The following is a 189,892-nucleotide window of genomic DNA, read 5'->3' as shown; positions in this document are numbered from 1 at the left end:
CGCCCCGCCTGCGCCCGCAACGCCCCCGCACTCTTCGCCGACACCACCCACACCAACGACCCGTCCCCCGACACCAACGACCCGCCCACCAGCGCCGGCCCACCCGCAGGCACAGACTCCGACGCGGACACCGGCCCGCCCGCAGAGACAGGCACAGACGCCGACACAGGCCCGCCGTTCACCGGCACAGACACCGCCGCCGACACCGGCTCCCCAGCCGGAGGACCCTCCACGATCACATGCGCATTCGTCCCGGAAATCCCGAAACTCGACACCCCCGCACGCACCGCACCCCCACCCGCCAACTCCACCGACCCCGTCAGCAACCGCACCTCACCCACCGACCAATCCACATGCGGCGTCGGCTCCGTCACATGCAACGTCGGCGGCAACACCCGCCGCCGCAACGCCTCCACCACCTTGATCACACCCGCCACCCCCGCGGCGGCCTGCGTATGACCGATGTTCGACTTGATCGAACCGAGCCACACGGGACGGCCGGCCGGACGACGGGTTCCGTAGGTGGCCAGCAGGGCTTCTGCCTCGATCGGGTCGCCCAGCCTGGTTCCGGTGCCGTGGGCCTCCACCGCGTCGACGTCGCCGACACCGAGCCCGGCGTCGGCGAGCGCCTGGCGGATGACGTCCTGCTGGGCCTGGCCGCTGGGGGCGGTGAGGCCGTTGCTGGCGCCGTCCTGGTTGACGGCGCCGCCGCGGATCACGGCGAGGACGGGGTGGCCGTTGCGGCGGGCGTCGGAGAGGCGTTCGAGCACCACCACGCCCGCGCCCTCGGCCCAGCCGGTCCCGTCCGCCGAGGCGGAGAACGACTTGCAGCGGCCGTCGGGTGACAGCCCGCCCTGCCGGCTGAACTCGACGAACATGCCGGGGCTGGACATCACCGTGACGCCGCCGGCCAGCGCCAGCGAGCACTCCCCGCGCCGCAGCGCCTGCACGGCGAACACGATCGAGACCAGCGACGACGAGCAGGCCGTGTCGGTGGTGACGGCCGGTCCCCGCAGTCCCAGGGTGTAGGCGACGCGACCGGACACGACGCTGAGCGCGGTGCCGGTGAGCAGGTGGCCGTCCGCGGTGCCCGTGGGCTGGTGCAGCCGGGGGCCGTAGTCGGGGGCCATGGCGCCGACGAACACGCCGGTGGGCGAGCCGCGCAACCCGGCCGGGTCGATCCCGGCCCCCTCCACGGCCTCCCAGCAGATCTCCAGCAGCAGCCGCTGCTGCGGGTCCATCGCCGTGGCCTCGCGCGGACTGATGCCGAAGAACGCGGCGTCGAACAGGTCGGCGTCGTAGACGAAACCGCCGTGCCCGGTGTCGCTGGTCCCCGAGCGGTCCGGCCCGGTGGCGGACAACGCGTCGAGATCCCAGCCGCGGTTCCGGGGGAACTCGCCGATCGCGTCGGCGCCGCCGGCGACCAGCCGCCACAGGTCCTCGGGGGAGGCCACCCCGCCGGGGTAGCGGCAGCCCATGCCGACCACCGCGATCGGGTCGTCGCCGCCGCCGCGGATCTCGGCCGTCGGCTCGGCCGCGCCGCCGGTCAGCAGTTCGTGGAGGTGCGCGGCGAGACGCTCGGGCGTCGGGTGGTCGTACAGGAGGCCGGTCGGGAGCCGCAGCCCGGTCGCGGCGCGCAGCCGGTCGCGCAGCTCGACGGCCGCCGCCGACTCCAGCCCCAGGTCCTTGAACGTACGGCCGGGCTCCATGTCGGACGCGCCGGCGTAGCCCAGCAGGCGCGCGGTCGCGGACAGCACCAGGTCGCGCAGCTCGCCCCTGGAGCGGACGGGCCCGGCCTGCTCGGGTACGGCCTCCCCGGCGGACGGGGTCAGGGCCGCCGGGCGGCGCGCGGCGGGGGCGGGGGCGGAGGTGCGGGGGCGGCGCTGGAAGGGGTAGGACGGCAGGTCCACGAGGCGGGCCTCACCGCACGGTCCGGACCAGTCCACGGGGGCGCCCCACGTGTACGCCTGCGCGAGCGACCGCAGCAGGCGGTCGCGTCCGCCGTCGCCGCGGCGCAGCGTGCCGACCGCGACCGCGTCCCGCCCCGCCGCCTCCGCGGTCTCCTCCACAGCGGTCACCAGCACGGGGTGCGGGCTGCACTCGACGAACAACGTGTGGTCCCGCCCGTCCAGCGCCGTCCGCACCGCCTCGGCGAAGCGGACGGGGCTGCGCAGGCTGCGGTACCAGTAGCCGGCGTCCAGATCGGCGGTGTCCATCGGCTCGCCGGTGAGCGTGGAGACGAACACGGTGGCGCCGCTCCGCGGGCGGATGGGGGCGAGGTCCCGCAGGACCTCCTCCCGTACCCGCTCGACCTCCGGGGAGTGGGACGCGTACGTGACCGGGATGACCTTGGTGGAGACGTCGGCGAGACGGCCGGCGAGGGCGGTCAGCGCCTCGCGGGGACCGGAGACGACGACCGAGCGCGGGCCGTTGACGGCGGCCACGGTGACGGGCGCGGACAGGTCCGCGATCGCCCGTTCCACCGCGTCGAGGCCGGCCGCGACGGACATCATGCCGCCGGAGCCCTCGATGCCCGCGATGGCCCGGCTGCGCAGCGCGACGACCCGGGCGGCGTCGTCCAGGGTCAGCGCGCCGGCGACGACCGCGGCGGCGATCTCCCCCTGGGAGTGGCCGATCACCACGTCGGGCTCGACGCCGTGGGACCTCCACACCTCGGCCAGGCCGACCATGACCGCCCAGAGCGCGGGCTGCACCACGTCCACCCGGTCCAGGCCGGGCGCGCCGGGGCGCTCGCGGAGGACGTCCAGGAGGTCGAGGCCGGTGAACGGGGCCAGCGCGTCCGCGCACTCGGCGAGCCGTCCGGCGAACACGGGCGAGACCGTCATCAGCTCGCGCGCCATGGCGGGCCACTGCGAGCCCTGTCCGGGGAAGACGAAGGCACGCGCGCCGGCGGTCTCCGTGCCGGTCACGAGGGCGTCGTGCGGCTCCCCTGCGGCCAGGGCCCGGAGCGCGGACAGGCGGGTGCCGCGGTCGGGGGCGAGGACCACGGCGCGGCGTTCGAAGGAGGTACGGGTCCGGGCGAGGCTCAGCGCCACGTCCGCCGGGCCGGTGCCGGGATCCGCGGCCGGCGTCGTGAGGCGCGCGGCCCACTCCCGCAGCGCTCCCTCCGACCGTGCCGACAGCGTCCAGGGCGCGTCCTCCGTACCCGCGTCCCCCGTACCCGCGTCCTCCGCGCCGGCGTCCTCCGTACCGGAGGAGGGCGCGGAACCCGGGACGGAGGCCCGCGCGGGAGGCGAGGCGAGGATCAGGTGGCAGTTGGTGCCGCCCATCCCGAAGGAGCTGACGGCGGCGACCACGGGACCGGGCAGGGGCCGGGTCTCGGTGACGACGTGGAGGCGCAGGTCGCCCAGGGGGATCTCCGGGGGCGCGGACTCGAAGTTGAGGCTGGGGGGCAGTTCGCCGTTCCCGAGCGACAGGACGACCTTGAGCAGCCCGGCGATGCCGGCCGCGCCCTCCAGGTGACCGATGTTGGTCTTGACCGAGCCCACGAGCAGAGGGTCGCCGGCCGGCCGGGCGGTCCCGTACGCGGCTCCGAGCGCCGCGGCCTCCACGGGGTCGCCGACCTTGGTGCCGGTGCCGTGGAGCTCCACGTACCGGACCTGGGCGGGCCGTACCCCGGCGCGGTCGCAGGCCAGCGCGATGACGTCCCGCTGGGCGCGGCCGCTGGGCACGGTGAGGCCCTCGCCGCCGCCGTCGTTGTTGACCGCCCCGCCCAGGATCACCGCGTGCACGGTGTCGCCGGCGGCGAGCGCGTCGGGGAGGCGCTTGAGCACGACCAGCGCGCCGCCCTCGCCGCGCACGTACCCGTTGGCGCGGTGGTCGAAGACGTGGCAGCGGCCGTCGGGCGACAGCGCGCCGAACGCGCCGATGGCGTCGGTGGTCTCCGGCAGCAGGTTCAGGTTCGCGCCGCCGGCCAGCGCCACGTCGCTCTCGCCGCGGCGCAGGCTCTCGGCGGCCATCCAGACGGCCACCAGCGACGACGACTGGCCGGTGTCGAGGGTGAGGGAGGGGCCGCGCAGGCCGAGCACGTACGACACCCGGTTGGCGATCATGGCGCGGTTGGCGCCGGTGTAGGCGTGGCGGCCGGCGCCGCCGATCCGGTCCTGCAGGGCCGCCCAGTCGTTGGAGATGGCGCCCAGGAACACCCCGGTGGCGCTGCCGCGCAGCGAGGCCGGAACGGCGCGGGCGTTCTCCAGCGCCTCCCAGGCCAGTTCGAGCACCAGGCGCTGGTGCGGGTCCATCGCCGCCGCCTCGTTGGGCGAGATGCCGAAGAAGCCGGGGTCGAACCCGTACACGTCCTCCAGGAACCCGCCCCGCCGGTACGCGGTCCCCTCCGCCGCCCGCCCCTCGGGCGCCTCGGTGACGGCGTCCACGCCCTCGCGCAGCAGCCGCCAGAACCTCTCGGGACCGGCGGCTCCCGGGAGCCTGCACGCCATGCCGACGACGGCGACGGCGACCGGCCCCTCGTTCTCGGCCCGCTGTGTCGACTCACCAGCCATCAATGCGCCACCTCAAGCTTCACGCCTCGGGGAGCGTCAGGTATCGACGCCTTGCCTGGGAACGGCTCCGAATAATTACTCGACAGCCGATCTGGAACGCGGCCATGACTTAATCCATTGCGACTTTAAGGTTGCGTTCCGTCCCGGCACACTCCCGGATCGCCGACATGTAGTTGCCACCGCTTCTGGCCACCGGAGGCCACCGGCTCCGCCCTTGACCCCGATCGTTCTCGTCCGCGGAGAATGGCAGGCGGAGAAAGCTGCGGAGGAGATCACATGTCCGTCGAGGCGCCTCTCAGTAACGGCCAGCTCTTCAGCTGGCGGGAAATAGAGCGGTATCCGGACGACTGGCTGGCGGAGGCCAACCTGCCGACCACCTGGGATCTGCGCGGGCTCTCCGGCGAGCGGGTGGACGAGGCGCTGCGGCGGCTGGTGGACCGGCACGAGGTGCTGCGCACCACCTACCGGGATCGGGGCGGCCGGCCGGTGCAGCACGTCCACGAGGACGTCGAGCTTCCGATCGAGCGGATCGACCGGATCGTCACCGACCCCGCCGAGCACGAGCGGACGAAGGCCGAGCTGGTGACGGTGCCGTTCGCGATGAGCGACGCGCTGAACTGGCGCGGCCGGCTGGTCGGCTCGCGGGGCGAGCCGATGTACCTGTGCCTGTCGTTCTCCCACCTGATCGTGGACCTGTGGTCGATCCACCACCTTCAGGACCAGTTCAGGGCGCTGACGGCCGACCCGCGGGCGACCGCGCCGGTGGGGTCCCCGCCGCGCGAGCTGGCGCGGCGGCAACGGGAGGAGTCGTGGCGGCCCCGGCAGGAGGGCTCCGAGCGTTACTGGCGGAGCGTGCTCGACGACGGCCTGATGGACGTCCTGCCCACGCTGCCCGCGAAGGTGAAACGCGACCGGCTGGAGCTGACGCTGCGGTCACGCGGCCTGGGCGGGCTGGCGGCGGAGGCCGGCAGGCGGCACGGGGTGACCGCCCCGGCCGTGGTGATGGCGTTCGTGGCCGCGGGCCTGGCCCGCCACCTGGACGTGGACCGGGTGACGATGAGCCTGATGTCCTCCAACCGGTTCGCACCGGAGGACCAGCACAACGTGGGCACGATGAACCAGCTCATCCCGTTCGTCACGGCCGTGGACCCGCGGTCCACGATCGCCGAGCACGTCAGGCGGCTCCACTGGGCGAGCGCGAAGGCGTACCGGCACTCCGCCTACGACTTCGACAGGATCGCCGAGACGGCGGCCGGGCACGGCGAGCGGCCGGAGCACGACTGCTGGGTCAACCACCTGTTCCGCGCCTGGTTCAACTACATCCAGGTGGACCGGCGCCCCAGCGACCCCCACGACCCCACCCCGGCCTCGCTGGCCTGGACACCGCTCGCCCAGCAGTACGGCCAGGCGTTCCGGGTGCGGGTGGAGGTGCGCGGCGGGTGCACCAGCGTGCTGATGCTGGCCGACCCCGACGTGCTGCCGGCCGGGGCGATGACCGACATCATGCGGACGATCGCCGACGGCGTACGGCTGGCGGCGACCGATCCGGGGCGCGCGCTGAAGGACCTGTGGAGCGCACGCGGCGACCTGCCGCCGTCGCTGTTCCCGCCCGAGCCGCCAGAGCCGCCCCGCTGAGTCCTGGAGAGGCCATGGAACGCACCCTTCACCGGTGGTTCGCCGACGCCGCCGCCCGCCACGGTGAGCGGGTCGCGCTGGAGGTGGGCGGCGGCCGTCACACCTACGCCGAGCTGGAGGCGCTGTCCCGGCGGCTGGCCGCCGAGATCGTCGCGGCCTGCGGCGAGCCGCCCGCCAGGGTCGGCCTGTACGCGGCCCGCAGCCTCCTGGCCTACGCCGGCTACCTGGCGATCCAGCGGCTCGGCGCCACCGCGGTGCCGCTGAACCCGTCCGCGCCCGCCGCGCGCAACCGCGCCGTGACGGCGGCCGCGGGGCCCGGCCTCGTGCTCGCCGACGCCGGCCTCCGGCCGCCCGTGCTGCCCGCCGCCACGCTGGCGGTGAGCCTGGACCGGCTGGACGCCCCGCCGCGCGCCGTGCCCGACGCCTTTCCGGCCGGCCCGGACGACCTGGCGTACGTGCTGTTCACGTCGGGGTCGACGGGTGTGCCGAAGGGCGTGCCGCTGCGCCACCGCAGCGTGGACGCGTACCTGTCGCACGTGGTCCCCCGCTACGAGCTGGGTCCGGGCTGCCGGCTGTCGCAGACGTTCGACCTGACGTTCGACCTGTCGGTGTTCGACATGTTCGCCGCCTGGGGCAGCGGGGCGACGCTGGTCGTGCCGGCACCGTACGACCTGCTCAAACCCGTCGCCTTCGTGGCCCGCGAGGAGCTGACGCACTGGTTCAGCGTGCCGTCGGTGGTGTCGCTGGCCATGCGGCTGCGGCGGCTGACGCCGGGCGCGATGCCGTCGTTGCGGTGGAGCCTGTTCTGCGGCGAGCCGCTGACGCTGCCCCAGGCCGCGGCGTGGCGGACGGCCGCCCCGGGGAGCGTCCTGGAGAACCTGTACGGTCCGACGGAGCTGACCATCAGCTGCACCGAATACCGCCTTCCGGCCGACCCGGGGCGCTGGCCGGAGACCTCCAACGGGACGGTGCCGATCGGGACGCCGTACCCGGGGGTCGAGTACCTGGTGGTGGACGGCGGGGGACGGCCGGCCGCCGAGGGCGAGCTGCTGCTGCGCGGCGTGCAGCGCTTCCCCGGGTACGCCGACCCCGGTGTGAACCGGGGACGGTTCGCCCGCTTCGACGGCGTGGCGGCGCGCGACGCGGCGACGGCGGGCGGGACCGTCGCGCCGGACCTGTGGTACCGGACCGGTGACCGGGTGGCCTGGTGCGACGGCACGCTGGTTCACCTGGGACGGCTGGACCAGCAGGTCAAGATCTCCGGGCACCGGGTGGAGCCGGGCGAGGTCGAGGCCGCGCTGCGGGACCGGCCGGGCGTGGTGGAGGCGGTCGTGCTGGCGGTGCGGGGACGGGACGGCGAGCTGGGCCTGGAGGCGGCCTGCACGGGGACGGGGCTGGACCCCGTGGCGCTGGTCAGGGGGGTGGCGCAGGTGCTGCCCGGCTACATGGTGCCGCGCTCGGTGACGATCCTGGACGAGCTGCCGCTGAACGCCAACGGCAAGGTCGACCGCCGTGCCACGGCCGCCGCCCTGAACACCGTCTGAGGCGGACGCGGTCCGAGACGGACACGGTACGGGGCGCCGCCGCCCGATGGGGTGGCGGCGCCGGCGAGCGGGGCGTCAGAGGGGCGGAGGCGTCAGGCACGACGACAGGGTGCCCCACAGGGAGCCGACCGTCCTGAACGTGGACTCGTTCAGCAGGTCGTCGGGCAGCTCCACCCCGTAGGTGTTCTCCACGTCCACGAGAAGCCGCACCACGCCCATCGAGTCGAGGCCGAGCGCGCCCAGCTGGTCCTGCGGGGTCAGCCGCTCCGCGTCCGCGTACGGCAGATGGATTCTCAGAAGGCTCTTGAAGCTGTCGGGTATTTCCAGCATGGCGAGGTGTCCTCATCTCACGGAATCATCCCCTTGAAAAGAGGTTTCCGAAAAACAGGGGCCCCGGTCAAGCGACCCCTGCTGACAGGTTCTCCGCCGCCGAACCGGTCATCGCGTGACCATTGCCGGACACGCGGTGAAGCCCAATCCTCGAGATGTCCGGTTTCATGGAATCCGCCGAGGTGAACGTCTCATGAAATCCGCAGGCCTGTGCTGGGGGCAGCGCTACATGTGGCTGCGCGTCCATCAGCTTCCTCCGGAGCACCAGCACGAAACGCACGTGGTGCTGCGTTTCGAGGTGCCCTCGGGGATCACCGTCGCCCAGGCGAAGGCCATCCTCACCCATCTGACCCGGCGTCACGAGATCCTGCGGACGACGTACCGGCTCGACCCCGAGCCCGGGCAGCACGTGGATCCGCCGCGCCCGCTGCCTGTCCGGGTCGTCACCACGGAGCGGGACGGCACCCCCGGACCCGTCGAGACGGTCGAGGAACTGACCCGCAGCCCGTTCGACCCGGCCGGGGAGTGGCCGATCCGGGCCTGCCTGGTCACCACCGGGGGCGCGCCGAAGGCGTGCGTGCTGGTGTTCAACCACCTGGCGGTGGACGTCTGGACACTGGGGGAGATCAAGCGGGAACTGCGTACGCAGGCCGCCGGGATGGCCGCGCGCCGCCCGGCCGCGCTGTCCCCCGTCCGGAACCGGCCGGCCGACCTGGCCCGCCACGAGGCGTCGGCGGACGCGGCGATCACGGCGGCGCGGGCGATGGCGCACTGGCAGGAGGAGGTGACCCGCCTCCCCCTCGATCCCTTCGCCCGCCGGCGGGCGGAGCGCGACGGCCCCCCGGCCCGGCACGCGACGCTGGTCTCGCCCGTCTTGCCGGGGGCCGCCCGGACGGCCGCGGGACGGCACGGAGTGTGGCCGTCGCTGGTGCACGTCGCCGCGTACGCGGCGATGACCGCGATCTACACCGGCGGCGACTCGGCGGGGTTCCTGTCGTTCGTCAGCAACCGCGAGACGCATCCCTTCCCCGACGTGATGACCTGCATGTTCTCCCCGACGCTCGTCCGGGTGGACTGCGCGGGCGACCCGTCCTTCGGCGAGCTGCTCGGCCGCGTGGCCGGGAGCTTCTCGCGGGCGCGCGAGCACGCCTACGTCCCCTACGACGAGATCGTCGAGATGGTCTCGCGCGAGGGGTCGCGGCGCGGCGGCCCGGTGCTGCTGAGCTCCGAGCTCAACTTCATCAAGCAGCGCACCAAGGAGTACGGCGGGCGGCGCACCGCCTTCACCTGGAACCCGGTCCCGGAGTCGTGGGCATACTGCGGGCTGGACACGTACCTGCGGATCGACGAGTGGCGCGACGCGGTCTCGCTCTCCCTGCACGCCATGTCGTCGGTCATGGACGCCGGCGCCGTCGAGTGGTTCCTGCGCGGCATGGAGCGCCTGGTGCTGGCGGCCGGCGACGACCTGCGGCTCACCGAACTGGCATCCCTGGTGCCCTTCGCCCCGGAGACGGCCACCGCGTCCGCCATGCCCACCACGCCGCCCTCTGCACCCGCCGACGAGGCCGTGCAGGCGTTGCTGGCGGCCGTGCGGGACGCGCACGGACTCGCCGGCGTCGACCCGTCCGACAGCTACACGCTGGCCGGAGGCCGGGCTCTGCGCATCCCGCGGGTACTGGCGGAGCTGAGCGGCCGCGGCTGGCGGGGACTCACCCTCCAGCAGCTCGCCGGTCCCACACCGCTGGGCGCGCTGGCCGCCCGCCTGACCCCCGTCCCGCAGAACTCCACCACCCCTATTCCCAGTCACAGGGAGTGAACGTCATGTCCCAGACCCTCAACGGACAACAGGTGGTCAGAAGCCGCCGCCTGGTCGCCTCGGAGCAGGAGTTACGCGAGACCATCGACCGCGAGCTGCCCGCCGCCGACCTCGGCGACCTGGTCATCATGGGTGGTCACTTCATGCTCTTCGAGGACCCGGAGACGGGCCGGCTGACGCCCGGCGTCATCGAGGAGCAGCACGACGAGACCATGCGCCGCCGCGTCGCCGGCCGCGTCGGCATCTTCCCCGGTTACACGTGGCGGATGTCGGCCGAGCTGCTCCGGAGCTACGCCGCGGCGGGCGCCGACGTGCGGCTGCTGCTGCTCATCAACGACTGGCAGTACGTGCCCGCCGGCGGCCGCCCGGCCGGCGAGCTCCGCGCGGAGTTCTTCACCGGCATGTCCGCGCTGCCGTCCTCTTACGAGAAGACGCTGCGGGAGGCCGGGCTGAACGGGGACAGCGTGCTGCCCAGCCGCAAGCACCCCCTGGCCTTCCCCGAGACCTGGCTGAAGTACCGCTTCCAGAAGGCCGCCGACCGCCTCGTCAAGGCGGGGCGCCTGGAGAAGCGCTACCTCGACACCGGCCGGAACGACACCGAGGTGGCCTTCCTGGACGCCGACGGCAACTACCGCACCCTGATCAGCTGCGGCGTCACCGGCTGCGCGGGCGAGATCACCGAGATGGTCTCGGAGGTGTACAGGGCCGGCCACCGCAACCTGCTGATCTTCGCGCCCGGCGAGTGCCTGCGGCCGGTGGAGACCGGCGTCGACATCGCGCTCGGCCTGTACGACCTGCCCGGCATGCGGGTGGTCGTGGCCGATCCCGGCGGCAGCGGCGAGATGTCCGAGGACGAGATCTACGACAAGCTCGTCACCGTCAGCACGTTCCGGCGGTGATCCCCGATGAAGCCCATATACCTGGACGGCTGCGCCACCACCCGCGTCGACGACGAGGTGCTGGAGGCCATGATGCCGTACCTGCGCGAGGAGTACGGCAACCCCTCGTCGCCGCACGCCATGGGCAAGCGGGCACGGCGCGCGGTGGACGCCGCGGCCGAGTCGGTGGCCCGGCTGATCGGCGCCGGCCCCGGCGAGATCGTGTTCACCTCGGGCGCGACCGAGAGCAACAACATCGCCCTGCTCGGCGTGTTCGCCCACGGTGACACCGCCCCGGTCAACGGCGTGTTCTGCCCCACCGACCACAAGTCGTCGCTGGCCGTCGGCCAGGCGCTGGCCGCCCGCGGCGTCGGGACCAGGACCATGCGGGTGCGCCCGAGCGGCCAGGTCGACCTCGGGCACCTGGCCGGGCTGCTCGATCTGAACACCCGGGTGGCCACGGCCGCCTGGGTCAACAGCGAGATCGGAGCCGTGCAGCCGGTGCGGGCCATGGCCGCGCTCTGCCACGAGGCGGGCGCGCTGCTGCACGTGGACGGCGCGCAGGCGGCCGGCCGCATCCCCATCGACGTGCGCGACACGGAGCCGGACACCCTGTCCCTGTCCGCCCACAAGATCCACGGTCCCAAGGGCGTCGGCGCGCTGTACGTGCGGCCGGAGATCCGCCACCGGCTGCGCCCGATCATGTACGGCGGCGGCCAGCACGCGCTCCGCAGCGGCACCGTCCCCACCCACCTGGTCGTCGGCCTCGGCAAGGCGTGCGAACTGGCCGCCGGGCGCTGGGACGCCGAGTGGCGGCGGGTACTCGAACTCCGCGCCGTCGCCCTGGACGTGCTGACGGCCGGGTTCCCCGGGCTGCGCGTCAACGGCGACCCGGACGTGAGCGTGCCGCACGTGCTGAACGTGGTGCTGCCCGGCGTGCGCGGTGAGAGCCTCGTCTCCAGCCTGCGGTCGGTGGCGCTGTCCACCGGCTCGGCGTGCAACTCCGGCTCCCAGGAGCCCTCGTACGTCCTGACCGCCATCGGCCTCTCCCCCGAGGACGCCAACAGCTCGGTCCGGCTGTGCCTGGACCCGCGCATGTCGTTCGAGGATCTGACACTCGGCGTCGAGACCGTCGTGGAGCGGGCCCGCGCGCTGGCCGGCGTGGCCCTGGACAGGGTGACCCCGGCCGGTTCCGAGCCCGCCGGTCTCAGGCCGGTCGGTTCCGAGCCCGCCGGTCTCAGGCCGGTCGGTTCCGAGCCCGCCGCTCTCACGCCGGCCGGTTTCACCCCGGTCGGAGGTGAGCCCGCCGGAGTCGAGGAGGTCACCCCGCTGTGAGGTACTTCCTGGCGGCCTGCACTCCGGCCTGGAAACGGCTGGTGGCGTCGAGATCGCGCATCATGGTGGCGATGTGCCGGCGGCAGCTCCGCACCGACATGCCGAGCTTCCTGGCCACCACCTCGTCGGTGTAGCCCTTGGCCATCAGGGCGGCGATCGACTGCTGGAGGTCGTCGGCCACGCCCGAGTAGCCGAAGTCGATGCCCTCCAGCGGCGTGGCCATCTCCCACAGGTGGTTGAACAGGTCGAGGAAGAACTGGATGACGCCCTGGTTGTGCACGCGGGCGATGCTGGCCTCGGCGTCGTCCGCGCCGAACAGCACGACCAGCGAGCGGTCGAAGACGATGGCCGACCGCGGCACGTGGCTGACGGTGTAGACGGAGGCGCCCGCGTCGGTGAGCCGCTTCATCCGCATCCTGGTGCCGACGTCGGCCCGGTTGCGGTGCTGGCAGATGATGCGGACGGTCACCCCCCTGGTCACCAGGCCGAGGTAGGTCTCCGCCATGTCCTCGACCACGCCGCCTCCCTGGAGCACCAGGACCTCGTCGCGGCAGGCGTCGCCGGCCGTCTTGAGGAAGCCGCGCACCTCCATGGTCCCCGCCAGGTAGTCCACGGTGCCCTGGGACGCGCCCGGCGACTGCTCCACCAGGCCGACCCGTTCCTTGATCTGGTCGAGCAGCTCCCGCCGCCGGTAGATCTCGCGCTCCACGGTGGACACCAGCGACGCCGCGGCCAGCTCCGGGTCGACCGGGGCGTACCGCTCGACGGCGCCGGCGCCGTCGTCCGGCCGCAGCAGGTGGCTGTCCGTCAGATGGCGCACCGCCTCCCGCATCTCCCCCACGCCGATGCCGAGGTCGGCCGCCGCCACCTCGATGGCCTCGATCGCGCCCTTGCTCTCGGCGTAGCGGTACACGTCCATCACGTGGTCCCGGGTGAACGACATCAACGTCATGATCTTTCCTCCTCAGGCGGCGGACAGCGCTCGGCGGCGGAACAGGGCCAGGGCGGCGCCCAGCAGCAGGGCGGCCATCCCGGCCAGTACGGCGAGCTGGGGCAGCACCGCCGTGAGGCCCTTGCCCGGCTGGGCGAGCGTGAGCAGCGCGTCCATGCCCCAGGCGTGCGGGAACAGGTGTCCGATGGTGTTGATCACTTCGCCGGACGACTCGCGCGGCCACAGGCAGCCGCCGAGCATGCCCAGCACCACGCCGAGCGGCGGGCCGACGGCGGGGGCCTGGTCGGGCGCGTTCAGCAGGGTGCCGACCAGGAGGGCGGCGCCGGTCGCGACCAGCGAGAACACCACCACGACCGCCGCCACGCCGAGCGGGTCGCCCCACGTCACGCCGAACGCCAGCGCGCTCACCACGACGACCAGCACGGCCTGGGCGAGCGCCACGAGGAACCGGCTCAGCGCCTCCCCGAGCAGCACCGACGCCCGCCGGACGGGAGCCGTGAGCGCCCGCTGGAGCATGCCGAGCCGGCGGCTCTCGACCAGGGCTGCGGCCACGGCCATGGAGTTGATGAAGGTGAACAGCAGCAGGTTGGCCGGGGCGGTGTAGGCGAAACCGCGCGGGTCGGCGGCGCCCGCGGACCCGCCGGTGACGGCCACGCGGCCGGACTCCGCCTGGGCCTGCCGGACGTACGCGGCGGCCTGGGCCGGCGTGGCGCCCGCGGTGACGGCGGCCCGGGTGGCCTCCTCCACGGCGGCCACCCGGCCCACGGCCACGTCGATGGCGCTGCGGGCGGCCATGCCGCTGCCGTTGACCTCGGTGACGACGAGCCGGAGCCGGGCGGGGTCGTCCGGGACGACCAGGCCGGCGGCCAGCGCGCCGGACCGCACGCCGGAGCGCAGGTCCGCGGCCGACTCCACGCGGGTGACCTCCAGGTCGGGGCGGCGGTCCAGCTCGGCCAGGAGGGCGGCGGTGACGGGGTCGGAGCCGTGCGCGACCACGCCGACGGGCAGGCGTCCCGTGCCGTTGCCGATGGCCATGCCGACGAACGCGATGGACACGAACGGCATGATCACCATGAAGAACAGCCCCACCCGGTCGCGGGTGTGCCGTCGCAGGTTGGCGGCCACCAGGGCCAGGACGGGGCGTGGGCTCACAGCAGCGTTCCCTTCTTCATCCCGAGTACGGCCAGGCCCCCGGCGACCAGTGTGATCGCGCACAGCACGGCGACGGGCCCGGCGACGGCGGCCGGGCCCGCTCCGGAGCCGGCCAGTTCGGTCAGCGCCGTGGAGGTCCAGCCGTTGGGGGTGAGCAGGGCGGCGGCCTGGAGCACTCCGGGCAGGCTGTACATCGGCACGAGGCTGCCGCCGAGGAAGGCCATGACGAACGACACCACCATGATCACGCCGTCCGCCTGGGCGTCGGTCTTCGCCCGGGAGGCCACCAGCATCGTGATCGCCGCGGCGGCCAGCACGTGCGCCAGCAGCACCGTGAACACGGCGAGCGGGTCCCCCCAGGTCGCGCCGGACACCAGCACGGAGGCCGCCCAGGTGACGCACACGCTGACCAGCGCCAGCGCGAACCCCACCGCGGCCTTGCCCGCGAACGGCACCCACGCGGCCAGCGGCCCGGCGCGCATGCGGTCGAGCGTGCCGAGCTTTCGTTCGGTCAGCAGGCCACGGAAGGACGCCCCGACCACGAAGAACGCGAACAGCGCCGCCATGCCGGAGCCGTAGTGGACCGACAGGTCGACCTTGCCGCCGGACATCGGGTCGTCCTCCAGCGCCGGCGACGGTCCCGCCGCCCCGTTGCGCTCCACCAGCTCCTTGACCTCGTCGCCGGGCACCCCGGCCTTCAGCACGGCGCGCACCGCCAGGGTCCTGGCGTCCACCAGCGCGGAGATGCGGTCCACGACCGCCCGCGCCACCACCCCGGCCAGAGGGGACTTCGGCGAGGTCAGGACGGCCACGTCGCCGCCGTTCCCCTCCCCCACGCTGCGGCTGAAACCGGCGGGGAAGACGATCGCCGCGCCGATCTCCTCGGCGTCCAGGGCGCGGTCCGCCTCCTCCCGGCCGGGCAGGTCGCGCAGCGTCATGACGCCCTTCAGCTCCTCCGAGGCCATCACCTCGCGGCGCACACCGGCGGGGAACTCGCCGCGGTCCAGGTCCACGAACCCGACCGTGGCCCGCAGCGGCGGGTCGTCCCCGCCGAGGACCACGCTGAACAGCGTGGCCAGCGTGACCGGGACGATCAGCGCGATCACCAGGGCGGTGCCGTCGCGCAGCCGGGTCCGGAACTCCAGCGCGCTCACCGCGGCGAATGCTCTCCACATGGTCAGTCCCGCAGGGTGGAGCCGGTCAGGTGCAGGAACGTGGCCTCCAGGTCGGGCTCGATGACCTGGGCGGCCGTCACGGTGGAGCAGCCGTCCACGGCGGTGATGAGCGCGGGGAGCAGGTGCCGCCCGTCCTCGGCGAGCAGCCGGATCGACGTGTCGCCGGTCATGGCCGCCTCGATCACGCCCTCGACCGCGCGCAGCTTGGCCAGTGCCGTCTCCATGTCACCCTCCAGCGACAACTCCACCTTGTCGGCGCCGCCGACCAGTGCGATCAGTTCGCGCCGGGTGCCCTCGGCGATGATCCGGCCGTGGTCGATGATCGCCACCCGGTCGCAGACCCGCTCGACCTCCTCCATGTAGTGGGAGGTGTACAGCAGCGACATGCCCTCGCCGACCAGGCGTTCGACGCCGTCCAGGATCGCCTTGCGGCTCTGCGGGTCCACGCCCACGGTGGGCTCGTCCAGGATCAGCACCTCGGGCCGGTGCAGCAGCGCGGCCCCGATGTTGATGCGCCGCTTCATGCCCCCCGAGTACGTCTTGAGCCTGCTGTCGGCGCGGCCCGTCAGCCCCACCAGGTCGAGCACCTCGTCGATGCGCCCGGCCAGCTCGCGGCGGGGCAGGCCGAACAGCCGGCCGAAGAAGCGCAGGTTCTCGCGGCCGGTCAGCTCCGGGTAGAGGGCGATCTCCTGCGGGACGTACCCGATCCCGGCCTTGGCGCGCATGGGGTCGTCGGCCAGGTCCACGCCGCGTACGCGCACGTGACCGGTGTCGGGACGGAGCAGGCCGACGAGCATGGAGATCGTGGTGGTCTTGCCCGCGCCGTTGGGGCCGAGCAGCCCGTACGCCTCGCCGGGCGCGATGTCGAAGCCGACGTCCCGGACGGCGTGGACGTCGCCGTAGCGTTTGCCCAGGCCGTGGCAGGACAGCGCGGGCGGCGTGGCCAGGGTGGACGGCGTGGGCGCGGTCGCCGGCGTGGGCCCGGTCATATCGCCCAGCCCCGCGCGTCGGCCGGGTCGCCCTTGTCGGCGGTGTTGGCGGCGGACACCTGGCGGTCCGGGTCCACGCCGAGCTGGTAGTCCAGCGGGGTGTTGCCGTGCACGCGGTTCCACAGCACGTGGGTGTCCAGGGTGTCGTCACCGCCCCAGTCCTTGGACGAGCCCATGACGAAGGCCGCGCCCATGACAGACTCGCCGCCCGGGTGGTTGTCGTGGATGTGGTTGTCCACGACGCTGACCCGGCTCGTGCCGATCAGCGCGAGGCCGACGCCGGACATCGGCGGGCCCGCCGCGCCCAGGCCGTCCGGCCCGGCACCGGAGGCCAGGTCGTTGCCGTACAGGTCGTTGCCCGCCACCAGGCAGTCGGTGACGCCGCCCGGCGGCTCGCCCTCGTAGACCTGGTTGAGCAGGAGCACGCCGACCGCGTTGCCGTGGCAGGCGTTGCGCAGCACCCTGACGCCGGAGGAGTTGTCGACGAAGACGCCGAAGGCGTTGGCGCAGGACTCGTTGCCGGCCACCAGGTGGTCGGACAGGGGGCAGAAGCTGAGGGCGGCACCGCCGTACCGGCTGCCGCGGGCCCGGCAGTCCATGATCCGGCAGCCGGTGGACTCCCGCAGGTAGACACCCCAGACGTCGTTGTCCACGACCTCGACGCGACGCACCGTGACGCCGGCGACGGAGTGCGCGTAGACCCCCGCGCCGGAGAAGCCGCGCACCGTCAGCCCCTCGATCCGCACGTTCGAGAGGTTCTCGCCGTACACGGTGACGCCGTTGACCACGTCCCCGGCGGCGTCGTGCAGGGGCGGCGCCCCGGACGGCGTGACCTCGCCGGGCTCCAGGATCGTCCGGCCCGCGCCCGCCCCGGTGAGGGTCACGCCGGGGTGCCGGATCCAGACGCTCCCGGCGAAGACGCCCTCCGCCAGGGTGACGTGCGCGCCGGGACCGGCCTCGTCCAGCGCCCGCTGGATCGGCTCTCCCGGCTGGACGGTTCTCCTCATGACGGCATCCCTTCCTCCTGGGTGTGGACGGTCCGGGCGTAGACGACCGCCAGCGCCGCGAACAACCCCTGGCTCTCCCCCCACCGGGCGGCTCCCACGGGCACGCCGGGCCCGAGGCGGACGGCGGCGGCCCTGGCGCTGGCGCCGCGCACGGCGTAGGCGGCGCCACCGGTCAGGGACACCCCCGTGGCGTCGGCCAGTTCCGCCGCCGCCTCGTCCAGGAGGGCCGCGGCCCAGGCGGGCGGCCGATCGGGCAGCGCCTCGAAGTCGTGCCAGCTGAATCCGGCCGGGCGGACGCCGACCGCCTTGATCAGGCTCTCCTTGACGGAGAACGCCGCCACCCCCGGCCCCAGCGTCAGCTCGTCCGGCGTGCTGACGTGCCGGGCGAACACCTCGCCGCCGCGCGCCATCGCCCGTGCCAGCCGGTCGCACTCCACGATGTCCACCCCCATCAGCAGGGCTGGCGCGTCCGGCCGGCCCGCGGGCGGGCGGGCGGCACGTGACCGGGGAGCGGGCGGCGCGACGGCGGGCGGGGAGAGGAAGACGGCGAGCGCGTCCCCGCCGGCGACCGGGAGGGTCCGGGGGGTCATGTGAGGGCTCCGGCGCGGCGGGTGACGAAGCGTTCCAGGGCCGCGGTGTATCCCTCGGCGCACTCGACCATGGGGATGTGACCGCTGTCCTCGACGACCAGGACCTCCGCGTCCGGGCGGCCGGCCAGCACGTCCAGCCAGGGGGCGACGGGGGTCATGCGGTCGTGGCGGCCCCAGACGTACAGGGAGGGGCAGCGGACGCGATCCAGCGCGGGCCTCACCTGGTACCGGCGGGTGGCCTTGAGGCTGCGGGCCATGCTCACCATGGCCTCCGGCCGCTCCAGCAGGGCGCCCGCCTCGGCCATGCGCTCGGGGGCGAAGTGGCTGCGCCCACTGTGGAAGAGGGCGGCCACCATGCGCTCGCCGAAGTCGTCCCCGAAGGGCCGCACGCTGGCGCGCCGGTCGAAGCTCAGTCCCACGTCGGGGTCGGGGGTGAGGCCGGGGGCGCCGCTCACGACGATCCCCCGCACCCGGTCGGGACGGCGTCCCGCCAGGTCGATGGCCACCAGCCCGCCGAGCGAGTTGGCGCACACCACGGCGTCCTCGACGCCCGCGTCGTCGCAGGCCCGCAGCAGCGCGTCGCCGAGCCGTTCGATCGACCCGGCCACCTGGCGGTCGAGGGCGCAGATGGCCTCGTTCGTGCGCAGCACCGGCCACCCGTCCTCGGACAGCCGCCGGAAGGGGTGGTCCCAGATCCAGCCGCCGGCGAACAGCGCGGACATGAACACCACGGCCGGCCGGCGGTCACCGGGCCGGTGCTCGGCGGTGAATTCCAACATCGGGGTCTCCGATCGCTCGGCGGGTCTCACAGGGTCGGTGCGTCGCCGGGGGTCCAGCCGCACGGGCAGGCCGCGTCCGCGCCGGCCACGACGACCGCCGCGCAGCCGGGGCAGCGGGCGTAGTCGCGGGCGTGGATCGGCCGCCACACGCTGGTGTGGACGCGGGTGCACAGGCCGCTCTTGAAGAAGCGGCGCACGGCGCGCTGGTGGGGCCGGGCGTGGACGGCGCGCACGGACTCGGGCCGGTCGAAGGCGCTCAGCGTGTACTTGCGGTCGCCGATGTCGAACGTGGTCACGCCGAGGAAGCCGCGGGCCGCGCGCAGGGACTTGACGATCTCCACGCTGAGCAGGTCCACGTCGGCCGCCTCGGCGTCGTCGCGTACCTCAAGCCAGGTGAGGACGAGCGCGCCGGGGCGTTCGGTGCGGCCGGTGGCGGCGCGGGCGCTCACGCCGAACTCGCGCGTCCCGTCGGACTCGGGCACGAACCGCGCGCCGTAGCCGAGCCCCGCGGCCAGCGCCAGCCGGTCGAAGTCGCGCCGCACGTGCGCGCCGTCCGCGCCGACGGTCACCAGGTCGGTGCCGGTGACGGTGACGGCGCCGCCCGTGGCGGGGATGCCGAGGTAGGCGTCGCGGTGGTCGGCCGTGAGCGTCCAGGAGACGACGGCCGCGTCGGCGTCCCCGGCCACCCGCCCGGTCTCGAAGCGGAGGTTGCGGAAGCGCGCCAGCACGGCGGCGGCGTGCGCGGCCAGCGCCGGGCCGGCCAGCGTCCCGCCGGAGTCGGGGTCGGCATAGGAGGCGACCGCGGCGGCGACGGCCTCGGGGTCGCCGTCGCACCACGCCCGCAGGTGCTCCTCCGCGGTCTTCCTGGCGTCCGTCACCGGTCCTCCTCGTCCTCGGGGAGGCGGGGGGCGCGGAGGGCGACGGCGAGGGCGCGGCGCGAGGTGTGGCTGAGGGAGACCCGGATGCGGGCGCCGGGACCGTCGAGCCCGGCCAGCCGGCCGGTGAGGCGGACGGACGGGGGATGCATGTCGCGGCAGGCGGCGTCGCCGCGGCAGGCCGGGGTGGGCACGGGCAGCACCTCCACCTGGCCCAGGCGCTCGGCCGTGGGCCGCATGCCGAGCAGGCGCAGCACCGCGTGCTTGGCCGCGAGCCGTCCCGCCCAGTGCTGGAGGGTGCGCCCGTCGGCGGACCTGACCCGTTCGGCGGGCGTGAAGACCTCCTCCAGGGGCATCGCGCCGACCAGTTCGTGAGGTCGCGTGAACCCCTCGTACCCGACCACGGCGCTCCCCCAGCGGTTCGGCGTCACGCCGCCGCTCCGCCCGTTCACGCCGCCACCGTCTTGGCGAGGCGGCGGAGGGTGGCCGGGTCGGCCATGCTCAGGCACCGGGCCCCCGCGCGCCGGGACAGGCCGGCGAGCACCTTGCTGTCGCCCACCTCCACGCCGGGTGCGACGGCCTCGACCGCGGCGACCGTACGCGTCCACAGGACACGGCCGGTGAGCTGTTCGATCAGGGCCTCCCGCAGCGTCCCGAGGTCGGTGGCCGGCTCGCCGGTGACGTTCGGCACGACGGGGACGCGCGGCTCACGCATCGGCGCCCTCCGTACGGCCTCGGCCCACTCCGGCACGGCCTCCGCCATCAGCGGCGAGTGGAAGGCGTTCCCCACCCGCAGGGTCACGATCTTGGTGGCGGTGACGGCGAGCGCGGCCAGCCGGTCGAGCGCGGGCGGCGTCCCCGAGACCACCACGTGCCCGGGCGCGTTCTCCAGCCCCACCACGACCGGCTCCCCCGGCTCGGACGCGGACGCGGCCAGGTCCTCCACCTCCTCGACGGGAAGTCCCATCACGGCCCGCATGCCGCCGATCCGCCCGACGCCGGCCATGAGCCGCGCGCGGATCGCGACCAGCCGCACCGTGTCGTCGAAGGTCAGCACCCCGGCCGCGTGCAGGGCGCTCAGCTCGCCCACGCTGTGCCCGGCCACGACGGCGGGCTCGTACCCCTCCTCCGTGAGGACGGCCAGCGCGGCCAGGTTGCAGGCCGTCACCGCCACCTGGGCGTGTTCGGTGGCGACCAGCCGCTCCTCGGGCCCGCGGGCGCACAGCGGGGAGATCGGCCGCGTCAGCAGCGCGTCGAACCGGTCCAGCCGCTCCCGGGCGGCGGGACGGCGGCGCAGCCACGCGCCCATCCCGACGCGGACGGTCCCCTGGCCGGGGAAGAGATAGCCGAGCATGCGATGCACACCTTTCCGGGGCGGCTAGAGGCGACGGCGCGGACGCCGTTCCTCGTGCGCGGGTTGTTCCGTGCCGAGGAAGCCGAGCAGCAGCTTGCTGACCTCGTCGGGGGCGTCGAGGGGCAGCCAGTGGCCGGCGTCCTCGACGCGCTCGTACCGCCAGGGGCCCTTGACGAACTTGCCGGAGGCGGACATGCCCTCCTCCAGCAGCGCCTTGTCCCCGGCGCCCCAGACGCCGAGCGTCGGCGCGAGCACGGGCGGGAAGGGGCGGGCCGGACGCAGCTCGGCGGCCGGCGAGCGGTTGGCGCGGTACCAGTTGAGCCCCGCGGTCAGCGCGCCGGGCCTGGCCAGGTCGCGCAGGTAGCGGTCGTAGTCGCCGTCCCGGCCCATGATCTCCTTGAACAGCCGCCACCCGTTGCGCCGCAGCAGCTCCTCGCTCACGCCGGGGAACTGGTAGAAGAGCATGTACCAGGAGGCCGCGCGCTGCTCCAGCGACGGGGTGGCGAAGACGCCGGGGTGCCCGACCGAGAGCACCGCCAGGTGGTCGACGCGGCGGGGCATGAGGAAGGCGTACATCCAGGCGATGGCCGCGCCCCAGTCGTGGCCCACCAGGTGGGGCCGCTTGATGCCGAGTTTCATGGTGAGGGCCACGACGTCGTTGACGATGGTCTGCATGCCGTACGCCTCGACCTCCTGCGGCTTGCCGGAGTCGCCGAAGCCGCGCAGGTCGGGCGCGATGACCCGGAAGCCGCCCTCGACCAGGGCGGGGATCTGGTGCCGCCACAGGTAGGAGGAGTCGGGGAAGCCGTGCAGCAGGATGACGGCGTCACCCTCGCCCTCGTCCACGTAGGCCAGGTCCACGTCGTTGACGCGGACGAACTTCTTCTCCGTCATGCCGTCTCCCTGAACAGCCGTTCAGCGAAGAACTCGCTGAAGCCGAACTCCGGTACGTCCTCCGGGGCGACCATGTTGAGCAGCCCGGTCACCTGCGCGGCGAAGTTCTTCGCCATGAGCCTGCGCACCCGCCGCCGCCGCTCGACGGCCGCCGGCCCGAACTCGACGTGCAGCCTGCTGATGATGGAGGCTCCGAAGTGGAGCCGCTCCAGGCGGGAGTTCCGCTCCTCCACGTACGGGGCGAACGCCTCGGGCGACCAGTCGCCGGAGGCCAGCAGGATGTCGCAGACCGTGCGGGAGTCGCGCATCGCGCAGGACAGGCCGGTGCCGAGCACGGTGTCGGCGTTGCCCGCCTCGTCGCCGATCAGGATCACGCCCTCGAACACGGGCGACCTCTCGGGGAAGCTGGACACCGACGGCCACACCGACAGCGGCCCGGCCGGCACCGCCTCGGCGACCGCCTTGCCCCGGTCGGGCAGGCAGTCGAGCTCGAACGCGGCCAGGAACCGCTCCACGCCGCCCGGCCCCCGGTAGCGGTGCTTGTTGGCGACGGGGAAGTTCAGGTAGAGGCGGGCGCGGCCGTACCCCTGCGGGAAGACCATGAACATCACGTCGCCCTCGGTGCCCATGGCCTGCACGTCCGCCGGCCAGGAGTCCAGGCCCTCGACCATCATGCCGCCGCCCCAGTGGTGCATGGAGTTGCGCATGGTGGCGCCGACCTGGCGTCCGACGGTGTTGCCGCGCCCCGTCGCGCCGAGCACCATGCGGGGCCGCAGCTCGTGGTCGCCCTCGGGCGTCCGGTACGTCACCGCCGGCCGCGGCCCGGCGGTGACGCCGATCCTGGAGGCGTCCATGACGAGGCGCGCTCCGGAGGACACGGCCTGCTCGGCCATGAGCTCGCAGACGCTGTGGTGGGGGAAGGACAGCGGCCCGCCGATGCCCGGGATGAACCGGGTCATGTCCACGGCCTCGACCTCGTCCTCGGTGACGGCCTCGTCCCAGGTCATCCACTCGCGGATCTCCCAGCCGCCGCCGGCGGAGAAGCAGTCGTACACGCCCAGCCGCTGGGCCTCTCTGATCCCCCACGGCGCCAGCCACTCGCCGCGTACGAGGTCGTGGTAGGCGTCCTGCTTCTCCAGCAGCACCACCGACAGCCCGCCGGCGGCCAGCCTGCAGGCCGCCGACGCGCCGGAGATGCCGCCGCCGACGATCACGACGTCGGGGTCCTCGGGTCGTCGGGTCACGTCCCCCACCTCTCCCAGTAGGTGCGCTCCTTGGCGCTGTGGCGGTCGGCGGGACGGAAGTCGGTGCCGACCGTGTAGGCGACCGGGATCATGCACACCTGCGTGACCCCGGAGGGGATGCCGAGCAGTCGTCCCACGGCGCGTTCGTGGGGGACGTGCAGGCAGGTGATGGTGCTGCCGAGGCCCCGGCTGCGCAGGGCGAGCTGGAAGGACCAGACGGCCGGGAAGATCGAGCCGTAGAAGATGCTGGCCCGGGTCTCGCCGTGCTGGACCTCGTGGCCGGGGTCCTCGGAGACCTTGTCCGCCATGCGCTCGCGCCAGGCGGCGTTGATGGCCGCGACGTCCGGCGGGCGGCCCAGCACGCACGGGATGACAAGCGCGGGAACCCGGGCGATCGTCTCGGTGAGCGCCTGGGCGGAGTCGTGGTTGCGGCGGGCCTGCCGGTCGTTGCGGCGGCGTCCGGCCCTGACCCAGATGTCGTTGAGGTGGAACTGCCACGACGAGCGGATCATCTCGGCCAGCCGCGCCTTGACCGCGGGCTCGGTGACGACCAGCCACCGCCAGTTCTGGTGGTTGTTGGCGGTGGGCGCCTGGACGGCGACCTCCAGGCACTCCTCGACGACCTCGCGGGGGACGGGCCGCTCCAGGTCGAGGCGGCGGCGCACGGACCGGGTGGTGGTCAGCAGCCGGTCGGTCTCGGCCACGTCGAAGGGGGGCGCGCTCACAGGGCCTCCAGCAGTGTCGCGCCGCGCACCGAGCCGGGGGCCGCGGTGAGCGCCACCGCGCGGCGCACGGGGCCGGGGAGGTCCGGCTTGGTCACGTACGAGGCGAGATCACCGGCGCGGGGCGCGGTGAGCCCGGTCAGCGCGGGGGCGACCTGGTCGCGCAGGGCCAGGGCGGCCAGGACGATGTTCATGGCGCCGGTGGCCGCCTGGCAGTCTCCGGTCAGCCCGGCCGAGGCGGTCAGCAGCGCGCCCGGCAGGCGGGCGAGCACGGCGCCGGCCTCCGCGCCGTCCTCGGGCGCCCCGGCCCCGGCGCCGATCACCAGCTCCGCCGGTCCCGCCCCCGCCGGCGGCTCCGGCGTGCCGAGCGCCGTCAGGGCCCGGAGGACCGCCTCGGTGCCGGTGCCGGGGTCGGGGTCGGGGTCGGTGCCGGTGTCGGGGGTGTGGGCGGTGGCGGTCACCGTCGCGTACGCCCGGCCGCCGCGGCCCGCGCAGTGCTCGGCCGACTCGACGACGAAGGCCACGGCCGCCGACCCCGGCACGGGCGCGGGTGAGCCCTCGCCGTACGGGACCGGCGGATCCTCCGGCGGCGCGGACGCGGTCGTCTCGTCGGCGGCGACGATCAGGACCACCTCGGCCTTGCCCGCCCGGATCATCTCCAGCGCGCAGTCCAGGGCGATCGAGGCCGACGCGCCGCCGTTGCAGATCGTGGTGGTCGGCCCGCGCAGCCCGAGCGTCTGGCAGACCGCGCCTCCCGTGGCGTTCAGCACGACGTTGGAGAAGCTGAGCACGGCCGGCTTGTTCGGGTTGAGCGCGATGCTCTCGTCGAACCCGCCGGTGCTCTCCGCCGACCCGGCGGCGGTGGCGAACACCAGTCCCACGTCGTCCAGCGCCTTCCTGGGCAGTTTCAGCCCGGCGTCCTCCCAGGCCAGGCGGGAGGCGGCGATGGCCATGCGCGACAGGTGGTTCATGTGCCGCCACAGCGAGCGCGGCGCGTACGTGCGCCCGTCCAGCGACGGCGGCCTCCCGGGCTCCTGACGCCCGGCGGCGACCGCCTCGGCGACCTCGGCGATCCCGGCGCCGGCCCCGGTCACCGGCCCGAGGCCGGTGATCACGGCGGTACGGCGCGGCAGCGCGTCGTACGGGCGCGGGTCACGGGGCCGTGTCAGCACGAGGGAGACGTTGTTGCCGCCGAAGGCGTAGTTGTTGGAGACGACGGTGTCGATCGTCATCGGCCGCGCCGTATTGGGCACGAAGTCCAGGTCGCTCGCGGCCGGTTCGTCCTCGAAGCCGATCGTGGGCGGGGCGGCGCCGTGCTGGAGCGCCAGCACGCCGGCCACCGCCTCCACCGCGCCGGCCGCGCCCAGGGTGTGGCCGACGAACGACTTGATGCTGCTGGTGGGAACCTGCCCGGCACGTTCGCCGAAGACCAGGCGCATGACCTTGGCCTCCATGGCGTCGTTGGCGGGGGTGCCGGTGCCGTGGCCGCTGACGTAGTGGACGTCGGCGGGGGTGAGGCCGGCGTCGGCCAGGGCCCGCCGCACCGCGCTGGCCCCGCCGCGGCCGGTGGGGTCGGGGGCGGTGGCGTGGTAGGCGTCGGCGGACAGGCCGTACCCGGCCACCTCGGCCAGCGGGGTCGCGCCCCTGGCCAGCGCCAGGTCCAGCGGTTCCAGCAGCAGGAACGCCGCGCCCTCGCCCAGGTTGAGACCGTCGGAGCTGCTGTACGGGCGGCAGGGGCCGGTGCTCAGCGCCTGCAGTCCCGCGAAGCCCGCGTACGTGCCGAACAGCAGCGGGTCGACGCCGCCGGCCAGCACGGCGTCCGCCTCGCCGGTGAGGATCTTGTCCCTGGCCAGGCCGACCGCGTTGCCTCCGGCCGCGCAGGCGGTGGAGACCAGGACGCGCGGGCCGAGCAGCCCCAGCCGGTCGGCCACCACGTCGCCCGTGCGGTGCATAGGCTGGTAGCGCCCCGCCGCGTCGGGCGTCGCCTGGCACTTCCCGAGGATGATCCCGAACCGGCCGGCCGCGGGCCGGCCGGCCGTTCCCGTCCCCGGCGGGCCGGCGAGGCCGGCCTGTTCGAGCGCCTGACGGGCGGCGACGAGCGCGAGCCTGGCGGTCCGGTCGTCGTCGCGGTCGTCGTCCGGAAGCCGTTCGTCGATCCACGCGTCCGGCACCTGGCCCGCGTACCGGGCCGTGAAGACGGCGAACGCCTCGTCCTCGATGGGGGTGAGACCACCCTGGCCGGCGGTGAGCCGCCGCCAGAACTCGGCGGGGTCGCGACCGGCCGCGCAGATGATGCCCAGGCCGGTGACCACGACGGGCCGCAGCGCCATGCTTGCCCTCCTTAACTCGGCACCGGAACTCGGCACCGGCCGGTCAGATGATCGGAATGCTCCAGCTCTTGGGCACGATGTAGGGACTGGTCAGCGTGGTCACGGGCAGCCCGCCGACGCTGAGTTCGAGGCCCGCCGCGGCGAGGTCCCCCGACACGCGGGCCAGGCCGAGGGTGGCGTCGAGGCCGACGCTGTGCACGGCGTACACGACCTCGCCGATGTCCTCGCCGCCGGCCTGCACGCGGGTGCCCGGGGTGGGGACGCCGGAGCAGCCGGTGAAGCCGACCGTGCGCCGCCCGCCGCCGGCCTCGAACGCCTCCACCACCGCGTCCTTGCCGACGAAGCCGTCCTTGGTGATGTCCACGAGCCAGTTGGCGCCGATCTCGATGACGGACGCGCCGGGGGTGACCTCGTGGCGGGGCACGGGCTGGCGCACCTCCAGCATCGCGAGCTCCAGCGCCTCCAGCCCCGCCGCCTGCGCATGCTCCAGCGACCTGCGCCACAGGGCGGCGGCGGACTCGATGGGGACGATCATCTGGTAGCCGTACTCGCCGGTGAGGCCGGTACGGGCGAAGACGATCTCCACGTCGTCCCAGGCGGTGTCCACCACCGACTCGAACGGCAGCGACGCCAGCTCGGCGTCGATCAGCCGCCCGACCACGCCCCACGCGTACGGACCCTCCAGTCCGATGACGGTCAGGTCCCCGGAGCGGTCGGTGATCCGGACGTCGTCGTCCTCCTCCACCCGGGCCAGCAGGTGCTCGAGAAGACGGCCGCCGGCGCCGCAGGAGCTCTCCAGCAGCATCCCGTCCTCCCGCCCGAAGGCGAGGACCTGGTCCACGACCTGCCCGGCCTCGTCCAGGACGAGGCTCATCATGCAGCGATCGGAGGTGAGGTACTCCACGTCGCGGGCCAGCACGCGCTGCGCGAAGTCCACACCGCCGGATCCGGTGATCTCGATGAGGCCGTGCCCTCCGAGGTCCAGGACCACGGCACGGTCTCTGAGCACCCGGTACTCCTCCGCGAGTGACGAGAAACGCAGCGGCACGGTGGCATCACCCACCTCGCCGTACGCGGTGTCCTCCGGATGCTCGGTCGCGAGGACGCTTGCCATGATCACACCTTTCGCGCGGTACGTTGCGACGCCGGATCGGCGATCGTGAGGTTTCCTTCGGCGGCGACCTGGCCGTCCACCCGCGCCGACACGCGGAACTCGGCGAACCCGCCGGTGCCCGCGGTCCGTTCGGCGGTCAGGACGACCTGGTCTCCGGGGACGATCGGGCGGCGGAACCGCATCGACCTGACCCCGGCCAGGTAGCTGATCTCGCTGGCCCCCGCCAGGGCGAAGACCACCCCGCTGAGCTGGGCCATGGCCTCGACGATCACGACGCCGGGAAGCACCGCCTCGTTCGGGAAGTGCCCCTGGAACCACAGCTCGGTCCCCGCCACGTTCTTGGTGGCCGTGCCCTTGACCCCGGGCACCACGGAGCCGACCCGGTCCAGCAGCAGCATCGGCCACCGGTGGGGCAGCAGCTGCCGCACCTGGTCGTGGGAGAGCCGGACGACGGCGGGCGCCCTGCCCGGCTCCGCAGCCGGGAGCTCCGCGGCCGGAAGCTCCACAGCCGGGAGTTCCGTGACCGGAGCCGTCTCCGCGGTCGTCATGCGGAGACCGCCCGTAGCGCCGGGTTGACCTCTTCGGCCAGCCGCGACACCGAACCGAACCCCGCCATGTCGCTGTCATAGAGCGCCACGCCGAACTCGGCCTCGATGGCCACGTACAGTTCGAGCACGTCGAGGCTGTCCAGTTCGAGCCCGCGGCCGAACAGCGGCTGGTCGTCGGTGATCCAGTCAGGGTCGATCTCCAGGTCGAGCCGGGAGACGATCATCTTCTTGATCTGGGAGCACGTCTGCTGCCGTTCCGCGGCCCTGGCGCGCAGTTCGTCGATGGTCATGGAGGCCTTCCTTGTCTCGCTCAGCCGAGGCCGCCGCCATGCGCGACCACCACGGATCCGGACATGTACGACGCCTTGGCCGAGGCCAGGAAGCTCACGATGGACGCGATCTCCTCGGGACGGCCCATGCGGCCCAGGCGGATACGGGACTCGTACTGCTTCTTGAGGTCCGCGGGGACCTTGCGCGTCATGTCTGTGGCCACGAATCCGGGGCACACGACGTTGGCCCGCACCCCGTGGGGGGCGGCCTCGTTCGACAGCGCGTGGGTGAACGCGACGATCGCGCCCTTGGAGGCCACGTAGTTGGTCTGGCCGGGGAAGCCCCCGTCGAGCCCGCTGGAGGACGACAGCGTCACGATGGAGCCGCTGCGCTGGTGCTGCATCAGCCGCAGCGCCTCCCTGCAGCTCAGGAACGTGCCGATGAGGTTGGTCTCGATCGGCGCGCGGAACTGCTCCAGCCCCATCGCCACCAGGTAGCGGTCGGAGGTGATGCCGGCGCTGGTCACCAGCACGTCCAGGCGCCCGTGGTCGGCCCGCACACCACGGAACATGGCCCGTACGGCCTCCTCGTCCGTGACGTCGGCCTGGACCGCCGTCGCGCGGCCGCCCTCGTCCTCGATCCGCGCGACGACGTCCTTGGCATCACTCTCGGAGCGGGCGTAGTTGACGATGACCGTGGCGCCCTCACGGGCCAGGTCGAGCGCGACGGCCCGGCCGATTCCACGCGACCCGCCGGTCACCAGCGCCACGGCTCCCTGCGCAAACAGCATCACGGTCTCCAGGAATTCGGCAATCACCGGATCGACTTATCTGGATCTTCCGTGAATGAAACTACTGAGCAGGTGTATCACGTCTGTATCATGCGATTATCTCCGCATTGACCCGGCAATTCCGCTGCATAACGCTGGGCGGCATGAAAGAGCTCGACATCGAAGTCCTGGTGGTCGGCGGCGGACCGGTGGGACTCTGCGCCGCCATTGAGCTTTCCCGCCACGGAATATCGACCCTGCTGGTGGAACGCCACTCCGGAACGTCGGTTTTCCCGAAGGCGCGGCTCATCACCACCAGGACCATGGAACTCTTCCGCGCGTGGGGGATCCAGGACGAGGTGGAGAGCGTGGGGATGCCGCGCGAGGAGTACCTCGCGGTGGGCGTGGGCAGCTCGCTGGCGGCCGGCGACTTCGTCCGCGCCGCGGCCGAGCTGGAGCGCGACACCCCGCAGAGCCCCACCTACACCTACCTGTGCGCGCAGGACGTGCTGGAGGTCGTCCTGCGCCGGCTGGCCAGGGCGCCGGCGTCGTCGGTTTCGTCGGCGACGCCGGCCGAGGTGCGCTTCGGCGCCGCCATGACCCGCATGACCGTGACGGACTCCGGCGTGGAGGCGCTGGTCGAGGGCCCCGAGCCCACGCTGGTGCGGTGCCGCTACCTGGTGGCCGCGGACGGCAGCCGCAGCGGGATCCGCGAGTCGCTGGGCATCGCCACCGAGGGACCGCCTCCGCTGGGCCACATGATCAGCATCATGTTCGAGGCCGACCTGGGCTTCCTGCCCGCCGACCGCCGGGCCGCGCTGTCCTTCCTGACCGACCCGCCGTGCGCCGTGGAGGCCGTGGACCACGGGCTGCGCTGGATGGTGCAGACGGGGTACGACCCGGAGAGGGGCGGCAGCCCCGAGGACTTCACCGAGGAGGTGTGCCTGCGCGCCGTACGGGCCGCCGTGGGGGTGCCCGATCTGCCGGTCACGCTCCTGGGCGTCATGCCGTGGCTGCAGCAGGCACGCGTCGCCACCGCCTTCCGCGCGGGCCCGGTCTTCCTGGCCGGCGACGCCGCCCACGTCGCGACCCCGCAGGGCGGTTTCGGCATGAACTGCGGCATCCAGGACGCGCACAACCTGGTCTGGAAGCTGGCCGCCGTCCTGCGCGGGGAGGCGGGCGAGGGGCTGCTGGACACGTACGAGGCCGAACGCCGCCCGATCGCCGCCCGCACGGTGGACGAGAGCCTGACCAACGCCCTGATCACCCGGCAGATGATGGGGGGCCTGCTGCCCATGGACGAGGCCCTCCGGCGGCAGGCGGACCGGCGCAGCTCGGAGGGCCTGGTCCTGGGCCACCACTACGACTCGTCCGCCGTCGTCCCCGACGGCACGCCGCCCCCCGCGGTGGAGGACCCCTACCGCGACTACGTCCCCACGGCCCGCCCCGGCCACCGCGCCCCGCACGTGTGGCTGACCGGCGAGGACGGCCGGATCTCCACGCTCGACCTCCTCGGCCCGCGCTTCACCCTGCTGACGCCGGCGGGCAGCGGCTGGCTCCGGGCGTCGGCCGGCCTCCCGGCGCGGGGGGCGTCGGGAGGTCTCCCGGTGCGGGGGCCGTCGCCCGGCCTCCCGGTGCGGGCGGTGGAGATCGCCGAGACGGGCGGGGCCGCCGCCCTCACCTCTCCCACCTGGGCGAAGGAGTACGGGCTCGGCCCGCGCGGCGCGGTCCTCGTCCGCCCCGACGGCCACGTGGCCTGGCGCGTCCGCGACGACGACCCCTCCCCCGGCGCCCTGGGGACGGCCCTCGCCACCGTCCTCGCGAGGCGCCGCTGAGGGAAGGCACCGCTGAGGGAAGGCACCGCTGAGGGAAGGCGTCACCGAGGGAGGGCATCGCTGAGGGAAGGCGCCGCCGGGGGAACGCGTCACCGAGGGAGGGGGCATCACCCAGGGGGAGGGCGGAACCGAGAGAGGACACGCCAGGGAGGGCGGAGCCGGGGCAGGGTGCCGCCGGGGAGGTCACGCGGCGGGCTGTCCCGCCCTCCCCACCCGGCCCTCCTGAGCCGGGGTCACGTCACGTGAGCGGAGGCGGGCGACCGCCAGCCGCAGCGAGAGGGGGTTCCCGCGGGAGGTGGCCACGAGCTCGCGCACCTCCTGCGCGGACGTGGGCCCGGCCAGCAGGCCGACGAGCTCCCGCGCCGCGTCCTCGGGCAGCGGCCGCAGGAACACGCGGTGCGCGCCCTGCCGGGCCACCAGGTCGTCCAGGGGGTCCCCGGCGGTGACGAGCACGCGGCAGTGCGCGCCGCCCGGCAGCAGGGCGAGCACCTGGTCGCTGTCACGGGCGTTGTCCAGCACCACCAGCACCCTCCGCCGGGCCGTGAAGCTCCGGTAGAGCGCGAGCTTCTCGTCGGGGTCGCAGGGGAGGTCCTGGGCGGGAACGCCCAGCGCGCGCAGGAACCGGTCGAGCACGGCGTCCGGGCCGGCGCCGGCCAGGTCGGCGTAGAGCTGCCCGTCGGGGAAGGCGTCCAGCCGGGCGTGGGCCCAGCGCACCGCCAGCGTGGTCTTCCCCACGTCGCCGCGGCCGCTGATGACCACGGTGGCCGGCGCGGCGTCCCCGAGCAGGGAGGCGTCCAGCGCGGCCAGTTCCTTCTCCCGCCCCACGAACGGCAGGACCTGCGGCGGCAGCTGGCAGGGAGGCATCGTCGCGACGGGCGGGGGGACGGCGCGGGCACGGGGCCGCATCAGCGCGGACTCGTCCCTGAGGATCTGCTCGTGCAGCCGCCGCAGCACCGGCCCCGGTTCGAGACCGATCTGCTCCAGCAGGTAGCGGCGCGTCTCCTGGTACGTGCGCAGCGCCTCGGCCCGCCGTCCCGCGCGGTACTGGGCCAGCATGAGCTGTGCCCGCACCCGCTCGCGGAACGGCGACTCGGCCACCAGCGCCACGAGCTCGGGGATCACCTGGTGGTGGCGTCCCAGCTCGATCTCCAGCTCCAGGCGGGTCTCCAGCGCCTCCAGCCGCGACTCCTCCATCCACGCCACGTCGTACCGAAGCCCCCGGATGTCCCCGAACGGCCTGCCCCGCCACAGCGCCAGCGCCTCCCGCAGCAGCAGGACGGCCTCCTCGGCCGAGCCCAGACTGACCAGTGCGCGCGACCGGTCGACCATGGAGGTGAACCTCAGCCAGTCGATGCTGTCGGGCTCGGCCCGCAGCAGGTAGCCGGGGCTGGAGGTCTTGATGACCCCGGCCCCCAGCGTACGGCGCAGCCGCGACACGCAGATGGCCACCTGCCGCCACGCGCTCGGCGGCGCGGACCCGGCCCACACGGCCTCGATCAGCCGTTCCACGCTCATCACCCGGTTGGCGTTGAGCAGCAGGCAGGCCAGGATGACCTGCTCCCGGCTGGCGTTCATGAACAGCTCGACGCCGTCCCTGACCACCTTGACCGGGCCGAGCACGCGGAACTCGAAAGCGGAGATCTCCATCACACCGCCCGTCGCGTCGATTCGGCGACCACGGCCGGAACGGGAATCACATCACCGCGGTCGGAATGCAAGATGAAAAGACAATGCCCCGTCATATCAAAGTCTTTCGGTTCATAAGCACTGTCACCCACCGCCCACGGTAGGGAGGGCGGATATCAGGCGTCATCCCCTATCCGTCCCCTCAAGCGCGCCGTCTCCCCTAGGGGCTTCACGCCGGGGAAGGCCGCGTTTCACCCATGGCCGTTCCCGCTCGTGGCCGGGATCGTCCTTTCCGAGTACGCGGCCGTTCCCGCTCGTGGCCGGGACCGTTCTTTCCGGATACGCGACCGGACCCGCAGGCGCCGTGAACGCCGTGAACGCCGTGGAGGCCGCGGAGGCCGCGGAGGCCGCGTGCCGCCGGCTCAGTAGCGGGGCAGCAGGCCGCGGGCCGCCGCCTCGGCCAGGGTGGGCGCCCGCCGGTCGCGGTCCGACACCAGCGGGGACTCGACCGGCAGGGGCAGCCCCAGTTCGCGGTCGAAGTACGACAGCGCGAGCTCGTGCTCCCCGCGGTGCTCCCTCGACAGGAGGTGGCACATCACCGTGCCGTCCTCCAGCGCGGTGAACGCGTGCCCGACCCCGGGCGGCAGGTAGACCGCCTCCCCGCCGTCGCCGCTCAGCTCGACCGCCTCCCACCGCCCGAACGTGGGCGAGCCCGCCCGCAGGTCCACGGCGACGTCCAGGGCCCGTCCCGCGGCGCAGTGGACGTACCTGGCGGTGCCGGGCGGCGTCAGCGTGTAGTGCACGCCGCGGACCACGCCGCGCCGGGACACGCTCCTGCCGATCTCCGCCACGGGGAACGGCCGCCCCACCGCCGCGGTGAACACGCTCTCCCGGTACGGGGAGACGGAGCCGCCCCGGGCGTCGGGGAGGACCTCGGGGACGAACGCGTACGCGCCCGTCACGGCCAGCTCGCGGTACTCCATGTCAGGCCCGTGCCGCGCGGGCCCCGGGCCCGGTCATGCCGCCGCGCCTTCCGCGGATCCCCCGGCCCGGGCGGCGGTCATGACGACCGCCGTGAGCACCAGCCCGTTGCCGGACGTCCAGCGCCCCGCGAACCCGCTCAGCGGTCTCCCCTGCCAGCGCAGCCCGGCCACCAGCAGCCGGGCCTCGAACGTGCCCCGCAGCGGATCCAGGACGATCACCGCGTCCTGGAAGTCCAGCCAGCGCCAGGCCAGCGGATACCACGCCTTGTAGACCGACTCCTTGGCGCTGAACAGGATGCGGTCCCAGCTCGGGCCCGGGTGGTCGGCGGCCAGCCGGCGCAGCATCCGGCGCTCCTGGGGAAGCGAGACGGCCTCCAGCACCCCGGGCGGCAGCGGCCCGTCGGGCTCGGCGTCGATGCCGATGGCGGCGGGCGCCGCGCCGACCGCGGCGGCGCGGTAGCCGGCGCAGTGGGTGATGCTGCCGACCACGCCGGGGGGCCAGACGGGCTCGCCGTAGGCGCCGGACAGCACGGGGACGGGGGGCACGCCCAGGAGTTCCATGGCGCGGTGCACGCAGTGGCGGGCGGTGGTGAACTCCCTGCGCCGTTTCTCCACGGCGTTCCGGACCAGATCGGCCTCTTCGGGGAAGAGCACGACGCCGGGCGGGTCGGTGAAGGCATGGAAGGACACGACAGTGTCGGGAAGAATCTCCTCGATCACCCCGCGCCTCCTCTCGTCCGCCCTCCGTCGCACAGTAACCAGGCACGGCATTTCCCGAAAAGGGCTGCGCGGAGTATCAGTGGGGACGGCCCGGAAAACAGGGGTTCGACTAGGGGTCCGGCGCACCCGCCCACCCCTCGACCTGCCCTCCCGCATGCCTTCCGCCCCCTAATGTGTCATTGTTGCATCTGCGCACCGGCTTAAAGTCACGCCGGTCGACAAACAAAGTTTCCACTCTTGACTTACCCTGTCGAGAAGAATTTCCGTTCCGCGAAGGGGATTTCGTGCGTCACACCAGGTTGGGTCCTGCGGGCCCGGTCGTCTCCGCCGTCGGGCTCGGCACACTCGCCCTGAGCGGCGCGTACGGGCCGGTCGAGCCCCACGATGCCGAGCGGCTGGTGCGCAGGGCGCTCGACGCCGGGGTGACGCTGCTCGACACGGCGGACTTCTACGCGGACGGGCAGGTGGAGAGCCTGATCGGGCGGGTGCTCGCCGGACGGTCCGGCGAGGTGACGGTGTGCACCCGCGGCGGGGCTCGCGTGGCCGGGCCCGGCGGCCCGGTCGTGTTCGACGGCCGTCCGCGCGAGCTGGAGCGTTCCCTGCACGCCTCGCTCAGGCGCCTGCGCACCGATTGCGTCGACCTGTTCCATCTCCACTGCCGGGACACCCGGGTACCCCTGGAGGAGAGCGTGGCGGGGCTGGCCGAGCTGGTGCGCGCGGGCAAGATCCGTCGTTTGGGGCTGTCCGGCGGCACGACCGAGCAGGTGCGCCGCGCGCACGCCGTCCATCCGGTCAGCGCGGTCGGCGTCGAGTACTCCCTGTGGGGGCCGCCTCCCTCCCCCGGGCTGCTGGCCGCCGCCCGCGAGCTGGGCATCGCCGTGATCGCCGCCCGGCCGCTCGGCCGCGGCTTCCTCACCGGCCGGGTCCGGCCGCAGGCCAGGTTCGAGCCGGACGACTGGCGGCATGCCGACCCCCGCTTCCACCCCGACCACCGCCACAGCAGCTGCTCCCGGCTCCAGGAGCTCGAGTCGGCGGCGGCCCAGCTCGACCTGGGGGCCGGACGGGTCGCGCTGAGCTGGCTGTTCTCGCGGGGCGAGCACGTCATCCCCGTGCCGAGCACCCGCGACCCGGTGCACCTGGAGATGAACCTGGCCGCCGCCTCGGTCGAGCTGCCTCCCGAGACCCTCGCCAGGCTGGACGACCTGTTCCCCGTCGTCCACTGCGTCCCGCCGGAGTCACCGCCGTTGTGAGCGGTCTCCGGCCGGGATCAGTCCACCTCGCTCCTGGGCGGGGGCGAGATCAGGGACATGGCCAGGGCCTTGTTCACCGCGTCGATCCGCGAGACCGCGTTGAGCTTGACGAAGATGTTGCGCAGGTGCCGCTTCACGGTGGCCTCGGCCAGCCCGAGCCGCCGCGCGATCTGCACGTTGCTCAGCGCCTGCGCCGCCAGCTGCAGCACCTCCAGCTCCTTCTGCGACAGCGTCCCGGCGCTCGGCGACTCCACCCTGGCCAGACTGTGACGCGAGACGGCCAGCACGACCCTGGAGGCGTCCTCGTGCACGCTGTGCACCGCCGCGATCAGCTCGTGCCGGTGCACGCTCTTGAGCAGGTAGCCGCGGATGCCCGCGGACAGCAGCCGGATGAGGAGCTGCGAGCCGTCGTACATGCTGAGGATGATGATCCGGGTGTCGGGCGACAGCCTCCTGATGTTGGCGACCGTCTCGGTGACCTCGTCACCGGGGATCTCGACGTCGAGCAGCACCACGTCGGGGTGGGTCCTCGCGACCACGGCCACGGCCGTCTCGGAGTCGCCGGCCTCGCCGACGATGCGGATGCCGCCGTCGCACTCGAGGATCTCGCGCAGCCCCTCGCGGAACAGCGCGTGGTCGTCGACCAGCACCACGGAGATGGCGTCGCTAGGCGTCTCTGCGATCACGGGATCTTCTCTTCAACGGGATGAACAGCTCGACGAGGCAGCCCTGCCCCGCCTCGCTGGTGACGACGACCCGGCCGTCGAGCAGCTCGGCGCGCTCACGCATGGACGCCATGCCGACCCCGTGGCCGCGTTCGGCTCCCGGATCGAAGCCGCGGCCGTTGTCCAGCACCGATGCCGACAGTTCGTGGGGGGCGATGTTCACGCGCACCAGGACCATGGGCGGGTTCCCGTGGGTGAGGGCGTTGCGCACGGCCTCGCGCACGATGAGGAACGCCTCGTCGCGCACCCGCGGATCGGCCCACGACTCGTCGCCGCTGACGTCGAGGACGACGGAGACCTCGTCGTCCTCCATCTCCTCCAGAAAGCCGATCAGCGACTTCTCCAGGCTCTTGACCGGCGTCTGCGGGTGCAGCTCGGAGGTGAGCTGCCGCAGGTTCTCCATGGTCTCCTGGATGGCCTGCTGCACCATGCCGGTCTTGGCGGAGGCGCGGGCCGCGTCGGACGCGCGGTACGCCTCCGACAACGCCAGTTGCTGGTGGGCGACGCTGAGGCCGTGGCCGATGCGGTCGTGCAGCTCACGGGCGATACGGCGGCGCTCCTCCTCCTGCGCCTCTCGCACCAGGTCGAGCAGGAAGCCGTGGTAGCTGTCGGCGGACTCGCGCACCCGCCGGGACAGGCTCTCCTCCAGGCCGGCGACCGCCAGCGTGACCAGCTCCGCGGTCGTGCCGTAGTCCGTCTCCGCGGCGATTCCCCTGACCAGATGGCGTAACGCCACGCGGAAAAAAAGTGAGCCCGCCTCAAGCGAGGCTTTCGGATGAACGCCGGCGACCGCCCTCGCGTTTCCGACTTCCCAGGCGTGGAATTTGTACAGTTCGCTTATCTGCACCTTACCGGCGCGTAGCGTGGCCACCACGTCGTCCAGGACGTATCGGGCGGTCGAGAGGGCCTGGTCACGGGCTCGCGCATCCGTGAAGACCATGCTCCCGGCGGCCTGCAGGGCCGACTCGAACTCGGCGACTATTTCATTGCGACACGCTTCAACTAATTTCGCCGGATCGTCCGACTGCCCGTGCACCGCCAATATCCCCCCTCCGCTGCGGGACTAACGATGGAGCGCTCCCCAACTATCCCTTGCCTCCGACAATAAGGCAACATTTCCGTTCATATGGGTCAGATGACCAGGAGGAATCCCGTCTTCCACCGCTCACCGCGCCGGAGCGGCCGTCGGCGGCGCGTCCGTGACGCGCAGCCGATCCCGTGAGGCCGGGCCTCCCGCACCCCCGTGCCACCCGCCGGAGGAGACGGTCCGGGACGGCGCGGCCGTCCACCCGCCTTCCGGCGCGGCACGCCGGGCCCGCCGGGGCGACGGCGCCGCAAGGCGGTTCGGGACCGTCACGGTGACGACCGCGACCGGGGCCGCCCGCCGGTCCTTCACACGCCATTCAAAGATGCATTCATATGGCACACACAACAGCGGCCAGATGAACGGCATATTGCGTTCCCATAAACACGCCGTACGGCCGGCGCAGCGATCTGCGTCCCCTCTCCGCCCGCCGCCGACGGGCCGCGGCGACGACGCCGGCGCTCCCCGCGGCCATGGCCGCCAGGACGCCCAGCAGAGGCAGCCCGAGCCGCCAGACGGCCGCGCCGAGCGCGGCGCACAGGGTCATCGAGGCCGCCGTCATCGCCAGCCGCGTCCCGCGCTCCCCGACGAGCACGCCGAACGTGCGCCGTCCGGCGGCGGCGTCGCCCTCGATGTCGGAGAGATCCTTCGCCGGCACGCCGACCAGCACCATCCACCCGATCGCCGCCACGGCGAAGACCTTCAGGTCAGGAGGCACCGGGACGCCCGTACCGCCGGCCGTCGCCACGACGAACCCGCCCAGGTACGACAGCAGCCCTGACAGGCACAGCACGGCCACCGTCCCGGCCGCGCTGCCCTTGAGCCGCAGCGGCGGCCCCGAGTAGAGGTAGCCCAGCACCAGGTTGCCCCCGACGATCCAGGCCATCGACGCCGGAAGCCCCACGGTGGCCGACATCGCCAGGCCGGCGCCCACGGCGCCGACGGCGGCGGCGGCCCGCCGGTCCAGGGCGCCGCGGGCGATCGGCCTGCCGGAGCCGTTGATCCGGTCCTCGGTGACGTCGGTGACGCCGTTGAACAGGTAGACGGCGAAAACGGACAGCACCCAGGCGGCCGCCCCCCTCAGGACCGTCAGCGGATCGGGCGCCGCGGCCACCGGCACGGCCAGGGCGACGCCGGACAGGAAGCGCAGGAGCGAGACCGCCAGGACGAGCGGGCGGGCCTCGGCGAGGCAGAGGGCGAGGGTGCGGGCGAAGGTGCGGGGAAGAGCCGGAACGGTCCGGAGCGTGAGATCGATAGCCGCCATGACTGGAGTGTTGACCGCCGTCAGGGTCGCGATAAGTGGCGTGACCCGAAAGCAGCAGGGGGGATGCGCCTTTCGATACCCCTGGAGTGCTCCTCCTGACACCGGGGACGAACTCCTGACCCCCTGCCTTGTCGCGGTCCGCGACCCCCTATAACTTCGGCACACCCAGTCAAGATCCCCACAGGACCGGAGCGGATTCGCGGAGGAGAGGCGAGCGTTCCGTTTCTCCCCCCGTGCGCCGCGCTCGCGAAGAACGCCGCGACAACGGTAACCCCGCGGACCGCCGCGACTCATCCGATCCAGGGAAAGGAAATCCGAGGATGCTGGGTGCCGAACGCTACCGAGAATTCCGGCCCATCGACCTGACGGACCGCACATGGCCCGGCAGGCGCATCCATGAGGCCCCCCGCTGGCTGTCCACCGACCTGCGCGACGGCAACCAGTCGCTGGCCCGCCCGATGTCCCCCGAGCGCAAGCTGGTGATGTTCGAGCTGCTCGTGCGCATGGGATACAAGGAGATCGAGGTCGGCTTCCCCGTCGCCAGCCAGGACGACCGCGACTTCCTGCGCCTGCTCATCGAGGAGGACCGCATCCCCGACGACGTCCGCATCACCGTGCTGACGCAGGCCCGCGAGGAGCTGATCAGGGACACCGTCGACGCGCTCAGGGGCGCCCCGCGCGCGCTGGTCCACATCTACAACGCCACGTCCCCGCTGTTCCGCCGGCTGGTCTTCGGCATCGGCCGGGACGACTGCCGCGACCTGGCCGTGCGCGCCACGCAGGTCATGATGGACCACGCCGAACGCGTCCTCGGCGACTGCGACCTCGGCTACCAGTACTCCCCCGAGCTGTTCAACGAGACCGAGCTCGACTTCTCGCTGGAGGTCTGCGAGGCCGTCATGGACGTCTGGCAACCGGAGGCGGGCCGCGGCATCATCCTGAACTTCCCCACGACCGTCGAGCGCTCGCTGCCGAACGTCTTCGCCGACCAGATCGAGTGGCTCGACCGCAACCTGTCCCGCCGCGCGCACGTCTGCCTGTCGATCCACCCGCACAACGACCGCGGCACCGGCGTGGCCTCCGCCGAGCTGGCGCTGCTCGCGGGGGCCGAGCGGATCGAGGGCTGCCTGTTCGGCAACGGCGAGCGCGCGGGCAACGTCTGCCTGGTGACCCTGGGCATGAACATGTACGTCCAGGGCGTCGACCCGGGCATCGACTTCTCCGACATCAACGCCGTGCGCCGCACCGTCGAGCTGTGCAACCAGCTCCCGGTCCACCCGCGCCACCCCTACGGCGGCGACCTGGTCTACACGGCGTTCTCCGGTTCCCATCAGGACGCCATCAAGAAGGGCTTCGACGAGCGCGAACGGCGCTCCGCCGCGACCGGGACGCCGGTGGACGAGCTGCCGTGGGAGATGCCGTACCTGCCGGTCGACCCCAGGGACGTGGGCCGCACCTACGAGGCGGTGGTCCGGGTCAACAGCCAGTCCGGCAAGGGCGGCGTGGCGTACGTGATGAGCGCCTGGCACGGGCTCAACCTGCCGCGCGGCCTCCAGGCGGACCTGGCCGTCCGCGTGCAGGCGCAGGCCGACGCCGGCGGCGGCGAGCTGTCGCCGGAGCGCATCGGCGCGCTGTTCCGCGAGGCGCACCTCTACCACGGCGACCCCTTCCGCCCGCTGCCGCTGAGCCGGGAGCCGGTCGAGGTCACGCTCCACATCGACGGGGGCGCGGTGCCGGCCGGGCCGGGCGCGGCCGCCGCCGAGGACCTGGCCTCGGTGCTCGCCCCCTGGGGGATCCGGGTCCTCGCGGTCCACACCACCGAGCCGCCGCTGCACGACGCGCACCCGGGGAGGCCGCCCGGCGGCCGCTCCCCCGGCGAGGTCGTGATCTACGCGGAGTGCGCGGTGGACGGGGGCACGTCCTGGGGCGCGGGCATGCACGCCGACGTGGCCGCCTCCGCCTTCTCGGCCGTCCGCGCGGCGCTGCGGGACCGTCCGGTGGAGTGCCCCGAGCCGTCCCGCCGCCCCCTCCCCCGTCCCCTCGCCACCGCGGGCTGACGGGCGCACGCCCGGCCGGCGGTCACCGGCGCGAGGAGGAGACCGCCCCGCCCCGGACGCGTCCGCCGGCCCGGCCCGCGCACCCCGTCGGCGCACGACCCGCCGCACCCCGCCATACCAGCACCACCGTCAAGGAGGGCCTTCATGGCCGAGCACGACCAGGTACAGGGGATGGCCCTCCTGCGGGACCTTCTGAACGAGGCGGTGTCGGGGCAGGGCCGCATCGCGATGGTCACGGGCCCGATCGCCACCGGCAAGAGCCGGTTGCTGGACGGCCTCACCGAGCACGCGTTCGACCACGGCGCCCTCCCGCTCACCGCGACCGGCTCGCGGACGGAACGGGACCTGCCCCTCGGCGTGCTGTCGCAGCTCGTGCACAACACCCCGATGCCGGAGGAGCACCGCGCGACCACGCTGAGCCTCCTGCAGGAGGGCGCCCGCGCCCAGCTCACGGGCGAGACCCTCGGCCACATGGACGTGCAGATCGTGGACGCGCTCTGCACGGTCCTGCTGGAGCTGTCGGAGCGCTGCCCGCTGCTGATCGTGGTGGACGACGCCCACCACGCCGACCGCGGCTCCCAGCTCTGCCTGTCCTACCTGGCCCGCCGGGTGAAGTACGCCAAGGTCATGCTGGTCTTCGGCGGCGCCGGCCGGGACTCGCGCCGGCCGTTCCCGCTCCACGCCGACCTGCTGCGCCTGCCCCACTGCCGCCAGGTCACGCTCGCCCATCTGTCGCCGGGGGAGGTGGCCGAACGGGTGGCCGAGCGGGCGGGCCGGGAGACGGCCGACCTCCACGCGGCGCGCTGCCACGAGCTGAGCGGCGGCAACCGTCTCCTGGTGGACGCGCTCGCCGATGACTTCCGGGAGACGGGCGCCCCCGGCGAGCGGTACGGCGAGGCCGTGCTGACCTGCCTGCACGGCGCCGATCCGGACCTGCTGCGGGTGGCCCGCGCGCTGGCCGTCCTGGGCGAGCCCGGTCCGGCCGCCCGCCTGCTGGGCGAGAGCGAGGCCGACACCGCCCAGGCGGTCCGGACGCTGACCCGGGCCGGGCTGCTGGCCGAGAGCGGTTTCCGGCACGACGCCGCCCGGTCGGCGGTGCTGGCCGCGATCGACTCCGCCGACCGCGCCGGCCTGCACCGCCGCGCCGCCGAGCTGACCTACCACGACGGCGCGGCGGTGGCGGTGGTGGCCGGCCACCTGCTGCTGGCCGGTCACGCCGGCGAGCCGTGGAACGTGTCGGTGCTGGAGGAGGCCGCGGGTCACGCGCTGCGCGACGGCCGCGTGGAACCGGCCATCGAGTACCTGAAACTGGCCTGGCAGGGCTGTGCCGACGAACGGTGGCGCGCCAGGATCGCCACCAAGCTCGTGCGCGCCAAGTGGCGCATCAACCCCAGCACCCCGGCCGGGCAGCTGGCCGAGCTGACCGAGGCCCTGCACAAGGGCCATCTGGGCGGCGGCGACGCCGTGGTGCTCGCCAAGGCGCTGCTGTGGCACGGCCACGTGGCCGACGCCAAGGACGTCCTGGACCACCTCGGGGACCTGGACGAGCTGGACCGGGAGGGCATGACGGAGCTGACCGTCGCCCGCGCCTGGTTCCGCGGCGCCTCCCCGTCGTTCCTGTCCCACCTGCCCGAGCCGAACGCCCGCGAGAACGCCTGCGCCGCGCACTCGCTCACCGCGTCCCGCCGCATCGAGTCGGCGAACATGCTGGTGAAGGCCCTGAGGGAGGGCCCGAACACGGGGACCGCGGCGACCGCCGAACGCGTCCTGGGCGGCTCGCAGCTGGACGAGATGTCCATGGACACGGTCGAGAGCGCGCTGCTGACCCTCACGTACGTGGGACGCGCCGACCGGGCCGCGCCGTGGTGCGACGCCTTCATCGACGAGGCCGTACGCCGCCGGGCGCCCAGCAGGCAGGCCCGGCTGTCGGCCATCCGCGCCGAGATCGGGCTGCGCCGCGGCGACCTGGCCGCGGCCGCGCACGACGCCCGCCGCGCCCTGGAGATCATCCCTCCGGCCAGCTGGGGCGTGGCCGTCGGCGCCCCGCTGGGCACGCTGCTGTGGGCCGGCGCGGCGATGTCCCGCCACGACGCGTGCCTGCCGCACGCCACCCAGCCCGTGCCGGAGGCCATGCTGGAGACCCGCTTCGGCCTGCTCTACCTGTACGGCAAGGCCCGCTTCACGCTCATGGCGGGGCAGGCCGAGCAGGCGCTGAGGGACCTGCGGCTGTGCGGTGAGCTGACGGCCCGGTGGGGTCTGGACGGCCCGGAGTTCCTCCCCTGGCGGGTGGACGCGGCCGAGTGCCTGGTCCGCCTCGGAGACCTCGACGAGGCGAGGCGCCTGGCCGAGGAGGAACTGCACCGCTGCCACGGACGCTCCAAGCGGGTGCACGGGATGGCGATGCGGGTGCTGGCCGCCACCGGGGAGGCCAGGCACCGGGTGAACCTGCTGCGCCGCTCAGCCGACCTGCTCCAGGCGGGCGGCGACAGGTACGAGCTGGCCAGAGCCCTGTTCGACCTCGTGGAGGCGTACCACGCCAGCGGCGAGTACCGGCGCGGCGGGATGCTGGCGCGGCGGGCGAAGGCGCTGGCACAGGAGTGTCACGCGGACGGGTTGAGTCAGGCGCTGTCCCCGGGCGACCACGACGGCGAGGCGCCGGGTGTGCAGCCGATCCTCAGCGACGCGGAGCGGCGGGTGGCCGCGCTGGCCGCCGACGGCTACTCGAACCGGGATATCTCTGCCAAATTGCACATCACGGTCAGCACCGTGGAACAGCACCTGACACGGGTCTACCGCAAGCTCAGCGTGTCCCGCCGCGCCGATCTGCCGGCCCGGCTGGTCGGTGAGCGCCTGTGAGTCACTCCGCGACGGCCGTGCGCATGACCCAGGCGAAGACCAGGGCCGGTTCACCGCCGATCTCGGTGGACTCGCCACGGTGACGGAAGTGCTCGTACCCCGCGCCGTGGGGGAGCTTGAGCGTCTCGTCCGGGGAGCCCACGCTCTGGATCCGCCGCTCGGCGGGCAGGTGGGCGGGCCCGCCCACCAGTACGGCTGTGAACTGGGACATGATGTGCCTCCTGTTTCCTCACAAGGGGATGTTGGAGTGGTGGCCACGGGTGTGCGGGGCACGGGCGAGGGCCTCGGCGATCCGCAGGCGGGTGGTCTCGGGAGCGATCACTTCGTCCACGACGCCGATGGCCACGGCCCGCTCCACGCCGCCCGCGACCCGGCGGTGCTCCTCGGCCAGCCGGGCGCGCAGCCCCTCGCGCTCCTCCTCGGGGACGGCCGCGAGGGCCTTGCGGTGCAGCACTCCGACGGCCGACTCCGCGCCCATGACCGCGACCTCGGCGCCGGGCCAGGCGAACGTGGTGGTCGCGCCGAGCGAGCGGGAGTTCATCGCGATGTACGCCCCGCCGTACGCCTTCCGGGTGATCAGCGTGACCCGCGGCACGACGGACTCGGCGAAGGCGTGCAGCAGCTTGGCGCCGCGGCGTACCACCCCGTCCCACTCCTGGCCGACGCCCGGCAGGTAGCCGGGCACGTCCACCAGCACGACGAGCGGCACCCCGTGGGCATCGCACATGCGGACGAACCTGGCGGCCTTCTCCGCCGACAGCGCGTCGAGGCAGCCGCCCTTGTGGCGGGGGTTGTTGGCCAGCACGCCGACCGGCCGGCCGCCGAGCCGGCCGAGACCGACCAGGATGTTGGCCGCCCACCGGGGCTGCAGCTCCTCGAAGCCGCCGTCGGCGTCCAGCAGGCCGCGCACCAGCGGGCGCACGTCGTAGGCGCGGCGCGGTGACTCGGGCAGCAGCGCACGCAGGTCACGGGGCTCGCGGGTCTCATGGGGTTCACGCAGCGCGGCCAGGTCGAACGCCCCCCGGCAGGTGAAGAAGCCGGTCAGGAGGCGGGCGCGGCGGATCGCGTCCCGCTCGTCGGCGGCCACCACGTGGGTCACACCGGACCTGCGGGCGTGCGCGCCGGGACCGCCGAGCCCCTCCATGTCGATGACCTCGCCGGTGACGCTGCGGACGATCTCGGGGCCGGTCACGAAGACCCGGCCGGCGGGCGCCATGACGACCAGGTCGGTGAGCGCGGGCCCGTACGCCGCCGCGCCCGCCGCGGGTCCGAGGATGACCGAGATCTGCGGCACCACGCCCGAGGCCCGGGTCATCGCGGCGAACATGCGGCCCACACCGTCCATGGACTCCACGCCGTCGGCCAGCCGGGCGCCTCCGGAGTGCCACAGGCCGATCACCGGGCAGCCCCGGCGTACGGCGGCCTCGATGGCCGCCACGACGCGCATGGCCCCGGCCGCGCCCAGCGCACCGCCCATCACGCGGGCGTCGGTGCAGTAGGCGACGACGGGAGCCCCGCCGACCAGCCCGTGTACGGCCGTCACGCCGCTCCCGTCCGCGCCGCCGAGCGGCACGGCCGAGTCCGGATCGAGGAGCAGGTCGAGCCTGACCGTGGGATCACGGGGATCACGGGGATCGGCGGCGGGCTCTGCTGGAATTTCGACGCTTTCGGCGCTTTCGACGGGAACCGCGGGCACGACAGTCATCGCTGCTTTCCTCACACCGGCTCGACACGCAGGTACCTGCGAATGTGGCAACCGGTTCCCGTGCCCGTCCACCCCTACCCCGGACGGCAGGTTGTGACCGCCGCTTCTGCCCGTTGACCCCGACCGGCGGCCCGAGGTGCGGTGATAGCGGTCTCATCCCTGGAGGACTGCCTTGTCTCAATGGTCCCTACCCGTGGTCGCCGCCCTCGTCGCGACCACCCTGATATCACCCGGCCCGGCCGTGACCGCCACGGACACGGCGCTCGAACGCGACCCCGCCTCCCTGGTCAACGTCTTCCACGGAACCAAGGAGGCGGCGGCCGACTTCGGCCACGGCGGAGGCGGGGGCATGACGTTCCCCGGCGCCGTGCTGCCGTTCGGCATGCTGCAGTGGAGCCCCGACACGGTGGCCAACGCGGGCGGCGGCTACCGGTGGGAGGACGACCGGCTACGCGGATTCTCGATGACGCACATCTCGGGGCCGGGCTGCACGGGCGCTCAGGACTTCCCGGTGCTGCCCTTCTCCGGGCCGGTCGGCCGCTCCCCCGCCACCCACGGCGAGGACTACGTCCAGACCTTCAAACACGAGAACGAGACGGCCTCCCCCGGCTTCTACAGCAGCGTCCTGGACACCGGGATCAAGACGGAGATCTCGGTGTCCGCGCGGGCCGGCGTGGCCCGCTTCGCGTTCCCGCAGGGCAAGCCCGGGACGATCCTGCTGAACACCAGCGGCTCGGTCAACGGCGTGGACGACGGCGAGACCAGGATCAGCGGGAACACGGTCGAGGGGTGGGTCCAGACCGGCGGCTTCTGCGGCCCGCCGATGCGCTACAAGGTGTACTTCCACGCCGAGTTCGACCGCCCGGTCACCGGCCACGGCACCTGGAAGGACGACGAGGTCCGCCCCGGCGCGGCCACGGTGGCCAACGCAGGCAAGGCCAAGGTCAGGGGCGACCTGGTGGAGCCGGGCGACGTCACGGTGAACGGGCCCGGGTCGGGAGCCTACCTGCAGTTCGACCCGTCCCAGCCGGTCCAGATGCGGGTCGGCCTGTCGTACGTCAGCATCGACGGCGCCAAGCGGAACCTGGCGGCGGAGATCGGCGGCAAGGGCCTCGACCAGGTGAAGCAGGCGGCCGGCGCCGTCTGGAACGACCGCCTGCGCAAGGTGGCCGTCGGCGGCGGCACCAAGGACCAGCGCCGGACGTTCTACAGCAACCTCTACCACACCCTCCTCCAGCCGTACGTCTTCGACGACGTGGACGGCTCCTACACCGGCCCGGACGGCAAGACCCGCACGGTCCGTCCCGGCCACCACCAGTACGCGACCTTCTCCGGCTGGGACATCTACCGCAGCGAGGTGCAGCTCCTGGCACTCCTCGCGCCCGACGCGGCCTCCGACATCGCCCAGTCCATGTACGCCAACGCCCAGTCCCTCGGCAACGTCTGGGACCGCTGGTCCCACCAGACCGCCGTCACCGGCGTCATGGTCGGCGACCCGTTCCACGTGATCCTGTCCACCGTGTACGCCTTCGGCGCCCGCGACTTCGAGTACACCGCCGCACTCCGGGCCATGGCGGAGGCCGCACGCCGGGTCGGCCCCATGGACATCGGCCACCCGCAGCTCGGCTACGACGAACGCCCCGGCAACGCCGCCTTCATGAAGCAGGGCTACGTCCCGAACGACCCCTCCTCCACCCTCGAGTACGGCATAGCCGACTTCGGCATCGCCCAGCTCGCCGCCCGCCTCGGCGACCGGACCACGACCGCCGAGTTCATGGGGCGGGCGCAGGCGTGGCAGAACCTCTTCAACGCCGGCAACGACTGGATCCAGCCCCGCATGGGCGAGGGCTCGTTCAAGTCGCCGTTCGACCCGGGCGACCCCGACGTCTACATGGAGGGCAACGGCGCCCAGTACCAGTGGCTCGTGCCGCAGAACGTGCAGGGGCTGTTCACGGCGATGGGCGGACGCGACAAGGCCGCCGCCCGCCTGGACGAGTACTTCACCGAGCTCAACGCCGGCCCGGCGCGGCCCTACGCCTACATGGGCAACGAGCCCGCGATGCCCGCGCCGTGGCTGTACGCGTGGACCGGGCAGGCGTACAAGACGCAGGAACTGGTACGCCGCGTGCAGAAGGAGCTGTTCGGCCCCGGGCCCGACGGACTGGTCGGCAACGACGACCTGGGCACCATGGGCGCCTGGTACGTCTGGTCGGCGATCGGCCTGTACCCCGCCATCCCCGGCCGCGCCGAACTGCTGGTCAGCACGCCACTGTTCGACCGCGTGGTGATCGACCGACCCGCGGGCGACATCGTGATCAACGCGCCCGGCGCCGCCTCCCCGTACATCCGCGGGCTGAAGGTCAACGGCGCGGCGACGAGCCGGGCGTGGCTGCCGGAGTCGTTCGCCACGGCCGGCGGGCAACTGGACTTCACGCTCGGCTCCACCCCGAACCGGGGGTTCGGGAGCGACCCGCGTGACGTCCCGCCCTCCTTCGACCAGGGCTCGAAGCCGTACCTGGCGGGCCTGACCCGCGGCAGCGGCCCGGTGGAGCCGGGCGGCGCCTTCGAGACGGACCTGGTCGTCCGCTCCCTGAGCCGGGCGGCGACCCTCACCTGGCGGGCCCAGCCCCCCGCGGGCGTCACGGTGACGCCGTCCGGCGGCACGCTGTCCGTGACGGCGTCGGGGAAGGCGCAGGTGAAGCTCACGATCTCGGCGCAGAAGGACACGGCGCCCGGCTTCCGCACCGTGCCGATCACGGTGGGCGACACGACCGCCGGCGTCCGGCTCAACGTCGCCGCCCGCGGCACCCCCGAGTGGCACCGCAACAACGCCGGCATCGGTGACGTCACCTCGCCCGGCGAGTCCAACCTCGACGGCCCCGGCTTCAGCTACTCCGCCCAGGCGCTGGCCGATGCGGGCCTGCGCCCCGGCGAGCCGGTGACCTGGAAGGACTTCCGCTTCACCTGGCCCGACACCAAGAAGGGCGACTGGGACAACATCCGCGTCGGCTCCACCCCCCTCGACGTGGCCGCCCCGGCCGGCGCGAGCAGGCTCTCCTTCCTCGGCGCCGGCACCCAGGGCAACCCCCAGACCACCGTGACGCTCACCTACACCGACGGGACCACGAGCACGGCCCGGCTGGGCTTCAGCGACTGGATCCTGGACTTCGGCAACGACACCCCCCAGTACGGCAACGAGATCGTGGCCACCGCCCCCTACCGGCAGTTCTGGGGATCCTGGCTGCTCCAGCCCATCAGCGCCAATGTGTACGCCTCCCAGCCCATCGCTCTGACCCCGGGGAAGACGCTCAAGTCCCTGAGCTTCTCACCGGTGGGCGAGGGCCAGATGCACATCTTCACCTGGTCCTTCGCCTGACGTCTCTCGCCTGACCGCTCGTCCCCGGCCCGCCGGGCCCCGACTCCGGGGCCCGGCGGGCCGATGCCGGATTCCGGGTCGCGGAATCCGTACTGGACGGGCGAGCCCGTACCCGTCAGAAAAAGCAAAACGACCCGCGTTTCCGCGGGTCGTAGCCGGGTTTCCCCTGGTGGATCACTGGTGCCCCCTGCAGGATTCGAACCTGCGCACCCGGCTCCGGAGGCCGGTGCTCTATCCCCTGAGCTAAGGGGGCCAGCGAGTGAAAGATTACCAGGTTCTGGAGGTGGACTGACACTCGAAGCGCAGAGGGGAGATCACGGAAGGCGAACGGTCACCGGGGGCCGGGCGGCAGGCTCACCGGGGACCCGGGCGGACGGCTCCGCGGTAGCGGGCGCGGTAGTAGGGGGAGGCGGTGAAGTTCGTCAGCTTGACGACGTCACCGGTCTTGGGGGCGTGGACCATGACGCCGTTCTTGACGTAGACACCCACGTGGGTGGGGTCTCCCGCGCCGCCGCCGAAGAAGACCAGGTCTCCGGCGCGGAGCCGGGAGAGCGGCACCCGGCGGCCCTGCCTGAACTGGCTGCCGGTGTAGTGGGTGAGGGTGACACCCGCCCTGGACCACGCGTGCAGGGCGAGCCCCGAGCAGTCGAAGCCGCCGCCCGTCGGGCCCGCCCCGGACCCGCCTCCCCAGACGTACGGCCTGCCGACATGGCGGAGGGCGGCGGCCACGGCCGTCAGGCCGGGCGAGGCCCGGCGCGACCTCGAAGAGGGAGAGGGGATGGGTGAAGCGCCGGGTTTCCCCGCCCTGGCCGCCGGCCGCCCGGCAGGAGACCGACCAGCCGAAGGCCGGCCGGCGGAGGACCGACCAGTGGAAGGCCGGCCGGCGGCCGGCTGATCGGCGGGAGGGCTTCCGATCCCGGTCTCATCCCGGGTCGAGGGCGGCACCCACGACGGGGGTGGAGTGGGTGCCGGAGACGGCGTCCACGGCGACATGGGGGCAGGGGTCACGGACGGTGTCCATGGCGGCGCGGGAGCGGGGGCCGGGGGCGGTGCCCATGGCGGCGCGGGAGCAGGGAACTCCCGGCGGGCCTCGCAGGCGGAGGCAAGAGCGTCCCGCACCTCGCTCTCGACCCATCTCCGGATGCCGTCCGGCATCCCGGCTCCGAGGAGGGAGCGGATACCCGACAGGAGCCGTACGGCGTCGGGGCAGCGACGGGCCGGGGACGCCTGCGGCGCTCCCGCGAGAGCAGCCGCGAGAGCGGCGGTGGTGAGGAATGCGGTGATCATGTGTCCTCCCGGGTTCGGCGGATGACCGGGGTCCAGGGTCGGCCGGAACACGTGATCGCCAAGGAGCCGAACGGGATTCTGTGGATAACGCGGCGTCCTCCACGGCTTTTCCGGGACGCGGCGGATACGCGTCCGGCGAAAACCGCGCGTGGCCCCACTCCCACGGGTTAGCCTCACGGCCGTGGGCGAGGTTCTGGGCAAGGTACTGGTGGTGGATGACGACGAGGTCATCCGGCAGCTCATCGCGGTCAACCTGACCCTTGAGGGGTTCCAGGTGGAGACCGCCTTCGACGGGCAGGACTGCCTGGACAAGGTGCGGGACGTGATGCCGGATGTGATCACGCTGGACGTCATGATGCCGCGGCTCGACGGCTGGATGACCGCCACGAAGCTGCGGAGGAACGAGGGGACGAGCCACATCAAGGTCGTTCTGATCACCGCACGGGCGCAGGAGGACGACAGGCGGCGCGGGTTCGGCATCGGGGTCGACGCCTACCTCACCAAGCCGTTCGACCCGGCCGAGCTGATCCAGGTCGTCCGCGAGCTGGCCGTCTCCACCCGGAGCCGCTGACCTCCGGACCGGTTCTCCGCCGCCCCGGCCGACCGGCCCGCCGCCCGGCTTCCATCCGGGCGGCGGAGCCGTGCGACCGGTTCGAAGACCCGCCGCCCCGGCTCGGGAAGACTTCCGGAACCCCGGAAAGCCTCCCGGCACCCGCCGAAGCCGAAGGTCCTTACAGCAGGCCCTCCCTGCGGGCCACGGCGGCGGCCTGGGTGCGGGAGGAGACTCCGAGCTTGCCCAGGATGTTGGAGACGTGCACGCTCACCGTCTTCTGCGCGATGAACAGCCGCTCGCCGATCTCCCGGTTGGCCAGGCCCTCGGCCACCAGCGAGAGCACCTCCCGCTCCCGCCCGGTGAGCGCGCCCGGACGCGGCCCGGCGGACGCCCGTCCCCGCGCGCCCTCCCGTGTCTCCCGCTCCACGGTGGCCCCTGCCCCGGACCCCGCCGCACCCCCGTAGAGACCACCGGAAGCGTCCTCGATCCCGCCCCCGGAAGCGGTCCCGGACAGCGCCCCGGACTCGGCCGAGGGGAACCGCGCCCGGCGGCCCAGGTCGGCCAGGGCGTCGCCCAGCGGCCGGGCGCCGAGCGACGCGGCGGTCCGGACGGCCGTCCGCCATTCCTCAAGGGCCGCGGCGTGGTCTCCCGAGACGAGCAGCGCCTCGGCCAGCCGCCAGCGCGAGCGCGCGGTCTCGTAGACGAACCCGTAGTCGAACGCCTCGACCGCGGCCCGCCAGGCCCCGACGTCGGCGCGGCCGTGCGCGCGGTGCCACTCGGCCTCGGCCCTCGCCAGCCAGGCGTGCCCCTCGGCTCCCGTCCCGGGACGGACCGGCTTGCGGGCGAGGGCCAGCAGTTCGTCGGCGCCGTCGGAACGGCCCAGCTCGGCCAGCGCCCACAGCCCGACCGCTCCGATGCGGATGTTGCCCATGTCGTCCGGGCCGAGGGCGTCGAGGACGGCGGTCACGTGCTCCAGGGCGAGTCCGGGGTCGCCGTTCCACAGGGCGTGCTCGGCGGCCAGCGCCCGCGACATGTAGGCGACCAGGGAGTCGGACCAGAAGGGACGCACCCAGGTCAGCCGCTCGTCCACCTCGGGCAGCCCCATGGCGACCTCGACGAACAGCGCGAAGGACGACAGGACCGCCTCGTGGCCCGTACCGACGCGCACACCGAAGCCCGCACCCTCCCTGCGGGCCCGGACCCAGTCCCCCGCCGTGTAGTGGATCAGCAACTGGAGGAACCGCAGGTCGGTGCCGAAGGTGCTCCAGGACAGACCGCTGTCCTCGGCCAGCCGGATGCCGCGCTCGGCGATCACGGCGGCCTCGGCCATCGAGCCGTGCTCGAACTCGACCCTGGCGTGCTGGAAGATCGCCCGCAGGTCGACGGCCAGGTCGCCGGACGCCTGGGCTGCGGCGGCGCCGAACAACTCCCCGGCCCGGCCGGGGTCGCCGTCGTACTCGGCGCAGGAGGCGAGCGTGACCATCGCGCTCTTCTCCGCGTCGCACGCCCCGGTGGCCCGCGCGATCTCCAGGGCGCGTTCGGCGAGCGGCCGGATCTCCCCGCGGCGGTCGGTGGGGATGAGGGTGCGGGCGAGGGTCGCCAGCGCCCGCGCCAGTACCGCCGTGTCCGGGTCGGCCGCCGCGACGGCCTCCTCGGCGGCGGCGACGGCCGCCGGCACGTCGTCGGAGTCGTAGAGGTAGTAGGCGAGGCGCTCGTGGGTCTCGGCCGTCGGGGGCAGCTCCCGCAACTGGGCGATGGCCCGGTGGTTGTCGCCCGTGCCGGCCGCGGCGACGGCGGTGCGCATGGCGAGCCGTACGCGGTCGGTTCCGGCGCGGATCTCGGCGTCGAGGACGCGGTCCCAGAGCCCGAGCGCCTGCTCGAAGTGGCGGTGGGCCTCGGCGGGCGCGCCGAGGCGCTCGGCCCGCCGGCCCGCCTCGACGGAGGCCGACAGCGCCTCGGCGAGGTCATGACCGGCGAGGTAGTGGTAGGCCAGCTCGGCCGCGGCGCCCTCGCGGGCGGTGAGCAGCCGGGCGAACTCCGAGTGCATCCGGGTCCGCTCGCCGGGCAGCAGGTCGGTGTAGACGGCCTCCTGGAGCAGGGCGTGACGGAAGGCGTAGCCGTACCCTCCGTCGGGGCGGAGCAGCCCCTGGGAGATGATCTCCCGCATGGCGTCCTCGAAGGTGAGGTCGTCCAGGCCGGACGCCTCCTGGAGCAGGGCGTGGTCGACGCGCCGTCCGGCGACGGCGGCGCCCCGCAGCACCCGCTGTGCGGCGTCGGAGAGCGGTTCGATCCGGGAGAGCAGCAGGTCGGCCAGGCCGTCACTCATCGAGCAGCCGTCGGTCGCCGCCTCCAGGAGCTCCTCGGCGTAGAACGGGTTGCCTTCGGCCCGGTCGACGATCTCTCTGATCACCCGTGGGTCCGTCCCGCCGAACCCGGAGAGGTGGCCGGCCATCTCGTCGGGACCGAGCGGGTTCAGCTCGACGGCGGTCACCGTGGGGAGGCGTTTGAGCTCGGCGAGGACGCGGCGCAGCGGATGGCGGCGGCGCAGGTCGTCGGTGCGGTAGGTGCCGACCAGGCAGACGCGCTCGGTCTGCAGCATCCGGCTGAGGAAGACGAGCAGGTCGCGGGTGGACCGGTCGGCCCAGTGCAGGTCCTCCAGGATCAGCAGCACGGGCCTCGCCGCCAGGAAGCCCAGCATCGAGCCGAAGAGCCGCTGCTGGGTGAGGGCCGAGTCGGTCCCGGCGTCGAGGTCGGCGCCGCCGGGCAGCAGCCTGCCGAGCACCGGACGGGCCTCGATCTCGGCGCGCAGCTCCGCGGGCGCGCCGCGCAGGGCGTCGGCCAGCGGGAGGTACGGCAACGCGTCGCCCAGTTCGGCGCACTGCCCGACCAGTACGGCGAAGCCGGCCGCCTCGGCCCGTTCGGCCAGCTCGGTGACCAGCCGGGTCTTGCCGATCCCGGCGTCGCCGCCCACGAGGGCCACTCCCGCGAGCCCCGCGGCGGCGGAGTCGAGGACGGCGGTCAGACGGGCGAGCTCCGCCGATCGCCCGATAAGCGCGTTGAGCGCCTTTTGCCAGCCCACGACGGCGAGTATGTCACGGCCCGCCGACAGCCCGGCCGCCGTCCCGCCGGTCATCGTCCCGCCGATCCCTCTCCCACCGATCCCTGTCCCGACGGCCCCCGTCCCGACGGTCGCCGGACAGGTCGCGCAGATCCTCCATCAGGCGGGCCAGCGGCCCCGGAGCCGTCAGCACTCCCAGGTGCCCTCTGCGGGGCAGCAGGATCAGCCGCCCGTTCCGGCAGGCGCGCAGGAAGTCGCGCTCGTTCGCCCGCATCGGGTCGCGGGCGCCGTTGACCAGCCACACCCGGCCCGGATAGGCGGCCAGCGCCGCGAGGTGGTCGTGTCCGGTGACGGCCTCGACGACCTGCGGCAGCGCCTCGCACGACAGTCCCCCGGCGACCATCGCCGCACCGGCGGGGCCGGGCAGGAGGCCGCGGAGGAGGAGGGCGCCGACCCGGTCGGCGCGCGCCGGGTTCCGCGCGGCCAGGGAGGCGGCGAACCGGTAGGGGACGGCCGCCCATCGGCTGTTCGCGGTGCATCCGAGGGCTGCCAGCCCCGCCACCCGTCCGGGGAAGAGGCCCGCGGTGGCGATGCCGACGTAGCCGCCCAGGGAGAGCCCGGCCACGAACGCCCGGCCGCCGAGCGCGTCGATCGCGTCGGCCACCGCCGACGCGGCTCCCTCGATCGTGAACGGCTCTCCCCGGCGCGAACCGTGTCCGGGCAGGTCGGGCGCGGCCACCGGGCCGCGGATGCGGGCGGCCACCGGATCCCACATGGTCGCGCTGACCCGGATTCCGTGGACGAGGACGATCGGCAGCATCACTGACCTCCGCGCTTCGAAGACGATCGAGCAGAACACAACGCAACGGTGCGTTGCATTTCGACATGCCGCCATTAAAACACAACGCACCGTTGCGTGGTTATAGTCGGGTACGGCCCGCCGGGCATCCGCGCGGGACCGCGGAAGCACAGGAACCGCGGAAGCACAGGGACCACCCAGGACGGACCGGAGCCACCCAGGACCGGAAGGACCACACAAGGCCAGAGGAAGCCGGCCGTAGCCGGAAACCAGACGGCACCGGACGGCGAACCCGGACAGGACCGCGCAGAGCGCAGAGGGCAGAGCGAAGGGCAGGGAGCGGGGATGGCACCGCGCAAAGAACAGCAGATCTTCCGGGCCACGCTGGACCTGCTGGCCGAGAAGGGCTACGACGGGCTGACCGTCGAAGGGGTGGCGGAGCGGTCGGGGGTCAACAAGACCACGATCTACCGCTGGTGGCCGTCGAAGGCGGCGCTGCTGGCCGCCGCACTGGTGGAGGCCGACCTGCTGACGGTGGAGCAACCCGACACCGGCAGCCTCAGGAAGGACCTGGAGGCGCTGGTCACCGGCATCGCCGGGCTGCTCACCCGCTCACCGTCGGCGGACGTGGCGCTGGCCGCGCTCGGCGCCGCCGTACGCCATCCCGAGATGGCCGCCGCGGCCCGGCGCTTCTTCGCCGAGCGGCTCTCCGGGGAGGCGGGGATCTTCGAACGAGCGCGGCGGCGCGGCGAGCTGCCGGCCTCGGCCGACCCGCTGATGATCATGGACCTGCTCGGCGGCGCGGTATGGCTGCGCGTGGCCTTCCGCGGCCTGCCCCTGGACGACGGCTTCGCCGCGAGGGCGGTGTCCACGGTCCTCGACGGAATGGCCCACGCTCCGGAGTGAGAGCCGCCCCCGAGTGAGAAGCACCGGGTGAGAGCCGCTCCAAAGCGGATCACTCCGGGCGGGCCGGGCGGCGCGGTCAGCCCGTGAGCGCGGCCGTGACGCGCTCCAGGATCGGGTACGGCACCAGCCCGTAGGCGTGGAAGTCGACCGCGTCCGCCCCGGCCGCGCGGGCCGCGCGGACCTTGGCGGCGAGCCGGTCGGCCGAGTCGGTGTCGGGCGGGCCGGGCCGCAGCACGACCCGCAGCTCCCGCTCCTCGCCCGCCGAGCGGCGGTAGGCGCCCACGTCGTCGGCCACCCGTACGGCGTCGCGGGCGTAGCCGAACGCGCCGAGCGAGGGCACCAGGTCGCCCAGCGCCACCAGGTCCACGCCGAGCTGCCAGGCGTCGTGCGCGGCCAGTCCCGGGGAGGGCAGGCCGTCCTCGTGTCCCTTCACCGCGCCGGTCCCGTCGAGGAAGACGAGCCGGGAGCCCTCCCCGGCGACGGCGGCGGAGACCTCCGAGACCAGCGAGGTCACCGCCTCCGAGCGGGCCCTGGCATAGGCGACGGCCTCGGGGCCCGCGTAGGCGGTCAGCGCCGCCCGGGTCACCTCGCCCTGCGCCGGAGGGTCTCCGCCGAGCACGCCGCCCACGATCCGCGCGCACTCCTCGCGCGCCGCCTCGGCGTTGACGCCCAGGTCGGTCGCGCGCCGCATGCAGAAGTCGCAGAAGCACAGGCCGAACAGGAACGCGTCCATCGGGCCCATGGGGACGTGGCCGCGCCCGGGGCCGTGCCCGCGGCCCGCGCCGCCGAAGCCGCAGGGACCGCCGAAGGCGCCGAAGTGCAGCGCCTCGGCGACCACGCTGTCCACCCCCTGCCTGGCCACCGCCCGGCCCAGCGCCACCGCGTAGGAGCGGACGTCCGGGTGGGAGGGGCACAGGTCGGCGGGCGCGCCCCGGTCGCCGAAGCAGCTCCGCACGGTCACGTCGGGGGCGGCCAGGCCCAGCGTGGCGTTGCGCAGGAAGACCGCCCAGCCGTGCAGCCTCAGGCCGCGCCGGGCGGTGTCCGCGCGCAGGGCGGCCAGCGGCCCCCCGGCGGCCCCGGCCTGGACGGGCGGGGCCAGTCGCAGCCCGTCGAACAGGTCGGCGGGCGGCGTGAAGTGGACCCCGTCCGCGCGCAGCGTCACCCGGGCCGGACCGTGGGGCGTGATGTCGCGGGACCGCTCACCGGCCACCGCCACGGTCACGCCCGCGACGCCGTACCCGGCGATCCGGTCGAGGACCGCCGCGCGGCCCTCCCCGCGCACGTCCTCGACGTGGACGTGTAGCGAGCTGTCCAAACCGCCGCCCTTCACCCGGTTCCGGAGTCGGAGTCGAAGCCGGTCAGACTCTAACGTCCCTTGTAGGCGATGAAGTCGATCTCGACGAGGATGTCCATCAGGTCGGACCCGACGGTGGTGCGGACCGGGTAGGGCCGGGTGAAGTAGGACTTGTAGACCTCGTTGTAGGCGGCGAAGTCACGCTTGAGGTGCTCAAGGTGGACGGTCGCCTTCACCACGTCGTCGAAGCCCAGTCCGTGGGCGGCCAGGATCGCGCCGAGGTTGCGCATGACCTGGTGGGTCTGCTCGGCCACGTCGGTCCCGACGACCTCGCCGGTCTCGGGGTGCAGCGGTCCCATGCCGGAGGTGTAGACGAAGTCCCCGACGACGAGGCCCTGGGAGTACGCCCCGACCGGCGCCGCACCCTCGGCGGTGCGCAGCTCCTGCTTGACGCTCATTGACTACCTCCAGCGTGGAACCCGGCCCTCGGGGGCCGGGAGGAGGCGCGGCGCACCGCCGCGCCTCCGATCGGGTCGTGTGTCCGTGACCGCCGGCTCGGCGGGTCACGGACGAACGGGAGCAAGTGAAACAGAGGGAAATATACGGAACTCAGAAGAAGGTCGTGACGAGATCGACGACTCGGTAGTCGTCGTCCACCACCGGGATGACCCGCCACTTGTCGAAGGCGGTGCACGGATGGGAGATGCCGAACGGCACCAGCTCGCCCGGCGTGGCCCGCGATCCGGGCGCGAGCCGTACGACCGCGTGCTGGTCGTGCATCCTGATGACCTCCGAGCCGTCCAGGACGCCGCGCGGCACCGGGAACCCCTCGTCGAAGGGGGCGTCGCGCTTGCCGAGCCCGACGACGGCCGTCCCCGGCTCGGGGACGCTCAGCACGTGCGCCCAGACCTCCAGCGCCGCCCGCAGCTCGCCCTCGATGCGGTTGTACGGCGTGCGCTCGCGGTAGTGGCCGTCGTCGTGGGTGACGTAGGCGCCGCTGCGCAGCACGATCCTGGCCTGGCAGGTGGCGAGCTCCCTGCCGACCACGTCGAACCACTGGCTGCCGCCGACCGACAGGATCGGGTCGCGCACCCGCAGGTGTTCCAGCGCCTCCAGCATCCGGCCCAGGTAGGCCCGCACCTCTTCGGCCGTGCCGAGCACCCCTTCGTACCCGGCGACGCCGGCGAGCTCCACGCCCTCGGCCGCCTGCGCCGCCCCGGCGACCTCCAGCAGCTCGCCGAGCGTGCGGCTGCCGCACCGCGCGCCCGCGACGCCCAGCTCGGCCAGCACCCGGAACGGCCTGGCGCCCGCGTGCGCCGACAGCGTCTCCACCCCCGCCACCGAGTCCACGAAGCACAGGAACTCGGCCGCCGGGTCCTCCTCCAGCCACGCGGCGACCGCGTCGAGCCCGGCGGGGTCGAAGAACTGGTTGGCCAGGACGATCCGGGAGACCCCGAACTCGCGCAGGATGAGGACCTGGCTCGGGGTGGCGGCCGTCATCCCCCACGCGCCCGCGTCCAGCTGGGCGCGGACCAGCTCGGGGGACATGGTCGTCTTGGCGTGCGGGGCGAGCAGCATGCCGTGCCGCCCGGCGAAGTCCGCGAGCGTGGCGATGTTGTGCTCCAGCGCGGAGCGGCGCGCCACCATGACAGGGAAACTGAAGGCCCCGCCGAACAGCGAGGACCCCACCGCCTTCTCGGGGTCCACGATCCCCTTCACCGTCGCCGTCATCGCACCGCTCCCTTCGCATCTGCCCGCCGACCCTATCCTCGCGGCCCACGGCTCACCGGGGAAACGGGGCCGGACCCGTCAGGGTCGCAGCGCTCGTCCGGGGGTGGCGCCGGTGAGCCGTCCCGCGGCCAGGACCGGCACGCCGGAGACGAGGACGTCGTCCACCCCGGCGGCCGGGACGCGGGGGGACCCGTAGGTGGCCAGGTCGCGGACGGCGGCGGCGTCCACGACGGCGAGGTCGGCGATCTGCCCGGGACGGACCAGGCCCCGGCGGGGCAGGCCGAAGCGGCGGGCCGGATGGGAGGCCAGGTGGACGACGGCCTGCTCCAGGCTCCAGTCGCCGGTCTCGCGGACGTGACGGCCGAGCATGCGGGCGAACGCCCCGTATCCCCGGGGATGGGGGTGCCCGCCGACGTAGATGCCGTCGGAGCCGCCCGTGTGGGCCGGGTGGCGCAGGATCGCGCGGACCGACTCCTCCCCCTCGGGGCCCTCGTCCGGGCGGGCCGTCACGCAGCCGGCTTCCAGCCGGGTGCCGAGGAGGATCCGGCGGCAGAACTCCCCCGGGTCGGTCCCGGCCTCGGCGGCGGCCTCCGGGAGCGTCATCCCCTCGGCCCACTCGTCCCCGGGCACGTGGGACAGGGTGATCCTCGGCCAGATGGAGTCGTCCCACTCGATGGGCCCGGACGCGAGGATCTCCAGCGCCCGCCCGGTGTCGGCGGCCGGGATCCGCGCGGGCAGCGCGACCATCGCCAGGATCGTGCTGCCGCGCAGGTAGGGGTAGCTGTCGAAGGTGACGTCCAGCCCCTCGGCGAGGGCCGCGTCGAGGCGCGGCAGCAGGACGGACGCCGGGCCGTGGTAGTGCGAAACGTGGACGGAGGCGCCGGACGCGCGGGCGATGGCGGTCACCTCGGCCATGCCGATCGGGGCCCGCTCGCCGTACGCGCGCATGTGGGTGACGTACGGCAGGCCGCCCAGCGGCGCGCACAGCGCGGCGATCTCGGCGGCGTCGGCGTAGCGGCCGGGGGCGTACTCCAGCCCGGTGGACAGGCCCGCCGCGCCCTCCTCCAGGCCGCGTTCGACCCGGGTGAGCATCGCGGCCAGCTCCTCGCGGGTGGCGGCCCGTTCGGCGGGGCCCATCACGTCGTAGCGGATCGTGCCGTGCGGCAGCAGGTAGGCGGTGTTGAGCGCGGTCGTCCCGTCGTGGCCGTCCAGCAGCTCGCGGACGCTCAGCGGCCCGTCGGCCCAGGGGTGCGCGCCGTTGACGGCCGCGAAGTAGCGGGTGACGTAGTCGAGGGTCCCGGGGGTCGTGGCCGGGGCGAAGGACAGGCCGTCCTGACCGAGGACGAACGTGGTCACGCCCTGGCGGAGCGCGGCGAGCTGCACCGCCGGATCACCGGCCAGGGCGTCACCGTGGACGTGGCAGTCGATCAGGCCGGGCATGACGTGCCGCCCGGAGGCGTCGACGACCGTGCCGGCCTCGGCTCCGGCCTCGGACAGTCTCCCCACCGCGACGATCTCGTCGCCGACGACGCCGACGTCAGCCGGGAACGCGGGGGCTCCCGTGCCGTCCAGCACCCGGCCGCCACGGACCAGCACATCGAAGATCACACCGGGATTGAACCACTCCGCCGTACCCCGGCGCACTTTCCTCTCCGCGGCGCCTCGCGGAAAGAGGAGCCCCCGGGGCCACGAGGGACCCCCGGACCGGCCCCCGGCGCACCCCCGTCCACGCGAGACCCCGGACCGGCCCCCGGCGCGCTCCCCGGCCGCGTGAGACCCCCGGGCCGCCCCCTCCCCGATGCTCCCCGGTGGGCCGGTGCCGCCCCGGGCCGAGGGCGGTGGCATCCTTCAACGGGTCAGGCATCTCCCCGCAGGAAGGCCGTCGTCCCGTGCGCATGAGGCAGCTCCTCCGTCGTCCCCGCGGTCTCCCGGCCGCCGTCCCGGCGGTGACGGCTGCGCTGGCCGCGGCGGCGCTCGCGGTGGCCGCCTGCGCCGCGGACGGGGGTGCGGCCGGCTCCGCCGCCGCCAGGACCCCCGCGGCGAGCGGCACCGGCGGGGCCACCCGTGGATCCGGGACCGGGAGCCCCACCGGCGCCCCCGGGACCGATGGTGCTCCCGGGAGTCCCACCGGCACGCCCGCCCCGGCGGCCCCGGACGCGCCCCGCGTGCCGTTCGGCGGCCACGCGGGCCGCTACGCCGCCGGGACGCTGCGCCCGAGCGGCGAACAGGCCGCCCTCGACGCGAAGGTCGTCGAGCACTACCGGCGATGGAAGGCCGCCTTCGTCCGGCGCGGTTGCGGCAACGGCCGGTACCAGGTCCTCTCCCCCGACGCCGACCACCCATACGTGGCCGAGGCACAGGGTTACGGCATGGTCGTCACCGCGACCATGGCCGGGGCGGACCCGGACGCGAAGAAGATCTTCGACGGGCTCCTCCGGTACGTGCTGGCCCACCCCTCGTCGATCACCCCCGGCCTGCTCGCGGCCGAGCAGGACGCCTCGTGCAGGAGCGTGAACGGCGGCGACTCCGCCACCGACGGCGACCTCGACGTCGCCTACGGCCTGCTCCTGGCCGACCGGCAGTGGGGAAGCTCGGGCGCGTTCGACTACCGCGGGCTGGCGCTCGACCGGATCCGCGCGATCAGGAAGGGCGAGATCAACCCGGTCACCCGGCTGACCAAGCTGGGCGACTGGACCGACCGGGGCGACGAGTACTACTGGGTCAGCCGGTCCTCCGACTGGATGATCGGTCACTTCCGGGCCTTCCGCCGCGCCACCGGCGACCCGTCCTGGGACGAGGTGATCGCCGCCCACCAGGATCTGATCGCCGCCCAGCAGACGCGGTACGCCCCGGGCACCGGGCTGCTGGCCGACTTCGTGGTCGGCACCCGCACCGATCCGAAGCCCGCGCCCCGGGAGGTCCTGGAGGACCCGCACGACGGCGCGTACTGGTGGAACGCCTGCCGTACCCCGTGGCGGATCGGCGACGACGCGGTGGCCTCCGGGGACGCCCGGTCGCTCGCCGCGGTCCGCCGGATGAGCGCCTGGATCAGGAAGGAGACCGGCGGGGACCCCGGCCGGATCGCCGCCGGCTACACCCTCGCCGGGCGCCGCCTCTCCGAGGACGCCGAGGCCGCCTTCTCCGCCCCGTTCGCGGTGGCGGCGATGGCCGACCCCGGCGGCCAGGCGTGGCTGGACGCCCTGTGGGACGAGATGGCCTCCGCCGCCTTCGGCCGCCGGGACTACTTCTCCGCCAGCGTGACCCTCCAGGCGATGATCACCGTGTCCGGCAATCGCTGGACGCCCTGACCGGGTGGCGGGCCAGCACCTCCCTGGCCCGCTCCCTGGCGAGGTTCCAGCCGTTCCACGGGTCCGGCGCGGCCAGGTCGTTGCGTTCGGTCACGTTCCGCAGCACGCAGCTGCGGACCGGCTCGGGCAGCCGGTCCAGCGCGGGTACGGCCTCCGCCCCCAGGCCGCCCAGGTAGCGGTGGTCGATCCGGTCCGGGCCCCGGACGGCGATCTGGGTCTCGGCGACCCGCAGGTCCGGGTTCCACACGGCGAAGGCCAGCAGCGCCGCCCCGGTCATCGCGACCAGGGTCCTGGGCAGCCACCGGACGGCGCGGCGCCGGACGAGCCGTACGGCGCCGGCCACGAGCACCAGCGCGAAGACGGCGCCCAGCCACCAGATCGCCGCCTCCACCGAGGCCCGCAGCCGGGTGAAGCCGTAGGCGCCGACGTAGAGGTCCAGCCGGTGCAGGGCCGAGACCAGGACGACCATGGTCAGCGCGCAGAGCGGGCCGAGCAGCCCGGCCATCAGCCACCGCTCCCCGCCCCGCAGCCTGATCGCGCCCGAGGCGACCGCCACGATCGCCAGCACGAACACGCTGACCGCGGCGAGCTGGAAGAACCCCGAACGGGCGTACTGGGCGTAGGTCAGGCCGGTCGCCGACACCAGCCACCTGGACGAACCGAACAGGACCGTGAGCTGCATCGCCACGAACACGCCGAACAGCAGGTCGAGCGCGACGAGCGGCAGCACCCACACCCCCCGGCTCACCGAAAGGCGCGTGGCCGGGCCCTCCGGCTCCGCCACCGGCCGCAGGCCGACCAGCACGGCGGAGGCGGTCACCGCCGCGAAGACGCCGAACAGCAGGATCCGCAGCGGCAGCGCCCCCGCGCCCAGCAGGTCCCGGACGCTGAAGACCCGGGCGACGGCCTCGGCGAAGACCGCGTCGGCCGAGGCGAACAGCGCCCCGAACACCGCCACCAGCACGGCGCTCAGCGCGACCCCGGCGAGCACCGGCACGACCCGCCGCCGCAGCGGCAGTCCCCTGCCCGGCCGCAACGGCGCGGCCAGGAACCACGGCACCGGCAGCAGGCCCAGCACCACCGACGCCCCGCCCCGCAGCACGCCCGCCCAGCCGCGCCCGGCCCCCGACAGGGCGAGCGCGGCCAGCAGGAACCCGGCCGGCAGGAGCGGCCCGGCGAGCCAGTCGGCGTCCCGGAACGCCGCCACCGCGACCAGCCCGTAGGCGATCAGGCCGAGCACCGCCGGCCAGGGGGTGACGCGGCGCCGTACGGCGGGCAGCGCCGCCGCTCCCATGGCCGCGGCGACCAGGACGAACCCCAGGCTCATCGCACTGCCCGGAAGCGCGACGGCGGCGAGGAGCCCGACGGCGGCGCACGCCGGGAGCGCCCACCGAGGAGTGGGCGGCAGCTCGGGCCGGGGCAGCACGGGCGGCACCACGTACTCCGCGGTGGTCCCGGGCGGTGCCGGGGAGGGCTCCACCGCCCTTCCAGGGACCGGCGGGGCGGGCGCACCGGACGGCCGGACCGGAACGGTGGACGTCATCCGCCGCTCGCACGCGGACGGGGCCGGAGCCTCCCACCGGGACGGCCCCGGGATAGCCGGTTCGGACGGAGCCGGGACGGGCGGTGGCCGGACCGGGACGGGCGGTGGCCGGACCGGGACGGGCGGTGGCCGGACCGGGACGGGCGGCATCGCGGGCGGGGCGGCGTCCCCGGCGGTGCGCCCCGGCAGGTCGACCGCGACGCGGCAGCCCGGACCGTCCTCCACCCGGATGGATCCGCCGTGCAGTTCGACGATCTCCTTGGTGATGGCCAGCCCCAGCCCGGCGCCGCCGTCGTCCGCCGCGCGGCCGGCGTCCAGGCGGGAGAACCGCTCGAAGACCCGGGCCCGCTCCGCCTCCGGGATGCCGGGCCCCTCGTCGGTGACGCGTAGCCGCACCCCGCCGCCCTCCGGGGCCGCCGCCAGCACCACGGCGCCGCCGTCGGGGCTGTGCCGTACGGCGTTGTCCAGCAGGTTGGCCAGCACCTGGGCCAGCAGGTCGGGATCGGCGCGCACGCCCAGCCCCTCGGGCACCTCGCAGCGCGCGGCGACCCCGTCCCTGGCCAGCACGGCCTCGCGCAGCGCCTGCTCGCACAGGGGCCGCAGCCCGACGTTCTCCAGCTCGATCAGCCGGGCCCCCGACTCCAGCCGGGACAGGTCCAGCAGCTGGGTGACCAGCCGGCCGAGCCGCTCGGTCTGGGCCAGCGCCGTCTCCAGCGTCGCCTGGTCGGGCGCGGAGACGCCGTCCACGACGTTCTCCAGCACGGCCCGCAGCGCGGTGATCGGCGTGCGGAGCTCGTGGCTGACGTCCGCCACCAGCGCGCGCCGCTGGCGGTCCACCTCGGCCAGGTCGGCCGCCATGGCGTTGAACGCGCGGGCCAGCTCGCCGACCTCGTCGCGGGAGGTCGCGGTGACGCGCAGGCCGTACCGTCCCTTGGCGATGGTCTGCGCGGCGGCGGCCATCTCGCGCAGCGGCTTGGTCATCCCCCGGGCGAGGAGCTGCATGATGACCAGGGCGAGCACGGCGGCCACCGCGACGCGGACGTCGCGCGAGTAGCCGGAGTTGATGCCGACCTCGTTGACGACGAACGCCACCACCACGGCCAGCAGGATCACCAGCCCGAGCTTGACCTTGATCCGTCCCAGGAAGTCGAGGGGCCTCAAGCGGAGCACGTCCCGTCGTCGGAGGGAAGGTCGGAGGGGAGGAGGGAGAGGAGAGGGGAAGCGCGCGGGGGGACCGGGTGGCGGGCCGGTCGCCGGGCGGGGACGTCCGCGGTCACGGGCGGACGAGGGCGTAGCCGACGCCGTGGACGGTCCGCACGACGCCGGGTCCCAGCTTGCGGCGCAGCGCCCGCACGTGGCTGTCGACCGTGCGGGTGGCGGCGGCCTCGGAGAAGCCCCAGATGTCGGCGAGCAGCCGTTCCCGCTCGAACACCTGGCCGGGCCGGTCCGCCATGCGGCACAGCAGGTCGAACTCGGTCCGGGTGAGCTGCACCTCGGCGCCCCGGGTGTAGACGCGCCGCTCGGCGACGTCGATCTCGACGTCGCCGAGCCGGATCACCGTGTCCGGCCCGGCGAGCTGGGAGGCCCGCTCCACCCGCCGCAGCAGCGCGTGCACCCGGGCGACCAGCTCGCGCATGCTGAACGGCTTGGTCATGTAGTCGTCGGCCCCGACGCCGAGCCCCACGAGCAGGTCCGTCTCCTCGGCGAGCGCGGTGAGCATGAGCACGGGCACCGGCCGGGCGGCCTGCATCCGCCGGCACACCTCCAGCCCGTCGAGACCGGGCAGCAGCCGGTCGAGCACCACCACGTCGGGCCGCGACCTCGCGTACGCCGCCAGCGCCGCCTCACCGTCCCCGACGGCCGCCACGTCGAAGCCCTCGGCGGCCAGCCGGTGCCGTACGGCTCGCGCGATCGTCTCGTCGTCCTCCACCAGGAGGACGCGTCGTTGCTGAGGTGTCGCCATACGCCGGAGCGTAGACCGGGGCGGTGCAGACGATCGGCGGATAATTGTGAATGTTTCGCGCACCCGCGCCGGGAAGGCGCGGGTGCGGCGGGCCGGGGCGCGGTGTCCTCCGGCCCGCCGCCTCCCGGCGCCTCCCGCGGCGGGAGGGGCCGGCGGTCAGATCATGATCAGCCGGCGGCCGACGACCTGGTAGCCGATCCGGGCGAACGACGCCGCCATGGGTGCGTTGCCCACGTCGGTGCTGTCCCTGACCTGGGGCTCGCCCTCGGCGGTGAAGATGTGCAGCGTCTCGGCGACCAGGTCGTCGATGTAACGGCGGCCCCGGTACGCGGGGTCCACGCCGATGTAGCCGATCGTGGCGGTGGTGGCGTTGCGGGTGGGCATCGTGATGCCCACCACGTCGCCCGCGGCGTCGTGCGCCAGCCGCCAGCGGTGCCGGCCGCCGGGGAAGTCCGCGATGTCCTTCAGGGTGTCCTCCGCGGTCCTCCTCGGCCCGTGTTCGGCGAGACGGCTGCGGTCCCAGGCGTCGAGGCTGCCCTCGGCGATCTTGGTCAGGATGTCGATGACGGCCTCGTCGTCGTCGGCCGGGGTGAAGGTGAGCCGGGTGGAGCGGGGCGGCAGGCCGTACTCGGGGATCCAGCGCAGGTTGAGCCGCTCCACGGAGTGACGCAGCCCGGCCCGTTCGGCCGCCTCGACCCGGTCGGCGACGTCGGCCACGGCGTCGGGGCGGTCGTTCCAGTCGGCGGGCAGGAACAGGTGGAAGTCGGGGCGGTCCCCGGCGGGCGAGGAGTAGTCCGGCGTGACGAGCGCGGCGTAGGCGGCGCGCAGCAGGGCCGCGCCCGTCTCGACGCGGTCGGGGCCGGTACCGGGGTCGAACCAGTCGAGGCTGAACGGGTGCCCGGCGCCGGGCGGGCCCCAGAAGGCGGCGCGGGCCACCACCTGGTCGCCGCGCAGCGCGACCCAGAGCCAGTCGGGCCGGCCGTAGCCCAGCTCCTCGAAGGGGGCGTGGCGGGCGCCGACACCGGAGGCGGGCGGCGGGCCGTAGGCGTGGAAGAGGTGGAGGTCGTCCGCGGTGAGCGGACGGAAGGTCAGGTCAGACACGTTTTCTCCGAAAAAGCGGTGCGCTTCCCCGGGTCTCAGGCGTTCTGTAGCCCGAGGCGGGAGCGCGTGACGATGGCGGACATCACTCCTCACCTCCTGTCCTGTCTCACGTCACCGGCCGGACCTCGGCCGGTGAGGCCGCAAGAGTAGCGGGAGGGTCGCCGGGCCCTCAACCGGTTATCCGGCCGGCGGGCGGAGGCCGCCCGGTCGCGGCCGGTGAGCGGACGGCCGTTTCGTCGCCGTCGGCGGCCGGAAGGCCGGGTCATCCGCTCCGCCGGCCCCGATGACCCGCCGAGATCGACGACCGGGACCTCCGGCCGCCCGTTCCGTTCACCGGTATTTCGGTGATGCGAAAGGTGCTGGTTCATTGGTCCATATCGCGCTAAGTGGCTATGTTTCTGTGCTCGATGGGACAGTGAACGGGGTGAACGGGATCGACACTCGACTGTTAGCGGACCGCTACCGGCTGCTCAACCCGCTCGCCGAGGGCGGGATGGGCACCGTCTGGCTTGCCGCCGACGAGCTGCTCGGCCGTGACGTGGCCGTCAAGGAGGTACGGCTGCCGCCCGACCTCGACCCCGCCCGGCGGCAGGAGCTGTGCGACGCGGCGCTGCGCGAGGCCAACCTGGCGGCCCGGATCAAGCATCCGTCCATCGTCACCGTCCACGACGTGATCGTCGAGCAGGACCGGCCGTGGCTCGTCATGGAACTGCTGTCCGGCGCGTCGCTGGAGCAGACGGTCCGCGACGGCCGGCCGCTGCCGGTGCGCCAGGCCGCCCGGATCGGCGTGAGCGTCGCCGGCGCGCTGGTCGCCGCGCACGCCGCCGGGGTGGTCCACCGGGACGTCAAGCCCGGCAACGTCTTCCTCACCAGGACCGGCCGGGCCGTGCTGACCGACTTCGGCATCGCCGTCGTCGAGGACGAGGCCACCGCGGCGCAGACCGGCCGGCTGGTCGGCTCGCCCAACTACATCGCCCCCGAACGGCTGCGCGGCGAGCGGGGCGGGCCCGCCTCGGACCTGTGGTCCCTGGGCGCCACGCTCTACTTCGCCGTCGAGGGCGTTCCGCCGCACCCGGCGGACACCCCCGTCTCGGCGATCAGCCGGGTACTGACCGAGCCTCCCCGGCCGCCGGAGCGGGCCGGCGCCCTGGGCCCGCTGCTGCTCGGCATGCTCGCCTCCCTGCCCGAGGACCGGCCGCTCTTCGAGGAGGTCGTCCAGGCCCTGCGCGAGCTCGCCGCGGGCCGCCCGGCCGCCGTGCCCTCCGCGCCCTCCACGCCGTTCCCCGCCCCCTTCCCGGCTCCGGAACGGGAGGCCGGTCCACGGCACGGAAGGGGAGCGGGACCCGCGCCGTCCTCCGTCCCCGCCGCGCGCCGGGCGGACCGTCCCGGCCCCCGCGTCGCGCTGTGGGCGTCCGCCGAGATCGCGGCGGTCGCGGCGGTCATCGGGGCGACCATGGGCGTGGTCCACGTCACCGGCGCCTCAGCCGCCCCGGCGAAACCGGCCCGGCTGAGCGAGAAGCCGGGCGCCTTCGCCGTACCCGTGGACATGTGCAAGCTGGTCACCGCGGCCGACGTCAGGAAACTCCTGCCGGCGTCGGACGCCAAGGGGTCGGACGCCAAGGGGTCGGACGCCAAGGGAGAGCCGCTCAACACCGGCGGCTGCGCGTGGGCGGTCCCCGGAGCCGGCCTGCGGATCGATCCCCTCAGCGACGGGATGGACAAGCCGTGGGGCAAGAGCCCCCGGCGGGCCCACGAGATACTGGTGAACCAGCGCAACGGCACCGTGCCGACCGGTTCGATCCTCTGGAGCTGGTCGGAGATCAAGGCCGCCGGCCGATCCACCCGCACCACCGGCGCGCTGCCGGTGAAGCCGGTCGGGGAGGAGGCGTTCGGCTACGACTACTACGAGAACCGGAAGACCGGCCGCCTGGAGCAGAGCCACGTGGTCTTCCGCGTCGACAACCTGGTGCTGGACGTCGGTTACACGGTGGTGGACGGCAGCAAGGACGCCCCGGCGATCCAGGCCGGCGCCCACACCGCCGCCACCTGGATCGCGAACGCGCTGAACAAGCAGAAGGCGAACGGATGAACGACCCAGACGTCACCCGGCCCCAGGGCAGGCGCGGCCGCAGGCACGCCACCCCCGAGACGGAGCCCGCCGGGGCGGCGCTGCCCGCCGTGCTGGAGCAGTCCCCGGGCGAGCAGATCTCACTGGAGCACGCGGTCGGGCGGGGCGGGCCGATGGCGCCGCGCCAGGCCGCGGCGGTCGGCCTGGCCGTACTGGACCAGATCGTCGCCATGCACGCCCGGGGGACGCTCCACGGCGACGTGCGGCCGGGATCGGTGCTGCTCGGCCCGAACGACCGGGTCACGCTCCTCGGGCCGACCTTCCGGTCGCCGACCTTCACCGCCCCCGAGGGGGTGACGGGCCCGGCCGCCGACCTGTGGTCGCTCGGCGCGACCGTCTACACCGCCGTCGAGGGCCGTCCGCCGGCCCCCGGCGGGTCGCTGGACAACGCCGGCCCGCTCGGGCCGATCCTGACCCACCTGCTGTCCGGGGACCCCGGCCGGCGGCCCGACCCGGGGACGCTGCGCAACGTCCTGCTGGAGATCTCCCTGACCGGCACGGCTCCGGCGGTGCCGTTCCAGCCTCCCGCCCCGGACCAGGCTCCCCCGACGCCCCCCGGTACGGCGCGGCGGGACGCCCGGACGTCCCCGGCGGGCCCGCCGCTCGCGCTTCCCGCGGGCTCCGGGACGACGACGCCGGACCGGGAGCACGCGGGCCCGGGTCACGCGGTCCCGGGCTCGGGTCACATGGTCCCGGGTCCGGGGCACGCCGCCCCGGACCCGGGGCCGCCGGACGACGACCCCGCGGCCAACCCCGAGGCGACCGCGCCGCGCCCGGCCGTCGTCGTCGGTCCGGGACCGGCGGCGTCCTCACTCCAGGCCGGTCCCGGCGCGCCCGCCCCGCACGAGGCGGCGCCCGGCTCAGGCTCCGCCTCCCGCTCCCGGCGCCAGGAGGGCCCGACCGGCCCGACCGAGCACGCCCGGGGCAGATCCGGGTTGCTGGTTCCCATGCCGATCGTGGCGCTGACCGGCGCCCTGGTCGTCGGCATGGCGGCCGTCATCGGCTACCTGCTCGCCTCGGCGCCCGGCGACCCCACTGCGGCCGAGCCGGTCGCGTCCGCCTCCGCCGGACCCGGGGGCCGGTTCGCCGCCGCGCCCCGCACCTGCAGCATGCTCGACGAGAAGCAGGCCGGGGAGCTGGTGCCGGGCTTCCGCAGCTCGGAGGTCGAACCCGGCGTCTGCGACTGGCTCAACCAGCAGGACTGGCGCAAGCCGAGCACGCAGAAGTACGACCTGCACGTGCGGCTGGTGGCCATGAAGCAGAGCGACTCCGGCATCCAGCGGGCGAAGGAGTACATCGCGGGCAAGAAGAAGGACTTCGTCACCGACGCCCAGTTCGCCACCCCGAAGCCCGCCCCGCCGGGCGACCTGAAGGGCATCGGCGAGGAGGCGTTCACCACCGGCAAGTACAGCAAGATCAATCTGTACGGGGGGTCGTACAAGGTGAGCGTGGTCTTCCGGGTCAGCAACCTGATCGGGGAGGTCGAGTACGAGCAGGGCGGCGTCGACAAGGACGCCGAGGGCAGGCTCGCGGCGGGGGCGCAGAAGGCCGCCCGCTGGATCGTCGAGTCCCTCAAGGCCAATGGCTGACCCGGCCCTTCCCGTCCTCGCGGGCCGATACCGGGCGATCGACCGGCTCGGCGCGGGCGGGATGGGCGTGGTCTGGCGCGCCCGGGACGAGATGCTGCACCGCGAGGTGGCGATCAAGGAGGTCAAGCTCGGCCCCGGCCTGCCGGAGGCGCAGCGCGCCGAGATGCGCGAGCGCACCCTGCGCGAGGCCAGGGCCGCCGCCCGGCTGGGTCACCCGTCCATCGTGACCGTGCACGACGTCATCTCCCAGGACGGCCGGCCGTGGATCGTGATGGACCTCGTCCGGGGCCGCTCCCTGCAGCAGGTGATCCGCTCCTCCGGGCCGATCGACCCGCGGCGGGCCGCGGCCATCGGGGCGGCCGTGCTGGACGGGCTGGCCCTCGCGCACAGCCGGGGCATCATGCACCGCGACGTGAAGCCGGCCAACATCATGCTGGCCGACGACGGCGGGGTGCTGCTCACCGACTTCGGCATCGCCACGCTGGAGGGCGACGTCCAGCTCACCTCCCCCGACGCGCTGGTCGGCTCCCCCGGGTACATCGCCCCGGAACGGCTGCGAGGCACCGGCGACGGCCCCGCGGCCGACCTGTGGTCGCTGGGCGCGACCCTCTACACCGCCGTCGAGGGGCGCGGGCCGTTCCACCGGGGGGCCTCCGCCGCCACCCTCGGCGCGGTCCTCACCGAGGAGACCCCGGTCCCCGCGCGTGCGGGCGAGCTGACGCCTGTGCTGCTCGCCGTACTGGACAAGGACCCCCGGCGGCGGCCCGGGGAGGCCGTCCTGCGCGAGGCCCTGCAACGGGTGGCCCGGGGACTGCCCGCCGGACCGCTCCTCCCCGAGGACCAGACCGCGCCGGCGGGTACGGCGAAGCGGGGCCGCACCGGCCTCCTCGTGGGGGCGGGGCTGGCCGCGGTGGCCGCCGTCGTGGCCGGGACGGTGGTGCTGACCTCCTCGGACGGCTCCGCGAAGCCCGTCCCCGCCGGGCCCGACCCGCGCGCCGGACGGTTCACCGCCGCCCCCGACCCCTGCTCCCTGCTGACCGCCCGGCAGGTCCGGGCGGTGGGCCCGACCGGTAAGCCGTCCCCGTTGGACGCCATGAGCGGCCACGGCCCCTCGTGCTCCTGGGACAGCGGATCGGGCACCCCGCAGATCCGCGTCACCGTCACCCACTACGCGTCCGTGCCGGGGAAGACCGCGCCGGAGACGGCGAAGGCGTTCTTCGCCGCCGACCGCACCAGGACCGCCGCCGACGCCGGTACGGGCCTCTTCGGCGAGGTCGGCCCGCTGCGCGACGCGGGCCGGATCGGCGCGGAGGCGTTCGCCTTCGACCTGACCAGCGGCGATCGCGTCTACTCCGAGGTCCACTTCCGGGTCAGCAACGTGCTGGTCGAGGTGAACGTGTCGCGGAAGGGCAAACAGGCCGGCGCCGCGCTGCGCGGGAACGCGCTCACCGCCGCGCGTCAGATCGCCGAGGAGCTGAACAGCCGTGACTGAGCAGACCCGCGCCCCGGAGGGACCACGCCGCACGCGGCCCGCGCGCCGGCCGGGCCGTACGGCGGGCCGCCGCGCCGGGGTGTCCGGGACCGGCGGGAACCGGGCGCGATCGGAGCGGGTGGCGTGAGCGCGCCCAGCAACCTGCTGGCCGGACGCTACCGCCTGCTGGAGCGCCGCGACCGCACCGGGACCGCCTGGCGCGCCCGCGACGAGGTGCTCCACCGCGACGTCACCGTCTCGGAGGTACGGCTCCCGCCGCCGGGCCCGCACCGGGACCGGCTCCTCGGCCAGGTACGGGCCGCCGCCGGCCTGCGCCACCCCGGCGTCGTCGCCCTGCACGACGTGATCTCCGCCCCGGACCGGGTGTGGCTGGTGCTGGAGTCGGTCGACGGCCGTTCGCTGCTGCAGACCGTGCGCGCCGAGGGGCCGCTCGCCCCCGAGCGGGCGGCCGAGGTGGGCCTGCGGGTGCTGGACGCGCTGACCGCCGCCCACGGCCGGGGCGTCCGTCTCGCCGCCACCCCCGACACCGTGCTGCTCGGCGCGGACGGCCGGGTCGTGCTGACCGGCGTCGCCGGTCCCGCGCCCGCCGACGACCTGCGGGACCTGGGCGCCACCCTGTTCACCGCCCTGGAGGGCCGGGCTCCGGCCACGGGATCCCTCCCTCCGGTGGTGAACGGCATGCCCCTGGCCGACCCCGACCCCACCACCGGGACGGTGACGTCCGGCCCGCTCGCGCCGCTGGTGGAGGGGCTGCTGGCGGCCGACCCGGCGCACCGCCCCGATGCCACCTCGGTCCGCCTCACCCTGGAGCGGGTCGCCCCCGCCCCTCCCTCGTCCCGGCGCAGGCACCTCGTCACGGCGGCGGTGGCGGCCGCCGCGCTCCTGGCCGGCGCCGCGTTCTGGCTCTGGCCCCGCCCCGCCGGCCCCGCCGCCCCGCCGCCGGTCACGCTGCCCGCCTCCTTCGCCGCCGCCCCCGACCCCTGCTCGCTGATCTCCGCGGAGCAGGCGGCCGAGCTGTCGCTGGCCGCCGAGCCGCAGCCCGACGGGAAGACCGGATGCGGCTGGGGCACCGAGGACCGCGAACTGCCACGGAACCTCCAGTACAGGCTCGCCGTCGAGGTCCTGCGCTACCCGACGGGCGAGAAGGCCCACGCGGGCTACGCGCGCTTCATGGCCGCCGAGGCGAAGAAGGACAGGACCCCGGCGGGCTCCCCGCTGCGGACGGCCAGGCCCGTCACGGCGCAACCCGGCATCGCGGCGGAGGCGTACACCTTCGCCACCACCAACGAGATCACCTACAACAGCGGCGTGGTCCTTCGCGCGGCCAACCTCGTGGTCGCGGTCCAGTACCAGCGCGGCGGAGGCGGCGAGGACCCCGGCGACCACACCCGCTCGGGAGCGATGCGGGCGACCCGGTGGGTTCTCTCGGCCCTGTCCCGGGCGAGCTGAGCCGTACCCGGGGATCCGCGTCGCGAAGACCGGGCCGGCGGGAGGCCGGTCGCGGAGACCGGGCCGGCGGGGTTCGGGATCGGCGGAGACTCCGGGGCGGTACGGCGCGGCGATCACGGGCGCACGAGATATATCTCGCCGGAACCCGGGGGACGGGCCCGCTCGTTGGACGGGCGACGCAGAATGAACTAAAGGCGGGGCGCCGGCTCCGCGTTCGGAGGATGTTGAGGATGTCGCCCGTCCAGAAGTACGCCGTCGGGGCCGCCGCGGTGATCGTGCTCGCCCTGATCCTGCCCCTGCCGAGCATCGTCACCTGGTTGATCGTCCTGGGCGTCATCGCCGCCCCGGTGGTCGGTTACCTCATGCTCGACCCGTCCCAGCGCGCGCGGCTCAAGCGCGCCCGCAGGCGCGGCATCGGCCGCTGACGCCTCCGGACCGCCGAGCCCCCGGGAAGACCTGAGACCGCCGAAGACGACGACCCGCAGGCCCGCGCCCCCGCCGGGGGCGCGGGCCTGCGCGCTTCCGTACGGCGCACGCCCCGGCCCGGACGCCGTGGAGCGCCCGCGCCGAAGGCTCAGGCGGCCGTGGGGGCCGCGGCGGCGAGTTCGGCCTCCACGCGGTGGGTGACCCGCCGCTCGAACACGAACGACAGGAACGGGACCGTGCCCGCGAGCATCACGCCCAGGACGTACGGCCACGACCAGCGGGCCTTCATCCCGAGGTTCATCGTGGCGACGAGGTAGAGCATGTAGAGGAAGCCGTGGATCGGCGAGACGACCTTCGACGGCCCCTCAATGTCGAACCCGTACCGCAGCACGATGCACGTGCACAGGACGAGCAGCATGGTCCCGACGATGTAGGCCAGGACACGAAAGGGCTTGAGGGCGGATTCCACGGTCATCTACCTCGGTCTGTGAGTTGTCGGCACTGCAACGATATGCGGATCAGGCGGCGGCCGGTTCGGCGCCGGAGTCCCGGCCGCCGGAACGGCCGCGGACCATGTCGCGCAGGAAATGCCACCACATGAAGACGGCGAACAGCCCGAAGATCCACCACTGGGCGGCGTAGGCGAGGTTGCGCCAGGTGAGCCCGCCGGGCTCGGTCGGCGGGGGCACGCTCACCGGCTTGACCGCGACCGCCGGGGCGGGCGACTGGGTCTCGGCGGACACGAACCCGTCGCGCAGCCCGGCGCCCGGCCACAGGTTGATCAGCTCTGGCGACGAAACGGTCAGCACCTGCCCCGCCGGAAGCGCCCGCGCCCTGCGCGGCACGCTGTCGGTCGGTTCCGAGGGCTGCAACCGCCCGGTCACGGTCACCGTCCCCTCCGGCACCGCGGCGACGGCCGGGTCGTCGGCCCGGGGCACCCATCCGCGTACGACGGGGATCGCGGTGCCGTCCCCGAGATCGAGCGGGACGAGCAGCCACAGGCCGCCGTCGCGTTCGGCCACCAGGAGCTGCCTGGACCGCTCGAACGTTCCCTGCGCCGTCACCCGGCGGCTGACCGCGTCGCTCGTCAGGTGGCTTCCCTGCTTGGCGAGGGTCTGCACGGCCACCGGGGCTGGGTCGCGCGCCGCGCGGGGCTTCCCCGAGTCCTCGAAGACGCCGAGCTGCCATCGGCCGAGCAGCGCGCACACGACGAGGGCCCCGACCGCGAGCAGGTGGAGCACCAGCGCGCGGGGCGAGAACAGGATGCGGAGCATGACACCACGCTATCCGCCCGGATCGGCGGTCCCGTCTCCAGCAGGGAGGGAGTGCGGGGAGAGCGGCCGGGCTCTTCGCGAAAATGGCATGAGTGGTGGTGGAAGAACCCGCTATATCGCTAAAGTCGTCCCATGTCTGATCCGCAGATTGACCCGGCCGGCAGCACCCAGCAGTTCCGCGCGTTCGCCCAGGGGGCGGAGCCGGAGGCGGCCCCTCAGAAGAAGTCGCCGGTCGTGCCGATCGCGATAGCGGTCGTGGTGCTGGCCGTCATCGCCGTGGTCGCGTACCTGATGATCTGAGACGCCCTGATCGCGGGCCCGCGGCCCGCGACTCGGACGAGGCACGCGGACGAAGCAGCGCCGGTGGGGTTCCCCCGGCGCTTTTGCCTGTGCATGGACGACCGCGTCCCCCATCGACGGCCGGAGCGTCCCCGCCACGCGGAGCCGCTCCCGTCCCGTGTGTCCCGTCGGAACCCACGGGACACACGAGACAGGACCCGGACGCCCCGCGTGCCGGGGCGCCGGTGGCCCCTAGCGGCGTTCGCTCAGCACCAGGGCGCTGCCGCCGCCCCGCCGTACGGGTTCGGCGACCGCCTGGAGCCTGCCGCCGGGCAGGAACTCCACGGCCGTGGCCGCGCCGATCTCGGGGGTCGGCGCGAAGGCGTGCCCCTTGGCCGTCAGCTCGGCGCCGTAGCGCTCGATGAACGCGGGCTCGGCCTGGGTCTGGGCGGTGTTGCGCTGGCTGGCGCGCGGCGCGGCCAGCGCCTCGGGCATCGTCATGCCGAGTTCCCAGCGGTTGACGAGGATCTGCAGGACGGTGGTGATGATCGTCGCGCCGCCCGGTGAGCCCACGGCGAGCAGCGGCCTGCCGTCCTTCAGGACGATGGTCGGCGCCATCGACGAGCGCGGGCGCTTGCCGGGCCCGGGGAGGTTGGGGTCGCCGGGCGCGGGGCCGAAGGTGAAGTCGGTCAGCTCGTTGTTGAGCAGGAAGCCCCGGCCCGGGACGACGATGCCGTTGCCCCCGGTGGACTCGATGGTGATGTTGTAGGCGACCACGCCGCCCCACCTGTCGGTGATGACCATGTGGGTCGTCTCCGGCCCCTGTGGGGCCTCCTCGGCCGTCTCACCGGCCGGGGCGGCGGGGGCGCACGGCTCGTAGGAGCCGTCGGGGCTGCCCGCGGGGGCGGGGTGGGGCATCGCACGGTCGCCGATCAGGCAGGCGCGCTCCTTGGCGAAGCCGTCCGACAGCAGCTGCTCCAGCGGCACGCCCGGGACGTCGCCGACGTACTTGTTGCGGTCGGCGAAGGCGAGGCGGGACGCCTCCAGATACTCGTGCAGGCCCACGTCCGGCAGGGCCTCCAGGATGTTGAGCGCCTCGCCCACCGTCGAGCCGCCCGAGGACGGCGGCGCCATGCCGTACACGTCCATGCCCCGGTAGGAGACCTTCGTGGGCGGCCGTTCGAGCGCCCGGTAGGCCGCGAGGTCGGACGTCTCCATCAGGCCGGGCCGTACGTTCCGGGTGGATCCGGGGGTGACCGGGGGCTTCTTCACCGTGGCCACGATCTCCGCGCCGAGCCGCCCGCGGTACAGCCAGTCGCCGCCCTCCCGGCCGAGGGTGCGGTAGGTGGCGGCCAGCTCGGGGTTGCGGAAGGTGGAGCCGACCCGCGGCGGCGCGCCGCCCGGGAGGTACAGCCGGGCGGTGGAGGTGAAGTCCGCGAAGCGGGCGGCGTTGGCGGCCACCTGGTCGTGGAAGGTCTGGTCGACGGTGAAGCCCCGGGAGGCGACCTCGGCCGCGGGCTGGAGCGCCTGCCTCAGCGAGATGGTGCCGAAGCGGCGCAGGGCCAGCTCCCACTGCGCCACGCTCCCCGGCACCCCGGCCGACAGCCCGCTGGTGACGGCGTCGTCGAACGGGATGCCCTCCAGGGAGGAGGCGGTCATCGCCTTCGGCGCCGTCTCCCGGCCGTCGATCGTGTGGACCTTTCCACGCCGGGCGTCGTAGTAGACGATGAACCCGCCCCCGGCCAGACCCGCCGAGAACGGTTCGGTCACCCCCAGCGTGGCGGCGGCCGCGACCGCCGCGTCCACGGCGTTGCCCCCGCGGCGCAACACGCCCAGCGCGGCCCGGCTGGCGTCCAGGTCGACGGTCGCGACCGCTCCGCCGTATCCCTCGGCGACGGCTTTCTTCTCCACCCCGTGGCCGGACGCCGCCGGATGGCCGGGGGACATCGGGTGTCCGGGTGACATCGGGCGACCCGCCGGTGCGGCGAGTGCGGGCTGGGTGAAGAGTACGGATCCTCCGGCCAGGACCACCGCCAGAGGCAGGGCGAGACGGCGATCGATCATCGAATTCCTCCAGCGTGGAAACCCCCGCCTTCAGGTGGGGGAGGAAACGCGGCACGGTACCGCGCTTCTGGTTGGGTCGTGTAGCCGTAACCGTCCGCGCGTTGGAGTACGCGCATATGGCGGTGGCCGATGCCCTGCACGGTGCCGTGCCGGGTGGTGATGTTGAAACTGCCGGTGGAACGGACCGCGACCCGGCCGGTGTGCACTCCGGCCTTCTCGCCTGCCGGGACGTTTGCCCGGACCAGGTCCCCGGTCCGGAAGCCCCGAACGGTTTTGGTACGAGGTAGCCGCAGTCTCGGAAAGCCGTGGCGGTCGGCGCGGGTACGGGCGTAGGTGCCGCGCCCGGTCGCCTTGGCCACCAAGGTCATCGACGGCCGGCCGGTCACGGTCTCCAGGTGGCCGATGTGCACGGCGTCCAGGGTGTGCGGCTTCGGCGCGCCGGTCCGAAAGCGGTTCCACTTGGTGCGCCCGCCCGAGGCCGACGCGACCGGCAGACCGGTCGCCTCCAGCGCCCGCCACAGCGCCCACCGGGTGGCGTTGACGGCGGCGGCGTCACGCAACGGCGCCTTCGCCAGCTTGAGGACCTTCGCCAGGAGTGTGGGCTTGCCCCGAAGGAATCCTTCGATCGGAGTGGCGCTCTTGGCCTGGTTGCACGGGACGCACGCCACGGTGAGGTTGCTGATCCGGTCGGAGCCGCCACGAGAACGCGGGTGGATGTGGTCGATGTTCAAGGGCACGTCCTGCGTGCCGCAGTAGGCGCACACCCGGCCCCACTTGGCCAGCAGGTACTCGCGGACCTCGCACCCGACCAGAGTGCCCCGCTGGTATCGCGCCCCTTCGAGCGGCCGACCGGCCGACATGGCGTGGGTGTCGAAGCAGACCCGTTCCACATGGACGGTACGGACGGGTGCCCAGCGCCTCAGCCGCGCCACCCAGGACATGGTGGTGTCCACGCGGTGCTTCAGGGACGGCGCGAGCCACCCCTTGGGTTTGGTGCGATTGTTGAATCGGGGTGCGCGGTAGCGCAGGTTGCGCGACCGGCGACCCCGGCGCAGTGCGGCCCGCGCACTGAGCTTGTCGCGGATCTGCCCGCCTCGGTGGTCGAGCTGGATCGCATATCTCCCAGTTCGACTTCCGTCGCGGTCAGTGAACACGGCGATGCCGGTGTGCTTGGAGCCGGGGTCGATGCCGACCGCGACGCCCTGGACGGTGGAATCGGCGGCCACGCGGTCACGCAACCGGATGACGAACGGGGTGTGGCGCACCATCACCGCCCGCCCGGACGCCAGTAGGCGACGAGCGCGGGCGGGGTGGCACGGGTCGAGCGGGTGGCCGTGGGCGTCGAGGACGAACACGGCCGGGTGAACCTCACGGTTCGCTCCCTCAGGCGCCGAAGCGCCCTCGGGGTGACGCCGAAACAGACCGGTGCCGTCCGCTTCGATCTCCCCTCGCCCATGTTCCACGCCGGTGCCCGGCGAGGCCGGGAGTCCGCAAGCCGTTTCGTCCCCACCCTCGGGGTTGTCTGCTCTCACGGATTCCAGAGCGGCAGGCTGAGGAAGCACCTGCCGGTGGGTCTGCTCACCCACGTGAAACGTAGTCAATCGAATGCACCTCCTTCAGATGATCGACTCGGGCTGGTCAACGCGGGGCTTCAAAGCGCATCACTGCACCTCAAGCCCCCTCCTTCAGGAGGGGGTCGTTGACCTTTGGCCTCCCACAGTCAGCTCGCCCCAGCCTTTCGCGGTTCGCTCGTTCTGTCAGCCCTTCGCATGACCTTGGTCGAATTCCCGTCCGCCGCCGGTCGAATCCAGGCGGCCTTCGTCAGTTCCCCGTCCGCCGACGACCGGCTTCGCGGAAACCACCGACGGCCTCGGAAAACCACCGACGGCCCCCGGACCGCCGCGGGCTTCCCGGAAACCACCGGCGGCTTCCCGGAAACCACCGCCGACCGGCCTCCGGCTACCGCGGACGGCGTAGCCGGCCCTGCCGCGCCGGGGGGACGAACCGGGCGGTGGGCGGGCGTAAAGTTCGGGCGTGCGCGCCGGAACCCGATGGATAGACCCGCTGCTCCCCCTGCTCGTGGCGGCCGTGCAGGTCGTGACGACCCAGGGCGCGCAGTGGAACCAGCCCGACCGCCTCCCGGTCGACCTCCTCGGCAACGCGCTGCTGGTCGCCGGGCCGCTGGCCCTGGCCGTACGGCGCCGCCACCCGGCCCTCACCCTGGCCGTCAACATCACCGCCACCTGGGTCTTCATCCTCCGCGGCCACGCCTACGGGCCCATCTTCTTCAGCCCGGCCATCGCCCTGTACACCGCCGTCACCCTGGGCCACCGGCGCGCCGCCTGGATCTCCTCGGCCGTGACCTACGTGTTCTTCGTCGTCTACACCACCTGGCTGGCCCCGGTCCCCAGCCCCGGGCTGTGGCACATCCTGGCCATCGCCGCCGCCATGGGAACGGTCCTCGCGACGGGCGAGTTCGTCCGCGCCCGCCGCGAACGGCTCACCGAGCAGCGGCGGGTGGCGCGGGAGGAGGCCCGGCGGCAGGCCAGCGAGGAGCGGCTGACCATGGCCCAGGAGCTGCACGACGTCCTCGCGCACAACATCTCCCTCATCCACGTGCAGGCGTCCACCGCGCTGCACCTCATCGACGACCACCCCGAGCAGGCCCGCACCGCGCTCACCACGATCAAGCACGCCTCCAAGGACGTGCTGACCGAGATGCGCTCGGTCCTCGGCGTGCTGCGCGACGGCGCCCCCCGCTCCCCCACCGCCGGGCTGGACCGGCTGGAGGAGCTGGCCGGGCGCAGCGGGCTGCCGGTCGCCACCGAGGTCACCGGCGCCGTCAGGACCCTGCCGCCGGGCGTCGACCGGGCCGGCTACCGCATCGTCCAGGAGGCCCTCACCAACGTCACCCGGCACGCCCCCGGCGCCTCCGTCGCCGTCCGGCTGGAGTACGGCCCGCGCGAGCTGGTGGTGCGGGTGACCGACACCGGCGGAGACGCCCCCGCGGGCGGGCCGGGCAGCGGCCTGGGCGGCGGCAACGGCATCCCCGGCATGCGGGAGCGGGCCGCGGCCCTCGGCGGCACGCTGACCGCCGGGCCGTACGGGCGGGGCTTCCGCGTCGAGGCGCGGCTGCCGATCCCCGAGGGGAGCGCACGCTCGCCCGAAGAGGACGCACGGCCCCCCGAAGAGGGCTCGCGGCAGGCACCGCGGGACGGCGCGGGACAGGACGGTCCACGGCCTCCCGGGGAAGGCGCGCGATCCGCCGGAGAGGCCCCATGATCCCAGGAGACCGCATGATAAAGATCGTCATCGCCGACGACCAGGCGTTGGTCCGGGCCGGGTTCCGCGCCCTGCTCGACGCCCAGCCCGGGATGACCGTGGTGGCCGAGGCCGCCGACGGGGAGCAGGCCCTGAGGCTGGCCGCCGAGCACGGGCCCGACGTGGTGCTGATGGACATCCGCATGCCGGGCATGGACGGCCTGACCGCCACCCGCCGGATGCCCCCCGGCCCGAAGATCATCATCCTGACGACCTTCGAGCTGGACGAGTACGTCTTCGAGGCCCTGCGGGGCGGCGCCAGCGGCTTCCTGGTCAAGGACACCGAACCGGACGAGCTGATCCAGGCGGTCCGCGTCGTGGCCGCCGGGGACGCGCTGCTCTCCCCCGGCGTGACCCGCCGCCTGATCGCCGAGTACGCCAGCCGCGCCAAGCAGCCCCACCCGGCCCGCGAGCTCGCCCTGCTCACCGACCGTGAGCGCGAGGTGCTCGGCCTCGTCGGCACCGGCATGACCAACGACGAGATCGCCGCCAAGCTGTTCATGAGCCCCGCCACGGCCAAGACCCACGTCAGCCGTGCCATGGTCAAACTGCACGCCCGCGACCGCGCCCAGCTCGTCGTCATCGCCTACGAGACCGGCCTGGTCCGCCCCGGCTGGACCTGACCCTCCCTTTGCGAACCCTCCGCCCCGCGAGGCGGCGCCTGGAATACTCATCGTGTTCACAAGGACACTAAGGGGAATCATGGTGGTCGTCATGACAACGCATCGGAGGTCCGCCGACCTGAGGCCGACCCCCGAGACCGCGTCCCGCCCCCTGCCCGGTACGGCACGTCGCCGGTCACGCTCCGTGTCGATCCCGTTCCCCGCCCGTCACCGGAACGACTGACGGGTACGGCGCGCCCCGGCGCGGCGGCGTAACGGCCGCCCCTGCGAAAGGCGGTCATTTTTCGGCCCGTCCGGGAAAAATTTCAATTACACTCCGTGCTCGCCCGGTCACGTGGCAATCTGTCGGATGTCCTGACGAGGAGGGTGACATGGGGTGGTGGCCCGATGGTCCGGAGACGGTTTCGACCCGGGCGACCCCCCGGAGTACGGCGGTGCCGCCTCCCCGTGGCGGCCGCCACGGCTCCGGCCCCGATCCGGGCCCCGGCCCGGCTCCCGGGCCGGGTCTCGATCCGCACATCGGGCCGGATCCCGACCCGGGTCTCGGCCCGGACGAGGAGGCGGAGCTGCTGTCGGCCGCGTACGGCGGCGACACGCGGGCCGCGCACCTGCTGGGCCGGCACTTCGCCCGGCGCGGCGACCGGGCGGCGGCCCGCCGCTGGTGGGAGCGGGCCGCCGCCGGGGGAAACATGGACAGCGCCTACAACCTGGGCCTGTGGCACGAGACGCACGGCGGTTCCGACGACGCCGTGCGGTGGTACGAGCTGGCGGCGGACGCCGGTGACGCCGAGGCGGCGGCCGGTCTGGCGAGGCTCCTGCTGGAGCAGCGCGGCGACGTGCCCGGCGCGCGGCGCTGGTTCGAGGCGGCGGCGCGGGGCGGATGCCGGGCGGCGGCGCGGCGGCTGGCGCTGATCTGCGAGGACGCCGGTGAGACGAGGGCCGCCGGGGAGTGGCATCGCAGGGCGGCGGTGGCGGGCGACCTGGCCTCGGCCCACGACCTGGGGTTCATCGCCTACACCCGCGGCGAGGACGACGAGACGCTGCGCTGGTGGGAGCTGGCGGCCCGGGGCGGCCACGCCGACGCCGCCTACCACCTGGGGCTGTTCCTGCGAGCCGACCGCGACCCCGAGGGAGCCGAGGCGTTCTACCGGCTCGCGGCCAAGAGCGAGCATCCCGGCGCCGCGTCCCAGCTCGGCGGGATCGCGCTGTCCCGCGGTGACCTGCGCACCGCCCGCGCCTGGTTCGAGCGGGCCGCCCGCGCCGGGCGGATCGACGACCAGCGGATGGCGGGGTTCGTGTGCGTGGAGCTGGGCGATCCGCGGACGGCCGGCCACTGGCTGGGCCGGGCCGCGGCCGGGGGCGACCCGGAGGCGGCCTTCACCTTCGGCCTGCTGCTGATCGCCGAACGCGGCGACGTGCGGGGCGGGCGGCGCTGGTTCCGGGAGGCGGCGCGGGCCGGGCACCGCGGGGCCGCCGCCGAGCTGGCCTCGCCGACCGTGGAGGCGGGGCAGCGGCGGCCGGCGGTCGTGCTCCCGCCGTTCTGGGACCGTTCGGCCTCGCCGGAGCTGGTGGCCCGCGCCGAGCTGACGGCCGCCGCCGTGGCGCGGCAGGGCGGCACCCCGCTGAAGGTGGCGGACCTGACCGAGATCCTGGGCACCTGGGATCTGGTGACCCGGCCGCCGCGCGACCGCGCCGGCGCGCTGGCGTGGCTGGCCGGGCGGAGCGACCTCCCGCGGGACGCGCTCGCGCACCTGGCCTCGGTGCGGGACACGCTGCTGCGCCCGGGCGGCGCCCCGTGGCCGACCCCCTCCGAGGTCGAGCGGGTCCTGGCGGTCGCCCGCGACCTGCGCTCGTCCTGGCCGCTCTGACGCCGCCCCGCACGGCCGGTCCCGCACAGGCCGTACGGGTCCCGCCTCGCACGGCCCGGCCGCGCACAGCCGTACGGCCCGCCCCGCGCGGCAGGAGCGCGGGAAGCGGGCCGTACGGGGTCGGGTCAGGCGGCGAGGACCTCGGAGACCGGCGTGTACGGCAGGTCGAGGGCGAGTGCCACCTGGTCGTTGGTGAGCCGTCCGTCGTGGGTGTTGAGGCCCGGGGCGAGGGCGGGGTCCTGCTGCAGGGCCGACTTCCAGCCCAGGCCGGCCAGCTTGACCGCGTACGGCAGGGTCGCGTTGGTCAGCGCGTAGGTGGAGGTGTTGGCCACCGAGCCCGGCATGTTGGCCACGCAGTAGAAGACCGAGTCGTGCACCTTGTAGGTCGGCTCGGCGTGCGTGGTCGGCCGGGAGTCCTCGAAGCAGCCGCCCTGGTCGATGGCGATGTCGACGAGCACGGAGCCCGGCTTCATCCGGGAGACCAGGTCGTTGGAGACGAGGGTGGGGGCCTTGGCGCCGGGGATCAGCACCGCGCCGATGACCAGGTCGGCCGCGAGGACCTCCCGCTCGATGGCGTAGGAGTTCGAGACGAGGGTCTTCAGGCGGCCCTGGTAGACGGCGTCGATGTGGCGCAGGCGGTCGATGTTGAGGTCGAGGACCGTGACGTCCGCGCCCATGCCGACCGCGATCTGCGCCGCGTTGAGTCCGGAGACGCCGCCGCCGATGACGACGACCTTCGCCGGGGCCACGCCGGGCACGCCGCCGGGCAGGATGCCGCGGCCGCCGTTGAAGCGCATGAGGTTGTAGGCGCCCACCTGCGGGGCGAGGCGGCCGGCGACCTCCGACATCGGGGCGAGCAGCGGCAGGGTGTCGCCGACCTGCACGGTCTCGTACGCGATGCCGGTGACCTTCCGCTCCAGCAGGGCGTCGGCGCACTCGCGGCCGGCGGCGAGGTGCAGGTAGGTGAAGAGCACCTGACCCTCGCGCATGCGGTGGTACTCCTCCGAGATCGGCTCCTTGACCTTGAGGATCATCTCGGCCTCGGCCCAGACCTCGTCGGCGGTGTCGAGGATCTTGGCGCCGGCGAAGAGGTAGTCCTCGTCGGGCAGGTGCGAGCCGAGGCCGGCGTCGCGCTGGACGTACACCTCGTGGCCGTGGCGGACGAGTTCGTGCACGCCCGCCGGGGTGGCGGCGACGCGGTATTCGTGGTTCTTGACCTCGGCGGGCACGCCGATCTTCATCGCGGTTCCTTTCGGTGCCGACGGGACGCCGGAGAAGCGGGGGGTGAAGGGGCAGGGTAGCGCCGCGCACCGGTACGGGGACGCGCGGCGCGCGGCGCGGCGCCGTACGGCTAGAGCAGGCTCCACGCCTCCGTCAGCACGGAGCGCAGAATCGACTCGATCTCGTCGAACTCCTTGGGACCGCAGATGAGCGGCGGGGCGAGCTGGATGACCGGGTCGCCGCGGTCGTCGGCGCGGCAGTACAGCCCGGCGTCGAACAGGGCCTTGGACAGGAAGCCGCGGAGCAGGCGCTCGGACTCGTCGGCGTCGAAGGTCTGCTTGGTGGTCCTGTCCTTGACGAGCTCGATGCCCCAGAAGTATCCGGAGCCGCGGACGTCTCCGACGATGGGCAGGTCGAGCAGGCGCTCCAGGGTGGCGCGGAAGACCGGCTCGTTGCGGGTGACGTGGCCCAGGAGGTCCTCGCGCTCGAACAGGTCGAGGTTGGCCAGGGCGACGGCGGAGGAGACGGGGTGTCCGCCGAAGGTGTAGCCGTGGGCGAACATCTCGGTGCCGCCCTTGAACGGCTCGAACAGCCGCTCGGAGGCGATCATGGCGCCGATCGGGGAGTAACCGCTGGTCATGCCCTTGGCGCAGGTGATGATGTCGGGGACGTAGTCGAACTTCTGCCCGCCGAACATGGTGCCGAGACGGCCGAAGGCGCAGATGACCTCGTCGGAGACCAGCAGGACGTCGTACTCGTCGCAGATCTCGCGCAGGCGCTTGAAGTATCCGGGGGGCGGCGGGAAGCAGCCGCCGGCGTTCTGCACCGGTTCGACGAAGACGGCGGCCACGGTGTCGGGGCCCTCCATCTCGATGGCGCGGGCCACGCGCTCGGCGGCCCAGTAGCCGTACTGCTCGGGGGTCATGCCGGGCACGCCGGTGATCTCGTCGGCGCGGTAGTGGTTGGTGTTCGGCACCCGCACCGAGCCGGGGACGAGCGGCTCGAACATCTGCTTGAAGGCCGGGATGCCGGTGATCGACAGGGCGCCCTGCGGGGTGCCGTGGTAGGCGATCTGGCGGCTGATGACCTTGTGCTTGAGGGGGCGGCCGGTGAGCTTGAAGTACTGCTTGGCGAGCTTCCAGGCGGTCTCGACGGCCTCGCCGCCGCCGGTGGTGAAGAAGACCCGGTTGAGGTCGCCGGGGGCCTGCTCGGCCAGGCGCTGGGCGAGCTCGGCGGCCTTGGGGTGGGCGTAGGACCACAGGGGGAAGAACGCCAGCTCCTGGGCCTGCTTGGCGGCGGCCTCGGCCAGCTCGCTGCGGCCGTGGCCGGCCTGGACGACGAACAGCCCGGCGAGCCCGTCGAGGTAGCGCTTGCCGTGGACGTCGTAGATGTACGAGCCCTCACCACGGACGATCATCGGCACTTCGGAGTCCTGGTAGGCGCCGTGCCGGGTGAAGTGCATCCAGAGGTTGTCCTGGGCGGCCCGCATGATCGAGGCCACGTCGGTGTTTTCGGGGTGCGTCATTGCCATCTTCCCTCGCTGAGCTGGGCTGCCAACCAGTGTGCCCGGAAAATACGGACATTGACAAGTGAAAACGTGGCTTCGGTGTGAAACAGCGTCGAAATCCGTGGCTGCGGTACGCTACGGCAACGAAATCCGCGCACTCATATCGGGGCGGAACGGGCAGCGCACGCCCCTCGGGCCGCAGGTCGGAAGTGGGATGTGCTGGAATCGGACGTTGGAGCGGCCCGCCTCACCGGCCGCTCCACAACGGAAACGATCAGATATCGAGATGCGGGGTAAAGTTCGTGACTCCTGACGAGATCGAGGGCGCCGTCGCCGCCGGCATGCCTCAGGCGGTCGAAGACCTCAAGCGGCTCGTCGCCATCCCCTCGGTGGCCTTCCCCGGCCACCCGGAGGAGCCGGTGCACGCGGCCGCCGCCGCCACCGAGGAGCTGCTGCGCAGCGCGGGGCTGCCGCACGTCCGCCAGATCCCGGTGGACGGCAGCTTCCCCGCCGTCTACGCCGAGGCCCCGGCGCCTCCCGGCGCGCCGACCGTCCTGCTCTACGCCCACTACGACGTCCAGCCCGCCGGGGACCCGGTGCTGTGGCGCACCCCGGCCTTCGAGCCGACGGAGATCGACGGCGCCCTCCACGGCCGCGGCGCCGCCGACGACAAGTCGGGCGTCATCTCCCACGTGGCCGCCCTCCGCGTCTTCCAGGGCCGCTTCCCGGTGGGCGTCAAGGTCATCATCGAGGGCCAGGAGGAATACGCCGGGGAGCGCCTGGAGGCGTTCGTCGAGCGCAACCCCGAGCTGCTCCGCGCCGACGCGATCGTGGTGGCCGACACCGGCAACCCGCACGTCGACGACCCGGCGGTGACGACCTCCCTGCGCGGGATGGGCGCCTTCACCGTCGAGGTGCGCACCCTGGAGGAGGCGCTGCACAGCGGCACGTTCGGCGGCGCCGCCCCGGACGCCCTCGCCGCGCTGCTCCGCATGCTGGCCTCGCTGCACGACGACAACGGCGACGTCCGCGTCCCCGGCCTGCCGCACGGCGTCTTCCTGGGGGATGGCCCCTCGGAGGAGGACTTCCGCAAGGGCGCGGGCGTGCTCGACGGCGTCTCACTGGTCGGCTCGGGCTCGCTGGCCGACCGGCTGTGGGCCTCCTACGCCATCACGGTCACCGGCCTCGACGTGCCGACCGTCGCCGGGGCCATCAACGCGGTCCAGCCGGTCGCGCGCGCCCGGGTGACCGTACGGGTCCCCCCTGCCGCCGACCCGAGGACGGCCGTCGAGTCCGTGGTCGACTTCCTCAACCAGGTCGCCCCCTGGGGCGTCAAGGTGAGCTTCAGCGACTACGTCGCCGGCTCCGGATTCCTCGCCGACTCCGGCGGCACGGCCCGCACCGCGCTGAACGAGGCGATGGAGCGCGCCTACGGCCGCCCGCCGCGCGACGTCGGCACGGGCGGCTCGATCCCGCTGGTCTCCACACTGGCCAGGCAGTTCCCGGCCGCGTCGATCCTGCTGTTCGGCGCCGAGGACGACGACGCCTCGATCCACGCGCCCAACGAGCGCGTGGACCTCGGCGAGCTCCGCCGCAACATCCTGGCCGAGGCGCTCTTCCTGCAGCGGTACGGCGCCGCGACGGCCTGAGGCCCGCCACCCGGCCCCTTCCGGCCCCCGGCCTTCCGGTGGGGAGGCCGGAAGGCCGGGGACCGGAGGACCGGAGACCGGAACGGGCCCGCCGGAGGCCGGAGACCCGAAGCCGGTCCGCCGAAGCCGGTCCGCCGAAGGCCGGTCCGCGGAGGGCCGGCCGCCGAGAGCCCTGCCCGCCCTCGGGCAGGGCTCTTTTCACGTGATAGTTTTTATACTGACTGGTCAGTTTAAAGAACGGAGGGTGCGTGGTGTTCCGAGGAGCCGAGGTGCGCGCGACGGGTCTGTCGCTGAGAGGCGACCACGGCTGGGCCTACCGCGGCGTCACCCTCCACGCCGAGCCGGGCGGCGTCACGGCGGTCACCGGCCAGGCCGGCACCGGGCGGACGAGCCTGCTCCTCACCCTGGCCGGGCGGATGAGGCCCACCGAGGGCACGCTCTCGGTCGCCGGGCACACCACGCCGAAGACGATCCGGCGGATCGCCGCGCTCGGCCTGGTGGACGGGGTGAACGACCTGGAGAAGGCGCTGTCGGTCGCCGAGCACCTGCACGAGCGGTCCCCCGGTCTCCTCCGGCGCGGCCGGCAGGAGGCGCGCGCCGCGCGTGCCCTGGAGCTGGCCGGCCTGGACCTTCCGCCCGATGACCGGACCCTGGTCCGCGACCTGGGGCGGGAGCAGCGGATCCGCCTGGGCGTCGCCCTCGCGCTGCTCGACGAACCGGGGCTGCTGGTCGCCGACGACATCGACGTCGGCGTCACCGCGGACCGGAGGGAGGCGATCTGGGGGACGCTGTCGGACCTGGCCGCCCTGGGGCTGACCGTCGTCGCCTCCTGCGTCGAGGACGCCCCGGTGCCGTCGGTGCGCCTGCCCTCCGGAGCCGCGGCCCCGGAGGCCCCGAAAGCCCCGGAAGCCGAGGCGGGTACGGCGGGCGCGGTCGTCCCCTTCGCCGGGCAGTCACCGCCGGAGCCGCCCGCCGGCCGGGCTCGGACCGCGCCGCGCCGGGACGCGCCGGACGGGGGGACGCCGGACGGGCGCGGAGCGGGAGCCGTACCGGGCGGGGGCGGCGAGGACGACGGACACGCGGCACGCGAGGAACACGAAGGAGAGAACCGATGAGGGCGCTGGGACCGGGACGGCTGGAGCTGCGGCGGTTCACCCGCTCACGGCTGACCCGCTCGGCGCTGGCCGGCGTGGTGATGCTGCCGCTGCTGTACGCGGGGCTGTACCTGTGGTCGTTCTGGGACCCGCAGGGCCACCTGGAGAACATCCCGGTCGCCCTCGTCATGGAGGACCGGCCCGCCGAAGCCGGCGGCAGGACGATCGACGCGGGCCGCGACCTGGCCGACGAGCTGCGCGACCGGAAGGTCTTCGACTGGCACCGGGTCGACGCCCGCGAGGCCGCCGACGGCGTCAACGACGGGAGCTTCTACCTGTCGCTGACCATCCCCGCCGACTTCAGCGCCCATCTCGCCTCGCCGTCCGAGAAGGACGGCACACCCACCCCCGCCGAGCTGGGCGTGCGGGTGGACACCGGCCGCAGCTACATCATGGGCACCATCTCCGACGCGGTGTTCGCCGAGGTCAGGGAGGCGGCGGGCCGTACCGCTCTCAAGGACTACTGGGACGACGTCTTCGTCTCCTTCGGGGAGCTGCACGACGCCACCGCCAAGGCCGCGAACGGCGCGGACGAGCTCCACGACGGCGCGGCGAAGGCCGGCGAGGGCGCGTCCTCCCTGAACGACGGCCTCGGCCAGGCCCGGAACGGCGCCCACCAGCTCGCCGTGGGCCTGGGCAGCGCCGACACCGCGACCGGGAAGCTGGCGGCCGGCGCGGACAGACTGGCCGGAGGTCTGGGCGAGGCGGAGAGCGGCTCACGCAAGCTGGGTGCGGGGCTGACCAAGCTCACGAGCGGCGCCGAGCAGGTCGCGAAGGGCAACGCCAAGGTCTACGGGCAGGTCCACGGACAGGTGACGAAGCTCAACGCCGTGGCCGATGAGGTCATCCCGGCTCTGGAGGAGAACGGCACGCGTCTCGCGGCGCTCGCCGAGGCCGTGCGACGCGGCGCGGACGACGTCGCCGACGGCGCGGGGGCGCTGCCCGGCGCGGTCAGGCAGAACGCGGACCAGGCCGGTCGGCAGGCGCAGGAACTGCGGAACCTGCTGGACGACGACCCCGACGCCGACCCGCGGCTGCGGGCCGTCGCCGACCGGCTCACCCAGTCCACCCAGGAGGTCGCGAGCGGCCTGGACGGCGCGGGCGGCGGTGACGCCGGAAACGCCGTGGCCCGGCTGCGGCAGAGCGCCCAGCGGATCTCCGAGATCGCGGACCGTACGGCGAAGCTCGCCCCGACCGCCGGTGAACGGCTCGGCCAGATCAGGGACAAGATCAACGAGCTGGACGCGGGGCTGGGCAAGCTGGCGGACGGCTCGGCCAAGGTGTCCCAAGGGCTCGGCGACGCGTCGGCGGCGAACGGCAAGCTCACCGCCGGGCTGGCGAAGCTCGGTGACGGCGCCGGACAGCTGTCCGGCGGACTGGCCCGGCTCAACGGCGGCATCGTCAAGCTGAGCGACGGCGCGGCCCAGGTGGACAGCGGCGTCGGCCGCCTGCACCGGGGCGCCGGGGAGCTCAGCACCGGCCTCGGCAAGCTCACCGACGGCTCCGCGGAGCTGAGCGACAAGCTCGGCGACGGGGCCGGGGAGATCCCCGACTACGGCAAGGGCGAGCGCGCCGACCGCAGCGACATGATGAGCGAGCCGGTCAGAGTGGCCAAGCAGGTCCTCAACGAGGTTCCCAACTACGGCACCGGCTTCGCGCCGTTCTTCGTCCCGCTCGCCCTGTGGGTGGGCGCTATGGTCAGCTACATGGTGCTGCGGCCGCTCAACCCCCGTCTCCTCGCCGGCACGGCCACCGCGTGGCGGATCGCGGTGGGCGGCTGGCTGCCGGGCCTGGTGCTGGGCGCGGCCCAGGTGGGCGTGCTGCTGGCGGTGCTGCGCTTCGGGCTCGGCATGGAGGCCGCCCACTGGGCCGGGGTGGCCGGGATCCTGCTGCTCACCGCGGCGGCGTTCCTCGCGGTCGTGCAGGCGGTCAACGCGCTGCTCGGCCCGCCGGGCCGGGTCGTGGTGCTGGCCCTGCTGATGCTGCAGCTCACCTCCTCGGCCGGCACGTACCCGATCGAGACCTCGCCGGGCTTCTTCCAGACGATCTCGCCGTGGCTGCCGATGAGCTGGGTGGTCAGCGCGCTGCGCCGGCTGATCAGCGGCGGCGACCTCACCGTGGTCTGGCAGGCCTGCGGAGTTCTGGGCCTGACCGTCGCGGTGGGCCTCGCGCTGACGGTCCGCGCGGTGAACAAGGGCCGCACCTGGTCGCTGCGCCGCCTCCACCCGGAGCTGGCGCTGTGACCGCCGGCGCGGCCTCGTCGAAGACAGCGGCGAAGACGGGAGGGCGGCGGGCCGAGACCCGGCTGAAGCTGTTCACCGCGGCCGTGGAGGTGATCGCCGAGCAGGGCTACACCGCCGCCACGGTGGAGGCGATCGCCGAGCGCGCCGGGGTGGCCAAGGGCACCGTGTTCTACAACTTCGGCAGCAAGGAGGCGCTGTTCGCGGCGATGCTCGACCACGGCATCGAGCGCCTGGCCGGCGCGCTGGCCGAAGCGGCCTCGCCCGCCCCGGCGGCCTCGGTGACTTCGGCGGCCTCTGCGGCCTCTGCGGGCGGACCGGGCGGAGCCGCACCGGGCGGGCCGGGCCCCGCCGCACCGGGTGACGCCGTGCCGGCTGGCGCCACGGCACTGGAGGCCCTGGACGCGGTGGTCATGGCGCAGCTCCGGTTCTTCGAGGAGTACGGCGCGTTCGCCCGGGTGCTGCTCGCCGAGATGTGGCGCACCGCCTGGCAGGACGCGGTGGCCAGGCTGCGCGACCAGGTGCTGGGCGTCTACGCCGACGTGCTGCGCCGGGCGGTGGCCGAGGGCCTGGTCCGGGAGGGCCTGGACGTCGAGACCGCGGCGACCGCCGTGTTCGGCATGGTGGTGACCGTGTCCATCGAGCGCCGGGCGCTGCACCCGGACCGCCCATTGGAGGAGCTGCACGCCACGCTCGCCGACCTGCTGCACCGGAGGGTCACCGGCTGACCGGCCCCGCACCGGCTCGGGCCGGGAGTGGCCCGGTTCCGGAGCCGGGAGGCCGGTCCCGGCCCGAGCCGGAAGCGGCCCGGTTCCGGAGCCGGGAGTGGCCCGGATTCGGAGCGGGAAGCCGGAGAGCGGGAAAGCCGGGGAGCAGGGAGGCCGGGAGCGGCCCGGATTCGGAGCGGAGAGGCCGGGAGGCGGAGAGGCCGGGAGGCGGAGAGGCCGGGAGGCGGAGAGGCCGGGGGCGATCAAGAGGAGCCGGGAGAATCGGAAGGCCGGAAAGCAGGTTCCGGAATGCCCGAAAATTCGGAATAACCAGGGGAGACGGCGTCCCCCGGCGTTTCCCTTGTCCCGGCGGACCGGCCTTCCTACGATCACCCCGTGGCCTACACCCCCGCACGTCCCCGCCGGAGGATCCTGCCCTACCTCCTGGCCGTGGTGCTCGCCGTCGGGCTGATCGCCGGACTGCGCTGGTACACCGGCCGGGAATCGGGCGTCGCCGAGCCGAGCGCCTGCCGGGGCGAGGCGACGCGGATCCGCCTGGCGTCCTCCCAGGACAAGATCTGGCTGCTGCGCGAGGCCGCCAAGGCGTACAACGGCCGGGCCGTCGCCGGCCGGTGCGCCGAGGTGGTGGTCGACGAGGCCAACTCCGGCACCGCGATGCGGGCGCTCGCCCGGGGCTGGAAGGACACCGACGGCCCGCGGCCCGACGTGTGGTCGCCCGCCGCCTCGGCGTGGGTGACGCTGCTGCGCCAGCAGGCCGGAGGCTCCGACGGCACCGTTCCGGTCGCCGACGCGAAACCCGTCCCGATCGTGACCGCCCCGCTGGTCTTCGCGATGCCCAGGCCGATGGCCGAGGCACTGGGCTGGCCGGGCAAGGCCGTCGGCTGGTCGGACCTGGCCGCTCTGGCCGGTGACCCACGGGGCTGGGCGAAGTACGGGCACCCGGAGTGGGGCCGGTTCAAGCTCGGCAAGACCAACCCGAACTACTCCAGCAGCGGTCTCAACGCCACCATCGGCGCCTACTTCGCCGCCACCGGCACGACGTCCGACCTGACCGCCGCGGACGTCGCCGACGCGAAGACCCGCGCCTTCGTCAAGGGCGTCGAGCAGTCGATCGTCCACTACGGCGACATCTCCATGACCTTCCTCGGCAACCTGCTCCGCGCCGACGACCGCGGCGAGGCGATGTCCTACATCTCCGCGATCACCATCGAGGAGAACTCGGTCACCGACTACAACCGGGGCAACCCGTCGGGCAACCCGGCCACGCTGGGCCGGCACGCCCCGCCGCGCACCCCGCTGGTGGCCGTGAACCCCAAGGAGGGCACGCTCTACTCCGACCACCCCTACGTGCCGCTGACCTGGATGGACCCGGCGAAGAAGGCGGTCGCCGACGACTTCCTGGCCTACCTGCACAGCGCGCCGGTGCAGGCGAAGTTCACCGAGTACGGCTACCGCGGCTTCGACGGCAGGCCGGGGCCCCGGGCCACCCGGGAGAACGGCGTCGTCCCCGACGCGAAGATCACCGCGCTCAGCCCGCCCACCCCGTCCGTCATGGACAAGGTCCTGCGGAGCTGGTCGGAGCTGCGCAAGCGGGCCAACGTGCTGATCGTGGTGGACAGGTCCGGTTCGATGGAGGAGGAGGCCACCGGCACCGGGCAGAGCCGCCTGGAGCTGGCCAAGAAGGCGGTGGCCGGCGCGCTGCCGCAGTTCCGCGGGGACGACCGCGTCGGGCTGTGGGCCTTCTCCACCGGGCAGGACGGCGGCCGCGACTACCGGGAGCTGGTCGGCGTCGAACCGGTGTCGAAGACCGGCTCCGCGCTGCGCGACCGGATCGGCGAGCTGACCGCCCAGGGCGGAACCGGCCTCTACGACACCGTCCTCGCGGCCGTCGACCGGATGCGCCGCGCCAGGGACGAGGAGGCGATCAACGCGGTGGTCTTCCTCACCGACGGCAAGAACGAGAAGAACGGCGGCAGCGACCTGGACCACCTGCTCTCGCGGCTCAACCCGGAGGTGCGCCTGTTCACCATCGGCTACGGCGAGGGCGCGGACCAGGACGTGCTGCGGCGGATCGCCGAGGCCACCGACGGCGCCGCCTACGACTCCTCCCGGCCCGACACCATCGACCAGGTCTTCACCAGCGTGATCTCCAACTTCTGAGCGGGCGCCGGTACCCGGCGCCCGCCCCGGCGACGGTGCGGTCCTCAGGACGACGCGGTCCGGAACCCGTCTACGCCCTCCCGGGCGACGCCGTGGTCCAGAGACGACGCGGTCCGGAACCCGCCCACGCCCTCCCCGGCGATGGTGTGGTCCGAAACCTGCCGGTGCTCACCGCCTCGTCGCTGCTTGGCTGGATGCCCGCAGTCCGCACGCCCTCGCCTGGACGGGAACCATGCCGACGACCACGCTCACCCGGCCCCGCCCGGCCCTCATCGACTGGCTCGCGATCATCTCGCTCACACTGGGGATCTTCGCCATCGTCACCAGCGAGATCCTGCCCATCGGCCTGCTGCCCGACATCGGCGCCGACTTCGGCGTCTCCGACGGCATCACGGGGCTCACCATGACGCTGCCCGGTGTCGTCGCCGCGGTCGCCGCGCCCGTCGTCACGCTGACCACCGCCCGTCTGGACCGCCGCGTCATGCTGTGCGTCCTCATGGCGGTGCTCGCCGTCGCCGACGTCCTGGCGGCCGGGGCCGCCTCCTACTGGGTCATGCTGGTCTCCAGGGTGCTCGTCGGCCTCACCATCGGCGGTTTCTGGTCGATCGGGGCGGGGCTGGCCGGTCGCCTGGTGGCGCCGCCGTCCGTCGGCACCGCCACCGCCGTGATCTTCTCCGCCGTGCCGCTGGGCTCCGTGCTCGGCGTGCCGGCCGGAACCCTCCTCGGCCAGCTCGCCGGCTGGCGGGTCTCGTTCCTCGCCCTGGCCGCGCTGGCCGTCCTCGTCCTGGCCGCCCTGCTGGCGCTGCTGCCGCCGCTGCCCGGCGACCGGGCCACCGGCCTCCGTGTCCTGATCGGCCTGCTGCGCACCCGGGGCGCCGCCGCCGCCCTGCTGGCCACCTTCCTCGTCGTCCTGGCCCACTTCGGCACCTACACCTACGTCACGCCCTTCCTCCAGGACGTCACCGGTCTGCGTCCCGCGGCCGTCAGCGCCGTCCTGCTGGCGTACGGCGTGGCCGGGATCGCCGGCAACTTCCTGGCGGGCAGGGCCGTCACCACGCACCCCCGAGGCGCCTTCGCGGCCTGCGGCTTCCTGATCGCGGCCGTCACCCTGCTGCTGCCCTGGGTGGGCACCACGGCCGCCGGCGCCACGGTGGCACTGGTGCTCTGGGGCCTGGCCTACGGCGGCGTGCCCGTCTGCTCGCAGGCGTCGTTCGCCGGCGCCGCCCCGCACGCGCCCGAGGCCGCCATGGTCGTCTTCACCTCCTCGTTCCAGGCGACCTTCGCCCTCGGCGCGTTCCTCGGCGGCCGTCTCGTCGACGCCTTCCCGATCTCCACCGTGATGATCTGCGGCGGGCTGACCGCCCTTATCATGGCCGTGTCCCTGCGATCGCTCGCCGGGCCCCGCTGAGTCCTCCGGGCACCGATCGCCACGGAGGCGAACTTCGGCGGGGGCTCATTCGTCGGACATATACCGACACCCCCCGGGAGGCAGGGTTGTACCAGCAGCCGCCGCGACGCCGCAGGAACTTCGCCCCGTTCGTCATCGCGGTCATCCTCGCCGGAGCGATGATCGTCGGCCTGCGGTTGTACGTCGAGAACAGGGGGCCGGACCGCGCGGCCGGTGACTCCGGGCGCGGCGCCGGGCGGTGCGACGGTGAGAAGACCACGCTGACCGTGGCCGCGTCGCCGGAGAAGGCCGGGCTGCTGCGGGAGATGGCGGACCGCTACAGCGGCCGGGAGGTCGGCGGGCGCTGCGCCGAGGTGGTCGTCCGGAACGTGGCCAGTGGCGGCGCGATGCTGGCCCTGGCCCGCGGCTGGGACGAGCGCGCCGACGGCCCCCGTCCCGATGTCTGGTCCCCGGCGAGCAGCGGCTGGATCACCCTGCTGCAGCAGCGCGCGGCGGCGGCCGACACCGGCTCGCTGGTCGCCGCGGAGAACCCGTCGATCATCAAGACGCCGCTGGTCGTCGCGATGCCCAAGCCGATGGCCGAGGCGCTGGGCTGGCCGGGCAGGAAGCTCGGCTGGTCCGACCTGCTCGACCTGTCCACCGGCTCCTGGGCCGGCCACGGCCACCCGGAGTGGGGGGCCTTCCGCCTCGGCAAGACCAACCCCAACTTCTCCACCAGCGGCCTGAACGCCACCATCGGCGCCTACTTCGCCGCCACCGGCCTGTCCGGCGACCTGACGGAGAAGAACGTCGCCGACGCGAAGACCCGGGACTTCGTCCGGGGGGTGGAGCGCTCGATCGTCCACTACGGCGACACCACGCTGACGTTCCTGTCGAACCTGCAGCGGGCCGACGACGCGGGGGCGGGGCTCGGCTACATCTCCGCGGTGGCCGTGGAGGAGAAGTCGGTCTGGGACTACAACCAGGGCAACCCGACCGGCGACCCCGCGACGCTGGGGAAACACGCCAAGCCCCGGGTGCCGCTCGTCGCGATCTACCCCAAGGAGGGCACCCTCTACTCCGACAACCCCTACGCCGTGCTGACCGCGCCGTGGGTGGACGACGCCAGGCGCGCGGTCGCGGCCGACTTCCTGGCCTACCTGCGAGCGGCGAAGCAGCAGGACCGCTTCGCCGAGTTCGCCTTCCGGTCCCACGACGGGAAGGCCGGAAAGCTGATCACCGAGGCGAACGGGCTGCTGCCGTCCGAGCCGAGGAAGACGCTCGACCCGCCCGCCCCGAACGTGCTGGACAAGGTGCTCGCCGGCTGGGCGGACCTGCGCAAGCCCGCGAACGTGCTCCTGGTGATGGACGTCTCGGGTTCGATGGGGGCCTCCGTGCCGGGCACCGGGAAGAGCAAGCTGGACCTGGCCAAGCAGGCGGCCTCCAACGCGCTGTCGCAGTTCGGCCCGCAGGACACGGTGGGTCTGTGGATGTTCTCCACCCAGCGGGACGGCCCCAAGGACTACCTGCAGCTGGTCCCGATGGGCACCACGGGCGCGGGCCGGATCAAGGACCTGCGGGCCAGGATCGACGGCCTGACGCCCGACGGCGGGACCGGCCTCTACGACACCGTTCTCGCCGCATACCGGCACGTGCTCGGCCGGCACGAGGACGGTGCGATCAACGCGGTGGTCTTCCTGACCGACGGCAAGAACGAGGACACCAACAGCCCCTCCCTGGAGAACCTGCTGCCCGACCTGCGCGCCGAGCCCGGCAGGGAGTCCGTGCGGATGTTCACGATCGCCTACGGCCAGGACGCCGACCTGAGCGTGCTCCGGCGGATCTCCGAGGCGACCGACGCGGCCGCCTACGATTCCCGTGAACCCGGGGGTATCGACCAGGTGTTCACCGCGGTGATATCCAACTTCTGATGTCCCGCATCGGTGAGGAACTCCGTGATCCCTGGGGGCTGCTGCTCGGCGCGACCGCCGGCGGAGCCGCCTGGGCCGTCAGCGTGCACCCGGCCGGCGCCGCCTTCGTCGGCGTCACCGTCTGGCTGGTGAAGGCGGGCGTCGCCGTCGCCCAGGGGCGCGGCGCGCGTCCTGCGGCGCGGGTCGTCACCGCGGACAGCCTGGAGGCCCGCTGGCTGGATCGGGCCGCCGCGGCGGCCCGCGACTTCGGCGAGCTGAGCGCCTCGCTGGAAGACGGCCCCCTCGCCGGGCGGATCGCGCTGATGCGGCCCCAGATCGACGACGCCCTGGCCACGCTGGAGCGTCTGGCCGAGCAGGCGTCCCGTACCGGCACGGCGCTCGGGCGCTTCGACACCGCCCGGCTCTCCCGCGAGCACGAGCGCCTGACCCGGGAGCTGAGAACGGCGAAGAAGGGTGTGATCGACGACATCGGCCGCGCCCTCACCTCGCTGGCCGCCCAGCGGGACGTGATCGCCCGGCTCACCGAGACCAGGGACCAGGTGCTCGCCCGGATGGAGTCGAGCGCCATCGGCATCGAAGGTCTCGTCGCCCGCGTGGTGGAGCTGTCGGCGATGACGACGGCGGGCGCCCTGGAGCCGGCCCGGGTCCTCGACGAGCTGGCCGACAGCCTCGAAGGGGTCCGGCAGGGCCTGCACGAGACCGAGCGGATCACCCGTGACGCGCTGGACCCCCACGACGCGCCGGACCGATGAGGATCGACAAGAGGAGCCCCAATGTTCAAGGTCGTCCGCCGGGCGTGGCGCTACCTGGCCTTCGCCCTCTCCGGCAGGCTGGACGAGCTGTCCGATCCGCGGATCCAGATCGAGCAGGCCATCCAGGAGGCCAAGGAGCAGCACCAGCGGCTCTCCCAGCAGGCCGCGGCGGTCATCGGCAACGAGCATGAGCTTCAGCTGAAGCTCACGCGCTCGCTGGAGGAGGCCGAGAAGCTCCAGGCCAACGCCCGGCAGGCGGTGCTGCTGGCCGAGCAGGCCAGGGCCGCGGGCGACGAGCGCAAGGCCCTCTCCTACGAGGACTCCGCCCGTGCCTTCGCCTCCCGGCTGGTCGCGGCGGAGACCGCCCTGCAGGACGCCCGGCTCATGCACGAGCGCGCCGCGCAGTCCTCGGCCCAGGCGCGGGCGGCGGTCGAGACCAACGCCATGGCCCTGCAGAAGAAGATCGCCGAGCGGATGCGCCTGCTGTCGCAGCTCGACCAGGCCGCGATGCAGGAGCAGCTCAACAAGGCCATGGGAGACCTGTCCGGCCTCGCCCCGGCCGGGGAGACCCCCACCATGGACCAGGTCCGCGACAAGATCGAGAAGCGCTACGCCCGCGCGCTCGGCGAGGCCGAGCTGACGTCGAACTCCGTCGAGGCCAGGATGATCGAGGTCGAGCGCGCCACCATCGACGTGGAGGGCGCGGCCCGGCTGGAGGCCATCAAGGAGAGCCTGGCCCTGGAGCGGAAGCCCGCCCAGGACGACCGCCCCGGTTCCACTCCCTGACCCGCGCCGTACGGCCGTGCGTTCCTGACGGGCCCGTCCGGGCCGCGGCCGATGCGGTGCCGTGCGGGCGGGGGCGGCGGGGTCAGCGGATCGGCAGGTCGTAGACGCGGCGGACGCTGCTCGGGGTGCCGCCGAGGTCGGCGCCGTAGATGTGGAGCGAGACGGCGGTGCCGTCCCCGATGTTGCGGACCCGGTGGATGTCGCCGGGCGGCGCGAAGCCGCTGACCTCGCCGGTCCGGTTCGCCGTACGGCCGATCTCGGTGAGGTGGTCGCCGTCGAGGCGGTAGAGCGTCTCGTACTCCACGCCCTGCAGCACGCCGAACACGCACCAGGCGACGTGGTCGTGGATCACGGTCTCCTGGCCGGGCCGCCAGACGACGGCGGCGACCGAGAAGCCCGCCTCGGTGTGCAGGACGTGGGTGACGTAGCGGTCCGGGTCTCCGACCCGCTCCTCCTCGGTGAGGATCCCGGGCGCCGGCAGCCGTCCGCGGAGCAGGTCCGCGACGGCGAACGCCGTCTCGCGCGGGCTCATGGCCTTCGTGACCAGCTCACGGGTCCCCTCGACGAGTTCCGCGAGGCCGGGCCGGGTGATGAGTGTGGTCTCCATGCCTCCAGCCTGCGCGACGGGAACACATACGTCCAATGCCATGTTTCCCGCTGATTCATAGATATCGTTGATACATGCTGGATCTCGTACGGCTCCGCGTGCTCGCCGCGGTGGCCAGGCACGGCTCGGTCACCGCCGCCGCGCGTGAGCTGCACTACTCCCAGCCCTCGGTCAGCCACCACCTGGCCCGGCTGGAGGCGGAGACGGGCGCCAAACTCGTCCAGCGGGTCGGCCGGGGCATCCGGCTCACCGAGGCCGGCCGGCTGCTGGCCGAGCGGGCCGCCGAGATCGCCGGCCGCGTCGACTCGGCGGCGGCCGAACTGTCGGCGCACGTGGGACTGCGGGCGGGCCGGGTCAAGCTGGCGGCCTTCCCCTCGGCGCTCAGCACGTTCGTGCCCGAGGCCGTCTCCCTGCTGGCCCGGCGGCATCCCGGCCTGGAGCTGCGCCTCACCGAGACCGAGCCGCCGGAGGCGCTGCGCATGCTGCGCGAGGGTCACGTGGACGCGGCGGTGGTCTTCCGCTACGACACCGCCCCCGAGGAGGACGGCGTCCGGCTGCTGCACCTGCTGGACGATCCCAGCTACCTGGTCGCCCCGGCCGCCTCCGAGGCCCCGTCCGGGATGGGTGTTCCCCCGCCCGCCGATGGCCTGACCGCCGATGATCCGGCCGCCGGTGACCTGACCGCCGGCGGTCTGGCCGCGCACCGCGGCGACCGGTGGATCGGCGGCTGCGAGCGCTGCCGCGTCCATCTGGTGGACCTGTGCGGCCGGGCGGGCTTCGAGCCGGAGATCGCCTTCACCACCGACGACATCGTGGCCGTCCAGGCGCTGGTCGTCGCCGGGATGGGGGTGACGGTGCTGCCCGGCCTCGCCCTGCGGGCGCACCGCCACCCCGCCGTCGAGGTGACCGAGCTGCCCGGCTCGACCCGTCGCGTCTACGCCGCCACGTACGGCGAACCGCCCCTCCCCCCGGCCACCGCCGCGCTGCTGGAGACGCTCGCCGCATCGGTCTGACGCGCTCCCGGGCCTTCAGCCGCGCCTGCCGCCGTGATGGTCGGCGAGGCGGGTGAGCAGGTCGACCAGGTTCCGCCGGTCGTCCGCGGGCAGCGGCGCGAGGAATTCGTCCTGGGCGGCGGCGAGCAGCCGGTCGAGGTGGGTGAGCTGCCTCCGGCCCGCCGCGGTGATGGTGACGACGTTGCGCCGGCGGTCTTCCGGGTCCGGTGCGCGCTCCAGGAGCCGCCGCTCGGCGAGGTCGTTGACGGTCGCCACCATGTCGCTGCGGTCGATGCCGATGCGGCGGCCGAGGGCCGCCTGGCTGGCGGGGCCGTACTCCTCCAGCGCGGCGAGCAGGGAGTAGTGGTAGCGCCGGAGGCCGGCCTGGGCGAGCGCCTGGTCCACGATCCGGTTGGCGGCCAGTGCCGCCTGGTTGGTCAGCCTGCTCGGCAGTGCGCGCAGCCGCCGCGGCGGCGTTCCCTCGGGGGTGTCCACGGAAGCAATGTAGCAAGTCGTTGGCCGCACCCATGATCACGCGCGTCACCGTCCGGACACCCGGCTCCCGGCTCCCGGCTCCCGGCTCCCGGCTCCCGGCTCCCGGCTCCCGGCTCCCGGCTCCCGGCTCCCGGCTCCCGGCTCCCGGCAGCGAGGGTGCCTCTCCGGTGCGGAGAAAGCACGGAGAAGGCGCGGAAAAACCGGCGGCGACGGCGAGGCCGGCCGCCCTACGATACGGACATGCCGGATCTGACGACACTCGCCCTCTTCACCGCCGCGACGCTCGCCCTGCTGCTCGTGCCGGGCCCCGCGGTCTTCTACATCGTGACCCGCAGCGTCGCCCAGGGCCGGAGCGCGGGGCTGGTGTCGATGCTCGGCGTCCACCTGGGATCGGTGGTGCACGTGGCCGCCGCGGCGCTGGGGATCAGCGCCCTGCTCGCCGCCTCGGCGACCGCGTTCGCGGTGGTCAAGTATCTCGGCGCGGCCTACCTGGTGTGGCTGGGGGTGCGCAAGCTGATGACCCGTTCCGGCGACCTCGACGCGGCCGCGCCGCCGATCGCCTCCCGCTCCCGGCTGTTCTGGGAGGGCTTCGTGGTCAACGTGCTCAACCCGAAGACCGCCATCTTCTTCCTGGCGTTCCTGCCGCAGTTCACCGACCCGTCGCGGGGAGCGATCGCCCCGCAGGTCATGCTGCTGGGCGTGATCTGGATCGTCCTCGGCGTCATCAGCGACGGCGCCTACGCCCTGCTGGCCTCGGCCATGGCGGGCCGCCTGCGCCGCTCGGCCCGCGCCCGCCGCCGGCTGGACACCGGCAGCGGCGTGATCTACCTGGGCCTCGGGGCCACCGCCGCGCTCACCGGCCAGGCCCACGCCTGACGGCGCCACGAGCCCACGCCTGACAGCGCCACCGGCCTACGAGCCCACGCCTGACAGCGCCACCGGCCTACGAGCCCACGCCTGACAGCGCCACCGGCCTACGAGCCCACGCCTGACGGCGCCACCGGCCTACGGGGCCACGCGCCTGACGGCGCCACCGGCCCGCGCCGCCTCACGTACGGCCGGGCCCGCGCCACCCGTGTACCGGCCGGGCCGGCGCCGGCCGGGGTCAGAGGTCCACCTCGCGGGAGGCGACGACGTTGAGCGCGCCGGGCTCCCGGCCCGCCGGGGTGACGAGGACGTGCCGGCCCGGCTCCTCGTACCCGTTCTCCGACAGCCACGTCAGCGTGTAGGGGTCGAGCCGGCTGAAGTGGATCGGGCAGCCGGGCGAGAAGAGCTCGGTGCCGACCGCGTCCCGGCCGGCCTCCCCCTCGATGATCGACAGAGTGTAGACGGTCATGGCAGGCCCCCCGAGAAAGACGAGCGGCCCGCGGAGCCCCCGCGGACCGCGTTCCCGCCGGGATTCATACCCCGGGCCGCCCGTCCGGCCCCGCCGTACCGCCCCGGTCGGCCGTGACGTCCCGGACCGGCGCGCCATGCGGGGCCGGCGCGCCGGTAGGGCCGGTCAGCGGAAGCGGTAGACGGTGGTGGAGGCGAACTCCTCGCCGGGCCGCAGCACCGTCGAGGGGAAGTGCTCCTGGTTCGGCGAGTCGGGGAAGTGCTGGGTCTCCAGGCAGAGCCCGGCGTGCCTGCCGTACGCCGTGGAGACGCCGTCGAGGAGGTTGCCGGTGTAGAACTGCACGCCGGGCTCGGTGGTGGTGACCTCCATGGTCAGGCCGCTCGCCGGGTCGGTGACCTCGATGCCGCCGTCCAGGACGTAGCAGTGGTCGTAGCCGCCGCCCAGCGCCGGGTCGTCGATGCGGTCCCCGATCCTGCGCGGTGCGGTGAGGTCGAACGGCGTGCCGGCCACCGGGGCGAGCTCGCCGGTCGGGATCTGCGTGTCGTCGACCGGCAGGTAGCGGGCGGCGTCGATGCGGACCACGTGGTCCAGCACGTCGCCGCCGCCGGCGAGGTTGAAGTAGGAGTGGTTGGTCAGGTTCAGCACGGTCGGCGCGTCGGTCGTCGCGCGGTAGTCGAGCCGGATCGCGTCCCCGGTCAGCGTGTAGGTGACCGAGACGGTCAGCGTGCCCGGGTAGCCCTCCTCGCCGTCGGGGCTGACGTAGGCGAGCGTCACCGCCTCCGGGGAGACCTCGGTCGCCCGCCACACCCGCTGGGAGAAACCGCCGGGCCCGCCGTGCAGGCTGTTGGGGCCGTTGTTGACCGGCAGCCGGTGGGTGACGCCGTCGAGGGTGAACCGTCCGCCCGCGATGCGGTTGCCGTACCGGCCGACGACGGCGCCGAAGTAGCGGCTGCGCGTCAGGTAGTCGTCCAGGGTGTCGCAGCCGAGCACGACGTCGACCCCGGAGACCTCCAGCGACTGGAGGACCGCGCCGTAGGTGAGCACCGACGCGCGCATCCGGCCGTTCTCCAGCGTGTGCCGCCAGACCTCCTCGCCGTCGGGTGTGGTCCCGAACGGCCGGCGCGACCCGGCCTCGTCCCCGGTCGCCGCGGTGTCCCCGTTCCGTGTGGCCTCGCCGTTCACGATCGCGCCTCTCCTGTGGATTCCCGGACGACCAGGCGGGTCTCCAGGGTGGTCAGGGTGGAAGTCCTGCCGTCGCCGACGGACTGCAGCAGCAGGTCGACCGCCATCCGCCCGGCGGCGGACGTCGGCATGGCGACGGTGGTCAGCTTCGGCCGGTTCAGCCGTCCGGAGACGGTGTCGTCGACGCCGACCACGCTGACGTCGTCCGGGACCCGCACGCCCCGCTCGTACAGGCCCTCGATGAGCCCGATGGCGACCAGGTCGTTGTAGGCGAGCACGCCGGTCGCGCCGGAGGCGACCACCTCGGCGGCGACGGCGAGGCCGCCCTGCTCGGTGGGCGCGTTCGGGCCGAGGATCACCAGTTCGGCGCCGGAGGCGGCGGCCGCGGCGGAGGCGGCCTCGCGCATCTGCCCGCTGGTCCACGAGCCGCTCGGCCCGGCGGCCAGGGCCAGCCTGCGGTGCCCCAGCCCGGTCAGGTGCTCGATCGCGAGCCGGGCGCCCTGGGCGACGTCCATCAGTATGGTCGGCATCCCCTTGATCCGCCGGTTCACCACGACGAACGGCACGTCGGCGTGCAGACGCTCGATGACCCGGTTGGACAGCCGGGGGCTGCACAGCAGCACCCCGTCCACCTGCTTGGTGAGGGTCTGGATCAGTTCCTCCTCGACCTGCGGGTCCTCGTCGGTGTCGGCGACGAACACATGGTAGTCGCGGGCCCTGGCGTGTGCCTGGGCGGCCTTGATCAGCGGGGGGAAGAACGGGTTGGAGATGTCGGCCACGATCAGGCCGATGTTGTGGGTGCGGCCCGTGGTGAGGGCGCGGGCGGCCCGGTTGGGCCGGTAGCCGAGGTCCTCGGCGACGGCGAGCACCCGGTTGCGCGTCTCGGTGTTGACCAGGTGGGGTGCCGAGAAGGTGCGGGAGACCGTCGAGACATGGACTCCCGATGCCCGCGCCACATCCCTGATCGTCGCTGCCACTGTGCTCCTTCGTCGCGCCCTGTCGCGCTCTCGTGCACATTAGTGCAAACGGTTGCAGCGCTGTCAACGGCACGGGATCGAGCTCCCCGGAACACCATGGCAACGGTTGCACCGAACCCGCTTCGGAAAATACGGGAAAACTCGCTGGTGAGCCCGGGTTTACCAAATTGAGCCCTTGACGTTGCGAACAGATGTCCGCCATGTTTCATGCAACCGGTTGCAGCTCGCGACGCCGAATCCCCCCGTCGAACACGAAGGAGTCGCCGGTCATGGCAATCTCCACGGCCTCCACGGCGAACCATCGGATGCGCCGGTCGCGCGGCGCCGCGCGAACCCCCTACCTGCTGATCGCCCCCGCGGTGATCGCGATGCTCGGGTTCCTGGTCTACCCGATGGCCAGCGTCATCTACTACAGCCTGCAGAACTACAACGTCACCAAACCCTGGGACAACGGCTTCGCCGGCCTGGACAACTTCCGCCGGCTGCTGTTCGAGGACCCGCTGTTCTGGCAGAGCCTCGGCTTCAGCGTCCGGTGGGTCGCCGTCGAGGTGGGACTGCAGCTGGTCTTCGGCCTCTTCCTGGCGCTGATCGTGAACGAGACCTTCGTCGGCCGGGGACTGTCACGGGCCCTGGTGTTCTCCCCCTGGGCCGTGTCCGGGGTGCTGACCACCGGGATCTGGGTGCTGCTCTACAACCCCACGACCGGTGTGTCCCGCTACCTCGCCGACCTGGGTCTCATCGAGTACGGCGCCGCCCCGCTGGCCCAGCCCGGCACCGTGTTCTGGGCGGCGGTCCTGGCCGAGCTGTGGCGCGGGGTGCCGTTCTTCGCGATCCTGCTCCTCGCCGACCTGCAGAGCATCCCCAGGGAGCTGTACGAGGCGGCGTCGGTGGACGGCGCCACCCGCCGCCAGCGGTTCCTGAACGTCACGCTGCCGCACCTCAAGGACGCGATCGTCCTGTCCACGCTGCTGCGCTGCGTGTGGGAGTTCAACAACGTCGACCTGCTGTACACGCTGACCGGCGGCGGCCCGGCGCACGCGACGACCACGCTGCCGCTGTACGTGGCGAGCAAGGCCGCGCAGTCCCACGACTTCGGGTACGGCTCGGCGCTGACCACCGCCGCGTTCCTCATCCTGACCTTCTTCTCGATCGCCTACCTGCGACTGAGCAAGTTCGGAGCCAAGTCATGACCGTCCAGACGGCCGCACGGCCACGTCTCCCCGGCCCGACGACGGCGCCCCGGGGCACGAAGAGCCGGGAGAGGATGCGGGTCAGCCGCTGGCAGATCTGGGTCCCGCTCGGGCTCTACCTCCTGTTCACGCTGGTCCCCTTCTACTGGATGCTGGTCTTCGCCGTACGGCCCAGGGGATCGACCTCGCTGCTGCCCTGGCCGGTCACCTTCGACAACTTCGAGACCGTCTGGAACGAGCTCGGGTTCGCGGTCTTCTTCAAGAACAGCCTGATGGTCGGCGTCGCCTCGCTGATCATGACCACGGTGATCGCGCTGGCCGGCGGCTACGCCCTGGCCCGGTACGACTTCCGCGGCAAGAAGGCGTTCATGCTCGGGATGCTCTGCACGCAGTTCATCCCCGGCGCGATGATGCTGATCCCGCTGTTCGAGATCTTCAGGACCCTCGGCCTGGTCAACTCGCTGTGGAGCCTGGTGATCGCCGAGACCGTCTTCCAGCTCCCGCTCTCGCTCATCCTGATCAGCGGCTTCATCCGGAACGTGCCGATCGAGCTGGAGCAGGCCGCGTGGGTGGACGGCTGCGGACGGCTGCGCGCCTTCTTCGCCGTCGTGCTGCCGCTGCTGCGCCCGGCGCTGGTGGCGGTCGGCTCCTTCGCCTTCATCCACAGCTGGAACAACTTCCTGTTCGCGCTGATGTTCGTCAGCGAGCAGGAGAAGTTCACGGTGCCGGTCGGCCTCGCCTACTCGCTGGGCGAGTTCAGCGTCGACTTCGGCGCGCTGGCCGCGGGCGGCGTCGTCGCCGCCGTGCCCGTCGTCCTGGTCTTCGCCGTCATCCAGCGCTATCTCGTGCAGGGCATGTCCGCCGGCGCGGTGAAGGGATGAGTCCTGTGGTCCGCACTCTCGTCACCGGAAGCGCCGGCCGGTTCGGCCGCAGCGTGGTCACCGCGCTCGCCGAGGCGGGTCACGAGGTGATCGGCGTGGACACCGCGCCCGGCACCCCCGCCGGCGCCGCCGAGACGCTCCCGGCCGACCTGACCGACCTCGGCGAGACGTTCGAGGTGATGACGCGCTTCCGCCCGGACGCCGTGGTCCACCTCGCCGCGATCGCCACCCCGTTCAGCCGGACCGACGCCTTCACCTTCCGGGTCAACACCCAGCTCGCGTTCAACGTGTGCGAGGCGGCCTGCGGCGTCGGCGTCGAGCGGGTCGTGGTCGCCAGCAGCCCCACGGTCATCGGATACGGCACGCCGGGCTGGAAGCCGTCCTACCTGCCGATCGACGAGGACCACCCGGTCGCCCCGGGCAACGCCTACAGCCTGTCGAAGCTGGTCGCCGAGCAGGTGACGGCCTCCTTCGCCCGCCGGTCGCCCGCGAGGTTCGCGGCCGTGCGGCCCTGCTTCGTCGTCGCCCCCGAGGAGTGGGCGGGCGCGCCCACCCAGTCCGGGCACACGATCGCCGAACGGCTGGACCGGCCGGAGCTGGCCGGGACGTCGCTGTTCAACTACATCGACGCCCGCGACGCCTCGGACCTGGTGCTGACCCTGCTGGACCGGCTTCCGGAGCTGCCGTCGGGCGAGGTGTTCTTCGCGAGCGCGGCCGACGCGCTGGCCCGTGAACCCCTGGCGGAGCTACTGCCCCGGCTCAACCCCGCCACGGCGGAGTTCGCGGCCGGTCTGACCGGCTCCTCCCCCGCGTTCTCCTCCGCCAAGGCCGGACGACTTCTCGGCTGGCAGGCCAAGCGCAGCTGGCGCACAGAGATCGGAGAGTCCTGATGAACCTCAGCGGAGTGCTGTTCTTCCCCGTCACGCCGTTCGGACCGGACGGCTCCCTGGCCGAGGACGTGCTGGCCGAGCACCTGCGGCGCGGTCTCGCGCACTCGCCGGGCGGGGTCTTCGTGGCCTGCGGGACCGGCGAGTTCTCCGCCCTGTCGGAGGCCGAGCACGCCCGCGCGGTGCGGGTCGCCACCGAGACCGTCGGCGGCCGGGTGCCGGTGCTGGCCGGGGCGGGCGGCCCGATCGGCGCCGCGCTCGCCCAGGCTCGGGCGGCCCGGGAGGCCGGCGCGGACGGGCTGCTGCTCATGCCGCCCTACCTGACGAACGGCCCCCGCGAGGGCTACGCGGCCTACGTGTCGGCGGTCGCCGAGGTGCTGCCCGTGATCATCTACCAGCGCGGCTCGGTGGTGCTGACCCCCGAGCAGGCCGTGGAGCTGTCCCGGATCCCAGGCGTCGCCGGCATCAAGGACGGCGTCGGCGACATCGACCTCATGCAGCGCACGGTACTGGCGGTGCGGGAGGAACGGCCGGACTTCCTGTTCTTCAACGGGCTGCCCACGGCCGAGCTGACCATGCCCGCCTACCGGGGCATCGGCGTGGACCTGTACTCCAGCGCGGTGTTCTGCTTCGCCCCGGAGATCGCCACCGCCTACCTCAACGGCGACGAGCGGCTGATCAGGGAGTTCTACGCGCCGCTGGTGCGGCTGCGCGGCAAGGTCCCCGGGTACGCGGTGTCGCTGGTCAAGGCCGGGGTGCGGTACCGGGGGCTGGACGCCGGCCCGGTCCGGCCGCCGCTGGTCGAGCCGTCCGCCGAGCACATGGAGGAGCTCGTCAAGCTGATCACGACCGGGCTCGCCCTGGTGGAGGGACGATGACCGGCGGCGCGCCGTCCGGCTCCGGGACGCCGCCGGACCGATCGGACGGTTCCCGAACGCGGCCCGGCGACGGGGCCGGAGCCGGCGTCCCGGCCGGCGGGACCCGGGCGGACGGCGGGCGTCCGGTGGTCACCGGCCTGTCCACGACGCTGCGGACCGTGGCCCTGTCCCGCCCGTGGGGCGCCGGCGTGCCCGCCAACCACGTCATCGTCGTGGAGCTGACCCTGTCGGACGGCCGTACCGGGCGGGGCTTCTCCTGGACGCCGCAGATCGGGGCGCACGCCGTACGGGCGCTGCTGGACCACGAGATCCGCGAGGCCGTCATCGGGTGCGAGCCGCACCCGGAGGTCGTGTGGGACCGGCTGTGGCGGCACCTGCGGGAGGCCGGCGGCGGCGGCCTGACCACGATCGCGCTGGCCGGGGTGGACCTGGCGCTGTGGGACCTGCGCTGCGGGGACGGCGGGCTGGTCGGGACGCTCGGCCGGCGGCGCGACAGCGTCCCGGTGTACGGCAGCGGCGTCAACCTGCACTACCCGCTGGAGGAGCTCGTCGCGCAGGCGGAGCGGTGGCGCGCGGCCGGCTACCCGGCGGTCAAGGTCAAGGTGGGCCGTGACGCTCTGCGGGAGGACGTGGCGCGGGTCGCGGCGGTGCGCGAGGTGATCGGCCCGGACACGCTCCTCATGGTCGACGCCAACCAGCGCTGGGACCTGCCGCGGGCGCGGCGGGCCATCGCGGCGCTGTCGGAGTACGACCTGCACTGGGTGGAGGAGCCGCTGCCCGCCGACGACGTGACCGGCCAGGCCCGGCTGCGCTCGTGCGTGGACGTGCCGATCGCCGTCGGCGAGAGCGCCTACTCCATCCACGACTTCCGGGACCTGCTCGCCGCCGGGGCCTGCGACATCGTCCAGCCGAACGTGGTCCGGGTCGGCGGGATCACCCCGCTGCTGCGCATCGCCGAGCTGGCCAGGGCGTTCGGTGTGCCGGTCTACCCGCACCTGCTGCCGGAGATCTCCGGCCAGCTCGCCCTGGCGCTGCCGCTGCCGTGCATGGCCGAGGAGGTCGAGGACGCCTCCTTCGCCGCGCTCGGCCTGATCGACGAGCCGTACCCGGTCTCGGTGAAGGCGGGCGAGTTGCGCGCCGGGGACCATCGCGGCCTGGGACTGAACTGGAGGGCGCCGTGACGGAACCCGTCAGGGTCGTGCTGGCCGGCGCCCACGGACACGGCTGGTGGCACCTGGAGAACCTGCGGCGTCTGTCCGCCGCCGGGACGGTCGAGCTGGCCGGGGTGTGCGACGTGCGGCCCGTCGAAGGGCTGCCCGAGGGGGTCGCGTTCTCCGGCGACCTGGAGGAGCTGATCGGGCGGACCGGCGCCGAGGCGGCGATCCTGTGCACGCCGATCCACACCCACGCCGACCTCGCGGTCCGGGCGCTGCGCGCCGGGGCGCACCTGCTGCTGGAGAAGCCGCCCGCCTCCACCTACGAAGGCTACGAGCGGATCGCCGCCGCCGTACGGGAGACCGGGCTGGCCTGCCAGGTGGGTTTCCAGAGCCTCGGCTCCGAGGCGGTCCCGGCGGTGCGGAAGCTGGTCCGCGACGGGGCGGTCGGCCGGGTCACCGGGATCGGCGCGGCGGGCGCCTGGGCGCGCCCCTACTCCTACTACTCGCGGGTGCCGTGGGCCGGGAGGCGTCGGGCCGACGGCGTCGACGTGGTGGACGGCGTCCTCACCAACCCGCTGGCGCACGCCGTGGCCACCGCGATCGCCGTCTCCGGCGCGGAGGTCGAGTCGGTCGAGGTGGAGCTCTACCGCGCCAACGCGATCGAGGCGGACGACACCTCGTCCGCGCGGCTGCGGATGGACGACGGGACGACGGTCACGGTGGCCGTGTCGCTGTGCGCCGACCGGCGGCACGAGCCGTACCTGGTCGTGCACGGCGAGACCGGGCGGATCCGGCTCACCTACACCGAGGACCGCGTCGAGTTCGGTGGCGCGTCGGCGACGCACCCCCGGACCGACCTGCTGGAGAACCTGGTCGCGCACATCCGCGGCGAGGCGGACCTGCTGGTCCCGCTGGAGCGGACCGCCGGGTTCATGCGGGTCCTGGAGGCCGTACGGCTGGCACCCGAACCCCGGGTGATCCCCGACGCCTTCCAGGAGGTCGGCGCGGAGCAGCGCGTGCTGCCCGGGATCGCCGAGGTCACGGCGGCGAGCGCGGAGCGCCTGGCGCTGTACTCGGAGCTGGACGTGCCGTGGGCCCCGGACGCCGCCCCCGCGACCGCCTCCGCGTCCGTGCCGGTGTCGGCACCCGTACCGCCCGCCGCGGTCGCACCCGCCGAGGCCGCGTCCGCCTCCGCCTCCGCCTCCGCCTCCGCGTCCGTCTCCGGCGCGGCCACCGGCCCGGCCGGCCCGGCCGGTTCCGCCGTGGGCCTCGACGTCGGCGGGGTGCGGGTGGCCGAGTACGTGATCCGGCCCCGGCTGCCCGGGACGTCGTCGCCCCGCCCCTACCTGCACCCCGTGCGGACGCTGGGCGGGACCGTCGTCACCGAGTTCGCCCCCGCCGACCACGTGCACCACCTGGGGGTGAGCGTCGCCGTGTCCGACCTGGGCGGCGCCAACTTCTGGGGCGGACGCACCTACGTCCGCGACCACGGGCCCGCCTGGCTCGGCGACCACGGCTCCCAGCGCCACCTGGCCTTCCTCCGGCGCGACCCGGCCGGCTTCACCGAGACGCTGTCCTGGCGCGGGCCCGACGGGACGGAGATCGCCCTGGAGGAGCGCGAGGTCCGGGCGGTGGAGCTCGACGGCTGCTGGGCGCTCGACTTCTCCTTCACGCTGACGAACCTCACCGGCGCGCCGCTCGAGGTCCGCAGCTCGGCCACCAAGGGCAGGACCGGGGCCGGCTACGGCGGCTTCTTCTGGCGGGCGCCGGGTGAGACCGCCGACCGGGAGGTCTTCACCGAGGACGCCGAGGGCGAGGACCGGGTGCACGGCTCCACCGCCCCCTGGCTCGCCCTGGCCTCCCCCGGCTGGACCCTGGTCTTCGCCCAGCGGTCGGACCCCTGGTTCGTCCGTACCGAGGAGTATCCGGGGGTGGGCCCCGCGCTCGCCTGGGAGAGGCCGCTGGTCGTCGAGGACGCCCTGGCCCGCAGGGTCGTCACCGTCGTCGCGGACGGGCGGCTGGACCGCGCCGCCGCCGCGGCGCTGGCCGGCGAGGCCACGACATGATCTCCGGCCACCGCGGGCCCGGCCTCCGGGCCCGCGGACGCCGGGAGGGACCCGCGCGGGCGGGTCCCGGACGCACCTCCGGCGGGCCGTGCCCGGCCCGCCGGACCGACAGGGAAGATCTCACGCCGCCGGCCCTCCGGGGGCGTCAACGTCACAGCGATGTCGGGGGACAGACACTGAAAGGCAGGGAGCAATGACTGCACGCTCGAAGCGGCTGGCGGTCCTCGCCACCGCGCTCATGCTCGGTTCCGGTCTGGCCGCGTGCGGTTCGGACGACGCCGCGTCCTCCGACGGCACCACCACGATCACCTTCTGGGACGACAACGGCGGCCCCGCCCGGACGCCGGTGTGGCAGCACATCATCGACGAGTTCCAGAAGGCGAACCCGAAGATCAAGGTGAAGTACGTCGGCATCCCGATCGCGCAGGTCCAGCAGAAGTATGACACCGCCATCGCCGGCGGCGGCCTGCCCGACGTCGGCGGCGTCTCCACCGCGATGCTGGCCAGCCTCGTGGCGCAGAAGGCGCTCGACCCACTGGACACCCGGATCTCCGGCGGGGCGCTGAACGGCAAGCTGAACGAGCAGGTGGTGAACACCGTCAAGGCGACCGTGCCCGACGCCAAGACCTACATGATGCCGATGTCCACCAACATGGGCGTCTTCTGGTACCGGACCGACTGGTTCAAGGAGGCCGGGCTGGAGGAGCCCAAGTCCTGGGACGAGTTCTTCACCGCCGCCCAGAAGCTGACCGACAAGTCCAAGAACCGCTACGGCTTCACCATCCGCGGCGGCGCGGGCTCGATCGCGCAGATGGTCGAGGTCGTCTACGGCCAGTCGGGCATCACCGAGATCTTCGACGCCTCCGGCAAGGCGACGGTCAACGACCCGAGGAACGTGGCCGCCCTGGAGAAGCTGGTCGGCATGTACGACAAGGTCACCCCGCAGGCCGACATCAACAACGACTACGTGAAGATGGTCGCCCAGTTCGACGGCGGCACCGTCGCGATGATGCAGCACAACCTCGGGTCGTACAACGACCACGTCAAGGCGTTCGGCAAGGACAAGGTGGCGGCCATGCCGGTGCCGAAGTCCGACGGCGGCGTCCAGACGGTCCTGTCCAACCCGGTCGCCGGGATCGGCCTGTTCGCGAGCGGCAAGAACAAGGACGCCGCCTACAGGTTCGCCGAGTTCGCCGCCTCCAAGGCGATGAACAGCTACTGGGCCGAGAAGACCGGCGTGCTGCCGGCCAACACCGAGGTCAACGACGAGCCGTGGATCAAGGATCTGCAGCACGTCTCCACGGCGGTCAAGGTGCTCAACGACCCGGCCACCAAGGTCGTGCAGATGCCGTACTACCTGCCCGAGTTCAACGCGATCACCAAGACCGACGCGGAGCCGGAGTTCCAGAAGGTCCTGCAGGGCAGCCAGACCGCCAAGCAGTTCCTGGACACCCTCGCGGCCAAGCTGACCGAGGCCCAGGCCTCCTACAAGCAGCGCAACGGCGGCTGAGCGAGGGGGCGCCGGTGCCCGGACCCGCTCGGGGGCACCGGTGTCCGGACCCGCTCGGGGGCGCCGGTGTCTGGACTGAGGAGCGCAGCCGCGGAGCGGCGGAGTGACGAGGGAAGACACCGGGCTTGAGCCCCCGAGCCGCGACGCGCAGCGTCGCAATGAGCACTACAAGACACCGGGCTTGAGCCCCCGAGCCGCGACGCGCCAGCGTCGCAATGAGCACTACAAGACACCGGGCTTGAGCCCCCGAGCCGCGACGCGCAGCGTCGCAATGAGCACAGCCCCACCCCGGCGCCGGTCCCGCGACCGGCGCCTCCCCCTCCCCTCACCTGACCTGATCTGCGGAGGAATTTCATGAAACGGACAGTCACCCTCGCTGCCCTGTTGTCCCTGGCGGCCCTGGCCGCCCCGCCCGCGCTGGCGGCGGCCCCCGGCCCCGCCGCCCCGGCCACCTCGTCCGGTCACGGTCACGGCGCCGACCTGGGCCGGCAGACCCTTCCCAGAGGCGACGGCTGGGCCTCCGAGGGGACGGGCACCACCGGCGGTGCCGCCGCGCCCGCCGCGAACGTCCGTACGGTCACCACCCGCGCCGAGCTGGCCGCCGCGCTCGCCTCGCCGGGGCCGAGGATCATCTATGTCTCGGGGACCATCGCACCGGACAAGACCTGCGCCGACTACGTGACCGGCGGCTACTCCCTGGAGGCCTACCTCGCGGCCTACGACCCCGCGGTGTGGGGCCGGGACACCGAGCCGTCCGGACCGCAGGAGGACGCGCGCGCCGCCTCCGCGGCCCGGCAGACCGCGGACATCAAGCTCAAGGTCCCCTCCGGCACCACCATCGTCGGCCTGGGCGGGAACGCCGTCATCCGCGGCGTCAACCTGCACGTCGACAAGGCCGACAACGTCATCATCCGCAACATCACCTTCGAGGACACCGCCGACTGCTTCCCGCAGTGGGACCCCACCGACGGCGACGAGGGCAACTGGAACTCCCTCTACGACAACATCTCGGTGACCGGCTCCACGCACGTGTGGGCGGACCACAACACCTTCAGCGACGGCGACAACCCCGACTCCGGCCAGCCGCTGTACTTCGGGCGGCCCTACCAGGTCCACGACGGGCAGCTCGACATCACCTCGGGCTCCAACTACGTGACGGCGTCGTGGAACCGGTTCACCGACCACGACAAGACGATGCTGATCGGCTCGACCAACAACCCGGCCACCGACTCGGGCAAGCTCAAGGTCACCGTCCACCACAACCACTTCAGGAACACGCTCCAGCGACTGCCCCGGGTCCGCTTCGGCCAGGTGCACGTCTACAACAACTACTACGAGGTGCCGGGCGACTCGGGCTTCGAGTACGCGCTGGGCGTGGGCGTGGGGTCGCAGATCTTCGCGGAGAACAACTTCTTCCGGCTCGGCCGCGCGGTGGACCCGGCGTCGCTGCTCCACGACTGGGGCGGCACCTCCCTCACCGCCCGCGGCAACGTGCTGCGGGTGGGCGGCAGGGTCTCCCCGATCGACCTCGTCGCGGTCTACAACGCCGGGCACGACCCCGACCTCGGCTCCGACGCGGGCTGGACCCCGGTCCTGCACACCGGGATCGACCCGGCGGAGTCGGTCCGGCTGTCGGTGTCGCAGCACGCGGGCGCGGGCCGCGTGCGCTGACCCTCTCAGGGAGCCGGGGCCCCGGTCCGCGTACGGCGGGCCGGGGCTCCGGCGCGTGAACCGGCCTTCACGAACCGGCCTTCATGAACCGATCCTCGCGCAGCGATCCTCACGCACCGATCCTCGTGAACCGGATCTCGCGAACCGGACCGCCGTCGCACGGCCGCCTTCAGCCGAGTCGCGCCAGCGCCTTCGCGTTCCGGACGGCGTTGTCACGATCACCCCGGCCGGTGGTGATCAGGCTCCTCAGGCTGCCGGCGACGTAACCGTCCCAGGCCGTCGTGCAGACGTCGAAGCATTCGTAGTCGGGGACCAGCCCCTGGTGTGTGAAGCGGAGCCGCGTCCCGCCGTCCTCCTCGGAGATCTCAAAGATGATCTTCGTGCCGATCCACTCGGTCTTGTCCCGGGTGAAGCCGAAGTGGTTGTCCAGGCACAGCCAGACGACCTTCTCCCCGGGCACGAGCTCCACGATCCGCATCGTGCAGCGGTGGTTCTCTCCGGAACGGTAGGTGAACTCGCCGTCGAGCTCGTCGGTGGGCCCTTCGATGTCCTGCGACCACCACTCGCGGACGTCGGTGACGGCGGCGAAGACCTCCTCGGGGGTCTGGTCCACCAGGAACGTTATGGTGTGACCCGAATCACTCATGGTCGTGTTTCCTTCCTTTCGCGGGTGGCGCCGTGCTCCCGGCGTCACCACGGGCATGAGGGAGCGATGTCCTGACATCACTCCAGATGTGAGCACATCACTCCAGGTGTGAGCGCAGTGCCGCGAGATGTCCGTCCCAGTCGCGGGCCAGGGCGGCGAGGAACCGCTGCGCGACCCGCATCGGCTCCGCCCGCAGGCGGTAGCGGATCCTGCGTCTTTCGCCGGGCTCGGCCGCCACGAGGCCCGCCTCGGCGAGCACCGCGAGGTGCTTGGCGATCCCCTGCCTGGTGATCGGCAGCCTGGCGGCCAGGTCCGTCGCGGTGGCCGGTCCCCCCTCGGCGAGCGCGGCGAGGATGGCGCGCCGGTTCGGGTCGGCCAGTGCCGCGAAGACGGCCTCCGCGACGGCTTCCGACGCCTGGTCAGACATGGAGATAGGCGGCCAGCTCGTCGAGTTCGTGTGCCCAGCCCTGGGTGTTGCCGTCGAACGCTCCGCGGTGCTCGGCCGGTTCGAGCTGGGCGAATCCGGTCTCGACGACGGTGACGACGGTGCCGTCGCCGTCCGGCGTGAGGGTGAACTCGACGTAGGTACGGCGCGGGTCGTGATCGGGCAGGCCGTGGATGTGCCACGTGTACCCGAAGACCGTCCGCGGCTCGATCCGCTCGATGCGCAGCTCCGCCGCGTCGCCGCTCTTCCAGGTCAGTTTCGCGGTGCCGCCGACGCTCAGGTCGATCTCGGCGCTGTCGCCGAACCAGGCGCCGAGTCCCTCGGCCGTGGTGACGGCGTCCCACACCCGCTCCACCGGCCGGTTCACGCGCACGGTGCGTTCGATCCGATCAGGAAACCCCACGGGGCACCTCCAAATAGCAACCATTCGGTTGCCATAACCATATGGCAACCGAATGGTTGCGTCAATTACGGCCCGGAGCACCGCCTCACGACCTCGGCGTGGCGACCTTGCCGGCGATCCTGGGGTCATCGGCGCCGACCCGCTCCAGACCGGCCGCGACGCGCAGCGCCTCGTCCCGGCTGAGACGGCCCCCCAGGGAGAACCGGCGGCCGTCCTTCGCCATCCAGATCAGGCGGATCTCCTCCGCGCCCTCACGCGCCAGGTAGCCGGTGCCGCGTACCGAGGGGTCCTTCGCCGCGATCGTCACCCTCTCGGCGCCCTCGTGGGCGAGGGGGTTGCGGCCGCGGTCCTCGACGGTCAGGGAGAAGCCGCCGTCCTGCTCGAATGTCCCGTAGGCGGCACTCATCCGCCATCGGGGTCTCGGCGCGTGCCCCGCGGAGTCCACGGTGACCGTGAAGCCCTCCGGCAACGGCCAGCGGGTCACCGTACCGCCCTCCAGGACGAGCCCGTCGAGCGCGGCGAGCACCTTGTCCGCCGGAAGCCCCCGGGACCGGGCACTCCACCACAGTCCGTGCTCCCGCCAGGCCACCACCAGCGCCCCGGCGGTCCGCGCCGCCTCGTCCGCGGGGCGGGCCAACCGCCCGCCGACACCGCGCACCGTCACATCGGTGAGCCGGTCCGGGTCGTCGACCTCCAGCGGGCCCGCTCCCGGCCCCCACAGGGTGATCACCGGTGTCGCGTCCGGACCGCCGGAACCGGTCTGTTCGGCCACGGCCGAGGGACGGGTGCCCTCGGCGGGGAGGTCGTCCGGACCGCACGGCGCCACGGCGGCCGCGAAACCGGTCAGTGGGGGCGCCGGCAGCGAACGCGCCGGCAGATAGCGCCCCTCGGGCGGCAGTGCGCCCGGGTCGGTGAGCGAGTCGACGCATTCCAGTCCTCCCGCCTGGGCGGGGGGCGGGGCGAACACGTCCCAGGCGGTGGTTCCCGCCGGCCGCTCCCAGGGCTGCCCCGGGACGACGACCCCGGAGAGCGCCAGCACCACCGCTCCGGCCACGGTCCCCGCCACCGCGACCGCGACGTGTGCGCTGCGCCGCCGGCGGCGCAGCGTGCGGGCGCGGTCCTCGATCTCCGCCAGCGGGCGGGCCGGCCCCGCCGGCAGATGGTCCCCCAGCCTCCGCAGCTCGTCCTCGTCGATCGACGTCATCGCTCTGCCCCCTTCGGCTCCTCGGACAGCACCTGAGCGAGGCGTCTGCGGGCATGGTGCAGGGTCGCCGAGACCGAACCGGTCGCCACCCCCATCGCCTCGGCCACCTCCGCCACGCTCAGGTCCGCGACGTACCGCAGCACGACCGCGGTCCTGGTCCGGGGCGGAAGGCCGGACACCGCCCGCCACAGCGCGGTGTCCGGTTCCTCGGGCGGAGGGTGATGAAGCTCCCCCTCCGCCCGGCGGCGTTGCAGGTACCGGCGTTCCAGGCGCAGCCGCCGGAACCTCGACCGGGCCTCGTTCAGCGCGACCCGGTACACCCAGGCGCGCCGGGAGTCCGCCCGCCGGACCTTCGGCCAGTGCACCAGTGCCCTGGCGAACGCCTCGGCCGTGGCCTCCTCGCCGAGGTCGGCGTCGCCCACGGCGAGCGTCACCGCTCGCCGGATCTCCACGAACGCCTCGGCGTACCACTCGGCGAAGTCGTCCGCCGTCACATTCCGCGCCTCGCTCATGCCGCCTAGACGCGGAGGCGCCGGTTTTCCTTTAGCGTCCGGTCTTCCTTGAGTGCCCGGTCTTCCTTGAGTGCCCGGTCTTCCTTGAGTGCCCGGTCTTCCTTGAGTGCCCGGTGCCGCCGGCCGTCCCCCGGCCTCGCGTCACCCTCCGGTCCGCAGGACCCCGTCGACCCGGCGCGGGACGCCGAGGGGGTTGTCGTCGCGCAGCTCCGGCGGGAGCAGCTCGGCGGGCCAGTCCTGGTAGGAGACGGGCGTCAGCCAGCGGCGGATCGCGGCGGCGCCGACCGAGGTGTGGGCGGGGGCGGTGCTGGAGGGCCAGGGGCCGCCGTGGTGCATCGCCCAGCTCACCGCGACCCCGGTGGGCCAGCCGTTCCAGATCAGCCTCCCGGCCTTCCCGAGGAGCACCTCGGCGACCTCGCGGGCCTCTCCGGGGTCGCTTCCGTGGACGGTGGCGGTGAGCGCCCCGTCCAGCCGCTCCAGTACGGCGGGCAGCTCGGCGGGGTCGGCGTAGGTGACCACGATCGCAGCGGGGCCGAAGCACTCCTCGGCGATGCCGGGCAGGGCCTCGGCGAACGCCGCCAGATCGACGGTGAACACCTGCGGCGTCACCGCGAACGCGCCCTCGCCGGGCCGTCCCTCGGCGAGGGGGGTGAGCGCGCCCAGCCGCTCCAGCCCGTGCAGGAACCCGCCCCGCATCCGCTCGGTCAGCATCGGTCCGCCCGCGGTGGCGGCGACCGCCTCGGCGACGGACTTCAGCAGCTCGGCGTCGTCGGGCACGAACACCAGGCCCGGATTGGTGCAGAACTGGCCGACGCCCAGGGTGAGCGAGGCGGCGAACCCCGCCGCCAGGCCCTTGCCGTGGTCCTGGGACAGGGCGGAGGGCAGGACGACCACCGGGTTGACGCTGCCCAGCTCGCCGTAGAACGGGATCGGATCGGGCCGCTCGTCGATGAGCGCCTGGATGGCCTTGCCGCCGGGGATCGACCCGGTGAAGCCGACCGCCGCCACCTCGGGGTGCCGCGCCAGGGCCTTGCCGGCGTCCAGCCCCCGGACGAGGCCGAGGAGCGCGGGGTCGGGCAGGGCGCCCTGGATGATCCGGTGGGACAGCTCGGAGGTGCGGGGGTGCCCGTCGTGCGCCTTGACCACCACCGGGCAGCCGGCGGCCAGTGCCGAGGCGGTGTCGCCGCCGGCGACCGAGAACGCGAAGGGGAAGTTGCTCGCCGCGAACACGCCGGCCACGCCGGGCAGCGGGTGGTTCATGCGGCGCAGGTCGGGGGTGGGCGGCTCCGCCTTGGCGTGGTCGATCACCGCCTCGACGTGGGCGCCGTCGCGCAGGACCCGGGCGAAGAGCCGGAACTGCCCGGCGGCCCGGCCGACCTCGCCGCGCAACCGTACCTCGCCGAGGGCGGTCTCGGCGTCGGCGGCCCGCCACAGCTCCTCGATGTTCGCCTCCAGCGCGTCGGCGACCGCTTCGAGCACGACGGCCCTGTCGGCGGCCCGCCAGGCGGGTGCGGCGGCGTGCGCGGCGCGGACGGCGGCGTCCACCTCCTCGTCGGAGGTGAGGGGGAAGGGGTCACCGAAGGACTCGCCGGTCCGGGGGTCATATGAGTGGATCAACGCGGAGCAACCTTTCATCACCGTGAAGCGCCCCCATGGAGGCACACGAGAACCACTCTCTTACGGTAAGCGCTTTCCGCAACAGGGGGTAATATTTTACTGTGCTCATTGCGACGCTGCGCGTCGCAGCTCGGGGGCTCTTACCCGGTGTCTTCCCTCGTCACTCCGCCGCTCCGCGGCTGCGCTCCTCAGTCCAGACACCGGTGCCCCTCGCGGGTCCAGACACCGGCGCCCCCGAGCGGGCTCATGGTGACGTGGCGGACAGGGCGGTCTCCCGGGCCCAGCGGTAGTCGGCCTTGCCCGCCGGGGAGCGGACCATCTTCTCGACGAAGGCGAAGACGCGCGGCACCTTGTAGCCGGACAGCCGGGTACGGCAGTGCGCGGTCAACTCCTCGGCCGAGGGGGCGACGCCCGGCCGGGGCTCGACCACGGCGGCGACCCGCTCGCCCCACCGCTCGTCGGGGACCCCGGCGACCACCGCGTCGAAGACCGCGGGGTGGCCCTTGAGGACCGCCTCGACCTCCTCGGGGAAGACCTTCTCACCGCCGGTGTTGATGCAGGCCGACCCCCGGCCGAAGATCGTCAGGGTGCCGTCCTCCTCGACGGCGGCGATGTCGCCGGTGAGCAGCCAGCGGGTGCCCGCCCGATCGGTGACGAAGGTGCGGCGCGTCTTGTCCTCGTCGCGGTAGTAGCCGAACGCGATCCGGCCGCTCTTGGCGACCGTGCCGAGCTTTCCGGACCCGGGCTCGACCGGCTCCAGGTTCTCGTCGAGCACGGCCAGGCCGGAGCCGTCGTTGACGCGGAACCGCTGCCCCGACTCCGGTGAGGAGCCCGGGACGGCGGAGGCGGTGTAGCCGGACTCGCTGGAGCCGAAGCCGTCCATGATCATCCGGTCCGGCAGCAGCTCGGCCAGCCGATCGCGGACGGCTCCGCTCAGGATGGCGCCGGTGGAGCTGACCACGAACAGCGACGACAGGTCGTGGCCGCCCCGGGCGATCTCCTCGGCCAGCGGGCGGGCCATCGCGTCGCCGGTGATGTTGATCGACACGACGCGCTCCCGCTCGATGGCCCGCAGCACCTCGGCCGGGTCGAACCGGCGGACGTAGACCATGGTGCCGCCCAGCCACCAGGTGATGAAGGTGGCCATCTGGGCCGCGCCGTGCATCAGCGGGGCCGCCGCCATCATGCTGAACGGCCGGCCCGCCACGGCCGCCTCGACGACCTCGCGCGGCGTGGCGCGCGGCTCGCCGTACGGGTTGCCGCCGCCGAAGGCGAAGAACAGGTCCTCGCACCGCCACATCACGCCCTTGGGCATGCCGGTGGTTCCGCCGGTGTAGATGATGTAGACGTCGTCGCCCGATCGCTCCGGGAAGCCGCGCGTGGCCGGCTGCCCGGCCAGCGCCGCCTCGTACGGCACCGCCGTCCCGAGCGAGGAGGGGCCGCCCGCCACGATCAGGTGCCCGAGCCGTTCGGCCCGCGGCGCCACGGCCGACACCCGCCCGTCGAACTCCGCGTCGAACAGCAGGGCCACGATGTCGGAGTCGCGGTAGAGGTGCAGCAGCTCCTCCTCGACGTAGCGGTGGTTGACGTTGACCGGCACGGCCCGGATCTTCAGAGCGGCCAGCAGGCCCGCGACGTACTCGACGCCGTTGCGGAGCTGGATGCCGACGTGCTCCCCGGCCCGCACGCCCACGGCGAGGAGGTGGTGGGCCAGCCGGTTGGCCTCGGCGTCCAGCCCGGCGTAGGTCATCCGGTCGTCACCGCAGACGACGGCGACCCGGTCCCCGACCGCGTCCGCGAGGCCCTCGAACAGATCCGCGTGGTTGAACTCCATTCGGCCCTCCCGGAGGGGTCAGGGTCTGTCGCTGCCGACCATCCACATCGCGAAGAACTGGGCGCCTCCCCCGTAGGCGTGCCCGAGGGCCCGCCGGACGCCGTCCACCTGGTGCTCACCCGCCATTCCCCTGACCTGGAGCGCCGCCTCGGCGAACCGGATCATCCCGGACGCGCCGATGGGGTTGCTCGACAGCACCCCGCCGGAGGCGTTCCACGGGATGTCGCCGTCCAGGGCGGTGGCGCCGGACTCGGTGAGCTTCCATCCCTCCCCTTCGGGGGCGAACCCGAGGTTCTCCAGCCACATCGGCTCGTACCAGGAGAAGGGCACGTACACCTCGGCCACGTCGATCTCCCGGCGCGGGTCGGTGACCCCCGCCTGCCGGTACACGTCGGCGGCGCAGTCCCGGCCGCCCCGGGGGTTCACGGTGTCGCGGCCCGCCCGGAAGATCGGCTCGGACCGCATGGCCGCGCCCAGGACCCAGGCGGGGACGGAGCCGGTGAGCCGGTCCTCGGCGGCCAGCACCATCGCGCACGCGCCGTCGGAGGACGGGCAGGTCTCCAGGTAGCGGATCGGCTCCCACAGCATCGGCGTCGCCTCGACCATGGCCCGGTCGATGCCGGGGATGCGCAGGTGGGCGTAGGGGTTGCGCAGCGCGTTGCGCCGGTCCTTGACCGCCACCAGCGTGCCGATGTGCTCCGGCGCGCCGGAGCGGCGGATGTACTCGCGGATGTGCGGCGCGAAGTAGCCTCCCGCGCCGACCACCAGCGAGGCGCTGAACGGCAGGTGCGTGGACAGCGCCCAGGTCGCGTTGGACTCCGACTGCTTCTCGAACGCCACCGTGAGCACCCGGCCGTGCACGCCGCCCTGGATGAGCGAGGTCCCGGCCAGCGCGGTGGACCCGCCGACCGAGCCGGCGGTGTGCACCCGCATCATCGGCTTGCCCGCCGCGCCGAGCGCGTCGGCGAGGTACGCCTCCGGCATCATCACGCCCTCGAACAGGTCGGGCGCCTTGCCGATGACGACGGCGTCGATGTCCTTCCAGGTCAGCCCGGCGTCCTCCAGGGCGCGCAACGCCGCCTCGCGGACGAGTCCGGCGAGGGAGACGTCGCGCCGCCGCGTCGTGTACCGCGTCTGGCCGACCCCGATCACCGCGCAACGGTTCATCTTCAGCCCTCCAGCACGGCGACGAGGTTGTGCTGGAGGCAGGGGCCGCCGGCGGCGTGCGCGACGGCGCGGCCGGCCCTTCCCTCCATGACGTGACGGGCGGCCTCGCCGATCCGGATGAGGCCGGTGGCCATGACGGGGTTGGCGGCCAGCGGCCCGCCGCTGGGGTTGACGTCCGTGGCGTCGGGGATGTCCAGCGCCCGGCGCAGCACGATCTCCTCGTGGCTGAACTGGGCGTGCAGTTCGGCCACGTCGGGATGACCCTCGCCGGCCCCCGCCGCTCGCGCGGCATCGGCGGCGGAGGCCGACCGGGCGAGATCTCTCATGCCCGGGTAGTGCGGCTCTATGCGGTGGGCGACGCCCTTTATCCACGCGGGCCGCTCACACAGCTCCCGGGCCAGGTCGCCGGCGGCCAGCACCACCGCGGCGGCGCCGTCGGTGATCGGGGCGATGTCGTACGGCCTCAGCGGCGCGACCTCGAACTCCTCCCCCTCGGGGTCGGGCAGGTCGAGGGCGCAGGGGTTGGCCCGCCCGGCGGCGCGGCTGCGCCGTACGATCTCGTCCAGTTCGGCGCGATCGGCGGACACGGCCGACGCCTGGAGCGCGGCGAGGGACACCTGGTCGAGGCCGAGCGGAGCCAGGTAGTAGGGGTCGAGTTGGAGCGTCATGATCTCCCGCAGGTCGCCCTGGGACGACTTGCCGAAGCCGTAGACGAGGGCGGAGTCGACGTCGCCGTGCTGCAGCCTGGCCCACGCCTCGTACAGCGCCCAGGCGGCGTCCATCTCCACGTGGCTCTCGGAGATCGGCGGCCAGGCGCCGAGCGCGTCCAGCGCGGAGACGAAGGAGAACGGCGCGCCCGCCAGGTAGTCGCACGAGCCCGAGCAGGTGAAGCCGAACCGGCGCAGCCCCGTCGCCCGGCGGACCTCCTCCAGCGGGCCGAGGATCATCTCCGGCTCGCTGCGGCCCTCGTCGACGGCGCTGTGCCGGGTCTGCGCGAACGCCACCACCGCGACCTCGCGCATCACACCCCCTCCCGTACGGCGCCGCCCGCCGCGGGTCCCGCGCCGCGCCCCGTGTGGTCCTCGCGCATCACGTCTCCTCGTCCGGCTCGCCGGTGGGGGCGAACCACCGCACGCTGTCCATGGACGGCCCGCGTTCGGCCTCGGGGACCCACACCGCCCGCACCCGCATGCCCTCCCGCACCTCGTGGGCCGGGACCCCGCCGATCAGGACGATCATGGGGACGTCGGCGCCGTCGAGCCGGACGTAGGCCGACACGAACGGCACCTCGGGGGCGCGCGGGTCCGGGAGGTTGTTGATCGCGAAGGTGGTGACCGTCCCGGTGCCGGGCAGCACGACCTCCTCGGTGACGGCGACGCCGCACTCGGGGCAGGACAGCCGGTAGGGCACGTACACCTTGCCGCAGGAGTCGCAGCGGCTGCCGAGGAAGACGCCCCGGGCGATGCCCTCCAGGAAGCGGGCGAGCGCCAGCCCCGGCGTGACGCTGTACTCCACCCGCACCGGAGCGGTCATCGCGGTGACCTCCGGGACGAAGCACTCGATGTCGGTGACGTGGCCGGTGCGCTCGGCCCGCCAGCGGGGCCGGACCCGCAGGCCGGGACGCATGGCCCGGACGTCGCCCGCGTCCACCGCGTGCAGCAGGGAGGTGTCGGCGCCGTCCAGGCGGATCAGGGCCCAGGCGAACGGCCGGTCCAGGGGGTGGCCGGCGCGCGGGGAGCCCGCCCACGACCAGCTCCCGACCGTCCCGGCCGGACCGACCTCGACGAACTCGTCGGTGACGGCGTCCCCGGTGTCCGGGTCGTACTCCAGCGGCGGCACCAGCGTCCGGCCCGTCGCGGTGCGGACGCCGACGAGGCGGCGGTCGCGCAGCTCGGTGAGGAACCGGCCGATCACCGGCCCGGTCGTCCGGGTGTAACCGCCGGGGAACTCCAGCACGTGCCGCGTCCGCGGGATCATCGGCGCCTCCCGTTCCGGGGCCGGACGGCGGTCCAGGGCCGGACGGCGGTCCAGGACCATGCGGTGGTCCGTGGCCGTGTCCACGCGGCGCGGCCGGGTCGTTCAGATGGCACGGTCGCGCCCCTCCCAGTACGGGTCCCGCAGCCTGCGTTTGAGGAGCTTGCCGTTGGGCTCGCGCGGCATCTCCGCGATGAAGTCCACCGACTTCGGCCACTTCATGGTGGACAACCGGCCCCGGAGCGACTCGACGAGCTCGGCTGCCAGCTCGGGTGAGGGCTCGACGCCGGGTGCGGGCTCGACCACGGCCTTGATCTGCTCGCCCCACTCCTCGTCCGGGACGCCGAACACGGCCACGTCGGCGACCTTGGGGTGGACCATCAGCTCGTTCTCGATCTCGGCCGGGTAGATGTTGGCCCCACCGGAGATGATCAGGTCCGCCTTCCGGTCGCAGAGGAACAGGAAGCCGTCCCCGTCGAGGTAGCCGATGTCGCCGACGGTGAAGAAGCCGTCGAGGCGGCCGGCGTCGGTCTTGGCCCGGTCGCCCTTGTACTCGAAGTCCGCGCCGGCCATCTTCATGTAGACCGTGCCGGGAGTGCCGGGCGGGACGGGCCGCAGGTCGTCGTCCACGACGAGCAGCTCGCTGATCGGCCAGGGCCGCCCGACGGTGCCGGGGTGCTTCTTCCAGTCCTCGGGGGTCGCGATCGTGCCGCCGCCCTCGGTGGCCGCGTAGTACTCGTAGACGCAGTCGCCCCACCAGTCGAGCATCGCCCGCTTGACCGGTACCGGGCAGGGCGCGGCGGCGTGGATCATCCACCGCAGCGACGACAGGTCGTAGGCGCCCCTGACCTCCTCGGGCAGCGAGAGCAGGCGCTTGAAGTGGGTGGGGACCATGTGCGAGCTGGTCACCCGGTGCCGCTCGCAGAGCCGGAGCATCTCCTCGGCGTCCCAGCGGTCCATGAAGACGAGCGTGTGACCCATGTGCAGGGCGGAGCCGCCGAACTGGGTGACCGCGGTGTGGTAGCCCGGCGAGGTGACCAGGTGGACGTTCCCGCCGCCCGGGGTCATGCCGAACATCGCGAGCAGGAACGTCATCAGCTCGGCCCCGTCGTCGGGGTCCAGGCCGCTCAGCGGCCGGCGGACGCCCTTGGGCCGGCCGGTGGTGCCGGAGGTGTAGTGCATGGTGGCGCCCGCCGTACGGGCGGCCGGGGTGGTGGCGGGATGCCCGGCGACCAGTTCGGCGACCGGGCGCGCGCCCGGCACGTCCCCCAGGGCGAAGACCCGGGACGGGTCGATCCCCGACGCGGCCGCCCCGCGCGTGCCCTCGGCGGCGAAGCGCTCGTGGACGAAGAACGCGCGGGCCTCGCTGTCGGCGACGATGTGGCCGATCTCCGGGCCGGTGAGGTGCCAGTTGACCGGCGTGTAATACCACCCGGCCTGCAGCGCCGCGAGGTAGAGCACGAGCCCGTCCGCGCCGTTGGGCGCCAGGCCGCACAGTCCGTCCCCGGTCTTCATCCCCAGGTCCCGCAGCGCGTGCACGAGGCGGTCGGCGCGGGCGAGCAGGTCGCCGGCGCGGTGCGGGGTGCCGTCGGGGTCCACGGCCGCGATCCAGTCGGGATCGGCCTGCGCCAGTCTCCAGAAGCCGAGCGTGCCCATCACAGATCCTTCCCGACAATGCGAAAGGGCCCGACCGCCAAAGTGAATCACGTTCTCGTTATTGATGAAACCTCTGGTGATACGGGGAAGATGGAACGAGAATCTGTTCTCACAAGCATGGGCAGGGTAACCCGCCCGACCTGACCGAGCAAGCGCTTGACAGTAGACCGGAGGCCCCGTGGAACTCCTGCCGATCAGCACGCCGCACTGCCGGGTCGAGCGCGACGGCCACGTCGTCGTGGTGACCATGGACCGGCCGGAGGCCCGCAACGCCCTGTCGACGGACATGCTGGTCGGCCTGGCCGACGCCTGGGCCTACGTCTCGGCCGAGCCGGACGTCCGCGTCGCCGTGCTGACCGGCGCGGGCGGGACGTTCTGCGCGGGCGCCGACCTCAAGGCCATGGGCGCCCCCTCGGAGGACCCCCGGGTGCGGGAGCGGGCCGCGAAGATCCCCGACGTCCACTGGAAGGGCCTGCTGCGCGACCCCGGCGCCCTGCCGTCGAAGCCGGTCGTCTGCGCGGTCGAGGGGTACGCCGTGGCCGGCGGCACCGAGCTGCTCGTCGGCACCGACCTGCGGGTGGCCGCCGAGTCCGCCGTCCTCGGCCTGTTCGAGGCCCGCCGCGCGCTGTTCCCGATGGGGGGCTCCGCCGTACGGCTGCCGCGGCAGATCCCCTACGCCTTCGCCATGGACCTGCTGCTGACCGGCCGGTCCGTCACGGCGCGGGAGGCCCTGGAGATGGGGCTGGTCAACCGGGTCGTCCCGGACGGCAAGGCGCTGGAGGAGGCCCTGGAGCTCGCCGGCCGGGTCGCCGAGTGCGGGCCGCTGGCCGTACAGGCCATCCTGCGCACCCACCGCGAGACCCTGGGCATGCCCGAGGCCGAGGCGCTGGCGGTCGCCGACGCCATCGGCTGGCCGGTGATCGGCTCCGAGGACGCCAAGGAGGGCGCCCGCGCCTTCCGCGAGAAGCGCCCCGCGGTCTACCACGGCAGATGAGCATCGCCGGCACCCCGGCTCGCCCTCCGCCGGGGCGCCGGTAGACCTCAGACGCCGACGACCCTGACGGTCTTGCCGCAGAGCTTGTACATGTCGTCCTCGTCGGAGGTGAGGACGATCACCGGTCTGACGGCTTCCAACGCCGTCGCGGCCACCACTGCGTCGATGGCGTACTTGTGACCGTGCAGGCGGGCATCGCGAAGGAGGCCGATCGCCCGCGAACAAATCTCCTCGGTGACCGGCTCGACCTTCAACCGGGACAGGTGCCACCGGAGGCGGCCGCCTTTCACGCGGACGTCCTGAGCCTCGATCGGGGTCATAGCGCTGACCACGACTCGGAAGTCGTTGTCCTGGGCCTCACGCACGATCGCGGTCACTTTCGGGTCGGCGGCGCACCACCTGACGAGCCCCTCGCAGTCGAGGACGACGGTGCCGGCGCTCAGCCTGCTTCGTGCGCGCGCCATCCGCCCTCTTCCTGAAGCTCGGGCGCGGACTTCACCTCGCGGAACAGCTCGGCGGCCTCGTCGCGCAGCGCCTGCGGGATCGGCCCGGAAACCGTCTCGTTCTCCTGGAGCGCCTCCTCCAGAAGATCCCGCTCGATCTGCCGCTCGACTGCGGCGTCCACATAGGCCGAGAACCCTCGTGCTCCGACACGTTCCCTGACGGCTCGAATGTTGCCGGCACGCAGGGAGACACTGACCTTGGCCGCCGGGCCGTCCCCGGGGGCGAACCGTTGTTCAGACCCTTTCATCCATCCAGTTTACTACTTGAAGTAGCAATCGGAAGGTCTCTTCATGGTGGACGGCACGGCTTTCCGGCGACCGGCCTCGCGCACATCCCCGGACGATGATCCTCCGGATCGTTCTTGGGATCAGACGATTGAGCCCTTCGGGGGAGAAATGCTGATAATCGGGGAGCTGAACCAGGGACATTCGTCTTCAGGAGGCTTCATGACGTACGACGTGGCGACTGTGCGGGCGCACTTTCCGGCGCTGGAGGAGGGGGCCGCGCACTTCGACGGCCCCGGCGGCTCACAGGTCCCCGACGTGGTCGCGGACGCCGTGGCGGGCACGCTGCGCGCGGCGGTGTCCAACCGGGGCGTCATGACCGCCGCCGAACGCCGCGCCGACGGGATCGTGACCGGGGCGCGGCAGGCCATGGCCGACCTGCTCGCGGCCGACCCGGCGGGCATCGTGTTCGGGCGCAGCATGACGCAGCTGACCTACGACATGGCCCGCGCGCTGGCCAAGGAGTGGGGTCCGGGCGACGAGGTCGTGGTCACCACGCTGGACCACGACGCGAACATCCGGCCGTGGGTGCAGGCGGCCGAGGCGCGCGGGGCCACGGTGCGCCGCGCCGACTTCGACCCGGCCACCGGCGAGCTGCCCGTCGGGGCCGTCACGGGCCTGCTCACCGGGCGCACCCGGCTGGTCGCCGTCACCGCCGCATCCAACCTGCTGGGCACCCGGCCGGACGTCCCGGCGATCGCGGAGGCGGTGCACGCGGCCGGGGCGCTGCTCTACGTCGACGGCGTGCACCTGACCCCGCACGCCCTGGTCGACATGGGGGCGCTCGGCGCCGACTTCTACGCCTGCTCGCCGTACAAGTTCCTAGGACCGCACCTGGGGGTGCTCGCCGCCGATCCCGCGCTGCTGGAGACCGTGCACCCCGACAAGCTGCTGCCCTCGTCCGACGCCGTACCCGAGCGGTTCGAGGTGGGCACGCTGCCCTACGAACTGCTCGCCGGCACGACGGCGGCGGTCGACTTCCTCGCGGGCCTGGTTCCGGGGAGCGGGAGCCGGCGCGAGCGGCTGGCCGCCTCGATGGGCGCGCTGGAGGAGCACGAGCGGGCCATGCTCGACCGGCTCGACGCGGGTCTGACCGGCATCCCGGGCGTCACCCTGTACGGCGCGGCGGGACGCAGGCGCACCCCGACGACGCTGTTCTCCCCGGGCGGCGTCACCCCGGCCGACGCCTACCGGCTGCTGGCCGAGCGCGGGGTCAACGCGCCTGCCAGCAGCTTCTACGCGCTGGAGTGCTCGCGGAGGCTGGGACTCGGCGACGCGGGCGCGGTCCGGGCGGGGATCGCGCCGTACACCGACGAGTCCGACGTGGACCGGCTGGTGAAGGGCGTCCGCGAACTCGCCGGCTGATCCCATGCCCGAAAAACCCGGAAATTTGAGCCGTTTCTTATATGATCCTTTTCGGTAGCTTTGGCAGGTGATTTCGCACGAGCAGCCGGCCGACCCCCCACGAGCGGCCGGTTCCGGGGCGGCGGCGAAAGGACCCGATCGTGGCGACGGACATCGAGTGGAGCCGCCAGGCACTCCTCGAACTCGGCCGGCTGGCACACCGGCGGGGACGCGAGCTGACGGACGCCCGCGAGGGCTTCCCCGCCGAGGTGGGCGCCTCCCTCTTCGGCACGCTGAAGGGCGGCGCGGAGCTGGCCGCCACGGCGGGCCGGGTGGAGAAGCACGTGGACGCCGACGTCCGCGCCGGGAAGAACCGCCTCGACGACGTGGAGCGGGCCCTGGACAACGTCGAGCGGAACATCCGGAAGACCGAGCCGGGCCACGGGAAGGGCACACGCGCGGTATGACCGACATGGGAGCCGTGCGAAGCCTGGGCGGGGAGCGGCTGGTCGCGCTGGCGGCCAAGGCGGACGGGAACCCCGGGGAGATCCGCGCGATCGCGAAACGCTGGCGGGACGCCGCCACCAAGAGCGCCGAGCCGTTCGACGACCTGGACGGGGCGATCCGCCGGAAGGTGTACGGAGCCTGGCACGGCGACTCGGCCGACGCGTTCGTGCGGTACATGCGGGCCTATCCCGAGGCGGGCAACGAGCTGCGCGACACGCTCCGCGACTGCGCCAACGCCCTCGACGACGCCGCCGACGCCGTGCACACGGCCAAGAGCAAGATCGACGAGGTCTGCTCCGCCCTCCTCGACTGGCACCGCGGCAACCCGCGCGCCACCAAGGAGCAGATCAGCACGGCGGTCGGCCGGTCCGTCACCAGCGCCGAGGGACACGTGACCACGGCCGAGACCGCGCTCTCCACCGCCAAGGGCAAGATAGACGGGTACCTCCGCGACCTCTCCTCGACGTTCGGCAAGATCGCGGCCCCGGCGGGGCAGGAGTTCGCGCCCAAGGACGGCAGCGTCGACGGGTGGATACCGGCGGACCGCACCCCCGTCCGCACCACCTCGCTCGCCTCGGCGACCGGCGCCCCGCCCGGCGGCGCGCCCTGGTCACCCGGCGGCGGCGGGGGCGGCGGAGGCGGCGTCGCCACCGCGGACGCCCTGCCGTACGTGACGGGTTCGGGGACCGGGGCCGACATCGTGTCCGCCGTACGGACCCACCTCGGCAAGCCGTACGTCTGGGGCGCCAACGGCCCCCGCGCCTTCGACTGCTCCGGGCTCGTGTACTACTGCCTGAACCAGGCCGGGATCAAGATCGGCGACACCACGGCCGAGGGCTACCGGGTGAGCGGGAAACCGGCCACGCTCCCGCTCCAGCCCGGGGACGTGATCACCTTCGGCAACCCCGCCACGCACTGCGGCATCTACATCGGCGACGGCAAGATGATCCACGCCCCGCACACCGGGACGGTGGTCCAGGAGGCCAGGGTGGCCGACGTGGCGGGATCGAGGGCCGTCACCTACCGCCGCTTCACCTGACGGCGGGCGGGTCCCCTACCCGTCGCCCGACAGGCGGCCCAGGCGCTCGACGGCCTCGATGTACTCCTCGACCATCGTGAAGACCACCTCCTTGGCGGACCGCACCTGGTTCATCGCCCCGATGATCTGTCCCGCGGGGAAGGTCGCCAGCTCCGCGGCGTCGGACCGGCCGATCCTGCGCAGGGCGTCGGAGACCAGCATGAACTGCAGCGGCATCGGCAGCGTGCCGGGCGAGCCCTCGGCCTCCCACGCCTCGGTCCACTCGTTGCGCAGCAGGCGCGCGGGCTTGCCCGTCCACGAGCGCGAGCGGACGGTGTCGCGGGAGGTGGCCGCGAGGATGCGCCGCCGGGCCGGCTCGGGGGTGTCGGCCTCCTCCACGGCCAGCCAGACGGAGCCGGTCCACACCCCCTCGGCTCCGAGCGCCATGCCTGCCGCCATCTGCCGGCCGTTCCCGATGCCCCCGGCGGCCAGTACGGGCACGTCCACGGCGTCCACGACCTGCGGTATCAGCACCATGGTGGAGATGTCGCCGGTGTGCCCGCCCGCCTCGGTGCCCTGGGCGACGACGATGTCCACGCCCACCTCGACCTGCTTGACCGCGTGCCGGGGCGTGGAGGCCAGCGCCGCCACCCGCACCCCCCGCGCGTGCGCCGCCTCGACGACGTCGGCGGGCGGCGGCCCGAGGGCGTTGGCCAGCAGGGCGATCGGGTGCCGCAGCGCCACCTCGACCTGCGGCCGGGCGGTGGCGTCGGTCCAGCCGAGCAGGACCTTCCCCGCGCCCGCCTCGGAGTCGGGCAGTTCGGCCACGCCGTGCGCGGCGAGCAGGCCGTCGACGAAGCGGCGGTGCCCCTCGGGGATCATCCCCTGCAGCCGCGCCACCAGGTCCTCGGGCGAGTCGACGTCGAGGCCGGCGCCCTCGTAGGAGGCCGGCATGACGACGTCGACCCCGTACGGCCGGCCGCCGGCGTGCTCGTCGATCCAGGCGAGCTCGACCTCCAGCTCCTCCGGGGTGAAGTAGAGGGCGCCGAGCACGCCCATCCCGCCGGCGCGGCTGACCGCGGCGACGACGTCCCTGCAGTGGCTGAACGCGAAGATCGGGAATTCGATGCCGAGCATGTCCGTGACGCGTGTCCGCATGCGCCCACGGTACGACCGGCCCCGAATGACTGCAACGTGTTCTAGCTACGTAATTCCCTCCGCAGCGGGAACAGGAGATGAGAAGGGAACAGGTTTCAGCGTGGCATTCTGCGCCAGATCGCGCGCGGCAGCACGCGCATCACCGCGAACACCCACCGCAGCCGCCCGGGGACCCACACCGTCTCGGCCCCCGAGCGCAGGCCCGCGACCACGGCGTCGGCCACCTCGCCCGGGGTGGACGACATCGGCGCCGGGGACATGCCCTCGGTCATCCGGCCGACGACGAACCCGGGCCGGACCACCATCACCCGGGCCCCGGAGCCGTGCAGGGCGTCGCCCAGGCCCTGCGCGAAGCCGTCCAGGCCCGCCTTGGCCGAGCCGTACACGAAGTTGGCCCGCCGTACCCGCACCCCAGCCACCGAGGACAGGACGACCAGCGTGCCGTGCCCCTGCTCGCGTAGCCGCCGGGCGGCGGACAGCCCGGCCGAGACGTGCCCGCCGTAGTTGACCGCGACCGCCCCGGCGGCGGCCACCGGGTCGGCGTCGTAGACCGCCTGGCTGCCCAGGACGCCGAAGGCGGGGATCACCACGTCGAGGTCGCCGACCAGCTTCGCGGCCGTCTCGATCACCTCGCCGTGCGTCTCCGGGCGGGCGGCGTCGAAGTCGACCAGGTGCACCTCGGCGTCGCCGATGACGGGGGGCGTCCCCCCGGCGATGCCGCGGGCGGCGAGCACGACCCGGCGGGCGCCGTCGCGGACCAGCCGCTCGACGATCGCCAGCCCGATCTCGCTGCGCCCGCCGAGCAGCAGCACGGTGTCCACCGACCCCAGCGCGTTCCTCACGGAATGAGCCTCCTTCTCTCGGGACCCGGGCCCACCGGCCCCGGACGACCGGCCGCCCGTACGGCGCCGGCCCTCACAGCAGCAGTCTGCGGGCCAGGTCGGAGCGGAACACCCCGTCCGGGTCCACCTCTTCGCGGACCCCGCGCCACTCTCCCAGCCGCGGGTACATCGCCGCCACCGTCGCGGCCGACGCCCGGGAGTCCTTGGCGAGGTAGATCCGGCCGCCCGCCTCGGCCACCTGGTCGTCGAACCCGCGCAGCAACCGGGCCAGGCCCCGCCGCCCCGCCGGGATGTCCAGGGCGAGCGTCCAGCCGGGGACCGGGAACGACAGCATCCCCGGCGTGCCCGGCCCGAACCGCTTGAGCACGGTCAGGAAGGACACCACGCCCTCGGCGGACAGCCGGGCGACGATCCGCCGCAGCGTCGCCTCCTGCCCGAACGGCACCGCGAACTGGTACTGCACGAACCCGCGCGAGCCGTAGACCCGGTTCCAGCCGTCCACCCCGTCGAGGGGGTGGAAGAAGGGCGCGATGCCCTGGATGAGGCCGGTCGCCGGGCGCGACTTCGCGTACCACGCCTCGTTGAACGCCCGCACGGTCAGCGGGTTCAGCAGGCCGTTGGGCGCCCAGGGCGGGGCCTTGAGCACCGGGCCGGGGCCGAACGCCAGCGGGTCGGCGCCGCGCGGCAGCTCGTCGCGGGACGCGTGGTCGCCCCGGGTGAGGACGCTGCGGCCCATCCGGCCGCCGCGGGCGAGCAGGTCGATCCAGGCGACCGTGTAGCGGTAGCGGTCGTCGGTGGCGGCCATCGTCTCCAGCGTCTGGTCCAGGTCGCGGGTCCGCTCGACGTCCACCCGGACGCGGGAGGTCTCGATCGGCACGCACCGGAAGACCGCCTCGGTGATCACGCCGGTGAGCCCCATCCCGCCGACCGTGGCCCAGAACAGGTCACCGTCCGGCACCGCCCCGCCGCCACCGGAGCCGGCCGCACGGTCGCCCCGGTCTCCGTCCGGGGTGACCGTGCGGGTCTCGCCCGAGGCGGTGACCAGGGTGAGGGAGCGCAGGTGGGCGCCGAAGGAGGAGTCGACGTGGTGGTTCTTGCCGTGCACGTCGGCCGCCACCGCGCCGCCGACGGTCACGTGCCGGGTCCCCGGGGTGACCGGCACGAACCAGCCCCGCGGCACCAGCGCGGTCATCAGGTCGTGCAGGCTCACCCCCGCGCCCGCGGTGACCAGGCCCGTGTCCTCGTCGATGGACCACGTGTCGAGCCCGGTGCAGTCGCAGACCAGCCCCCCGGCGTTCTGCGCGGCGTCGCCGTAGGAGCGGCCGAGCCCCCGGGCGGCGACGCCGCGGCCGGGGGCCCGCCGTACCAGCTCGGCGACCTCCTCGGCGGAGCGGGGGCGGGCCAGGCGTGCCGGGGTCGGCGCGGTACGGCCCCAGCCGGTGAGAAAGGTCATGAAAGGTAGATTCCCACGAGCAGAGGCACGAGCAGCAGTCCGGTGAAGAGGAGCAGGGGCCGGTCACGCAGCACGAGCTCCTCGGGCTCCTCGCCCACCCCACGGTCCACCAGCAGGTTGTGCCGCAGGACGATGAGCACGAACGGCACGATGCTGATCGCGTGGAAGGGGCCGGGGTGCCGCTCGTTCAGCGCCCACAGGCAGTAGGTCACGATCATCGCGCCCGAGGACATCGCCCGGACCCCGGCGAGGTAGCTGGGTGTGTAGGCCGACAGGGCCCGCCGGGCGGAGTCGCCGGAGGCGCGCAGCTCGGCCTCGCGTTTGCCCGTCACGAGCAGCAGCGAGCCGAGCGAGACGACCACCAGGAACCAGCTCGTCACCGGCACGTCCACGGCGACCGCTCCGGCGAGGGCGCGGACCACGTGGCAGCCGGCGACCGCGACCAGGTCCACCACGGCCTGGTGCTTGAGCCAGAAGGTGTAGGCGAAGGTCAGCGCCAGGTATCCGGCGACGACGGCGGGCAGCCGCCAGTCGCCGGTCAGCGCGGCCAGCGCCGGGCCCAGCAGCAGCAGGACGACCCCGACGATCCGCGCGAGCCGTACGGTGACCAGCCCCGCCGCGATCGGACGGCGGCGCTTGCGCGGATGGCGGCGGTCGGCCTCGACGTCGGCGGCGTCGTTGAGCAGGTAGGCGCCGCTCGCGGCCAGGCAGAACGCGCCGAAGGCGATCGCCGTGCCCAGCAGGCCCCGGGGGGTGGTCAGCACCCCCGCCGCCGCGGGGGCCGCGAAGACGAGGGCGTTCTTCAGCCACTGGCGGGGCCGGCAGGCCCGCAGCAGCGCCACGGGCGAGAACCTCGAGGAGGCGGGCGGGTCGTCCGCCGGCGGCCGCGCGACGGCCGTCTCCTCGTTCACCAGGTCGGTTCCCGCCGCCTGCGGCCGGCGATGACCATGAGGATCCCGGCGACCAGCATGACGACGCCCACGATCAGCAGGACCAGCGGGATGGTGACCTTCAGCAGGGTGATCTGGCTCTTGCCGTCCAGGGCCTTGCTCACCAGGGCGTCGACCGTCTTGGGGGTCATCCTCGCCGTCGCGTCGAAGGCGGTGATGGTGTGGGCGCCGTCCTGGGTGGTGAGGACCTCGTGGCGCTCCTGCTCCTGCCTCACCGGCGAGCCGGTCGTGGGCTCGACCCAGAAGGTGTTCCGGCCGCTGTAGTACCGGTCGACCTCGATGTCGCCGGTCGTGTCCGTCACCCCCATGATCGAGGCGGGGACGGTGCGGGTCTCGGTCTTCGTCTTCGGGACGTCCTGCTCGAACCGGTAGGCGCGCACCCCGTTGACGTTCTCCTCACCGACGAAGCGGGCGTCGAACGCCTTGCCGGCGGTGGCGTTGAAGACCCGGTAGGTCTTCTTCTGCACGTCGAAGGGGAACAGGTAGACCTGCCCCTCCAGCTTCACCGGCTTCTTGTCGATGTTGGCGGCGCAGCAGTCGACGGCCTCGCCGGTGTACTTGTTGAAGGCGCTGCGGCGGGGGACGAGCGAGATCAGCGGGTTGTCGTTGGTCACGTCGTTGACCGCCATGACCTCGTCCCAGACCACCCGGTCGCCCTGGGCCTGGGAGACGTCCCCCCGCGTGGTCACGGTGATGTCGGCGTCGCCGGTCATCACCTTGAGGTCCCCGGCGCTGAAGTACCGCGCGCCCGGGGCGGTCAGCTCGCTGATCCCGTAGTAGTCGGCCGGGGCGGCGATCAGCTTCGGTCCGACCTGGAACCGCACGAGCGGCGCCAGCACGATGAGGAACGCCCCCAATGCTATGAGGACTAGTCCGACGGTCCGGCGCATCTGGCCTCCTGGGGGTCCCGACCTGGGAGAATTAGGGGGATATATCTGGATTAACGAGGCTACTGGCCAGTATGTTAGTTGCCGAGAGTGACCGTCGTCACGTAGGGATGCGGAAAAGTGACCGAAACAGGTTCTGCCACGGAGGCCCTCTCCGGCCCGGATCCCGCGACCCCCCGCAAAACTACCCCCGAACTGCGCCTCCCGGACCCAGGGGACATCCCGGAACCCGCCATACCGGCCGCCGGAAACGCGCCCGCGACGCCGTCCGGGCCGCCGTCCGGGACCGGGCGGGCGACGCTCACCGAGGACGGCCCGGCGACGCCCTCCGGCGACGGGCCCGCGACGCTCACCGGGGACGGCCGGCTCGACACCCTCGACGGCGTGCGCGCCGTCGCCGCGTTCGCCGTCCTCGTCTTCCACGTGGCGACCGAGAGCGGGGCCGCGCTCGCGCCCGGCTTCGGCGGCGCGCTGCTCTCCCGGGGCGACGTGGCCGTGCCGATCTTCTTCGCGCTCTCCGGGCTGCTGCTCTACCGGCCCTTCGCGGCGTCGCTGCTGGCCGGGGAGGCGCCCGTCCACGTGCGGTCCTACCTGTGGAAGCGCGCCCTGCGGATCCTGCCCGCCTACTGGCTGGCGGTCGCCGCCGCCCTGCTCCTGTGGTCGCGCGACCACCTGTCGGACGGCTGGACCTGGCTGAAGCTGCTGACCCTCACCCAGAACTACGACACCCACCCCTGGTGGTTCGGCCTGGGCCCCAAGGGCCTCGCCCAGATGTGGAGCCTGTCGGTGGAGGCGGCCTTCTACGTCGCCCTCCCGCTGCTGGCGGCCGGGCTCGCGGCCTTCGCCCGGCGCGGCGGCCCGGACACGGACGTCCGGGCCCGGCGGCTGCTGACCGGGCTGGCCGTGCTGGGGGCGGTGTCGCTGGTCTGGACCCTGCTGACCTACTACCCGGAGTACCGCCCCTACCTGAACTCCTGGGCGCCCCGGTCGGCGATCTTCTTCGCCGCCGGGATGGCCCTGGCCGTCGTGCTGGCCTGGGACCGGGCCGACCCCGCCGGAGACTCCCCCGCGAGCCGGTTCCGGCGGGCGGCCTCCGCCTCCCCCGGCTCGTGGTGGCTGGTCGCCGCGCTGGCCTACGCGCTCGCGGCCTCCCCGGTGACCGGCACCCGCTTCCTCGGCATCGACGGCTTCTGGTCGGGCCTGTTCGAGATCGTCCTCTACACGGTCGTCGCCGCGTGCCTGCTCGTCCCGGCCACCCTGCCGCCCCCCGGCGACTCCCCGGTCCGGCTGCTGCTCGGCAACCGGGTCATGGCCTACCTCGGCCGGATCTCCTACGGGGTGTTCCTCTGGCAGTTCGTGGCCATCCATCTCTGGTACGGCTTCACCGGGCAGCCGTCGTTCACCGGCGGCTTCCTCGCCAACCTCGTCCCCATCGCGGCCATCACCCTCGCGCTGGCCGCCCTGACCCACCGCTTCATCGAACGCCCCGCCTACCGGCTGGCCCATCTCGGACGAGGAGAAGGCCGAAAGCCGATGCGATGACACATCGCGATGTATATTTGATGCATATCTAGGCATACAAGGGAGACGCGATGAGTCGAACCATGATCGATCTGGATGACGATCTCCTGGCCGAGGTGGCCAAGGCACTGGGAACCGGCACGAAGCGAGAGACGGTCAACACCGCTCTGCGCGAGGTGCTGGAGAACCGGCGACGCGCGCTGGCACTGACGCGGCTGCGCGCGGCCGCCGCCGACGGCGCCTTCGACCTGGACATGTTCGAGGACAAGGCGAACTACCGCCGGTGAGCGCCGCGCGGTTCCTCATCGACACCAGCGCTCTGGCCAGGTTCATGCGTGGCGAAGCCGAGACGTACGGCTGGGATCAGGCCGTCACGGCGGGACTGGTCGCCGTATGCCCCGTCACCGAGCTTGAGTTCTTCTACAGCGCGCGATCACCGGCAGATCGCGAGCAGGGCATCGAGGAGATACGTCGTCTGTTCGGATGGGTGCCCGTTGACGACCGTGCTTACGACCGGGCATGGCAGGTTCAGGCCCTCCTGACCTCCAAAGGGCTGCATCGCTCAGCAGTGCCGGTGGACCTGGTGGTGGCGGCCACCGCGGAGCTGAGAGGACTCACCCTGCTCCACCGCGACCGCGACTTCCAATGCATCGCCTCGGTCACCGGCCAGGCCCTCCAGTGGTACGGCCCCGAGAAAACAGGTTAATCGGAGCGGCCACCGAAGATCTTCGCTCGGGCTTCGGCCAGCTCCTCCTCGGTGAAGGCGCCCTCCCTCTCCTGATAGCGGCGGAGGTCCTCGGCGATCAGGTGGTGCCTGATCCGACGTGCCACGGCCTCGGCGACATAGCCCGAGACGTCGTCGGTCAGCTTCCTCAGCTCGTCCAGCTGCTCGGTGGGAAGAGTCACCGTGATGCGTGTGGTACCAGCCACAAGAGAAACATACTCCGGCGGGCTTCCGCGCGATCGGATGTCCTGGCGACCCGATCCCGCAAAGGTGTCCGCCACCGTCCGGACGGTACCTTCGACCTGGAGATCAACAACTGTGATGCCGTGGTACGCGGGGGTACGATCGAGCCATGGACGCTCCAAAGCCTCGTTCGATCGAGGTGAGCGTGCGTCAGTTCGTCAACGACTCCGGCAGCGTCACACGCGGCCTGCGTGAGGGAAGACGATACGTTCTGACGCTCAACGGCGAGCCGCTCGCCGAAGTGAAGCCGATCAAGCGTCGCCGGTTCGTTCCCACGGCTGAGGCGCAGTCCGTCTTCGCCACCGCCCCGGCCATCGACTGGGACGAGGTGCGGGCTGATCTGGACACGACGATCGATGACGAGCTCCACGATCCGCTTGAAAGCAGCGGGTGCGGCGACCTCTGAGGTCAGGTCAGGACGGGTTTTCGCCCTCGGGGGCCGGAGAGCCCAGGGCGACGGCGATCACGCAGACCGGGGCCTCCGGGTCGTTCATCTCGATCCGCATCCCCCGTCCGATCCCGTGCACCGGGAACTGGACCAGCCCCGAGGCGGTCCTGCGCAGCGACAGGACCGTGCGCTCCCCGCCGACCTCCACGGTGACCGAGGCGGGGCGGTCGGCCGAGTAGGACAGGCCGCCCACGGTGGCCCGGCCGCCGAAGGAGACCGCGTCGGGGAAGGACATCGCGCCCAGCAGCGTCCGCATGCACCGCTCGTCCGGGCCCCGGGTGGCGAAGAAGCCGGGGACGACGTTCATCCGCACCAGCTTCCCCTGCCGGTTGAAGACCCGGGCGTCCTCGGTGGGTTCGGGGTGGGCCATCCTCGCCCGCAGCGCCGGCCGGGCCAGCGGGGCGAGCAGGCGGTCGGTGAGCCGCCGCTCGCCGTTCACCGGCAGCACGATGTCGGGCGGCACCGGCGCCGGGTAGATCACCGCGGTGTCCGGGGCGGCGGCCAGCTCCGCGGCGGCCGCGTCGAGGTAGGCCCGGACGCGCTGGCCGTTCAGGGTCGCCCGGTACGCCTCGACGGAGAACACCGACAGCACCAGGTAGGCCCCGGCGGTGAGCCCCGCGACGAGGGCGAGCGAGGACCGTTCGGGGAGCGGACGGCGGTAGGCGTCCGTCTCCCCCGCCACCGGCAGCAGCGCGCAGCCCAGGCAGACCGCGAGGACCAGCGCGGCGTCGGCGACGTAGCGGGTCTCGGCGCCCACCAGTCCCAGGTAGCTGCCCCGGGCGATCACCGTGGGGATCGCGTCGGCGAGCACCAGGTACCCGGCCAGCGTGAGCCACGCCCGGTGCGCCCGGCGGCGGTAGACGAGCGTGGCCACCACCGTGACCGCCAGCACCGTCCAGGAGAGCGCCACGACGAAGCCGGACGGCGCGGCCAGGCCGCCCGCCGGGGTCGGCGTCCACGACACCGGCCCGCCGACCGCCCCGCTGGGGAAGGTACGGCCCAGCAGCAGGGAGACCAGGTCGGCCGCCACACCGGGTTTGGGAGCCGAGGCGCCCTCGCCCGGCGCGGTGTCCATCCGGTCGAGGTAGACGAGCGTGTAGGCGGCCAGCACCGCCGCGTGCGCCGCCCAGAGCCAACGGTTCGCCCGCAGTTCCCGCCACATCGAGCGGAGCCAGCCGGTCTCCCGGTCCCGCAGGAACGCCGTGGTCAGCGCGAACAGCAGGAAGGGCGCGAAGACGCCCTTGGTGCTGAAGGCCATGCCGGCCACGCACCAGATCAGCGCGCGCCGGCCGTACCCGGCGCCCTCCCCGCGGGCGAAACGCACCTGGGCGGTGAGCGCGAGCACCAGGGCGAGCTGAAGCGGGATCGCGTTGATCGCCGCGGCCCACCAGGTGAACGCGGGGAAGGTCAGCGGGCAGAACAGGAACAGCGCCAGCGGCAGCAGGATCGCCGGCCGGACGCCGAACAGGGTCCGCAGCAGCCGCAGCGCCAGCACGCCGAGCAGCGCCTGCGCGGCGAGCGTGACGGCCGACACCAGCGCCCAGTCGTAGGGGGCGACGCGGGACAGCACCCAGGTCAGCGCGATCGCGCCCGGCATGAAGTGGCCCTTGTGCACCCGGGTCAGGTAGTCGAGCGTGAAGTCCTCGCCGTAGGCGTTGCCGACGAACAGCAGGTCGTCCTCGACGAAGTAGGAGTCGCGCAGGACCAGCACGCGCAGCACCAGCGACGCCGCGATGAGGGCCGCCCCGCCCAGCGCCACCGGGCCGCGCAGGCGCGCCAGCCACCCGGGCAGCGTGAGCCGCACCGCCGGCGGCCCCGCCTCCGTCCCGCCCTCGGCGGTTCCCGTGTCCTTCGTGGCGTCCACCAGGCGTCTCCCTACGATCCGGTGTTCCGGTGGAACACCGTACGAGCTGTCAGGACCAGAGATGGTGCGGTGTTATGCTCCGGCCCACCTGGTTTGTCCAATTGCGGTGAGGAGCAGCGTTGGAGACCCCGCAGGCACCGTTCCGGGCCACTTTGGGCCGATCTGTCGCGCTCCTCCGCGCCTTCCGCAAGGAGCAGACCGACCCCGACTTCTTCTACGGCATGCTGGCCCGCGACACGGTCGCCCAGCTCGCCTCCTACACCGAGCTGGACGGCGCGCTCGTCGCCGACGTCGGCGGCGGCCCGGGATACTTCACCGACGTGCTGCGCGCGGCGGGCGCCCGCCCGGTCTGCGTCGACTGCGACGCCGGCGAGATGATGGCCCGCCGGGGCGCCACGCCCGAGGGGGCGGTGCTGGGCAGCGCGCTGGACCTGCCGCTGGCCACCGGGTCGGTGGACGTCTGCTTCTCCTCCAACGTGCTGGAGCACGTGCCCGACCCGTGGCGGATGGCCGCCGAGATGGTACGGGTGACCAGGCCCGGCGGCGTGGTGTACCTGTCGTTCACCAACTGGCTGTCGCCCTGGGGCGGCCACGAGACCTCGCCCTGGCACTACCTCGGCGGCCACCGCGCCGCCGCCCGCTACACCCGCCGGTACGGCAGGCGCCCCAAGAACGTCTACGGCGAGAGCCTCTACCCCGTCTCGGTCGGCGCCGCGCTGCGCTGGGCCCGGCGGCAGCCCGGCGTCACGGTCCTGGACGCCCTGCCCCGCTACCACCCGCGCTGGGCGACCCCGGTGATCCGCGTCCCGGGGCTGCGGGAGATCGTGAGCTGGAACCTGCTGCTCATCCTGCGCCGTCACTGACCGCCCCTTCCGGGTTCTCCGGCACGGCCGCGCCGACCACCACGGCGCGCAGGCAGACACCGCTCTCCCCGCCTCCGTCCGAGCGCGAGCCCTCCGGGCGCGAAACGTCCGGGCGCGAAACGTCCGGGCGCGAAACGTCCGGGAGCGTGACGCGGACCGGCCCCGGGGCGGGCGGCGTCACGAGGTGGACCCGCTCCCGGTCCGCCCGCAGCGTGACCTCGGTCCGCCGCTCCCCTGCGGTCACGGTGACACGCGTGTCGCGGGGCACGCGGTAGTGCAGGCGGACGACGTTCCCCTCGCGGACGGCGAGATCGGCGGTGACCGCGCCGCCGCGCCACGGGAGGCAGCCGCCGTCCTTCCCGGTCACGAAGCCGCCGAGGACCGCGGCGGGCACCAGGTGCCCCCGGTCGTCGAAGGTCACCGCGTCGTAGGCGACCCCGGGGTGGATGATCCGCTCGCGCAGCGCGCCCGTGGCGAGCGGGGCGAGTGCCCGGGAGGTCAGCCGGTCCGGCAGCGGCTGCCAGGGGAACATCATCCGCTCGGGCACCAGCCCCGGGTACACACCGGTTTCGGGGCCGAGTGCGGCGAGGTCCGCACGGGCCGCGTCGAAGTAGGCGCGGCCGGTCCTGCCGGGGAGCGTGGGGCCGAAGACCGACGCAGACACCAGGGCGAGCGCCACGTAGGCGCATACGGCCGGTACGGCGTACACCGGAAGGGTCGGCGCGCCCCCGTCCGGGACCGCCGGGACCGCCTCCGGACCGGAGCCTGCCCGGACCGCGGGGACCGACTCCACTGCCGGAGCCGCCGAAACCCTCGGGACCGCCGGGACCGCCTCCGGGCCGGAGGCCACCGGGTCCGCCGTGCTCCCCGCCGCGCCCCGCCGTACGGCCTCCGTGTCCCGCGCCGCGCCCCGCCACGGCATGAGGGCCAGTGCCAGGCAGACGGCGAGCAGGGGGAGGGCGTCGGCGATGTAGCGGCTCTCGAAGGCGCGCCAGGACCCGCCCCGGGCGATCATGATCAGCAGGCCGTCCGCGACCAGGAGGTAGCCGCCCGCCAGCAGCCACGCGGGGACGGCCGCGCGCCGTGCCCGGCAGGTGCCCGCCACGACGGCCGCCAGGGCCAGCCAGGCCACGGCGATCTCGACGGGCCGGTGACCGGCCAGCGCGCCGGCCGACGTCACCGGCCCCCAGGTCAGCGGTCCCCCGGCCAGCAGGGTCGGGACCGTGCCGCCGAGGAACGTCCCGGCGTAGTCCACAGCCGTGTAGAAGTCGGGAGGTATGACCCCCTGGCCGCCGGACCGCCCGGACGCCGTGAGGTAGGCGGCGAGGTAGGCGCCGGCCACCGCCGCGTGGACGAGCCACAGGCCCAGGTGCCGGCGCGCGGCGCCGAGCACCCCGCGCTCCCCGGCGAGGAGCACGACGGTGAGGAGGAACAGCACCGGCGGGATGAGGACCGCCTTCTCGAAGAACAGCAGCCCGGCGCAGGTCCAGGCGAGCCCGGCGACCGCATGCCGCGGGCGGCCGGTGCGGATCAGCAGCACCTGCGAGCACATCGCCATGAGCATGGCGATGTGCAGGGGAAGGATGTTGACCGCCGCGGCGAACCAGGCGGTCGCCTGGAAGGCCGCGGGTGAGAACAGGAAGAACGCGAGCGGGACGAGGATCATCGGCCGGGGCCCGAACAGCAGGCGCAGCAGCCGGTACAGCGCCAGGGACGCCGCCGCGGACAGGACGAGGACCACGGCCGAGACCAGTCCCCAGTCGTACGGGGAGATCGCGGTGAGGGCCCGGACCAGCGCGAGACCGCCCGGCATCAGGTGGCCGATGTGCACCCGCAGCAGGTGCGCCCAGCCGAACGGCTCGGTGACGGCCCGGCCGGCGAAGACGATGTCGTCCTCGGTGAAGTAGGACCGGCTGAGCAGCCATCCCTTCAGCACGAGGCTCGCGGCCACAAGCAGCAGCGCCGCGGCCGTGAGGCCGTACCGGAGCCGCGGGACGCCGCGCGCCCAGGCCGGCAGCCGCAGCTCCACCTCGACCGGGCCGCCGCCCGTCCCCGTCATCGCCCCACCCCGGCCGCCGCGCCGCTCACTTCCGCTCCCCGTCCGCCCGGACCGGGTCACGGCCTGTCCCCGTGCGCGTGCCCGTCCGAGCCTCCGCCGCGCCCGTCTCCGCCCTGGTCACGCCGTTCGGCCTCGCCTCGGACACGGCCGAGCCCGTCTCCGCCCCGGCCACGGCCGGGTCACCGTCCGGGCCGGGCCGCCCGTCCCGCCTCCGCCGCCGGAGGGCCACCGGGACCAGCGCGAGCCCGGCCGCCAGGAACACGCCCGGCAGCAGGTCGCGGACGAGGAGGACCCAGCGGTCGAAGGCCCCCGCGTCGGCCACCCGGTCCGCCACGTCCTCGGGCGTCATGTCGAGGTCCGCCAGGAGGGTCACCTTGCGCTCGACCCCGTCGGGGGTGCGCAGGGCCTGGCGCTGGTGCTCGCGCACCTTGACGGTCAGGCCGCTCTCCGGATCCACCCAGATCGTCCGGGTCACCTCGGCGTAGCGGGAGACGCTGACGGCCCGCCACTCCGGCAGTCCGAGCGCCTTTCCGGGGAGCTGCCCGGGGACGTCCTCGATCCTGATCGGGCCCGCCGTGTAGGTGTAGCGGTAGGCGGGCCGGCCGAACACCCGTTCCTGCCGCTCGTAGCGGAGCGGGACCGCCGTCCGCAGCAGCACGTCGTACATCGGGTAGGTGCGCGGCTCGGCGCGGAACGGCAGGCGGAAGGCGATTCCCTCCTGCCGGGCTCCGGGGTCGTCGTCGACGTACCCGTCGCAGCAGGCGACCGCCAGGCCCGTCCTGCGGTCGAAGGCGGTCCGGCGCTCGTGGTAGTCGATCCGGTCGCCGCCCTCGGCGGTGAGCGAGGTGAACTCCACCCACACCGCCGTGTCCGGGCCGCCCGCGCCGGCGTCCCCGCTCACCGTCGTGGTGGACAGCAGCGAGACCCCGGCGTGGGAGGTGAGCGTCGCGGTGTCGAAGTACTGGGCGCCGGACGCCGTCATGCGGTACGTCCTGGCCTGCTCCAGCGGCATCACCAGGGCGCTGGGGTAGACGTACAGGCGCAGCAGCGCCGCCAGCGTGACGAAGAAGGCGCTCGCCGCCGCGAACGCGGTCCAGGGGACCCGCGGGCCGGTCACCGGCGCACCGCCGCCGCGACCGGCTCGGGGTGTCGCGCCGGTTCCGGCCCCGGGGCGGCCGGGTCGGCGGGGGCCGGTTCCGGGGCCGCGACCGGCAGCCAGGCGAGCGCCAGCAGGCAGAGCGCCTGCGGCACGATCCCGGTCAGCGCCCCGGCGAGGGCGGTCCCGCCGTACGCGGTGCCCGCGGCGAGCGCGAGACCGGCGAGGCAGAGCGGGACCGCGGGCGCCCACCGCAGCAGCGTCGCGGGCACGGACCCGCCGGGGCGGGCGCTCCAGCGCCTGACCGCCAGGGCGTACAGCGCCGCCGCCGCGGTGACGGCCAGCGCGCCCGCGACGCCGCCGGTCCACAGGCCGACGGCCGGGGCGAGCGGCCAGAACCAGGCCGCGCGGACCGCGGCGGCCCCGGTCCCGGCCCGGCGGGGCGCGGTACGGCGCGGCCGGACGAGCGCGAGCACCGCCACCAGCGGCACCAGGCACCCGCCGCCGAGCAGCGCCGCGCGGTAGGCGGAGTCGGGCTCGTAGCGCATGGTCACCACGCCCTGCCCGGCGGGCAGTTCCCACGCCTGCCGCCAGCCGTCCAGCCGGACCGGCTTCAGCCGTCCGTCGCCGAGGTACGCCTGCCAGCCCGCGTTGTGGTTCTCGTTGACCACCAGGTAGGAGGGGGCGGAGACGGAGAAGCGGACCCGCCGCTCGGCCGGTCCCCACGCCTGAGTGGTCACGGGCGCGGCCGTCACGACGCCACCCCCCGGACCGGCCCCGGGGGAACCGGAGGAGGCCGTGGACCCGGTGGACTCCGACGCGTTCAAGGACTTCGAGGACTTCGGGGACTTCGGGGGGTTGGAAGTTGATCCGGATGAGGAGTCCGAGGACGACCCGGTCCTCCGGTCCGCCGTCCCGCCGTCCGCCCCGCCGTCCGCCGTCCCGCCGTCCGCGGTGCGCACCACGACCGACTCGATCCGGAAGGCGTCGGCCGGGGCGACGCTCACCCGGGCCGTGCCCGGCTCCAGCTCGACCCGTCCGCAGGCGCGGTAGCCGACGGGGCGTCCGCCGAGCACGTCGCCCATCGTGCCCCGGACGACCTCGGTGCGCACCGCCTTGCCGTTCACCGAGAGGGTGGGCCCGTACCCGCAGGGCAGCCGCAGCGGGGTCCTCTCCATCGAGCCGAGCGGCTTCACCCCGGGGACGGTGACCTCCGACACCTCGATCGGCCGGGACGCCGGGGCGGTGAAGCCGATCTCCAGGGTGTCGGTGGTGATCTTGGGGAAGACCACCCGGCCGTCGGCGCGGATCCAGCCCCGCGTGGTCTGCCCGCCGCCGCTCACGCTGACCTGGACCGGCGGCTGCCCGAGGAAGGAGTCGGGGAACAGCACCATGATCTGGGAGATCGTCCGTTTCCTGCCCAGCCTGACCGTCAGGGACGGGTGGCGGTCGGCGGGGTCGGCGTACCAGACGGTGGAGACGTCGCCGTCCATGGCCGCGCGACCGAGGACGGCCGGATGATCGGTCAGCGTGGAGGAGGCGGTCACCTGCGGGTGGACGCCGTGCAGGGTGGTGACGAGGCGGGAGGAGACGGGGTCGGTCAGCACGGCGTCGCCGCCGATGGACCGCTTCCCGCCCTCGCGGACGGTGAACGAGCGGTCGAAGCCGTCGCCGTCCTCGCCGGTGATCTGCAGCGTGGCGGGGTCGCAGGTCCAGGTGGACGATCCGCGCATGCAGGCGCTCGCCGTGCCCCGGCGGGTCAGCAGCACCGTCCCGGGGTCGCGCGGGCCGCCCGGGGGGACGACGAGGGTCCGGCCCGGCCGTACGCCGGGGATCGCGACCTCGGTGACGCCGACGCGGGCGCCGGTCGGCGTCGCGAGCTCGGCGGCCAGCCTGGTCACCCGGATCCGCAGCCAGGAGGTCCGCCCGAGGGGCGGGCGCATCAGCTGCGGGGCGGCGTCCGGGCTCACCGCGACCCGGCGGGCGCCCGCCTCGGTCTCCAGGGAGACCTCCGCCACCTGCGGCAGCACCGGCGACCGTTCGAAGGCGACGGTGATCTGCGGCATGTCGATCGGCGCGGTGAAGCGCACCTGGAGCCACTGCCCGACCGCGCCGTCCCAGCCGTCGGAGCGCCACCCGGTGCGCGGGTCGCCGTCGAACGCCGCGTACGGCTGGCGGCCCGGATCGCGGCGCTCCCCCGCCTCGATGCCCGACTCGGCGGAGGAGGCCCGCACGTCCCGGACGCCGGTGTAGGCGGCCGTGACGGTCGCGCCGGACCAGGCGGGGTCGGTGAGGTCGGTCCCCCGGTCCCGTTCGGGCGGCTGGCCGGCGGTCATGGCGGGGGTGGCGATGCGGCGCAGGTCGCCGAAGAGGATCTCGCGGCGGCGCAGCGTGTCGGTGGCCACCGTGTCCCGCGCGGACACGGCGGGCGCCCCGGGCTCGTCCCCGACCACGACGGGCCGGTCGCCGGTGAGCAACCCCTCCTCGGCCAGGTCCAGCACCGCCTCGGGCGCGCCGGTGACCCGGAGCGTCCCGTCGCGCGGCACGGTCGCGGCGAGCGGCGCGGGGCCGGGCACCGCGTAGACCTCCAGCGCCGAGTAGGGCTGTTCGAACCAGCCGGCGGCCGTGGGGCTGGACCGCAGGCCGATCTCCGGGCCGAAGCCGGCGACCCGCCGCAGGCCGGTGGACTCGGCGAGGGTCTCGTGGACCCGCGCGGGCCAGGCCGTGCCGAGGCTCTGCCGGGCGAGGTCGTTACGGACGAGCAGGTACTTCACGCCGATCCGGCGCAGCGAGGCGGTGAGACCCGGCGACCCGCGGCCGGTGGCGAAGCGCTCGTCCACCGCCTGGATGAGCCGCGCCAGCCCCGGGGAGCCCCAGGGGACGTTGGTGTGGGTCGCCCAGCGGACGTTCAGCAGCGACTGCATGGGCTCGTCCATCGGACGGCCCCACAGGTAGTCGCCGCGGCGTGATCCGGGCACGGCCAGGACCATGCCGTCGCCGGTGTTGCGGTTCAGCCAGGTCGCGGCGTCCCGCCAGTAGCCGGGCAGGGCCTCGAACCCCCCGGCGGGGGTCGCCCCGGCGGTGGCCACCGGCAGCGCGGCCAGGGCCGCCAGTACGGCGGCGCCCGCCAGGACGGGCCTGCGCAGCCGTACCGGACCGGCCAGGGGCAGCGCGGCGAGGCCCAGGGCCAGCGGGAGCCGGATGAGGGCGTCGAACTTGTGCAGGTTGCGGAAGGGCGCCAGCGGCCCGTCGAGCAGCGCCCGGACCTGCTCGGTCCACGGGTGGACGAGCGCGTCGGCGTGCCCTGCGGTGACGATCACCACCCCGGCGAGCACGCTGAGTGCGAGGAAGGGCCGCTCCGGCGTGGCGCGGGCGGCGATCCCGGCGAGGCCGAGCGCGGCGACGGCGGCGGTCAGCGCGATCATCACCGGTACGGTGGCCTGCTCGAACGACGCGGGCAGCCACGCCTGGCCGTCGATCGGCAGGAAGGACATCCAGCTCGACGTGCCGCGCAGGGTGTTGAGGAGCGAGGTGACGCCGGTGGTGGCGTCGGCGGTCTCGATGAAGGGCAGGAAGGAGAAGATGTAGCGGCCCATCACCAGCAGGGGCAGCAGCCACCACATCGACACCGCGGCCACGCAGGCGAGCCACCACGCGAGCAGGCGTCGCCGGTGGGGGCCGCCGCGCCGGGTCAGCAGGTACAGCAGCGGCACGACGAGGACCGCCAGCTCGGCCACGGCGTTGATCCCCCCGGCGAGGACGAACGCCAGCGCCGACAGCGCCGCGGCCCGGCGCGGGCTCGCCCCTGGCCGGGTGCCGCGGACCAGGGGCAGCAGCACCCACGGCAGCACGGCGCTCGGCTGGAACTCCGAGGAGTTGGTCCCGATCAGCGCGACGGCGTGCGGGGCGAGGGCGTAGGCGAGCCCGGCGAGGACGCGGGTGGCGGGGGTGCCGATCCCCATCGCCCGCGCGACCCGCTCGACGCCGAGGAACGCCGCGCACAGCACCAGCGCCATCCAGAGCCGCTGGATGTTCCAGGCGGGCATGTCGAGCGCGGTGAACAGCGCGTAGAACGGGCCCATCGGGAACAGGTAGCCGTGCGCCTGGTTCTGCAGGTGGCCGAAGAACGCGTCGTCCCACAGGTGCGCCGCCCGTGCCAGGAAGGCGACCGGGTTGATCGCCATGTCCAGCTTGGTCTCGCCGATCACCTGGCCGGGGGAGGTGTTGAACGCCACGGCGGCGAGCAGCAGGCAGCCTGCCAGCAGGCGCAGGCCGTGCCGGAGCCGGCCGGTCTCGGAGCCGCCGGCCGTGCGGGGTCCTCCGGCCTTCCCTGCGTCCTCGGTCTTCCCCGCGTTCTCGGTCTTCCCCGCGTTCTCGGTCTTCCCCGCGTTCTCGGTCTTCCCCGCGTTCTCGGTCTTCCCTGCGTTCTCGGTCTTTCCGGTCTTTTCAGCGGGTACGCCGCGACCGCCGGCCACGGCGTCGTCGGGCGCGGCGGTTCCGGCGGTCTCGGAGGCGGGTCCCGTGTTCAAGCGGGGTCGGTCTCCCCAGGGGCGAGGAGACCGGGGGCCGCGACGCCGCGCAGCGGGCCGGCCGTACGGGCGGCGCGGCGCTCAGGGCGCTCACGGCGCTCACGGAGCTCGCGGAGCTCGCGGAGCTCGGCGGTGATGAGGGAGGTGACGGCGGCGCCGGTCCGGCCCCAGGTGAACTCGCCCGCCCACGCCCGGCAGGCCGCCTGGATCTCCGCGCGCCGCGCCGGGTCCGACAGCTCCCCGATCGCCCGGTCCACCACCTCGGCGAGCGTCTCGCCGTCGTGGACCAGCCAGCCGGTCACCCCGTCCCTTACCGAGTCACGCAGTCCGGCGACGTCGTAGGCGACGGTCGGCACGCCGAAGCCCGCGGCCTCGATCACCGTCAGGCCCCACCCCTCGAACTCCGAGGCGGTCACGTTCAGCAGCGCCGCGCCGAGCACGGCGTTCTTGGCGGGCTCGGCGAGGAAGCCGTGCAGGTGCACCCGGTCGGAGACGCCCAGCTCGGCGGCCCGGCGGGCGAGCTCCCCGCTCTCGGGTCCCCGGCCCACGACGTGGACGTGCAGGCCGGGACGGGCGTCGCCCAGCTCGGCGGCCAGGCCGACGACCCGCTCGACCCTCTTGTGCCCGACCAGTCTGCCCAGGTAGGCCACGAGCGGGTCGCCGGGCAGCTCCCGCATCGTCACCGGGCGGGCGGCGGGGCTGCCGTTGGGCACGACGTGGATCGGCGCCTTCCAGCGCAGCCGCGCCCGCAGGTCCTCCCGGGACGACTCCGAGACGGTGATCGTGGTGCGGCGGCGGTAGAGCAGCCGCGCCACCGGCCCCTCGACGAGGCAGCCGATCCTGGCCAGCCAGGGCGGGAAGAAGGCGTGGAACTGCCGGTCGTGCACGTGGTGGACCAGGCAGATCACCGCGGTGCGACGGCGCACCACCAGGGGGGAGAAGAAGGGGATGCCGTTCATCGAGTCGATGACGACGTCGAACCGGCGGCGGCGCAGCAGCAGCCAGAGCGGCACGAGCAGGTAGACGAGGTAGCGGTTGCCCATCCTGCGCAGCTCGACGCCGTCGCGCCGCTCGGCGGCGGGCTGGCCGGGCTCGCGGGCGGTGGCGAACCACACCTTCGCGCCCTGGCCGGTCAGGTAGCGGCTGACCTGCCAGGCGTACTCCTCCGCGCCGCCCGCCACCGACTGCTGCGGTTCGCGGAAGTTCAGCACCGCCACCCGGACGCCGCGCAGCGGCGCCTCGGGCGTCCCCTCGGTCTCCACGCTGAGGACGGGCCGCGACGGGGCGGGCGGGCGCGGCCCCGCGCTCGCGCTCCGGCCGAAAAGGGCCACGCTGCCTCCTTGCTCCTTCGGTCCGCGGTCCTCCGCGGCCTCTCCTGTCCCCCGCGTCCGTGCGGGCGCCGCCGGACGCCCCATCCGGTCCGGGCCGATCCGGTCCGGGTAGGGCGCCGCCGCCCACGCCACCTCGGTCCGGGGCGGCGCGCCCGTTCCAGGGCATGGTGAAACTGCGCTCCGTGCCGGTGGATGATCTCCGCGGCCCGGCCGGGGGCGGTGCGCCCGCCGGCCGCCGCGCGGCCTCAGGTCACCTGGTGCCGTAGTTGTACAGGGGCCGGTTCGGCGGCTCCGGGGTCGGCGAGCCCACGTTCACGACTGCCACGGAGGCGCCGACCGCGAGGATCGCTCCGATGGCCAGCGCCAAGAGCACTCGCATCACTGGGCTCCCTTCAGCGACGGACAGTGTGCCGAGACTAGAACGTGATTCGCGCATAAGCCATGGTTTTGGTTAAAACGTGACAAAGAAAGTTACCGTTGGGTACTCCTCCGAGCTGGGGATACACCCCGCCCAAGAGCGTCGATCAAGCTGTTCAGAGGCCCTGGTCAAGCCGCAGGAGCCGGATCTCCGGGCCGGTGAACACGGTCACCGCGTCACGGAACGTGTCGTCGCCCGCCCGGGTGAGGACGTAGCGGACCCCCAGCCGCGCCAGCGCCGCCTCCCGCGCCCCCGGTCCGGCACGCAGCGCCGCGTCCACCCCCGCCGTCGCCGGGTCCTCGGGCGCCACCCGCAGCCGCCCGCCGCCGGGCAGCCCCACCAGCAGCGCGTCGTTCCACAGCACCCTGCGCCGGAACATCTTGGTCGCCGGGTCCAGGATCACCCGGTGGCCGTTCCACCCGAACGCCCGGTGCGCGCCCCACGGCAGCGACAGCAGCGCCCCGGGCGCCGGATCGGAGTTCACGATCGCCTGGACCCGCCGCCACTCGTCCGGGTAGTCCACCGCGGCAAGCCTGCCGAACGCCCCCATCGCGAATGTGGGAAGCACCAGCACGGGGACCGCCACCGCGACCGCGGCCACCGCGCGCGAGCTCCAGCGCGAGCGCGGCGCCTCGCCGGCGCGGCCGGTCCCCGCCTCCACCGCGCGCGAGCTCCAGCGCTCCACCGCGCACGCCAGGCCCACCGCCTGCAACAACACGAACGGGGCGAGGTAGAGCTGACCGTCCCGCAGCGGCCCGAACCCCGGCCACCATCCGACCAGGCCGCCCAGCACCCCCGGCGCGAAGGCGCCCGTCAGGGCGACACCCAGCCCGGCCGCCGCCGCCGTCGCCAGTCCCGTCCGGTACGGCGCCGCCCGCCCGGCGCGCGTGAACGCGTATCCCCAGACCGCGACCGCCGCCAGCGCCAGCCGCACGCCCGCCGACCACCAGGTGCCCTGCCCCGGCACGCCGGCGTCCGAGTTCCAGATCCCACCGAGCCCGAGCAGGCTGCCGACCGTCCCGAAGGGGCCGTCGGCGCGGGCCGCGAACGCCCGCACCCCCGCCGGGTCCGTCACCGCGCGGCTACCCAGGGCCGGCACCAGCCACGGCAGGCTGAGCAGGACGACGACCGCCGCGGCCCCGCCTGCCCGGCGGAACGCGGCCCCGGCCCGCCACCGGTCACCGTCCCCGCTGGGCTCACCGGGACGCCCGGCCTCCCCCGGCACTCCGGACGGTCCCCCGGGACCCGCACCAGGCGGCCCGGCGGGCGGCGGGTGAACGGCCGGGGGCCGCGCGGTCGCGGCCACCGGGAGCACCGCCAGCGCCGAGACCAGCATCGCCTGGAACCCGCCCACCGCGGCCGGCAGCAGCGCGACCGCCAGCCGTACCGGCCAGACGGCCCGCGCCCGCCACGTCCCCGGGGACCGCCGCCCCGGAGCCCGCGCGTCCTGCCGTACGGCTTCCGCGGGCCGGGCCGGGCCGCCCCGGAAGGCGTGCGCCGCGGCGGCGCGCACCGCCCAGGGCAGCCCGGCCACCCCGAGCAGCAGCGCCCACTGGCCCAGCAGCAACCGCTGCGCGAGGTAGGCGTTCCAGGCATAGAAGGCCGCCGCCGCCAGACGCGGGCCGAGACGCCGCGAGGGCACCAGCGCCGCCGCGCCCGAGGCCGCCAGCACGAAGACGCCGAGCAGCGCGGCCTTCTGCACCACCTGGGCGGGCACGGCCTGCGCGAGCAGCGCGACCACCAGGTCACTGGGCACCGCCCGGGGGAAGCCCTCCCCCGCCGCCGCCAGGGGCGGGTCCGGCACGAAGACCATGTCATAGCGGAGCACGAACCCCGGGCCCAGCGCGGGGCCGAGGGCCAGCATCCCCAGCGCCAGTCCCAGCAGGGCGGGGGCGGATCTTACCGCCCTCCCGGCGAGCCTGCTCCACACAAGGACCGACCCTAACCGGTCACCCACAATGGACGATCCCCTTCGAAGCGGCTCCGTCCGCGGCCGGTCCCGGAGGGACGGCCACGGACGGGCTCGGAGGCGCCGCCGCCGCGAGCTACCGGCCCGGCTCCGGGTCGCGCGGCAGGCCGAGCATGCGCTCACCGATGATGTTGAGCTGCACCTCGGTGGTGCCGCCGTAGATCGTCATCGCCCGGGTGGCGAGCACGGCGCGGTTCCAGTAGCCGGCGTCGCCGAGCTTCATGTCGGCCGCGACCACCGCGGCCGCGCCGAGCAGGCCGACCGCGCACTCCGAGACGTGCTGGGCGTGCGAGGTGGACAGCAGCTTGCGCACCGAGGCGTCGGCACCCGGCTCCGCGCCGGTGAGCTGCTTCAGCGTCACCCGCATGCCGAGGGCGCTGATCGAGTGGCCCTCGCAGACGACCCGGGCCACCTCCTGGCGCTCGGCGGGGGTCAGCTCGCGGCCGAGCCGCCCGGCCAGGCCGATCAGGTCGGGGACGGACGCCCCGGTGCCGCCGGAGCCCGCCGACAGCGAGACCCGCTCGTTGGACAGCGTGTTGCGGGCGACCTTCCAGCCCTGGCCGACCTCGCCGACGACCAGCTCGTCCGGGACGAAGACGTCGTCCAGGAAGACCTCGTTGAACAGGTTCTCGCCGGTCATCTCGGTCAGCGGCCGGACGGTGACGCCCGGGGCCTTCATGTCGACGATGAAGTAGGTGATGCCCTCGTGCTTGGACCCCTCGGAGGAGTTGCGGGCGATGCAGATGCCCCACTCGGCGACGTGGGCCACGGAGGTCCAGATCTTCTGGCCGTTGAGCCGCCAGCCGCCCTCGGTCTTCTCGGCCTTCATCTGCAGTGAGGCGAGGTCGGAGCCGGCGCCCGGCTCGGAGAAGAGCTGGCACCAGATCATCTCGCCGCTCAGCGTGGGCGGCAGGAAGCGCTCCTGCTGCTCGGGCGTGCCGTACGCGACGATCGACGGCACCACCCAGGCGCCGATGATCATCTGAGGCGTCCGGACGCGGGCGGCCTTGAGCTCCTGGAGGATCAGCACCTGCTCCAGCGGCTTGGAGTCGCGGCCCCAGGGGCGGGGAAGGTGCGGCATGACGAACCCGGCTCCGGCCAGGGCCCGCTTCTGCTCCTTGCCCTCCAGCGCGGCGATCTGGGCGATCTCGGCGCGGATCTCCTCGCGCAGCGCCGCCGACTCCTCCGGGAGCTCGATCTCCATCTCCCGGCTCACGCCGGAGAGCGCGAGCCCGGCGACCCGTTCGGCCCACTCGGCCGAGGGGCCGAGCAGCGCGCGCAGGGTCAGCGCGCGGCGGTAGTAGAGGTGGGCGTCGTGCTCGAAGGTGTAGCCGATGCCGCCGAAGATCTGGATGGCGTCCTTGGCGCACTGCACGGCGGCGTCGGGCGCGACGACCCCGGCGATCGCGGCGGTGTAGGCGGCCACCGCGGCGGCGCCGTCCCCCTCCCCGGCGGCCTCGGCCGCGGCACGGGTGGCGTCCCAGACCGTGGCGCGGGCCTGCTCCAGCGCGACGAGCATCCGGGCGGCCTTGTGCTTGACGCCCTGGAACTGGCCGATCGGGCGGCCGAACTGCACGCGCACCTTGGCGTACTCGGCGGCGGCGCGCACGCACCACGCCGCGACGCCCGCGGCCTCCGCGCCGAGGAGGATCGCCGCGAGGTCGCGGACCTCGGCGCCGGTGAGGCCGTCCAGCACCCGCCCGGCGGGCACGGTCACCGCGTCCAGCTCGGCCCTGGCCACGCCGCGGGTGAGGTCGAGGGACGCGACCGGCGTCACGGTCACCGCGGAGGCGTCCAGCACGACCCATTCCGCCTCGTCCCGGCCGGTGTCCACGGGGAGCACCAGGACGTCGGCGAGCGCGCCGCCCAGGACCGTCGCGGCGGTGCCGGTGACGGTGAGCGCCCCGGCGTCGTCACGGGTGCCGGTGAGGGACCCGCCGAGCGCGACCGCGCCGGTCAGCGTGCCGTCGGCGAGGCCGGGCAGCAGTTCGGCGCGGGCCTTGCCGTCGGAGGCCAGGATCGCGGCGGCGGCGAGGACGGTGGGGACGTAAGGGCCGGGGGCCGCCTTCTCACCGAGGGCCTCGACGGCGACGGCGGCCTCCAGCAGGCCGTAGCCGCTGCCGCCGTACTCCTCGGGGAGGTGCAGGCCGAGAAGACCCTGACCGGCGAGGGCGGGCCAGAAGGCGGGGCGCTCCCCGTCCCCGGCCGCGACGGCGGTGCGCACGACCTCGGGGCGGATGTTCCGCTCGGCCCAGCCGGTCACCGACTCGCGGAGCGCCTCGTGCTCCTCACTCAGTCCGATCGCCATGACAGCCTCCAGATACGGTTCTCTGCCAGAACCATATTCTAGAAGTTGCTTCCATCACAACGGCCGGGCACTGGCCATCAGGGGGGCGATGTCCGCCCAGAGCTGCTTGCGCGAGTCGGGCACGGTCACGAAGAGCATGGCGGGCTTGCGGCGGCCGACGTCGAGCACGGTGACCGCCGCCTGGGAGGTGCGCTTCCTGCCGTCCAGCACGTAGGTCACGCGGTATCCGAGCGTCCAGCCCCTGCCGCCGGCCGCCTTCTGCGAGGCCGTCCAGGTGATCTTCCCGCCCGGCGGGTGGTGGTTGGCGGCCGTCCACTTCACCGCCTGCATCGCCGCCGTCCGCAGGGCGGTGTAGGTCTTCGGGGCGGTGGCCGGGGTCGCGCCGGGGAGCATCCCGGAGCCGACGACCGTGCGCGGCAGCCGCGCCGCGCCGACCTGCTGGCCGACCGAGAAGGACGGCACGGCCGCGGTCTTCCAGGGACTGCCGAGCTTGGCGTAGGTGATGTCGGCCATGGTGTCGGTCACCGAGCCGACCACCCCGCTGGGCGTGCCGGGCAGCGTCGCCAGGGCCTTCATCTTGGGCCTGCCGGGCAGCGTGATCGTGGGGACGGCCTTCGCGCCGGGCGCGGCGGCGCCCTCCTGGCGGGGCTGCGCGCTCCGCTCCGGCGGCTCGTCCCCGGAGAACAGGACGAAGACCAGGACGACCGCGGCGGCGGTGAGGAGCGCGGCGACGATGCTGTAGACGGCCCGCAGCGACAGCCCGCCGCGCCGCGCCGGCCCGGTGGGCGAGCCCCCGGACGGCGATGGCGGCACCGGCGGCACCGGCGGCTCCGCCCGTCCTGACCGGTCGCCCGCGGGCGACGGCCGCTCCGGCGCGGGGAACGGTCCATCCGGGTCGATCCTCGGGACCAGCAGGGTCTCCTCGCCGTCCCCGATGGGGAACCGGCGGGGCACCCGGGTGCCGATCATGGTGCCGTCCTCGGCCTGGACCGCGGGCATGGGCGCCGTGGGCGCCTCGTACGACGGGATGTATCTCTCGTGAGAACGCCCGGAGGAGTCACCGTCAACGTCCGCCATGGTCGTCAGGCTACGTCACCGGACCCCGAACGATGAACCCGGACCCGATCAAAACCTCGGCAGGGTACCGCCGCCGGTGTCCGGGAAGATATCCCTGCATGGGGGGATCGACATCGCGGGCCGCGCTGCCGGCGGCCGTCACCATCGCCGTCGCCGTGGCACTCGCGGGCTGCGGCGGGACCGGCGGGACGGGGCTGAGCGGCTCGGTCTCCGACTCGGTCTCCGGCTCGGCCGGCGGACCGCCGGGGAGCCCGCCGACCGCCACGGCCGGCGGGCTCCCCGCCTCCCCGACCGGCACGCCCGCCGGCCCCGGGACGCCGGTCTCGCCGCAGTCCCTCCAGGCGGCCTACGAGCAGGTCATCACCGCGGTGCTGCCGTCGATCGTGCAGATCACCACGAGTGAGGGTCTCGGCTCCGGGGTCGTCTACGACACCGCCGGGCACATCGTGACCAACGCCCACGTGGTCGGCCGGGCCAGGCGCTTCCAGGTGACGCTCGCCAGCGGCGGCCCGCCCCGGGCGGCCAGGCTGGTCAGCTCCTTCGAGCTGGGCGACCTGGCCGTGATCAAGGTGGACGACCCCAGGGGGCTGCGGCCCGCCGCGTTCGGCGACTCCGGCCGTCTGCGGGTCGGCCAGTTCGTCCTCGCCATGGGCAACCCGCTGGGCCTGTCCGGCAGCGTCACCGACGGGATCGTCTCCGCGCTGGGCCGTACGGTCACCGAACCCGCCGACGGCGAGGGCCCCGCCGCGACGATCACCAACGCCATCCAGACGTCGGCGGCGATCAACCCGGGCAACAGCGGCGGCGCCCTGGTCGACCTCTCGGGGAGGGTCATCGGCATCCCCACCCTCACCGCCGTCAACCCCGAGCTGGGGGGCGGCCAGGCGGCCGGCATCGGCTTCGCGATCCCCTCCGACACCGCCGTGGACATCACCCGGCAGATCATCGAGAAGGGCAAGGTCGTCAACACCCGCCGGGCCGCCCTCGGCGTCACCGTGCAGACCGTGATCGGCTCCGACGGCCTGCCGGCGGGGACCGGCGTCGTACGGGTCGACCCCGGCGGCAGCGCCGCGCGGGCGGGGATCCGGACGGGCGACCTGATCGTCTCCATCAACGGCACCGCTACCCCGACGACGCAGGCGCTCTCGGAGGTCCTCGCCGGCCTCGACCCCGGCGACCGCGCCCGGGTGGAGCTGCGCCGCACGGACGGCTCCACCACCGCCGTCACCGTGACCCTGAGCGAACTCCCCGGCGCCGGCTGACCCGGCCGTCACGCTCACCACAAGATCTTCTGTACTGAAGAGAGTGCACGTAGATTCATGCGCCTTGCAGTACATTATGAGCATGAGCAAAGAGATCCTGCAGGTCCGCGAGGTGGACACCGCAGACCTCGCCATCCTGCGCGAGCGGGCGACCAAGGAAGGGAAGTCCCTGTCGGCCTACGTCCGCGACATCCTGCACGACGAGGCGACACGGATGACCAACGCCGAGGTCATCGCCCGGATAGCCGAAGAAGAACCGGTGGACGTGAGTCTCGACGAACTTCGCTCCTATGTGGAGAAGGACCGCTCCTGGTGACCGTCGTCGACACCTCGATCATCGTGCGGCTGTTGCTCGCCGTCAAAGGCGACGACCTGCTGCGGCAACGCCTGGCAGGGGTGGGACGCAGCCTGCACGCCCCGGCCCATCTCGACATCGAGGTCCTTTCCGCGATCAGGGGACTGCTGGCCGGAGGGAAGATCCCCGAAGATCGGGCCCGGCGCATGGCCGGACAACTCAACGCCCTGCGCATCACCCGGCACGAGGTGGCTCCGTTGGGCCCACGTGTCCTGGCCTTACGGCACAACTTCACGGCGTACGACGCCGCCTACGTGGTGCTCGCCGAAGCCCTGGAGCAGCCCCTGCTCACCTGTGACGCCAAATTCGCCCGCGCTCCGGAGGGCGCCCACCGAGCCGAGATCCACATCTATCCCGCCTGAGGGGCCGGCCAGAACGACGAAGTCCGCGAGGGCGAGTGCCACCCGCCCCCGCGGGCGTCACGGGGCGGGTGCCGGGGTCAGCCGGCGGTGAAGACGAGTTCGACGCGGCGGTTCCTGGCCCGGTTCTCCTCGGACGGCCTGCCGTCGACGACGTTGGGCACCTTCGGTTCCCGCTCGCCGCGGCCGGTGGCCTGGAAGGTCACGTTCCGCCCGGCCAGCAGCGGCAGCAGCGCCCGCCGCACGGCCTGCGCCCGCCGCAGGGACAGCCGGTCGTTGTAGGCGTCCGCCCCCTGGTCGTCGGTGTGCCCCACGACCTTGACCACCCCGCCGGCCGACTCCGCCGCGATCCGGTCCGCCACCCCGCGCAGCCGCGCCGACGCCCCGGAGGTGAGGGAGGCGCGGTCCAGTGCGAACAGCACGTCACTGGTGATCGCCAGGGTGACCGTCTCACCGGTTTTCGACTCGCTCTCGCTGCCGTCCAGGGACTCGGTCTCGGCGAGGATGTCCTCGACGGGCAGGGCGATGTCGTCGACCGGGGCCGTGGTGCCGTCCGGCGGGTCCGGCTCCGCCAGCACCGGCGACGCGGTCCCGGCGGCGAGCCCTGCCGCCAGCGCCGCCGTCAGCACCGCGGCCGTCAGGGCGCGGCGGGCGCGCTCAGGAGATCGGGACATCGGTGAACACCCCGAGGACCGGCATCTCAACGTTGATCTTCTGCACGTCCGGCGGCGGCGCGGCGTACGTCGCGTACATCGTGACGACCTCCCCCGCGTCGATCGAGTTCTCGTACGCCGAGCACACGCACTTCGTCCCGGTGCCCTCGCCCGTGCGGGCCACCCGGTAGCGCTTGGCGTTGACCGGGTCGACGAGGCTCACCCCGGCCACCGTCAGGCCGAGGTGGGCGGATTCGTCCCCCAGGCGGGTGTACATGCTCCAGTCGGTGTCACCGGTGTTGGTGATGGTCCAGCTCAGCGTGACCATCCGGCCCTGCCGCCTGAGCCCCGTGATGTCCGCGGTCAGCTCGGTGCCCTCGATCTTGGCGTCGCGGGTGGCGATCACCGTTCCCTGCTGGGCGGGGGCGCTGGTCCGCGTGTCCGGCGAAGCCTGGTCGCCCGGCCCCGCCGTGCCGGTCCCGCCGTCCCGCGGCGCCTCGCCGCCCGTCTCCGCCGTCTCCGCCTGCGCGGACCGTGCCTGGCGCTCCTGACCGCCGCCGCCCGGCTGCAGGCCGTCGAGCGCGCCGCACGCCGTCAGGGCCAGCGCGAGTCCGGGTACGGCCACCGCGACGGCGATCTTCCTTCGCATCCTGGGTCACCTCTGTTCGTCGGGGTCGGTGTCGGTCCCGAACCTACCGAGACGACCTTAAGGATCCGTATAGTCCGCTATAACCGGTCCGCTACAGCCGCAGGCCGCGCCGTCGGCGCGCCTCACCCGCGAGCTCCCGGGCCTCGCCCAGGCCCTGCCGGTCACCGAGGACGTCGAGTTCCTCCATGGCGGCGGAGACGATCGCGAACGCCTCATCCACCTCGTCGAGGTCGAGGTGCGCCCCCGCGAGGACGAGGGCCGCGCGGGCCGCGCCCCGGCGGTCACCGTACTCCCTGAAGATCGACGATGCCTCACCCGCCGCCGCGCGCGCCGGCTCCGGCAGCCCTTCCGCGCGCGCCACCCGCGCCAGCAGCAGCAGGCCCGCCGCCTCCGGCAACCGGTCGCCCAGCCTCCGGTCGATCCGCAGGGCGCGCTCGACGCGGTCGCGCGCCGCGGCCACACGCCGCCCCTCCAGGTGCGTCCGGGCCAGGTCGCGTAGCGCCGCCGCCTCGCCCCGGGGGTCGCCCAGCTCACGGTAGGCGTCGAGAGCGGCCGACAGCAGGGGCTCGGCCCGCCGTACGGAGCCCAGCGCGCGCAGCGCGTCCGCCCGGCCGCGCGCGTCGCCGGCCGCCTCGAACTCCGCCAGGCACTCCGACAGGCGCCGTTCCGCCTCCACCGGTTCCCCCCGCGCGAGAAGGACGAGGCCGAGCCGGTACCGGGCGCGTGCCGCCTCCGGCCCGTCGCCCAGCTCGCGGAAACACGACAGCGACTCCCCGAGCTCCCGCGCGGCGTCGTCCAGCCGCCCCTCGGCCCGGTGCAGGTCGGCCAGCGCCCGGCGCAGCAGCGCCTCGCCGTGGCGGTGGCCCGCCCGCCGGGCGGCCGCGAGACCGATCCGGTTCGTCGCGTGCCAGTCCTCCCGATGCGCGCGCAGCTCGAAGAACGGCGTCAGGTAGAAGGCCAGCCGCCAGGCCGCCTCGTCCAGTCCCGCCCGGTGGAAGTCCGCGACGGCCGCGACCAGGAACCCGCGTTCGGCGGCGAGCCACCGGACCGGCTCGCGCAGGTGGACGGTCTCGGGGGCGAGCCCCCGCTCCGTCGTGCGGGCCAGCGTCCGGCCGGTGCCCGGCTCGGCCGGCAGCAGCAGCGCGCGGGCCCGCCGGACCCGGTCCAGGACCTCCCGGGCGAGTACGGCGAGCACCCGCTCCGCCGTCCCCTCCTCCTCGGCGAGGCGTTCGGCGGCGTAGAGACGGGTGAGGTCGTGGCGGCCGTAGCGTTCCTGCCCCGCGTCGTCCAGTCCCCGCGCCTGCAGCAGCCCGGCGCGGGTCAGCTCCTCCAGTTCCCGGTCCACCCGCACGGCCCCGAAGACCGCCGCGGCCGCCCACGGCGCGACGTCCGGCGCCGACAGCGCCCCGAGGCGGCGCAGCAGACGCCGCTCCTCCTCGGCCAGGTCGCGGTAGCCCAGGGCGAGGCTGCTCCGCACGGCCAGGTCGCCCGCGGTCAGCTCGTCCAGCCGCCCCCGCTCGTCCTCCAGCCGCCCGGCCAGGTGCGCCAGCGTCCAGCCGGGACGCCGCGCCAGCCTGGAGCCCGCGATCCGCAGCGCCAGGGGCAGGCCGCCGCACGACACGGCGATCCGCCGCGCGGCCTCCGGCTCGGCCAGGACGCGTGACGCGCCGACCACCCCGGCCAGCATCGCCGTCGCCTCCGCCTCGTCGAGGACCTCCAGCTCGAAGGCGCGGGACGCCTCCAGCCCGTACAGCGGCGACCTGCTGGTCACCAGCGTCAGGCAGCCGCGTCCCGTCGGAAGGAGCGGTCTGACCTGCGTTTCACCGACCGCGTCGTCCAGCACCACCAGCAGCCTCCGGCCGGACACCATGCTGCGGTAGAGCCGCACCCGGTCCTCGATGCCCGCCGGGACCGCGCCCTCGGGGCAGCCCAGCGAGCGCAGCAGGTCCTCCAGCACGGCGCCCGGAGCCGCCGAGCGGTCTCCCCCGGCCCTCAGCGCGGCGTGCAGGCGCCCGTCGGGGAAGTCCCCGCCCAGCACCGTGGCGGCGTGGACCGCCACGGCGGTCTTCCCCGCCCCGGCCGGACCGTGCAGCACCAGGTGGACCGGGGCGCCGTCCGGATCGGGGGCCTCACGGGCGATCCAGTCCATCACCGCCGCGCGGCCGGTGAAGTCCGCGATGTCGGGCGGCGTCTCCTGCGGGACGGGACCTCCGCCGCCCGGCCCGTGCCCCCGCGGCGAGCCGTGTCCCCCGGCGGATCCCCCGGCGACGTGCACGGTGTGCACGCCGTACGACCCGGCCGGCACGCGGGCCGCGTGCGGCTCCGGCCCGGCCAGCACGCTGTCGTGGGCCGCGCGCAGCTCCGCCCCGGGCTCCAGTCCCAGCTCGTCCACCAGAACGCGGCGGGCGTCCTGGTAGGCGGCGAGCGCCTCCGACCGCCTGCCCGCCCGGGCCAGCGCGAGGATCAGCTGTGCCCAGGACCGCTCCCTGAGCGGGTAGGCGGCGACGAGCGCGCGAAGCTCGCCGACGACCTCCCCGTGGCGGCCGAGCACCAGGTCGAGGTCGATCCGCTCCTCGGTGGCGGCGAGACGCGCCTCCTCCAGGCGTACGGCCTGCGTCCGCCACAGCTCGGCCGAGTCGACGCCGGCCAGCGCCGGTCCGCGCCAGAGCCGCAGGGCCTCACGCAGCCCCTCGGCGGCCTCGGCTGCGGCTCCCGCGTCGCGCGCCCGGCGGGCCCGCTCCACCAGGCGGCCGAACAGGTGCGCGTCCACCCGGACGGGATCGACGTCGGCCAGGTAGCCGCCGGGGGCCGTCCGGATCGTCGCGGCGCCCAGCGACCGGCGCAGCGCGCTCACGTAGACCCGCAGGACCGCCTCCGCCGAGGCCGGTGGTCCCTCGTCCCACACCGCGGCGGCCAGGCGGTCGAGCGTGACGACGCGCCCGGCGTTCAGCAGCAGCGCCGCCAGGACCGCCCGGTGCTTGGCCGGGCCCGGCGTCAGGTCACGGCCGCCGTCACGGACCTCCAGCGGTCCCAGAACGCCGAACCGCACGGGTCAGTCCCCTGCCGGGCGCGCGCCGAACGAGGCGAACCGGACCCGCACCACCGCGTCACCGTACGGCGCCGCGTACACGCCCGTCTGCCCGGGACCGTACGGATCACTGTCGACGGCCTCACCGGCGAAGCCCTCGTTGACCCACATGCGCAGCGCGATCCTCCGCCCGTCGGGACGGCACTCGGCGACGACGCGATTGTCCGCCGACGCCCTGACCTCCGCGTTCTTGACGGGACCGTAGAGGACGGCGGGCGGGCGGCCCGCCCGCCGCTTGGTGATCGACACCGTTCCCGCGGAGCCGACCGCGAACTCGTAGCGGTCGCCGCCTCCCGCGCCGCCCCGGCACCAGACGCCGAACTCGCCGGTTCCGTCCGTCAGCCTGGCCGAACCGGTGACGACCGTTCCCGTCTCGGGCTCGTCCGGCACGGGCGCCGACTTCCACAGCCGCCACCCCGGGTTCACCGACAGGAGGTAGGCGCCATCGGTCACCCGCGCGCTTCCGGCGTCGGTGGTCCCCTCCGACCAGGGCCGCCGGGCGTCGCCGAAGCCGGCCTGGAACGACCACTGCCCGCCCGGCCGGGTCGTCGCCCACCACACCGCCCCGCCGGCCACCACCGTCACCGCCACCGCCGCGGCGGCCAGACGGGCCGTCGGCCGGATCCGCCGTCCGCGCCCGGCGGCCCGGGGTTCGTCCCGCCCGGCCGTGTCAGGCGCGGTACCGGCCGTGCCGGGCGGGGCAGGGGACGCCGGTGGGCCGCCCCACCCGCTCGTGGCGGGCGCCGGCCGCGGGGTGCGGGCGTCCGCCGTACCGGAGGCGGACGGAGGGCCGGCCACCGCGCCGGGCGCGTGACCGCGCGACGGCTCGGACGCGAACCCGCGGTCAAGGGCCGCCCCGGGACCGGGGGCGGGCCCGGGGGCGGAGGCGGGGGCGGGCCCGGGGGCGGAGGCGGGCCCGGGGGCGGGGGCGGGCCCGGGGGCGGAGGCGGGGGCCGTGCCGTACCGGGGGCCGGGACCGGTCTCCATGACGCCGCCGGTCCAGGTGCGCTCGACGACCCGGGTGGCCGTGTCCGGGGTGAGCTCCGGCCCGCCGACCAGTTCGGCGAGCAGCTCCCGGGCGCTCGGCCGCCTGGCGGGGTCCTTGGCCATGGCCCGCTCGACGACACCGCGCATCCGCTCGTCCAGGCCGTCGAGCCGGGGGCCCTCGTTGACGATCCGGTAGAGGACCTCCGCCGGGGCCCCGCCGCCGAACGGCAGCCGCCCGGTCCCCGCGAAGACGATGACGCCGCCCCACGCGTAGACGTCGGCCGCGGGGGTGAGCTCCTCCCCGCGCACCTGCTCGGGAGCCATGAACGCCGGGGTTCCCAGGATCACCTGACTGGTCAGGTTCTCGCCGTCCACCAGCTTCGCGATCCCGAAGTCGATCACGCGCGGTCCCATCGGGGAGAGCAGCACGTTCGACGGCTTGAGATCCCGGTGGATCACTCCGGCCCCGTGGATCGCGTTCAGCGCCACCGCGACCCCGACCGCCAGCGCCTCCAGGTCGGAGCCGGTCATCGGCCCCCGCTCCCGTACGGCCCGCGCCAGGTCGGGTCCCTTGACGTACTCGGTGACGAGGTAGGCGACGTCCCCCTCGACGCCCGCGTCCAGCACCGGAGCCGTGCAGAACCGGGCCACCCGGCGGGCCGCGTCGACCTCGCGCCGGAAGCGCCTGCGGAAATCCGGGTCGCGGGCCAGCTCCGGGTTGATCACCTTCACCGCGGCCAGCGCCCCGGTCGGGGAGGTCGCCAGGTGGACGGTGCCCATGCCGCCGCGCCCGAGCACCCGCCGGAGCAGGTACCCGCCGATGGCGGGCTGCTCGGCCGATATGCCCCGTTCCGAAGGATTCATCGGGCTTAGCGTAGCTTTCCAGCACGATTCTCACGCGCTGCTCTCACGTCCGGCCCTGCCCTGCGCACCGCACGGTTCGCCGGACGGCCGGGGAAGCCGGGAAGGCCGCACCCGAAGGAACGGACCGAGGAGATCCCGCGGACCCGCGGCGTGGACGCCACCGAGATCGCATCCGTCCCGCCTGGAGGCGGACGGAACGAAGCCGAGCCGAGGTCGCATCCGTCCCGCCTGGGGGTGGACGGAACGAAGAAGCCCGCCGGGGCGAGTGCTACTCGCCCCGGCGGGCTTCTTCACGGGGTGGTGGAGGTGGCGGGAATCGAACCCGCGTCCTTCAGCTCCAAAACAGGGCTTCTCCGGGTGCAGCCCGCTGTGCTTTTCTCAGCCCCGGCGATCACGCAGGCAAGTCGCCGACGGGCTCAGCCACTGTTAGATTTCCCGATCTCCCCCGTGGCCGGGTCGATCGGTTGAGCCTCCTAGCGATGCCGGATCCGGGCCGGAGGCGCTCCCGGGCCGGCAGAGGTCACTCGCTGCTTAGGCGGCGAGGGCCAGGTTGCCCTGGCTGACCTCGGAGTGCGTCTTATTGGCACTTGTTGGTCGCGGTCACAGTGTTAACGAGGTTATGTCCGCAGTCCTCGACCCGCTTCCCCTGAGATGCAAAGCCAAAGTCGAAACCAGTCACCCCCCTGTTGAGTTGTCAACCCGACCCCGAAGGGCGGGCTATCCGAAGATACCCGTAACAACACCGTCGATGCCAACCTGATTCCCGCCCGGGAGCCCTTCCGGGCGGGAAGATCCAAAAATCCTGGGGGCGCGGGCGTCGCGCCGCGCGCCCCCGGGATCGACCGGCAGGGTCGAGCCGGTCCGGGCCTACGGGGCCTCCCCGAGACGAGGCCCCGGTCCCATCACAGTGACCGGGCCCGCAACCCCCCAGGCGGTGCCCGGTCACCTGGAAGGACGCAGCGCGGGCGCCCGATGGTTGCTCGGGGCCGCGAGATTGTCGCCGGGAATGCGTGCGAGGCCGGTGACACGGCCGGCTCCCGCGTGCGGCGGGTCACAGGCCCGCGCGCAGCCCCCGGAAGAACCGCCCGGCGACGGTGGCCCCCGCGGCGGGGTCGGAGCTCTCCATCAGCACCGCCACGGCCGTGTCCCCCTGCCAGCCGACGAACCACGACAGGGGCTTGCGGCCGCGGACGGCGGTGGCGGTGACGCCGTACACCGGGTCACCCGGAGCCGCGGCGGCGCGGGCCGAACCCGAGGTCACCCCGGCCCGCATGAGCGTCTTGAGGGTGGCGACCGTCCTGTCGTCGAGCTTGATCGGCGCGGGCGGCTGCGCCGGCCTGGTCTCGGCCGAGGGGTCGGGTTCCTTGGGATCGGTGACCAGGACGGGCGGGTGCCAGGTGCCCGTGGGCGAGGCGACCGCCCCCGCCACCAGGGCCATGGTCAGCGGGCTGACCAGCACGTTCTGACCCACGATGGCCCGTGCCGTGGCCGCGTCGCCCTTCAGGGGCCGTATCGAGCCGCTGAAGGTCGAAAGCGGCAGGTTCCAGCGCGTGCCCAGGCCGAACCTCTTCGCGCCGGCCTCCAGCTCGGCGCCGTCCACCTTGCGGGCCAGCGAGGCCAGCGCCGTCACGCAGCCGGTGGCGAACGCCCCCTGGACGGTGGGCGTGCTCGGGGCGGGCGGCCCGGACTGGCGGAAGCGGGCACCGCCGACACTCCGCTCCCCGGGGCAGGCGAGCTTCTGCTTGAAACTCGTCCCCGCCTTGATCAGCCCCTCGACGGCCATGAGTGAGAACGCCGAGCCGGGGTGGAACCGCCCGGCCAGGGCGTCCTCCTTCTGGTTGTACTCCTTGGTCGCGCCGACGGCCCGTACCTCGCCGGTGGAGGCCTGCACCGCGACGAGCATGCCGGGCGTGATGCCGAGCAACGCGTCGTCGGCCGTCTTCTGGACGCCGCGGTCGAGGGTGGTCCGCACCGGCGAGGTGGGCCGTCCGGACCACTTCTTCAGCTCGGCCACCTCCTTCATCGTCCTGACGTCCAGCGTGATCACGCTGGTCTCGGTCGAGCCGGTGAGGTACTCCTGGTAGGCCTTCTGCAGCCCGGTGCGGCCGACCGTGTCGCCCGCCCGCTGGGGGCCGCCGAGCTGCTGCTGGAGGTCGGCGGTGACCGCGGAGACGACGCCCACGATCTGCTTCGGGGAGTCGGGCGCCAGGGGCTGCGGGTCCTTGGCGATGGTGATGCCCGGGATGGCCTTCAGCTGCGACTCCAGCTGCGCGTAGCGCCGGCCGCCGAAGGTGGCCAGCGGCACGGCCGCGTCGGGCCGGGCCGACCGGATCCGGCTCAGCAGGCGGTCCTGGGGGAACCCGGTGACCTTGGCCAGCTGTTCGCAGACCTCGGACGGGTTCTTCAGCTCGGCCGGCGTGACGTTCGCCACGTAGAGGGTGGTCTCCTGCTGGAGGGGGGCGCCGGTGCGGTCCTCGATCGGGTTGCGCCCCTGGGGCTTGATGTCCACCGCGAACCGCTGGCCCTCGTGCAGGTCGGGGTGGAGGACGCTGGGCGACCAGTGCACCTTCCACTGGCCGTTCACCAGGCGCAGCGGCAGCCGCCCGTCGTACTCCCACAGGGGGTTGTTCTCCCCCAGGTCGACCTCGGCCGCGAAGTCGGCCTCGGCCTGCTCGTCCTGCCCGGCGCGCAGGCCGGTCAGCCGGAAGCGGAACGAGGCCGCGTCGAGCTGGACCTTCGCGTCCTCCAGCGCCGTGCGGACCGCCTTCTCGTCGCCGTCGGTGCGCCTGGCGGCGGCGGCGTAGTCGCCCGTCTGCCAGCCGACCAGGAAGTCGCGGACCGCCTCGTGGGCCGACGGCTCCTCCAGGCACGCCGACAGCAGGGGGACGGTCGCGGCCAGTGTGAGCGCCGCGGCGACGGCGCGCCGAGCCTTCCTCGTCACGGTTACCTGTTCCTGTACCGGACCGCGCGCGCCATCTCCCGCTTGGCCTGCTGCTCGGCCAGCGTCTGCCGCTTGTCCCAGTCCTTCTTGCCCTTCGCGAGGCCGATCTCGATCTTGGCCTTGCCGTCCTTGAAGTACAGGGCGAGCGGCACCAGCGTGAGACCGCCCTCCTTGGTCTTGGAGGCCAGCTTGTCGAGCTCCTTGCGGTGGAGCAGCAGCTTCCGGGTACGGCGCGCCGCATGGTTGGTCCACGTCCCCATCGTGTACTCGGGGATGTGGACGTTGATCAGCCAGGCCTCGCCGTCCTTGATCGTGGCGTACCCGTCGACGAGGGACGCCCGCCCCAGGCGGAGCGACTTGACCTCGGTGCCCTGCAGCACGAGGCCCGCCTCGTAGGTCTCCTCGATGTGGTAGTCGTGCCAGGCACGCTTGTTCTGGGCGATGACCTTCCGCCCGGTCTCACGTGGCATGCCTTCGAGCCTACCGGTGACCGGGACGGCGTACCGCGCCCGAGATCGCGCGCATGTCCGGCGCGGGGGTCATCGCGGCGTCATACCCGCAGGTAGCGGCGGAGCGTGACGAACGACGCCAGGATACAGATCACCACACCGATGACCAGGGTGAGGAGGATGACCGAGGTCACCTTCTCCCAGGTGAGCACGGTGTTGGCGAGGTAGACCTGCACCTTGTCGAAGAGGAACACCTTGCTGACGATCAGCAGCACCCCGGACATCACACCGCCGATCAGGCCGGCGATGACGCCCTCCATGACGAACGGGAGCTGGATGTAGATGTTGGAGGCGCCCACCAGCCGCATGATCCCGGTCTCGCGCCTGCGGTTGTAGGCCGACAGCCGGACGGTGTTGCCGATCAGCAGCGTGGCCGCGAAGACCAGGATGATGGCGATCACCAGGGCGGCCCAGCGCAGGCTCTCCAGGAGGGCGAAGAACTTCTCCAGGAGCTCCTTCTGGTTCACCACGTTGGAGACGCCGGGGGCCCCCTTGAGCTGCTCGATCACCGCGGGGTAGGTGTCGGGGTCCTTGAGCTTCACCCGGAACGACTCCGGCATGTCCTCGGCCCGGATCGCCGAGAGCAGCACGGTGTTGCCGGCGTTCTGCGACTTGAAGACCTCGTAGGCGTGGGCGGCGTCCTCGAAGGAGACCGACTCCACCTGGGGCAGCGACTCGATCCGCTGCTTGAGGGCCGCCTGTTCCTGGGCGTTCACCCCGCCGCTGCCCTTGCACTGCGGGAAGGGGTCGTTCTTCTTGCACAGGAAGGCCGAGACCTCGACCCTGTCCGACCAGAAGTCCTTCATGGTGGAGATCTGGGAGTTGATCATCAGGCCGACGCCCAGCAGGGCCATGCCGATCGCCACTGTCACGATCACCGCGACGGTCATCGTGAGGTTACGCCGGAGGCCGATCCAGACCTCGGAGAAGATGAAGTTTGCCCGCATGCTCTTCCTGTCGCTGCTGCCGGTACTGGTGTGTCAGTACGCCTGGCCGTAAACGCCACGCGACTGGTCTCGGACGATCTTGCCGTCCTCCAGTTCCACTACGCGTTTGCGCATGGAGTCGACGATGGCCGCGTCGTGCGTGGCCATGACGACGGTGGTGCCCGTCCGGTTGATGCGGTCGAGCACCTTCATGATGCCGATGCTCGTGGCCGGGTCGATGTTGCCGGTGGGCTCGTCGGCCAGGAGGATCATCGGCCGGTTGACGAACGCGCGGGCCATCGCGACCCGCTGCTGCTCACCACCGGAAAGCTCGTCGGGCATCCGGTGGGCCTTGCCCTCCAGGCCGACGAGCTCGACGACCTCGGGCACGACCTTGCGGATGAACCGCCGCGGCTTGCCGATCACCTCCAGGGCGAACGCGACGTTCTCGTACACGTTCTTGTTGGGGAGGAGCCGGAAGTCCTGGAACACGCAGCCGATCCGGCGCCGCAGGTGCGGCACCTTGAAGTTGGACAGCCGGGCGAGATCCTTGCCGGCCACCTGGATCACCCCGGAGTCGGGGCGCTCCTCCTTGAGGACAAGGCGCAGGAAGGTGGACTTCCCCGACCCGGAGGGGCCGACGAGGAACACGAACTCACCCTTGTCGACATCGACGCTGACGTGGTCCAACGCGGGCCGGTTCTGGTTCGCGTAGACCTTGGTGACATTATCAAAATGGATCACGGGCGCATCACGGCATGCCAGTCTAGGGGGTAGGACGGTCGAGGTAGTGGCGGAGCTTCGCCTTCGCCTCTCGCCGGCCGGGGGGCGCCGGTCTTTACCGACGATCGACGTTCCGGTGGGCGGAGCCCAGTCTAGAGGGAAGACCGGCCTGGAAAGTCCATAACGGAAACAAAACGATTCGGCCGCCCGGTAACGACCGCATAAAGTGGTTCTGAAGGCTAGAAGGAGGACGTATGAGCTGTGAGGACTTGGTCTGCGCGCGGTGCGCGCACCCTGTCGCCGAGGGCCGCTGTCCTCAGTGCCGCGCCGCCCGCGAGCGGATGCACCACCACGGCCTGGACGGCACGGCGGCCACGCTGGTGCTGCTGGCGCTGGTCGCGCTGCTCCTGCTGTCCCTGGCCCTGAACCACCTCACGGGGACCTGAGAAGGCCCCCGACGGGCGCCGGACGGCGCCCAGGCGCCCCGCCGTACGGCGGTCCCGCCCGGACGCCCGGCGGCGTCGCCCGACGCCCGGCGTCACCCGGCCGTCACTCGGCGCCCGCCTCCTGGCGGCGCGTCCAGCGGATCTCCGCCTCGATGAACTGGTCGAGGTCGCCGTCGAGCACCGCGGCCGGATTGCCGGCCTCCGAGCCCGTACGGAGGTCCTTGACGATCTGGTAGGGGTGCAGCACGTAGTTGCGGATCTGGGTGCCCCACGACGTGGTGGCCTCACCCCGGATCTCACTCAGCGCCGCGGCCTCCTCCTGCCGCTTGCGCTCCAGGAGCTTCGACTGCAGGACCGCCATGGCGGTGGCCTTGTTCTGCAGCTGCGAACGCTCGTTCTGGCAGGAGACGACGATCCCGGTGGGCAGGTGGGTCAGGCGGACCGCCGAGTCGGTGGTGTTGACGCCCTGGCCGCCGGGCCCCGAGGAGCGGTAGACGTCGACGCGCAGGTCGTCCTCGTTGATGTCGATGTGGTCGGTCGTCTCGACGACCGGCACCACGTCCACGCCGGCGAAGGAGGTCTGGCGGCGGCCCTGGTTGTCGAACGGGCTGATCCGCACCAGGCGGTGGGTGCCGTGCTCGCCGCGGAGCGTGCCGTAGGCGTAGGGGGCCTTGACGGTGAAGGTGGCCGACTTGATACCGGCCTCCTCGGCGTAGGAGGTCTCGTAGACCTCCGTCGGGTAGCCCTTGCGCTCGGCCCAGCGGAGGTACATCCGCAGGAGCATCTGCGCCCAGTCGGCGGCGTCGACGCCGCCGGCCTGGGAGTTGATCGTGACGACGGCCTCGCGGGCGTCGTACTCGCCCGACAGGAGGGTGCGCACCTCCAGGGCTCCGACGTCGCTCCTGAGCGACTCCAGCTCGCGGTCGGCCTCGACGCGGGTCTCCTCGTCGTCCTCGGCGGCGGCGAGCTCGTACAGGACCCCCAGGTCCTCCAGGCGGCGCCCCAGCGACTCGATCCTGTTGACCTCGCCCTGGAGGTAGGAGAGCCTGCTGGTGACCTGCTGGGCCCGCTCCTGGTCGTTCCACAGGTCGGGCGCGGCTGCCTGCTCCCCGAGCTCCTCGATCTGCTTGCGCATCACGCCGAGGTCGAGGACGTCCTGGATGCTGGCGAGCGTGCCGGTAAGCTCGTTGATCTCTTCGGCCGGATCGATGACTGCCACGTCTGTAAAGGGTACGCGACCGCCGAACCCCGTTGGGTACGGCTCGCGTCCCGCCGGTGGCTAGCATGGGCGCGCGAGGGGACCACGAGGAGGCCGGCAGTGCGAGCACATCGGAGACGCGGGCCGCTCGCGCTCGCCCTCGCGCTGGTGACCTGCGCCGCGGCCTGCTCGGGCCCCGGCGACCAGACGCCGCTCAAGGGCGGGATGCCGCCCGGCTCGACCTCCACCCCCGCGGCCCTGGCCGCTCCGCCGGTCACGCTCGCGGAGGCGGACGAGGCCCTGGAGGGCGTCCTGGCCGTCGAGGGCGTGCTGAACGGCGCCACGCCGCACCTGAGCGCCGACCGCAGGAACGCGCTGGCCCAGACCTGCGACGCGCAGTACGACATCACCTTCGCCGCTTTCAAGGTCTCCCGGGACGCGCCGCCCCACCGCACCTGGGGCCGGCCGCGGCTGCTGGTCCCCCGCGTCCAGCGGGCGCCCTACTGGTTCGCCGCGGTGGTGAGCAACGAGGACTCCGCGGGCGGCTCCCGCACCGCCGTGCTGACCCTGACCGAGCGCGACGACAGGTGGTGCGTGAGCTCCACCGCGCTGCTGGAGCCGGGCGAGCGGGTCCCGGAGATCGCCGAGGACGCCGAGGGCTACGCCACCGCGCTCGACCAGGACGACCGGTCGGTGGAGATCAGCCCGCGGCTGATGCCGCCGCTGCACGCGACCGCGGCGGAGCAGGGCACCCGGGGGATCGCGGCCGGACTGGTCGAGAAGGGCCGGCGCACCACCGGCTACGCCGAGGAGATCGCGGCCGAGCGGGCGAAGTACAAGAAGGACGACTGCCAGGGCTACGACTCGATCTTCGGCGCGAGCGGCTACCCGGTGCGCGCCCTGCGCACAGCCGACGGCGGGGCCATGGTCATGTACGCGCTGATCAGGACCGACACCCTGACGAACAAGGTCCCGCCCTGCGCGATGATCAGGGTGCCGGAGCACCTGGAGCCGCTGTACTCCGGCCCGAAAACGGTGGTCAAGGAGCTGCGGATCGCGGAGACGCAGCCCTACGTCAGCGTCGTCCCGCGCCGCAACGCCCACGCCCCGGCGCGGATCATCGCCTATCTCGGCTCCGTCACCAAGGTCTTCGGCACCTGACCCGCCTGACCTGCCCGGCCCCCACATGACCCGCCGAGGGGCCCCGGTGACCGGCCGGTCACCGGGGCCCCTACGGGGTCACGCCTCGCGGACCGGCAGGTTGACCGTGGCCACCAGCGCGCGGATCGCGCGCAGCGCCACCGACAGCGTCGCCAGGTCGAAGTTGTCGCTCTCCCAGATCTCCGACAGGGTCTGCCGGGCACGGGCCACCGCCGCCGCGTTCGCCTCGGTCCAGCGGGCCAGGCGCTCCTCCGGCGACAGGCCCGGCGAGCTGTGGGCCAGGACGTCGCGGGTGAGGGAGGCGTGCGCGGCGTAGAGGTCGTCGCGCAGCGCGGCCCGTGCCATGGAGTTCCACCGGTTGTCCCGCGGCAGCGCGATGACGCGCTCGCGCAGCCCGGCCAGCTGGAGTCGGTCGGCCAGGTCGAAGTAGACCTCGGCCACCTCGCCGACCGGGCAGCCGAGCTGTGAGGCGACCTCCACCAGGTCGAACGTCGAGTAGGCCGGGACCATCGACGCGACCCGCTCGGCCAGCTCCCCGGGGACGCCCCGGGCGACGAAGGAGTCGCGGCGCTCCTCGAACGCCGCCAGGTCCGAGCCGGTCAGCAGCTTGGGCAGGTGCGGCAGCAGGCCGTTCATGCCCTTGGCGAAGAAGTCGGCCGTGGAGGCCAGGTCGAGCGGCGCCCGGCGGTTGCCGAGCAGCCAGCGGGTGCCGCGCTCGGCCAGCTTGCGCGCCTCCAGCTCCATGGCGATCTGCGTGGCGGTGTCCACCTTGTTGTCCAGCTCCTCGACCTGCCGCCAGAAGCTGGGCAGGTCGAACACCTCGCGGGTGACGAGGTAGGCGCGGGTGATGTCGGGGGCGGACGCGCCGCTCTCCTCCCCCAGCCGGAACATGAAGGTGGTCCCACTGGAGTTGATCATGTCGTTCACCACGCAGGTGGTGATGATCTCCCGGCGCAGCGGGTGGGCGTCCATGTGGGGGCGCATCCGCTCGCGCAGCGCCGACGGGAAGTAGGACACCAGCCAGGAGGCCAGGTAGGGGTCGTCGGGCAGGTCGGAGGCGAGGATCTCGGCGTCCGTCACCAGCTTGGTGTAGGACAGCAGCACCGAGAACTCCGGCGCGCTGAGCCCGAGCCCGGCCTGGCGCCGCTCGGCGATCGTCTTGTCCGAGGGCAGGAACTCCAGCTCCCGGTTGAGCAGCCCGGCCCGCTCCAGCCTGCGGAGCTGGCGCGCGTGGATGTGCAGCATCTCCGGCGCCTGGGCGCGGGCGGCGGCCAGCACCACGTTCTGGTCGTAGTTGTCCCGCAGGACCAGGTCGGCGACCTCGTCGGTCATGTCGAGGAAGATCTGGTCGCGCTGTCTGTCGGTCAGCTCGCCGTCGCGGACCGCGCGGTCCAGCAGGATCTTGATGTTCACCTCGTGGTCGGAGGTGTCCACGCCGGCGGAGTTGTCGATGAAGTCGGTGTTGACCAGCCCGCCGTTGAGCGCGAACTCGATCCGGGCGAGCTGGGTGAAGCCGAGGTTGCCGCCCTCTCCGACCACCTTGCAGCGCAGCTCGGCGGCGTCGACCCGCAGCGCGTCGCTGGCCTTGTCGCCGACGTCGGCGTGGGACTCGCTCGACGCCTTGACGTAGGTGCCGATCCCGCCGTTCCACAGCAGGTCCACCGGGGCCCGCAGGATGGCGCTGATCAGGTCGTTGGGCGCCAGCGAGGTCACCTCGTCGGCCAGGCCGAGCGCGGCGCGCATCTGCGGGGAGACCGGGATCGACTTGGCCGTACGGGGCCAGACGCCGCCACCCTTGGAGATGAGCGAGGTGTCGTAGTCGGCCCAGGAGCTGCGGGGCAGCGCGAACAGCCGGGCGCGCTCGGCGTAGCCGCGGGCCGCGTCCGGGTCGGGGTCGACGAAGACGTGCCGGTGGTCGAAGGCGGCGACCAGCCGGATGTGCTGGGACAGCAGCATGCCGTTGCCGAACACGTCGCCGGACATGTCGCCGATGCCGGCCACGGTGAAGTCGGTGCTCTGCACGTCCACGCCGATGGTGCGGAAGTGGTACTTGACCGACTCCCAGGCGCCCCGGGCGGTGATGCCCATGGCCTTGTGGTCGTAGCCGACCGAGCCTCCGGAGGCGAAGGCGTCGCCCAGCCAGAAGCCGTAGTCCTTGGCGACCTCGTTGGCGATGTCGGAGAACGTCGCGGTGCCCTTGTCGGCGGCGACCACCAGGTAGGTGTCGTCCTCGTCGTGCCGGACCACGTCGGCGGGCGGGACGACCCGGCCGTCGACGAGGTTGTCGGTGATGTCCAGCAGGCCGGAGATGAACATCCGGTAGCAGGCGACGCCCTCGGCCAGGACCTCCTCCCGGTTGCCCGACCTCGGCGGGTTCTTCACGACGAAGCCGCCCTTGGAACCGGTGGGGACGATGACGGTGTTCTTCACCATCTGCGCCTTGACCAGGCCCAGCACCTCGGTGCGGAAGTCCTCCATCCGGTCCGACCAGCGCAGGCCGCCGCGCGCGACCTTGCCGAAGCGCAGGTGCACGCCCTCCACCCGCGGCGAGTAGACGAACACCTCGAACCTCGGCCGGGGCAGCGGCAGCACGCTGATCGACGGCGAGTCCAGCTTGAGACTGATGTACGGCTTGCGCTCGCCGTCCACGGTCTGGAAGCAGTTGGTCCGCAGGGTTGCGCCGATCATCTCCAGGTAGGCGCGCAGGATGCGGTCCTCGTCCAGGGAGGCGACGTCCTCCAGGGCGCCGAGGATCTCCTCGTGCAGCGCGTCCTGCAGCTCGGCGCGGACGTCCTCGGCGCGGCGGGGGTCGAGCCTGGCCTCGAAGTAGCGGACCAGCAGCCGGGCCACGCGGACGTTGCCGAGCAGGACCTGCTCGATGTAGTGCTGGCTGAAGGTCGTGCCGGCCTGGCGGAGGTACTTGGCGTAGACCCGCAGGATCTCGGCCTGCCGCCAGGTCAGGCCGGCGGCCAGGACCAGCGCGTTGAAGCCGTCGCTCTCCACCCGGCCGTGCCACAGCGCCTCGAACGCGTCCTGGAACAGCCGCTTGAACTCGTCGCGGTCCACCTCCTGCGAGGGGGTGTAGCGCAGGCCGAAGTCGTAGATCCAGGCGTCCTTGGTGTCGGGGTCGTTGTCGCGGTCGATCTCGTACGGCCGCTCGTCGACCACCTCGACGCCCATCCGCTGCAGCAGCGGCAGCACCTGCGACAGGGAGACGGGAGCGCCGATCCGGTAGATCTTGAACCGGCGCTCGCCCTCGGCCGCGTCGTAGGGCTCGTAGAGGTTCATCCCGAGCTCGTCGGACGACTCCGCGAGCTCCTCCAGGCGGCGCAGGTCGGCGACGGCCATCCGCGGCGGGAAGTCGGCCTTGTACCCCTCGGGGAACGCCGTGGCGTAGCGGCGCACGAGGGCGGGGGCCTCCTCCTCGGAGCTCAGCTCGACGATCGCGGAGGCGAGGTCGTCGTCCCAGGAGCGGGTGGCCGCGGCCAGCTTGGCCTCCAGCTCCTCGACGTTCACCGCGTCGGCGCTCAGCGGCCGGCCGCGCTCGCCGCGCACCACCACGTGCAGCCGGGCCAGGGCCGATTCGCCGATCATGGCGCTGTAGTCGAGCGAGGTGCCGCCGATCGCCTTGAGCAGGAGGTTCTGCAGCTTGACGCGGATCTTGGTGGTGTAGCGGTCGCGCGGCAGGTAGATCAGGCAGGAGATGTAGCGGCCGTAGTCGTCGGGGCGCAGGAAGAGCCTGACCTGCTTGCGCTCGCGGAGCCTGAGCACGCCGAGCGCGATGGGCAGCAGCTGCTCCACCGAGGTCTGGAAGAGCTCGTCGCGGGGGAAGGTCTCCAGGATCTCGATGAGGTCCTTGCCGTCGTGGCTGTCGGCGGCGAACCCCGCCAGGTCCAGGACTTCGGCCAGCTTGCGGCGGAGCACCGGGATGCGGGAGATCGACTCGCTGTAGGCCACGTGGGTGAACAGGCCGAGGAAGCGCCGTTCGCCGACGACCTCCCCGGCGGCGTCGAACATCTTGACGCCGACGTAGTCGAGGTAGGCCGGGCGGTGCACGGTGGCGCGGGTGTTGGCCTTGGTGATGATCATCAGCTGCTGCCGGTCGCGGGCCTTCGCGCGCAGCTCGGGGCTGAGGGCGGCGAAGCTCTCCGAGCCCGCCTTGTCGTGGCGCAGGATGCCGAGGCCGGTGCCGGGAACCTGGCGCAGGCTGTCGCCGTCCTCGCCCTCCTTCAGGCGGTACTCGCGGTAGCCGAGGAACGTGAAGTGGCCGTCGGCCAGCCAGCGCATCAGTTCCAGGCTGTCCTCGGCCTCGGCCGGCTCCAGCGGCGGCGGGTTGAGCGAGACGTCCTCGGCGGTCTGTACGGCCAGGGCCCGCATCTTGACGAAGTCCTCGACGGCGAAGCGCACGTCGGACAGGATCCGCTCCAGGTCCTCCTCGATCACCCTGAGGGTCGCGGCGTCGGCCTGGCGGTCGACCTCGAAGTGCATCCAGGACTCGACGAGCATCTGTCCCGTCGTGTCGTCCTCGCCGCGGCCGAGCAGCCTGCCGGTCATGTCCCTGCGCACCCGCATCTGGGGGTGGACGACCAGGTGGACGCCGATCTCGTGGCGGTCGAGCTCCATCGTCACCGAGTCGACCAGGAAGGGCATGTCATCGGTGACCACCTCGATGACCGAGTATCCGGGGTCCCAGCCGTGCTCCTCCAGCGTGGGGTTGTAGGCCCGCACCAGGGCGCGGCCCTGGGGGCGCCGCTCGGCGAGCTGCCGCTGGGCCATGGCCGGGCCGTAGACGTCGACCGGGTCGCGGCTCAGCAGGTCCTCGGGGGCGACATGCCGGTAGTACAGCCGCAGATAGGCGAGGGCCTCCTCGGTGCCCACGTGCTCGCTACCCGGCGTGTGCGCGCACATCTCGGCGGCACCCCTGAGTAGCTCGTCCTTGGCCTCGTTGAGCGGCATGTCGCTCTCACTCCTTTGTGAGGGATTTTTCATAGTTGGAGGGATCTACGGCTTAATCCGTAGTTCCCAGGGGCGGAGGAAGTAATACGGAAGCCGCGGATCTCCCGGCGGCGGGTCTCCCGCCGTACGGCCCGCGCCCGCACGGCCCACACCGTGGCACCTCGCCCCCGGACGGCCCGCGCCCGGCGCGGACGGGAGCGGAGGCGGAGTGCGGCGCGGTGTCCCCGCGGCGGAACGGGCGAAAGGACCGGCGTGACCGTCGCGGCGGATGACCGGTCGCCGCCGGTCGCCGTGGCAGGGTGCGTCGTGGGCCCCGCGGCTCCCCGCCGCCGTCGGCGCGGAAGCCGCCGTCGCCTGCGCGGGACCGGCGGTCCCGTGGTGCGGGAGGGACGGTCCCCGCCGGATGCGGGCGGTGAGGCCAGCATCGCACAGGGTGGCCTGGATGAGGCGGCGACACCGCGCCCCCCGCTCACCGAAACTCCGCCCACCGGGCGTGGCCCGCGGCACAACACCTCCAGCGGCCGCTGTCCCGGTCCCCGTTGACCGGAATATGCCGCCGCCCTGCATATCACCCGAAAAGCCAGGAAACGTCAACGTGGCGTCGATGCTCCGGCGGGCCGCCGGAACGGTCCGGCCGGATACCGGGGGCGCCTCGTGCGATCCGGGCGGCGAGGGGAAACCCCGCCCTCCCCCCATGGTAGAGCCCCTGGAGGGCGTCTTCGCGGGGTTCGCGCATCACCGGAGGTCCGCCGAAAACGGGTGGAGCGCCGTCCGCCCGGGTTGACACCATCGGGAGATGCGCAACTGGCCTGTTTTCGGACTGCGGGTGACCACCCCTCGCCTGGAGCTGCGACTCCCGTCCCTCGACGACCTCGACGCCCTGGCCGACCTCGCCGCCGAAGGCGTCCACGACCCCGACGCCATGCCGTTCCTGTTCCCGTGGACCGACGCCGAGCCCGCCGAGCGGGCGCGGAGGAGCGTCTCCTACCACTTCCGGCAGTGGGGCGACTGGTCCCCGGAGAAGTGGGCCTGCGCCTTCGTCACCGTCGTGGACGGGGAGGTCGCCGGCACCCAGGAGGTCTGGGCCTCCGACTTCGCCGTCACCCGGCAGGCCGAGACCGGTTCGTGGATCGGCCGCCGGTTCCAGGGGCGGGGCATCGGCACCGAGATGCGCGCCGCCGTACTGCACCTGGCCTTCGCGGGTCTCGGTGCCCGCCACGCCGTCTCGGGCGCGTTCGCCGACAACCACGCCTCGCTCGGGGTCTCCCGCAGGCTCGGCTACGCCCCCGACGGCGTGGAGATCCGCAGCCGCAGGGGTGAGCCCGCCGAGCTCCTCCGGCTGCGGCTGGCCCGCGACGCCTGGACCGCCCGGGACGACGTCGAGATCCACGGACTGGAGCCCTGCCTGCCGCTCTTCGGCGTCAGCCGTACGACGGAGAGCGGCTGACCGCCTCGGACGTCACCTCGCCACGCGTTCCTCCGGCGAGGGAGACATGGACCTCCCGATCTCGTTCATGGTCCGGGAGGACGGCCCTCGATGACTTCCCTCGGGAAGCAGGACACTGAAGTACGGTTCAGCGAACCGTACTTCAGTGATCGGGGCCGCTTCCGGGCGCCGATCGAACGAGTGAGCCGATCAGCGCGCCCGGCGTCAGCCGTACAGCGCGGGAAGGTCCACCAGGAGGACGCGGTCGTCCCGGCGGGCGGCGGCGGTGAGATCGGCGTCGAACCCCGCCCCGCTGTAGCAGGCCAGTTTCGCCTCCTCCACCCTGTGCCCCTGTGCCGCGAGCACCTCACGGGCGCGACGCAGCCTCTCCAGGTGCCCGAGCCCCATCACCCTGTCCCACTTCACCTCACCGATCGACAGGACCCGCCGCTTCTCGCCGAGCAACGAAGGCGACACCGCCACCACATCAAGTTGGATCTTGTTGTTCTCCCGCTTCGCGTGGTCGACGACGAGAGTGGAGCCCACCTCTCCGGGTGGCTCGTCGAAGGCGTCATCAGCCAGAATCGCCCAGTCGCGGCATGTCTGTTCGAAATCGGGGCCGACGACCTGGGACAGGAACCTCGGCCGCGAACCCCGCCACACCCGCTCGGCCTCCCCGAGTTCGAGAGCGGCCCACTGCGGCCTCATCACCGCCTGGTAGAAGGTGATGAGGGGTTCCGCTATCCGATAGACGGGCTTACCGCTCTTGAGGGCGTCGTGATCCTTCACGATCAGCTGACAGTCCTCAAGCACGTTGAGCGGGTGAGCGATCTCCGCGGACTTGCGTCCCACATAAGCGGCTATCCCACCATTGGTGGAGTTTTCAGCGGCGATGGCACCGAGAACCGAGTGGTAGAGGCCCGAGTCCCGCGCTCCCATCTCCTCCGCGAGGAGATACCGCGCCTCGCGGAACAGCGGCGTCTGGGGGTTGAGAACCGTGCGACGCACCCAGTCGTCGAAGTCGCCCGGTCCATCGGGGGCGTCGTTGCGGACGAACTGGCGCCGGTAGGCGGGCGTGCCGCCGACGACGGCATGGAGAAGGGCGGCGAGCGTCGGGTCGTCCGCTCCCCAGAACGCGGCGGCGGACCGGTAGCGCAACGGCTTGACGACCAGTTCGAGTCCGGCACGCCCCCGGAGCGGGGCCTGCCCGGAGAGCAGACCGCCCATCACCGACATCGCCGACCCACAGAGCAGGACACGGGCGAAGCACCGTTCACGGCTGACGTGCCAGTACGTGTCGAGGTGACGCTGCACGATCGAAGGCAGTGCGGGGCTCGCCTTCATCAGGAGCGGGAACTCGTCGATGATCAGCGGGATGGGCCGGTCCGCCGCCAGGGAGAAGAAGTGCGTCAGGGCGTCGTCCCAGCCGGAGAACATGATCGGCGTGGGAGCGTTCGTGAAGCGGGCGAGTGCCGCGCCGAACATGCGCAGCGCTTCGGTCTCGGTCGACTCGTCCGCCTGGAAGTAGAAGCCGCCCATGCTCTCGGCCAACGCGGTGAGCAGGTAGGTCTTGCCCTGCCGTCGCCGACCACTGATCACTCCCAGGGTCGGCTCCGGCTCGGCGTACTCGACGAACGAGACCAGCGCGTTCCAGTCGCTGTCGCGATCGAAGATTCGTTCAGGCTTGGCAACCGGCATGTGCCGATTCTACTAAACTAGAGTTTAGTCAACTGCAGTTTAGTGATCTGGGTCACTCCTGGTTCGGCGTGAAGTGCGACAGCACCTCAGGGTTGGCCATGGCGTCGAGGTTGGCGGCCTTCTCCGGTGGGACGCCGAGGAGGATCTTGCGCACCGGAACCTCCAGCTTCTTGCCGCTGAGCGTGCGCGGGATGCCCGGGACCTCGATGATCTCGTTCGGCACGTGCCGGGGCGACAGCTCCTCGCGCAGCGCCGTACGCAGCCGGCCCAGCAGGTCGTCGGAGAGCCCGGCCCCCTCGGCCATGGTGACGTACAACAGCAGCCTGCCGTCCTGGCCGAGCTGACCGGTGTCGATCACCAGGCTGTCGGCGATCTCGGTGAAGCGCTCCACCACCCGGTAGAACTCGCTGGTGCCCATCCGCACCCCGCCCCGGTTGAGGGTGGAGTCGGAGCGGCCGTAGATCACGCAGCCGCCGTCCGGCAGGATCTTGATCCAGTCGCCGTGCCGCCAGACGCCGGGGTAGTCGGCGAAGTAGCTCTCCCGGTAGCGGGCGCCGTCCGGGTCGTTCCAGAACATGACCGGCATCGAGGGCATCGGCGCGGTCAGCACCAGCTCGCCGACCTCGCCGACCACCGACCGCCCCGACGGGTCGAACGCCTCCACCTTCGCGCCCAGGCAGCGGCACGGGATGACGCCCGCGCGGACCGGCAGCAGCGGGACCGCGCCGACGAAGCCGGTGCAGACGTCGGTGCCGCCGGAGAACGAGCCGAGCTGCACCCGCGGCAGCCTCTCCGCGATCCAGGCGAACCCCTCCGGCGGCAGCGGCGAGCCGGTGGAGCCCACGCCGCGCAGCGCCTCCAGCCCCTCCGGCCGCACCCCGTCCTTCATCGACGTCACGATGTACGGCGCGCCGACGCCGAAGTACGTGACCCCCTCCTCGGCGGCCAGCCGCCACAGCGCGTCGGTGCCCGGGTGGGCGGCCGACCCGTCGTAGAGCACCACCGTCGCGCCGACCAGCAGGCCGCCGACGAGGTAGTTCCACATCATCCAGCCGGTGGTGGTGTACCAGAAGAAGACGTCGTCCTCACCCAGGTCCTGGTGGAAGGAGAGCGACTTGAGGTGCTCCAGCACGATGCCGCCGTGGCCGTGCACGATCGGCTTGGGCAGGCCCGTCGTGCCGGAGGAGTAGACGATCCACAGCGGGTGGCCGAACGGCACCGGCTCGAAGTCGAGCGGCCCCTCGGCGGCCCGCAGCTCCGCCCAGTCGATCACCCGCCCGCCGTCCCCGGCGTCCTCTGGGGCCGCCGCCCCGGCGGACTCTCCCGGGGAGGGGATGCGCACCCGGGCGGCCAGGGTCGGCAGCTCGGCCGCGATGTCCCGCACGACCTGGGAGCGGTCGAACCGCCTGCCGTTGTAGTGGTAGCCGTCCACCGCGATGAGCACCTTCGGCTCGATCTGGGTGAAGCGGTCGATCACACTGGAGGCGCCGAAGTCCGGGGAGCACGACGACCAGACGGCCCCGAGCGAGGCCGTGGCGAGGAAGGCGACCAGCGTCTCCGGCACGTTCGGCGCGTAGGCGGCCACCCGGTCGCCCCTGCCGACGCCCAGCGCCGCCAGGCCCGCGCGGACCCGCGCGACCTCTCCGGCCAGCTCCCCCAGCGTGAGGGCCCGGCGTTCACCGGTCTCGCCGCGCGACACCACCGCGAGGCGGTCCGGGTCGGACGCGGCCCGGCGCAGCGCGTTGGCCGCGTAGTTCAGCGTCGAGCCGGCGAACCACTCCGCGCCGGGCATCGTCCCGGACAACACGGGCCCGTCACCGCGCTCGCCGACCACCCCGAAGTGGTCCCAGACCGACGTCCAGAACCCGGCCGGGTCGTCCACCGACCAGCGCCACAGGGAGTCGTAGTCGCCCGGCCGTCCGAGCCACTCCATGTAGCGGGTCACCTTGGCGTCCCTCACGACCTCCGGGGCGGGTTCCCAGAGCAGCGCACCTTCCTCAACCATGGTCCCCATCCTGTCGGCGGCCCGCCCGAATGTCATCCCCGGGACGCACACACCGGCCGGGTGCGGGGTGTGGGCCGGACACGTGGCTCAGTCGCGCAGCCACTCCACGGCGGCCCGCGCCGCGGAGCCGATCACCGCGTCGGCGCGGGGCTGGTTGTACGCCGTGCCGTACGAGCGGGTGAAGACGGCGACGGCGTAGCGCCCGCCGTCGGGGTACTCCACCACGCCGGCCTCGTTGCGGATCGTGGGCAGCGTCCCGGTCTTGCCGCTGACCGCGACGTCGTCGTAGGGGAAGCCGGCCGAGAGGCGGTGCGGCCACACCTGCAGGCCGAGCAGCCTGCGCATCGCGGCGCACGACCCGGGCGAGGCCGCCTCGTCGCGCCAGATCATGCCGAGCAGCCGCGTCGTCTCGCGCGGGGTGCTGCGGTTGGTGCGCGCGGGGTCGAGCACCCGGAGCCGCGCCAGCACCGAGGGGTCGGTGGGCATCTCCTCCTGCCCGGCGTCCTCGACGATGCTCGCGAACAGCTCGCGGCAGTCGTGCTCGACCCGTGTGCCGGTCAGCCCCAGACCCGCGAGCATGGTGTTGACCGCCGACAGCCCGACCCGGCCCATCAGCGTGTCGGCGGCGGTGTTGTCGCTCACCGCCATCATCAGATAGGCCAGGTCGCGCAGGGACATCGTCACGTCGTCGGACATCGCCGACACCCCGGTGGGCCCGGGAGTGTGGCGGTCCGCCATGACCGTGACCCGCTCGGCCGGGTCCAGCAGCCCACGGTCCGCCTGCCGGAAGAACTCCACCAGCAGCGCGACCTTGAACACCGAGGCCGTGACCACGGCCTCGTCGGCGCCGTGGGCGACGTCGGCGCCGGTGTCGATGTCCACGGCGTGCAGGAAACCCGTCACCCCGGCGGAGCGGAAGAGGGTGCCGAGGCCGGTCATCGAATCTCCTTGCGAGGGGGAAGCCCGGTCGCCGGGGCCGGGGCGGAGGCGGTCACGCGAGGAACCCGGAGGCGGGGCGGGCCCGCACCCGCCGGGCCGGCGCCACACCGTCGTCCGTCATCCCGGCGTTCTCCCTCAGCACTCGTGCCGCCACCGCACCGAAGGCTACGGCAGCCTCTCCGGGCTCTCCCCGCCAGGCGGTGGAGACCTGCCAGGTCAGCGGACTCCCCAGCAGCGGCCGCCAGCGCAGCCCAGGGAGGGTGACCTGCGGCCCGAAGGCGACGGCCGTGCCCGCCATGACCAGGCCGAGGGTCTGCGCCTCGTGGACCTCCTCCGGGACGAACCCGTGGCGGCGGCACTCGGTGAGCGTCTCCTCATGCAGCCCGGGTTCGTGAGGGTAGAGCACGAGACGCCGCCCGGCCAGGTCGGCCAGGTGCACCGACGCCGACGCCGCCAGCGGGTCGGACTCAGCCAGCACCACGCCGGGGCGCTGGACGAGCACCGGCCCGAAGCGCAGGCCCGGCACGGCCACCGGGTGGCGGACCACGCCCACGTCGAGGGCGCCGTCGAGCAGCGCCGCGACCTGGTCGGCGCTCCACATCTCCGCGGGCGCCGGCCGTACGTCGGGGGCCCGTTCCCGGAATCCGGCGATGAGCGCCGCGATCACCGCCGACCCCAGGTCGGGCAGGACCCCCACCCGCAGCACCGCGCCCTCGCCGCGCCCGGCCAGCTCGCGCAGCCGCTCCACCCGCGACACGATCTCACGGGCCTCGGGCAGCAGCAGCCGCCCCTGCTCGGTCAGCCGCACCTGGCGGGCGGAGCGGTCGAACAGCCGCACGCCGAGCTCCTCCTCCAGCCGCCGGATGCGCTGGCTGAGCGGCGGCTGGGCCATGCCGAGCCGGATCGCCGCGTTGCCGAAATGGAGCTCCTCGGCGACGACGGTGAAGTAGCGCAGATGGCGGACGATGTCCATGAGCAGCAACCATATCGGTTCCGCTATGGAGTGACTCCAGATATCAATATTGGACACCACCGGGATCCCTCTGGTCTCCTCGATCCGCGAGACAGGGGGACGAACCATGAGGAACACATACAGGTACGGTGCGGCGGCGGTGACGCTGGCCGTCGCGGCGGGCGCGGGCGTGTGGCTGCTGCGCACGCCGGGGTCGCCCGAGGACACCGCCCGGGACTTCCTCGCCGCCTGGGCCCGCCAGGACCACCGGGCGATGCGGGCGCTGACCGTCGACCCGCCGGACGACTTCGACCGCTGGTACACCCGCTTCCGGTCCGACCTGAAGCTGTCGAAGGCCGCCTTCCGGGTAACCGCGGGCGACGACTCCGGCGGCTCAGACGACTCCGGCGACTCCGGCGATTCGGGCGGCTCCGACGGCTCCGACGGCTCCGACGGCTCCACGGTCAGGTTCCGGGCGACGCTGGACGGCCCGGTGCCCTGGTCCTACGACGGGTCGCTGCGGGTGGTCGAGCACGAGCGGGCCTGGCGGGTGCGGTGGACCCCGGCGGCGATCCACCCCCGCCTCGGCCGGGGCCTGCGGATCAAAGCCATGCCGTCCCGGTCCGAGCGGGCGCCGATCCTGGCCGCCGACGGCGCCAGGATCGACACCCCCTCCGCGCCCGGCTCGGTGCAGCAGCTCGTCGAGGGGCTCTCCGAGAGATACGCCGCCCGCCTCACCGGCTCCTCCGGCGGCCGGGTGGACCTGGTACGGGGCGCCGAACGGGTCGCCACGCTCACCACCGCGGGCGCGCGGCCCGGCCGGAAGCTGACCACCACGATCGACCTGCGGGTGCACCGCGCCGCCGCCGACGCCATGGACGGCGTGACCAAGCCGGCCTCGCTCGTCGCGCTGCGCCCCTCGACCGGCGAGGTCCTCTCCGTGGCCAACCAGCCGGGCGGGTTCAACCGGGCTCTGCTCGGCCACTACCCGCCCGGCTCCACCTTCAAGGTGGTCACGGCCTCGGCGCTGGTGGCGGGCGGCATGACGGCCGACCAGCCGGTGGGCTGCCCCGCCGAGCGGAACATCGGCGGCTACGCCTTCCACAACGCCGGCTTCGAGGAGTTCGGCACGGTGCCGCTGCGGGCCGCGTTCGCGCACTCCTGCAACACCACGTTCGGGTCGCTGGGCGTGGAACGGCTCGGCGCCGAACGCCTGGCCTCGGTTGCGGCGAGCTTCGGGTTCGGAGGGCCGGTGGACCCGGGGGTGCCCGCCGTACGGGCGCAGTTCCCGAAGCCGAAGGACGACACCGACCTCGCCTCGGCCGCGATCGGGCAGGGCCGCGTCCTGACCAGCCCGCTGAACATGGCCACCGTCGCCGCCGCCATCGCCGACGGCTCCTGGCGCCCGCCCCGCCTCGTGGACGCCTCCCTGCTGCCGGCCGCCCCGTCCAGGAAGCTGGAGCCCTCGGTGGTGCGGGCGCTGCGCACCCTGATGCCCGCGGTGGTGACGGACGGCACGGCCAAGGGGGTCTCCTTCCCCCCCGGTACGGCGGGCAAGACCGGGACCGCGGAGTTCGGCTCGGGAACCTCGGGGAAGGAACCGCCCACCCACTCCTGGTTCATCGGTTACCGCGGCGACCTGGCGTTCTCGGTGATCGTGGAGGGCGGCGGCGAGGGAGCCGCGGTGGCCGCCCCGATCGCCGCCCGCTTCCTCGACGGCCTCGCCTCACCGTGAGCCCGGCGGAATGCCGAGGCACGGCGGCACCGGTCACGGCCAGGCCCTGACGCCATCGGCCGGCGCGGGACGCGCGCGGTTCAGCCCGCCCTGCGGGACGGGGAGGTCAGGCCGGCCACGGCGGCGACGACCTCGGAGGGGTTGGCCAGATCGGGCAGCACCACGTCGGCGCCCGCCTCGTGCAGCTCGGCCGGCAGGGAACGGCCGGTGGCGACGCCGATCATCGCGGCCCCGGCGATCCGGGCCGCCTGGACGTCGCGGGCCGAGTCGCCGATCATCACGGTGTTGCCGCCGTCGAAGGCCGTGCCGTACTTGGCCTTGGCCCGGCCCTGGGCGACCTGGAGCAGGGTGGCCTTGGGATAGACCTCCTCGCCGTAGCCGCCGACCTCGAAGTCGACGTGCCGGTCCAGGCCGAAGGCGGTCAGCTTGTGCACGGCGTTGCTCTTGATCGTGCCGGTGAGCACCGCCTGGACGGTGCCCTCCAGCCTGGCCACGGCTCTGAGCGCCTCGGCCGCGCCGGGCATCGTCCGGCCGTTCCGGGCCAGCAGGCCGCGCCGGGCCGCGAAGGCGTCGGCCAGCGCGTCGAGGAACGCAGGCAGGTGGTCGTCGGTGGCGACGACCCCGTTCAGGGCCAGCATCTCGAAGACGATCTCGGAGTCCGGGCGGCCGTTGTGCTGGGTCAGCTTGACCAGCGGACGGCCGGTGACCCGCCGGAACGCCTCTGCGTACGCGTCGCGGGTCACGATGGACACGTCGACCAGTGTGAGATCGATGTTCCAGAGAACCAGGCGGTTGATCGTGGCCTCCCGGGGGTGGGGCGCGGATGCCACCGGGGTGGGGGTTCACGGACGCCGGTGGTACGGATGCCAAGGGTACGGCCGCCGCCGGGCCCGCGCTCCACCCGATGCCGAGAACGTCCGGCCCGGTGCGCGTCAGGCGTGGTCGAGGGCCTCGGCGAGGGTGTCGACGACCGGGACGCCGCAGGTGGCCAGGGCCGCCCTGCCGGTCACGCCGCCGCTGTAGAGCACCGCCCGCGCCCCGACGTGCCGCGCCGCGTGCGCGTCGTCGAGGCTGTCACCGATCACCAGCACGTCGGCGGGATCGGTGCCGAGCGCCGCGAGGTGCGCCGCCATCGACTCGGCCTTGCGGCTGCCGGAACCGGCGAGCAGGCCGTCGATCCGCAGGAAGTGCCGGGCGATCCCCAGCTCGGTCACCTTGGGCACCAGCCGGTCGTGCGCCCACATGGACAGCAGCGACTGCCCGCCACCCGACTCCTCCCAGCTCAGCAGGGTGGCCAGCGCGTCGGCCGCCAGACCGCAGCCCGGCATCAGCCGGTGGTAGTGGTCGTGGAACCCGACGTCGAGCCTCTCCCACTCGCCGTCGAGGAGAGAACGGCCGAGCATGCGCTCGTAGGCCGTCCAGATGGGACGGGAGTACACCGTCCGGAAGCCCTCGACGTCGTAGGGGGCCAGACCGTAGGGCTCGAAGACCGCGTTCGTCGCCTCCACCACGGCGTCGATGTCGTGAAAAAGGGTGCCGTTCCAGTCCCAGACAATGTGTTTCGCCATAGCCGTTCCAGCCTAGTACGGCCGCCGCGGCGGGTCCTCCAGGGTGGGGTCCGTCACGCCGTCCGGTACCAGTGCCCGTACGTTCTCGGGGGAACATCTCGGCGTGGACCACGCCGAGCCGAGTGCCGTGGCGGCACACTCAACCCATCGGCTGGAGCGCCCTCACCGGGTGAAGCCGCCCGGGCTACGCGGCGGCCGGCTCATCCGATCATGAGATCGGTCACACTCGCGTCGTACGGGCTTGAGTGTGCCGTGGCGGCATACCCGTTAATCGTTCGGATGCGTACCGACGAAGAACCGAACGTGACGCCGGAGCAGAGTCGTGGGCCTGCCCGCCCTGACGACGGTGTCGAGGCCCCGAAGCCCACCGTGCTGCACCAGATGGGGGGCACCGCCGGGTTCGTCTACTCGACGGTTCCGGTGGTCGTGTTCGTGACGGCGAACGCGTTCCTGCCGCTGCCGGTCGCCGTCGGCATCGCGGTCGCGACCGGGCTGGCGCTGTCCGTCTTCCGGCTGTCGCGCGGGGAACGCCTCGTCTCCGCGGCCGGGAGCCTGCTCGGGGTGGCGCTGGCCGCCGGGATCGTCGTGTGGACCGGCTCCGCGCGGGACTTCTTCGTGATCGGGATCTGGGCGTCGCTGGCCGGGTTCGTCGTCACGTTCGGGTCGGTGCTGGCCCGTCGGCCGCTGACCGGTGTCATCTGGAACGCCTTGCACGGCGGGACGTGGGCGTGGCGGTCCGACCGCCCCGTGCGCGTGGCGCACGATGTCGCGACCCTCGCCGCGGCGTCGGTGTTCGGGGCGCGGTTCGTGATTCAGCAGTGGCTCTATCTGGCCGACAGCACCGGCGCCCTGGGCATCGCCCGGGTGGCCATGGGCACCCCGCTCACCGTGCTGGCCGCGCTGGTGGCCCTGTGGGCTTTCCGGCGCAGCACCAGACGCCTCATCCGGACGAACTGATGACCGGGGCGCCGAGCCCGCCGGTGGCGCCGGCGCCGTGCTCGTGGCCGCGGTCGGAACGGTCCTGACGACGGCGCGTACCGTCACGGCGGAACGGTGCGGATCCGCCTGAACCCCTCCCCTCCCCTCGCCCTGCGGGCGACGAATGAGCCGAAAAGGTAATGAGCATGACCCTTTACGAAGGTGCGATGCAGGTGGTCCCCGTCCTGTTGATCGTCCTGTTCATCGAGACCCGCAGCGGTGACCCGCAGGCCAGCCCAAGAATGCGGCGTTGGGAGGACATTCAGAACAGGGGTTACGCCGCGCTCGGCCTCGCCGCGTTCCTGGTGTCGATGCTCGTCGTGGCAGGCATCGTCCCCGTCGGACGCATTCCGGCCGTGATCGTCATCGCCGCCCTCTCCGGCTGCATGGGCCTGTTGTACGCCCGGATTCAGCAGCGCCTCGCCCGTAACCGCAGCGAACGGTACGGCCAGGCGGCGGACGACCGCTGACGCTCCGCGTCGCCCGCCGGTTCGGTGGAAACCGTGCCGCCTCGGCATGGCCGGGCCGGGCCGCCGCACCGACAGGGCATGCGGGCCATGGACGCCGTCACCGTCCGACGTGGCTCGACCCACCTGGAAAGCGCCGGCTCCCCGCGGGGGCCGGCGCTTTCCAGGGATGGTCAGCGGCAGGCCTTGGCGGTGACGCCGGCCCCGTTCTGGCCGCCGGCGCCCGTGCCCCACTGGATGCTCGCCGCGCCCCACGCGCAGACACCCGGGGCCCGGAGCATGTTGCCCCAGTGCCGGCCGTGGTTGCCCGCCTTGAAGCGGAAGGTGTCCGAGCTCCGGTTGGTGTAGACACGGACCGACCCCCGGGCCGTGCTGCTGACGGAGATCTCGGTCCAGTTGGTCTTGCAGCGGCTGGACCACATGAGCCTGACCGTGCCGACCGTCCCGTTGGCCCGGCTCGTGATGTCGGCCTTCTTCACCACCCGGGCCGTGTTGCCACAGCCGGTGCGGTACGGATCCTTGTGGTCGTAGTAACTCTGCGCGTTCGCCGGCGCCGCGGCGACCAGGGTCACGCCGGCGACCGCCAGCGCGGTCGCGACCGTTCGAATCCTCATTTTGTGCCCCCTTCTTCGGATGTGGATCTGAAGACGGGGATCAACCCTAGACCGAAAAGTAAAGGGAAATAAGCAAATATCGGATTTTAAGCCAGAAAAGCCGCCTGACCTCGCCGTACGCCATCAGCCAGCCACCGTCAGCCGACCAGGTCGGGCATCTCCTGGGTGGCGTACCACAGCAGCTCGTGGGCCTCGGCGCCGTCCACCGTGAACCGCGCGTCCTCGTCCCCGAGGTCGGCCTCGGGCAGCGCGGCGATCGCGGCCTCGACGTCCGCCACCGCGGCCTCCTCGTCCACGTGGACCGCGGCGATCCGCGCCATGGGGACCGCGGCGGCGAGCCGTACCCGGGCGCGCTCCTCCAGATCCGCGCCCATGCCCACCTCGCCGTCCGGCACCTCGGCGGCGACGACGACCCGGCGCGCGGCCGCCTTGACCCCGTCGGCGCGGTCGGCGGCCAGCATCCGCAGGGACGCGCGGGCGGCGTCGGTCAGGGCGACGTACTCCAGTTCCTCGGTGTCACCCGAGGCGTACCACTCGACCAGCGCGGGCGTGACCGCGTAACCGGTCAGCGGGGCGGGGCCGAGCTCACCCTCGGCGAGCACGCGGGCCAGCGCCGGAAGCGTGCAGGGCAGGTAGACGCGCATCCATGCCTCGATCTGTTCATCCCACACCGGCGCCGGTGCGGCGCCGATCACCCATCGAGTGTGCCAGCCCGGACGGCCGGGCCGCACGCGACGCGGACACCCGGCCGCCCGGCGGGCGCCGCACTGCCGTAGCCGCGGCACCGGCACGGCCGTACGGCGCGGGCACGGCCGTACGGCGCGGGCACGGCCGTACGGCGCGGGCACGGCCGTACGGCGCGGGCACGGCCGTACGGCGCG

The 189,892-nt window shown here is 73.5% G+C and carries 155 protein-coding genes, 1 tRNA gene and 1 other RNA gene; 59 read left to right on the top strand and 98 right to left on the bottom strand.

Features of this window, described 5'->3' with window-relative positions; all coding sequences use genetic code 11:
- On the bottom strand, positions 1-4,520 hold a 4,520-nt coding region (locus ACZ6W9_RS02765), incomplete at its 3' end, for a type I polyketide synthase (RefSeq protein ID WP_470116606.1).
- Between the two features lie 276 nt (positions 4,521-4,796).
- On the opposite strand from ACZ6W9_RS02765, the gene ACZ6W9_RS02760 reads away from it, so the two are divergent.
- On the top strand, positions 4,797-6,155 hold the full coding sequence (locus ACZ6W9_RS02760) for a condensation domain-containing protein (RefSeq protein ID WP_389959235.1): 1,359 nt from the start codon (positions 4,797-4,799) through the stop codon (positions 6,153-6,155).
- Positions 6,156-6,169: 14 nt separating this feature from the next.
- Positions 6,170-7,699, top strand: coding sequence for an amino acid adenylation domain-containing protein (locus ACZ6W9_RS02755; RefSeq protein WP_389959232.1), 1,530 nt, complete (start codon positions 6,170-6,172; stop codon positions 7,697-7,699).
- Positions 7,700-7,774: 75 nt separating this feature from the next.
- On the opposite strand, the gene ACZ6W9_RS02750 is transcribed toward ACZ6W9_RS02755, so the two are convergent.
- Positions 7,775-8,029, bottom strand: a complete 255-nt coding sequence (locus tag ACZ6W9_RS02750) for a phosphopantetheine-binding protein (RefSeq protein ID WP_362942891.1) — start codon at positions 8,027-8,029, stop codon at positions 7,775-7,777.
- A gap of 193 nt (positions 8,030-8,222) precedes the next feature.
- Here ACZ6W9_RS02750 and ACZ6W9_RS02745 point away from each other — a divergent pair, with 193 nt between their 5' ends.
- From ACZ6W9_RS02745 to ACZ6W9_RS02735, 3 genes are read left to right on the top strand one after another with little or no spacing between them, the layout of a single operon-like run.
- On the top strand, positions 8,223-9,845 hold the full coding sequence (locus ACZ6W9_RS02745; RefSeq protein WP_389959229.1) for a condensation domain-containing protein: 1,623 nt from the start codon (positions 8,223-8,225) through the stop codon (positions 9,843-9,845).
- A 5-nt stretch (positions 9,846-9,850) separates the two neighbouring features.
- Positions 9,851-10,744 (top strand): LPD16 domain-containing protein, encoded by an 894-nt coding sequence (locus ACZ6W9_RS02740; RefSeq protein WP_470116605.1) that lies wholly within the window; start codon positions 9,851-9,853, stop codon positions 10,742-10,744.
- A gap of 6 nt (positions 10,745-10,750) precedes the next feature.
- Entirely contained in the window at positions 10,751-12,058 is a 1,308-nt protein-coding gene (locus ACZ6W9_RS02735) for a cysteine desulfurase family protein (RefSeq protein ID WP_470116604.1), read from the top strand.
- Here ACZ6W9_RS02735 and ACZ6W9_RS02730 read toward each other — a convergent pair.
- From ACZ6W9_RS02730 to fabG, 18 genes are read right to left on the bottom strand one after another with little or no spacing between them, the layout of a single operon-like run.
- Entirely contained in the window at positions 12,045-13,010 is a 966-nt protein-coding gene (locus ACZ6W9_RS02730) for a hypothetical protein (protein WP_362942903.1), read from the bottom strand. The genes ACZ6W9_RS02735 and ACZ6W9_RS02730 overlap by 14 nt on opposite strands.
- A 12-nt stretch (positions 13,011-13,022) precedes the next feature.
- The gene (locus ACZ6W9_RS02725; protein WP_389959221.1) at positions 13,023-14,162 is read right to left on the bottom strand and encodes an ABC transporter permease; all 1,140 of its coding nucleotides are present in this window, start codon (positions 14,160-14,162) and stop codon (positions 13,023-13,025) included.
- Positions 14,159-15,337, bottom strand: a complete 1,179-nt coding sequence (locus ACZ6W9_RS02720; protein ID WP_389959218.1) for an ABC transporter permease — start codon at positions 15,335-15,337, stop codon at positions 14,159-14,161. Before ACZ6W9_RS02720 ends, ACZ6W9_RS02725 begins: the two co-directional genes overlap by 4 nt.
- A gap of 2 nt (positions 15,338-15,339) precedes the next feature.
- Positions 15,340-16,326 (bottom strand): ABC transporter ATP-binding protein, encoded by a 987-nt coding sequence (locus ACZ6W9_RS02715; RefSeq protein ID WP_389959216.1) that lies wholly within the window; start codon positions 16,324-16,326, stop codon positions 15,340-15,342.
- Complete coding sequence (locus tag ACZ6W9_RS02710) at positions 16,323-17,333, bottom strand: right-handed parallel beta-helix repeat-containing protein (RefSeq protein ID WP_389959214.1); 1,011 nt, start codon at positions 17,331-17,333, stop codon at positions 16,323-16,325. The genes ACZ6W9_RS02715 and ACZ6W9_RS02710 overlap by 4 nt, the downstream gene beginning before the upstream one ends.
- Positions 17,330-17,923 carry a 4'-phosphopantetheinyl transferase superfamily protein gene (locus tag ACZ6W9_RS02705; protein WP_389959211.1) on the bottom strand — a complete coding sequence of 198 codons (594 nt, stop codon included), beginning with the start codon at positions 17,921-17,923 and terminating at the stop codon, positions 17,330-17,332. The genes ACZ6W9_RS02710 and ACZ6W9_RS02705 overlap by 4 nt, the downstream gene beginning before the upstream one ends.
- A complete protein-coding gene (locus tag ACZ6W9_RS02700; protein WP_389959208.1) occupies positions 17,920-18,702 on the bottom strand; it encodes an alpha/beta fold hydrolase in 783 nt (260 codons plus the stop codon). The genes ACZ6W9_RS02705 and ACZ6W9_RS02700 overlap by 4 nt, the downstream gene beginning before the upstream one ends.
- A gap of 26 nt (positions 18,703-18,728) precedes the next feature.
- Entirely contained in the window at positions 18,729-19,580 is an 852-nt protein-coding gene (locus ACZ6W9_RS02695; protein ID WP_470116603.1) for an ester cyclase, read from the bottom strand.
- Positions 19,577-20,029 carry a holo-ACP synthase gene (locus ACZ6W9_RS02690; protein WP_389959203.1) on the bottom strand — a complete coding sequence of 151 codons (453 nt, stop codon included), beginning with the start codon at positions 20,027-20,029 and terminating at the stop codon, positions 19,577-19,579. The genes ACZ6W9_RS02695 and ACZ6W9_RS02690 overlap by 4 nt, the downstream gene beginning before the upstream one ends.
- Positions 20,026-20,931, bottom strand: a complete 906-nt coding sequence (locus tag ACZ6W9_RS02685; RefSeq protein ID WP_389959200.1) for an ACP S-malonyltransferase — start codon at positions 20,929-20,931, stop codon at positions 20,026-20,028. Before ACZ6W9_RS02685 ends, ACZ6W9_RS02690 begins: the two co-directional genes overlap by 4 nt.
- 24 nt (positions 20,932-20,955) lie before the next feature.
- Positions 20,956-21,825 carry an alpha/beta fold hydrolase gene (locus tag ACZ6W9_RS02680; RefSeq protein WP_470116602.1) on the bottom strand — a complete coding sequence of 290 codons (870 nt, stop codon included), beginning with the start codon at positions 21,823-21,825 and terminating at the stop codon, positions 20,956-20,958.
- A complete protein-coding gene (locus tag ACZ6W9_RS02675; protein ID WP_362942936.1) occupies positions 21,822-23,069 on the bottom strand; it encodes an FAD-dependent oxidoreductase in 1,248 nt (415 codons plus the stop codon). The genes ACZ6W9_RS02680 and ACZ6W9_RS02675 overlap by 4 nt, the downstream gene beginning before the upstream one ends.
- Positions 23,066-23,794 carry a nitroreductase family protein gene (locus ACZ6W9_RS02670; protein WP_362942939.1) on the bottom strand — a complete coding sequence of 243 codons (729 nt, stop codon included), beginning with the start codon at positions 23,792-23,794 and terminating at the stop codon, positions 23,066-23,068. The genes ACZ6W9_RS02675 and ACZ6W9_RS02670 overlap by 4 nt, the downstream gene beginning before the upstream one ends.
- Positions 23,791-26,121 carry a beta-ketoacyl synthase N-terminal-like domain-containing protein gene (locus ACZ6W9_RS02665; RefSeq protein ID WP_470116601.1) on the bottom strand — a complete coding sequence of 777 codons (2,331 nt, stop codon included), beginning with the start codon at positions 26,119-26,121 and terminating at the stop codon, positions 23,791-23,793. Before ACZ6W9_RS02665 ends, ACZ6W9_RS02670 begins: the two co-directional genes overlap by 4 nt.
- Positions 26,122-26,164: 43 nt before the next feature.
- Positions 26,165-27,235: an aminomethyl transferase family protein gene (locus ACZ6W9_RS02660; protein WP_362942945.1), complete on the bottom strand. Its 1,071-nt coding sequence runs from the start codon at positions 27,233-27,235 to the stop codon at positions 26,165-26,167.
- A gap of 2 nt (positions 27,236-27,237) precedes the next feature.
- Positions 27,238-27,783: a 3-hydroxyacyl-ACP dehydratase FabZ gene (gene fabZ / locus ACZ6W9_RS02655; protein WP_389959186.1), complete on the bottom strand. Its 546-nt coding sequence runs from the start codon at positions 27,781-27,783 to the stop codon at positions 27,238-27,240.
- Entirely contained in the window at positions 27,780-28,073 is a 294-nt protein-coding gene (locus tag ACZ6W9_RS02650) for an acyl carrier protein (RefSeq protein ID WP_362942951.1), read from the bottom strand. The genes fabZ and ACZ6W9_RS02650 overlap by 4 nt, the downstream gene beginning before the upstream one ends.
- 20 nt (positions 28,074-28,093) lie before the next feature.
- Complete coding sequence (fabG, locus tag ACZ6W9_RS02645) at positions 28,094-28,843, bottom strand: 3-oxoacyl-ACP reductase FabG (protein ID WP_362942954.1); 750 nt, start codon at positions 28,841-28,843, stop codon at positions 28,094-28,096.
- A 143-nt stretch (positions 28,844-28,986) separates the two neighbouring features.
- Between fabG and ACZ6W9_RS02640 the strand changes: the two genes are divergently transcribed.
- Complete coding sequence (locus tag ACZ6W9_RS02640; RefSeq protein WP_389959181.1) at positions 28,987-30,657, top strand: FAD-dependent monooxygenase; 1,671 nt, start codon at positions 28,987-28,989, stop codon at positions 30,655-30,657.
- Positions 30,658-30,840: 183 nt separating this feature from the next.
- On the opposite strand, the gene ACZ6W9_RS02635 is transcribed toward ACZ6W9_RS02640, so the two are convergent.
- The 3 genes from ACZ6W9_RS02635 to ACZ6W9_RS02625 all read right to left on the bottom strand — a co-directional run bounded on the left by ACZ6W9_RS02635 (position 30,841) and on the right by ACZ6W9_RS02625 (position 33,986).
- Positions 30,841-32,304: an AfsR/SARP family transcriptional regulator gene (locus ACZ6W9_RS02635; protein WP_389959178.1), complete on the bottom strand. Its 1,464-nt coding sequence runs from the start codon at positions 32,302-32,304 to the stop codon at positions 30,841-30,843.
- A gap of 401 nt (positions 32,305-32,705) precedes the next feature.
- The gene (locus ACZ6W9_RS02630; RefSeq protein ID WP_470116600.1) at positions 32,706-33,266 is read right to left on the bottom strand and encodes a dTDP-4-dehydrorhamnose 3,5-epimerase family protein; all 561 of its coding nucleotides are present in this window, start codon (positions 33,264-33,266) and stop codon (positions 32,706-32,708) included.
- A gap of 33 nt (positions 33,267-33,299) precedes the next feature.
- On the bottom strand, positions 33,300-33,986 hold the full coding sequence (locus tag ACZ6W9_RS02625) for a 4'-phosphopantetheinyl transferase family protein (protein WP_389959173.1): 687 nt from the start codon (positions 33,984-33,986) through the stop codon (positions 33,300-33,302).
- 284 nt (positions 33,987-34,270) lie between these two features.
- Between ACZ6W9_RS02625 and ACZ6W9_RS02620 the strand changes: the two genes are divergently transcribed.
- A complete protein-coding gene (locus tag ACZ6W9_RS02620) occupies positions 34,271-35,236 on the top strand; it encodes an aldo/keto reductase (protein WP_389959170.1) in 966 nt (321 codons plus the stop codon).
- Positions 35,237-35,253: 17 nt separating this feature from the next.
- On the opposite strand, the gene ACZ6W9_RS02615 is transcribed toward ACZ6W9_RS02620, so the two are convergent.
- From ACZ6W9_RS02615 to ACZ6W9_RS02605, 3 genes are all read right to left on the bottom strand, one after another.
- A complete protein-coding gene (locus ACZ6W9_RS02615) occupies positions 35,254-35,922 on the bottom strand; it encodes a response regulator (RefSeq protein WP_389959167.1) in 669 nt (222 codons plus the stop codon).
- Positions 35,903-36,697 carry a sensor histidine kinase gene (locus tag ACZ6W9_RS02610; protein ID WP_389959164.1) on the bottom strand — a complete coding sequence of 265 codons (795 nt, stop codon included), beginning with the start codon at positions 36,695-36,697 and terminating at the stop codon, positions 35,903-35,905. Before ACZ6W9_RS02610 ends, ACZ6W9_RS02615 begins: the two co-directional genes overlap by 20 nt.
- A gap of 679 nt (positions 36,698-37,376) precedes the next feature.
- The gene (locus ACZ6W9_RS02605) at positions 37,377-38,309 is read right to left on the bottom strand and encodes a UbiA family prenyltransferase (RefSeq protein ID WP_470116599.1); all 933 of its coding nucleotides are present in this window, start codon (positions 38,307-38,309) and stop codon (positions 37,377-37,379) included.
- Positions 38,310-38,629: 320 nt separating this feature from the next.
- Here ACZ6W9_RS02605 and ACZ6W9_RS02600 point away from each other — a divergent pair, with 320 nt between their 5' ends.
- Positions 38,630-40,366 (top strand): 2-isopropylmalate synthase, encoded by a 1,737-nt coding sequence (locus tag ACZ6W9_RS02600; protein WP_389959159.1) that lies wholly within the window; start codon positions 38,630-38,632, stop codon positions 40,364-40,366.
- A 144-nt stretch (positions 40,367-40,510) separates the two neighbouring features.
- The gene (locus tag ACZ6W9_RS02595) at positions 40,511-43,222 is read left to right on the top strand and encodes an AAA family ATPase (protein ID WP_470116598.1); all 2,712 of its coding nucleotides are present in this window, start codon (positions 40,511-40,513) and stop codon (positions 43,220-43,222) included.
- A gap of 1 nt (position 43,223) precedes the next feature.
- Here the strand turns inward: ACZ6W9_RS02595 and ACZ6W9_RS02590 are convergent, their stop codons facing one another.
- Together ACZ6W9_RS02590 and ACZ6W9_RS02585 are read right to left on the bottom strand one after the other, a co-directional pair.
- Positions 43,224-43,433 carry a DUF5988 family protein gene (locus tag ACZ6W9_RS02590; RefSeq protein ID WP_362942986.1) on the bottom strand — a complete coding sequence of 70 codons (210 nt, stop codon included), beginning with the start codon at positions 43,431-43,433 and terminating at the stop codon, positions 43,224-43,226.
- Positions 43,434-43,451: 18 nt separating this feature from the next.
- Complete coding sequence (locus ACZ6W9_RS02585; protein WP_389959152.1) at positions 43,452-44,927, bottom strand: acyl-CoA carboxylase subunit beta; 1,476 nt, start codon at positions 44,925-44,927, stop codon at positions 43,452-43,454.
- A 193-nt stretch (positions 44,928-45,120) separates the two neighbouring features.
- On the opposite strand from ACZ6W9_RS02585, the gene ACZ6W9_RS02580 reads away from it, so the two are divergent.
- Positions 45,121-48,303, top strand: a complete 3,183-nt coding sequence (locus ACZ6W9_RS02580) for a GH92 family glycosyl hydrolase (RefSeq protein WP_470116597.1) — start codon at positions 45,121-45,123, stop codon at positions 48,301-48,303.
- A 178-nt stretch (positions 48,304-48,481) separates the two neighbouring features.
- Here ACZ6W9_RS02580 and ACZ6W9_RS02575 read toward each other — a convergent pair.
- The 3 genes from ACZ6W9_RS02575 to ACZ6W9_RS02565 form a co-directional block, all read right to left on the bottom strand.
- Positions 48,482-48,556: transfer RNA gene (locus ACZ6W9_RS02575), tRNA-Arg, on the bottom strand.
- A gap of 101 nt (positions 48,557-48,657) precedes the next feature.
- Positions 48,658-49,032, bottom strand: coding sequence for a C40 family peptidase (locus tag ACZ6W9_RS02570; protein WP_389959146.1), 375 nt, complete (start codon positions 49,030-49,032; stop codon positions 48,658-48,660).
- A gap of 193 nt (positions 49,033-49,225) precedes the next feature.
- Complete coding sequence (locus ACZ6W9_RS02565; RefSeq protein ID WP_389959143.1) at positions 49,226-49,360, bottom strand: hypothetical protein; 135 nt, start codon at positions 49,358-49,360, stop codon at positions 49,226-49,228.
- 411 nt (positions 49,361-49,771) lie between these two features.
- On the opposite strand from ACZ6W9_RS02565, the gene ACZ6W9_RS02560 reads away from it, so the two are divergent.
- Positions 49,772-50,161 (top strand): response regulator transcription factor, encoded by a 390-nt coding sequence (locus tag ACZ6W9_RS02560; protein WP_389959140.1) that lies wholly within the window; start codon positions 49,772-49,774, stop codon positions 50,159-50,161.
- 160 nt (positions 50,162-50,321) lie between these two features.
- Here the strand turns inward: ACZ6W9_RS02560 and ACZ6W9_RS02555 are convergent, their stop codons facing one another.
- Entirely contained in the window at positions 50,322-53,276 is a 2,955-nt protein-coding gene (locus ACZ6W9_RS02555) for a helix-turn-helix transcriptional regulator (RefSeq protein WP_470116596.1), read from the bottom strand.
- Positions 53,236-54,021: an alpha/beta fold hydrolase gene (locus ACZ6W9_RS02550; protein ID WP_389959134.1), complete on the bottom strand. Its 786-nt coding sequence runs from the start codon at positions 54,019-54,021 to the stop codon at positions 53,236-53,238. Before ACZ6W9_RS02550 ends, ACZ6W9_RS02555 begins: the two co-directional genes overlap by 41 nt.
- A 324-nt stretch (positions 54,022-54,345) precedes the next feature.
- Between ACZ6W9_RS02550 and ACZ6W9_RS02545 the strand changes: the two genes are divergently transcribed.
- Positions 54,346-54,906, top strand: a complete 561-nt coding sequence (locus tag ACZ6W9_RS02545) for a TetR/AcrR family transcriptional regulator (protein WP_470116595.1) — start codon at positions 54,346-54,348, stop codon at positions 54,904-54,906.
- Positions 54,907-54,982: 76 nt separating this feature from the next.
- Here ACZ6W9_RS02545 and ACZ6W9_RS02540 read toward each other — a convergent pair whose 3' ends face one another.
- From ACZ6W9_RS02540 to ACZ6W9_RS02525, 4 genes are all read right to left on the bottom strand, one after another.
- Positions 54,983-56,221 (bottom strand): hypothetical protein, encoded by a 1,239-nt coding sequence (locus ACZ6W9_RS02540; protein WP_389959128.1) that lies wholly within the window; start codon positions 56,219-56,221, stop codon positions 54,983-54,985.
- Positions 56,222-56,271: 50 nt separating this feature from the next.
- Positions 56,272-56,658 carry a Rid family detoxifying hydrolase gene (locus tag ACZ6W9_RS02535; RefSeq protein ID WP_389959125.1) on the bottom strand — a complete coding sequence of 129 codons (387 nt, stop codon included), beginning with the start codon at positions 56,656-56,658 and terminating at the stop codon, positions 56,272-56,274.
- Positions 56,659-56,809: 151 nt separating this feature from the next.
- The gene (locus ACZ6W9_RS02530) at positions 56,810-57,931 is read right to left on the bottom strand and encodes an alanine racemase (RefSeq protein WP_389959123.1); all 1,122 of its coding nucleotides are present in this window, start codon (positions 57,929-57,931) and stop codon (positions 56,810-56,812) included.
- A gap of 78 nt (positions 57,932-58,009) precedes the next feature.
- On the bottom strand, positions 58,010-59,539 hold the full coding sequence (locus ACZ6W9_RS02525; protein ID WP_470116594.1) for an N-acyl-D-amino-acid deacylase family protein: 1,530 nt from the start codon (positions 59,537-59,539) through the stop codon (positions 58,010-58,012).
- A gap of 338 nt (positions 59,540-59,877) precedes the next feature.
- Here ACZ6W9_RS02525 and ACZ6W9_RS02520 point away from each other — a divergent pair, with 338 nt between their 5' ends.
- Positions 59,878-61,239: a glycosyl hydrolase family 8 gene (locus ACZ6W9_RS02520; protein ID WP_470116593.1), complete on the top strand. Its 1,362-nt coding sequence runs from the start codon at positions 59,878-59,880 to the stop codon at positions 61,237-61,239.
- Here ACZ6W9_RS02520 and ACZ6W9_RS02515 read toward each other — a convergent pair.
- The 3 genes from ACZ6W9_RS02515 to ACZ6W9_RS02505 form a co-directional block, all read right to left on the bottom strand.
- Complete coding sequence (locus ACZ6W9_RS02515; protein WP_470116592.1) at positions 61,208-63,952, bottom strand: DUF4153 domain-containing protein; 2,745 nt, start codon at positions 63,950-63,952, stop codon at positions 61,208-61,210. The genes ACZ6W9_RS02520 and ACZ6W9_RS02515 overlap by 32 nt on opposite strands.
- Positions 63,953-64,055: 103 nt before the next feature.
- Positions 64,056-64,745 carry a response regulator gene (locus tag ACZ6W9_RS02510; protein WP_389959112.1) on the bottom strand — a complete coding sequence of 230 codons (690 nt, stop codon included), beginning with the start codon at positions 64,743-64,745 and terminating at the stop codon, positions 64,056-64,058.
- 156 nt (positions 64,746-64,901) lie between these two features.
- Entirely contained in the window at positions 64,902-65,846 is a 945-nt protein-coding gene (locus ACZ6W9_RS02505) for an N-acetyltransferase (protein ID WP_389959110.1), read from the bottom strand.
- A 424-nt stretch (positions 65,847-66,270) separates the two neighbouring features.
- Here ACZ6W9_RS02505 and ACZ6W9_RS02500 point away from each other — a divergent pair, with 424 nt between their 5' ends.
- The 5 genes from ACZ6W9_RS02500 to ACZ6W9_RS02480 all read left to right on the top strand — a co-directional run bounded on the left by ACZ6W9_RS02500 (position 66,271) and on the right by ACZ6W9_RS02480 (position 72,929).
- Positions 66,271-67,935 carry a serine/threonine-protein kinase gene (locus ACZ6W9_RS02500; RefSeq protein WP_389959108.1) on the top strand — a complete coding sequence of 555 codons (1,665 nt, stop codon included), beginning with the start codon at positions 66,271-66,273 and terminating at the stop codon, positions 67,933-67,935.
- Complete coding sequence (locus ACZ6W9_RS02495; RefSeq protein ID WP_389959105.1) at positions 67,932-69,563, top strand: serine/threonine-protein kinase; 1,632 nt, start codon at positions 67,932-67,934, stop codon at positions 69,561-69,563. The genes ACZ6W9_RS02500 and ACZ6W9_RS02495 overlap by 4 nt, the downstream gene beginning before the upstream one ends.
- Positions 69,556-71,055: a serine/threonine-protein kinase gene (locus tag ACZ6W9_RS02490; protein WP_389959102.1), complete on the top strand. Its 1,500-nt coding sequence runs from the start codon at positions 69,556-69,558 to the stop codon at positions 71,053-71,055. Before ACZ6W9_RS02495 ends, ACZ6W9_RS02490 begins: the two co-directional genes overlap by 8 nt.
- A gap of 123 nt (positions 71,056-71,178) precedes the next feature.
- Entirely contained in the window at positions 71,179-72,504 is a 1,326-nt protein-coding gene (locus ACZ6W9_RS02485) for a serine/threonine-protein kinase (protein ID WP_389959099.1), read from the top strand.
- A 230-nt stretch (positions 72,505-72,734) separates the two neighbouring features.
- On the top strand, positions 72,735-72,929 hold the full coding sequence (locus ACZ6W9_RS02480) for a hypothetical protein (protein WP_389959096.1): 195 nt from the start codon (positions 72,735-72,737) through the stop codon (positions 72,927-72,929).
- Between the two features lie 149 nt (positions 72,930-73,078).
- Here the strand turns inward: ACZ6W9_RS02480 and ACZ6W9_RS02475 are convergent, their stop codons facing one another.
- Together ACZ6W9_RS02475 and ACZ6W9_RS02470 are read right to left on the bottom strand one after the other, a co-directional pair.
- Positions 73,079-73,405 (bottom strand): DUF3817 domain-containing protein, encoded by a 327-nt coding sequence (locus tag ACZ6W9_RS02475; RefSeq protein ID WP_362943041.1) that lies wholly within the window; start codon positions 73,403-73,405, stop codon positions 73,079-73,081.
- Between the two features lie 43 nt (positions 73,406-73,448).
- Positions 73,449-74,204, bottom strand: a complete 756-nt coding sequence (locus tag ACZ6W9_RS02470) for an SURF1 family protein (protein WP_389959093.1) — start codon at positions 74,202-74,204, stop codon at positions 73,449-73,451.
- A 132-nt stretch (positions 74,205-74,336) separates the two neighbouring features.
- Between ACZ6W9_RS02470 and ACZ6W9_RS02465 the strand changes: the two genes are divergently transcribed.
- Positions 74,337-74,504: a hypothetical protein gene (locus ACZ6W9_RS02465; protein WP_362943047.1), complete on the top strand. Its 168-nt coding sequence runs from the start codon at positions 74,337-74,339 to the stop codon at positions 74,502-74,504.
- Between the two features lie 231 nt (positions 74,505-74,735).
- Here ACZ6W9_RS02465 and ACZ6W9_RS02460 read toward each other — a convergent pair whose 3' ends face one another.
- Positions 74,736-76,547 (bottom strand): gamma-glutamyltransferase family protein, encoded by a 1,812-nt coding sequence (locus ACZ6W9_RS02460; protein WP_389959090.1) that lies wholly within the window; start codon positions 76,545-76,547, stop codon positions 74,736-74,738.
- Positions 76,544-77,902 carry an RNA-guided endonuclease IscB gene (gene iscB, locus ACZ6W9_RS02455; protein ID WP_470116591.1) on the bottom strand — a complete coding sequence of 453 codons (1,359 nt, stop codon included), beginning with the start codon at positions 77,900-77,902 and terminating at the stop codon, positions 76,544-76,546. Before iscB ends, ACZ6W9_RS02460 begins: the two co-directional genes overlap by 4 nt.
- A gap of 679 nt (positions 77,903-78,581) precedes the next feature.
- Here iscB and ACZ6W9_RS02450 point away from each other — a divergent pair.
- The 3 genes from ACZ6W9_RS02450 to ACZ6W9_RS02440 all read left to right on the top strand — a co-directional run bounded on the left by ACZ6W9_RS02450 (position 78,582) and on the right by ACZ6W9_RS02440 (position 82,359).
- Complete coding sequence (locus ACZ6W9_RS02450) at positions 78,582-79,829, top strand: sensor histidine kinase (protein WP_470116590.1); 1,248 nt, start codon at positions 78,582-78,584, stop codon at positions 79,827-79,829.
- Positions 79,830-79,843: 14 nt separating this feature from the next.
- Positions 79,844-80,491 carry a response regulator transcription factor gene (locus ACZ6W9_RS02445; RefSeq protein WP_362929385.1) on the top strand — a complete coding sequence of 216 codons (648 nt, stop codon included), beginning with the start codon at positions 79,844-79,846 and terminating at the stop codon, positions 80,489-80,491.
- A gap of 434 nt (positions 80,492-80,925) precedes the next feature.
- Complete coding sequence (locus ACZ6W9_RS02440) at positions 80,926-82,359, top strand: tetratricopeptide repeat protein (protein WP_389959080.1); 1,434 nt, start codon at positions 80,926-80,928, stop codon at positions 82,357-82,359.
- A gap of 125 nt (positions 82,360-82,484) precedes the next feature.
- Here the strand turns inward: ACZ6W9_RS02440 and ald are convergent, their stop codons facing one another.
- Together ald and ACZ6W9_RS02430 are read right to left on the bottom strand one after the other, a co-directional pair.
- Complete coding sequence (gene ald / locus ACZ6W9_RS02435; protein ID WP_362929379.1) at positions 82,485-83,600, bottom strand: alanine dehydrogenase; 1,116 nt, start codon at positions 83,598-83,600, stop codon at positions 82,485-82,487.
- A gap of 110 nt (positions 83,601-83,710) precedes the next feature.
- A complete protein-coding gene (locus tag ACZ6W9_RS02430) occupies positions 83,711-85,105 on the bottom strand; it encodes an aspartate aminotransferase family protein (protein ID WP_362929377.1) in 1,395 nt (464 codons plus the stop codon).
- Between the two features lie 284 nt (positions 85,106-85,389).
- Between ACZ6W9_RS02430 and ACZ6W9_RS02425 the strand changes: the two genes are divergently transcribed.
- The 9 genes from ACZ6W9_RS02425 to ACZ6W9_RS02385 all read left to right on the top strand — a co-directional run bounded on the left by ACZ6W9_RS02425 (position 85,390) and on the right by ACZ6W9_RS02385 (position 97,874).
- The gene (locus ACZ6W9_RS02425) at positions 85,390-86,736 is read left to right on the top strand and encodes a M20/M25/M40 family metallo-hydrolase (RefSeq protein WP_389959077.1); all 1,347 of its coding nucleotides are present in this window, start codon (positions 85,390-85,392) and stop codon (positions 86,734-86,736) included.
- Between the two features lie 248 nt (positions 86,737-86,984).
- Positions 86,985-87,851 carry an ATP-binding cassette domain-containing protein gene (locus tag ACZ6W9_RS02420; RefSeq protein WP_470116589.1) on the top strand — a complete coding sequence of 289 codons (867 nt, stop codon included), beginning with the start codon at positions 86,985-86,987 and terminating at the stop codon, positions 87,849-87,851.
- Positions 87,848-90,133, top strand: a complete 2,286-nt coding sequence (locus ACZ6W9_RS02415) for a YhgE/Pip family protein (RefSeq protein WP_470116588.1) — start codon at positions 87,848-87,850, stop codon at positions 90,131-90,133. Before ACZ6W9_RS02420 ends, ACZ6W9_RS02415 begins: the two co-directional genes overlap by 4 nt.
- Positions 90,130-90,858, top strand: a complete 729-nt coding sequence (locus tag ACZ6W9_RS02410; RefSeq protein ID WP_389959068.1) for a TetR/AcrR family transcriptional regulator — start codon at positions 90,130-90,132, stop codon at positions 90,856-90,858. The genes ACZ6W9_RS02415 and ACZ6W9_RS02410 overlap by 4 nt, the downstream gene beginning before the upstream one ends.
- Before the next feature lie 375 nt (positions 90,859-91,233).
- Positions 91,234-93,018: a substrate-binding domain-containing protein gene (locus ACZ6W9_RS02405; protein ID WP_470116587.1), complete on the top strand. Its 1,785-nt coding sequence runs from the start codon at positions 91,234-91,236 to the stop codon at positions 93,016-93,018.
- Positions 93,019-93,250: 232 nt separating this feature from the next.
- Complete coding sequence (locus ACZ6W9_RS02400) at positions 93,251-94,426, top strand: MFS transporter (RefSeq protein WP_470116586.1); 1,176 nt, start codon at positions 93,251-93,253, stop codon at positions 94,424-94,426.
- Positions 94,427-94,512: 86 nt separating this feature from the next.
- The gene (locus ACZ6W9_RS02395; RefSeq protein ID WP_470116585.1) at positions 94,513-96,336 is read left to right on the top strand and encodes a substrate-binding domain-containing protein; all 1,824 of its coding nucleotides are present in this window, start codon (positions 94,513-94,515) and stop codon (positions 96,334-96,336) included.
- The gene (locus ACZ6W9_RS02390; protein ID WP_362929361.1) at positions 96,336-97,088 is read left to right on the top strand and encodes a hypothetical protein; all 753 of its coding nucleotides are present in this window, start codon (positions 96,336-96,338) and stop codon (positions 97,086-97,088) included. The genes ACZ6W9_RS02395 and ACZ6W9_RS02390 overlap by 1 nt, the downstream gene beginning before the upstream one ends.
- Positions 97,089-97,109: 21 nt before the next feature.
- The gene (locus tag ACZ6W9_RS02385) at positions 97,110-97,874 is read left to right on the top strand and encodes a PspA/IM30 family protein (protein ID WP_362929359.1); all 765 of its coding nucleotides are present in this window, start codon (positions 97,110-97,112) and stop codon (positions 97,872-97,874) included.
- 82 nt (positions 97,875-97,956) lie between these two features.
- Here the strand turns inward: ACZ6W9_RS02385 and ACZ6W9_RS02380 are convergent, their stop codons facing one another.
- A complete protein-coding gene (locus ACZ6W9_RS02380) occupies positions 97,957-98,481 on the bottom strand; it encodes a cysteine dioxygenase family protein (protein WP_470116584.1) in 525 nt (174 codons plus the stop codon).
- Positions 98,482-98,555: 74 nt separating this feature from the next.
- Here ACZ6W9_RS02380 and ACZ6W9_RS02375 point away from each other — a divergent pair, with 74 nt between their 5' ends.
- Positions 98,556-99,494 (top strand): LysR family transcriptional regulator, encoded by a 939-nt coding sequence (locus tag ACZ6W9_RS02375; protein ID WP_362929355.1) that lies wholly within the window; start codon positions 98,556-98,558, stop codon positions 99,492-99,494.
- A 15-nt stretch (positions 99,495-99,509) separates the two neighbouring features.
- Here the strand turns inward: ACZ6W9_RS02375 and ACZ6W9_RS02370 are convergent, their stop codons facing one another.
- The gene (locus ACZ6W9_RS02370) at positions 99,510-99,968 is read right to left on the bottom strand and encodes a MarR family winged helix-turn-helix transcriptional regulator (RefSeq protein WP_362929353.1); all 459 of its coding nucleotides are present in this window, start codon (positions 99,966-99,968) and stop codon (positions 99,510-99,512) included.
- Between the two features lie 240 nt (positions 99,969-100,208).
- Here ACZ6W9_RS02370 and ACZ6W9_RS02365 point away from each other — a divergent pair, with 240 nt between their 5' ends.
- Positions 100,209-100,844 (top strand): LysE family translocator, encoded by a 636-nt coding sequence (locus tag ACZ6W9_RS02365; RefSeq protein WP_362929351.1) that lies wholly within the window; start codon positions 100,209-100,211, stop codon positions 100,842-100,844.
- Between the two features lie 229 nt (positions 100,845-101,073).
- Here ACZ6W9_RS02365 and ACZ6W9_RS02360 read toward each other — a convergent pair whose 3' ends face one another.
- The 3 genes from ACZ6W9_RS02360 to ACZ6W9_RS02350 form a co-directional block, all read right to left on the bottom strand.
- Positions 101,074-101,304: a hypothetical protein gene (locus ACZ6W9_RS02360; protein ID WP_362929349.1), complete on the bottom strand. Its 231-nt coding sequence runs from the start codon at positions 101,302-101,304 to the stop codon at positions 101,074-101,076.
- A 165-nt stretch (positions 101,305-101,469) separates the two neighbouring features.
- Complete coding sequence (locus ACZ6W9_RS02355) at positions 101,470-102,486, bottom strand: aldose epimerase family protein (RefSeq protein WP_389959045.1); 1,017 nt, start codon at positions 102,484-102,486, stop codon at positions 101,470-101,472.
- Positions 102,483-103,463, bottom strand: coding sequence for a LacI family DNA-binding transcriptional regulator (locus tag ACZ6W9_RS02350; protein WP_389959043.1), 981 nt, complete (start codon positions 103,461-103,463; stop codon positions 102,483-102,485). The genes ACZ6W9_RS02355 and ACZ6W9_RS02350 overlap by 4 nt, the downstream gene beginning before the upstream one ends.
- A 269-nt stretch (positions 103,464-103,732) precedes the next feature.
- On the opposite strand from ACZ6W9_RS02350, the gene ACZ6W9_RS02345 reads away from it, so the two are divergent.
- The 8 genes from ACZ6W9_RS02345 (at position 103,733) to ACZ6W9_RS02310 (ending at position 113,703) form a co-directional block, all read left to right on the top strand.
- Entirely contained in the window at positions 103,733-104,653 is a 921-nt protein-coding gene (locus tag ACZ6W9_RS02345; RefSeq protein ID WP_362929343.1) for a carbohydrate ABC transporter permease, read from the top strand.
- A complete protein-coding gene (locus tag ACZ6W9_RS02340) occupies positions 104,650-105,534 on the top strand; it encodes a carbohydrate ABC transporter permease (RefSeq protein ID WP_362929341.1) in 885 nt (294 codons plus the stop codon). The genes ACZ6W9_RS02345 and ACZ6W9_RS02340 overlap by 4 nt, the downstream gene beginning before the upstream one ends.
- A gap of 5 nt (positions 105,535-105,539) precedes the next feature.
- Positions 105,540-106,424, top strand: a complete 885-nt coding sequence (locus ACZ6W9_RS02335; RefSeq protein ID WP_470116583.1) for an NAD-dependent epimerase/dehydratase family protein — start codon at positions 105,540-105,542, stop codon at positions 106,422-106,424.
- Positions 106,424-107,299 carry a 5-dehydro-4-deoxyglucarate dehydratase gene (locus ACZ6W9_RS02330; RefSeq protein WP_470116582.1) on the top strand — a complete coding sequence of 292 codons (876 nt, stop codon included), beginning with the start codon at positions 106,424-106,426 and terminating at the stop codon, positions 107,297-107,299. The genes ACZ6W9_RS02335 and ACZ6W9_RS02330 overlap by 1 nt, the downstream gene beginning before the upstream one ends.
- Positions 107,300-107,424: 125 nt before the next feature.
- Positions 107,425-108,480 carry a mandelate racemase/muconate lactonizing enzyme family protein gene (locus ACZ6W9_RS02325; protein WP_470116581.1) on the top strand — a complete coding sequence of 352 codons (1,056 nt, stop codon included), beginning with the start codon at positions 107,425-107,427 and terminating at the stop codon, positions 108,478-108,480.
- Complete coding sequence (locus tag ACZ6W9_RS02320; RefSeq protein WP_470116580.1) at positions 108,477-110,522, top strand: DUF6807 family protein; 2,046 nt, start codon at positions 108,477-108,479, stop codon at positions 110,520-110,522. The genes ACZ6W9_RS02325 and ACZ6W9_RS02320 overlap by 4 nt, the downstream gene beginning before the upstream one ends.
- Positions 110,523-110,715: 193 nt before the next feature.
- The gene (locus ACZ6W9_RS02315; protein ID WP_389959027.1) at positions 110,716-112,032 is read left to right on the top strand and encodes an ABC transporter substrate-binding protein; all 1,317 of its coding nucleotides are present in this window, start codon (positions 110,716-110,718) and stop codon (positions 112,030-112,032) included.
- Between the two features lie 354 nt (positions 112,033-112,386).
- Positions 112,387-113,703, top strand: coding sequence for a pectate lyase family protein (locus ACZ6W9_RS02310; protein WP_470116579.1), 1,317 nt, complete (start codon positions 112,387-112,389; stop codon positions 113,701-113,703).
- A gap of 169 nt (positions 113,704-113,872) precedes the next feature.
- Here the strand turns inward: ACZ6W9_RS02310 and ACZ6W9_RS02305 are convergent, their stop codons facing one another.
- The 11 genes from ACZ6W9_RS02305 to ACZ6W9_RS02255 all read right to left on the bottom strand — a co-directional run bounded on the left by ACZ6W9_RS02305 (position 113,873) and on the right by ACZ6W9_RS02255 (position 125,161).
- Entirely contained in the window at positions 113,873-114,349 is a 477-nt protein-coding gene (locus tag ACZ6W9_RS02305) for an SRPBCC family protein (RefSeq protein ID WP_389959022.1), read from the bottom strand.
- 97 nt (positions 114,350-114,446) lie between these two features.
- A complete protein-coding gene (locus ACZ6W9_RS02300; RefSeq protein ID WP_389959020.1) occupies positions 114,447-114,776 on the bottom strand; it encodes an ArsR/SmtB family transcription factor in 330 nt (109 codons plus the stop codon).
- Positions 114,769-115,197, bottom strand: a complete 429-nt coding sequence (locus tag ACZ6W9_RS02295; protein WP_389959018.1) for an SRPBCC domain-containing protein — start codon at positions 115,195-115,197, stop codon at positions 114,769-114,771. Before ACZ6W9_RS02295 ends, ACZ6W9_RS02300 begins: the two co-directional genes overlap by 8 nt.
- Before the next feature lie 85 nt (positions 115,198-115,282).
- Complete coding sequence (locus ACZ6W9_RS02290; protein WP_389959015.1) at positions 115,283-116,401, bottom strand: hypothetical protein; 1,119 nt, start codon at positions 116,399-116,401, stop codon at positions 115,283-115,285.
- Positions 116,398-116,913: an RNA polymerase sigma factor gene (locus tag ACZ6W9_RS02285; protein ID WP_389959012.1), complete on the bottom strand. Its 516-nt coding sequence runs from the start codon at positions 116,911-116,913 to the stop codon at positions 116,398-116,400. Before ACZ6W9_RS02285 ends, ACZ6W9_RS02290 begins: the two co-directional genes overlap by 4 nt.
- Positions 116,914-117,054: 141 nt before the next feature.
- Positions 117,055-118,530, bottom strand: coding sequence for an aldehyde dehydrogenase (NADP(+)) (locus tag ACZ6W9_RS02280; RefSeq protein WP_389959009.1), 1,476 nt, complete (start codon positions 118,528-118,530; stop codon positions 117,055-117,057).
- Positions 118,531-118,774: 244 nt separating this feature from the next.
- Positions 118,775-120,364 (bottom strand): acyl-CoA synthetase, encoded by a 1,590-nt coding sequence (locus tag ACZ6W9_RS02275; RefSeq protein ID WP_470116578.1) that lies wholly within the window; start codon positions 120,362-120,364, stop codon positions 118,775-118,777.
- Positions 120,365-120,382: 18 nt separating this feature from the next.
- Positions 120,383-121,531, bottom strand: coding sequence for a thiolase domain-containing protein (locus ACZ6W9_RS02270; RefSeq protein WP_389959003.1), 1,149 nt, complete (start codon positions 121,529-121,531; stop codon positions 120,383-120,385).
- 2 nt (positions 121,532-121,533) lie between these two features.
- Positions 121,534-122,553 carry a lipid-transfer protein gene (locus ACZ6W9_RS02265; protein WP_389959001.1) on the bottom strand — a complete coding sequence of 340 codons (1,020 nt, stop codon included), beginning with the start codon at positions 122,551-122,553 and terminating at the stop codon, positions 121,534-121,536.
- A 67-nt stretch (positions 122,554-122,620) separates the two neighbouring features.
- Complete coding sequence (locus tag ACZ6W9_RS02260; protein ID WP_389958998.1) at positions 122,621-123,508, bottom strand: Zn-ribbon domain-containing OB-fold protein; 888 nt, start codon at positions 123,506-123,508, stop codon at positions 122,621-122,623.
- 102 nt (positions 123,509-123,610) lie between these two features.
- Positions 123,611-125,161: an acyl-CoA synthetase gene (locus tag ACZ6W9_RS02255; RefSeq protein WP_389958995.1), complete on the bottom strand. Its 1,551-nt coding sequence runs from the start codon at positions 125,159-125,161 to the stop codon at positions 123,611-123,613.
- A gap of 178 nt (positions 125,162-125,339) precedes the next feature.
- On the opposite strand from ACZ6W9_RS02255, the gene ACZ6W9_RS02250 reads away from it, so the two are divergent.
- Positions 125,340-126,155, top strand: coding sequence for a crotonase/enoyl-CoA hydratase family protein (locus ACZ6W9_RS02250; RefSeq protein ID WP_470116577.1), 816 nt, complete (start codon positions 125,340-125,342; stop codon positions 126,153-126,155).
- Positions 126,156-126,202: 47 nt separating this feature from the next.
- Here ACZ6W9_RS02250 and ACZ6W9_RS02245 read toward each other — a convergent pair whose 3' ends face one another.
- Together ACZ6W9_RS02245 and ACZ6W9_RS02240 are read right to left on the bottom strand one after the other, a co-directional pair.
- Entirely contained in the window at positions 126,203-126,619 is a 417-nt protein-coding gene (locus ACZ6W9_RS02245) for a DNA-binding protein (RefSeq protein WP_389958989.1), read from the bottom strand.
- Positions 126,595-126,906 carry a hypothetical protein gene (locus ACZ6W9_RS02240; protein WP_389958986.1) on the bottom strand — a complete coding sequence of 104 codons (312 nt, stop codon included), beginning with the start codon at positions 126,904-126,906 and terminating at the stop codon, positions 126,595-126,597. The genes ACZ6W9_RS02245 and ACZ6W9_RS02240 overlap by 25 nt, the downstream gene beginning before the upstream one ends.
- Positions 126,907-127,105: 199 nt before the next feature.
- On the opposite strand from ACZ6W9_RS02240, the gene ACZ6W9_RS02235 reads away from it, so the two are divergent.
- From ACZ6W9_RS02235 to ACZ6W9_RS02225, 3 genes are all read left to right on the top strand, one after another.
- Entirely contained in the window at positions 127,106-128,308 is a 1,203-nt protein-coding gene (locus tag ACZ6W9_RS02235) for a cysteine desulfurase-like protein (protein ID WP_389958983.1), read from the top strand.
- 140 nt (positions 128,309-128,448) lie between these two features.
- On the top strand, positions 128,449-128,754 hold the full coding sequence (locus ACZ6W9_RS02230; RefSeq protein WP_389958980.1) for a hypothetical protein: 306 nt from the start codon (positions 128,449-128,451) through the stop codon (positions 128,752-128,754).
- Positions 128,751-129,833 (top strand): bifunctional WXG100 family type VII secretion target/C40 family peptidase, encoded by a 1,083-nt coding sequence (locus ACZ6W9_RS02225; protein WP_389958977.1) that lies wholly within the window; start codon positions 128,751-128,753, stop codon positions 129,831-129,833. Before ACZ6W9_RS02230 ends, ACZ6W9_RS02225 begins: the two co-directional genes overlap by 4 nt.
- A 15-nt stretch (positions 129,834-129,848) precedes the next feature.
- Here ACZ6W9_RS02225 and ACZ6W9_RS02220 read toward each other — a convergent pair whose 3' ends face one another.
- The 5 genes from ACZ6W9_RS02220 to pgfA (ACZ6W9_RS02200) form a co-directional block, all read right to left on the bottom strand.
- Positions 129,849-130,970, bottom strand: a complete 1,122-nt coding sequence (locus tag ACZ6W9_RS02220; protein ID WP_389958975.1) for an NAD(P)H-dependent flavin oxidoreductase — start codon at positions 130,968-130,970, stop codon at positions 129,849-129,851.
- Positions 130,971-131,065: 95 nt separating this feature from the next.
- Positions 131,066-131,812: an SDR family NAD(P)-dependent oxidoreductase gene (locus ACZ6W9_RS02215; protein WP_389958973.1), complete on the bottom strand. Its 747-nt coding sequence runs from the start codon at positions 131,810-131,812 to the stop codon at positions 131,066-131,068.
- Between the two features lie 73 nt (positions 131,813-131,885).
- Positions 131,886-133,265 (bottom strand): FAD-binding protein, encoded by a 1,380-nt coding sequence (locus ACZ6W9_RS02210; protein ID WP_389958970.1) that lies wholly within the window; start codon positions 133,263-133,265, stop codon positions 131,886-131,888.
- On the bottom strand, positions 133,262-134,176 hold the full coding sequence (locus tag ACZ6W9_RS02205) for a decaprenyl-phosphate phosphoribosyltransferase (protein WP_470116576.1): 915 nt from the start codon (positions 134,174-134,176) through the stop codon (positions 133,262-133,264). Before ACZ6W9_RS02205 ends, ACZ6W9_RS02210 begins: the two co-directional genes overlap by 4 nt.
- Positions 134,173-135,105 (bottom strand): cell envelope lipid trafficking protein PgfA, encoded by a 933-nt coding sequence (pgfA, locus tag ACZ6W9_RS02200; RefSeq protein ID WP_389958964.1) that lies wholly within the window; start codon positions 135,103-135,105, stop codon positions 134,173-134,175. The genes ACZ6W9_RS02205 and pgfA (ACZ6W9_RS02200) overlap by 4 nt, the downstream gene beginning before the upstream one ends.
- Before the next feature lie 117 nt (positions 135,106-135,222).
- Here pgfA (ACZ6W9_RS02200) and ACZ6W9_RS02195 point away from each other — a divergent pair, with 117 nt between their 5' ends.
- From ACZ6W9_RS02195 to ACZ6W9_RS02185, 3 genes are read left to right on the top strand one after another with little or no spacing between them, the layout of a single operon-like run.
- Positions 135,223-136,644, top strand: a complete 1,422-nt coding sequence (locus tag ACZ6W9_RS02195) for an acyltransferase family protein (protein ID WP_389958962.1) — start codon at positions 135,223-135,225, stop codon at positions 136,642-136,644.
- A 50-nt stretch (positions 136,645-136,694) separates the two neighbouring features.
- A complete protein-coding gene (locus ACZ6W9_RS02190) occupies positions 136,695-136,910 on the top strand; it encodes a type II toxin-antitoxin system VapB family antitoxin (RefSeq protein ID WP_470116575.1) in 216 nt (71 codons plus the stop codon).
- Complete coding sequence (locus ACZ6W9_RS02185) at positions 136,907-137,329, top strand: PIN domain nuclease (RefSeq protein WP_389958956.1); 423 nt, start codon at positions 136,907-136,909, stop codon at positions 137,327-137,329. Before ACZ6W9_RS02190 ends, ACZ6W9_RS02185 begins: the two co-directional genes overlap by 4 nt.
- Here the strand turns inward: ACZ6W9_RS02185 and ACZ6W9_RS02180 are convergent.
- Positions 137,326-137,553: a hypothetical protein gene (locus tag ACZ6W9_RS02180; RefSeq protein ID WP_389958953.1), complete on the bottom strand. Its 228-nt coding sequence runs from the start codon at positions 137,551-137,553 to the stop codon at positions 137,326-137,328. The genes ACZ6W9_RS02185 and ACZ6W9_RS02180 overlap by 4 nt on opposite strands.
- A gap of 146 nt (positions 137,554-137,699) precedes the next feature.
- Here ACZ6W9_RS02180 and ACZ6W9_RS02175 point away from each other — a divergent pair, with 146 nt between their 5' ends.
- Complete coding sequence (locus ACZ6W9_RS02175) at positions 137,700-137,996, top strand: hypothetical protein (RefSeq protein ID WP_389958950.1); 297 nt, start codon at positions 137,700-137,702, stop codon at positions 137,994-137,996.
- Positions 137,997-138,003: 7 nt separating this feature from the next.
- On the opposite strand, the gene ACZ6W9_RS02170 is transcribed toward ACZ6W9_RS02175, so the two are convergent.
- A complete protein-coding gene (locus tag ACZ6W9_RS02170; RefSeq protein WP_389958948.1) occupies positions 138,004-139,902 on the bottom strand; it encodes a hypothetical protein in 1,899 nt (632 codons plus the stop codon).
- 152 nt (positions 139,903-140,054) lie between these two features.
- Between ACZ6W9_RS02170 and ACZ6W9_RS02165 the strand changes: the two genes are divergently transcribed.
- A complete protein-coding gene (locus ACZ6W9_RS02165; protein ID WP_470116574.1) occupies positions 140,055-140,765 on the top strand; it encodes a class I SAM-dependent methyltransferase in 711 nt (236 codons plus the stop codon).
- Here ACZ6W9_RS02165 and ACZ6W9_RS02160 read toward each other — a convergent pair.
- The 8 genes from ACZ6W9_RS02160 to ACZ6W9_RS02125 all read right to left on the bottom strand — a co-directional run bounded on the left by ACZ6W9_RS02160 (position 140,746) and on the right by ACZ6W9_RS02125 (position 155,552).
- Complete coding sequence (locus tag ACZ6W9_RS02160; RefSeq protein WP_470116573.1) at positions 140,746-142,824, bottom strand: hypothetical protein; 2,079 nt, start codon at positions 142,822-142,824, stop codon at positions 140,746-140,748. The genes ACZ6W9_RS02165 and ACZ6W9_RS02160 overlap by 20 nt on opposite strands.
- Positions 142,825-142,849: 25 nt before the next feature.
- Positions 142,850-143,941, bottom strand: a complete 1,092-nt coding sequence (gene pgfA / locus ACZ6W9_RS02155; RefSeq protein WP_389958940.1) for a cell envelope lipid trafficking protein PgfA — start codon at positions 143,939-143,941, stop codon at positions 142,850-142,852.
- Entirely contained in the window at positions 143,938-148,449 is a 4,512-nt protein-coding gene (locus tag ACZ6W9_RS02150; protein WP_470116572.1) for an alpha-(1->3)-arabinofuranosyltransferase domain-containing protein, read from the bottom strand. The genes pgfA (ACZ6W9_RS02155) and ACZ6W9_RS02150 overlap by 4 nt, the downstream gene beginning before the upstream one ends.
- Positions 148,446-149,780 (bottom strand): glycosyltransferase family 4 protein, encoded by a 1,335-nt coding sequence (locus ACZ6W9_RS02145; RefSeq protein WP_470116571.1) that lies wholly within the window; start codon positions 149,778-149,780, stop codon positions 148,446-148,448. Before ACZ6W9_RS02145 ends, ACZ6W9_RS02150 begins: the two co-directional genes overlap by 4 nt.
- A gap of 250 nt (positions 149,781-150,030) precedes the next feature.
- Positions 150,031-150,159 (bottom strand): hypothetical protein, encoded by a 129-nt coding sequence (locus ACZ6W9_RS02140; RefSeq protein ID WP_268246289.1) that lies wholly within the window; start codon positions 150,157-150,159, stop codon positions 150,031-150,033.
- A gap of 154 nt (positions 150,160-150,313) precedes the next feature.
- Positions 150,314-152,062 carry an MmpA family trehalose lipid delivery protein gene (locus tag ACZ6W9_RS02135; protein WP_389959264.1) on the bottom strand — a complete coding sequence of 583 codons (1,749 nt, stop codon included), beginning with the start codon at positions 152,060-152,062 and terminating at the stop codon, positions 150,314-150,316.
- Positions 152,063-152,243: 181 nt separating this feature from the next.
- Positions 152,244-154,475 carry an acyl-CoA dehydrogenase gene (locus ACZ6W9_RS02130; RefSeq protein ID WP_389958931.1) on the bottom strand — a complete coding sequence of 744 codons (2,232 nt, stop codon included), beginning with the start codon at positions 154,473-154,475 and terminating at the stop codon, positions 152,244-152,246.
- 54 nt (positions 154,476-154,529) lie between these two features.
- Entirely contained in the window at positions 154,530-155,552 is a 1,023-nt protein-coding gene (locus tag ACZ6W9_RS02125; protein ID WP_470116570.1) for a hypothetical protein, read from the bottom strand.
- Between the two features lie 98 nt (positions 155,553-155,650).
- Between ACZ6W9_RS02125 and ACZ6W9_RS02120 the strand changes: the two genes are divergently transcribed.
- The 3 genes from ACZ6W9_RS02120 to ACZ6W9_RS02110 all read left to right on the top strand — a co-directional run bounded on the left by ACZ6W9_RS02120 (position 155,651) and on the right by ACZ6W9_RS02110 (position 157,531).
- A complete protein-coding gene (locus ACZ6W9_RS02120) occupies positions 155,651-156,814 on the top strand; it encodes a S1C family serine protease (protein WP_389958926.1) in 1,164 nt (387 codons plus the stop codon).
- An 82-nt stretch (positions 156,815-156,896) separates the two neighbouring features.
- Positions 156,897-157,130 carry a hypothetical protein gene (locus ACZ6W9_RS02115; RefSeq protein WP_389958924.1) on the top strand — a complete coding sequence of 78 codons (234 nt, stop codon included), beginning with the start codon at positions 156,897-156,899 and terminating at the stop codon, positions 157,128-157,130.
- The gene (locus tag ACZ6W9_RS02110; protein WP_389958922.1) at positions 157,127-157,531 is read left to right on the top strand and encodes a type II toxin-antitoxin system VapC family toxin; all 405 of its coding nucleotides are present in this window, start codon (positions 157,127-157,129) and stop codon (positions 157,529-157,531) included. The genes ACZ6W9_RS02115 and ACZ6W9_RS02110 overlap by 4 nt, the downstream gene beginning before the upstream one ends.
- 77 nt (positions 157,532-157,608) lie before the next feature.
- Here ACZ6W9_RS02110 and ACZ6W9_RS02105 read toward each other — a convergent pair whose 3' ends face one another.
- The 9 genes from ACZ6W9_RS02105 to ftsE all read right to left on the bottom strand — a co-directional run bounded on the left by ACZ6W9_RS02105 (position 157,609) and on the right by ftsE (position 168,889).
- Entirely contained in the window at positions 157,609-158,202 is a 594-nt protein-coding gene (locus tag ACZ6W9_RS02105) for an OmpA family protein (RefSeq protein WP_389958919.1), read from the bottom strand.
- Complete coding sequence (locus tag ACZ6W9_RS02100) at positions 158,186-158,830, bottom strand: hypothetical protein (protein WP_470116569.1); 645 nt, start codon at positions 158,828-158,830, stop codon at positions 158,186-158,188. Before ACZ6W9_RS02100 ends, ACZ6W9_RS02105 begins: the two co-directional genes overlap by 17 nt.
- Before the next feature lie 91 nt (positions 158,831-158,921).
- A complete protein-coding gene (locus tag ACZ6W9_RS02095) occupies positions 158,922-161,879 on the bottom strand; it encodes an AfsR/SARP family transcriptional regulator (protein WP_470116568.1) in 2,958 nt (985 codons plus the stop codon).
- A 3-nt stretch (positions 161,880-161,882) separates the two neighbouring features.
- Entirely contained in the window at positions 161,883-163,769 is a 1,887-nt protein-coding gene (locus ACZ6W9_RS02090) for a serine/threonine-protein kinase (protein WP_470116567.1), read from the bottom strand.
- Positions 163,770-164,067: 298 nt separating this feature from the next.
- Positions 164,068-164,452, bottom strand: a transfer-messenger RNA (tmRNA) gene (gene ssrA, locus ACZ6W9_RS02085).
- A gap of 368 nt (positions 164,453-164,820) precedes the next feature.
- Positions 164,821-166,710: a penicillin-binding transpeptidase domain-containing protein gene (locus ACZ6W9_RS02080; RefSeq protein WP_389958909.1), complete on the bottom strand. Its 1,890-nt coding sequence runs from the start codon at positions 166,708-166,710 to the stop codon at positions 164,821-164,823.
- A 2-nt stretch (positions 166,711-166,712) separates the two neighbouring features.
- Entirely contained in the window at positions 166,713-167,180 is a 468-nt protein-coding gene (smpB, locus tag ACZ6W9_RS02075) for an SsrA-binding protein SmpB (RefSeq protein WP_362929235.1), read from the bottom strand.
- Between the two features lie 80 nt (positions 167,181-167,260).
- A complete protein-coding gene (gene ftsX / locus ACZ6W9_RS02070; protein WP_362929233.1) occupies positions 167,261-168,166 on the bottom strand; it encodes a permease-like cell division protein FtsX in 906 nt (301 codons plus the stop codon).
- Positions 168,167-168,199: 33 nt separating this feature from the next.
- Positions 168,200-168,889 carry a cell division ATP-binding protein FtsE gene (ftsE, locus tag ACZ6W9_RS02065; RefSeq protein WP_389958906.1) on the bottom strand — a complete coding sequence of 230 codons (690 nt, stop codon included), beginning with the start codon at positions 168,887-168,889 and terminating at the stop codon, positions 168,200-168,202.
- Positions 168,890-169,122: 233 nt separating this feature from the next.
- Here ftsE and ACZ6W9_RS02060 point away from each other — a divergent pair, with 233 nt between their 5' ends.
- On the top strand, positions 169,123-169,314 hold the full coding sequence (locus ACZ6W9_RS02060) for a hypothetical protein (RefSeq protein ID WP_389958904.1): 192 nt from the start codon (positions 169,123-169,125) through the stop codon (positions 169,312-169,314).
- Positions 169,315-169,417: 103 nt separating this feature from the next.
- Here the strand turns inward: ACZ6W9_RS02060 and prfB are convergent, their stop codons facing one another.
- Complete coding sequence (prfB, locus tag ACZ6W9_RS02055) at positions 169,418-170,533, bottom strand: peptide chain release factor 2 (RefSeq protein WP_389958902.1); 1,116 nt, start codon at positions 170,531-170,533, stop codon at positions 169,418-169,420.
- Positions 170,534-170,632: 99 nt separating this feature from the next.
- Between prfB and ACZ6W9_RS02050 the strand changes: the two genes are divergently transcribed.
- Positions 170,633-171,673, top strand: coding sequence for a DUF8094 domain-containing protein (locus tag ACZ6W9_RS02050; RefSeq protein WP_389958899.1), 1,041 nt, complete (start codon positions 170,633-170,635; stop codon positions 171,671-171,673).
- 78 nt (positions 171,674-171,751) lie between these two features.
- On the opposite strand, the gene ACZ6W9_RS02045 is transcribed toward ACZ6W9_RS02050, so the two are convergent.
- Positions 171,752-176,629, bottom strand: coding sequence for an NAD-glutamate dehydrogenase (locus ACZ6W9_RS02045; RefSeq protein ID WP_470116566.1), 4,878 nt, complete (start codon positions 176,627-176,629; stop codon positions 171,752-171,754).
- A gap of 796 nt (positions 176,630-177,425) precedes the next feature.
- On the opposite strand from ACZ6W9_RS02045, the gene ACZ6W9_RS02040 reads away from it, so the two are divergent.
- Positions 177,426-178,076 (top strand): GNAT family N-acetyltransferase, encoded by a 651-nt coding sequence (locus ACZ6W9_RS02040; protein WP_389958894.1) that lies wholly within the window; start codon positions 177,426-177,428, stop codon positions 178,074-178,076.
- 204 nt (positions 178,077-178,280) lie between these two features.
- On the opposite strand, the gene ACZ6W9_RS02035 is transcribed toward ACZ6W9_RS02040, so the two are convergent.
- From ACZ6W9_RS02035 to ACZ6W9_RS02020, 4 genes are all read right to left on the bottom strand, one after another.
- A complete protein-coding gene (locus tag ACZ6W9_RS02035) occupies positions 178,281-179,753 on the bottom strand; it encodes an AAA family ATPase (RefSeq protein WP_389958891.1) in 1,473 nt (490 codons plus the stop codon).
- Between the two features lie 52 nt (positions 179,754-179,805).
- Positions 179,806-181,758, bottom strand: coding sequence for an acetoacetate--CoA ligase (locus tag ACZ6W9_RS02030; protein ID WP_389958889.1), 1,953 nt, complete (start codon positions 181,756-181,758; stop codon positions 179,806-179,808).
- An 87-nt stretch (positions 181,759-181,845) separates the two neighbouring features.
- Positions 181,846-182,697 carry a serine hydrolase gene (locus ACZ6W9_RS02025; protein WP_389958886.1) on the bottom strand — a complete coding sequence of 284 codons (852 nt, stop codon included), beginning with the start codon at positions 182,695-182,697 and terminating at the stop codon, positions 181,846-181,848.
- A 52-nt stretch (positions 182,698-182,749) separates the two neighbouring features.
- Positions 182,750-183,670 (bottom strand): LysR family transcriptional regulator, encoded by a 921-nt coding sequence (locus ACZ6W9_RS02020; RefSeq protein WP_362929213.1) that lies wholly within the window; start codon positions 183,668-183,670, stop codon positions 182,750-182,752.
- 106 nt (positions 183,671-183,776) lie between these two features.
- Here ACZ6W9_RS02020 and ACZ6W9_RS02015 point away from each other — a divergent pair, with 106 nt between their 5' ends.
- Entirely contained in the window at positions 183,777-185,384 is a 1,608-nt protein-coding gene (locus ACZ6W9_RS02015) for a penicillin-binding transpeptidase domain-containing protein (RefSeq protein WP_470116565.1), read from the top strand.
- An 80-nt stretch (positions 185,385-185,464) separates the two neighbouring features.
- Here ACZ6W9_RS02015 and ACZ6W9_RS02010 read toward each other — a convergent pair whose 3' ends face one another.
- The gene (locus tag ACZ6W9_RS02010; RefSeq protein ID WP_362929209.1) at positions 185,465-186,214 is read right to left on the bottom strand and encodes an HAD family hydrolase; all 750 of its coding nucleotides are present in this window, start codon (positions 186,212-186,214) and stop codon (positions 185,465-185,467) included.
- A 102-nt stretch (positions 186,215-186,316) separates the two neighbouring features.
- Positions 186,317-186,952 (bottom strand): HAD family hydrolase, encoded by a 636-nt coding sequence (locus ACZ6W9_RS02005; protein ID WP_389958880.1) that lies wholly within the window; start codon positions 186,950-186,952, stop codon positions 186,317-186,319.
- Positions 186,953-187,231: 279 nt separating this feature from the next.
- Here ACZ6W9_RS02005 and ACZ6W9_RS02000 point away from each other — a divergent pair, with 279 nt between their 5' ends.
- A complete protein-coding gene (locus ACZ6W9_RS02000) occupies positions 187,232-187,909 on the top strand; it encodes a DUF3159 domain-containing protein (RefSeq protein ID WP_470116564.1) in 678 nt (225 codons plus the stop codon).
- Between the two features lie 167 nt (positions 187,910-188,076).
- Positions 188,077-188,400 carry a hypothetical protein gene (locus ACZ6W9_RS01995; protein ID WP_389958874.1) on the top strand — a complete coding sequence of 108 codons (324 nt, stop codon included), beginning with the start codon at positions 188,077-188,079 and terminating at the stop codon, positions 188,398-188,400.
- A 170-nt stretch (positions 188,401-188,570) separates the two neighbouring features.
- Here the strand turns inward: ACZ6W9_RS01995 and ACZ6W9_RS01990 are convergent, their stop codons facing one another.
- Both ACZ6W9_RS01990 and ACZ6W9_RS01985 read right to left on the bottom strand, forming a co-directional pair.
- Complete coding sequence (locus ACZ6W9_RS01990) at positions 188,571-189,011, bottom strand: DUF2690 domain-containing protein (RefSeq protein ID WP_389958871.1); 441 nt, start codon at positions 189,009-189,011, stop codon at positions 188,571-188,573.
- A gap of 137 nt (positions 189,012-189,148) precedes the next feature.
- Positions 189,149-189,655, bottom strand: a complete 507-nt coding sequence (locus tag ACZ6W9_RS01985) for a DUF6912 family protein (protein WP_470116610.1) — start codon at positions 189,653-189,655, stop codon at positions 189,149-189,151.
- Positions 189,656-189,892: the final 237 nt, after the last annotated feature.

This window comes from Streptosporangium sp. NPDC053982 (assembly GCF_055585205.1).
This window is presented reverse-complemented; position numbering and strand designations above follow the sequence as displayed.

Coding starts and splice junctions, on each gene's coding strand:
- ACZ6W9_RS02490 (WP_389959102.1), top strand. CDS start 69,556: ATGGCTGACCCGGCCCTTCCCGTCCTCGCGGGCCGATACCGGGCGATC.
- ACZ6W9_RS02210 (WP_389958970.1), bottom strand. CDS start 133,265: ATGACCTTTCTCACCGGCTGGGGCCGTACCGCGCCGACCCCGGCACGC.
- ACZ6W9_RS02750 (WP_362942891.1), bottom strand. CDS start 8,029: ATGCTGGAAATACCCGACAGCTTCAAGAGCCTTCTGAGAATCCATCTG.
- ACZ6W9_RS02315 (WP_389959027.1), top strand. CDS start 110,716: ATGACTGCACGCTCGAAGCGGCTGGCGGTCCTCGCCACCGCGCTCATG.
- ACZ6W9_RS02390 (WP_362929361.1), top strand. CDS start 96,336: ATGTCCCGCATCGGTGAGGAACTCCGTGATCCCTGGGGGCTGCTGCTC.
- ACZ6W9_RS02480 (WP_389959096.1), top strand. CDS start 72,735: ATGTCGCCCGTCCAGAAGTACGCCGTCGGGGCCGCCGCGGTGATCGTG.
- ACZ6W9_RS02340 (WP_362929341.1), top strand. CDS start 104,650: ATGACCGTCCAGACGGCCGCACGGCCACGTCTCCCCGGCCCGACGACG.
- ACZ6W9_RS02140 (WP_268246289.1), bottom strand. CDS start 150,159: ATGCGAGTGCTCTTGGCGCTGGCCATCGGAGCGATCCTCGCGGTCGGC.
- ACZ6W9_RS02475 (WP_362943041.1), bottom strand. CDS start 73,405: ATGACCGTGGAATCCGCCCTCAAGCCCTTTCGTGTCCTGGCCTACATC.
- ACZ6W9_RS02030 (WP_389958889.1), bottom strand. CDS start 181,758: ATGGTTGAGGAAGGTGCGCTGCTCTGGGAACCCGCCCCGGAGGTCGTG.
- ACZ6W9_RS02600 (WP_389959159.1), top strand. CDS start 38,630: ATGCTGGGTGCCGAACGCTACCGAGAATTCCGGCCCATCGACCTGACG.
- ACZ6W9_RS02745 (WP_389959229.1), top strand. CDS start 8,223: ATGAAATCCGCAGGCCTGTGCTGGGGGCAGCGCTACATGTGGCTGCGC.
- ACZ6W9_RS02445 (WP_362929385.1), top strand. CDS start 79,844: ATGATAAAGATCGTCATCGCCGACGACCAGGCGTTGGTCCGGGCCGGG.
- ACZ6W9_RS02300 (WP_389959020.1), bottom strand. CDS start 114,776: ATGTCTGACCAGGCGTCGGAAGCCGTCGCGGAGGCCGTCTTCGCGGCA.
- ACZ6W9_RS02700 (WP_389959208.1), bottom strand. CDS start 18,702: ATGTTGGAATTCACCGCCGAGCACCGGCCCGGTGACCGCCGGCCGGCC.
- ACZ6W9_RS02130 (WP_389958931.1), bottom strand. CDS start 154,475: ATGGCGATCGGACTGAGTGAGGAGCACGAGGCGCTCCGCGAGTCGGTG.
- ACZ6W9_RS02190 (WP_470116575.1), top strand. CDS start 136,695: ATGAGTCGAACCATGATCGATCTGGATGACGATCTCCTGGCCGAGGTG.
- ACZ6W9_RS02550 (WP_389959134.1), bottom strand. CDS start 54,021: ATGCTGCCGATCGTCCTCGTCCACGGAATCCGGGTCAGCGCGACCATG.
- ACZ6W9_RS02220 (WP_389958975.1), bottom strand. CDS start 130,970: ATGCGGACACGCGTCACGGACATGCTCGGCATCGAATTCCCGATCTTC.
- ACZ6W9_RS02710 (WP_389959214.1), bottom strand. CDS start 17,333: ATGAGGAGAACCGTCCAGCCGGGAGAGCCGATCCAGCGGGCGCTGGAC.
- ACZ6W9_RS02265 (WP_389959001.1), bottom strand. CDS start 122,553: ATGCGCGAGGTCGCGGTGGTGGCGTTCGCGCAGACCCGGCACAGCGCC.
- ACZ6W9_RS02020 (WP_362929213.1), bottom strand. CDS start 183,670: ATGGACATCGTCCGCCATCTGCGCTACTTCACCGTCGTCGCCGAGGAG.
- ACZ6W9_RS02545 (WP_470116595.1), top strand. CDS start 54,346: ATGGCACCGCGCAAAGAACAGCAGATCTTCCGGGCCACGCTGGACCTG.
- ACZ6W9_RS02680 (WP_470116602.1), bottom strand. CDS start 21,825: ATGACGGAGAAGAAGTTCGTCCGCGTCAACGACGTGGACCTGGCCTAC.
- ACZ6W9_RS02305 (WP_389959022.1), bottom strand. CDS start 114,349: ATGAGTGATTCGGGTCACACCATAACGTTCCTGGTGGACCAGACCCCC.
- ACZ6W9_RS02720 (WP_389959218.1), bottom strand. CDS start 15,337: ATGTGGAGAGCATTCGCCGCGGTGAGCGCGCTGGAGTTCCGGACCCGG.
- ACZ6W9_RS02640 (WP_389959181.1), top strand. CDS start 28,987: ATGAAAGAGCTCGACATCGAAGTCCTGGTGGTCGGCGGCGGACCGGTG.
- ACZ6W9_RS02360 (WP_362929349.1), bottom strand. CDS start 101,304: ATGACCGTCTACACTCTGTCGATCATCGAGGGGGAGGCCGGCCGGGAC.
- ACZ6W9_RS02660 (WP_362942945.1), bottom strand. CDS start 27,235: ATGGCAAGCGTCCTCGCGACCGAGCATCCGGAGGACACCGCGTACGGC.
- ACZ6W9_RS02605 (WP_470116599.1), bottom strand. CDS start 38,309: ATGGCGGCTATCGATCTCACGCTCCGGACCGTTCCGGCTCTTCCCCGC.
- ACZ6W9_RS02590 (WP_362942986.1), bottom strand. CDS start 43,433: ATGTCCCAGTTCACAGCCGTACTGGTGGGCGGGCCCGCCCACCTGCCC.
- ACZ6W9_RS02045 (WP_470116566.1), bottom strand. CDS start 176,629: ATGCCGCTCAACGAGGCCAAGGACGAGCTACTCAGGGGTGCCGCCGAG.
- ACZ6W9_RS02630 (WP_470116600.1), bottom strand. CDS start 33,266: ATGGAGTACCGCGAGCTGGCCGTGACGGGCGCGTACGCGTTCGTCCCC.
- ACZ6W9_RS02635 (WP_389959178.1), bottom strand. CDS start 32,304: ATGGAGATCTCCGCTTTCGAGTTCCGCGTGCTCGGCCCGGTCAAGGTG.
- ACZ6W9_RS02400 (WP_470116586.1), top strand. CDS start 93,251: ATGCCGACGACCACGCTCACCCGGCCCCGCCCGGCCCTCATCGACTGG.
- ACZ6W9_RS02565 (WP_389959143.1), bottom strand. CDS start 49,360: ATGGGCACCGCCCCCGGCCCCCGCTCCCGCGCCGCCATGGACACCGTC.
- ACZ6W9_RS01995 (WP_389958874.1), top strand. CDS start 188,077: ATGACCCTTTACGAAGGTGCGATGCAGGTGGTCCCCGTCCTGTTGATC.
- ACZ6W9_RS02125 (WP_470116570.1), bottom strand. CDS start 155,552: ATGGCGGACGTTGACGGTGACTCCTCCGGGCGTTCTCACGAGAGATAC.
- ACZ6W9_RS02375 (WP_362929355.1), top strand. CDS start 98,556: ATGCTGGATCTCGTACGGCTCCGCGTGCTCGCCGCGGTGGCCAGGCAC.
- ACZ6W9_RS02275 (WP_470116578.1), bottom strand. CDS start 120,364: ATGGAGTTCAACCACGCGGATCTGTTCGAGGGCCTCGCGGACGCGGTC.
- ACZ6W9_RS02755 (WP_389959232.1), top strand. CDS start 6,170: ATGGAACGCACCCTTCACCGGTGGTTCGCCGACGCCGCCGCCCGCCAC.
- ACZ6W9_RS02530 (WP_389959123.1), bottom strand. CDS start 57,931: ATGACGGCGACGGTGAAGGGGATCGTGGACCCCGAGAAGGCGGTGGGG.
- ftsX (WP_362929233.1), bottom strand. CDS start 168,166: ATGCGGGCAAACTTCATCTTCTCCGAGGTCTGGATCGGCCTCCGGCGT.
- ACZ6W9_RS02105 (WP_389958919.1), bottom strand. CDS start 158,202: ATGTCCCGATCTCCTGAGCGCGCCCGCCGCGCCCTGACGGCCGCGGTG.
- ACZ6W9_RS02000 (WP_470116564.1), top strand. CDS start 187,232: ATGCGTACCGACGAAGAACCGAACGTGACGCCGGAGCAGAGTCGTGGG.
- ACZ6W9_RS01985 (WP_470116610.1), bottom strand. CDS start 189,655: ATGCGCGTCTACCTGCCCTGCACGCTTCCGGCGCTGGCCCGCGTGCTC.
- ACZ6W9_RS02585 (WP_389959152.1), bottom strand. CDS start 44,927: ATGACTGTCGTGCCCGCGGTTCCCGTCGAAAGCGCCGAAAGCGTCGAA.
- ACZ6W9_RS02285 (WP_389959012.1), bottom strand. CDS start 116,913: ATGAGCGAGGCGCGGAATGTGACGGCGGACGACTTCGCCGAGTGGTAC.
- ACZ6W9_RS02025 (WP_389958886.1), bottom strand. CDS start 182,697: ATGACCGGCCTCGGCACCCTCTTCCGCTCCGCCGGGGTGACGGGTTTC.
- ACZ6W9_RS02330 (WP_470116582.1), top strand. CDS start 106,424: ATGAACCTCAGCGGAGTGCTGTTCTTCCCCGTCACGCCGTTCGGACCG.
- ACZ6W9_RS02015 (WP_470116565.1), top strand. CDS start 183,777: ATGAGGAACACATACAGGTACGGTGCGGCGGCGGTGACGCTGGCCGTC.
- ACZ6W9_RS02345 (WP_362929343.1), top strand. CDS start 103,733: ATGGCAATCTCCACGGCCTCCACGGCGAACCATCGGATGCGCCGGTCG.
- ACZ6W9_RS02650 (WP_362942951.1), bottom strand. CDS start 28,073: ATGACCATCGACGAACTGCGCGCCAGGGCCGCGGAACGGCAGCAGACG.
- ACZ6W9_RS02160 (WP_470116573.1), bottom strand. CDS start 142,824: ATGACGGGGACGGGCGGCGGCCCGGTCGAGGTGGAGCTGCGGCTGCCG.
- fabG (WP_362942954.1), bottom strand. CDS start 28,843: ATGCTGTTTGCGCAGGGAGCCGTGGCGCTGGTGACCGGCGGGTCGCGT.
- ald (WP_362929379.1), bottom strand. CDS start 83,600: ATGAAGATCGGCGTGCCCGCCGAGGTCAAGAACCACGAATACCGCGTC.
- ACZ6W9_RS02090 (WP_470116567.1), bottom strand. CDS start 163,769: ATGAATCCTTCGGAACGGGGCATATCGGCCGAGCAGCCCGCCATCGGC.
- ACZ6W9_RS02415 (WP_470116588.1), top strand. CDS start 87,848: ATGAGGGCGCTGGGACCGGGACGGCTGGAGCTGCGGCGGTTCACCCGC.
- ACZ6W9_RS02035 (WP_389958891.1), bottom strand. CDS start 179,753: ATGCCGGTTGCCAAGCCTGAACGAATCTTCGATCGCGACAGCGACTGG.
- ACZ6W9_RS02235 (WP_389958983.1), top strand. CDS start 127,106: ATGACGTACGACGTGGCGACTGTGCGGGCGCACTTTCCGGCGCTGGAG.
- ACZ6W9_RS02715 (WP_389959216.1), bottom strand. CDS start 16,326: ATGACCGGGCCCACGCCGGCGACCGCGCCCACGCCGTCCACCCTGGCC.
- pgfA (WP_389958964.1), bottom strand. CDS start 135,105: ATGCGCCGGACCGTCGGACTAGTCCTCATAGCATTGGGGGCGTTCCTC.
- ACZ6W9_RS02685 (WP_389959200.1), bottom strand. CDS start 20,931: ATGCTCGGCTATCTCTTCCCCGGCCAGGGGACCGTCCGCGTCGGGATG.
- ACZ6W9_RS02255 (WP_389958995.1), bottom strand. CDS start 125,161: ATGGGCACGCTCGGCTTCTGGAGACTGGCGCAGGCCGATCCCGACTGG.
- ACZ6W9_RS02270 (WP_389959003.1), bottom strand. CDS start 121,531: ATGAACCGTTGCGCGGTGATCGGGGTCGGCCAGACGCGGTACACGACG.
- ACZ6W9_RS01990 (WP_389958871.1), bottom strand. CDS start 189,011: ATGAGGATTCGAACGGTCGCGACCGCGCTGGCGGTCGCCGGCGTGACC.
- ACZ6W9_RS02510 (WP_389959112.1), bottom strand. CDS start 64,745: ATGGCGACACCTCAGCAACGACGCGTCCTCCTGGTGGAGGACGACGAG.
- ACZ6W9_RS02260 (WP_389958998.1), bottom strand. CDS start 123,508: ATGATCCCGCGGACGCGGCACGTGCTGGAGTTCCCCGGCGGTTACACC.
- ACZ6W9_RS02290 (WP_389959015.1), bottom strand. CDS start 116,401: ATGACGTCGATCGACGAGGACGAGCTGCGGAGGCTGGGGGACCATCTG.
- ACZ6W9_RS02225 (WP_389958977.1), top strand. CDS start 128,751: ATGACCGACATGGGAGCCGTGCGAAGCCTGGGCGGGGAGCGGCTGGTC.
- ACZ6W9_RS02135 (WP_389959264.1), bottom strand. CDS start 152,062: ATGCTGGCCCTCGGCCCCGCGCTGGGCCCGGGGTTCGTGCTCCGCTAT.
- ACZ6W9_RS02535 (WP_389959125.1), bottom strand. CDS start 56,658: ATGAGCGTCAAGCAGGAGCTGCGCACCGCCGAGGGTGCGGCGCCGGTC.
- ACZ6W9_RS02740 (WP_470116605.1), top strand. CDS start 9,851: ATGTCCCAGACCCTCAACGGACAACAGGTGGTCAGAAGCCGCCGCCTG.
- ACZ6W9_RS02465 (WP_362943047.1), top strand. CDS start 74,337: ATGTCTGATCCGCAGATTGACCCGGCCGGCAGCACCCAGCAGTTCCGC.
- ACZ6W9_RS02555 (WP_470116596.1), bottom strand. CDS start 53,276: ATGACCGGCGGGACGGCGGCCGGGCTGTCGGCGGGCCGTGACATACTC.
- fabZ (WP_389959186.1), bottom strand. CDS start 27,783: ATGACGACCGCGGAGACGGCTCCGGTCACGGAACTCCCGGCTGTGGAG.
- ACZ6W9_RS02730 (WP_362942903.1), bottom strand. CDS start 13,010: ATGACGTTGATGTCGTTCACCCGGGACCACGTGATGGACGTGTACCGC.
- ACZ6W9_RS02240 (WP_389958986.1), bottom strand. CDS start 126,906: ATGAAAGGGTCTGAACAACGGTTCGCCCCCGGGGACGGCCCGGCGGCC.
- ACZ6W9_RS02495 (WP_389959105.1), top strand. CDS start 67,932: ATGAACGACCCAGACGTCACCCGGCCCCAGGGCAGGCGCGGCCGCAGG.
- ACZ6W9_RS02705 (WP_389959211.1), bottom strand. CDS start 17,923: ATGACCCCCCGGACCCTCCCGGTCGCCGGCGGGGACGCGCTCGCCGTC.
- ACZ6W9_RS02470 (WP_389959093.1), bottom strand. CDS start 74,204: ATGCTCCGCATCCTGTTCTCGCCCCGCGCGCTGGTGCTCCACCTGCTC.
- ACZ6W9_RS02120 (WP_389958926.1), top strand. CDS start 155,651: ATGGGGGGATCGACATCGCGGGCCGCGCTGCCGGCGGCCGTCACCATC.
- ACZ6W9_RS02005 (WP_389958880.1), bottom strand. CDS start 186,952: ATGGCGAAACACATTGTCTGGGACTGGAACGGCACCCTTTTTCACGAC.
- ACZ6W9_RS02665 (WP_470116601.1), bottom strand. CDS start 26,121: ATGGCGCTGCGGCCCGTCGTGGTCACCGGCCTGGGCATCATCTGCGCG.
- ACZ6W9_RS02175 (WP_389958950.1), top strand. CDS start 137,700: ATGGACGCTCCAAAGCCTCGTTCGATCGAGGTGAGCGTGCGTCAGTTC.
- ACZ6W9_RS02310 (WP_470116579.1), top strand. CDS start 112,387: ATGAAACGGACAGTCACCCTCGCTGCCCTGTTGTCCCTGGCGGCCCTG.
- ACZ6W9_RS02595 (WP_470116598.1), top strand. CDS start 40,511: ATGGCCGAGCACGACCAGGTACAGGGGATGGCCCTCCTGCGGGACCTT.
- ACZ6W9_RS02460 (WP_389959090.1), bottom strand. CDS start 76,547: ATGATCGATCGCCGTCTCGCCCTGCCTCTGGCGGTGGTCCTGGCCGGA.
- ACZ6W9_RS02040 (WP_389958894.1), top strand. CDS start 177,426: ATGCGCAACTGGCCTGTTTTCGGACTGCGGGTGACCACCCCTCGCCTG.
- ACZ6W9_RS02735 (WP_470116604.1), top strand. CDS start 10,751: ATGAAGCCCATATACCTGGACGGCTGCGCCACCACCCGCGTCGACGAC.
- ACZ6W9_RS02365 (WP_362929351.1), top strand. CDS start 100,209: ATGCCGGATCTGACGACACTCGCCCTCTTCACCGCCGCGACGCTCGCC.
- ACZ6W9_RS02760 (WP_389959235.1), top strand. CDS start 4,797: ATGTCCGTCGAGGCGCCTCTCAGTAACGGCCAGCTCTTCAGCTGGCGG.
- smpB (WP_362929235.1), bottom strand. CDS start 167,180: ATGCCACGTGAGACCGGGCGGAAGGTCATCGCCCAGAACAAGCGTGCC.
- ACZ6W9_RS02115 (WP_389958924.1), top strand. CDS start 156,897: ATGAGCAAAGAGATCCTGCAGGTCCGCGAGGTGGACACCGCAGACCTC.
- ACZ6W9_RS02100 (WP_470116569.1), bottom strand. CDS start 158,830: ATGCGAAGGAAGATCGCCGTCGCGGTGGCCGTACCCGGACTCGCGCTG.
- ACZ6W9_RS02060 (WP_389958904.1), top strand. CDS start 169,123: ATGAGCTGTGAGGACTTGGTCTGCGCGCGGTGCGCGCACCCTGTCGCC.
- ACZ6W9_RS02385 (WP_362929359.1), top strand. CDS start 97,110: ATGTTCAAGGTCGTCCGCCGGGCGTGGCGCTACCTGGCCTTCGCCCTC.
- ACZ6W9_RS02380 (WP_470116584.1), bottom strand. CDS start 98,481: ATGGAGACCACACTCATCACCCGGCCCGGCCTCGCGGAACTCGTCGAG.
- ACZ6W9_RS02245 (WP_389958989.1), bottom strand. CDS start 126,619: ATGGCGCGCGCACGAAGCAGGCTGAGCGCCGGCACCGTCGTCCTCGAC.
- ACZ6W9_RS02430 (WP_362929377.1), bottom strand. CDS start 85,105: ATGACGCACCCCGAAAACACCGACGTGGCCTCGATCATGCGGGCCGCC.